210 protein-coding genes, 1 tRNA gene and 6 pseudogenes (2 of these 217 cut by a window edge) are annotated in these 230,686 nt (G+C 62.4%); 110 read left to right on the top strand and 107 right to left on the bottom strand.

Going from position 1 to position 230,686, the window contains the following annotated elements; genetic code table 11:
- Positions 1–771: the 3' portion of a LysR family transcriptional regulator gene (locus tag LB526_RS02085; protein ID WP_224625888.1), read on the top strand. It extends 177 nt beyond the left edge of the window; only the last 771 of its 948 coding nucleotides appear in the window; its start codon lies off the left edge, out of view; the stop codon is at positions 769–771.
- On the opposite strand, the gene LB526_RS02080 is transcribed toward LB526_RS02085, so the two are convergent.
- Entirely contained in the window at positions 713–1,339 is a 627-nt protein-coding gene (locus LB526_RS02080; protein WP_224625887.1) for a TetR/AcrR family transcriptional regulator, read from the bottom strand. The two genes, LB526_RS02085 and LB526_RS02080, sit on opposite strands and share 59 nt — an antisense overlap.
- A gap of 66 nt (positions 1,340–1,405) precedes the next feature.
- Here LB526_RS02080 and LB526_RS02075 point away from each other — a divergent pair, with 66 nt between their 5' ends.
- On the top strand, positions 1,406–1,831 hold the full coding sequence (locus LB526_RS02075; RefSeq protein WP_224530368.1) for a VOC family protein: 426 nt from the start codon (positions 1,406–1,408) through the stop codon (positions 1,829–1,831).
- Between the two features lie 15 nt (positions 1,832–1,846).
- Here LB526_RS02075 and LB526_RS02070 read toward each other — a convergent pair whose 3' ends face one another.
- A complete protein-coding gene (locus LB526_RS02070; RefSeq protein WP_224530374.1) occupies positions 1,847–2,794 on the bottom strand; it encodes a S1C family serine protease in 948 nt (315 codons plus the stop codon).
- A gap of 160 nt (positions 2,795–2,954) precedes the next feature.
- Here LB526_RS02070 and LB526_RS02065 point away from each other — a divergent pair, with 160 nt between their 5' ends.
- The 3 genes from LB526_RS02065 to LB526_RS02055 all read left to right on the top strand — a co-directional run bounded on the left by LB526_RS02065 (position 2,955) and on the right by LB526_RS02055 (position 5,455).
- Entirely contained in the window at positions 2,955–3,830 is an 876-nt protein-coding gene (locus LB526_RS02065; RefSeq protein ID WP_224530377.1) for a S1C family serine protease, read from the top strand.
- Between the two features lie 8 nt (positions 3,831–3,838).
- Positions 3,839–4,483, top strand: coding sequence for a helix-turn-helix transcriptional regulator (locus LB526_RS02060; protein WP_095766639.1), 645 nt, complete (start codon positions 3,839–3,841; stop codon positions 4,481–4,483).
- A gap of 105 nt (positions 4,484–4,588) precedes the next feature.
- A complete protein-coding gene (locus LB526_RS02055) occupies positions 4,589–5,455 on the top strand; it encodes an SDR family oxidoreductase (protein WP_224530381.1) in 867 nt (288 codons plus the stop codon).
- A gap of 15 nt (positions 5,456–5,470) precedes the next feature.
- On the opposite strand, the gene LB526_RS02050 is transcribed toward LB526_RS02055, so the two are convergent.
- Both LB526_RS02050 and LB526_RS29685 read right to left on the bottom strand, forming a co-directional pair.
- A complete protein-coding gene (locus LB526_RS02050; RefSeq protein ID WP_224530384.1) occupies positions 5,471–5,989 on the bottom strand; it encodes a TIGR00645 family protein in 519 nt (172 codons plus the stop codon).
- Positions 5,990–6,409: 420 nt separating this feature from the next.
- The gene (locus LB526_RS29685) at positions 6,410–7,270 is read right to left on the bottom strand and encodes an OmpA family protein (RefSeq protein ID WP_224625886.1); all 861 of its coding nucleotides are present in this window, start codon (positions 7,268–7,270) and stop codon (positions 6,410–6,412) included.
- Here LB526_RS29685 and LB526_RS02040 point away from each other — a divergent pair.
- The 3 genes from LB526_RS02040 (at position 7,223) to LB526_RS02030 (ending at position 10,084) form a co-directional block, all read left to right on the top strand.
- Positions 7,223–8,782 (top strand): hypothetical protein, encoded by a 1,560-nt coding sequence (locus LB526_RS02040; RefSeq protein WP_224625885.1) that lies wholly within the window; start codon positions 7,223–7,225, stop codon positions 8,780–8,782. The genes LB526_RS29685 and LB526_RS02040 overlap by 48 nt on opposite strands.
- Positions 8,783–8,960: 178 nt before the next feature.
- Positions 8,961–9,407 carry a YcgN family cysteine cluster protein gene (locus LB526_RS02035; RefSeq protein ID WP_095766643.1) on the top strand — a complete coding sequence of 149 codons (447 nt, stop codon included), beginning with the start codon at positions 8,961–8,963 and terminating at the stop codon, positions 9,405–9,407.
- A gap of 323 nt (positions 9,408–9,730) precedes the next feature.
- Positions 9,731–10,084: a hypothetical protein gene (locus LB526_RS02030; protein WP_095766645.1), complete on the top strand. Its 354-nt coding sequence runs from the start codon at positions 9,731–9,733 to the stop codon at positions 10,082–10,084.
- A gap of 267 nt (positions 10,085–10,351) precedes the next feature.
- Here the strand turns inward: LB526_RS02030 and LB526_RS02025 are convergent, their stop codons facing one another.
- The gene (locus LB526_RS02025; RefSeq protein ID WP_224625884.1) at positions 10,352–11,062 is read right to left on the bottom strand and encodes an SIMPL domain-containing protein; all 711 of its coding nucleotides are present in this window, start codon (positions 11,060–11,062) and stop codon (positions 10,352–10,354) included.
- 218 nt (positions 11,063–11,280) lie between these two features.
- Between LB526_RS02025 and LB526_RS02020 the strand changes: the two genes are divergently transcribed.
- Positions 11,281–11,356 (top strand) — tRNA-Ile (locus tag LB526_RS02020).
- 91 nt (positions 11,357–11,447) lie between these two features.
- Here LB526_RS02020 and LB526_RS29750 read toward each other — a convergent pair.
- The 6 genes and pseudogenes from LB526_RS29750 to LB526_RS01990 form a co-directional block, all read right to left on the bottom strand.
- A complete protein-coding gene (locus LB526_RS29750; RefSeq protein ID WP_411966997.1) occupies positions 11,448–12,110 on the bottom strand; it encodes a hypothetical protein in 663 nt (220 codons plus the stop codon).
- A gap of 63 nt (positions 12,111–12,173) precedes the next feature.
- Positions 12,174–12,575: a hypothetical protein gene (locus LB526_RS02010; RefSeq protein ID WP_224625883.1), complete on the bottom strand. Its 402-nt coding sequence runs from the start codon at positions 12,573–12,575 to the stop codon at positions 12,174–12,176.
- Between the two features lie 412 nt (positions 12,576–12,987).
- Entirely contained in the window at positions 12,988–14,151 is a 1,164-nt protein-coding gene (locus LB526_RS02005) for a reverse transcriptase family protein (protein WP_224625882.1), read from the bottom strand.
- 176 nt (positions 14,152–14,327) lie between these two features.
- Entirely contained in the window at positions 14,328–15,584 is a 1,257-nt protein-coding gene (locus LB526_RS02000) for a hypothetical protein (RefSeq protein WP_224625881.1), read from the bottom strand.
- Positions 15,585–16,241: 657 nt separating this feature from the next.
- Positions 16,242–16,502, bottom strand: a pseudogene (locus LB526_RS01995) (MucR family transcriptional regulator); the annotation flags it as partial.
- A gap of 49 nt (positions 16,503–16,551) precedes the next feature.
- Entirely contained in the window at positions 16,552–16,974 is a 423-nt protein-coding gene (locus tag LB526_RS01990) for a hypothetical protein (protein WP_224625880.1), read from the bottom strand.
- Between the two features lie 433 nt (positions 16,975–17,407).
- Between LB526_RS01990 and LB526_RS01985 the strand changes: the two genes are divergently transcribed.
- Together LB526_RS01985 and LB526_RS01980 are read left to right on the top strand one after the other, a co-directional pair.
- A complete protein-coding gene (locus LB526_RS01985; protein WP_224625879.1) occupies positions 17,408–18,004 on the top strand; it encodes a hypothetical protein in 597 nt (198 codons plus the stop codon).
- A gap of 401 nt (positions 18,005–18,405) precedes the next feature.
- Positions 18,406–18,819, top strand: a complete 414-nt coding sequence (locus tag LB526_RS01980; protein WP_224625878.1) for a hypothetical protein — start codon at positions 18,406–18,408, stop codon at positions 18,817–18,819.
- A 318-nt stretch (positions 18,820–19,137) separates the two neighbouring features.
- On the opposite strand, the gene LB526_RS01975 is transcribed toward LB526_RS01980, so the two are convergent.
- Positions 19,138–19,329 carry a hypothetical protein gene (locus LB526_RS01975; RefSeq protein WP_224625876.1) on the bottom strand — a complete coding sequence of 64 codons (192 nt, stop codon included), beginning with the start codon at positions 19,327–19,329 and terminating at the stop codon, positions 19,138–19,140.
- 72 nt (positions 19,330–19,401) lie between these two features.
- Between LB526_RS01975 and LB526_RS01970 the strand changes: the two genes are divergently transcribed.
- The 5 genes from LB526_RS01970 (at position 19,402) to LB526_RS01950 (ending at position 24,540) form a co-directional block, all read left to right on the top strand.
- Positions 19,402–19,980, top strand: coding sequence for a hypothetical protein (locus LB526_RS01970; RefSeq protein ID WP_224625875.1), 579 nt, complete (start codon positions 19,402–19,404; stop codon positions 19,978–19,980).
- Positions 19,981–20,081: 101 nt separating this feature from the next.
- Positions 20,082–20,609: a hypothetical protein gene (locus LB526_RS01965; RefSeq protein WP_224625874.1), complete on the top strand. Its 528-nt coding sequence runs from the start codon at positions 20,082–20,084 to the stop codon at positions 20,607–20,609.
- A gap of 97 nt (positions 20,610–20,706) precedes the next feature.
- Positions 20,707–21,300, top strand: coding sequence for a hypothetical protein (locus tag LB526_RS01960; protein ID WP_224625873.1), 594 nt, complete (start codon positions 20,707–20,709; stop codon positions 21,298–21,300).
- Positions 21,301–21,538: 238 nt separating this feature from the next.
- Entirely contained in the window at positions 21,539–23,182 is a 1,644-nt protein-coding gene (locus LB526_RS01955) for a peptidase M4 (protein WP_224625872.1), read from the top strand.
- Positions 23,182–24,540, top strand: coding sequence for an MBL fold metallo-hydrolase (locus LB526_RS01950; protein WP_224625871.1), 1,359 nt, complete (start codon positions 23,182–23,184; stop codon positions 24,538–24,540). The genes LB526_RS01955 and LB526_RS01950 overlap by 1 nt, the downstream gene beginning before the upstream one ends.
- A 221-nt stretch (positions 24,541–24,761) precedes the next feature.
- Here LB526_RS01950 and LB526_RS01945 read toward each other — a convergent pair whose 3' ends face one another.
- Together LB526_RS01945 and LB526_RS01940 are read right to left on the bottom strand one after the other, a co-directional pair.
- Positions 24,762–25,754: an IS481 family transposase gene (locus tag LB526_RS01945; RefSeq protein ID WP_224625870.1), complete on the bottom strand. Its 993-nt coding sequence runs from the start codon at positions 25,752–25,754 to the stop codon at positions 24,762–24,764.
- A gap of 77 nt (positions 25,755–25,831) precedes the next feature.
- The gene (locus LB526_RS01940; RefSeq protein ID WP_224625869.1) at positions 25,832–26,461 is read right to left on the bottom strand and encodes a hypothetical protein; all 630 of its coding nucleotides are present in this window, start codon (positions 26,459–26,461) and stop codon (positions 25,832–25,834) included.
- 768 nt (positions 26,462–27,229) lie between these two features.
- On the opposite strand from LB526_RS01940, the gene LB526_RS01935 reads away from it, so the two are divergent.
- From LB526_RS01935 to LB526_RS29525, 6 genes and pseudogenes are all read left to right on the top strand, one after another.
- Positions 27,230–28,183, top strand: a complete 954-nt coding sequence (locus LB526_RS01935) for an alkaline phosphatase family protein (RefSeq protein WP_224625868.1) — start codon at positions 27,230–27,232, stop codon at positions 28,181–28,183.
- 869 nt (positions 28,184–29,052) lie between these two features.
- Positions 29,053–30,264 (top strand): peptidase S8/S53 subtilisin kexin sedolisin, encoded by a 1,212-nt coding sequence (locus tag LB526_RS01930; protein WP_224625867.1) that lies wholly within the window; start codon positions 29,053–29,055, stop codon positions 30,262–30,264.
- A 35-nt stretch (positions 30,265–30,299) separates the two neighbouring features.
- Positions 30,300–31,751 carry a hypothetical protein gene (locus LB526_RS01925; RefSeq protein ID WP_224625866.1) on the top strand — a complete coding sequence of 484 codons (1,452 nt, stop codon included), beginning with the start codon at positions 30,300–30,302 and terminating at the stop codon, positions 31,749–31,751.
- Between the two features lie 53 nt (positions 31,752–31,804).
- A complete protein-coding gene (locus tag LB526_RS01920) occupies positions 31,805–34,120 on the top strand; it encodes a S8 family serine peptidase (RefSeq protein ID WP_224625865.1) in 2,316 nt (771 codons plus the stop codon).
- A 628-nt stretch (positions 34,121–34,748) separates the two neighbouring features.
- Positions 34,749–35,841, top strand: a pseudogene (locus LB526_RS01915) (IS256 family transposase); the annotation flags it as partial.
- A pseudogene (locus tag LB526_RS29525) lies at positions 35,827–36,196 on the top strand (VOC family protein). The pseudogenes LB526_RS01915 and LB526_RS29525, both read left to right, overlap by 15 nt.
- Before the next feature lie 202 nt (positions 36,197–36,398).
- Here the strand turns inward: LB526_RS29525 and LB526_RS01910 are convergent.
- Genes LB526_RS01910 through LB526_RS01900 form a run of 3 tightly spaced genes read right to left on the bottom strand, consistent with a single transcriptional unit; the run spans position 36,399 to position 41,532 of the window.
- Positions 36,399–39,224, bottom strand: coding sequence for an ATP-binding protein (locus tag LB526_RS01910; protein WP_224625864.1), 2,826 nt, complete (start codon positions 39,222–39,224; stop codon positions 36,399–36,401).
- Positions 39,221–39,760 (bottom strand): hypothetical protein, encoded by a 540-nt coding sequence (locus LB526_RS01905; RefSeq protein WP_224625862.1) that lies wholly within the window; start codon positions 39,758–39,760, stop codon positions 39,221–39,223. The genes LB526_RS01910 and LB526_RS01905 overlap by 4 nt, the downstream gene beginning before the upstream one ends.
- On the bottom strand, positions 39,757–41,532 hold the full coding sequence (locus tag LB526_RS01900) for an ABC-three component system protein (RefSeq protein ID WP_224625861.1): 1,776 nt from the start codon (positions 41,530–41,532) through the stop codon (positions 39,757–39,759). The genes LB526_RS01905 and LB526_RS01900 overlap by 4 nt, the downstream gene beginning before the upstream one ends.
- A gap of 679 nt (positions 41,533–42,211) precedes the next feature.
- On the opposite strand from LB526_RS01900, the gene LB526_RS01895 reads away from it, so the two are divergent.
- Complete coding sequence (locus tag LB526_RS01895) at positions 42,212–42,799, top strand: hypothetical protein (protein ID WP_224625859.1); 588 nt, start codon at positions 42,212–42,214, stop codon at positions 42,797–42,799.
- A complete protein-coding gene (locus LB526_RS01890) occupies positions 42,796–42,951 on the top strand; it encodes a hypothetical protein (RefSeq protein WP_224625858.1) in 156 nt (51 codons plus the stop codon). Before LB526_RS01895 ends, LB526_RS01890 begins: the two co-directional genes overlap by 4 nt.
- Before the next feature lie 51 nt (positions 42,952–43,002).
- Here LB526_RS01890 and LB526_RS01885 read toward each other — a convergent pair whose 3' ends face one another.
- Complete coding sequence (locus tag LB526_RS01885; protein ID WP_224625857.1) at positions 43,003–43,917, bottom strand: hypothetical protein; 915 nt, start codon at positions 43,915–43,917, stop codon at positions 43,003–43,005.
- 424 nt (positions 43,918–44,341) lie between these two features.
- Positions 44,342–44,797, bottom strand: a complete 456-nt coding sequence (locus LB526_RS01880; protein ID WP_224625856.1) for a MucR family transcriptional regulator — start codon at positions 44,795–44,797, stop codon at positions 44,342–44,344.
- 488 nt (positions 44,798–45,285) lie between these two features.
- Between LB526_RS01880 and LB526_RS01875 the strand changes: the two genes are divergently transcribed.
- The 3 genes from LB526_RS01875 (at position 45,286) to LB526_RS01865 (ending at position 48,590) form a co-directional block, all read left to right on the top strand.
- A complete protein-coding gene (locus LB526_RS01875; RefSeq protein WP_224625855.1) occupies positions 45,286–45,993 on the top strand; it encodes a glycoside hydrolase family 75 protein in 708 nt (235 codons plus the stop codon).
- A gap of 29 nt (positions 45,994–46,022) precedes the next feature.
- A complete protein-coding gene (locus tag LB526_RS01870) occupies positions 46,023–46,790 on the top strand; it encodes a hypothetical protein (RefSeq protein ID WP_224625854.1) in 768 nt (255 codons plus the stop codon).
- 135 nt (positions 46,791–46,925) lie between these two features.
- The gene (locus tag LB526_RS01865; RefSeq protein ID WP_224625853.1) at positions 46,926–48,590 is read left to right on the top strand and encodes a S8/S53 family peptidase; all 1,665 of its coding nucleotides are present in this window, start codon (positions 46,926–46,928) and stop codon (positions 48,588–48,590) included.
- A 122-nt stretch (positions 48,591–48,712) separates the two neighbouring features.
- On the opposite strand, the gene LB526_RS01860 is transcribed toward LB526_RS01865, so the two are convergent.
- Together LB526_RS01860 and LB526_RS01855 are read right to left on the bottom strand one after the other, a co-directional pair.
- Complete coding sequence (locus tag LB526_RS01860; protein WP_224625852.1) at positions 48,713–49,063, bottom strand: hypothetical protein; 351 nt, start codon at positions 49,061–49,063, stop codon at positions 48,713–48,715.
- A gap of 144 nt (positions 49,064–49,207) precedes the next feature.
- A complete protein-coding gene (locus tag LB526_RS01855) occupies positions 49,208–50,098 on the bottom strand; it encodes a hypothetical protein (protein ID WP_224625851.1) in 891 nt (296 codons plus the stop codon).
- A 175-nt stretch (positions 50,099–50,273) separates the two neighbouring features.
- Here LB526_RS01855 and LB526_RS01850 point away from each other — a divergent pair, with 175 nt between their 5' ends.
- The gene (locus LB526_RS01850) at positions 50,274–50,483 is read left to right on the top strand and encodes a hypothetical protein (protein WP_318013247.1); all 210 of its coding nucleotides are present in this window, start codon (positions 50,274–50,276) and stop codon (positions 50,481–50,483) included.
- A gap of 1,109 nt (positions 50,484–51,592) precedes the next feature.
- Here LB526_RS01850 and LB526_RS01845 read toward each other — a convergent pair.
- Positions 51,593–52,576, bottom strand: coding sequence for a phosphatase PAP2 family protein (locus LB526_RS01845; RefSeq protein WP_224625850.1), 984 nt, complete (start codon positions 52,574–52,576; stop codon positions 51,593–51,595).
- Between the two features lie 343 nt (positions 52,577–52,919).
- Between LB526_RS01845 and LB526_RS01840 the strand changes: the two genes are divergently transcribed.
- The 4 genes from LB526_RS01840 to LB526_RS29680 all read left to right on the top strand — a co-directional run bounded on the left by LB526_RS01840 (position 52,920) and on the right by LB526_RS29680 (position 60,686).
- Positions 52,920–53,891 (top strand): hypothetical protein, encoded by a 972-nt coding sequence (locus LB526_RS01840; protein ID WP_224625849.1) that lies wholly within the window; start codon positions 52,920–52,922, stop codon positions 53,889–53,891.
- 660 nt (positions 53,892–54,551) lie between these two features.
- Positions 54,552–58,988, top strand: a complete 4,437-nt coding sequence (locus LB526_RS01830) for an RHS repeat-associated core domain-containing protein (RefSeq protein WP_224625847.1) — start codon at positions 54,552–54,554, stop codon at positions 58,986–58,988.
- Positions 58,989–59,149: 161 nt separating this feature from the next.
- Complete coding sequence (locus LB526_RS01825; RefSeq protein WP_224625845.1) at positions 59,150–59,629, top strand: tetratricopeptide repeat protein; 480 nt, start codon at positions 59,150–59,152, stop codon at positions 59,627–59,629.
- 820 nt (positions 59,630–60,449) lie between these two features.
- Positions 60,450–60,686 carry a MucR family transcriptional regulator gene (locus LB526_RS29680; protein ID WP_318013246.1) on the top strand — a complete coding sequence of 79 codons (237 nt, stop codon included), beginning with the start codon at positions 60,450–60,452 and terminating at the stop codon, positions 60,684–60,686.
- Positions 60,687–60,802: 116 nt separating this feature from the next.
- Here the strand turns inward: LB526_RS29680 and LB526_RS01810 are convergent, their stop codons facing one another.
- Positions 60,803–61,051: a helix-turn-helix domain-containing protein gene (locus LB526_RS01810; protein ID WP_224625843.1), complete on the bottom strand. Its 249-nt coding sequence runs from the start codon at positions 61,049–61,051 to the stop codon at positions 60,803–60,805.
- Positions 61,052–61,187: 136 nt separating this feature from the next.
- Between LB526_RS01810 and LB526_RS01805 the strand changes: the two genes are divergently transcribed.
- From LB526_RS01805 to LB526_RS01795, 3 genes are all read left to right on the top strand, one after another.
- Complete coding sequence (locus LB526_RS01805; RefSeq protein ID WP_224625842.1) at positions 61,188–61,814, top strand: hypothetical protein; 627 nt, start codon at positions 61,188–61,190, stop codon at positions 61,812–61,814.
- Positions 61,815–62,082: 268 nt separating this feature from the next.
- The gene (locus LB526_RS01800; RefSeq protein ID WP_224625840.1) at positions 62,083–62,355 is read left to right on the top strand and encodes a hypothetical protein; all 273 of its coding nucleotides are present in this window, start codon (positions 62,083–62,085) and stop codon (positions 62,353–62,355) included.
- Positions 62,352–64,028 (top strand): recombinase family protein, encoded by a 1,677-nt coding sequence (locus LB526_RS01795; RefSeq protein WP_224625837.1) that lies wholly within the window; start codon positions 62,352–62,354, stop codon positions 64,026–64,028. Before LB526_RS01800 ends, LB526_RS01795 begins: the two co-directional genes overlap by 4 nt.
- 334 nt (positions 64,029–64,362) lie before the next feature.
- On the opposite strand, the gene LB526_RS01790 is transcribed toward LB526_RS01795, so the two are convergent.
- Positions 64,363–65,481 carry an NAD(P)/FAD-dependent oxidoreductase gene (locus LB526_RS01790; protein WP_224625836.1) on the bottom strand — a complete coding sequence of 373 codons (1,119 nt, stop codon included), beginning with the start codon at positions 65,479–65,481 and terminating at the stop codon, positions 64,363–64,365.
- 118 nt (positions 65,482–65,599) lie between these two features.
- Here LB526_RS01790 and LB526_RS01785 point away from each other — a divergent pair, with 118 nt between their 5' ends.
- The 5 genes from LB526_RS01785 (at position 65,600) to LB526_RS01765 (ending at position 72,326) form a co-directional block, all read left to right on the top strand.
- Positions 65,600–66,505 (top strand): LysR family transcriptional regulator, encoded by a 906-nt coding sequence (locus LB526_RS01785; RefSeq protein WP_224551614.1) that lies wholly within the window; start codon positions 65,600–65,602, stop codon positions 66,503–66,505.
- Positions 66,506–66,594: 89 nt separating this feature from the next.
- Positions 66,595–68,673 carry a hydantoinase/oxoprolinase family protein gene (locus LB526_RS01780; RefSeq protein WP_224625833.1) on the top strand — a complete coding sequence of 693 codons (2,079 nt, stop codon included), beginning with the start codon at positions 66,595–66,597 and terminating at the stop codon, positions 68,671–68,673.
- A 4-nt stretch (positions 68,674–68,677) separates the two neighbouring features.
- Positions 68,678–70,663: a hydantoinase B/oxoprolinase family protein gene (locus LB526_RS01775; RefSeq protein WP_224551618.1), complete on the top strand. Its 1,986-nt coding sequence runs from the start codon at positions 68,678–68,680 to the stop codon at positions 70,661–70,663.
- Positions 70,660–70,962: a (2Fe-2S)-binding protein gene (locus LB526_RS01770; protein WP_224532832.1), complete on the top strand. Its 303-nt coding sequence runs from the start codon at positions 70,660–70,662 to the stop codon at positions 70,960–70,962. Before LB526_RS01775 ends, LB526_RS01770 begins: the two co-directional genes overlap by 4 nt.
- Positions 70,959–72,326 carry an NAD(P)/FAD-dependent oxidoreductase gene (locus tag LB526_RS01765; protein ID WP_224625831.1) on the top strand — a complete coding sequence of 456 codons (1,368 nt, stop codon included), beginning with the start codon at positions 70,959–70,961 and terminating at the stop codon, positions 72,324–72,326. Before LB526_RS01770 ends, LB526_RS01765 begins: the two co-directional genes overlap by 4 nt.
- A gap of 26 nt (positions 72,327–72,352) precedes the next feature.
- Here LB526_RS01765 and LB526_RS01760 read toward each other — a convergent pair whose 3' ends face one another.
- Complete coding sequence (locus LB526_RS01760; RefSeq protein WP_224625829.1) at positions 72,353–73,678, bottom strand: NAD(P)/FAD-dependent oxidoreductase; 1,326 nt, start codon at positions 73,676–73,678, stop codon at positions 72,353–72,355.
- 224 nt (positions 73,679–73,902) lie between these two features.
- Here LB526_RS01760 and LB526_RS01755 point away from each other — a divergent pair, with 224 nt between their 5' ends.
- The gene (locus LB526_RS01755; protein WP_140541160.1) at positions 73,903–74,379 is read left to right on the top strand and encodes an Lrp/AsnC family transcriptional regulator; all 477 of its coding nucleotides are present in this window, start codon (positions 73,903–73,905) and stop codon (positions 74,377–74,379) included.
- Positions 74,380–74,562: 183 nt separating this feature from the next.
- Here LB526_RS01755 and LB526_RS01750 read toward each other — a convergent pair whose 3' ends face one another.
- The 8 genes from LB526_RS01750 to LB526_RS01715 form a co-directional block, all read right to left on the bottom strand.
- Positions 74,563–76,218 (bottom strand): ABC transporter ATP-binding protein, encoded by a 1,656-nt coding sequence (locus LB526_RS01750; RefSeq protein WP_224543069.1) that lies wholly within the window; start codon positions 76,216–76,218, stop codon positions 74,563–74,565.
- Complete coding sequence (locus tag LB526_RS01745) at positions 76,215–77,066, bottom strand: ABC transporter permease (RefSeq protein ID WP_140841411.1); 852 nt, start codon at positions 77,064–77,066, stop codon at positions 76,215–76,217. Before LB526_RS01745 ends, LB526_RS01750 begins: the two co-directional genes overlap by 4 nt.
- Positions 77,063–78,013, bottom strand: a complete 951-nt coding sequence (locus tag LB526_RS01740) for an ABC transporter permease (RefSeq protein ID WP_224543068.1) — start codon at positions 78,011–78,013, stop codon at positions 77,063–77,065. Before LB526_RS01740 ends, LB526_RS01745 begins: the two co-directional genes overlap by 4 nt.
- Positions 78,014–78,098: 85 nt before the next feature.
- The gene (locus tag LB526_RS01735; protein WP_224543067.1) at positions 78,099–79,709 is read right to left on the bottom strand and encodes an ABC transporter substrate-binding protein; all 1,611 of its coding nucleotides are present in this window, start codon (positions 79,707–79,709) and stop codon (positions 78,099–78,101) included.
- Positions 79,710–79,773: 64 nt separating this feature from the next.
- Positions 79,774–80,532, bottom strand: a complete 759-nt coding sequence (locus tag LB526_RS01730; RefSeq protein WP_411966959.1) for an HAD-IA family hydrolase — start codon at positions 80,530–80,532, stop codon at positions 79,774–79,776.
- Positions 80,525–80,737, bottom strand: a complete 213-nt coding sequence (locus LB526_RS01725) for a hypothetical protein (protein ID WP_224625825.1) — start codon at positions 80,735–80,737, stop codon at positions 80,525–80,527. Before LB526_RS01725 ends, LB526_RS01730 begins: the two co-directional genes overlap by 8 nt.
- On the bottom strand, positions 80,734–82,107 hold the full coding sequence (locus LB526_RS01720) for an aspartate aminotransferase family protein (protein ID WP_224625824.1): 1,374 nt from the start codon (positions 82,105–82,107) through the stop codon (positions 80,734–80,736). Before LB526_RS01720 ends, LB526_RS01725 begins: the two co-directional genes overlap by 4 nt.
- Before the next feature lie 14 nt (positions 82,108–82,121).
- Positions 82,122–82,961, bottom strand: a complete 840-nt coding sequence (locus tag LB526_RS01715; protein WP_224523330.1) for a GNAT family N-acetyltransferase — start codon at positions 82,959–82,961, stop codon at positions 82,122–82,124.
- A gap of 321 nt (positions 82,962–83,282) precedes the next feature.
- Here LB526_RS01715 and LB526_RS01710 point away from each other — a divergent pair, with 321 nt between their 5' ends.
- Together LB526_RS01710 and LB526_RS01705 are read left to right on the top strand one after the other, a co-directional pair.
- Positions 83,283–83,951, top strand: coding sequence for a haloacid dehalogenase type II (locus LB526_RS01710; RefSeq protein WP_224523329.1), 669 nt, complete (start codon positions 83,283–83,285; stop codon positions 83,949–83,951).
- Positions 83,952–83,967: 16 nt separating this feature from the next.
- Entirely contained in the window at positions 83,968–85,242 is a 1,275-nt protein-coding gene (locus LB526_RS01705) for an NAD(P)/FAD-dependent oxidoreductase (protein ID WP_224625823.1), read from the top strand.
- A gap of 12 nt (positions 85,243–85,254) precedes the next feature.
- Here the strand turns inward: LB526_RS01705 and LB526_RS01700 are convergent, their stop codons facing one another.
- The 6 genes from LB526_RS01700 to argE (LB526_RS01675) form a co-directional block, all read right to left on the bottom strand.
- Complete coding sequence (locus LB526_RS01700) at positions 85,255–86,712, bottom strand: NAD-dependent succinate-semialdehyde dehydrogenase (protein WP_224523327.1); 1,458 nt, start codon at positions 86,710–86,712, stop codon at positions 85,255–85,257.
- A gap of 17 nt (positions 86,713–86,729) precedes the next feature.
- On the bottom strand, positions 86,730–87,773 hold the full coding sequence (locus LB526_RS01695; protein ID WP_224523326.1) for a tartrate dehydrogenase: 1,044 nt from the start codon (positions 87,771–87,773) through the stop codon (positions 86,730–86,732).
- 10 nt (positions 87,774–87,783) lie between these two features.
- Positions 87,784–89,247, bottom strand: coding sequence for an aldehyde dehydrogenase family protein (locus LB526_RS01690; protein ID WP_224625822.1), 1,464 nt, complete (start codon positions 89,245–89,247; stop codon positions 87,784–87,786).
- Positions 89,248–89,397: 150 nt separating this feature from the next.
- The gene (locus LB526_RS01685; RefSeq protein WP_224523324.1) at positions 89,398–89,751 is read right to left on the bottom strand and encodes a cupin domain-containing protein; all 354 of its coding nucleotides are present in this window, start codon (positions 89,749–89,751) and stop codon (positions 89,398–89,400) included.
- A gap of 23 nt (positions 89,752–89,774) precedes the next feature.
- Positions 89,775–90,698: a 2-hydroxyacid dehydrogenase gene (locus LB526_RS01680; RefSeq protein WP_224625821.1), complete on the bottom strand. Its 924-nt coding sequence runs from the start codon at positions 90,696–90,698 to the stop codon at positions 89,775–89,777.
- A 13-nt stretch (positions 90,699–90,711) separates the two neighbouring features.
- Positions 90,712–91,836 carry an acetylornithine deacetylase gene (gene argE / locus LB526_RS01675; protein ID WP_224625820.1) on the bottom strand — a complete coding sequence of 375 codons (1,125 nt, stop codon included), beginning with the start codon at positions 91,834–91,836 and terminating at the stop codon, positions 90,712–90,714.
- Between the two features lie 199 nt (positions 91,837–92,035).
- Between argE (LB526_RS01675) and LB526_RS01670 the strand changes: the two genes are divergently transcribed.
- Positions 92,036–92,968 (top strand): GNAT family N-acetyltransferase, encoded by a 933-nt coding sequence (locus LB526_RS01670; RefSeq protein WP_224625819.1) that lies wholly within the window; start codon positions 92,036–92,038, stop codon positions 92,966–92,968.
- A gap of 488 nt (positions 92,969–93,456) precedes the next feature.
- Here LB526_RS01670 and LB526_RS01665 read toward each other — a convergent pair.
- Positions 93,457–93,950 (bottom strand): annotated as a pseudogene (locus LB526_RS01665) (SDR family oxidoreductase).
- A 363-nt stretch (positions 93,951–94,313) separates the two neighbouring features.
- On the opposite strand from LB526_RS01665, the gene LB526_RS01660 reads away from it, so the two are divergent.
- The 3 genes from LB526_RS01660 to LB526_RS01650 all read left to right on the top strand — a co-directional run bounded on the left by LB526_RS01660 (position 94,314) and on the right by LB526_RS01650 (position 97,071).
- Entirely contained in the window at positions 94,314–95,297 is a 984-nt protein-coding gene (locus tag LB526_RS01660) for an ABC transporter substrate-binding protein (RefSeq protein WP_224543053.1), read from the top strand.
- Positions 95,298–95,386: 89 nt separating this feature from the next.
- On the top strand, positions 95,387–96,190 hold the full coding sequence (locus LB526_RS01655; RefSeq protein ID WP_224543052.1) for an ABC transporter permease: 804 nt from the start codon (positions 95,387–95,389) through the stop codon (positions 96,188–96,190).
- Positions 96,191–96,312: 122 nt separating this feature from the next.
- Complete coding sequence (locus LB526_RS01650; protein ID WP_210239545.1) at positions 96,313–97,071, top strand: ABC transporter ATP-binding protein; 759 nt, start codon at positions 96,313–96,315, stop codon at positions 97,069–97,071.
- A gap of 83 nt (positions 97,072–97,154) precedes the next feature.
- Here LB526_RS01650 and LB526_RS01645 read toward each other — a convergent pair whose 3' ends face one another.
- Complete coding sequence (locus tag LB526_RS01645) at positions 97,155–98,774, bottom strand: GMC family oxidoreductase (protein ID WP_224543051.1); 1,620 nt, start codon at positions 98,772–98,774, stop codon at positions 97,155–97,157.
- Positions 98,775–99,131: 357 nt separating this feature from the next.
- On the opposite strand from LB526_RS01645, the gene LB526_RS01640 reads away from it, so the two are divergent.
- Genes LB526_RS01640 through LB526_RS01620 form a run of 5 tightly spaced genes read left to right on the top strand, consistent with a single transcriptional unit; the run spans position 99,132 to position 104,038 of the window.
- On the top strand, positions 99,132–100,406 hold the full coding sequence (locus LB526_RS01640; protein ID WP_224600503.1) for a flavin-containing monooxygenase: 1,275 nt from the start codon (positions 99,132–99,134) through the stop codon (positions 100,404–100,406).
- Between the two features lie 35 nt (positions 100,407–100,441).
- Positions 100,442–100,858, top strand: a complete 417-nt coding sequence (locus LB526_RS01635) for a RidA family protein (RefSeq protein WP_224523308.1) — start codon at positions 100,442–100,444, stop codon at positions 100,856–100,858.
- A 6-nt stretch (positions 100,859–100,864) separates the two neighbouring features.
- Positions 100,865–101,539, top strand: a complete 675-nt coding sequence (locus LB526_RS01630) for a DUF1028 domain-containing protein (protein WP_224523307.1) — start codon at positions 100,865–100,867, stop codon at positions 101,537–101,539.
- A 22-nt stretch (positions 101,540–101,561) separates the two neighbouring features.
- Entirely contained in the window at positions 101,562–103,052 is a 1,491-nt protein-coding gene (locus LB526_RS01625; RefSeq protein WP_224625818.1) for an aldehyde dehydrogenase, read from the top strand.
- A 50-nt stretch (positions 103,053–103,102) separates the two neighbouring features.
- Complete coding sequence (locus tag LB526_RS01620; RefSeq protein ID WP_224606628.1) at positions 103,103–104,038, top strand: LysR family transcriptional regulator; 936 nt, start codon at positions 103,103–103,105, stop codon at positions 104,036–104,038.
- A gap of 6 nt (positions 104,039–104,044) precedes the next feature.
- Here LB526_RS01620 and argE (LB526_RS01615) read toward each other — a convergent pair whose 3' ends face one another.
- Positions 104,045–105,202: an acetylornithine deacetylase gene (gene argE / locus LB526_RS01615; protein ID WP_224625817.1), complete on the bottom strand. Its 1,158-nt coding sequence runs from the start codon at positions 105,200–105,202 to the stop codon at positions 104,045–104,047.
- Between the two features lie 218 nt (positions 105,203–105,420).
- Between argE (LB526_RS01615) and LB526_RS01610 the strand changes: the two genes are divergently transcribed.
- A complete protein-coding gene (locus LB526_RS01610; RefSeq protein ID WP_224625816.1) occupies positions 105,421–107,490 on the top strand; it encodes an FAD-dependent oxidoreductase in 2,070 nt (689 codons plus the stop codon).
- A 168-nt stretch (positions 107,491–107,658) separates the two neighbouring features.
- Here the strand turns inward: LB526_RS01610 and LB526_RS01605 are convergent.
- The 3 genes and pseudogenes from LB526_RS01605 to LB526_RS01595 form a co-directional block, all read right to left on the bottom strand.
- Positions 107,659–108,194: pseudogene (locus LB526_RS01605) on the bottom strand (enolase C-terminal domain-like protein); the annotation flags it as partial.
- A gap of 171 nt (positions 108,195–108,365) precedes the next feature.
- Positions 108,366–109,034 carry a DUF1236 domain-containing protein gene (locus LB526_RS01600; RefSeq protein WP_224625926.1) on the bottom strand — a complete coding sequence of 223 codons (669 nt, stop codon included), beginning with the start codon at positions 109,032–109,034 and terminating at the stop codon, positions 108,366–108,368.
- Positions 109,035–109,315: 281 nt separating this feature from the next.
- The gene (locus tag LB526_RS01595) at positions 109,316–109,651 is read right to left on the bottom strand and encodes a hypothetical protein (protein ID WP_224625815.1); all 336 of its coding nucleotides are present in this window, start codon (positions 109,649–109,651) and stop codon (positions 109,316–109,318) included.
- 207 nt (positions 109,652–109,858) lie between these two features.
- Here LB526_RS01595 and LB526_RS01590 point away from each other — a divergent pair, with 207 nt between their 5' ends.
- Both LB526_RS01590 and LB526_RS01585 read left to right on the top strand, forming a co-directional pair.
- Positions 109,859–110,053 carry a hypothetical protein gene (locus LB526_RS01590; RefSeq protein WP_095813132.1) on the top strand — a complete coding sequence of 65 codons (195 nt, stop codon included), beginning with the start codon at positions 109,859–109,861 and terminating at the stop codon, positions 110,051–110,053.
- 213 nt (positions 110,054–110,266) lie between these two features.
- On the top strand, positions 110,267–111,784 hold the full coding sequence (locus LB526_RS01585; RefSeq protein WP_224523302.1) for a PAS domain S-box protein: 1,518 nt from the start codon (positions 110,267–110,269) through the stop codon (positions 111,782–111,784).
- Between the two features lie 15 nt (positions 111,785–111,799).
- Here the strand turns inward: LB526_RS01585 and LB526_RS01580 are convergent, their stop codons facing one another.
- Positions 111,800–112,438, bottom strand: coding sequence for a hypothetical protein (locus LB526_RS01580; protein ID WP_224523301.1), 639 nt, complete (start codon positions 112,436–112,438; stop codon positions 111,800–111,802).
- Positions 112,439–112,622: 184 nt separating this feature from the next.
- On the opposite strand from LB526_RS01580, the gene LB526_RS01575 reads away from it, so the two are divergent.
- From LB526_RS01575 to LB526_RS01555, 5 genes are all read left to right on the top strand, one after another.
- The gene (locus LB526_RS01575; protein ID WP_224523298.1) at positions 112,623–113,186 is read left to right on the top strand and encodes a DUF1003 domain-containing protein; all 564 of its coding nucleotides are present in this window, start codon (positions 112,623–112,625) and stop codon (positions 113,184–113,186) included.
- A 70-nt stretch (positions 113,187–113,256) separates the two neighbouring features.
- The gene (locus tag LB526_RS01570; RefSeq protein ID WP_224600509.1) at positions 113,257–113,622 is read left to right on the top strand and encodes a VOC family protein; all 366 of its coding nucleotides are present in this window, start codon (positions 113,257–113,259) and stop codon (positions 113,620–113,622) included.
- A 29-nt stretch (positions 113,623–113,651) separates the two neighbouring features.
- Entirely contained in the window at positions 113,652–114,422 is a 771-nt protein-coding gene (gene xth, locus LB526_RS01565) for an exodeoxyribonuclease III (RefSeq protein WP_224523297.1), read from the top strand.
- A gap of 162 nt (positions 114,423–114,584) precedes the next feature.
- Positions 114,585–114,971, top strand: a complete 387-nt coding sequence (locus tag LB526_RS01560; RefSeq protein ID WP_224543041.1) for a hypothetical protein — start codon at positions 114,585–114,587, stop codon at positions 114,969–114,971.
- A 547-nt stretch (positions 114,972–115,518) separates the two neighbouring features.
- Entirely contained in the window at positions 115,519–115,806 is a 288-nt protein-coding gene (locus LB526_RS01555; RefSeq protein ID WP_095768510.1) for a hypothetical protein, read from the top strand.
- 91 nt (positions 115,807–115,897) lie between these two features.
- On the opposite strand, the gene LB526_RS01550 is transcribed toward LB526_RS01555, so the two are convergent.
- The gene (locus LB526_RS01550) at positions 115,898–116,356 is read right to left on the bottom strand and encodes a hypothetical protein (protein WP_224625814.1); all 459 of its coding nucleotides are present in this window, start codon (positions 116,354–116,356) and stop codon (positions 115,898–115,900) included.
- Positions 116,357–116,398: 42 nt separating this feature from the next.
- A complete protein-coding gene (locus tag LB526_RS01545) occupies positions 116,399–116,620 on the bottom strand; it encodes a hypothetical protein (protein WP_095768511.1) in 222 nt (73 codons plus the stop codon).
- A gap of 674 nt (positions 116,621–117,294) precedes the next feature.
- On the opposite strand from LB526_RS01545, the gene LB526_RS01540 reads away from it, so the two are divergent.
- The 3 genes from LB526_RS01540 (at position 117,295) to LB526_RS01530 (ending at position 120,939) form a co-directional block, all read left to right on the top strand.
- Positions 117,295–119,997, top strand: a complete 2,703-nt coding sequence (locus LB526_RS01540) for a PAS domain S-box protein (RefSeq protein ID WP_224625813.1) — start codon at positions 117,295–117,297, stop codon at positions 119,995–119,997.
- Positions 119,972–120,469 (top strand): response regulator, encoded by a 498-nt coding sequence (locus LB526_RS01535; RefSeq protein ID WP_224543039.1) that lies wholly within the window; start codon positions 119,972–119,974, stop codon positions 120,467–120,469. Before LB526_RS01540 ends, LB526_RS01535 begins: the two co-directional genes overlap by 26 nt.
- A gap of 125 nt (positions 120,470–120,594) precedes the next feature.
- The gene (locus tag LB526_RS01530) at positions 120,595–120,939 is read left to right on the top strand and encodes a hypothetical protein (RefSeq protein ID WP_224523281.1); all 345 of its coding nucleotides are present in this window, start codon (positions 120,595–120,597) and stop codon (positions 120,937–120,939) included.
- 224 nt (positions 120,940–121,163) lie between these two features.
- Here the strand turns inward: LB526_RS01530 and LB526_RS01525 are convergent, their stop codons facing one another.
- The 7 genes from LB526_RS01525 to LB526_RS01495 all read right to left on the bottom strand — a co-directional run bounded on the left by LB526_RS01525 (position 121,164) and on the right by LB526_RS01495 (position 129,384).
- Positions 121,164–122,126, bottom strand: a complete 963-nt coding sequence (locus LB526_RS01525; protein WP_095768513.1) for a manganese catalase family protein — start codon at positions 122,124–122,126, stop codon at positions 121,164–121,166.
- A 199-nt stretch (positions 122,127–122,325) separates the two neighbouring features.
- Positions 122,326–123,294 carry an ABC transporter permease gene (locus LB526_RS01520; protein WP_224625812.1) on the bottom strand — a complete coding sequence of 323 codons (969 nt, stop codon included), beginning with the start codon at positions 123,292–123,294 and terminating at the stop codon, positions 122,326–122,328.
- A 4-nt stretch (positions 123,295–123,298) separates the two neighbouring features.
- The gene (locus LB526_RS01515) at positions 123,299–124,303 is read right to left on the bottom strand and encodes an ABC transporter permease (RefSeq protein WP_224625811.1); all 1,005 of its coding nucleotides are present in this window, start codon (positions 124,301–124,303) and stop codon (positions 123,299–123,301) included.
- Positions 124,300–125,853, bottom strand: coding sequence for a sugar ABC transporter ATP-binding protein (locus LB526_RS01510; protein ID WP_224625810.1), 1,554 nt, complete (start codon positions 125,851–125,853; stop codon positions 124,300–124,302). Before LB526_RS01510 ends, LB526_RS01515 begins: the two co-directional genes overlap by 4 nt.
- 59 nt (positions 125,854–125,912) lie before the next feature.
- Positions 125,913–126,893, bottom strand: coding sequence for an ABC transporter substrate-binding protein (locus LB526_RS01505; protein ID WP_224625809.1), 981 nt, complete (start codon positions 126,891–126,893; stop codon positions 125,913–125,915).
- A gap of 58 nt (positions 126,894–126,951) precedes the next feature.
- A complete protein-coding gene (locus tag LB526_RS01500; RefSeq protein WP_224625808.1) occupies positions 126,952–128,613 on the bottom strand; it encodes a GMC family oxidoreductase in 1,662 nt (553 codons plus the stop codon).
- Between the two features lie 24 nt (positions 128,614–128,637).
- Positions 128,638–129,384 carry an FCD domain-containing protein gene (locus LB526_RS01495; RefSeq protein ID WP_224523269.1) on the bottom strand — a complete coding sequence of 249 codons (747 nt, stop codon included), beginning with the start codon at positions 129,382–129,384 and terminating at the stop codon, positions 128,638–128,640.
- A 157-nt stretch (positions 129,385–129,541) separates the two neighbouring features.
- Here LB526_RS01495 and LB526_RS01490 point away from each other — a divergent pair, with 157 nt between their 5' ends.
- Positions 129,542–130,642 carry a mandelate racemase/muconate lactonizing enzyme family protein gene (locus tag LB526_RS01490; protein ID WP_224523267.1) on the top strand — a complete coding sequence of 367 codons (1,101 nt, stop codon included), beginning with the start codon at positions 129,542–129,544 and terminating at the stop codon, positions 130,640–130,642.
- A gap of 360 nt (positions 130,643–131,002) precedes the next feature.
- Positions 131,003–131,257: a DUF6894 family protein gene (locus tag LB526_RS29745; protein ID WP_411966950.1), complete on the top strand. Its 255-nt coding sequence runs from the start codon at positions 131,003–131,005 to the stop codon at positions 131,255–131,257.
- A gap of 59 nt (positions 131,258–131,316) precedes the next feature.
- On the opposite strand, the gene pqqE is transcribed toward LB526_RS29745, so the two are convergent.
- The 7 genes from pqqE to LB526_RS01450 all read right to left on the bottom strand — a co-directional run bounded on the left by pqqE (position 131,317) and on the right by LB526_RS01450 (position 135,710).
- On the bottom strand, positions 131,317–132,453 hold the full coding sequence (gene pqqE, locus LB526_RS01480; RefSeq protein WP_224625806.1) for a pyrroloquinoline quinone biosynthesis protein PqqE: 1,137 nt from the start codon (positions 132,451–132,453) through the stop codon (positions 131,317–131,319).
- The gene (gene pqqD / locus LB526_RS01475) at positions 132,450–132,746 is read right to left on the bottom strand and encodes a pyrroloquinoline quinone biosynthesis peptide chaperone PqqD (protein ID WP_224625805.1); all 297 of its coding nucleotides are present in this window, start codon (positions 132,744–132,746) and stop codon (positions 132,450–132,452) included. The genes pqqE and pqqD overlap by 4 nt, the downstream gene beginning before the upstream one ends.
- Positions 132,743–133,501 carry a pyrroloquinoline-quinone synthase PqqC gene (gene pqqC / locus LB526_RS01470; RefSeq protein ID WP_224625804.1) on the bottom strand — a complete coding sequence of 253 codons (759 nt, stop codon included), beginning with the start codon at positions 133,499–133,501 and terminating at the stop codon, positions 132,743–132,745. Before pqqC ends, pqqD begins: the two co-directional genes overlap by 4 nt.
- Positions 133,498–134,436: a pyrroloquinoline quinone biosynthesis protein PqqB gene (pqqB, locus tag LB526_RS01465; protein WP_224523355.1), complete on the bottom strand. Its 939-nt coding sequence runs from the start codon at positions 134,434–134,436 to the stop codon at positions 133,498–133,500. The genes pqqC and pqqB overlap by 4 nt, the downstream gene beginning before the upstream one ends.
- Positions 134,437–134,562: 126 nt before the next feature.
- On the bottom strand, positions 134,563–134,658 hold the full coding sequence (locus LB526_RS01460) for a pyrroloquinoline quinone precursor peptide PqqA (RefSeq protein ID WP_108702850.1): 96 nt from the start codon (positions 134,656–134,658) through the stop codon (positions 134,563–134,565).
- 59 nt (positions 134,659–134,717) lie between these two features.
- Positions 134,718–135,236 (bottom strand): ferritin-like domain-containing protein, encoded by a 519-nt coding sequence (locus tag LB526_RS01455; protein WP_224625803.1) that lies wholly within the window; start codon positions 135,234–135,236, stop codon positions 134,718–134,720.
- 144 nt (positions 135,237–135,380) lie between these two features.
- The gene (locus LB526_RS01450) at positions 135,381–135,710 is read right to left on the bottom strand and encodes a low affinity iron permease family protein (RefSeq protein ID WP_224523243.1); all 330 of its coding nucleotides are present in this window, start codon (positions 135,708–135,710) and stop codon (positions 135,381–135,383) included.
- A 236-nt stretch (positions 135,711–135,946) separates the two neighbouring features.
- Here LB526_RS01450 and LB526_RS01445 point away from each other — a divergent pair, with 236 nt between their 5' ends.
- The 13 genes from LB526_RS01445 to LB526_RS01385 all read left to right on the top strand — a co-directional run bounded on the left by LB526_RS01445 (position 135,947) and on the right by LB526_RS01385 (position 145,608).
- Entirely contained in the window at positions 135,947–136,273 is a 327-nt protein-coding gene (locus LB526_RS01445; RefSeq protein WP_095768527.1) for a DUF768 domain-containing protein, read from the top strand.
- Positions 136,274–136,706: 433 nt separating this feature from the next.
- Entirely contained in the window at positions 136,707–136,952 is a 246-nt protein-coding gene (locus tag LB526_RS01440) for a hypothetical protein (protein WP_095768528.1), read from the top strand.
- Between the two features lie 57 nt (positions 136,953–137,009).
- Positions 137,010–137,990, top strand: a complete 981-nt coding sequence (locus tag LB526_RS01435; RefSeq protein ID WP_224523241.1) for an alpha/beta fold hydrolase — start codon at positions 137,010–137,012, stop codon at positions 137,988–137,990.
- 242 nt (positions 137,991–138,232) lie between these two features.
- The gene (locus LB526_RS01430; protein WP_224523238.1) at positions 138,233–138,664 is read left to right on the top strand and encodes a hypothetical protein; all 432 of its coding nucleotides are present in this window, start codon (positions 138,233–138,235) and stop codon (positions 138,662–138,664) included.
- Positions 138,661–139,116 (top strand): hypothetical protein, encoded by a 456-nt coding sequence (locus tag LB526_RS01425; RefSeq protein WP_224523236.1) that lies wholly within the window; start codon positions 138,661–138,663, stop codon positions 139,114–139,116. The genes LB526_RS01430 and LB526_RS01425 overlap by 4 nt, the downstream gene beginning before the upstream one ends.
- 161 nt (positions 139,117–139,277) lie before the next feature.
- The gene (locus LB526_RS01420; RefSeq protein ID WP_224523234.1) at positions 139,278–139,892 is read left to right on the top strand and encodes a hypothetical protein; all 615 of its coding nucleotides are present in this window, start codon (positions 139,278–139,280) and stop codon (positions 139,890–139,892) included.
- The gene (locus tag LB526_RS01415) at positions 139,889–140,281 is read left to right on the top strand and encodes a phage holin family protein (RefSeq protein WP_095768531.1); all 393 of its coding nucleotides are present in this window, start codon (positions 139,889–139,891) and stop codon (positions 140,279–140,281) included. The genes LB526_RS01420 and LB526_RS01415 overlap by 4 nt, the downstream gene beginning before the upstream one ends.
- A complete protein-coding gene (locus LB526_RS01410) occupies positions 140,278–141,144 on the top strand; it encodes a DUF3618 domain-containing protein (RefSeq protein WP_224523233.1) in 867 nt (288 codons plus the stop codon). The genes LB526_RS01415 and LB526_RS01410 overlap by 4 nt, the downstream gene beginning before the upstream one ends.
- Positions 141,145–141,219: 75 nt before the next feature.
- Positions 141,220–141,729, top strand: a complete 510-nt coding sequence (locus LB526_RS01405) for a ferritin-like domain-containing protein (RefSeq protein ID WP_224625802.1) — start codon at positions 141,220–141,222, stop codon at positions 141,727–141,729.
- Positions 141,730–141,939: 210 nt separating this feature from the next.
- Positions 141,940–143,133: an ABC transporter substrate-binding protein gene (locus LB526_RS01400; protein WP_224523232.1), complete on the top strand. Its 1,194-nt coding sequence runs from the start codon at positions 141,940–141,942 to the stop codon at positions 143,131–143,133.
- On the top strand, positions 143,121–144,083 hold the full coding sequence (locus tag LB526_RS01395) for a PQQ-dependent catabolism-associated beta-propeller protein (RefSeq protein ID WP_224523231.1): 963 nt from the start codon (positions 143,121–143,123) through the stop codon (positions 144,081–144,083). The genes LB526_RS01400 and LB526_RS01395 overlap by 13 nt, the downstream gene beginning before the upstream one ends.
- A complete protein-coding gene (locus LB526_RS01390; RefSeq protein WP_224523230.1) occupies positions 144,080–144,805 on the top strand; it encodes an ABC transporter ATP-binding protein in 726 nt (241 codons plus the stop codon). The genes LB526_RS01395 and LB526_RS01390 overlap by 4 nt, the downstream gene beginning before the upstream one ends.
- Complete coding sequence (locus tag LB526_RS01385) at positions 144,802–145,608, top strand: ABC transporter permease (protein ID WP_224523229.1); 807 nt, start codon at positions 144,802–144,804, stop codon at positions 145,606–145,608. The genes LB526_RS01390 and LB526_RS01385 overlap by 4 nt, the downstream gene beginning before the upstream one ends.
- Here LB526_RS01385 and LB526_RS01380 read toward each other — a convergent pair whose 3' ends face one another.
- The 19 genes and pseudogenes from LB526_RS01380 to LB526_RS01290 all read right to left on the bottom strand — a co-directional run bounded on the left by LB526_RS01380 (position 145,609) and on the right by LB526_RS01290 (position 162,837).
- A complete protein-coding gene (locus tag LB526_RS01380) occupies positions 145,609–146,025 on the bottom strand; it encodes a c-type cytochrome (protein WP_224510172.1) in 417 nt (138 codons plus the stop codon). It lies immediately after the preceding gene.
- Entirely contained in the window at positions 146,006–146,884 is an 879-nt protein-coding gene (locus LB526_RS01375; protein ID WP_224523228.1) for a cytochrome c oxidase assembly protein, read from the bottom strand. The genes LB526_RS01380 and LB526_RS01375 overlap by 20 nt, the downstream gene beginning before the upstream one ends.
- The gene (locus LB526_RS01370) at positions 146,881–147,222 is read right to left on the bottom strand and encodes a hypothetical protein (protein ID WP_095768540.1); all 342 of its coding nucleotides are present in this window, start codon (positions 147,220–147,222) and stop codon (positions 146,881–146,883) included. The genes LB526_RS01375 and LB526_RS01370 overlap by 4 nt, the downstream gene beginning before the upstream one ends.
- Before the next feature lies 1 nt (position 147,223).
- Entirely contained in the window at positions 147,224–147,829 is a 606-nt protein-coding gene (locus LB526_RS01365) for a heme-copper oxidase subunit III (protein ID WP_224625801.1), read from the bottom strand.
- Positions 147,826–149,802, bottom strand: a complete 1,977-nt coding sequence (gene ctaD, locus LB526_RS01360; RefSeq protein ID WP_224625800.1) for a cytochrome c oxidase subunit I — start codon at positions 149,800–149,802, stop codon at positions 147,826–147,828. The genes LB526_RS01365 and ctaD overlap by 4 nt, the downstream gene beginning before the upstream one ends.
- The gene (coxB, locus tag LB526_RS01355; protein ID WP_224625925.1) at positions 149,799–150,782 is read right to left on the bottom strand and encodes a cytochrome c oxidase subunit II; all 984 of its coding nucleotides are present in this window, start codon (positions 150,780–150,782) and stop codon (positions 149,799–149,801) included. Before coxB ends, ctaD begins: the two co-directional genes overlap by 4 nt.
- A 26-nt stretch (positions 150,783–150,808) precedes the next feature.
- The gene (locus tag LB526_RS01350; RefSeq protein ID WP_411966945.1) at positions 150,809–151,342 is read right to left on the bottom strand and encodes a c-type cytochrome; all 534 of its coding nucleotides are present in this window, start codon (positions 151,340–151,342) and stop codon (positions 150,809–150,811) included.
- On the bottom strand, positions 151,339–152,208 hold the full coding sequence (locus tag LB526_RS01345; protein ID WP_224625798.1) for a substrate-binding domain-containing protein: 870 nt from the start codon (positions 152,206–152,208) through the stop codon (positions 151,339–151,341). Before LB526_RS01345 ends, LB526_RS01350 begins: the two co-directional genes overlap by 4 nt.
- On the bottom strand, positions 152,189–154,021 hold the full coding sequence (locus LB526_RS01340) for a methanol/ethanol family PQQ-dependent dehydrogenase (RefSeq protein WP_224625797.1): 1,833 nt from the start codon (positions 154,019–154,021) through the stop codon (positions 152,189–152,191). The genes LB526_RS01345 and LB526_RS01340 overlap by 20 nt, the downstream gene beginning before the upstream one ends.
- 41 nt (positions 154,022–154,062) lie before the next feature.
- Positions 154,063–154,800 carry a heme-binding protein gene (locus tag LB526_RS01335; protein ID WP_140839283.1) on the bottom strand — a complete coding sequence of 246 codons (738 nt, stop codon included), beginning with the start codon at positions 154,798–154,800 and terminating at the stop codon, positions 154,063–154,065.
- 320 nt (positions 154,801–155,120) lie between these two features.
- Positions 155,121–155,423, bottom strand: coding sequence for a multiprotein-bridging factor 1 family protein (locus tag LB526_RS01330; RefSeq protein WP_224625796.1), 303 nt, complete (start codon positions 155,421–155,423; stop codon positions 155,121–155,123).
- A gap of 476 nt (positions 155,424–155,899) precedes the next feature.
- Positions 155,900–156,046 (bottom strand): annotated as a pseudogene (locus LB526_RS01325) (Arm DNA-binding domain-containing protein); the annotation flags it as partial.
- Positions 156,047–156,616: 570 nt separating this feature from the next.
- A complete protein-coding gene (locus LB526_RS01320; RefSeq protein ID WP_411966994.1) occupies positions 156,617–156,763 on the bottom strand; it encodes a MucR family transcriptional regulator in 147 nt (48 codons plus the stop codon).
- A gap of 20 nt (positions 156,764–156,783) precedes the next feature.
- Positions 156,784–157,557 (bottom strand): SDR family NAD(P)-dependent oxidoreductase, encoded by a 774-nt coding sequence (locus tag LB526_RS01315; protein WP_224625795.1) that lies wholly within the window; start codon positions 157,555–157,557, stop codon positions 156,784–156,786.
- Positions 157,558–157,562: 5 nt separating this feature from the next.
- Positions 157,563–158,897, bottom strand: a complete 1,335-nt coding sequence (locus LB526_RS01310; protein WP_224625794.1) for a dihydroorotase — start codon at positions 158,895–158,897, stop codon at positions 157,563–157,565.
- Between the two features lie 3 nt (positions 158,898–158,900).
- Complete coding sequence (locus LB526_RS01305; RefSeq protein ID WP_224625793.1) at positions 158,901–159,830, bottom strand: polysaccharide deacetylase family protein; 930 nt, start codon at positions 159,828–159,830, stop codon at positions 158,901–158,903.
- 11 nt (positions 159,831–159,841) lie between these two features.
- Complete coding sequence (locus LB526_RS01300; RefSeq protein ID WP_224625791.1) at positions 159,842–160,864, bottom strand: NAD-dependent epimerase/dehydratase family protein; 1,023 nt, start codon at positions 160,862–160,864, stop codon at positions 159,842–159,844.
- Positions 160,865–160,888: 24 nt separating this feature from the next.
- Positions 160,889–161,650: an SDR family NAD(P)-dependent oxidoreductase gene (locus LB526_RS01295; RefSeq protein ID WP_224625788.1), complete on the bottom strand. Its 762-nt coding sequence runs from the start codon at positions 161,648–161,650 to the stop codon at positions 160,889–160,891.
- Entirely contained in the window at positions 161,650–162,837 is a 1,188-nt protein-coding gene (locus tag LB526_RS01290) for an MFS transporter (protein ID WP_224625787.1), read from the bottom strand. The genes LB526_RS01295 and LB526_RS01290 overlap by 1 nt, the downstream gene beginning before the upstream one ends.
- A gap of 293 nt (positions 162,838–163,130) precedes the next feature.
- Between LB526_RS01290 and LB526_RS01285 the strand changes: the two genes are divergently transcribed.
- The 7 genes from LB526_RS01285 to LB526_RS01255 are packed head-to-tail and all read left to right on the top strand — an operon-like array spanning position 163,131 to position 170,262.
- Positions 163,131–163,481: a RidA family protein gene (locus LB526_RS01285; RefSeq protein ID WP_224625786.1), complete on the top strand. Its 351-nt coding sequence runs from the start codon at positions 163,131–163,133 to the stop codon at positions 163,479–163,481.
- Between the two features lie 22 nt (positions 163,482–163,503).
- Positions 163,504–164,934: a dihydropyrimidinase gene (hydA, locus tag LB526_RS01280; protein WP_224625785.1), complete on the top strand. Its 1,431-nt coding sequence runs from the start codon at positions 163,504–163,506 to the stop codon at positions 164,932–164,934.
- Positions 164,919–165,833 carry a nitrilase-related carbon-nitrogen hydrolase gene (locus tag LB526_RS01275; RefSeq protein ID WP_224625784.1) on the top strand — a complete coding sequence of 305 codons (915 nt, stop codon included), beginning with the start codon at positions 164,919–164,921 and terminating at the stop codon, positions 165,831–165,833. Before hydA ends, LB526_RS01275 begins: the two co-directional genes overlap by 16 nt.
- Positions 165,834–165,840: 7 nt before the next feature.
- On the top strand, positions 165,841–167,169 hold the full coding sequence (locus LB526_RS01270) for a Coenzyme F420 hydrogenase/dehydrogenase, beta subunit C-terminal domain (protein WP_224625783.1): 1,329 nt from the start codon (positions 165,841–165,843) through the stop codon (positions 167,167–167,169).
- Complete coding sequence (locus LB526_RS01265; protein WP_224625782.1) at positions 167,166–168,326, top strand: NAD(P)/FAD-dependent oxidoreductase; 1,161 nt, start codon at positions 167,166–167,168, stop codon at positions 168,324–168,326. The genes LB526_RS01270 and LB526_RS01265 overlap by 4 nt, the downstream gene beginning before the upstream one ends.
- Positions 168,323–169,600 (top strand): Zn-dependent hydrolase, encoded by a 1,278-nt coding sequence (locus tag LB526_RS01260; RefSeq protein WP_224625781.1) that lies wholly within the window; start codon positions 168,323–168,325, stop codon positions 169,598–169,600. The genes LB526_RS01265 and LB526_RS01260 overlap by 4 nt, the downstream gene beginning before the upstream one ends.
- Entirely contained in the window at positions 169,597–170,262 is a 666-nt protein-coding gene (locus LB526_RS01255; protein ID WP_224625780.1) for a cysteine hydrolase family protein, read from the top strand. Before LB526_RS01260 ends, LB526_RS01255 begins: the two co-directional genes overlap by 4 nt.
- Here LB526_RS01255 and LB526_RS01250 read toward each other — a convergent pair.
- The 9 genes from LB526_RS01250 to LB526_RS01210 all read right to left on the bottom strand — a co-directional run bounded on the left by LB526_RS01250 (position 170,247) and on the right by LB526_RS01210 (position 181,593).
- The gene (locus LB526_RS01250) at positions 170,247–171,737 is read right to left on the bottom strand and encodes an N-acyl-D-amino-acid deacylase family protein (protein WP_224625779.1); all 1,491 of its coding nucleotides are present in this window, start codon (positions 171,735–171,737) and stop codon (positions 170,247–170,249) included. The genes LB526_RS01255 and LB526_RS01250 overlap by 16 nt on opposite strands.
- Positions 171,738–171,746: 9 nt before the next feature.
- A complete protein-coding gene (locus LB526_RS01245; RefSeq protein ID WP_095768562.1) occupies positions 171,747–173,288 on the bottom strand; it encodes a trimethylamine methyltransferase family protein in 1,542 nt (513 codons plus the stop codon).
- Between the two features lie 62 nt (positions 173,289–173,350).
- Positions 173,351–174,319, bottom strand: a complete 969-nt coding sequence (locus LB526_RS01240) for a D-2-hydroxyacid dehydrogenase (RefSeq protein WP_224625778.1) — start codon at positions 174,317–174,319, stop codon at positions 173,351–173,353.
- Between the two features lie 7 nt (positions 174,320–174,326).
- Entirely contained in the window at positions 174,327–175,235 is a 909-nt protein-coding gene (locus LB526_RS01235) for a dihydrodipicolinate synthase family protein (protein WP_224625775.1), read from the bottom strand.
- Entirely contained in the window at positions 175,232–175,819 is a 588-nt protein-coding gene (locus tag LB526_RS01230) for a hypothetical protein (RefSeq protein WP_224625773.1), read from the bottom strand. Before LB526_RS01230 ends, LB526_RS01235 begins: the two co-directional genes overlap by 4 nt.
- Positions 175,820–178,663 carry a 2Fe-2S iron-sulfur cluster-binding protein gene (locus LB526_RS01225; protein WP_224625770.1) on the bottom strand — a complete coding sequence of 948 codons (2,844 nt, stop codon included), beginning with the start codon at positions 178,661–178,663 and terminating at the stop codon, positions 175,820–175,822.
- On the bottom strand, positions 178,660–178,926 hold the full coding sequence (locus LB526_RS01220) for a sarcosine oxidase subunit delta (protein WP_224625769.1): 267 nt from the start codon (positions 178,924–178,926) through the stop codon (positions 178,660–178,662). The genes LB526_RS01225 and LB526_RS01220 overlap by 4 nt, the downstream gene beginning before the upstream one ends.
- 20 nt (positions 178,927–178,946) lie before the next feature.
- Positions 178,947–180,188 carry an FAD-dependent oxidoreductase gene (locus tag LB526_RS01215; protein WP_224625767.1) on the bottom strand — a complete coding sequence of 414 codons (1,242 nt, stop codon included), beginning with the start codon at positions 180,186–180,188 and terminating at the stop codon, positions 178,947–178,949.
- Between the two features lie 7 nt (positions 180,189–180,195).
- Positions 180,196–181,593 carry an MmgE/PrpD family protein gene (locus tag LB526_RS01210; protein WP_224625765.1) on the bottom strand — a complete coding sequence of 466 codons (1,398 nt, stop codon included), beginning with the start codon at positions 181,591–181,593 and terminating at the stop codon, positions 180,196–180,198.
- A 169-nt stretch (positions 181,594–181,762) separates the two neighbouring features.
- Between LB526_RS01210 and LB526_RS01205 the strand changes: the two genes are divergently transcribed.
- The 4 genes from LB526_RS01205 to LB526_RS01190 all read left to right on the top strand — a co-directional run bounded on the left by LB526_RS01205 (position 181,763) and on the right by LB526_RS01190 (position 188,024).
- Positions 181,763–182,656: a LysR substrate-binding domain-containing protein gene (locus LB526_RS01205; RefSeq protein WP_224625763.1), complete on the top strand. Its 894-nt coding sequence runs from the start codon at positions 181,763–181,765 to the stop codon at positions 182,654–182,656.
- Between the two features lie 177 nt (positions 182,657–182,833).
- Positions 182,834–184,489: an ABC transporter substrate-binding protein gene (locus LB526_RS01200; protein WP_224606380.1), complete on the top strand. Its 1,656-nt coding sequence runs from the start codon at positions 182,834–182,836 to the stop codon at positions 184,487–184,489.
- Between the two features lie 145 nt (positions 184,490–184,634).
- The gene (locus LB526_RS01195; protein WP_224625761.1) at positions 184,635–187,052 is read left to right on the top strand and encodes an FAD-dependent oxidoreductase; all 2,418 of its coding nucleotides are present in this window, start codon (positions 184,635–184,637) and stop codon (positions 187,050–187,052) included.
- 69 nt (positions 187,053–187,121) lie between these two features.
- Complete coding sequence (locus tag LB526_RS01190; protein ID WP_224600560.1) at positions 187,122–188,024, top strand: SMP-30/gluconolactonase/LRE family protein; 903 nt, start codon at positions 187,122–187,124, stop codon at positions 188,022–188,024.
- A gap of 27 nt (positions 188,025–188,051) precedes the next feature.
- On the opposite strand, the gene LB526_RS01185 is transcribed toward LB526_RS01190, so the two are convergent.
- From LB526_RS01185 to LB526_RS01140, 11 genes are all read right to left on the bottom strand, one after another.
- Positions 188,052–188,969 carry an allantoinase PuuE gene (locus tag LB526_RS01185; RefSeq protein WP_095768571.1) on the bottom strand — a complete coding sequence of 306 codons (918 nt, stop codon included), beginning with the start codon at positions 188,967–188,969 and terminating at the stop codon, positions 188,052–188,054.
- Positions 188,970–188,991: 22 nt separating this feature from the next.
- Entirely contained in the window at positions 188,992–190,068 is a 1,077-nt protein-coding gene (locus LB526_RS01180; RefSeq protein WP_224625759.1) for a pyridoxal phosphate-dependent aminotransferase, read from the bottom strand.
- A complete protein-coding gene (locus LB526_RS29520) occupies positions 190,059–190,193 on the bottom strand; it encodes a hypothetical protein (protein ID WP_263483039.1) in 135 nt (44 codons plus the stop codon). The genes LB526_RS01180 and LB526_RS29520 overlap by 10 nt, the downstream gene beginning before the upstream one ends.
- A 127-nt stretch (positions 190,194–190,320) precedes the next feature.
- The gene (locus LB526_RS01175) at positions 190,321–192,372 is read right to left on the bottom strand and encodes an ABC transporter permease (protein WP_224625756.1); all 2,052 of its coding nucleotides are present in this window, start codon (positions 192,370–192,372) and stop codon (positions 190,321–190,323) included.
- 41 nt (positions 192,373–192,413) lie between these two features.
- Positions 192,414–193,475, bottom strand: a complete 1,062-nt coding sequence (locus tag LB526_RS01170) for a glycine betaine/L-proline ABC transporter ATP-binding protein (RefSeq protein WP_140839232.1) — start codon at positions 193,473–193,475, stop codon at positions 192,414–192,416.
- A 93-nt stretch (positions 193,476–193,568) separates the two neighbouring features.
- Positions 193,569–194,507 carry an ABC transporter substrate-binding protein gene (locus LB526_RS01165; protein ID WP_224625754.1) on the bottom strand — a complete coding sequence of 313 codons (939 nt, stop codon included), beginning with the start codon at positions 194,505–194,507 and terminating at the stop codon, positions 193,569–193,571.
- Between the two features lie 83 nt (positions 194,508–194,590).
- Entirely contained in the window at positions 194,591–195,421 is an 831-nt protein-coding gene (locus LB526_RS01160) for an SDR family NAD(P)-dependent oxidoreductase (protein WP_224625753.1), read from the bottom strand.
- An 18-nt stretch (positions 195,422–195,439) separates the two neighbouring features.
- Positions 195,440–196,210, bottom strand: coding sequence for a glucose 1-dehydrogenase (locus tag LB526_RS01155; RefSeq protein ID WP_095768686.1), 771 nt, complete (start codon positions 196,208–196,210; stop codon positions 195,440–195,442).
- Between the two features lie 8 nt (positions 196,211–196,218).
- Positions 196,219–196,725, bottom strand: coding sequence for an acetone carboxylase subunit gamma (locus tag LB526_RS01150; RefSeq protein ID WP_095768577.1), 507 nt, complete (start codon positions 196,723–196,725; stop codon positions 196,219–196,221).
- A 6-nt stretch (positions 196,726–196,731) separates the two neighbouring features.
- Complete coding sequence (locus LB526_RS01145; RefSeq protein WP_224625751.1) at positions 196,732–198,927, bottom strand: hydantoinase B/oxoprolinase family protein; 2,196 nt, start codon at positions 198,925–198,927, stop codon at positions 196,732–196,734.
- A 14-nt stretch (positions 198,928–198,941) separates the two neighbouring features.
- On the bottom strand, positions 198,942–201,083 hold the full coding sequence (locus LB526_RS01140; RefSeq protein ID WP_224625749.1) for a hydantoinase/oxoprolinase family protein: 2,142 nt from the start codon (positions 201,081–201,083) through the stop codon (positions 198,942–198,944).
- A gap of 110 nt (positions 201,084–201,193) precedes the next feature.
- On the opposite strand from LB526_RS01140, the gene LB526_RS01135 reads away from it, so the two are divergent.
- On the top strand, positions 201,194–201,976 hold the full coding sequence (locus LB526_RS01135; RefSeq protein WP_224625748.1) for a helix-turn-helix domain-containing protein: 783 nt from the start codon (positions 201,194–201,196) through the stop codon (positions 201,974–201,976).
- A 679-nt stretch (positions 201,977–202,655) separates the two neighbouring features.
- Here the strand turns inward: LB526_RS01135 and LB526_RS01130 are convergent.
- Positions 202,656–203,540, bottom strand: a complete 885-nt coding sequence (locus tag LB526_RS01130; protein ID WP_224625747.1) for an NAD-dependent epimerase/dehydratase family protein — start codon at positions 203,538–203,540, stop codon at positions 202,656–202,658.
- Positions 203,541–203,578: 38 nt separating this feature from the next.
- Here LB526_RS01130 and LB526_RS01125 point away from each other — a divergent pair, with 38 nt between their 5' ends.
- From LB526_RS01125 to LB526_RS01115, 3 genes are all read left to right on the top strand, one after another.
- The gene (locus tag LB526_RS01125) at positions 203,579–204,325 is read left to right on the top strand and encodes a carbohydrate ABC transporter permease (RefSeq protein WP_224625746.1); all 747 of its coding nucleotides are present in this window, start codon (positions 203,579–203,581) and stop codon (positions 204,323–204,325) included.
- 119 nt (positions 204,326–204,444) lie between these two features.
- Positions 204,445–205,185: a ribonuclease activity regulator RraA gene (locus LB526_RS01120; RefSeq protein ID WP_224625924.1), complete on the top strand. Its 741-nt coding sequence runs from the start codon at positions 204,445–204,447 to the stop codon at positions 205,183–205,185.
- Between the two features lie 26 nt (positions 205,186–205,211).
- Positions 205,212–206,267: an ABC transporter ATP-binding protein gene (locus tag LB526_RS01115; protein ID WP_224625745.1), complete on the top strand. Its 1,056-nt coding sequence runs from the start codon at positions 205,212–205,214 to the stop codon at positions 206,265–206,267.
- A 39-nt stretch (positions 206,268–206,306) separates the two neighbouring features.
- Here LB526_RS01115 and LB526_RS01110 read toward each other — a convergent pair whose 3' ends face one another.
- Positions 206,307–207,899: a GMC family oxidoreductase gene (locus LB526_RS01110; protein WP_224625744.1), complete on the bottom strand. Its 1,593-nt coding sequence runs from the start codon at positions 207,897–207,899 to the stop codon at positions 206,307–206,309.
- A 202-nt stretch (positions 207,900–208,101) separates the two neighbouring features.
- Between LB526_RS01110 and LB526_RS01105 the strand changes: the two genes are divergently transcribed.
- The 4 genes from LB526_RS01105 (at position 208,102) to LB526_RS01090 (ending at position 212,813) form a co-directional block, all read left to right on the top strand.
- Positions 208,102–209,184, top strand: a complete 1,083-nt coding sequence (locus tag LB526_RS01105; RefSeq protein WP_224542977.1) for a sugar ABC transporter substrate-binding protein — start codon at positions 208,102–208,104, stop codon at positions 209,182–209,184.
- A 164-nt stretch (positions 209,185–209,348) separates the two neighbouring features.
- Entirely contained in the window at positions 209,349–210,332 is a 984-nt protein-coding gene (locus tag LB526_RS01100; RefSeq protein ID WP_224625743.1) for an ABC transporter permease, read from the top strand.
- Between the two features lie 5 nt (positions 210,333–210,337).
- On the top strand, positions 210,338–211,840 hold the full coding sequence (locus LB526_RS01095) for a sugar ABC transporter ATP-binding protein (protein ID WP_095768592.1): 1,503 nt from the start codon (positions 210,338–210,340) through the stop codon (positions 211,838–211,840).
- A gap of 4 nt (positions 211,841–211,844) precedes the next feature.
- Positions 211,845–212,813 carry an ABC transporter permease gene (locus LB526_RS01090; RefSeq protein WP_095768593.1) on the top strand — a complete coding sequence of 323 codons (969 nt, stop codon included), beginning with the start codon at positions 211,845–211,847 and terminating at the stop codon, positions 212,811–212,813.
- Between the two features lie 83 nt (positions 212,814–212,896).
- Here the strand turns inward: LB526_RS01090 and gloA are convergent, their stop codons facing one another.
- Complete coding sequence (gene gloA, locus LB526_RS01085) at positions 212,897–213,310, bottom strand: lactoylglutathione lyase (protein ID WP_224523124.1); 414 nt, start codon at positions 213,308–213,310, stop codon at positions 212,897–212,899.
- Between the two features lie 162 nt (positions 213,311–213,472).
- Here gloA and LB526_RS01080 point away from each other — a divergent pair, with 162 nt between their 5' ends.
- Both LB526_RS01080 and LB526_RS01075 read left to right on the top strand, forming a co-directional pair.
- Positions 213,473–214,915 (top strand): FAD-binding oxidoreductase, encoded by a 1,443-nt coding sequence (locus LB526_RS01080; RefSeq protein WP_224625742.1) that lies wholly within the window; start codon positions 213,473–213,475, stop codon positions 214,913–214,915.
- Between the two features lie 3 nt (positions 214,916–214,918).
- Positions 214,919–215,707, top strand: a complete 789-nt coding sequence (locus tag LB526_RS01075; RefSeq protein ID WP_224625741.1) for a FadR/GntR family transcriptional regulator — start codon at positions 214,919–214,921, stop codon at positions 215,705–215,707.
- 350 nt (positions 215,708–216,057) lie between these two features.
- Here the strand turns inward: LB526_RS01075 and LB526_RS01070 are convergent, their stop codons facing one another.
- Together LB526_RS01070 and LB526_RS01065 are read right to left on the bottom strand one after the other, a co-directional pair.
- On the bottom strand, positions 216,058–217,680 hold the full coding sequence (locus LB526_RS01070; RefSeq protein WP_224625740.1) for an HNH endonuclease signature motif containing protein: 1,623 nt from the start codon (positions 217,678–217,680) through the stop codon (positions 216,058–216,060).
- Positions 217,681–217,857: 177 nt separating this feature from the next.
- A complete protein-coding gene (locus LB526_RS01065) occupies positions 217,858–218,838 on the bottom strand; it encodes an NAD(P)-dependent oxidoreductase (RefSeq protein ID WP_224625739.1) in 981 nt (326 codons plus the stop codon).
- A gap of 77 nt (positions 218,839–218,915) precedes the next feature.
- Here LB526_RS01065 and LB526_RS01060 point away from each other — a divergent pair, with 77 nt between their 5' ends.
- The 8 genes from LB526_RS01060 (at position 218,916) to LB526_RS01025 (ending at position 226,822) form a co-directional block, all read left to right on the top strand.
- The gene (locus tag LB526_RS01060) at positions 218,916–219,665 is read left to right on the top strand and encodes a FadR/GntR family transcriptional regulator (protein WP_224625738.1); all 750 of its coding nucleotides are present in this window, start codon (positions 218,916–218,918) and stop codon (positions 219,663–219,665) included.
- Between the two features lie 263 nt (positions 219,666–219,928).
- Positions 219,929–220,915 (top strand): aldo/keto reductase, encoded by a 987-nt coding sequence (locus LB526_RS01055; RefSeq protein WP_140839181.1) that lies wholly within the window; start codon positions 219,929–219,931, stop codon positions 220,913–220,915.
- Positions 220,916–220,920: 5 nt separating this feature from the next.
- Positions 220,921–221,802, top strand: coding sequence for an amidohydrolase family protein (locus tag LB526_RS01050; protein WP_224625737.1), 882 nt, complete (start codon positions 220,921–220,923; stop codon positions 221,800–221,802).
- Positions 221,803–222,079: 277 nt separating this feature from the next.
- On the top strand, positions 222,080–223,312 hold the full coding sequence (locus LB526_RS01045) for an ABC transporter substrate-binding protein (RefSeq protein ID WP_224523109.1): 1,233 nt from the start codon (positions 222,080–222,082) through the stop codon (positions 223,310–223,312).
- Positions 223,313–223,398: 86 nt separating this feature from the next.
- Positions 223,399–224,268, top strand: coding sequence for a branched-chain amino acid ABC transporter permease (locus tag LB526_RS01040; RefSeq protein ID WP_095768602.1), 870 nt, complete (start codon positions 223,399–223,401; stop codon positions 224,266–224,268).
- Positions 224,269–224,275: 7 nt separating this feature from the next.
- On the top strand, positions 224,276–225,364 hold the full coding sequence (locus LB526_RS01035; RefSeq protein WP_224625736.1) for a branched-chain amino acid ABC transporter permease: 1,089 nt from the start codon (positions 224,276–224,278) through the stop codon (positions 225,362–225,364).
- Positions 225,351–226,079: an ABC transporter ATP-binding protein gene (locus tag LB526_RS01030; protein WP_224625735.1), complete on the top strand. Its 729-nt coding sequence runs from the start codon at positions 225,351–225,353 to the stop codon at positions 226,077–226,079. Before LB526_RS01035 ends, LB526_RS01030 begins: the two co-directional genes overlap by 14 nt.
- Complete coding sequence (locus tag LB526_RS01025; RefSeq protein WP_224625734.1) at positions 226,076–226,822, top strand: ABC transporter ATP-binding protein; 747 nt, start codon at positions 226,076–226,078, stop codon at positions 226,820–226,822. The genes LB526_RS01030 and LB526_RS01025 overlap by 4 nt, the downstream gene beginning before the upstream one ends.
- A 55-nt stretch (positions 226,823–226,877) precedes the next feature.
- Here LB526_RS01025 and LB526_RS01020 read toward each other — a convergent pair whose 3' ends face one another.
- Entirely contained in the window at positions 226,878–227,780 is a 903-nt protein-coding gene (locus LB526_RS01020) for a LysR family transcriptional regulator (protein ID WP_224542969.1), read from the bottom strand.
- Positions 227,781–227,954: 174 nt separating this feature from the next.
- Between LB526_RS01020 and LB526_RS01015 the strand changes: the two genes are divergently transcribed.
- From LB526_RS01015 to LB526_RS01005, 3 genes are all read left to right on the top strand, one after another.
- The gene (locus LB526_RS01015) at positions 227,955–229,235 is read left to right on the top strand and encodes a serine hydrolase domain-containing protein (protein WP_224625733.1); all 1,281 of its coding nucleotides are present in this window, start codon (positions 227,955–227,957) and stop codon (positions 229,233–229,235) included.
- Positions 229,236–229,267: 32 nt separating this feature from the next.
- A complete protein-coding gene (locus LB526_RS01010) occupies positions 229,268–230,149 on the top strand; it encodes an NmrA family NAD(P)-binding protein (RefSeq protein WP_224625732.1) in 882 nt (293 codons plus the stop codon).
- Between the two features lie 490 nt (positions 230,150–230,639).
- Positions 230,640–230,686, top strand: the 5' portion of a protein-coding gene (locus LB526_RS01005; protein ID WP_224625730.1) for an FAD-dependent oxidoreductase. It continues 1,078 nt past the right edge of the window; only the first 47 of its 1,125 coding nucleotides appear in the window; the start codon lies at positions 230,640–230,642; its stop codon lies beyond the right edge, outside the window.

The raw sequence follows: 230,686 nt of genomic DNA, 5'->3' as shown, positions 1-230,686 counted from the left end.
CCGCAACTGACCGACGTCGGCAAGGCGATGCTGGAAGATGCGCGGCGCATGATCGGCGTGCTGCAGCGCATCCGTTCGCGTGCCGACGGCTACCGGCAAGGGCTGGAAGCGGAAGTGGTGATATCGGTCGACGTGGCGCTGCCCTCACCGGCGCTGGTGCGCGTGCTCAAAGCCTTCGAGGCGCAATTCCCGGCGGTCATGCTGCGGCTTTATATCGGCTCGCTCGGCCTCATTGTCGACCAGGTCGTCAACGGCCAGGCGGATCTCGGCTTCGGCGGCCTGCAAGGCGATGCCGATGTCAATCTGCTGCGCGTCGGCTTCATCTCGCTGGTGCCGGCTGCCGCACCCGATCATCCGCTGGCGAAACTGCCGAAGCCGGTCGGGATCGAGGATCTGCGCGAGCACATCCAGCTTGTCGTCACCGACCAGTCGGAGCGGACGCGCGGCCGCGACTATGGCGTGTTTGCCTATCGCACTTGGCGGCTTACGGACCTGCGCACCAAGCACGCGCTGATGCGCGAGGGACTTGGCTGGGGCGGCCTGCCGCGCTGGCTGATCGCCGACGACCTAGCCAGCGGACGGCTGGTCGAACTCGATCTCGAGCCTTACCGCGAAGTCCGTTCGCCGATGTACGCCATGCACCGCAACGACCGCAGCCCCAAGCCGGCGGCATCCTGGCTGATCGACGAGTTCAAGCGGCAACTCGGCTGCTTCACCGAGGCGGAGCCGGGCGTTTGGACGGAGGAGGAGCCGGAGACAAGCCGTCCATGAGCGCGATCAGCACCGCGCGGTAATCCTCGCTGGACGCGCCGGCCTCGATGGCTAATGCGGCTCGATCGAAGGCGGCCGCCAGCAGGACGGTCAACGCCTCGACCGGCAATCTGGTCATTGCTTGCGCGCGCATCGCCGCGACCAGGCCTTCGCGCAGCGAGCGGTTGCCGTGGCGGTTGTCGATCTCGTCCATGGCCGCGCGCCCGAGCACGGCCGGCCCGTCGAGCAGCAGAAGCCGCGTGCGGCCGGGCGCCTGCATTGCCTCGAGATAGGCGTCCGAGCCTGCGATCAGCGCGTCGCGCGCGGATAGCGACGGCGGGGAGGCTTGGTCGATCTCGGCCGCAACGGCTGCTGCTTCCTGCTCGACCACCGCCGCGAACAGCGCCTGCTTGTCGGCGAAGTGATGGTAGAGCGCGCCGCGCGTCACGCCGGCCTCGGCGACGATCTCCGGCGTGCCGGTCTCGGCATAGGACTTTTCCGTAAACAGCTTTCGCGCCGCGCGGATCAGATCGGCGCGCGTCGCCTCGGTGCGGTCGCGATTGGAGCGGCGTCCGGACTCTTGTTGCATACATGCAGCCTGTATGTTATTTGCATTTACATACAGACTGTATGTTGGATGAGAGGAGAAGGAAAGATGAGGACGACAAGCTATTATCCGGTGCTGATGACGGATGATGTCGCAGGCACTGCGGATTTTTATGTCGAGCATTTCCGCTTCGAGCCGCTGTTTGCGAGCGACTGGTATGTGCATCTGCGCTCCAGTGAGGACAGGCGCGTCAACCTTGGCATCGTCCAGGGCGACCATGAGACGATCCCGCAAGAGGGGCGGGGGCGAACGTCGGGCCTGCTGATCAATTTCGAGGTCCGCGATCCCGACGCGGTCTATGCGCGGATTGTCGCCGCTGGCCTGCCGATCCTGCGCAGCTTGCGCGACGAGCCCTTCGGCCAGCGCCATTTCATCACCAGGGATCCCAACGGCGTGCTGATCGACGTCATCAAGCCGATCCCGCCAAGCGAGGAGTTCCTGGCGCAATATGCGGAGGGCGCAGCCGGGAGTTAGACCGGCGCGGCAATCTCAGCTCGTCCGCGCCACCGGCGTCACCGTCACCTGGCTGACGCCGGTGCGACGCACGACCGTGCAGAGCGTCTCGCGGCCGATGCGCTCGGCGTCGAGCATGCGCACGAGGTCGTCGACGCCGGTGACCGGCCGTCCGTCGATAGCGGCGATGATGTCGCCTTCCTTCAGGCCGGCCTTGGCGGCGGGACCGTTCTTCTCGACGCTGCGCAGGCGCACCGCCGTGTTCGTGGTCACCTGCGACAGAAGTGCCGCACGGCGCGGCAGGTTGGTCGTGTCGGCGGAAATGCCGATGAAGGCGCGACGCACGCGGCCGAAGCGGATGATTTCCGAGATGACGAAATTGGCGGTATTGGAGGCGACCGCGAAGGCGATGCCCTGCGCGCCGTGGATCATGGCGGTGTTGACGCCGATCACCTCGCCCGCCGACGATACCAGCGGTCCGCCCGAATTGCCGGGATTGAGCGCGGCATCGGTCTGGATGACGTCGTCGATCAGCCGGCCGGTCGAGGCGCGCATCGAGCGGCCGAGCGCCGAGACGACGCCGGCGGTGACGGTCCATTCGAAACCGAGCGGATTGCCGATCGCGATCGCGATCTGGCCGCGGCGCAGGCGCTTGGAATCGCCGAGCGGCGCGACGTCGGCGAAACTGCCGTCGGCGCGCACGAGCGCTATGTCGGTGTCGGGGTCGCGGCCAAGCACATGGCCTTCGCGCGAGGCACCGTCCGGCATGGTGACGCGCACGGCGCGCGCGTCGCCGACGACATGGAAATTGGTGACGACCAGCCCGTCCTGCGCGATGACGAAGCCGGAGCCGTGGCCGCCGGCGCCGATGCGTTCGATGCGGCAGACGGCTGGGCCGATCCGGTCGACGGCGTCGGCAACGGATGCCGAATAAGCATCGAGCAGACTGTCGTCGGATGGAAGTATTTCGGCTGCGAAAGCCATCGGCGTGTTCCCTCGTAGAATGATGACTATATGTGCGGAGCAGCCGCAATTGCCGCGACCTGACCAGATGGCCAGTCCGGCCGGCGACTAGCCGTCAGGCGAGTACCCGCGGCGGTGTTACCGAGCGATATCTGGGTCACCGAACCCAGGAGACAGTCTTATGAGCGACTTCAACCTCAGTGCCTTTTCCGACGCGATCGCCGATGTCGCGGCCACCGCCGCCCCCGCGCTGGCGAGTTTCGTCACGCACCATCACCGCACCGCGAGCGCCTTCCATTGGCGCGACGGCTATTTTGTCACCGCCGAGGAAGCGGTCGAAGCCGGCGAGGAGATCGAATTGACGCTGGCTTCCGGCGAAACCGTCAAGGCCGAGCTCGTCGGACGCGATCCTTCGACGGGCGTTGCCCTGTTGAAGCCTGCTTCCGGCGCTGCCGGGTTGCCGCAACTGGCTCAGGCCGGCGCCGTGCGGCCCGGCCATATCGCGATTGCGGTCGGCAACAGCGACGGCGCCGCGCTTGCGGTGCTCGGCACAGTCGGCGAGGTCGGGCCGGCGTGGCGCTCGATGCGCGGCGGCACGATCGACCGGCGTATCAACCTTGCCATCAACACCGGCGGGCGCTTCGAGGGCGGGCCGGTGCTCGACGCCAAGGGCGGCGTGATCGGCATGCTCTTGTTCGGGCCGCGCCGGCGGGCGCTGGTGATGCCCTACGAGACGATCGAGCGCGCGGTCGCGACGTTGCGCGAGAAGGGTCATGTCGCGCGCGGCTATCTCGGCGCCGGATTGCATCCGATCCGCAATGGCGACACGAAAGGCGCCATGGTGATGAGCCTCGACGATAACGGCCCGGCCAAGGCCGCCGGCCTGCATGTCGGCGACATCATCGTCGCCTGGAACGGCGAGGCGGTGCATGGTCCGCGCGAGCTTATCCGCAAGCTCGGGCCGGACAGCGCCGGCACCACCGTTACGCTCGGTGTTTCAAGCGGCGGCGCTGAGCGCGATGTCTCGATCACCATCGGCGAGAAGCCGCTGAGCTGAGAGGGTCTATGGCAAACAGCGCAGCACAAGCAGTCGCGAGACCGGAGCCGGCAATTCACCGGCTGACGGTGCTGGTCGCGCTCGCCGATGCCCAGCGCGCCGAGCAACTTGCCGATGCGCTGGCCGCGAGCGACGATCTGGCGCCGGCCTTGGCTGGAAGCGGCGTCGGCCAAATGGCGGATGTCGCCATCGCCGATGAGGCCGGCCTGGAAGGCTGGGTCGTCAGTTCGGCCACCCCAATCGTCCTGCTTTCGCGGCGTGCGGGCAGCGAGCAGGTGGCAGACAATGTGCTGGCCGTGCTGCCTGCCTCCGCAGATGGCCTGCTGATCGCCGCCGCAGCGCGGTTGGCGGCCTCAGGCTACCGCGTCGGCAGGGCGGCGCCGTCGGAGGCGCATGGCGATTTCCACGATGACGAGCCTGCCGAGGAAGAGACGCCTGACGACAACCAGCCTCGCCCGGCTTTGTCGCCCCGCGAGGCTGAGGTGCTGGCTCTGCTGGCCGAAGGCGCGCCGAACAAGGTCATCGCCCGGCGGCTCAACATTTCCGTGCACACGGCGAAGTTCCATGTGGCCGCCATCCTGATCAAGCTCGGCGCCGCCAACCGCACCGACGCGATTGCGATCGCGATGCGGCAGGGGCTGGTATTGGTCTGACCCTGTCCGCACGACGTTGCGTAATCTCGGCCCGTCCCCTTCGGCTCTTGCGCCAAGTGTGTCGCCCGCGCAAGTTGCCTTCCCAATTGAAGAGGGATGCAAAAAATGTCGCTCCACGGAAAGACGCTGTTCATCTCGGGCGGATCGCGCGGCATCGGGTTGGCGATCGCGTTGCGCGCGGCGCGCGACGGCGCCAATGTGACGATCGCGGCCAAGACCGCCGAGCCGCATCCGAAGCTGCCGGGCACCATCTACAGCGCGGCGGAAGAGATCGAGCAGGCCGGCGGCAAGGCGCTGCCGGTGCTTTGCGACATTCGCGACGAGGTCCAGGTCGCCGATGCGGTGGCAAGAACCGTCGAGCGGTTCGGCGGCATCGACATCTGCGTCAACAATGCCAGCGCCATCCAGCTCACCGGCACGCTGGAGACGGACATGAAGCGCTACGATCTGATGCACCAGATCAACACGCGCGGCACCTTCCTCGTCTCCAAAATGTGCATTCCCCACCTTAAGTTGGCAAACAATCCTCACATCCTGAATCTGGCGCCCCCGCTCGACATGAAGGCCAAGTGGTTCAAGAACCATGTCGCCTACACAATGGCCAAGTTCGGCATGTCGATGTGCACGCTGGGCATGAGCGCCGAATTCGCCAAGGACGGTATCGCGGTCAATTCGCTATGGCCGATCTCCACCATCGATACCGCGGCCGTGCGCAATCTTCTGGGCGGTGCAACAGTGGCCGCGATGAGCCGCTCACCCGACATCATGGCCGACGCCGCGCATGCGATCTTCATGCGCCCGTCGCGCGAGGCGACTGGCAATTTCTACATCGACGAAGAGGTGCTGCGCGCCGAAGGCGTGACGGACTTCTCGATCTATGCGCCGGGCGCGGCCGATCAGCTGGCGGGCGACTTCTTCGTTCCCGACGAGGTGTTCGCGAACTCGCAGACGGAGGTAAAAAGGATCTACTGACGGACCGGGTCCGCCTCAATCCATCTCGGCCTTCTTGCCCTTGGCGAGCGCCATGACGCGGTCGATATAGGCCAGCATCAGCGCCGAGACGACGAAGGCGAGGTGGATGATGGTCAGCCACATCAGCTGGTCGGTCGTGTAGGACACCGAATTCAGGAACACCTGCAAAAGGTGGATGGAGGAGATGGCAACGATGGTCGAGGCGACCTTGACCTTCAGCGAGCCGACATCGATTGTGCCCAGCCAATGGACCTCGCCGTCCTGCTCGTCGAAGCGGCTGACGAAATTCTCGTAGCCCGAGATGATCACCATCACCACCAGCGAGGCGACAAGCGCCGCGTCGATCAGACCGAGCATCTTCAGGATCGTGTCGGTGTCGCCGAGCGTGAAGGCGCTCATGACGAACTCATAGAGCTTCTTGCCGAAGGACAGCGCGTAGATCGCCAGCGCCACGCCGAGCCCGAGATAGAAGGCGACCAGCAGCCAGCGCGAGGCCAGGATAACGGATTCGATGGCGAGTTCGAGACGCTTCATGAAGGCTCCGGTCAATTGCGATAGAGCGTTTCACCGTTCACGGAAACGGCGAACCGCTCTATCTTTTGTTTTGACGCAAGTCCGGACGGAAGGCTACGGCGAAGGCGCCGAGCCTAACCGCTCACACTGTTCCTGGAATTGCTCTGGACGTATTTCGGCCAGGTGACACAGGTTTTCAAGGCAAAAAACCCCGCCGGGGAGGGGGCCCGGCGGGGCTCAACGTGTCCCGCTGGAGTCGGGACAGGGCAGGGAACGCCCTATCTGGAATCTGGGTGCCGCAATGCGGCGATTCAATGAGCAGGCCGGGCCAGGCAGGACAATTCTTTTTGAGCCGGTAAGGAAAAAAGGCCCGTCCGAAGCGGACGGGCCCGTCTTGCGCGCTGATTCTGCAGATCCGGGCAGGATCTTGAAATCAAACGCTCATTGTTGCTCGCTGTTGCTCGCCACCGGCGCCACCAGCGAGGTGATGCGGCGGATGGCGACACGCCGGTTCTCGCGGTTCGGACCGGGCGTGTTCACCTTGAGATACTCCTCGCCATAGCCCTGCGTGGTGAGGTTCTCGGCCGGGATGCCAAAGGCGTTGGTGAGCGCCTCGGCCACCGCCTCGGCGCGGCGGTCCGACAGAGCGAGGTTCGCGTCCGGCGTGCCGACGGCGTCGGTGTGGCCTTCGATCAGGAAGGTCTCGGCCGGGTTCTTCTTCAGAAGCTTTTCCATGGCGGTGGCGACGCCTTCGAGCTTTTGCACTTCGGTGTCGGAGAGCGTCGCCGAGCCGAAATCGAAGTTCAGCGTGTCGAGGTCGATACGCCGGGCGATGTCGCGCACGCGGGCCGAGCGCTTGACCTCGTCAATCGAGTAGAGACGCTGCACCCTTTCCACAGGTGGCTGCTCGAGGAAGGTATAATATTCGTCCGGATCCTCGACTTCCTCCGAATCCAGGATGTAGTCCCGGCGCGGGATGTCGAGCCGCATCGGTGGCAGGTCGTCGCCGGGATCGCGCCACTCGTCGACATCGTTATAGTAGCGCTCGTCGACATAGCTCAGCACGTATTCGCGGCCATCCGATGTAACGCGCGATCGCCGGATGACGTCGCCATTACGGTTGCGGATGGTGATGATCCTGACGCCGTTGTCGCGCTCCACGATTTCGCGGGTGCGGCCGCCCGAAAGATCCTCGTAGTAAACATCCCTGGCGCCGCGGGTGATGCGAGGAGCTTCGTTGCTTTCCACGAATGTTTGGTTGTTGAACTGAAGGATCACCCGGTCGCCGAACTGCTTCACCACGTCGGCACCCTGCGGCCGGCGGCGCTCTCGGACAACCTGCTCGGGCGTAAGCTCGATCCGCTTGCCTTTCTCCTGGTCCACTGGGACGATCTTTTCGGGCTTGATCGCCTGCTGCGCCGACTTGTCGTCGGTGGGCGGCGGCCCCTGATCGACCGGAGCCGGCCTCTGCGCCTGCTCGCCACCTTGCTGCTGTCCGGCCTGATTGGCGTTCTGGCCGTTGCCGGCCTGGCCATTTTCGATTTGAGCGCCACCGGTCTGGGCCCCGCCGTTCTGGCCGTTGTCGTTGCGGCCCCGGTGCTTGCGTATGGCATCTTTCTGGCTGTCCAGGACGGGCGCCTCGTTCGGATTGGCGGTTTCGCCCTGCGCGGCGTTGCCATTGGCAGGCTGGTTGTTGTTCGCCGGCTGATTGCCATTGGCCGGCTGCTCGCCGGTTGCGGGTTGCTGCTCGCCGGTGAGGGGCTTGCGGCCGGTCTTTGTCTGCTCTCCGGTCTGTGGCTGTTCGCCGGTCGCGGGTTGTTCACCTGTCGCGGGCTGTTCCGCGTTCGGCTTCTTGCCACGCTTCTTGTTGTCCTGGGCCTGTTCGCCCTGGGCTGGCTGCTCGCCATTCTGCAGCGGCTTGGCCTGCGGCACGGGCTCACCGGCCGGCGCCCGCTTCTTGGCCGGCTCGTTGGTCTGCGTCTGCTCGGTCGGGGCGGTCTCACCCTGCTGGTTCTGCTTAAGCTTCTTCCTGAGCTGATTGCCGCCTTGCTGGTTGTCGTTGGCGGGAGCAGTCTGTTCGGTCGGGGCAACCTGCTCGCCGGCTTGGCCGGCGGGCGCACCCTCAGTCTGCTGCTGATCGTGCTTGCGCTTCTTGCGGCCCTGGTTGCCTTGCTGCTGGTCGTCGGCGGCAGGCGCGACCTGTTCCGCGGGCTGCTGGTCGGCTGGCGCCGCTTCGATCTGCTGCTGGTTGCGCTTCTTCTTGCGCGGCTGCTGCTCCTCGGCCGCGGGCTGGCCGCCCTGGTCGGCGGGTGCAGCCTCGATCTGCTGCTGCTGGTCACGCTTCTTGCGCGGCTTGAATTGCTGCTCGTCGGCCGCAGGCTGGCCGCCCTGGTCGGCGGGTGCCGCCTCGATCTGCTGCTGTTGGTCGCGCTTCTTGCGTGGCTTGAACTGCTGCTCGGCCGGTGCAGCTTCCCCGGACTGGGCGCCCTCCGTCTGCTGCTGCTCGTGCCGCTTCTTGCGCGGCTGTTGCTCGGATTCGGCGGGCGCGGCCTGTTCGGCCGGCGCCGATTCGCTTTGCTGCTGCTGCTCGCGCTTCTTTCTACGCGGCTGTTCGGCTCCGCCTCGCGCGCATTCTTCGGCCGACTGGCCTTCGGCGCAGGCGGCCTGAGCCAGCACGAGCGGCGCTCCGTGCAGGCCGCCGGAAGCGACACCCCCCTGAAGCGGGTACGCGCCCAACGGCGCGGATGCCATAAGCAGGCCGATTGCCGTGCCCGCCAGAATCCGTGGTTGGCGTTTCATATCGATTTCTCCTAATGGGGTCCCATCCCTGCCCAAACTTTCATCAACCATAATTGGTTCCGTCAGGCATTGGCGCCAACCAAGGATGCCTGGCCGGCCTTTTGAAGGCAATTTCGTGTTTTTCTAATGTTGATACTGGGTCGCCGCCACACAGCGCTTGACCGGAAGACCGCGGAGGGCCAAATCCAGCCAAATGACCGCGCCATTCTGGAAAACCAAGACGCTTGAGGCGATGACCCCGGCCGAATGGGAATCGCTTTGCGACGGCTGCGGCAAATGCTGCCTGTCCAAGCTCGAGGATGAGGATACGGGCGAGATCTTCTGGACAAGCGTGGGCTGCAGGCTGTTCGACGCCGAGAACTGCCGCTGCTCCGACTATGCAAACCGCCTGGCGCGGGTGCCCGATTGCGTCGGCCTGACGCCACAGAATGTGCGCACCATCACCTGGCTGCCAAAAACCTGTGCCTACCGGCTTATTGCCGAGGGCCATGATCTCTACTGGTGGCACAGACTTGTTTCGGGAAGCGCTGAGACCGTGCACGAGGCCGGCATCTCGATCCGGGGCCGGGTGAAGGCCAAGGAAACCGATCTGGCCGACCCGGACGATTATTTTGATTATATATTGGACGACGAACCTTAGCAGTTCGCGTCTGGACGACGAACCCTGACGGGTTCGCCTCTAGATGACGAACGCTGACGAGGCGCTTTTGACGAGGAACGACGAAACCTGCGGGTTCGCGTTTAGAAACCTGAGGGGCCTCGCTTTTACGCACTTACGAGCGACGAACCCTGGCGGGTTCGCGCCTAAGGGGTTCGCGGTTTTGGCACGAGCGACGAACCCTGGCGGGTTCGCGCTTATATGAACCGGACATGAATGGCCGGTTCGCGGAAGGTTCAGATGCAAAAAGGCATTTTCCAATCATCGGTTCTACGGGCGACAGCCCACAATAAGGAGAGAAGACGATGTTCAACACGATCAGGACGGCAGCCCTTTCGGCCCTTGTCGGGCTTGGCACTTTGACGGCCATTCCGGCACATGCGGACAGCCTCTATCTCGGTTTCGGGGACAGGCACGACCCGCGTTTCGGCATCTACACCGGCGACGATGACGGTTATCGCCGCGACTGGCGCCGCGACCGCGACTGGCGCGGCTGTTCGCCGGACCGCGCCCTCGACAAGGCCGAGCGCATGGGTCTGCACCGCGCCCGCATCGTCGACATCAGCCGCCGTACCGTGAAGGTGGCAGGTCGCCAGTATGGCGACCGTGTCGTGGTGGTGTTCGCCAACGAGCGCGGCTGCCCGATCATCTATCGCTGAGGCTGAAAGGGCGATCCCGTTCGAGGATCGCTTATGCGGACGATCCTCTGCGAGGATCGCCTATGAGTAGCTGAGCCCCTCAAGATGAGGCGCGGCTCGAAAACGCCCCGCAGGATGATCCTGCGGGGCGTTTTGCTAGAGCGTTTCACCGTTTCACGGAAACGGCGAACCGCTCTATCTCTTTGTTTTGACGCAATTCCGGACGGAAAAACCGCTCACACTTTTCCTGGAATTGCTCTAACGGCATGTCCGCGGCTGGGCCGGATGTCACCTCAGCTCGAAGGTGACCGTGACCTGGACGTTGTAGGAATTCTCGCCGGCCTGCACGGGGACGGCCGAACGGGCCGCATCGAACGACTTGGCCGCCATCGGCATCGGCACCGGCGCGACATTCTGGTCGGCGATCTCGAGCACCTTGCCCAGACTGACGCCCGCCGCTTCGGCGAGGGTCTTTGCCTTGGCCATCGCGTCGGCGACGGCCTTCTTGCGCGCCTCGGTGATCGTGGCCTTCGGATTATCGTTGGTAAAAGCAATGCCGCCGCCCTGGTTGACGCCGAGCGACACCGCCTTGTCCAGAATCTCGCCGGTCTTGTCGACGTCGCGCACGCGCACCGACAGCGTGTTGGTCACCTGATAGGCGACGAGCTCGGCTTCCTGGCTGCCGTCGGCCTTGCTGGTGTAGTTGTAGCGCGGGTTGATCTGGATGCCGGCGGTCTGCAGGTCGCGTTCTGCAATGCCGGCGGATTTCATCGCCGCGATCACCGCCGCCATGGCGTCGTTGTTGGCGTCGAGCGCTTCGCGCGCGCTTTTGGCCTCGCGCATCACGCTGAGCGAAAGGATCGCCATGTCCGGCGCCACGGTCGCTTCGCCTTCGCCGGACACGATGATGCGTGGCGGAGGCTGGATGTCGGCGGCGCTCGCCAGCGCCGGGAACGCGACCGCGGCAGCGAGCGCGATGGGCAAAAGTTGTCTGGTCATGAAACTCCTCGAAGTCTGCGGTCCGCCCCCCGTGCTGCATCTGCCTCGACCCGCAAAGGGCGCCGATTCCTGCAGTGCGGTGCAAGGGCTGGACCTTTCTCGCGCCATATGGGCGCAGGCCGCTCTACGGCGCGAATATGGGCTGATTTTGGCGTTTTGCGCCAGAGCTTTCGAAAGCCTTGTGCGACGACAAGAAAAACACTAAGCCAGCCCGCGTGGGGCCTGTAGCTCAATGGTTAGAGCCGGCGGCTCATAACCGCTTGGTTGGGGGTTCGAGTCCCTCCGGGCCCACCAAAACACCAACTTGGTGTGGCTTGGCATCGTCAAATCGAAACGATCAGTGATTGTCGGTATCGGTGGTTGCGTGTCCCCGCAACCAATTTTATCATAACTCAATAACCATCCCGGTCTGACCGAGGCGGTTTTTGCGTTCGAGGAGAACGCAACCGTCGCGGCGCGCTAGGCGGTGCTCCCGCTTGGAAATGTTAGATGACACGGGGAGCGAGAGCAAGTTAGCGCGCCTAGGCGCGGCGTACCGCGCCCTAAAGGGGGAAGCCATTATTGGCGCGGACCACAGGCGAAGGCTACGGGGATTTCGGTTTTCGGCTGGTGTCACCAATGGCGCGACCGCCGTTGGGAAGAGTGGGGATGGACGCGAACAGGCCGCTTCGTTGCGCCTCCGCGCGGCACCCCCGCACGATGAGCGGCTTGGCGCTGCTTCGATGATCACCATGGGCGTGCGTGGTCCCGTCCCCGGAGGCTGCGGGCCTGCGGTTGGAGGCTGGCTCATATCATGCCGGATCATGGGGCGGCTGCCGTAGCGCCCGGCGCTCCGCGCGGCTGCTGCCACCGTTCGAACACCTCGATGATGATCATGCCGCCACCGCAGCAGGGGCGAGTCCTCCGGTTCGTCGGAGCTTCCAGGGTGGAGTCGCGCAGCCACGCCCAGGAGTTTGCGGGCGAGCGCGAGGCCGGCTTTGCGGGATCCACCGGCGAGCAGGCCGTAGTGCCGAATGCGATGGAAGCCGCAGGGTAGGACATGAAGCAGGAAGGGGCGGATGGCCGCCGCACTTCGATTGCAAGCGTTCCATCTCAGCCATAGCAGCCGTCTTCACGGCTTCCCGAATGCAGACGAGAGGCCTATGTAGGAGAAATACCGGGCCGCGTCGTCAACGGGGCTCGCGAGCAGGTCCTCGACCAGAATGCGCTGGCGGTAGGGTTCTAAGCCGCGTTCGATCTCATCGACTACCATGATTGGGTGTTCGGCGTGATGGGCCGCCGCGACCTCGAGCGCCGCAAGCCGCCGTGTTCCCGCACCCCAGCCCCCGAGCCGCACAACGCCGACATTACGGCGGACCGAAACCGGGAAATGATCGACGCTGTCGTCGGGCTGGCAGATTTCGTGCTGCAGTTCAAAATCGGGCGTCCCACAGACGCGCACGCAGAAGACGGGGTCAAGCGGCTGTCCGCCGTTGGCCTCATGATCAGGAGTTTCGGGCCGTTCGCGCTCCATTCCCAAGGCCAGCTCGCCTTGCGTTGCTCGACAATGCCACAGTTCGGAGGCAGCGCCATGGCGGTGACGATCTCGAAGCCGTCCTCGTGCCGGCGCCGCCAATAGTCTGCGTCGGACAAGGTTGCCGCATTGGTCGGGCTGAGGAGCATCGCGATGGCGTCCAAGATGGTGCTCTTGCCCACGTCGCCGCCGCCCAGGAGTACGTTCATGCCCTTGTCGGGGAACTACGAGAGCGCTTCGATTCCCCTGAACTGCTTGATCGACAGGTGTCGAATATAGGGCGCGACGTCGGCCGGCCGTTGAGCATCTTCTGCCATTGGCTCAAATTACGGTTCGTGACTGAAGCGGTCCAGCACTGAGATGGGTGTTTAGTACGATATCCTAGGATATGCGCCTGGCGGCGAGAGCTCAGTCATCCCAGCCGCCCCTCGATCTGGCGGGGCTGGATAGGCGGCCAGTCCGCCGAGGCGAATTGCTCGAGCGCTTGCTGGCCAAAGGCTGGTTCGACCTGCTGGGCCCAACTGATCAGGCCGCGGACATGGTGATAGAGACTCGAGACGCCGGTTTTTCGCGCCAACGCATGCTTAGCAGGCCCATAGGCGGGTGAGGAGAGATAATGTAGATGAAGACGGATCATGTCCTTATAGGCGCGCTGTAGGCGAGGCATCGGGCCGTCGACCAGCATGCCCAAGACGATCCGGCGCGTGCCAGGACCGCGGATCCCGGTCTTGCGCTGATTGTGCCGAAACCCCGAGTCGTTAAGGATTCCGCACACGTCGCGCTGAAGCCGGCGCATCTCCACTAGAGTGCGATCGGTATCAGTGGAAAAGGTGAGATCGTCGGCATAGCGCGAGTAACGCAGCCCGCGTTCCTCGGCGAGGCTTGCAAGAAGCGTATCGATACGGAGCATTGCAAGATTGGCGAGCATCGGGCTCGTTGGCGCGCCCTGCGGCAGAAAGCCTTCGTAGCCAAGCGCGTAGAAGCTTATGGGACCCGCGTGCGGTGCAGGATTCTTTCCCGGCCCTCGATCGAGCCCAATGGTGCAGAGCCGAGCGAACTCGAAGGCAAGCAACTTGGGGAAGCCGAGCCGCGTAAAAATTGCTGAGACCGTCCCTTCGCTCACTGAGTGGAAGAAGTCCTCGATATCCACCTTCAACAGCCATTTGGTGTTGGGGTGCTGCTCAGCGGCCTGGACGGGCGAGGATTCTGGATGGAAGGCAAAGCTCACCGGATGAACGGGCGCATAGCGAAGGACATGATCGACCAGCCAGCGCTGCGCAACCGCTAGGCTTTTCGGCGGAATCGAGATCATCCGCTTGGCGGATCGTCCTGGGATACGCTTCTTCAGAAGGACGAAGCGGTATTCGGCGTGCCCTCGACGCGCGACCGTTCGGCGCAGGAATAGATAGGGTAGCTCGGTCAGCACCGAGAAATGGCGAAGAGTCAGGACCGGGGTAATACGAGGGTCGGTCGCTCGGATACGGGCGAGCGTCGCCAGTGCATTTTCAAGCGTGACTGCATCGATGCCCTGGCGGCTAGCGCCCGATGCATAGCGTTGAGGGCTCGGTGCGGACATCTACTTCGACCCACTCAGGTGGGTGGGATAGCAAGTCTCGTCCAAGACTCCGCCAGCCGTGACTTGCTGTCTCGCGCAGCGCGAAGGTCCTGCTCCGATGTATGGACCCGGGAAATCCCTAGCCCCAGGTTCCCCAGGAACCCGTCGCCGCTTGCGCGGCGCATTTCTAAACTCCCTCACCGAGCCCTCAACTGGCTAGGATAATAGTAGGGCAAGTCCTCGGTGGGAAGCACTACCGTGCGGGCGCGTCGTAATTGAAGTCGCCGAAGCTCGCGCTGGCCTAGGACAGTCAGCGTATTGCGCAGGCTCGTCCAGCCGGCGATGCGGGTGAACACAAGGATCTGCTCGACATCGGCGAACGACAGCCGCGTGCGAGCAGAAGCGCTGGCCGCTGTGCGCGATCCTTCCTTGAGCGCAGTCAGAACCAGCATCGTTTCGACCCAGCGCCGACGGGTTGGATCAGCGAGGAATCGCTCTGCCGTCCGGATTTGCAGGACCGCCCGAGCGCGCTCGGCAAGGGCATCGGCATTTGCCGCCGGAAAGTGCATGTCGGCGCCGAGCGCGCTGCGGTTGCGAAAGAGCGGTACCCATCCCTTTCGATCGCTGTGTAGGACCGGCGGCGCATTGTTGGGCATGCCATGCGAGAAGGCGATGAGCGCGCCGGCCCAACCGAAGCCGAACGGATAGCGGCTTTTGTGCGGATGGGCGCGGCAGAGTGCCTCGACCGCATCGCGCTCCGCGCCGACAAATGTAGTGAAGATGGTGGGGCAGGCATGGACCACACGGACGTTTGGCACCGAGCGGTGCGACCGGACGTGTTTCAGCCCATCTTCAGTCCCGGAATAGGCAACCACGGCAAAGCTGACGAGGCCATAGGAGTGCCAGCTGCGGATCGTGGCGACACGCCAGAACGCCTCGAGCATTTCCCAGACGCGCTTGCCCGAGCCGATGAAGTCGGCAACGATGACAATGTGACCGACGCGGCGGGTGCGCAGCGCGTCGGGTCCGGGATGGCTCAGCACCCGGTCCCGATGCAGGCGCTCGTATCCGGTAATGAAGTTGGCGATCGCCCCTTCGCTGCCAACCTCTTGATCGCTTGGATCGACGACGATGGGCGGCATGCCGGCGCCTGTGGCGCGCCCCTCGTCGGTACCAGGAAAGAAGGGCAGGACTTCGTGGCGGACGAAGCCATTGTCGCTATCCTTGGTATCGCGGGTCTCGACGGCACGCTCGGCGAACAGCGCTATTGGCCGGTCCTGATCGCCCTCGTCGCGGTTCGTGGTGGTCTCGTCGAGCAGCAAGCGCAGCCCCCTATAAAAGGCGTCGTGGCTGACCAACATGACGGCGTCGGCCAACTGCGCGGCCACCGGACGTTCCGGTTCGGAAAATTGCGCCAGCCAATCGCGCACAAAATCGGTTTGCGACAGGCTCATGGCCAGGCGGTACCTCACCAATTTTTTCTTCTAGACAACCTGCATAGATGCCTGGTTTCAAGCAAGCAGAATTAAGCCCACAACAACGGCTTCTCAGGCCGTCGTGAGCCGAGTCCTTAGTCTACCGAAATGTCCGCTTTTCGATTCTGCAGTCCAAGACCGCCTGTCCGCATTTGGGCGGCATCGGAAGCCTCCTATACATCCAAAATTAAGTCGAAAGCTGGCCGGACAAACTTTGCCTGATCACTCAGATCCAGAACGGCAGCTTACTGCCTAGCGCTTGCCAGAAGCGGACCGTCCGGAGACGTGACCTAAAGCCGTCACCACACCATTCCACAATCAGAGGGCGACTAGGAGTTGTCGTAAGTTTTCGTACCTTCTGCATTGCGACCTCCGCTCGAATTGTGCGCGCACAACAACGCGCGTCTCAATCCGCAATGGTGTAAACGTGATCGAAGTTCCGTTCTGTGGGACGAGCCGGTAGACCGCTACATCGCTAGACCTACATCGGAGACGCACTCTTTTGCTATCGGCGACGCTCCGCATAGCGCGTAATCGTCACCGAAGATCGCTCACAATTAGGGTGGCTCGGCCCACGGTCGCGCTTGGCTAACTGCCCTTCACGGTGCCCCGAGGTTTGACGCACCAACGGCCGCTTCACGAAGCGCTTGGCTTCTTGGCAGGTGCCTTTCGGGTCGGGATAGGTTGCGGTTTGCGTCCCAGCCCCGCTGCCTTCGCTAGCGAAGATCTTTGGGCTGCATAGTTCGGCGCAACCATCGGGTAGTCCGGCTTCAATCCCCACTTCTCACGGTATTCGTCTGGAGTGAGCCGGTAATGTACCGCGAGATGCCTTTTCAACGATTTGAATTTCTTCCCGTCTTCCAGGCAGATGATGTAGTCCGGCGTTACCGTTACCCGTCGCTGGCATTCAGTGGCCCCGGCGGGCCGTCATTTGAGCGGCTTTGTGTCAATCCCAAAAGCCCCATGGGGTTATGCCCGGGATCTTACTGATCACCGGGGCCAGGCCATAAAACCAAGCAAAATAGAAGCCCACAGGAACAGCCACGAATGCCAATGCCGCGGCGACAATCGCCATATTGCGGAAGAGATCACCCCTGGATTGTAGGCGAGAGGATGCCTTTTCCATGGCGACAGAATAGCAGTATTGAGAGGCCGCCAAGAAAATCGACGCCAGTGTGCCGCAAATCGCGCCGAGTGCAAATATGCGTACTGATTTGGCTACAGCGAGAGCTGTTCCTGCATTTGGGTAATAGATGGCGCTGACAAAAGCCAATATGACCACGACGGAACCGCCCGTCAGTATATTTATGGCCTTCAGTGCGTCCGATATTGCGGTCCTTGCCGCTGACTGCAGATGTGTATCGTTCAATCTTGTATCCTCCTACCGAAAATCGGCACCCCTCTCGGGCAGCTCTCGGTCGATCGTTTTTCGCATAGAGAATTATCTGTCGCCTTGCTTTCGTCGGTCGGATAACTGCCCGTGTAGCCGCCTCCGCATTTGTATTTCTGGATTACTGCAATCCTGGGTTCACCCATCACCCTCGATGTGTGTGTTGTTGCTATGCGGATAGAAAGGATCAACCGTCTGTAGAAGCTACGTTGGTGTCGTTAGCATCACCAGGAGCCAGCGTGGCCGTATCGTAGTTTTTAGATAGTCGGCGGCGTAGCCCGACCTTGCGAGCGCAGTTGCTAGGCCCAATGGCTGTCGTCCATGCATCGTCCCCCTTAGAAAGATACTTGCAGATAGTGCATTACTTTGCAATCTGCTAGTAAGCTAGGTGACGGTGGATATGATGACTGGAATGTTCTCTGACACGCTGCCCGCCCAATGGGATCTGCTAAAAGGGGTTGATATGGCTGATACGAAAGGGCCTGAAAATTTGGGAACAACAATCGGTCTAGTAAAGGACGTGTTTTCGATAATCGGCGTGATCGCCGCCGGGATTTGGGCCTTCTTTGTCTTCGACAAAACGCAGGCTCCTCAATTCGCGCGACAGCTGAACGTCTCGTCTTCAATCGGTTTTTTTAAACCGGTAAATGATCCTGGCACTTGTGGTACGACAATCGACGTGACTGTTACCAACGATAGGAACGCCACCGTTGAGATTAAGGCCCTTAGTCTGAAACTGTGGCATTTTGACTATCCGAAAAATGACGGCTATTTCGACTTTGAAGAAATAAAAAAAATGCCGCCTACTTGGGAGCTACCTCGTGATGCAGGGTCCCCTCTGACAGGGCATTACTATCCCAAATCGAGTTACCACTACCAGTTCGAGTTTTTCGGAAAACCGAAAGGACATTACGTCTACTATCTTGCGGAAATAGCGACCAATCCGCCTGAGGTAGGAAAAGAGACATTTTCTTCCTATCATACGACAAATGGATGCTTCGGCACCTGATGGATTGCGGCTTTCAGCTATACAGCTCCAACCACTTATCACCGGGCTGCTCGTGCCAAATCACGCGGCGAAGGTCACGCCGGTCAACCCCGTGCCCACATACCAGACATTTGTGGAAATAGTCGCGCTCGTCTGGCGGCCAAGGGCATCTTCAACAGGCTGCTAAAGTGGCGGTCGGGAACTTTTCCCTGGAGGCCATCTTGATAATTTGGACGGCGCATCTACCGCCAACTGGTGAGCACGCCGCGTCGGGATGGATTGTCGCCTGTCCGACATAGGGTCTGCCTTGATCGGAACGGCGATCCGGATCGCGTGTTTATTGCAGCGCGCGAGATGAGACGAGCTGGACCCCACCTTTGAGGAGCATTCTCTGCCTGCCCGAGATCGAGAGGGCGGTCCTGGTGGGCATGCGCGAACAGCTGAAGTTGCCAGAGCTGATCGAAGCATACATTTGCAAATACAATGAAGAGCGCCGTCAGCTGGCCGCGCAGGCCAGCGCAACAAGCACAAGACTGGAAACCAAGCGCGACCGGATTGAAGCGAACGCCAGCGCACAATCGACCTTTATCAGGAGCGTCATTGCCGAAGAGGATGCCAAACAACGCATCGCTAAACTCAAGGCACAGCGGCTTCAGATCGAAGCTAAACTCGCACCCTCGAGGAGACATCATCGAACATCGCTCTCCACCCTGCAACCGTGGAGCGCTACATCGAAACGGTCGATGCTCTTTCAAAGGCGTTGGCAGACCACGCAACAGCCGCAGACGACTGTGGGCCATTCACCCAAAATTTTCGGGCGCTTGTTCACAGCGTAACGGTGCACCCTAAGCCTGCACGCAAAGGCTTCGAGATCCAGGTCAAACGTAAGCTCGCCGCCCTTGTGGGTGGCGGCACGTGCGCTATACCGGAAAGCGCTCTGCATCGGGCGGCAACTCTAGCGCAACCATTACTTAGGATAGTGGTTTGAAGTGGGTAGTGGTAGCGGAGGACCGCTACATCGCGAGACCCACTATCGAGGAAGCGCTCTTCCACTTTCGGCGACGTTCGGCGTAAAGCGCAAACGTCGCTAATCAAGACGGCCTGCCCTCTGGAAGGCAGGGCACACAAGTTCGAACCTTGGTGGGTGCTCCATCTTATGCGATGGCTTTGGCTGCGTTGTTCGGCCCCAGCGGCAGATCGCGTTTGTAGAGACGATAGGCAACGACGAACCAAACGAAGCTCACCACCAGCGCGAGGGCGATAGGTGGGACTATCTGTGCGTCGGTCACGCGCCGGAACATAATGCGAAACTGGCTTGCCGAAAAGGGTCGCAAGGCGTCAGGCATCAACGTTCGTTCGAACTTCCTTTACTGGAGCGCTAATTTAGCACAATATTGATAAGGCAAGGGGGAGCGCTCATGAATTCGAGAGCCAATAAGGCTATTCTTGCAGGATCAGTGCTGCTGGTCGTTGTAAGCGTTTCCGATCTTGCTTTCTTCTCTTTCCGCCATCAAGCGCCAACGCCGCCGCGCAACCCGCAGGCGGTAGCTCAATCAATCTTAGATGAGGCTAAGCGCCGCGTGCCCCCACCGGCCTTACCGCCAAGGCCTGCTGGAACCGAAAGAACCGTCTACGTACCCAAAACGATAAGAATTCAGGTGCCCACGATTAACGGTTTACGACTCGGAATGAGGACTGAGACGATAACCCAAAACGTCCCGCAGACAACGATTGTCGATGCGGCTCCGGAGGCCATTAAGGTTTGGAACGAGCAGGTAAAACACGCAAACGATGACTATAATGTAAAGCTGGATGAAGAGATAAAAATGATAGAAAATGAAGAAAAAACCAAAAAGGCACAGGAGATAGGTGCGCTAATCAAGGATATGATCACTGGTGCTGTCATTCCATTGCTTGGCGCTATTTCTGGACTTATAACTGCGATAGTGACGCTAATCAGAGTTCTTCGGGGGGATAGAGCCAGAGAAGCTGCCTGAATTTCATCCGGACTTCTTGAGGGTTGCGATGGCCGGCCTCGCCGTCACGTGAGGGTTGGCTTACGGCACAGCAGTACAGGAAATTGTGGGAGGCTATTTTCATGTCAGTTCAAGAACCTGTTGCACGGCGGAAGCGGCCTGGTTTTGGCCTCTTGGTGTGGACAATATTCTTGGGTGGGTTGGTTTGGGTTGCTGTCACCGCCGGTCTGACATATCTGGCGACCCAGTCCAATGATCCATCGATCAAGATGATAGCTGAACAGACTTTACAGATCGGCTACACAATTGGTCACTTTCTTCGACCTATTTTGCAGATGGCTCTTGTCGTCTTTATTTTACTGACCGCGGCTGAGAGGATCGGCTTTTTGGATGAGGACTCGTCTTGGCGGCTGCATCTAGGCAGCTTATCGCAGGGCAACAACGTCCAGGCATTTATCGCAGTGGCGATAATCGGTGCATTGGTTGTCAGCGCTGTAGGTAACGTCGGCGACACCGGCGTACTCAAGGATTTGGCCTTGGTTGTCGTCGGTTTCTACTTTGGTACCCGTAGGCGAGAAGGAGAGGTGCAGGATGCAGCCAACGCAGCTGCAGAGCGTGTCGCGACAACTTTGCCCCCGACATCTGGGTAGTGTGTCAGTTTGAAAGACACTACCCGCGATTGAGTTTGTTGCGCCTTGGGTCAAGACGAGGCTTCGCTGCGGTCACTCTAATAATGGCGGTTATGCAATGGCTCTGGTAAAAAAGACGCTCTGGGTAGTCGACATTAAGACCGAAGCGGCGGAGAAAATGTTTGCCAAGCACGCCCTGGCTGTTTCGGCGACGGCCGTCTGCATTCGCACCTCAAGGAGTCGTCTTCAGGGCGCAATAGACAGATTTCACAAGATCGGGATGGAGGTGTACGGGTGGCGGTGGCCGTCGGCCCTTCCGTCGGCGACGCTCGCTGAGGCCAATAAAGTAGCGCAGAACCTTATACCGGCAGGATTGGACGGCTATATCGTCGATCCGGAGGGAAGCAACGACTGGAATAATCCGAAAACGGATCTTGGCCCCCTCGCCACGCAGTTTTGTGACACGATTAGGAAGGCGGCCGGCAAGAATTTCGTCTTCGGAACGGCTTCTGGCTGCGCTTATCCGTCTTTAGGCGGGAAGCCACATATACCGTTTGAGGTATTCTTCGCCGCAAGCGACGTTCTACTCCCGCAAACATACTGGCGGTGGACGCATTTCGACCCTAATAAGCTTGGCGTTACGGACGGCCATTTCTATACGGATAACGGGAGAATCCCGGTAACTGTTTTGGCTGCAATAAAGTCATTGTAATTTGCGGGATAGTTTAAGGCGATCTAGCTTAAGCTCTAAACTGGATACGAGCCGCACAGAGTTAGCAACAACCGTGAATATGATGAGCGGCTTCAGGAATCAAATTATGTCCACGAACACGTCGTCTAACCCAATTCCGTTTCCAGCCCGGCGCCCGCTAAAAGTATATGCTTTTGATCCGAGCTTAGGGCATATGCTGGGTAATCACCTTACCTTGGAGGTAGGCTATGAGTCACTGATGCCCGGACCTGTCGGCGCGAACTTTGCGGTAATCGACTATGACGGTCATGCCAAGACCTACTATGCGCCGGTGAACCTCGACGATACCGCGATCCTGTTGCGAGGCGGACTTGACCCTACCGAATCCGACCCGAGGTTTCACCAGCAGATGGTCTATGCAGTTGCCTCGGAGACGCTCGAACGCTTCGAGATTGCACTTGGACGCAAAATCCACTGGCATCGGGCTAAACGTGGTCCAAACCGCCTGAATCTACACCCCCATGCGATGCTCGAAGCGAACGCGTATTACAGCCGGGAAGTCCACGGAATCCTCTTCGGATACTTTCCCGCTGGCCCAGACGCTGACGGCAATTTGCTCTCGAAGCAAACCGTTTTCACATGTTTGTCGCATGATATCATCGCGCACGAAGTGACCCACGCCGTTATCGACGGAATCCGCGAGCATTTTACGGAGCCGACGAACATAGATGTGACCGCTTTTCATGAAGCGTTCGCAGATCTTGCGGCGCTGTTTCGCCACTTTTCGCATCAAGACGCGCTTCTTGATACGCTCCAGCGGACCGGCGGTCGCCTGTATGGCCCTAGTCTAGCTGCCGACGCGCAACGCCCAGGGTCGCACGCCAATATCGGCGCCGAAATCACCCCGGACAATCCGCTTGTCGAACTCGCTCGTCAGTTTGGTCAGGTTTCAGGCCATAGCGGGGGATTGAGAAGCGCGCTCGACCGCAAATCGAACGCAAAGGACATCCGTAGCGTCACCGAACCACATGCCCGTGGGGCAATCCTTGTCGCGGCCATGTTTGACGCATTCTTCACCACATACGTCAGTCGTACCGCCAATCTGTTCAAAGTCTTCCGCGCCGGCGGAGGTCGACCAGAAACCGACGATCTGCCCGGTCCGCTCGCGCAACTGCTTGCCGAACGCGCCTCCAAGACCGCCGATATGTTCTTCATGATCTGCGCCCGCGCACTGGATTATTGCCCTCCCGTGGACATTACCTTTGGTGACTTCCTGCGCGCCCTCATTACCGCCGACTCTGACCTTTATCCGGTAGATGCTCATGATGTGCGCGATGCGATCATGCAAGCGTTTAGGCGCCGCGGAATTGTCCCGGAAGGCGCTCTCTACTTTTCGGAAGAGTCACTCCGTTGGCCCGTGGCGTCAACCGGTTTACCTGCGGTCACTGGACTGGTGTTTGGTGACCCAAACGGTCTCTCGCGTGATGAAAAGGACATTAATGGGCCATTGCTTCGCAAATATGCGAATACCAACGCCAAAATGCTCGGTTTCAACCCGGATCACGGCGAGATTGGCGTGCCGTCCTTCCATCCAATGTTCCGCTTGGGCGAGGACGGCGTCCTAAGAATAGATATGGTTGTCGAACTCATTCAGACGCGAGAGATCGCGTTCGACAAGGCCAGTCCGGAGCTCGGTACATTCGAGGTGCACGCCGGCGTGACGCTCATGATCGCAAGCCAGCCGCTCAATGACGGCAACCGGCCTGATCCGATCGTGCGCTATGTCATTCCTAGACACGTTGACGACGAACGTGTCCAGCGCCAGCGCACGGCCTATGCCGCCGGCGCTTATATGACCAAGGATCATCGTATCGACTTCAGCCTCGTTCACGGAGCGCTATAGTGACCAAGCGATCGAACAACACCACTGGCGCGGCCGTCACCCCTGTAGGCGGTGAGGCCGGCATACGCGTTCGCATGTACCGGGTTGGATTTGGCGACTTCTTTCTGTTGACGCTGCGTGCGAAAGACGGGGCGCTGGTACATATTCTGATCGATTGCGGAGTCCACGCAAAACCGACCAACAGCATTGATAGAGCCATCCAACAACTTGAGATTGACACGGGCGGCGAACTTGCGCTGATTGTCATGACTCACCGGCATGCCGACCACATCTCGGGATTTGATTCCGGCAGCGAAACCTTCGCAAAATTCAAAGTCGGCCGGGTCTGGATGCCATGGTTCGAAAACCGGGCGGACCCTGCAGCGCTCGCCTTTCAGGCCAGGATCACTGCGCTGGCCCAAAAGCTTCAGCTAGCGCTTGCCACCCGCAGGACACCGGATGATGAGCAATATGAGAGCATGGCGAGTAACATCACGGGCGGATTGGCTGCAACAGGCGGTGGCTCGTCGAATGAACGAGCGCTCGCTATCCTTCACGGCGGCTTTGCCGGGGCGAAAACACCTGTAGACTATTATGGATCAGGCGACGATCCAGTGCTCCCGGATGCTCTCGTGGCGATCGGCCTGCATGCAAAGGTGCTCGGGCCACCGAGAGATACAGACCTTGTCAAACAGATGGACAATAGGAACCATCAGTACCTTGTGGCTCTCGATACACTTATGGAAGGTGCCTCGGAACACGCAGGGGCAGTGTTTGCCACCCGTTTTGAGGGCTCGGCAGGTAACTATGATCCCAGCGTATTCGGTGCCGGCGGGCCTCTAGAGCTACAGAAGGCTATCGGATCAATCCAACCTGACATGTTGCACGCGGCTGCCGCACAGGCTGACAACACGCTCAACAACCAGAGTCTAGTGATCCTCTTCAACTATAACGGCAAGTCCATGCTGTTCGCGGGCGACGCGCAGTGGGGGAATTGGTCTAATTTTCTGTTCGGCGGTGCTCTCGGAACGCCGGGGCACACGGGTCTCACTCAATCAGCCAAAGACATCCTTGCGAGTATCGATTTCTATAAAGTCGGTCATCATGGCAGCACCAACGCGACGCCGATTGACGCCCTTGAGGCGATGAAGAATGGCGTTGTTGCGATGTGCTCGACGGCCGAGCATGCCTATGGCAGCGAAGAAAACAAAAGCGAGGTTCCGCGCAAACCTTTGATGGCCGCACTGAACACCAAGACCAACCATCAGCTTGCACGGAGCGATCAAGTGCCTGTAGCCGGTGCCCCGCCGATCGCAATACCACTCGCCCCGCCGTTCGCGATGCCAACCAACGACCTTTTCATCGACTACGCCTTTTGATCGGAGAACCCGGGCGAGTGGTCTGGCGAATTAAGTTCGATTTTGACACGGTGATCGATCGGTCGTGAATTTGCCGTGCTGTTGCCCCGCAGCTACGGCGCAATATGCCCATATGTAACATAAGTAGCGCTGTTACTTCCTGGCTACCTTGGGGGGCCACCCGGAAGTGGGGCGCAAATTGCAGCAAAAAATAGCCCGATGGCGAAGCGAAGTCCTGGAAGCTAGTTGTTTAGTCCCGGCATTTGCTGGAGCGGATTGAGCCGGAAGTGTTCGGGCTGGGAGGCCCATGCCTTGCAGATGGATTCGTAGGGCGTGAGGCCTTTGAGGGTCTTGAGCCTGCGGCCGAAGTTGTAGGCCGCAACGAAGTCGGCGAGATGCTGGCGGAGCTGGTCGTGGCTCTCGTAGTGGAAGCGCTTGACGGTGGCCTCCTTGATGGTCCGGTTCATCCTCTCGACCTGACCGTTGGTCCATGGGTGCTTGGCCTTGGTGGTGCGATGCTCAATGTCATTCGTGGCGCAGGCGTATTCGAAGGCATGAGCCCAGAAGCGCTCGCCGTTGGCGATCGCCTCCTTGATCAGCGGCACGGCCGACCCTCCGGCGCCGGGCGTGGTGAACTGGATGCCGTTGTCGGTGAGCACGGTGTGGATCTTGTAGGGGACGGCTGCGATCAGCCGCAGCAGGAAGTCTCTCGAGACGGCGGTGGTGGCCTTCTCGTGCAATTCGACGAAGGCGAACTTCGAAGTGCGGTCGATGGCGACGAACATGTGCAGCTTGCCCTGTTCGGTCCGCACCTCGGCGATATCGATGTGGAAGTAACCGATCGGATAGCTTTTGAACTTCTTCTTCGAAGGCTTGTCACCTTCGACATCCGGCAGCCGGCTGATGCCGTGGCGCTCTAGGCAGCGATGCAATGACGAGCGCGTCAGATGCGGGATCGTCGGCTGCAAAGCATAGAGGCAGTCATCGAGCGGCAGCAACGTATAGCGCCGAAAGGCGACGATGACCGCCTCTTCCTCGACGGAAAGAACCGTCGACCTCGGCTCTTTTGGGCCGGTCGGCAGATCAGCGACCGAGGTCCGATTCTTCCATTTGCCGACCGTCTTCTGGTTGATCCCGTAGCGCTTGGCCAGGACCCTCAAGCTCTCTTGACTATGCTGTATCGCTCGACGGACCGCCTCTGTCGTCGTGGCGCTTCCATGAAGAACCTGGCCCATAGCGCATCCTTTGATTCGGAGGATAAGGATGCCCCATCAAAGCCTGGGATCAAACATCTAGGCGCGAGCAAACGTTCCTAGAGAGCTGGCACGACAGTCGAGCTTACCGGCGGTGAAGATTGCAGGGGCCGGATAGCGGGCATCGGGCGGAACCTCCGCAAAGTTGCCGCCGGGACCGCGGGTGGGGTTGTTGCGGAACTGGTCACTTGAGAGGGTATGGCCACCTGCGCGTCCAGCAGGGCTTGCATGTTCGCCAGGGTGCATTTGGTCGCCAGCTTCTGCACGTTGGCGTAGGCTATGCAGGTATCGGCGGGCGGCGACACGTTGCCAGCATAGTTGTCCATGTCGCTCTGAACCAGTTGGCGCACCTTGTAAAGGTGCGTTCCGAAGGCGTAGGTCATCGAATAATTGTTCACCAGGGCTTTGCCGAGAACAATTCCGGCCGTCGTGATCGTAATTGCCTTTACGGCATTTGCGGCCGGATTTGTTGTGCTAATTATCGACGTCGCACCAGCCAACCCGGCGTCCAATGCCTGATCGCTTGCCAAGGCATTCTGCTGAAATCGCGTGGCGTCAACAAAGAACGCCTCACATGCCGCGTAGACGTTCGCAAATCCGACCTGCATGTAGTCGTTTGCGGCTTTGGGGGTGTCGTTGCTGCTGTTGCACGCAACAACCCTCGGTACGATGACCTTGTCGTCGACCACGGGCACGCTCCCAGTCAGTTGTGCACACGCGCCAAGGCTGGTCAAGAACAGCAGGTTCGGAACACTCATATACCAACGCATCATCCCCCTCCGCCACATTTGTGATTTGGCTTTGCTGCGACGTTGTGAAAAATCTATGCAAAATACGACCGGCTACTAATAGTTAATAATATATACGTACAACGAGGGCAAAATACAGGGATATGAATACCTCTTCTATCAGGGTATATAAAAATTTCTCATTACCAAAGTCAAATTCATTGTGTTTGTATGGCAAAAACTACACCGGTCACATGTGATTTGGAGTTGGCGAACCTGCAGCAGATGGCCATCCTGGCCGGCGGGTTGCGCAATGCGGCCTACAACTCCTCTACAGGTGCAATTGTGCGTTTTTTTCGTATTCGAAGTTCCTAAGATAGTCTATACGTAGGATTATGCAAGATGGTGTCCAGCTTGATGGAGTCTAGCTAATCGAAGTTCGACCCCTCCGAATGAATGCAACACATTGGCGCGCCATGGTAATCCATGTCGGGAGGGCGTTCTCAATTGAAGCAAGGTGCGTCACCAGCGGGGTGGTTGGAGTTACTGTAAAGGACCGGCTGCACATACCTATCACCTAAGATTGAATTGCCTCATCGGAATAGAGATGTCCGTCTGTATGAGGGGCATGGCGTGCAACGGTGTTTAACACCGATGGCCCTGCCTTGCAGGGCAAGTAGAGGCATCGGAGGTTGGCGCGGCCACATCTGGAGGTGGCGGGGAGGGGGCATGGTTTTTGTACTGGGAAAGCTGGGTCTGGCTGCTTCGATCGCGGGATTCGTCCTCAACACGCCAGCATATGCTGGCAGCATCAAGCATGTGTTTGTGATTGCCATGGAAAACCGGGATGCAAAGGTCATCTACAATGACCCCGTGAGAGCGCCGTTCATCCACGGCGGCCTCCTGCCGAAATCTGCTCGCGCCGACAATTTCATCGATGAACTGCCGGGCCTGGACAGCGAGCCGCACTATATCTGGATGGAGGCTGGCACCAACAGCTTTCCCGACCACACATTCAAATCCGATGCCGACCCGGTCGCATCGCATGGCGCGAACGCTACGAAGAGCGGTGATCATCTGGTCCGACAAATGGAGGCAGCCGGTGTGTCCTGGACAACCTACCAGGAGGGATTGGACCCGCATTGGACCGGCGCATGTCCCGTCACCAGCAGCAGCCACACCTTCTACGCCGCGAAACACAATCCGTTTGTTTTCTTCAAGGATATAGCTGGCGATCCGCCATCGAAATCCGCCGCGAAATGCATTTCGCATACCAAACCCTACAACAGCCTAGCGGCGGACATGAGCAGCGGGACCGTTTCAAGCTACGTTTTTATCACGCCCAACCTGTGCAACGACATGCACGGCGCACCTGGATGCATCAAAGGCCATCCCATCAAGCGCGGAGACAACTGGTTGAGGGCTTCATTGCCCCCCATCATTGACTGGGCCGGCAAAAATAACGGAATTATCTTCATTACCTGGGATGAAGGGTCGGGAACCGACAAGATACCGTTTATTGCGATCGGACCCGGTGTGAAGCCAGGATATGCTGGGCACGCAGTGTACAATCACGGCTCGATGTTGAAGTCGATTGAAGAGATTTTCGGTCTCCCGATACTCGCCTCGGTGCAGCCGGACAGCGACCTGTCTGACCTGTTCAAGACAGGCTCTTTTCCGTGAAGGTATCGGCATAGCATTCGGCCTTGCGGCCCGCGGGCATTTGACGCTCCGAGCCTCGTGAGTTCGCCTCCCGCCCTCCCGATGCTGCCACCGCGAGGCTCTTTACTTGCATGGCCCTGCGCGTATCGGCCGGGTGACCGAACGCCGGAGGAAGTGAGGGGGGGCCTTCCATATGTTGGGACGAGCGCCGGATCGCGAGCGCACTCGCTTTCGAAGTCGGCGCCTGAGCACTTGCACGGCGGTCTTCTTAGCCCTCTTATCCCGATGTTTGCTGGCGCTGGGTGGAGCGGGTGGGGATATTTTCCCTGAAAGTTGCCGGTGCAATCGGCTTGTGTTGGCAGCGGTGACATCCCCTCTCAAGACGCGATCCAATTCCGCTGTCCCGGTGGCGGGTCGCCGATCTCGAAGCAAGGCGCGGTAGGGAGACAATTCAGGGAAAAAATCACGCCACCTTACTTGACCGTCTATTGAATTGGGCGAATATTAGCGATCTTAGGTATATCAGCAGGAGCGATCCGGACCTGGCGTGCATCTGTCGCAAGAGGGGGATAGATGGAATGCAGCGAAAACGCGGCTGTGCTTGCCAGGATGCTTTGGCCGAAGCATCGACTGACTCGCCGTTTGTAACACCGATAGCGCTATCATGAACATTGCTGGGTAATTGCCAGGACGCTCCGGAGTTCAGGGCGCCCGCTATTATAGCACAATCGCGACTGTAGAGCTCGTGCTAAGTGGAGTCCGGTCAGAAGCAGGCTCAAACTTAGACTCCCTGAGGCGCGTGCAAATGTTGGGGGCGACACCGGGGGAAGTGGGCAGTTCTGGACGGCAGGGAATGGCAGGGAAAAGTCGGAACGGAAGGGGAGGGGGAAGTGGCAATAAGCGGTCACGGCTGGGAACTCCATGTCGAGCGTCTCGGCATACAGCAATACGGCCGCCAGAGGCGCACCTATGGCGCGTATCAGCTCTTTATTGATGGCCATTCGGTGGACGGACTGGCCGGCAATATGTGCGAGTGCATCGGTCCCGGGGATAACGATCATCCCAAAAACGGCAAGCGCATTGAGGCAGGGACCTACCCGTTATGGACGCAATTTGGCCGCTACAGGACTATCGGCTATTCCGGCGGTCCAGACTCGATGCCGGGCCTGCGGCTAGAAGGGACCGGCAAGCGGACGGGCATCCTCATCCATCCTGGGCACCCCCCGACGCTCTACCTGTCCAGTATAGGCTGCCTCAATCCGACCGCCCCCTTGACCAGCAGCCAGTCCATGGCCTTCCAGGATTCACGCGCACGGGTGGTCGCGCTGATCGACAACCTGCGTGGTTTTGCGCCGAGCGCTTTCCTGCACGAGACGATGACGCACATAGTTGGCGCTTCAGTGGTTATTGACGGCGAGACGACGACGCCGCTGCAAGACCACCTCGAGATCGCCTTCACCGTGGCCGCCGACAAGCAGCCGTCGTCGCTTCCGATATCCCAGAACGCAGCCATCCAGTGCGCGCGTTGGCTGGTCGACAATTTCGGCGACCAGCTACGGGCGGCCGTGGCCGGCAAGCCGTATCGCGTCAAGCATCTGTGTGCGATCGTCTGCCAGGAAACCGCGTATAAATGGCTAAAATGGACGGCAACCCAGCCGGTGCAGACCATCCTTGAGCGTTGCGTGTTCGATGCCAGTGGCGACTATCCCGGCACGAGCCGCTCGGCTTTTCCGAAGAACACAGCCGCGTTCAGAGCCCGCTACGGGGACGCCTTCACCGACATGCTGATCCAGGAAGCAAACCTCACCCGGCGTCTGCAGGGATGGTCCAATGCTCAGTGGGTCTACAAGGGCTACGGGCTCTTCCAGTACGACCTGCAGAATGTCGTGGGCGACCGCGATTTTTTCGAGAACAAACGCTGGTACAGCTTCGACGCGTGCCTCACCAAATGCTGCGACGAGCTGGAGGAAAAGCTGCAGGCCTCAGGCGGTGATCTCTGGGACGCCATCCGTCGCTACAATGGCAGCGGGGCTTCGGCCGAGCAGTACATGAGGAACGTCCAGGCCTTTACCGGATACTGCGCGGCGGTAACCGGGGACTGAGCCCGACTTGTGGGCTTTGCGGTTAGGGGGAGTCCATGATCGGGCAGGAGCCATATTCAGACGTTTTCGGCCACCTCAAGAAGGTAGAGGTGTTTTCGGTCGGGTTGCTGGCGGCACTGCTCTTGCTTGTCGTGTCCTTTGCCGTCAGCGCCGGATTTGCAGCTAACGCAACCTACAGCTGGGTCGTGGCGCTCAGGGCGTTTTGCGTCGGGGTCGCCACCATCCTCGCGGCCGGTTCCACCGGTGGCCTGCTGGGGTTCCTGTTCGGCATTCCGCGCCTGCTGCAGCGGCCGGCACCGGCGCAACTGCAGTCCAACGCCGACAGCCAAGCGGCAGACGGCGCCAAGAATTCGGCGCAGACAAGCGCGCCAGAACGGTTCTTGAGCACCAACACCAGCCTGGAGGAAATTTCCGACTGGCTGACCAAGATCATAATCGGGTTAGGCCTGGTCCAGTTTCAGACCATCATCGACTATGTCCGCACCTCGGCGCTTTATGCCGCCTCCTATGTCAACCTCGCGCAGGTGTCGGCCGCAGACAGCAAGGCCTACACCCTGACCGATGGCACGATCGCCATTGCGATTACTTTTTGTCTGATCGTCTCGTCGCTCCTGCTGGCCTGCCTCGTCACCTATCTCGAGACGCGCACGCGTCTTGCCGCGTTGTTCACGCGCATGGAACTGGCCAGCGAGAAACCGTTCGTTGATGCGCTGATGCGGCCCATCTCCGGGCAGACGGATGGCAACAACCGTGATCCCATAAAGACGCTGGCAACGCCGGCAGACCACGTCTTGGCAGCGACGCCGCTTTCGGGGCTGCGAACTATGCTTGAGCTGGCGGCGTGGGGGTCCGCACAGGCCAGGACCGGCAACCTGCCACAGGCCGTCACTGCTTTGCAGCTGGCGACAGAGCAGGATCCCAAGAACTCGGACCTCAAAGTGCGCCTCGCCCAGGCCAAGCGTCTGAACCATGACAACGTCGGCTACATCAATGCGGTGCTCGACGCGGCGAAAGCCGATCCGACCAACATCAACGTTGCCAACGAAGCGCGCGCGGCGATGCGAGGTGCGCTTTATCTGCAGGCGCCGAATGGCTTCGAGCTCGCCAAGCAGTTGGCGCAATACCTTATGGAGAGCCCCTTGTCTCGCGATCCCGTGGTTTGGGTCTACAGGGCTGCGGCCAGCGGCCAGGAATACAAATACCGCAGGTATGAAAACAAAGAAGAAGCCGCCGACCTGGAAAAAATAAAGGCGGATGCTCTCAAGGCGGCGGAGCGCGTTGTCGAACTCGAGCGAAACAGCAACGGCGCGGCGCGTGTCTATTTACGCAACATGTATGTGCCGAATTCCGGGCCCGACGACGATCTAGTCGTGTTCTACGGCGACAAGGACTTTGATCGCGTCATCCTTGGCGACGTGCAGCCTGCCCCGCAGACTGCACCTAGTCCGCCGCGGTCAACGGAGCCGCCCACGAGCCCGGCGCCATGAAGATGCAACCCGCGCCGACCCACATTCGATGATCCTTTCCAGAAAGCCTCGCGATGACCCAAACACTCAAGATCTACGATGTCGATCGCAAGACGATCGAGGCAATGCCCGGCGCACGAGTTCTTGCCACTTACCCCGCATTCCTCGTGGCGCAAGTCGATGACGCGGCCGTTAATGCCGTCCGCGAAGGGCGGCTGACTGAAGACATCAGCGATCAATACGTTATCGATGACGCTGATGGAGGTATTGACACGAATATCCCGCGCATCACAGCGGCCGGCGAAGCCAAAGCCCATCCCCGATATCGCGGCGCGCCGGCGCTGCCGCCGGGGCCGCATCACTATCTGGTTCAGTTCGTCGGTCCCATTAAGAAGGCCTGGCTTTCCGCTGTTCGCGGCGCCGGGGGAGAGATCGTCGCACCGTGGTCGGGTTTCACCATGGTCGTTCGGTTGGACCGCAAGTCTGTGTCCAAGGTGGCGGCTCTGCCTTCGGTGCGATGGATGGGGCACCTGCCCTATTCGGCGCGACTATCGCCGCAGGCGACCGGTCGCAAAGAGGAAAAACCTAATCCACTGACCCCGCGATCGCAGTATCTGCCGGGTGCGTATACGCTACAATTCTTCCGCAGAGACCTGGCTGAAAGGGCGCTACCCCAGGTTCGCAGGCTCGGCTTCGAAATTCTCGATTTCCCGGCGAAATCTCCTGTGATGATCGTGCGCGCCAAGGCGTCCAGCAAGGGTGAGGACCGCCTTGAAGTACGGCTAGGTGACTTGTCACGGGTCCATGGCGTGCGGAACATCGCGCCACAACCGATCCGTCGCACGACCAACGACCAGGCTGCGGTGATCATGGGGACTGCGGTCAGTTCGGCTCCGGCAGGCGGCAGCGGCCTTGGTCTTTCGGGTGCGGGCGAAATCATCGCGGTCTGCGACACGGGTCTCGACAATGGTGACCCAAAGACAATCCACCCGGATTTCAAAGGACGCGTGCTCGCGATAAAGAGTTATCCGATGGGGGCTTACTACGCGCCCTACGTCAAGAATCCGGCTGGCGATGACGGTCCAGCAGATCTCGATAGCGGACACGGTACACATACCTCCGGCTCAGTGCTTGGCGATGGTACCGGTAGTGCAAACCTTCCCGGCCTTGCCGGCCCTGTCCGCGGGCTTTCTTACAAGGCCAAATTGGTCTTCCAAGCTGTCGAACAGGAAATGAAGTGGATGGATCCCAGTTACAATGAGAAGCCCGGCCGCTACCTGCTGTCCGGTCTGCCTGCGGACCTTACGACACTCTTCGCCTGGGCCTATCAGCAGGGCGCGCGCGTTCACTCCAACTCTTGGGGCGGCGGCGATCCGGGGGCCTATGACGACCAATGCCAGCAGCTTGATCAGTTCGTTTGGAACCATCCCGATTTCTGCATCCTGTTTGCGGCGGGTAATGATGGCACCGACAGAAACCGCGACGGCGTTGTCGATGCCGGAAGTGTCACCTCACCGGGTACAGCTAAGAACTGTATCACTGTCGGAGCGAGCGAGAACAACCGTCCCGGTTCGCCAGGAACTTACGGAGAGTATTGGCCGAACGACTATCCGAGCCCACCACTTCGCGATGATCCGCTTGCCGACAATCCGAACCAGATGGTGGCTTTCTCGAGCCGGGGGCCAACATCTGACAACCGGATCAAACCCGATGTCGTCGCGCCGGGTACATACATCTTGTCGACACGCTCACGTGTGGTTGCCTCCAATCAGTGGGGCTATGGCCGCTTCGGCTCATCGACGCTTTACATGTTCGACAGTGGCACCAGCATGGCCACGCCATTGACTGCCGGCGCGATTGGCGTCATCCGCGAATACCTGCGCAAGAAAGCCAACATCGCCAGCCCTTCCGCCGCTCTTCTCAAAGCGACCTTGATCGCGGGTGCGGTCAGCCTAAATGGCGCCCAACGTCCCAACAACGACGAGGGGCACGGGCGAGTGAACCTCGACGCAGTGCTTGCGCCTCGCTTGCCGCTGAGAAATCTTTTTTATGAAGGAGCCGGCCTCGCGACCGGCAAACAAATGGAACGTGTCCTGACCTTAGGTCCAGCCTCCGGTCCGCTTCGCGTGGTCCTTGCCTATTCCGACTTCCCGGGACCTCACCTCGTCAACAACCTCAACCTGATCCTTGCAGGACCCGATGGGATCAACTACCTGGGCAATGCAGCCGCGGGAGCGTCCCAGTTCGACGCTGCCAACAATGTCGAGGTCATCGACATCGACGTGGCGTCCGCTGGCGACTGGCGCGTCCGGGTCGTAGCCTCGAACGTACCCAATGGTCCGCAACCCTTCGCGTTAGCTGTGATCGGGTCGGTGGTCTGGGGTGCTTGACGTGCCGGCCTTGCGCGATCTCGTGGGGCATTCGCTCGGCCAAGGAGGCAGACGATCACTGTGCTCAGGGGTGGTCAATTGACAATGCCTGCTCAGTACGCGGTCGCACACACCATGGGCCAACGCCACGGGCACCCATCATCTCTGCCCGCCTACGCCTCGGCCAGATTGCCGATCCATGTATTATGTATAGGCAAAGATCCGCTTGCTTGGCAGCTTTTCGCACAGTGTTGTCCATGAGCTGCCAGACAGCTGACGGCCCAACGGTGTCGTTGCGTTCTACAATTCGCCGTAGCCTTGGGTTCCTCGGAGCTTTCCAAATTTTCTGTCTGGCACCACCAGCCGAACTTCGCTGGCTTGCAAGTCAGGCTGACCTAACGCGCCTTTAAACGTAAGTACCTGTTTCTGTTGGAAGCCGTTACGGCTGGCCACAGTTTCGTGTCGAAAGGTGGTCAACAAAGACGGATGATCGCGTCCCGCTGAGTCGTGTAGCTGGGCGGGTAGTGCAGCCGCTCGCGAGCGCGCCCTCGACAGCGCTGTAGCGAGCGAGCGGCGGAGCGGGCGGTCATTGATGTTTCTTCGGTAGGGTCGGGTTGCTGAACACCAACCTGATTCGAAGGAACGACTGATGACCGACGACATGATGAACCTGCGTGCGCTCGTGGAGAAGTTCCCCGATGCCGATCTCTTGCGCGAGATGATCGGCTTTGCCGCCGAACGGCTGATGGAGCTGGAGGTGGGTACCGCCACCGGCGCCGCCTATGGCGAGAAGACCCGCTGCGGACGGCGCAGCGCAACGGCTACCGCGACCGCCACTGGGAGACGCGGGCCGGCACGGTCGAGCTGCGCATCCCGAAGCTCAGGAACGGGTTCCTATTTCCCGAGCTTCCTGGAGCCGCGGCGCATGGCCGAGAAGGCGCTGGACCGCGGTGATCCAGGAGGCCTACATCCAGGCGTCTCGACACGCTCGGTCGACGACCTGGTCAAGGCGATGTGCGCCAGCGGCGTCTCGAAGAGCCAGGTGAGCCGGCTGTGCGAGGAGATCGACGGCAAGGTCAAGGCGTTCCTCGACCGGCCGATCGAGGGCGACTGGCCGTATCTGTGGATCGATGCCACCTACCTGAAGGTCCGCCTCGGCGGCCGCATCGTCTCGGACGCCGTCATCATCGCCATCGGTGTCAACTCAGACGGCCGCCGCGAGTTCTGGGCATGGAGGTTGGCACCTCCGAGGCCGAGCCGATCTGGACGGAGTTCCTGCGCTGGCCCGCCGCGGTCTGCGCGGCGTCAAGCTGGTCGTCTCCGACGCCCACGAAGGCATCAACGCAGCGGTCTCAAAGGTGCTCAACGCCACCAGGCAGCGCTGCCGTGTCCACTTCATGAGGAATGTGCTGGCCCATCCCGGCAAGAGCGGCCGCCGCGTTGTCTCGGCCTTCATCGCCACCGCCTTCGCGCAGGACACGCCGAAAGCCGCCAGCGCCCAATGGCGTGCCGTCGCCGACCAGATCCGGCCCAAGGTCCCCAAGCTCGCCGCCATCATGGATGAGGCCGAACACGACGTGCTCGCCTATATGAGCTTCCCCAAGCAGCACTGGGCCAAGCTTCACAGCACGAATCCGATCGAGCGGCTCAACTGCGAGATCAAGCCGCGCACCGAGGTCGTCGGCCTCTTCCCCAACGACGACGCCATCGTCCGCCTCGTCGGCGGTTTGCTGCTCGAGCGGATCGAACATGTCCAGCTAGCAATGCCTTCAGGGGAGGAAGATGCCGCACGCCGTTTTTACGCCGGCGCACTAGGCATGACCGAGGTGAGAAAGCCTCTGAATTTGGCCAAGCGGGGCGGCTGCTGGTTCGAGGCAGGGCGCGTCCGTGTGCATCTGGGCGTGGAGGCCGACTTTCGCCCTGCCAAGAAGGCGCATCCGGCGTTTGTGGTTGACGAGCTCGAAAGCTTTCGCGCGTCTGAACGCGGCGGGATTTGCATGCAACGACGATGAGCCGATTGATGGCTTTTACCGGACGTATGTGTCCGATCCGTTTGGTAGTCGGATTGAGTTGATGGAAGTCGCGGGACAACGGTGACCGGCAGATGCCGCGGAACTAGGAGGCCGAAACTTGAGGTAGCAAAGGACCGCTACGTCGTGAACCCACTATCGGGGGACGCGCTCTGGTCAGGTTGCCACACGGCGCTGTCACGAAATTCGTTAGTTGAAAGGGTCTTCCCTCAGGAACGCCGGCGGGGTTGAATCCAGCCCGCAGATGTGCTGGGTGGAGTGACGCAAGTCTAGGTACCAAGCGGATAGACCTGTTGTTGGCGTACGCCCAGCCGACCATTCCCAGTCAACTCGATGACCCTCATGGTAGGCTCTTTCGTCGAATCCGGCGCTACAGCACCAAATTTCTCGACCATATGACGTGCGAGGCTCCGGCTCGCGGTGGTAATAACTAGTCGAATGCGTCCGCTGCCTTCCGTAGCCACGGCGCGGAAGACGTCCATGAGTCCAACACGATTGAGGTCGTCCAGATGCGCGACGGGCTCGTCAAGGAAGAAGGTACCACCGAGCCCTCGGGCTCGGGCAAGGAACAGCGCCAGAGCGAGATCCTGGCGCTGGCCTTGGCTGAAATCCCGACCAGGGTCTAGCTGCGCGTCACCAGCGTCCGCAAACCAGTGCAGGAACGATTCTGACTGCCCAAGATCGATCCGATCGACAATGCGATTGGCGTGCATGCGCAGAAACAGACCATTGACCACGCGGCTCAGGCCGCCTACCTGCGCTCGGCTAGTGGAGATATAGCTGTCGCGGAAGCTCGCCTGCAGACGCTGTGCAACGTCGCTGCTTGCCTTCAGTCGGGCGTGCTTGGCATTTAACGGCGCTAGATCCGCTTCGACCGTGGCAAGCCTCGCATGTTTGGCCTCAACGGCCCAAGACGCTCGCGCCGCCGCGACTTCGTTTTCAGCTCTATCGAGGTTCTTTACCGCGGACGCCACGTCGCCGCGCAAACGCTCCAGGCCATCTGCCGTCCAGGATTGCTCTCCGGCCGCCTTGGTCCAAAGGCCGAGGATCGCCTCCCGTTCGGTCTCGGCTGCTGCCTGGTCGCTCCGGATCGATTCGAGCGCCGATTGCTTGGCCGCCTCGGCCGCGACCTTCTCGTTTGTCGCGGTCTGCGCGACCTCGAGGGCGCCGCGTGCAGCGTGCGCTACGCCCGACAAGCCTGCGCGCCGTGTGGCGATGGTCTGGTCAAGGCGCTCTCGCAAGCTCGATATCGGGGCAGCGGCGTCCAGGAAGCGCGCCCCGTCAGCACTCACGATCGACAACTGATCAGTCTGTGCGGCGCTGAGCGCCGCAAGAGCATCGGCAAGGTTCAGCCGCCGCTCGGCCCAGTCCAAGACGCGCCGCCGCTCCGGCCCCGACAGCGGCGCCTCCATCGCGCCTAGAATGCTCCGATCCGATTCAAGGCTCGCTTGAACATCGCGCGCCTGCTTATCTAGGGCCTCTACCTGGGTCTGCCGCCGGACAGCGTCAGTCACCGCTGCTCGCGCCGCCCGCGCGGCAGCCGCTGCAGAGTCAGCGGCCGTTCGCGCCGCCGCGACGATCGCCGGCGCGGCGTTCAAGGTGCGTTGGATGGCCTCCAGGAGCTTCCTGCGCTCCGACCAATCATGGCCGCACAAGGGGCACTCGGCGTCCTCGTCATGTTGGTGAACGACCACAGCCTGACCTGCCGACTGCAAGGTAGCCACTGGACCTGCGAGCGCCTCGGCGTCCGACCGGGCTCGCGTCGCAGCGGCGTCCCTTTCGTCAGCCTCCGAGCGCAGAAGATCCATTTGTTGGGTGCTGGCCAGTTGGCCAGCGACCGTCGCTCGTTGTTCGGCAAGGCGGGTCTGTTCTGCGATAAGGCGGTCGACGCGAGGCTCAGCGTTGACCGCGTCGCGCAATTGGACGCGCTTGGCTTGGCGGGCCGTCGCGTCCCACCGCATTTCCGGCGCGCTTGTCACTAGATTGGCGAGGGTCGGGGTGACGTCAGAAAGATACGGGGACGCCAGCAAGGCCGCGTGCAGCATCGATTCGAGTGCAGCTCGGAGCGCGTCCTCCGCTGCCTCCAATCGTCCGACTTGGCCCGAGGCCGTCTGCACGGCCTTCTCGCGATCCCGAACGAGCTCCTGCGCTTGCCTACGCTCGTTCTGCGCCGCCTCGACGGCTTTGGCGGCCTCAGACTCGATGGGACGAAGCTCGATTATCTGAGCGTCGAGCTCAGCCTTGCGCGACCAGACGGGCGCCAGCGCATCCAGGGCCTCGGATTTCAGGGTCTCCTCAGAGCGCCGTTTGGCAATTGCGCCAACAGCAGCCTCGATCCGGCCAGGGATATCCAGGCCCGACGGAGCCAGGCCCAGCAGCCTTTCCGCCGCCGACAAGCTGCCGTCGGCACTCCTGGCTCCCGACGCCGCGTTCTTGAGCTCAGCGCGCAGCTGCTCCGCTTCCGCGCTCAGCGCGCTGCGCCGGCTATCGAGGATTCTCAGAAAGGTTGCCAGTTCATTGACGTACTTCTCACTGTCCTGTTCGGCGTCGCGCAAATGGCGAATGCCGAGAAGGTCAGCGAACACATCCTTGCGCCTATCGAGGCTCCCTGGGGTGTTGTCGACAAGAGCGGCAAGCGCCTCGGTGGTCAGGAACCGCGTCCCGCGCAGATAATGTTGGCGTAGGCTGATCGCACTCTTGTGGTGCTTGTTTGGCGCCGCCGCTGTCGGGGCGAACATCTCCAGGATGTCGCCGGCCCGCCAGGGACTCCCGTTGTGATGGTCGATCCAGGCTCCTTCGGGAGTCCGCCAGACTTGGTGGGCATCCTCGCCGATGCGCAGGCTGGCTTCTACCTGCGGGGCGACGCCGTCGAGGAACGCCGACTGTAGAATCTCGTCGCTCCAAGACGATCCCTCACGCAAACGCTCAACCTGACCTGTCAAAAGCCATTCGACGGCTTCGCAGAAAGTCGTCTTGCCGGTGCCGTTGGGCGCGTAGACCAAGGTCACGGGCGCGGTGAAGTCGAGTTCCAACGGCTGCGTGATCCCGCGGAACGCGGAGATCTTGATCTTCTCAGCGATCAGCGGGCCGGTCATGGGCGACGATCTTCCGCCTCTGCCGCGCGCTTCGGCCCGGATTTCTGGATACGGGTCCAAAGGGAGTTGGCATCAGCGTCGAGCACCGGCCAGGTGGGTTCACCTGACGCAGAGGTCACGCCCTCAGGCAATCCGAGTACTGTGACGGCATCGAACCGCCGCCAGACCCCGTCGTTCTCCGGCCACACCGCGTGTTTGCGGCAAATCTGAGTCGACAGCTCGACAGCACGAACGGCGTCGAGAAGGGTGTCCTCAACCGGTCGATCGAGAGCTAGGAGTAGGTAGCCATCGACCACCCTGGCGTTGCGGCGTCGCTCCTCGCCGAAGAGGTAGTCCGCGAACCAAGCCTCTGCCCGACCCGCCTGAGCCGTGAATTGCGCCTCGCTAATGGGCCAGAACGCGACTGCGGCATAGGAACCGCTCCACAGCGACACACCGTCGGGTGTTTCAATGTCGAGCTCGGCGGAGAGCCCGACCGCCGTACAGCGCGGTGCTAAAGCCCCAACGGCATTTTTGATCCAGTCCTCTTCTATCATGCTGCTTGCGCCGCCTGTGTCAGTACTTCGATTAGCTGCGCCATGCGTTGCGCGTCCTGGTTAGCCTCGTAGTCAACATAAAGCTCGGTGAGTCGATCCAGCCGGACCACGACGGCCTTTCGGAAACCTCGCCTCTCTGTGATGTCATTCGCGTGATCGGCAAGCCCGCCACCGAGGTTAAGTGGCGCACCGGTGTCTGGTCCAGAGGCGATGTTATCCCTCGGATGCCTCACCGCCGCCCCCTCCTCGACCAGCCCATATTGTCCCTTAGCCAGGACGATCAGTGTCGGGTGTTCTGCGCCGTCGGTCCACTCGCCAACGGCATGGCCAATCTGACGGCCAGACTGAGTCGGGTCGCGCCAAATCAAGATGTTCACGTTGTGCCCCTGTAGTACCAGTTGACCGACGTGACCGTCGCCCGTCCGCCAAGCGAAAATATCAGCCTCCGTAACCAGAGTGGCGAGCGCGTGGATCGCTTGAGTAAGCGCTGCGCCATTGGGCTCTTCCGCGACCTTCTCTGGAGAACTGTGGGCTGAGGTGCAAACGCCATGAAGAAGGCCGGCCAGAAGTTCCGCAGCCCTTGGCGAAGCGTCGGTCGCGATGTGAGTGCGGATGACGCCGAGGCCCGCTGCGACTCGGGGACACCAAGTTGCTTCGACGGGCGCACGACGAGTAAAGCGGGCGAGTTCGATGTTCTCCACATCCCGTGGCCGCTTGATCGGAAGACAAACTCCGGTAGTCCCCAGAGATGCGCCCATTCCGACGTGCCAGAAGAACTGTTCGCCGGTCGGGCCGTAATCGGGCCAAGCCAACGGGCCGCCCGTCACATAAGGTGTGGTTACGCGCAACACTGCGCCGCGAATGCTTTGGGTAGCGACGCCACGCGTAATGCGCAGGTTCGCCTGGTTCTTAGGGATCGGCGCCATGCGACTAAAGACGCCGGTTAGAGACCGCCAAGCGTCTTGGGCCTCTGGCCAGAGTGGCTTGTCGATGGCGACATTCGCCAGCGCCACGAGGGTGTGGCGTCCCGGTGCGACGTGATGGAGCCAATTGTCGATGGCGATCGCCCAATTCGGGTTGCTTGGTTCAACTTGAACAAGCGATCCCGTCACCAGCACTGGCTTGCCGGGAGAGCCTCCGTCCGACAGGGCGGCGCGGACGCGATTCACAGCCGTGCCAGCACCTTGGGCGAAAGTTTGCACCATATCCGCACAGATCAATGGAATGAGTTCGAGATCCTGAAACGAAAGCCGCAGAAGATGGGTTCCGGCTTGGATCCAATCAAGTGAGACCAACTCAGTGGTCTGCTCCATATGGTTCTTCAAGAACGCCACACAGATCGTCTCAAGGCCAAAGCCATGTATCCAGCACCACGCGCCATTGATCGGACGAGCCGCAGCCAACTGGGCGGATTGCGGATCCCAACTCAAGCGCCTAGTTGTCTCGCCGTTCTCCGCAGCCCAAGCCTCGACGTGCGCGGCTGGGGTCGCACCGAAGCCCGCGATGAGGACGGTAGGCCTCTGCTGCTGGCGCACAAGACCGTCGAGTTCCGCCCAGTCACCGTGGCCGAAGGCGTATTCGGGCATGACCAAGACTGTGGGTAACAAGCCGGGGGCGATCTCACGAAGCACAGGCGTAGCGTGGCCACCGCCGCCGATCAGAATTTGGGAGAGGACCGCACATGCTGAAGGGCGCTTGCGGTCGTGCGTAACTTCCTCGAGCGAACTTTGCTGGAGCTGAACAACACAAAGGTTCAAGCGGCCGCCCGCCAAGGTGCGTATCGGAGCAGGCACCGTGACCGTGGCGACGCGCAGTGCATCATTAAAGCTTATTTCCGGCGCGGCCAGGACCTGCTCCCTCTTTTAATTGCATCTCTCGGAGACCAAGCAGTCCCGAGTCACGCTATTGCGACTAAGCTACGATAACGGCGCCGAAACACAATCCTCCTATAGAATTGTCGCGCGTTACAGTTATTGGCTGCTTCACTCCGACCAGGAGGTCGCGCTACGACCTACGCTAAACGAATAACCCTACTTGCCCTAGCAACTGCGGCAGGAATCCGTATATCGTGGATACCACAAGACCGCTCTCCCAATTTCATGCCATTAACGGCATGAAATCCTCAAAGAGGAAAAATTGGCATTGGGGGTAGCGTGTGTTGATACCAGCGGCGATCGGAACGACGAAAATTCTTACAATAGCGTTGGGTCTATTATTTGTGTACACGGACGATCACTAGAAGAGTAGCTTCAGCAGACCTATCATCAGCTGTTGCGCATCGAAAGATGCTCGTTGTGCCAGAGGGCATGAGCCAAGCGCTCCGCGCCCGATCAGTCACCTGACGTCGAGATTGGTCGAGTTTCTCAGAAAGGCGGAAGAACCAGGCGGCGCTCTGCTGATGTTTGAATTGAGCGACCGGGAGCGGCGAGAACGAGAACGGGGGAAGGCTACGTGGAAGGCCATTATCTAGGTTTGTCCAACGGCGAACTGGATCAACATATCTATCGGATCATGCGACAAGATTATGTGATCGCGATGTTCGCTGATCGGCAGAATGTGCTGAGCCAGGTCCATAACTGGAAGGACAAGTTCGAGAATTTCCAGCTCAAGCTTGGCGGGATACTCGACGGAGAGCGCTTCGAATATGGATTTCGGGACGATTTCGTTGGGCAGTGCTGGACACGTGAGAGCCTTTCGGAGGCGATGTGGGGCATTTACGCGAACGATCCGCAGGTCCGCTTCGTCCGGATTCGGTCGACGCCGCGGAAATTAATGCGCGCGCTTGTCGCAGCACATCCGGAGATGCCTCAGGACACCTGCTTCATCGGTAAGGTCGAGTATAAGCGAGAAGCAGAGCTAGAGGCCTTTGCGCGGAAAGGAGGTCAGTTCAAGTTGCAGACGCGGCGTTTCGCCGAGAGTTTGCTGTTGAAGCGACAAGCGTTCGCGCATGAAGCGAAGTGCGCCTGCTCTATTTCGGCGACGCGAAAGATTATACCGCGAACGGGCTCTACAGGTACACAATTGATCCGCACGCGATGATCACGCAGTTGATGGCTGATCCAAACCGCGACCGCGTCAGGTGGCTGGCGGATAAGACCTATCTGCAGAAGGCGACGGGGTTCGCAGGCGAGATCAAGCGGTCGAAAATCTACGATCCGCCGGAATGGGATATGCCTGCCTTCACGAGTTGAACTGCGCTATTCGTCGGACCACATGGAGTGCGGGCGGTGCTCCGCAAAGCTTCACGGCACTTTGTATCCGACCTCTTCCGCAATTCTTTCGTACAACCAGTCGACCACTCTGGGTCCTTGGCAAAGAATCTGTAGTTGTCCACCAAGACCCAGCTCCTCGTAAAACGCTACACCGAGAATGTGAAAGTCTAGCTTGCTCCAAGCCGCACCAGCCTCCTTGTGCAGTGCCTGCTGAGACATTACCCAGAGCGGTCCGCCGCTCGTTCCTCCGTAGCTCGTCGGCACTGAAATGCCATCGGCAAAATCAGGCTGGAAAACAACGATCAAGTCGCTATCTTCAGTTCTCAAATCGAGGCTACCGACATGCATCATCGCTGTATGCGATGAATCGACATATCTCTCATTCGAACGGTCATGCTCGGACATCTCTCCAATAACGCCCATGACTATGTACACAGGGTCGTCGAGGAATTTCCCACTCTCGTACACGAGGCGTACTCTCTCATCCATATCCCAGAAAGCTTGGTTAACCGACAGACGAAGCTCCGTGTCTTGGGGCAATTGAATGAAGGCAATATCGATCGCGCTGGGCCCGTTCTCCTCATTCGAGACCATCCAGATTCCGTCGTCGTAGTTTGGGTTGAAGCTTAGGGTCTGGAACCTGCCAGGACCGAAAGTTACAATCCCGACACGCGCTTCGTTCCGAAGCGCAAGCGCGACGTGGGCAGCGGTCAGGACTCCCCTGACGCCGGCCATGTTAACAAGGGTCCCTGATCCGAGGGACACCGTTCGCTTGCCTTGCGGGTCATCACGAAAGCCAACAAACCCGATCAGATAGCTTGCTGCGATTTCCCTGCCGCGATCTGAGATGTCGACCTCCACGATCTGTTGATCGATCACGGCTTCCTCCATCAATTGAGTACTACTTGAAGGCGATACTCTGCAGAATATCAGCTTCTGTTCCAAGCTCTCCCTACCTCAGCGCGGGATGTCTGGTACAGCGGATCTTGCGTTAAGAGCGGTCATCTTCTCACGGCCCCGAAGCCGTCACCGGACCGTTCCACAATCAGAGACCGACTGGGGGTTCTTGGAAGTTTTCATACTTTCTGCGTTTGCGCCTCCGGTAGGAGCGCGTGTACATGTAGACGCTGGGTGTTCGATCCGCAGTGGTGCAAACTCGATCGCAGTTCTCATTCTGGGGGTACGAGTCGGTAGACCGCTACATCGCGAGACCCACTATCGAAGACGCACTCTTTTGCTATCGGCGACGCTCTGCATAACACGCAAACGTCGCCGAAGATCGCTCGCAATTAGAGTGGGCTCGGCCCACGGTCGCGCTTGGCTAACTGCCCTTCACGGTGCCCCGAGGTTTGACGCACCAACGGCCGCTTCACGAAGCGCTTGGCTTCTTGGCAGGTGCCTTTCGGGTCGGGATAGGTTGCGGTTTGCGTCCCAGCCCCGCTGCCTTCGCTAGCGAAGATCTTTGGGCTGCATAGTTCGGCGCAACCATCGGGTAGTCCGGCTTCAATCCCCACTTCTCACGGTATTCGTCTGGAGTGAGCCGGTAATGTACCGCGAGATGCCTTTTCAACGATTTGAATTTCTTCCCGTCTTCCAGGCAGATGATGTAGTCCGGCGTTACCGACCTCTTCGGATTGATGGCGGGTTCCTGTCTGGGCGGCCCGGCCATGCTCGGCTGACCAAGGGCTGTTATCGACGAATGGACCGACGCGATCAGATCTGGCAACCCAGCGACGGGCAGAGGATTTTGGCTAACATAGGCAGAGACAATGTCTGCCGTCAGCCCGACGAGATCGGCCGTCGCGGCTTCGTTCTGAACGCTCAAGTATTCGCTCCTGGTAGGTGGTCAAATTCACTTCGCCCATTTGTCGTATATCGCAATTTTGGGCGATCGCGAGACAAATAGCATCGCGGAAGCTGTGAGATTGAGCTCTGGCGAGTAGCCGACCCTAGCGGGGCATCTAATTCGCCTGGGGTTCCTGGAAGCTTTTCGAACTTTCTGCCGTACGCCTCGAGTCGAAATGAACGCGCTTATGAAGGAGCTCGGGAATTCTAGCTTCGAGCTGGTCCGGGCCTGATCGAAGCACCCCCTTCTGGGGTTCGAGACGGGAGAGCGAACGTGGGCGGTGATTGCCGTGAAGGCTCCGATGAAAACCGACAGGTGGGAAAGCCGAAGCCTGTGGCACGTCGACCTGCTAGGTTCCAATGGCATCAAATTTTCAAGAACCGCTATTTTTTCAGTAGCTAATACAGTAAAATGAGATATCCTCTATTGCTGCGTTCAAGTCTGTACGTGTCTCAAACGGGGGAAAAATGACTTATATCGATATTATCGGCTCGGTATGTTCGGAATGGGATTACGACCAAAAGAGCTGTGTTGCACAAGTCGATGTTCAACTTGTGCATGGATCGAAGTCACCGTTTTTTGTTAGTAAACTCGCCGTTGATGCCGACGGCGCGCCGATGGCGTACCATCCCGGCGATACAGGCTCTTACGATTATTTAGCCAACGTCAGTAAAAACGACTTGCACGGAATTCAAGGCGAGCGCGGTGCAGTCGGGCCGGCACCTGGATTTTATGTCTCCGGGACGTCGTTGTCGAACCCGGAATATAAGATGAACGACACGCGTCATTGGGTGGACGCGGCAACGATCCCGTATTTCGTGATCAATCGCCAGGAGTTCCCCCAATTCAACGTCCCGCTAGGTTGCGTTGCAACGGTCATCGACCTACAGAGCCGCAAACGAACGGGGGCGATCCTCGCCGACACAGGACGGGCCGTCGGGGAGGGGTCAATTGCATTGGCGGTCAGCCTCGGGCTGAGCCCATTCTCGAAAACGCACCCCCCGAAGGTCGTGGGCTTCGACCAGTCACGTTTTGTGTATCTGCTGCACCCCGACCGCACCGTGGATGCGCCTTGGCCTGTGGACCGCGTCCAATCGGAAGCAGACGAGGCATTTCGCGACTGGGGCGGGGACGCGCAGCTTGATGCCATATTTCCGAAAGAAAACTTCGTCTGAGATCAACAACCGCTTTGGGAGGAATTCGCATGACGGACATTCCAAGCACAATTCTGGAACACATTGGCTCCGGACAGACCGCCGCCCTCGTCGAGAAGACCACCGTCGGCACCGACACGCTCTATAAGCTGAACGTAACGTCCGAAGACGAAGGCGGTCAGCTGGTCGCCAAAGTCGATCAGGCCGGCAACATCACGTTTCCGCTGGGCGATGCCGGTGTGCTGCAGGCTGACCCTCGGAACGACATCGGGTCAGGCTTGAAGTCGGCCCTGGACGGCCTCAAGATTCCGGAGGTTGCGGTCGACCTGGATTGGAAGGCGGCTGCCGGCGCGACGTTTCTGACGAAGCAACAACTCGACAAGAAGCTGGCGGACGAAGCCAAGGCGTGTGTCAACACGCTCCTTACGGGTGATGTCCCCGGAACCGATCACGGCAACCTGGCGTGCGCCTGGGCGGTGAATGAAGTTGCGAGACGCGCGCTCTTGCGGCAAATCGGCGGAGGGCTTTCAACTGCCAGCATGTACTTGGTCTTGAAGGCCAAGCACCAGCCCGTCAAACGTCCCGATGCCATACCTGGCAACATTATCATATCACCAACTGAAGGCTCCAACATTGGCCATGTCGGCATTGTGGGCGACAATGGCCAAGTCTATTCCAACAGCTCATCGCTCAAGAAATTCTACAACAAATACACCTTGGACACCTGGCAGGCGCACTACGGCGACAGCAAGGGACTTCAGGTCCTGTTTTATCAACTGGACCCCGGCCAGTTCCCCCTCTCGGGGGCAATCAGCTGACGCGCTTTGCACAGAGCGCGTAGCCAAGCCAAGCACGTGACGGCGGCCAACGCTGAAGACCTGAAGGTCGAAATCAACAGGTATGTGCTCTGAAGAGCACGCTGGCCGCTCTGAGTTCAACAGTCGGAGGGATCGATGGCGCTAAAGGGTAACGGTCAGCTTCTGGTAAAGGTTCGCAACCAGCCGTTTGCAGTCCTTTTCAGCGCGACGCAACCGTTTGCGATCCCGGGGTACTCGCTCGAACCTTTGTCCACCGCGGTTCAGACTCGACCGCAGTTCACCGCTGCGGCAGCAGCCGATCACTGGTTGCTCGCTAAACCCGCCACGCTCGTGGACGACCTGGCGCCTTGGGATACCGCCCACGCCGCTGCCAGCGCCCACAACTATGCGCACTATGTTGAGCCGGACATTCTGCACGAGCGTTCTACGATCGCGCCAGGTAAGTTTGATCACGGCCTAAATGGCGATTGGCCGCCCTTCGTGGATGCGACTGAGGGCATTTCTCCTGGCTGGCATCTCGGCGCGAACTTCACCGGATTCGAAAGTGTCCGAGGTTTGGCGACCGGAAAAGGCGTGAGGGTCGCTCACCTGGACACGGGCTACACGCCGGGGCATGCCTCAAAGCCTCGACATCTCCGACCGGATCTTGGATACGACTACTGGGGCAAAAACAAGAACCCGATCGACCCCGGAGAGCGCGGTGTCCTCGATCAGCCCGGCCATGGCACCGCGACGCTGGCACTCCTCGCGGGGAACACAATGGACCTCACTTTTGGGCTCCAACACTTCAAGGGGGATATCGGAGGTGCCCCAGATGCCGAGGTAATTCCCATACGGATCAGCCCATCCGTCGTCCACGTTTACACCAGCACAATGGCCAAAGGGCTTTATGATGCGCTAGGCCCCAGCGGTGATCCCAACAAGCCAGATCCGGCCAATCGTTGCGAAGTTGTCTCGATCAGCCATGGTGGCCTGCCAACCGAGAGCTGGGCCGATGCGGTGAATACCCTCTACGACGATGGGATCGTTATCGTGGCGGCTTCCGGGGACAGTTACCAGCTTGAGGTGGCCGACATTGCTACGCATTTCACCGTTTACCCGAGCGCATTCAATCGCGTTCTGACGGCTGTGGGAGCGACCTTCGACAACCTGCCTTACGTGACCGACAAGTTCGGTAGGATGCAGGGCTGTTGGGGGCCTGAAACTGTCATGGAAAAGGCTGTTGCGGGCTATACCCCAAATGTTGTTTGGATGAAATTCGACGACTGTCCCTCCGGTTTCGAGATGGACGGCGGGGGCACATCTTCAAGCACTCCGCAGATTGCGGCTGCCTGCGCACTGTGGCTGGAACTCTACCGCGGGCAATTGCCTTCGGACTGGACACGTGTCGAGGCGTGCAGACTGGCTCTTTTTGACGGTGCCAACGACGCACATCCCAATAAGGCGCAGATGGGATGGGGCATTCTCAACGTTCCGAAAATGCTCGATCGCGATCTTGCCGCCAAGATAATTGCAAAGGCGACATCTGGTCATCTCCATCAGTCCGCGCAGGACAGCGTTTCGTTTCCGTTCTGGCGATTGTTGATGGGCATTGGACCACCGCGAAGCGACGAGGAGCGCATGTACGAGGCGGAGGTCGCTCAGGTCGTTCTGCAGTCGACAAACGTGGAGTTGCGGAGGGCCGCCGCCGAAGCGGCTGCGGGTTCCGTCTTCTCTGTCGCGGAACAAGCCCACTACCGTGCCTTGCTCGCCCGAGAAGAGATATCCAGCCCCCTCAGGAAGAAAATCGGATCGCCCTGATCAATGTTGCATCGGATTGCCGCAGTGCTCTAGGGGGCAGCGCGATCAATATCGTGACCTTTGCCGCCACCTCTTCGAGGGTGGCTGTAAGGCGGTTTATCTGCGAGGCGGTTGCCGCCAGTTCAGGGCCGTAATGCGTGACGAGATATTCCCGGTTCTTGCTTAAGGAGATGCGTGGCGGTTTTAGCGCGAAGGCGTAGCCCGGCTTCCAGTGCATGTTCTGTTCGCGCCGCCAAGTCGTGCTGCATTTTGCGGATCTGATTGGGATTATGCCCACAGTGGAGCAGCAGCGCGGTCAGATAGAGTTCGATCGCATGAATTACCGACAATCTGAACGGAGCGCGTGTCAACGGTTTGCCGGGTGGGCCTTGTTGAAGGAGCAAGTTTGCCGCCTTCCGATATTCTTCCGCCAGCTCGTGAAGCTGCTGCGGGGATGCAAGTTCACCGGGATATTTGCGTTCTTCGATCGTCATTTGCGCGATCTGAAAATGCTGAGGTGCAAACTTAGTAGAATAAGATCCGTGGCGTTGCGCGCCTCTTCACCTTGATGTTCCATATCGCTCTTAGCGATGTTCGCCTGCAGCCCGTCTGTCGTCAAAGGGTCGTCAGCGTACTTATCATAGGGACGGCTCGTTGAGATGCGTTAGAATTTGACCCGATCGCACTGGATCGATCCTGTCTGCCTCTGCGAGTGCCCAACGTTGCCATGCTTCCAGTGCCGTGGCGTCGATATCAGTGGAACCTTCATCGATCGCGCGACGGACGCGCTCAACAAACGCGCGTATATCTTCAGCTTGACGTAGCAGCTCTCCGCTGTTCCGCAGGGTTTGCAGGCGCTTTTGGTTAAGTTGGGCCAACCGTTCCTGACGCTGTTTCTCCTTTTCAATCCGCTCCCGCTCTGCACGCTCCTCGGCTTCCCGCAGGCTAAGGCGAAACTTTTTCTCACCTGCGACGATGATTCCAGCCGCGATCTCAGCGATCTTTGACTCAAGCTTGGCGTCGCCGTCATCCTGCCAAGAAACCGTATTCTTGCGATCGAAACCAGGATCGATCCGCAGGGCAAGCGGGGTTGACGCTGGCAGATCCGGTGCGGGCCGCACGTACCCGTGCTGACGCACGGTGCGGTGGCTGCCGACTATTCCTATGTCCAAGCCAAGATAAGTGTCGCCGATGGCTGCTCGCGCGTGAATTTCTCCATCGTGCTCGTAGGCATCGCCGTCATGGCCGCGCTTGCTGAGCGCCAAAAACAGCGCATTGAAGATTTTCAGCCGCCGCTTGCTTACCGGATTGTCGAACTTGGGTTCGTCAAATGTCCACTCGCGCTCTGCGCTTTTATCGCGGCGACGCTGCTCCTGCTTAAGAAGTTGAAGGAGCCCTTTGTGGGGCCTTCCCAGCGCCTGCGGGACAGAAACTTTACCGATCGCCTTCAACTCCTGTGCGTGGAGTTCGTTTAGGTCTTCTGGAACCAGCTGCCTTTTTGGCACGTCTTCGCGGTGTCGATATGACAAGCCGGCCAGTGACTTCTAACGTCAAATTTGGCAATTCCAACGTCCCCTCGATAGCGCTAGGGACGCGCGTACATCATCAAGGTGGCTGCAGATCGGCTGCAGCTGAAACAGTGCTCTCGGTGAGCATTGGCGGGGCGCTATGGAAGCGTTCTGCTTTTTTTCGATGACGCGCTTCATGGGCACGGACGAGGTCGAGAATTGGGGCCAGGCGATCGCAAGACGCTTCTGCCACAGCAAGGGCTGTATCGCCGTGGCGCGCAAGCTGGCGGTGATCATGCACGCGATGGCGATCCGGCTGCGGGTGAGGTCGACGCCGCGCAGCGCGCCCACATCAAGGACCGCAGGCTGTTGGGAGGGGATCCATGAGCGGCGCGGCGGCAAATGAAACGCATGGCGCCGGCACGCTGACGGACGCCATCTGAACATGGAAATCCGCCCGGCGGACGAAGACCGATGCAAACCAGGAACGACGGGAACGCACGTTATCCTGCCTGTGGCCGCGGCGATCGACGGACGGCCGAACCGCGTTCGATTGCCTGTGACGCTGATCCGTCGGACCGATGGAAAAGTGCGCCGCGACGGTTCCCGTGCTGCAACAAGCAGCGCTGCTACCCGTGGCAGAGCGCGGGAGACTGCACGGCGCATCGGAACTCAACGCAAGAGTACGGAATCGCGGTGCAGGGCATCGAATAGTGTATTATCGTATGTTTGAAGAGGAACGACGATAGATAGAAAGTCTCGAAAAATACGACCGACTAAGATGGCAAGATAAAAGGGCGCACATTGCGCACCGGGACGGTTGTTTATTTTCAATGCGTTATGGCCCAATTTCACAATGTGTGAGTATTCACTGCCCCTTGCGGCGATGATGATTGCTGAGTGGTTTCAGAGGCTTAACGCAATGTGCGCCGTTTCGGGCATACCGAGCAAAATTAAGCCGGGAAGGGTGAATTCCGAGTGGCGCCTGCCCCTTGGGGGTATTGATCCTGACATGAATGCGCGAGCCGTCGTGTTACAGAATCTGCGATGTTCCCCATGCCCGATTTTGCCTTAGGCTTGGAACGAAGAGGAGGCATCACCGCGGTCAGGATCAATCGCCGCGCCTTGCTGGTTCACTCCGGCGCGGTCGTCTTCGCCTCGACAGTAGTGACAACGGCTTCCGCGGTAGAGTCATCGCGCCGAGACCGAGCACCGCCCAACAAAATGCGGATACCAATTGAGCCGCGCGTGGCGGCATACGCCGCGATCGGCGGACCGTTCACGAGATAGATGCCAGCAGCCACGACCTCGACCAAGTCAGTCGAGAGGAAGAAAGGACGCTACTGGCTGTCTGCGCCTATCCTGTGGCCAACAAGCGCGATGGCTTGGCCAAGGCTCGTTATCTTTTAGAGATCGAGCCGCGGCGGCGAACTCGGCTGCCAGAGCACATTGAAGCTCTTCCTCAGCCGATGACGCTGAAGGCGTGAAACCGACCGCCTTGTTGGCCTGGAAGGATCATCTGAGGCTCGCCGGAAAAGGTTGTTGCGGGGCTGACGATGGGATGGCATTTCGAGATGACAGATTGGGATTCAAAGAAGGGATTTGAGGATCCGGCCTTTTTCCCGGAACAGTGATCAATACGATCGCGATCCCGAAGCCAGCGAAACCCATTCCGGCAATCACGTCTACCGTGTAATGGTTGCCGACAATCGCAGCGGAAATGGCCATTATCACGTTGAGGAAGAGAAACGGGTAGCGAAGCCATCTTTGCTCCCAAGCCGCCCATGCGAAGAGGACGGCGCTTGCCGCATGCAGGGATGGGAAGGTCATGATCCCCTCGGCCTTGGTGAGGCTGAAGATGAACTGGGGGTCGGATCTGACGCCATTCAGCTCGTCCAGGAAAACGTACCCCCACGTGCGATCTATGTTTTGCAGATCGGCCGGGTGAATGTTGAACGTTGCGTACGTACCAAGGGCTGGATACCAGATGGATATCACACAGCCCAAGAAATAGATCACCGCGTACATCAATATCATCTGGTACGAGCGCAGCGGGCGCCCAAAAACTGCCAGGACAATTGGCAACCAGATAAGCTGTTGAGTGAAGCTCTCATAGGCAAGGTTGAGCGGCTGCGCGAGGTATGGGCGGCTGTCGATGAATCTGAGAAGGGCCGGCCAGTCGACACCAAGCGCCTGATCCATGGCCTTCAACTGATCGTCAGCCAAGGGCAGGTTCAGTCGGGCGGCGAGATAGACAGCAATAATGATCGGGATAACAAGCAGGACGCCGTAGAGAAAGCTCTCGGTCGCGGCTCTGATCCGCGGCCACGGCCTGAATGTGATGCCGCAGATCAGGGCCAGAATGAACCACAGTGCGAAGGGACCGACGAAACCGTAGTCGACATGAAGCCCCACCTGCGCCGTGAGCGGCAAGACAACCAGGTAGGAGCCGATCGTCAACCAGATCAGTGCGGCTCGCGCTCTCGCAAGGTCGGACATCACCATATCCCAAAGCATGAGGGAGACGGTTAGTTGCGTCATATTAAGAATCCATTTCAGTTCCGGAGTCAATTAGCGGGACGTGTTCAGTTGATTTCTAGTACTTGTCTGTTTTTTCTACAAAATTCCAGAAATTTGCATTAGAATGATCTAATATTTAAATTCGTTGCTTATATCATGTATGTATGCTACTTGGAGTACGTTCTCTAAATAAGCCTGATGCAAGTTGGATTGGCGGCGACTCAACTGTTGGGGATTCGCCAATCTATCTCGACTGAGCGTTCGCCATCGAAGCCGTGGCGGCGCGCCGCTTCTTGCGCGCTGCAGTTTGTGGAGATCAACAGTGTTTGGCAAGAAAACTCTCTTCGCTCTCTTGGCAATTTTCTGCGTCGCGGGGGCTAACAGTGCGCGAGCCGCCTGCACGCTTCCCAACACCTTGACCAATGGCCAGACCGCTGACGCGACTCAGGTCATGGCGGATTTCAACGCCCTGGTCGCCTGCCTGAATGCGGCAGGGCCCGGGGGCTCGGGTAGTTCCGTACAATACAACAATGGCTCGGGGGCCTTTGCCGGAGTGGGGCCCCTGGCCGATGGCCAACTTGTAATTGGGGCAACGGGAGGCGTGCCGCAGGCGCAGAACCTTACAGCCGGTTCAGGCATCACCATCACCAACGGACCTGGCAGCGTCACCATATCGTCGGCAGGTGGCAGCGGCGGTTCGGTGAGCCCATTTTATGATGCCAACGTCATTCCATTGACCAAGCCGACAGCCTCGTCATTCACGGTGGCAAACAGTACCGGCAACACCGGCACTCTGACCGACATGGCAAGCCGTGGTGTCGTTTTATCCACGCCTGGATCCGGCAATGTCAATACGACGATGGAGCAACCGATCGCCAACAGCAGCACGTTCACGGTGACCGCGCTGGTATACCCGGTGGGCTACCTCACAGGAAATTGGTTCTGGGGCATCTGCGTCAAGGACACAGCAGGCAAGTATGCCGTTTTTGGGTTCCGCAACCAGACGCCGGTTTCCTATTTCAAGTTTTCCAACATCAACACCTACAACAGCTCGTCAACGTCCACCGGGATTGTGAACGCTCAGAATCCCATTTGGGTGAAGCTTCAGGCTGCTAGCGGAACGTTCACGTTCAGCTTCTCGTTCGATGGCGAGCATTTCAATCCTGGGTGGTCGGTTTCGATGACGGATTACCTGACCTCAAACCTGTCGACGGTCGGGATTTTCATCCTGAACAATACAACCGGCCGAGATATCCCCCTGGACGTGTTGTCCTGGACGAACACCACGCCCTGACAGGTCAGCCAATCTGCTGAGGCAATATCATGGGTGCGCCACCCAAGGAGTGTTTATGTCCAATCCGCTACAATCGTTCATTCCGCGCCCCCCCAGGCGCATTCTGGCACTAGCTTTTTTGATGGTTTCGAGTGCGGCCATCGCTGGGTCGGTTGCTTACACCTATGACCCGACTGGCCGCCTCACGACTGCTCTCTACGATAATAGCACCTGCATAGCCTACAGCTACGACGCCAACGGCAACCGAACATCGCAGACAAATACGGTCGGGGGCGTTCCGGTGTCCGCCGTGTGGGGATCTGGTGTGTGGGGCTGCTTCAAGTGGACCCCGTGAAGCGGGCTGGTGACGACGACCCTGCATAGGGGCCGGTCCAACATGTAGATCCCGGCCCGGCTTGCTTTGCGAATGACTCTCCGGAGGCGATGATGAGGAATGTAAGGTGGTTAGCGGCAGCCGCTGTTGTGATCTTTGGACTATCGCCGGGAGCGGTCAGCGCCGCGGTCCTGCGAGAACCGGCTCCGATATCAACCGCGATCTCTTCAGTTCGCCTTCCAGAGGGACTGGTCCCGACAGCCCCGACGAGCGAAGCAGACGATGACGCCCTTGCGCAAGCGCTGTCCGAGTTTCGCCAAAGCAGCGATGCTTCTAGGTTGCGAGGCTTGGAAGAGTTCGTCACCAGACACCCGTCGTCCCCCTGGGCGGCGGCGGTATGGACCAATCTCGGTCTTTCGTACCTGCATGAAGGTTATTTCTCCCGCGCGACCGAAGCTTGGCGCCAAGCGTGGGAGTCAGGAAAATCGGCGACGGCTCCTCAGGCCAGGGCGTTGGTCGATCGTGCCGTGGCCGAGCTTGCGCAACTCTATGCAAACTTGGGCCAGAACGACAAACTCGCGGCGCTGTTTGATGAGGTCGGCGGTCGGCCGATTACGGGCTCGGCTACGGAAGCATTCCAAAATGCGCGCGAAGAACTGGATTTGGCCGCCAAAGACCCAAGGCACTTGTTCATTTGCGGCCCGCTGGCCCTTCAGCAGTTGCTGTTAGCCACAAACGTTAGCTTCGAAAAGGCCGACGGGCTCCAATGGTACAGGGCCGGTCCAAGCGGCACGAGCCTGGCAGAGGTGGCCGGGCTCGCAACCAAGGCGGGTTTCGCCCATCGGCTGATCTTGCGCAAGCCGGGGCAGGAGGTGCCCGTTCCATCCATCATGCATTGGAAGGTTGGTCATTTTGCAGCGATCGTTGGCCAAGCCAACGGGCGGTTCCATATCAGGGACTCGGTCTTTGCCGGATCTGATCTTTGGGTAACGCAAGCGGCACTTGATGCTGAAGCGAGCGGTTACTTCCTCATTCCTTCGGCTCTCTCGATAGACAGCCGCTGGAGGGCGGTGGATACGAAAGAGGCATCCGCAATCTGGGGAAGGGGACCCACAAACGGACCGCGACCTGGCGATCCAGGCGATCCTCTTGCAAATGGCGGTGGAGGACCTGGTGGACCCGGCGGGCCGGGTGGACCTGGCGGGCCGGGTGGACCTGGCGGGCCGGGTGGACCTGGCGGGCCGGGTGGACCTGGCGGGCCAGGTGGACCTGGCGGACCGGGCGGACCGGGCGGGCCGGGCGGACCTGGCGGACCTAGCGGTATTACCACCGGCAAAGAGGGACCCGGACCTTGTCCGCTATGTGGCTACAACATCAAGGAATCGAGCGTCAGCGTATTCCTTTCGGATACCCCTGTCGGATACACGCCACCGATTGGCCCCTCCGCCAAAGTGAGCATAAGCTACAATCAGAGAGAAGACAGTCAGCCGGCGAACTTCAATTTCTTCAACCTCAGTCCCAAATGGACGATCAACTGGCTCGCTTATGTCACTGACGACCCGACCAACCCCGGTGCGAACGTATCTCGATATATGCAGGGTGGTGGCGCATTCTACTACCTGGGATACGAACCAAACGCGGGTACGTTTGCTGCGCAGGATGATGACGGCTCGATCCTCGTCCGTGCGTCCGGGTCGCCAGTCTCCTACCGCCGCCAGTTGAGGGATGGAAGCACCGAGATCTACGCGCAGTCGGACGGCGCTGCAGCTTACCCCCGCAGAATATTCCTGAGCCAGGTCGTCGACCCGCAAGGGAATGCAGTAACACTGAACTACGATGGCCAGCAGCGACTGATTTCGCTTACCGATGCGGTCGGCCGGCTCACCACGTTTACCTACGGCCGGCTGGGCACGCCCCTGTTGATCACGAGGATTACGGACCCGTTCGGCCGCAGCGCGACCCTCTCGTATGATGCCAATGGACGGCTGAGCTCGATTACCGACATTATCGGCCTGACTTCAAGCTTCACCTATGACGCGAATTCGCTCGTCAACGCTTTGACCACCCCTTATGGCACGACGGCCTTTGCCTATACGGCGCCCGGGACCAGCAGTCCGCCTCGCTTTGTCGATGTCACAGACCCGCTTGGGTATCATGAGCGCGAAGAATGGGTGGAGCCTTCCGCGATTCCCAACAGCGAACCGGCAGGTTCCGTGCCGCAAGGCATGGCGGTGACGAACAACTACCTGACCTACCGCAACAGCTTCCACTGGGACAAGGACGCTTATGTCGCGGCTGGGTGCACACCTGCCGGCGGGTGCGACTACACCAAAGCCCGGGTGACGCATTTTGTGCACATGCCGAATACCTCGATCAAGGGCACTGCGATCGAGAGCGTCAAGTATCCGCTCGAGAACCGCATCTGGTTCAACTACCCCGGGCAGACCAGCAGCATTTATGGGGGAACCTTCAGTCGCCCAACGGCGATCGGCCGCGTCCTCGATGACGGCACGACGCAGCTCAGCAAGTTTTCTTACGACGAAGGTGGTTTCTTCAACATAACCCAAGTCGTTGATCCGATTGGCCGCACAACATCGTACGCGTATTCCAACCAGGTGGACCTGGCCGCGATCAGCCAGAAGACCCAGGCAGGCGTCCGGACGACGATCGCGCAATACACATACAACAATCAGCATCGCCCGGTGTTCTACACCGACGCCGCAGGTCAGACCTGGCGCTATACATACAACTCCGCGGGCCAGATGACCTCGTCAGTAGACCCGTTAGGGCACACGACAACCTATCATTACGACGCCTCGGCTAATCTGACGTCCATTACCAATGCCAACAACGCCACTGCGGCAACCTACACCTATGACGGGTTCGATCGCGTACGCACCTATACCGATTCCGAAGGGTGGACTGCCACCTATGACTATGATGCTGCGGACCGGTTGACAAAAGTCACTTATCCGGACAGCACGGTAGATCTTTACACCTACGACAAGCTTGACCTGGTCGTTTACACAGATCGTCTGAACCGGCTGTGGCGCTACGCGTACGACGTCAATCGACGCATGACGAAAGTCACAGATCCGTTAAGTGGCGAGACGCTGCTCGGTTATGACGGTCAAGACCAGATTGCTAGCCTCACCGATCCAAAGACGAACACCACCACCTGGACCTATGACGCGCAAGGGCGGCTGAAGGAAAAGACCTACGCCGACAGCAGCACCGTCACCTACACCTACGAGAGTACTACGAGCCGCCTGAAATCTATTCTCGATGCATCAGCACAGACCAAGCAATACAGCTACGCCAAGGATGACAGGCTAAGCGGCGTCACTTACCTCAATGCCGTGCATCCGACACCGAACGCGGGCTTCGTGTACGACACCTTCTTCCCGCGTTTGGCGTCAATGACGGATGGCACCGGGACGACACTGTACAGCTATTTCTCACCTTTCCATCAAGGGGCTCTGCAGCTTCAGCAAGAAAGCGGGCCGCTACCAAGCAGCACCATGAGCTACGGATATGATGAATTAGGTCGACTAACGTCGCGCACTGTCGCCGGCGCCGGTGCTGAAAGCTTCGGCTATGACGCCATCGGTCGTTTGATGAGCCATTCGACTGATCTCGGGGCGTTTGCACTCAGCTACTTTGGCCAAACCGGGCAAATAACAAACCGCCAGCTTGCAAGCTCCACGCTGTCGACCACCTGGTCATATCTGCCCAACTCTGGCGATCGGCGACTTGCTGGGATCAGCAATGTCGGACTGTCGGCGGGTCAGTATTCGATCTATAATTACACCACTACGCCAGAGAACTTCATTACAGCGGTCGCGGAGACCAGCGACGCCGCCACCGGCTATCCCGCCGCTGGAACTCAAACCGCATCCTACAACAACCTCAATCAGTTGATCGATCTCAATGGACAATTGCTGACGTGGGACACCAACGGCAACCTCGTCTCAGACGGCCAACGGAATTACACATGGGATGCGGAGAATAGACTGATCAGCATCAGCTATCCGGCCGAACCTGGCAAAGCGACGAACTTTGCCTATGACGCACTCGGCCGACGCACATCGATCACTAGCACGCCGGCCGGCGGCGGTTCTTCGGCCGTCACCTCATATATCTGGTGCGGCAGTTCGATTTGCCAAGCGCGTGATGCGGCAAACGCGGTGACCCGCGAGTACCTCGCCGAGGGCGAGTATGTCCCTGGAGCATTGCCTCAAACCTACTACTACGGCATCGATCAGATTGGCTCGGTCCGCCGCGTCTTCGCCAGCACGACCAACGCCCCGGCATACGGCTACGATCCCTACGGGGTGGCTCTACAGGCCACCGCTCCGCTCACAGACTTCACTTACGCCGGTATGTTCCACAATGCCGACAGCGGATTATATCTTACGCTTTTCCGCGGCTATGATGCGGAAGTCGGACGGTGGCTCTCACGCGATCCGATTGGCGAAGCTGCCGTTCTGAGTCCACGGGGTTTGGGCGGTCCATTGTCGGACTTGGTCAATTTGGGAGCCGTAGACCAGTTCAGTCTCTACACTTACGTTGCTGAGAATCCTATTAGTTGGATTGACCCACTAGGACTCGCAAGAACATGTGGCGAAAAAATCCGAAGCTTTTGCGCTGGGTTAATGGCTTTATGCTCGCAATATGTAGTCGGAGACCCTGGTGGCAACACGGCAGATCCCGCCCCCGAACCACCGATTATCGAAATTAACCCGACTTCCGCTGGTCAAGGTTCCCGAAAGAGACGACAATAGAATTGGAAGATCGGAAACTGTGGAACATAACAATGTCGAATCAAAGTCCGTGGGAAAGAGAGCCGGACCTCCCCGCGTTGCAACGCGCATACGACATGATCCCACGAGATGAGGTGGCTGCAGTCACCAAGCTAGTCGACTTGGCGAACCAGGGTTCTCTGATGAGCCTTGTCTACCTCGGCAATTTGTATCGGCGCGGGCAAGGGAGCATTTCCCCAGATCTTGGTGAGGCGGAGCGTTGGTTCAGAAAGGCTGCAGATGAGGGATTGTTGGTAGGAATATTTCATCTGGCTATTCTATATATGAACCAGGAAAGATTTGTTGAATCGGAGGCCCTTCTTAAAGAGGGTTCCGGCAGAGGGTATTCACCTGCTACCTATTGGCTTGGGCGTCTATATTGGAGGGGCCCAAGCTTCATGCGTGATCTTTCGGAGGCGCGCATGCTACTGGAGAGAGCTGCTGCCAAGGGGCATATTTGGGCAAGCAGAGACTTGGCGCGCGGCTATGCAAACGGTGAGTTTGGATTTAAACCTTTAAGAGGCGCCAGATTTTTTTTGCGAGGCGCTATTCAATTCATGCGAGTGTACCAGTCTGATCCGAAAAGTCAGCGCCTGCGGCGCGACGGCGCTTGGGTAGAGTGAGCCTCGACCTGAAGGTAGGTCTCAGGTGCGCATTCAACGAGACGGCAATGATTCAGGCACGGGAACGGGATTCAGTCTGAAAGTCAGGCTCTTTAAGTCCCAACAATGGTCCCCTTCGGAAGAACTCCATCGCAGAACGGCTGCTGGTTGTGTCAGTTGTCGTCCAACCGACGGGCAAGGCGAACCCCTGGTCCTCCACCATTCTCCGGAATGAATTCGATTCCTGCTGCCTCGAAGGCGGTACGAATAGCCTGAAGGGTTTGGATTTGAGACGATCGCCCTGTTCCAGATGGGTAATTGTTTGTGTTGCGACGTGCGCCACTTCGGCTAGTTCACGTATGCCCCAGCCAAGAGCTGCTTGAGCCATCCTGCACTGGTTGCGTATATTTCATCACGGTGTGATGGTTCTTGCTGCCCGCTCACGGGGATGGACAATCCTTACCTGATGATACAAAGCGCCTTAGGGCGGGCAGGGAAGATGAAGACTACAAGGAAGACTTGTCGGTCATGCCACCCCAATCAACTCTGTCCTCTTTCATTCCAACACCTTGGCAAGTGCTGAAACCGCTAGGTAGCATTTGTCCGCAATTGCCCATACAACGCGCGGGAATCCTATCCAGAAGCGAATACTTGCGCAAACGAAGCCCAGGCGGTCAATCTGGTTGAGCTGAGTGCTGACATTGTCTCCGCCTATGTCAGCAAGAATCCGTCGCCGGACTGCCTGATCTGACTGCTTCAATTCATTCGTCCTTGGCAGGCATCGGCAGACATCTTCGTCGAAGAACCGAAGCTGGAGCCGGTAGTCAATCCGAAGCGATCGGTGTACCCCGACTATATCGTCTGCCTTGAGGATGGGAAGAAGTTCAAATCACTGAAGCGCCATCTCGGGGTGAAGTGGGCGCTGAAGCCTGATCATCCCATGGTGGCGCCGAACTATGCAGCCCAACGATCAGTCCTTGGGAAATCGAGCGGGCTTGGCCGCAAGACGGTCGTCGCCTGCAAAGAAATCAGCACGTCGGAAGGCTTGATTTCGTTATCCCAGAGCGAACCTGTTTGACAGTATCGTCAGCTCCGATGGCTCGAACAAAGCCTCTGCGTCCAGCATGAAGCGCGAAGCTGCCTCTCGCCCGCTACGGCGCCCGTTGAATGGCGCGCGGGCGAGCGGCAGCTTCTCTATTCGTCAAGCTCAGACTTCGATCTCTGCGGATCAGCAGAGGGTCGTTTTAGTAATTCCGCGACATCGACGCCCAGCACTTCGGCCAGCCGGTCAACGACATCGATGCTCGCGTTGTACACGTTGCGTTCCAACGCACTGATATAGGTGCGATCGATCCCGGCCTGGTGCGCAAGCTCTTCCTGTGACAGGCCTCTAGCCCGCCGCAGGGCTCTTAGGTTTTGCGCGAACGCTTCTCGGATTTCCATGAATCCGACACCAGCGACCTTGCAGAGTATTTCACCACGGAGTATTCTCTACAACTCACATTCGGAGAACTGGGCTTCCTAGATTGGTTTTGAACCCACTCAGCAGGAGACTTGTCCCACGGAAGGAGATCAAACTGTGGCAGCGAAAAAGCCGACTGTTCTCGCCGCAAGCCGCAACGACCCGGAATTGCAACCGGCAGCCCTATGCGATCCCGCGCTTCTGCTTTTGAGCGATTGGCGAATGGCTCGGTACACCTCCATGCTACTATGCCGTGTTCAGCAGCGGCTGGAGAGCCAAATCGTGGTCAATCCCGGAATTCAGGGATTGACCGCAGATTCACCAACGCGAGTCCAAGGCCGAACGGCACGTGTTCTCGGTGACCCACGGGAGTATGCGGTTGCGCGGGAGGCCGAGATCTTTGCGATGACCGAAGCTCTTAGGCTTCAAGATTCTATCCCTGACATCGCCGCAACGTCGCTCGTCGGCGTCATCGCCAAGTTGGAAATGATCGTTGGCGCTGATCGAGATATTGGTGATCCAACCGACTTCCCGTGGCCGCACATAGCCTCCGTACTGCGTGACTTGAAGGCCATCGCAGGAGGTTTGCCGTTTGGTCGCCGGAGCCGGGCAAGGACGCGGAGTGATGTTGCCAGGCATTGGGAGTCCGCAGTCAAGCTGGTCGCAGCGCTGGAAGAGGAAGGCGCGGCAGAACGCCGGGGGCGATGTGGCGGTCTACTGACTCGCCTCCTGAAATATCCTTGAGTCGCACGCGATATCGAATATCAACAGCCGGGAATTATCGAGAGGCGGCGGACAGATTGCGACGGTTCGCGTCCCACTGATGGTTCGGCCGGATAGCAGCATCGGGATATTCCCACTTGTCGCCTGCAGCCCGATCTCGACAATTGAGACGAAACCGCACGGCGCAAGTCATTGCACGCTGTGGCCCTACGACATGAACTTCATGCTTTTCTTCGCAGTCCGAAGGACTCTGATGGCAGGTCGATCCACCATGGGGAGAGCGACCGCGATGGCAAAGGAAACCAGGACTGAGCCGCAGGCGTTGGTTCCGGCGAACGACAACGGCGACCTCGTCAGCCCCGAGGGTCGCCCTGAAAACGTGGCAGCCAAGCTGGATCGGGTGGTGCTGGATATCGCCCAGTTGATCGGCCGGCGGCTGGCGCGGGAGGCATTCGAGGCGGGGTTGGCGGCCAACGACAATCGGCCGGACCCCCGAGAGGGAGAGGGGAGGGGGCCAGAGGGCAAACCCTCTCGGAACAAGAAGGAGGATCTGCCGCCATGACCCGTGCCGCAATCTACGCCCGCTATTCTTCCGACAGCCAGCGGGACGCCTCGATCGAGGATCAGTTCCGGCTATGTCGCGAGCAGGCGGTGCGTGAGGGCTGGAGCGTGCCGGGAACCTATCAGGATGCGGCGATCTCCGGCGCCAGCACAGTGCTGCGGCCGGGCATCCAGCATTTGATCCGCGATGCGCAGCGCGGCCGCTTCGAGGTGGTGATGGCCGAGGCGCTCGATCGCATCAGCCGCGACCAGGCAGACGTCGCCACCCTCTTCAAGCATCTTAAATTCGCTGGCGTTGCCATCGTCACCTTGGCGGAAGGTGAGATCAGCGAGCTGCATGTCGGCCTCAAGGGCACGATGAATGCCCTCTTCCTCAAGGACCTTGCCCTCAAGACCCATCGCGGCCTGCGGGGTAGGGTGGAGAAAGGCAAGGCCGGAGGCGGCCTGTGCTACGGCTACCGGGTGGTGAAGAACCTCGACGCCGAAGGCGAGCCTGTTCGCGGCGACCGCGAGATCGTGGAGGAGGAAGCGACCATCGTGCGCCGCATCTTCCGCGAATTTGCTGCCGGCAAGAGCCCGAAGGCGATCGCCGTCGACCTCAACAAGGAGGGCGTTCCTGGTCCGCTCGGTCGACACTGGGGCGATACCAGCGTGCGCGGGCATGTCATCCGGGGAACCGGCGTCATCAACAATGAGCTCTATACCGGCGTGCTGGTTTGGAACCGCCTGCGTTACGTCAAGGATCCGGCCACCGGCAAACGCGTGTCCCGGGCTAATCCGCCAGCCAAATTGATCCGCACCGAGGTGCCGCATCTCAGGATCGTCGAGAACGAATTGTGGCAGGCCGTGAAGGAGAGACAGAAATCCATCGCCAGCCAGTTCGAGGCGGTGGCGATCGCTACGCGCAAGGCCCGAGCGAGGAAGCTGCACACCATGAAGCGGCCGGTCTCCCTCCTCTCTGGCCTGCTCACCTGCGGCTGCTGTGGCGGGCGCTATGGCCTGTTTACGCGCGAGCGTTATGCCTGCCTGAACCACCAGCGCCGCGGCATCTGCGACAACGGCCGCACTATCACCCGCGAGAAGATCGAGCAGCGCGTCCTCGCCGGCCTGAAGGAAAGGCTGGTCTCGGCCGATGCCGTGGCCGAGGCGATCAGAGCCTTTGCCCAGGAGACCAACCGCCTCAACCAGGAGCGTCGCGCGCAAGGCGAGCAGGACCGCAAGGCCCTCGACAAGATCGAGCGCGCCATCGCCGGCATTATGGCCGCGATCGAGGATGGCCTTTACCAACCTTCGATGAAAGCGAGAATGGAAGACCTGGAGCGGCAGAAGGCGGAGATCACTGCGCGTCTGGCAGTGGCGCCAACTGACGTTCCCGACCTGCATCCCAACATCGCCACTCTTTACAGCAGGCGGGTCGAGCAACTCACGCAAGCGCTCGCTGACCACGAGGACGGACGTCCTGCCGCCGAGGCGTTGCGGTCGTTGATCGGAGAGATCGTGCTCACGCCCGGCGACAAGCGCGGCGAGGTGCATGCCGAGCTACGTGGCGAGCTGTTCGGCATCCTCGAACTCGCCAAACCTGACCAAAACCAAGAGTCTGACGGTGTTATGACAAAAGGGGTTGCGGGTCCCCGCAACCAACCTACTTGCGATGCTATATGCTCTGCCTCGTGATGCGGCCGACGTCTTAATCCAAGTGCCTAAAATGAGGTTCGCCGGACCACACAAAATCATACGAAGGACATGAATTGGCGAACCACCCCGCAAGCTATTGATCTTCATTGGTAAAGGCCGTCCCTCAGCGACTAACAAGATCGTTATTCGCCAATGGGTTGCGAAGCAGTTCGCCAAAGTCGATTCAAGAAGCTGATCCAGCCACTCGACGACCTTATTATCTTCTCTGAATGGCAGCTTTGCGCTGATATCGGCCGCCGCGTAGGCTCTGGCGTTTCCCAAAAACGGTCATTGCTAGTGGCCTGGGGACGCCAATCGCAATCGATTCGCTTCGTCAGGCTGCGCGGGCGAAGCGGTCGATCCTGAAATCGTCGAGCGGCGTTTCGCAGCGGCCGGTCATCATAAGCTCGGCCATGGCGTCGCCCACGCCCGGGCCGAGCTGGAAGCCATGCCCGCAGAAACCGAAGGCATGGAACAAGCCCGGCGTCGTCATTGAGCGTCCCATGACCGGCAGCATGTCGCGCACATAGCCCTCGCAGCCCGACCATGTGCGAATGACCGCGACCCGCGCGATCGCCGGCAACAGCCGCGCGACTGCGTGCAATTGCACCGGAAGGCGCATGGGATCGGCGGTTGCGTAACCGGGATCGAGGTCCACCGCCACCCGCTCGGCCGCGCCGCCGAAGACGATGTTGCCGCGTTCGACCTGACGCAGATAGGCGCCATGATCCTTGTCGCGCGTCCAGATGCCGACCACCGGCAGGATTCGGTGCGACAACGGCTCGGTCACGCCCATCTGCGGGCCACGCGCGTCCAGCGGCACCTGTTCGCCGAACTGCGCGGCGACGCGCGCGCCCCAGGCGCCGGCGGCGTTGAGCAGGCACTCCGCGGCGAACGCACCTTTCGAAGTGTTGACAAGGAAGCCGGAGCCAGTGCGCTTCGTCGTCTCGACTTCGGCGTCCTGGACGATTTCCGCGCCGAGCTTACGGGCGGCTTCGGCAAAGGCCGGCGCGATCAGCCGCGGATTGCCGCTGCCGTCATGCGGCGAGAACGACGCCGCGATCGCCTCAGGACCGAGGCCGCGAAACCGGGAGCGGATTTCGCGCGGGGTCAGTTCCTCCAGCTCGAGCCCCCACGGTCGTGCCGCCTGAGCGTAGGCCCGCATGTCGGCAAGACTTCCCTCATCGAAGATCAGTCGGATGTGACCGGTGGCCCGGAATTCCACGTCGCGGCCAAGCATTTTTTCGGCCTCGCCCCAGAGCGTGAGCGAACGATTGGCAAGCGGCAGCTGGGACAAATGGCGGCCGGTGCGCCGGATGTTGCCGAACGAAGCGATGGTCGCCCCGCTGCCGATCCGGTTGCGCTCGATCAGCGTCACGCGCGCGCCTCGCCGGGCGAGGAAATAGGCCGAAGCCGTCCCTATCAGGCCGCCGCCCAGCACGATCACATCCATAGTCATTCCTTAGCGAAGAGCAGCTGATCCTTGGATGCATCCATCTTGTCGGCGCCGCGGCATTGCGTCAAAGATGGGTTTGGACGGAAGTCATAAGCTCGACCTATGGAGTTGGGATTTGCGGGCCCGGCAGCTCGAAGTGTTCATCGCCGTCATGCGCGCAAGCACCGTGACCGCCGCGGCGCGGATGCTGAACATCTCGCAGCCCGCGCTCAGCCAGATACTGCTTCATACCGAGGACGAGCTTGGCTTCACCCTGTTCGAACGGGTCAAAGGCCGGCTGCGGCCGACGCCTGAGGCGCTCGAGATCTTCGCCGATGCCGAGCGGCTGTCGGCGGGACTGGACGGTTTGCGCCGCAAGACTACCGACCTGCGTCTCGGGCGGACCGGGCTGGTGCGGGTCGCGGCTTCGCCACCGCCGGCCATGGCGATATTGCCGCGCGCCTTCACCGCATTCCGGACGCAGCATCCGGACATTTTGCTGCGTTCCCATAGCGCCCCGATCGCCGCGATCGTCGACATGCTGCGCGCCGGCGATGCCAGCCTCGGCGTAGCCATGGACGACCGGCTGCCTCCCGATATCGAGGCGGAGATGATCGGCAGCGTCGGCTTCGCCTGCCTGCTGCCTGCCGGGCATTCACTGCAGAAGAAAACGGAGCTGACGCTCGCCGACCTGGCCGGGGAGGAGCTGATATCCTATCGCGGCAATACCCGCCCCGCTGACGAACTGGCCCACGCTGCCCGCGCGCAAGGCGTGGCGCTTTCACCATCGCTAGAGATCGACGTCTCTATTTCCGCGATCGGTTTCGTCCAGGCCGGCCTGGGTATCGGCCTGGTCGACGCGCTGCTGCCCTGGCACCAGTTCGCCGGCCTTGCTGTCAGGCCATTGGCGGCCGGACCGGAATTTCCGATCGCGCTGCTCACGTCGCGTGCCCGGGCCCTGTCGCGCGCCGACGAGATGATGCGCGACGAAATCCGTACGGCCTGTTCCGCCGTTCTCGGTGAGCATCGCGCCAAGGCATAAGCAGGACTTATATCCTTCCCCCTCATCCATCTTGGACGTTGATCGTCCGCTCGTGCGAGTTTTGGTCGGCAGACAGGAAGGGACGCATCATGGACGGTGCCATCGTGGCGGACGAGGCGCAGAACGAAGCCGACTGGAAGGTCGGCGTCGATATCGGCGGAACGTTCATTGACTTCTGCGCGCTGGAGACCCGTTCCGGCCGGGTCGCCTCGCTGAAGGTGCTGACGACGCCGGACCATCCGGGCGCCGAGCTGATGGCGGGGCTCGCCCTCCTGGCGGAACGTGAAGGCTTCGATCCCATCCATATGACGCGCTTCGTGCACGGCACGACCGTCGGCATCAATACCATCATCCAGCGCAAGGGCGCCCCGCTCGCGCTGTTCACCAATGCCGGCTTCGAGGACGTGATCGAGCTCGCGCGGCTGCGAATGCCGGACATGTATTCGCTGTTCTGCGCGCGGCCGGACCCGCTGATCTCGCGCGACATGGTGTTCGGCATTCCGGCCCGCATGCGTGCCGATGGCAGTGAAACTCAGGCACCCGACATCGCCGTCGTCGAACGGGCGGTTGCGGCTGCGAAAGCAGGCGGAGCGCAAGGGATTATCGTGTCCTTCCTCCATGCCTGGCGCAACGCCGCGCAGGAAGCCTCGGTCAAGGCCGCGATCGCCCGCCTGGCACCGGACGTCTTCGTCTTCACCTCTGCCGAAGTGTGGCCGGTCATCCGCGAGTATGAACGCAGCTCGACTGCCATTCTCAATGGCTATGTCCATCCGCGCGTCTCGGGCTATCTGACAGCGCTGGAAGAGCGGCTGAGGAGCTGCGGTGTGCCGGCGCGCCCGATGCTGACGAAATCGAATGGTGGGCTGATGAACGCCGCCGAAGGCAAGCGCGCATGCGTGAACATGCTTTTGTCGGGAACGGCTTCCGGCGTCATCGGCGCCTCGTGGCTGGCGCGTCAAGCCGGCGAAGACAAGATCCTTACCCTCGACATCGGTGGGACGTCGGCCGACTTCGCGCTGATCATAGACGGCGAGGCGCAGTTCGGCACCGGCGAGCTAATCGGCGAATTCCCGCTCCACATTCCATCCGTGTCGGTGAGCTCGATCGGCGTCGGCGGCGGCTCGATCGCCAGCGTCGATGCGCAAGGCGTGCTGCGAGTCGGGCCGGAATCGGCTGGCTCGGCACCGGGACCGGCATGCTACGGCCGCGGCGGCGAACGGGCGACGGTGACTGACGCCATGGTGGTGTGCGGATGGCTCGGCCACAGCGAGATGGCCTATGGCCAGCTCCGGATCGATACTGGATTGGCGCATCGCGCGGTCGGCGAGCTTGCCGCCCGGCTCGCCCGCACGATCGAGCAGACCGCGCAGGCAATCCTCGATATCGCGGTGTCGGAAATGTTCGTCGAGGTCGAGAAACTCGCCTCGCGCGCTGGTGTCGACCTGCGCGATTTCACGCTGATGCCATTCGGCGGCGGCGGCCCGATGCTCGGCGCCTTCCTCGCCCGCGAACTCGGCATGAAACGGGTGATGGCGCCGCGCCGCCCCGGCGTGGTCTCGGCACTCGGCGGGTTGGTGGCGGATCTGCGCGGCGATTTTATCCGCACGATCTTCAGCCCGCTGTCCGCAGCGTCGCTTCCCGCCATCCGCGAGGCCTTCGAAGCGCTTGCGGGTGAGGGGCGTCATTGGCTCGCAGAGCAGGGGCATGACGCGGCCGCGGAACTCAACCTCTTCTGCGACATGCGCTATGTCGGGCAGAGCTATGAGATCGAAGTCGTCCTTTCGCCGCAATGGCTGGCGGATGGCGATATGGCCGCCATCGTACGGGCTTTTCACCTCACCCATCAGCAGCTCTACGATTTTCACGATCCGGACGGCGATATTGAGCTGGTGAACATCCGGCTGTCCGCCATAGGCGCAGGGCCGAAGCTTTCCTTCCCGCAAACCGATGAGGTCGACGCCCCAGCCAATCCGGCGCGCCGGCTCCCGGTCTATACGGGCCTCGGCGTCGAGACCGTCGACCTTCACGACCGCCAGACCCTCATGCCTGGCAGCACGTTCCATGGGCCTGCCGTGGTCGTTCAGGAAGACACCACATTTGCGATCCCCGCGGGAGCGCAGGCACGGGTCGACCGCCATCTAAATCTTCTGCTGACCTTCCCGGAGTGACGCCATGTTTGACCGGACAAACCTGCAGGTTCTGGCGAACCATGCCCGCGCGGCGGCCGAGAATATGGCCCACACGCTGCACCGCACCGCGCACTCCGCCTTCGTCAAGGAGACGCAGGATTTCACCGTGATGCTGATGAACCGGTCGGGTGCGACCTTCGCTGTGCCGATGGAACTCGGCGCGACCTGGTATCCGGGGCTTTCTTATCACCGCGCCATTGCGATGGTCGGCGATTACCGGCCGGGCGATGTTGCGTTCACCAACGATCCCTATTCCGGCCACGTCGCCACGCATGCGCCCGACACGCATCTGTGGAAGCCGGTCTTCGTCGACGGCGAGATCGTCGCCTGGACCGGCGGGCACATCCACAACACCGACATGGGCGGGGCGGTGCCGGCCTCGCTCAGCCGGGCGCTGACCGAAATCCATCAGGAAGGCATCCGCTTCCCGCCGATGAAGCTGGTGCGGGAGGGCGTCTTCGACGAGACCATCCTGCGGATCATGAGCACCAATGTGCGCAAGCCCGACCTCAACATCGGCGACATCAAGGCACTGGTCGGCGCGCTCAACACCGGCGAGCGCAAGATCCAGGCGATGGTGCGGAAGTTCGGCAAGGCCGGCTTCGTCGAAGGCGTTTCCGCGCTTCTCGACCAGGCGGAGGCGCAGGCGCGGGACGTGCTGCGCGCCATGCCCGACGGCACATGGGAATTCGCCGACTATGCCGACGAGGATTCGGTCGAAGCCAATCCCTGCCGGCTGAAGCTGAGGCTGACGATCAAGGGCGACGAGGCGGTGCTCGACTTCACCGGCTCCGACCCGCAGCTCGGCTCATCTCTCAACGTACCCTCGGGCGGCGACCCGCGTCACACCATGCTGCTGGTGGGCGTCTATTACGTGCTCTATACGCTCAACCCGAAGCTCCTGCTCAACACGGGTCTCACGCGGCCCTTCACCTGCATCACGCCGCAGGGTTCGGTGCTGAACCCGGTCCATCCCGCGGCCGTCGGCATGCGCTCGCTCACCTGCGCCCGGCTGCGCTCTGTCATTTTCGGCGCCTTCTCGCAGGCGGTGCCGGAGCGCCTGCCCGCGGCGCCGGCCGGCAACAATTGCATCGTCAACGTCATGACCGTCGATGAGCGCACCAGCCGGACCGTCATCGCGGCGGTGAACCCGGTGGTGGGCGGCGGCGGGGCGATGCCGCATCGCGACGGCACGAACGGCTCGGGGGCGGATGCCGCCTATCTCAAGAACACGCCGATCGAGATCACCGAGACCGAGACGCCGGTCGAATTCGTCAGATATGGCCTCGCCAAGGACAGCGGCGGCGCCGGGCGCTGGCGCGGCGGGCTGGCAACAGAAATGGCCTTCCGTGTCTTCGCCCCCGATTCCAGGATCACTGCGCGCAACCGCGACCGCAGCTTCTTCCGACCCTGGGGCGTGCTGGGCGGCAAGGCGGCCGGTCTCTCGGACATGGTCGTCAATCCAGGGACCGAGCACGAGCGGCGGCTGGGCAACATCGACACGGCGGTATTGCAGCCCGGTGACGTGCTGGAAATCCGCTCGGCCGGGGGCGGTGGGCGCGGCGATCCCTATCAGCGCGAGCCGTGGAAGGTCGCGCAGGACGTGCGGCGCGGCTATGTATCGGCGGCGGCGGCCGAGCGCGACTACGGTGTCGTCCTGCGCGCTGGCGAGGTCGACGAGGAGGCGACGGAGCAGCAGCGCGCGCGGCGCAAGCCCCCTGTCGGCCATTTCCATTTCGGCCCCGAGCGCGACGGCTACGAAGCGCAGTGGACACCGGCGGCCTATGACCGCCTCCAGGCCTTCCTGGACGCCTTGCCGATCCACTGGCGATTCTTCGCCAAGACCGAGATCTTCCGCCGCATGAAGGGACGCTCCGGGCCGGAAGGCGTTCAGGCGGCCTTCGATGCGGTCTGCGAGCGGTTCCCCGAACTGCCGCGTCCTCGTCCGATACGGGAGGCTGCGGAATGATCACGGGCGGCCGCATCGTCCGGCTGGCGGAGCGGGACCGGGCAGAGGTGCATTTCCTTCTCGACAATGAGAGGCGCGGCGCGCTCGCGGGCGACACCGTGCTGACCGCCATGCTGGCGTCAGGACACGCCTTGCGGAATTCCGAGTTCGGATCGGAGCCACGCGCAGGCTTCTGCCTTATGGGTGCCTGCCAGGATTGCTGGGTCTGGCAAGAGGAGGGACCGCGCCTGCGCGCGTGCACAACCCTGATAGCCGAGGGTATGCGACTGCGCACGACGCCGTCGGAGAAGTGGCCGTGAGCGATGTTGCCTCGCCGCGCATCGTGATCGTGGGTGCCGGCCCTGCCGGTATCAGGGCTGCGGCGACGCTAGTCGATGCTGGCTTCCATCCGATTGTGATCGACGAGGGGCAGCGCGCAGGCGGCCAGATCTATCGCCGCCCGCCAGCCGGGTTTACCCGCACGCCGCAGCAGCTCTATGGATCGGAGGCGGCCAAGGCCCGCGCCCTGCATTCGCTTTTCGACCGGCTGGTCGAAGAGCGGCGGCTCACCCATCGCGCAAGCAGTTCGGTCATCGCCGCGCATCAGGGGATGCTGCACGTATTGGCAGAGCACGGCGTGCAGATGATCGGCTATGACCGCCTGATCCTGGCCACCGGCGCGTCCGACCGTATCGCTCCCGTTCCGGGCTGGCAGAACGCTGGCGTCTACAGCCTGGGTGCTGCGCAGATCGCGCTCAAGGCGCAGGGCGTGGCGCTCGGGCGACGGATCGTCCTTATGGGATCCGGGCCTTTGCTGACCCTGGTTGGGGCCCAACTCGTCAAGGCTGGCGCGGATGTGGTGGCGGTGCTCGACACCTCCCCCTGGCGCCAGCAACTGCGAGGCCTGTGGGATCTTGCCGCTCGGCCAGCCGTCGCGTTGCGCGGTTTGGTTATGCGGGCGCGGCTTGGTGGCCGCTACCATGCGGGCGTGACGCTCGAACGGATCGAGGCCAACGGGTCGGGGGTGGTGGTGGTGCGCTGGCGCGACGCTGGCGAAAGGCAGCACCTCACGTCATGCGACATGGTGGGCATGGGCTGGCACTTACGGGCCGAGACGCATCTCGCCGATCTGGCGGGATGCACCTTCGCCTATGACGAACAGTGGCGGCAATGGCTGCCGAAGGCCGACCAGGTGGGGCGGGCCGGCAACGGCGTTTATCTTGCAGGCGACGGGGTTCGCCTGCTCGGGGCTGATGGGGCCGAGATCGCGGGGCGCCTCGCGGCGGCAGCCTGCCTTGCCGATCTGGGACATCCGATGCCTTCCGTCGGCGCCGAGCTGCTCAAGCTTAAGCGGCTCAAGCGCTTTGCACGCGGCCTGGCCATCGCCTTTCCGTGGCCGGAGGCGATGGCCCGGGCACTCCCCGGCGATGCGATCGTCTGCCGCTGCGAGAACGTGACCGCAGGAAGCATACGTGAGAGCGTGGAGCGTGGCGGCGGCGACGCCAACAGGGTGAAATCGCTTTCGCGCGTCGGCATGGGGCGCTGCCAAGGGCGCTACTGCCAATTGGCCGCCGTCGAACTCGTCGCGGCGAAGGCTGGTTGCAACCCCGGCGCCGTCGGCCGGTTTCGCGGACAGGCGCCTGTGCGGCCCGCGCCTGTCGGCGCTTTTCTCCAGGAGGGCTGATGCGAGTGCGAAAGTCGTGGCGAGCCTTAGAAATCGGCGACCTTACCCCAGGACGAAGCATCGAAGCGCCGCGGATCGTAGGATTTCGGGTCGACAATCGGCTCCGAGCCGGTGACGAGATCGGCCACCAGGTGTCCGGCGCCGGATCCTATGCCGAAGCCGTGTCCCGAAAATCCGGCAGCCAGGAAGAAACCTGGAACGGCATCAATCTCGCCGATCGCGGGCACGCCGTCCGGCGTGCTGTCGATATAGCCGGCCCAGGCCGCGCTGATCCTTGTCTGGCGCAGCGCCGGCAACAGCTCGAGCGCGCGGGCGTGGGTCAGGCGGATGGTCGCCCGGTCCGGGACCGGATCGAGAATGCGCATGCGCTCCATCGGCGTCGGTTGGTCGAGCCGCCAAAGCTTGAGCGTTTCGTGCCCAGAACGAACACCCTGCAGGTCGCCGGGCGCAAGGCTGCGCCACCGCTTCAGGAACATCGGCACGAAGTGCGACGAGAAGCGCAGCTGCTGCGGCGTCACGTCGACGCGGCCGCGTCCGCTGATTGCGAGTGTGTAGCCGCCATTGCCACGATGCGTGACGGAAATCTTTGCCGTGTGCAGCGCGTCCGGCAGGCCTTCGGCGCCGGGCGAGACGGAGAGGATCGAAGAGCGGATCGACGCCTGCGGAAAGCGGAAGCCGAATTGCCGGCAAAAGGAGGACGCCCAGGCGCCGCCAGCCAGGACCGCCACCTTGGTCCGGATCGTTCCGTTTTCCGTGACAACGGCGCTCAGGCGTCCACCCTCGGTTTCGATACCGCGCGCGGCGCAATTTTGCAGCACCGTGCCGCCCAGCTTCAGGATGGCGCGGGCGACCGCTGGCGCGGCTCGCGATGGATCAGCGGTGCCGTCGCTCGGCGAGAAGACGCCGCCCTTCCATGGTCGGCCTGTTGCGCGGCCCCGCTCACTGGCCTCGGCGCCGTCGAGCATAAGCGTGGTGACGCCGGCCGTTCTGGCGAAGTCGCGCCAGCGCGCCCACCTGGCCAGTTCCGCCTCGTCATTGCTGAGGTAGAGCAGGCCGCAGCGGCGAAAGCCGGTGTCCTCCCCGCTGTCCGCCACGAAACGCTCCCACAGATCGAGGCTGCGTGTCGCCATCGGCAGTTCACGGGCGTCACGGTTCTGCTGGCGGCACCAGCCCCAGTTGCGGCAGGACTGCTCGGCGCCGATGCGCCCCTTTTCGACGAGCACGACCTTCATGCCGCGCCGCGCCAGGTAATAGGCCGCAAAGACGCCGACGATGCCGCCGCCGATGACCACCGCGTCCGCGGATTGCGGCAGTTCGCGCGAAGTCTGAATTTGCTGCAGCGGTGCGCGCATGATTATCTCCGCCATGGGGCTTCAATCTACCGCGCTGCGCAGGCAGGCGCTGCTGCAGTTGAGAGCGAGGCAGAATTTTATTCCGGCAATCCGGTTGAATTCGGAAGCCGATGCGCTTCAAAGCGGTGTCCGATCCGATGGACAGGCCGTTGGGCTGTGCTAGTGTCGCTGGGTATTGGCAGCACGGCATTTTGTGCTGTGGCATGCGTTCCGTGGAGACGGCCATGAAGCTGGATCGGATCGACATCAAGATCCTGCACGAACTGCAGAAGAACGGCCGCATCACCAATGTCGAACTGGCCGAGCTGGTGCATCTGTCGCCGAGCCCATGCCTGATGCGGGTGAAAAAGCTCCAGTCGGAAGGCTACATCGAGGGCTATTCCGCACAGGTCAATATCGGCAAGCTCGGCCAGACGCTGACGGTGTTCACTGAGATCACATTGAAGAACCACCGCCAGGTCGACTTCGCCCGCTTTCTCGCCGTGGTGGAGAAGATCGACCAGGTCATAGAATGCCACCTTGTCTCAGGCGGCTACGACTATCTGATGAAATTCATGACCGCCGGCATCAGCGAGTATCAGACGATCATGGAACGGCTGACCGACATGGACATCGGCATCGACAAGTATTTCAGTTTCGTGGTGCTGAAGTCGCCGATCGTCAAGGCGCACATGCCGCTGCCCAGCCTGTTTCCGATGTAGGCTCCGCGCTTCGTCGCTCTACGCGTTCGTTTCAAGCATTCCGGATGCAAAAAGCGTTGCAGGCTTCCAACATCAGGATGACGTTTGGTTGAATCGCCATCCTGATCTGATCTAACTTTTTATTGGAGCATGATCTTCTCCGAACCGGTTCCACCTTTCGGGATCATGCTCTAGAATTTGCTCTTAGCGGTGGCCGTACTGACTGACCAGCTCGGGGTCTCGGACGAGCCCGTCGAGCCAGGTCGGATCGAGCTTCGGCACGGAGGAGAACAGAAGCTTCGAATAGGGGTGGGTGGGCGCCTTCAGCTTGTCGGGCGTGATCTGCTCCACCCGCTCGCCATTGTACATCACCATGATCTCGTCGCAGATTGCCTCGACGACGGAGAGGTCGTGGCTGATGAAGATATAGGAAAGGCCAAGCTCGCGCTGCAGCTCCTTGAGCAGTTCGATCACCGCCGCTGCCACGACCGTGTCGAGCGCCGAGGTGATTTCATCGCAGATGATGAGCTTGGGTCCGGCCGCCAAGGCACGCGCAAAGTTCACCCGCTGCTTCTGGCCGCCCGAAAGTTCCGACGGACGACGATAGCGCAGTGCTCTCGGTAGGCGGACCATGTCGAGCAGTTCGTCGACGCGCTTCGAGCGCGCCTGCCGGTTCAGCCGGTGATAGAAGGCCAGCGGGCGGGAGATGATGTCCTCCACCGGCTTGGCCGGATTGAGCGCGGTATCGGCATACTGGAAAACGATCTGCATCTCGCGCAACTGGTCCTGGCTGCGTTTGCTTGCGGCGCGCTCCAGTTGCTTGCCTTCGAAGACGATGTCGCCGGCCGCCGCCGGATGGATGCCGGCGATGACGCGCGCGAGCGTCGATTTTCCGCAGCCGGATTCTCCGATGACGCCGAGATTGCGCCCTTTCTCGACGACCAGGCTGACGGTATCGACGGCCCGGATAAGCGGCAGTCCATCGTCCCGCAAAGCGCCATAGCCGGCCGTCACATTGTCGATGCGCAGCAACGGCTTCGCGCCGGCATCTGCGTCCGCATGCGCTTGCCGCGGCTTCGGCTCGAAGGCAGCCAGCAGTTCACGCGTGTAAGGATGCTGCGCGGCCGAAAGAATCTGAGGCGTGCTGCCGGTCTCCTGCACTTCGCCGCCCTTCAGCACCACGATGTGGTCGGCGATCTGGGCGACGACGGCGAGATCGTGGGAAACATACACGCCTGCTATCCCGCCAGCCCGCATCACCGACTTGAACGCCTTCAGCACGTCGATCTGCGTCGTCACATCGAGGGCCGTCGTCGGCTCGTCGAAGATGACCAGCTTGGGATCGCCGATAAGCGCCATGGCCGCCGATAGCCGCTGCAACTGGCCGCCGGAAACCTGGTGCGGATAGCGGGCGCCGATCCCTTCCGGATCCGGCAACGACAAGGCCCTGAACAGCTCGACAGCGCGCTTTCGCGCCTTCTCGAGAGGCATCAGCCTGTGGATGCGCGTAACCTCGATCACCTGCTCCATGATGGTCGCCGAGGGATTGAACGAGGCCGCGGCACTTTGTGGAACATAGGCAATGTCGGTGCCCCGCAGCTTGGCTCGCTGCTTTTCGGAAAGTGCGGCCATGTTCTTGCCGTTCACATTGATCTCGCCGCCGGTTATCCGGCAGCCGGGGCGTGTGTGCCCCATGAGCGAGAGCGCCACCGTCGTCTTGCCGGAGCCGCTCTCGCCGATCAGCGCGACGATCTCGCCGTCGGCAATGTCGAGGCTGATGCCCTTGATGATTTCGACGATCCGTCCGGAATCGGTCTTCGCCTCGATCCTCAGGTTCCTCACCTCGACGAGATTGGTCATGCGTCCCTGTCCCTGATCTTCTGCGGCAGGTTGTCGATCAGCAGGTTGACGCTGATGGTGAGGCTGGCGATCGCCAGCGAAGGTACGATGACTGCCGGCGCCGCGAACGGCAGGCCGCCGATGTTCTCACGCACCAGCGCGCCCCAGTCGGCCAGAGGCGGTTGCAGCCCGAGCCCGAGAAAGGACAGGCCGGAAAGCAGGAGCACGATGAAGACGAAGCGCAGGCCGAAATCGGCGAGCACCGGGCGGATAATGTTGGGAAGGACCTCCGAGCCGATGAGGTAGGCGGTGCTTTCGCCGCGCACGCGGGCGACGGTCATGAAGTCCATGGTGTTGATGTTGACGGCAAGCGCGCGGGCAAAACGGTAGGCGCCAGGGATATAGATCACCGCGAGCGTCAGGATCAGCACCGGGATCGACGAGCCGACCGCGGCAACGACGACGAGCCCGAATAGCTTGCTGGGGATGGAGTTCATGGCGTCGAGGAAGCGGCTGAGGCAGGTGTCGAACCACCCGCCGGTGACGGCCGCGACCATGCCGAGCACGACACCTGAAAAGCAGGCGATGAAGACGGCGGCAAGCGATATGCCCACGGTGTAGCGCGCGCCCATCAGCACCCGCGAGAGCATGTCGCGGCCGAGATAGTCCGAGCCCAGCCACAGGCCTTGGCGCATCGGGCCGAAATAGTCGTCATCGACGATGTCGCCGATCGGATGCGGGATGATGTAGGGCGCGAAGATGGCGATCAGCGTCCACGCCAGGATAACCAGCGAAGCCACGACGCCGACAAGATTGTAGCTGTGGCCGAGCAGAGATCGTCGGGAGGCTGCAGCGCGGGCCATCGTCATCTCAGCCTCGGATTGGACATGATGGCCACGATGTCCGCGGCCGTGATGAGCAGCAGATAGCCGAGGCAGAAGATCATCGCGCAGCTCTGGATCAGCGGCAGGTCGCGCGTCGCGACGGCATCGACCATCAGCTTGGCGATGCCGGGATAGTTGAAGATTGTCTCAACGATGATGACGCCGCCAACCAGATAGGACAGCGACAACGCAACCGCGTTGACGATCGGGCCGAGCGCATTGGGAAGCGCGTGCCTCAGCACCATGCGGCCGCGCGAAGCGCCCTTGAGAAGCGCCATCTCGGCGTAGGGCGTGGAGAGCGTTTCGATCACCGCGGCCCGCGTCATGCGTACCATCTGGGCGGAGATGACGAAGGTGAGCGTGATCACCGGCATCGCATAGATGCGCACCAAGTCGGTCAGCGAATGCGCCTCGTTGACGGAAGACAACGCCGGCAGCCATTTGAGATAGACCGCGAAGAGCAGGACCGCCAGCGTCGCGACCATGAACTCCGGCACCGAGATCACGCCGATCGAAAGCACGGTAACGGCGCGGTCATAGAGCGAGCCGCGCAGCATCGCGGCGGTGATGCCGAGCGTCAGCGCCAGCGGCACGGACAAGAGCGTTGTGATGGCGGCGAGCTTCATGGTGTTGACCAGACGGCCGCCGATCAGCACTGCCACCGGCATGTTGTTGGCATAGGACGTGCCGAGGTCGCCATGCAGCAGGCCGAGAAGCCAGCGCAGGAAGCGCAGGATCGCCGGATCGTTGAGGTGCATGGCCTCGCGCAGGCCGGCGACCGCTTCCGGTGTCGCCGCCTGGCCGAGCAGCATGGACGCGGTGTCGCCAGGCAGCATGCTGGTGGCGAAAAACACGGCGAACAGCACGATCAGAAGGGTGACGACCGCGATCCCCAGCCGCTTCACCACGAGGTTCAAAACCCCAGACGTCATGGAAGCGCTCCTGCGGTTGCGTTCGGCCGAAATATTGCTCGACGCGGTGCCGGAGGCCGGCTGACCGGCCCCCGGCAGGCGCCTCTCAGGCTTCGAGCCAGAGATACTCGGCCATTGCGTAGCCCATCATGCCACCAAGCGGGTTCGCTTCCAAACCCTTCACCTTGCTGGAGAGGGCATCGACGTTCGAGATATAGGCCGGGATGATGGTTCCCGCCTCCTCGGACACCATGGTCTGCATCTGGTCGTAGATCTCCTTGCGCTTGGCCTGGTCGAGGGAGCCGCGCGCCTCGACAAGCATCTTGTCGAACTTCTCCGACTTGTACTGGCTTTCGTTCCAGGGCGCATTCGATGCGTATAGCAGCGAAAACAGGATGTCCGGGGTCGGGCGCGGATTGATATTGCCGAAATGGACCGGCGCCTTGAGCCAGTAATTGTCCCAGTACCCGTCGGAGGGGACGCGCTGGACATCGAGCTTCATGCCGATATCCGCCCCGGCCGCCTGGATGATCACGGCCATGTCGATCGAGGAGGTGGCAGCGTCGGAGGCAATCACCGGGATGGACTGGCCGAGCACGCCTGCCTTCTGGAAGTGGAACTTCGCCTTGTCCGGATCGAAAGCCTTCGGCTTGAGGTCGGCATTGTGGAAGATGTTGGCCGGCGAGACCGGCTGGTCGTTGCCGATCTCTCCAAGGCCGCGCAATGCCGATTTGACGATCTGCTCGCGGTTGACGAGATATTTCATGCCGGCCACGAAGTCGGCCTTGCTGCCGGGGTCCATATCGAGCCGAATGTTGAGGTCGGTGTAGTTGCCCGAGGTCGTCTTCGACAATTCGAAACCCTGCTGGCCGCTGATGAGCTTCATCGCGCGCGGATTGATCGAGGCGGCGAAGCCGACATCGCCCGACAGAAGCGCGTTGACGCGCGCGCTGTCGTCGCTGATGGCGATGAACTCGAAGGAATCGAGATAAGGCTTGCCCGACTTCCAGTAGTTCTTGTTCTTGGTGACCACCGAGCGCACGCCCGGCTCGAAGGTCTCCAGCACGAAAGCGCCCGTGCCGTTGCCTTTGGAAAAGTCGGTGGTGCCGTCCCTTACGATCATGAAGTGATGGAGCGCCAGGATGGTCGGGAGGTCGGCGTTCGGGTCGGCGAGCGTGATTTCGACGGTCGACTTGTCGACAGACTTGAAGCCCGTCATCTGCGCGGCGATCTTGGCGACCTTGGAGCCGACTGCCTTGTCGAGGTGACGCTTCAGCGAGAAGACGACGTCGTCGGCGGTGAGGTCCTTGCCGTCATGGAACGTGACGCCCTTGCGCAGCTTCACCGTCCAGGTCTTGGCGTCCTTGCTGTCGATGCTTTCGGCCAGCTCCATCTGCGTCTTGCCATCCTTGTCGAGGAAGGTCAGGCGGTTATAGAGCGAGCAGCAGCGGACATAGTCGGTGGAGAGCGACGCCTTGGCCGGATCGAGCGTATCGGCCGTCGAGGACGACCAGCCGGCAGCCTTGAGGTGGCCGCCTGAGACTGGCGTGGCGGCGACGGCATTGGTGGCTCGGCCGAGCACAGCGCTTCCCGCGGCAAAGGCGGCGCCGCCTGCCAGCAGCATTTTGAGGAGTTCACGGCGGCTCGCGCCTCGCCGGATGGCGTTTTCGACCATCGCATCGTCTGCTCCGGTCCAGTTGGTGATCTTGTCGCTCATGTCATTCCCCTTTCTGTTGTTTGGCCGGGATGCGCGTCTTGCTGCGGCTTTCCGGGTCTTGAGCTCAGGTTCGTTCCTTCAGGCTTTCCCGCACGGCCGCCGCAAAGTCGGCCATTGAGGTGAAGTGGTAGTCGGGCACGGTGAAGTGCTTGGGCTCTATCGTGCCGCCATAGCCCTTCTGGGCGTGGCGGCGCTCGATCCAACAGTTGGTCATGCCGAGCGCCCGGGATATGCCGATGTCGTGATACTGGCTTTGTGCAACGTGCAGGATGTCGTCCTTGCTGTCGCCGCGGGACGCCACGAAGTCGAGGACCTTCTGGAAGAAGGCAGGGTCCGGTTTCTCGGTGCCGGTATCGTCGGCGGTGAAGGTAGCGAAGAAGGGCGATCCAAGCTGCTTCTCGAAATGGTCGAGAGCCCAGCGCCGGGCATTGGTCATGGCAATCAGCTTATGGGACTTCGCAAGCTCGGCCAGCGCCGCCCTGCTGTCGGAAAAGCCTTGCCAGCCGCTCGCCGAATCCCGGAGCCGGGCGCCGTATTTCTCCTCGGCCGGCAGGCCGAGCCGCGGCGCGACGACCATGTAGACACGCGCGAGATCGTCGGGGAAAAGGTACGCATCGGGCATGTAGCGGGCTTGCCGGTAAAGGGCGAGCGCTTCTTCGCCGTCGACGGAAGCACCGGCCTCCGCGGCGATCTCGGCCAGGCAGGTCGTGATGCCGCCTTCGAAGTCGATCAGCGTACCGACCACGTCGAAGGTCATGTACTTGAACTCGTTAAAGCCCCTGGCCAAGACTGGCTCTCCTCTGCGCGCGGCCGAATTACTCATGCTGAACAGAACAATATTCCGTGCTGTCCGGGGCGTCGGCCTTTTTCAAAAGCCCGGAAATGCGGGCTTTCTGGCCTTGTCTTAAAAAGCAGTCTGGCACTTCCCCTGCGCTGGATTCGCCGAAAAGGCGCGAGGTAGCGGCACAAAATTGCGAAATCGTCCACCCCAGCGATATTTCGAGATACGAAAAATGCGTCGCCTTCATGCAAGGGCTCGGCGGACATCGACATCATCCAGCGTCTGGTCCAGCGTTCGGCGCGTGCGCTCGATAATGGCATCGATGTCGCTGTCCGTGCAGCAGAGCGGAGGGGCATAGCCGAGAACACCGTGCGCGAAGGCGCGGATGATCAGGCCATTGTCCCACGCCCGATCGAAGACGCGCCGCGCCGGCATGGCCGAGGCTGGAAGCGGCGTTTTCTTCTTTTTGTCGACCACCAACTCGATCGCGGCAAGCATGCCGCGACCGCGCACGTCGCCGACCAATGGATGGTCGCTCAACCCTGATAGCCCCGCCATCAGACGGGCGCCGGCCCTGGCGCCGTTCTCCAGAAGGCCTTCCTCATAGAGCTTCAACACCTCGAGCGCGACGGCGGCGCTGACCGGATGGGCGGAATAGGTGTAGCCGTGGCCGACCGCAGAAGCACCCGCGCCATCGGCGATGACGTTGTAGACATGATCAGCCATGAACACGGCGCCCATTGGGACATAGCCCGAGGTCAGGCCCTTCGCGGTCGTCATGAAGTCGGGGACGATATCCTCCTCCGTGCACGCAAACAGGGGGCCGGTGCGGCCGAAACCAGTGATCACCTCGTCGGCGATGAACAGGATGCCGTGCTCACGACAGAGCTCGCGCATGGCCTTGATCCAACCCTTCGGCGGGACGATGACGCCGCCCGAGCCCTGGATCGGCTCGGCATAGAAGGCGGCGACCCGCTCCGGCCCGATCTCCTCGATCCTGCCCTTCAGCGCCGCAAGCGATGCGGCGATGATCGCGCTACCATCCTCGCCTACCGGATTGCGATAGGGATAGGGCGAGGGGATCTTGTGCTGCCATTCGAACGGAATGCCGAAACCGGCATGAAAGGCGGGCAGGGCGGTCAGGCCTGCGCCGACCACCGACGATCCGTGATAACCCTGCTCAATGGAAATGAACTGGTCGCGTTGAGGCTCGCCTCTGGCATTCCAGTAATAGCGGACGAACCGGATTGTGCTGTCGACCGCGTCCGATCCCCCGAGCGTGAAATAGACGTGGTTGAGATCGCCGGGCGCGCGGTCCGCCAACTCCGAGGCGAGCCGGATGGCGGGCTCCGAGCCGAGATCGAAATAGGCGGTGGCGTAGGGCAACTCGCGCATCTGCCGGGCCGCCGCCTCGACGATGCTGTCATGACCATAGCCTGCATTCACGCACCACAGCCCGGCGAAGCCATCGACGAGTTGCTTGCCGGACGCGTCGGTCACGGTAGCGCCCTTCGCCGATTTCAGCACCCGCACGCCGAGCGCCTCGTGGCCGCGATAGGAGGAGACCGGGTGGACGAGGTGGGCGCGGTCGAGTTCGATCAGGGAATTGGCGAGCATTGTTGTCCTCCGGACTATCCGAGCGCCTGGTTGGCGAGGGCGTAAACTTTCGGCCTAACCGTTGCCGCATCCGCCCTGGCAGGACGGTCCATGGCGACTCCGCCGCCGACATGGGCGAGGCCGATTTCGGTCAGCCAGCCCGCGAGGCCGGTGCGGCTGTCGGTATCCACGCGCAGGAAGGCGCCGGGGCGCGACGCGGCGAAGAAGCTAATCAGCCCTTTGGCGTCCGCGGCGCTGCCCGCAATGACGGGGCCAATCACCTCGCCGCGTCCGAATGGGCGGATTGCGGCATAGGCCGCGATGATGCCTTTGCGGCGGATGACTGCGAATTCACCCCGCTCGGCCAGCGCATCGATCAAAGCTTCACGGTCGGCGCCGTAGGCGTCACGGTCCAGAGCCTTGATTTCCAGCAGATCGTGGGTGCTCGCGGCTTCCACACCCTCGGGAGCCTCAAGCGCTGCCACCTGGCCTTGGTGCTGAAGAATCGTGCCCGAGGGCATAAAGCCCAGCTTCTCATAAAGGGGCATGCCGTCGGTTGTCGCGACAAGTCGCAGTGGCCGGTCGCCGGCAAGGGCGAAGGCCTGTTCCATGAGCCGGCGCCCGAGTCCTTTGCCCCGCGCGTTCCTGTCGACGATCACCATGTTGATCATGGCGCAATCGGCGCCGTAGGGCGTTACCAGGATTGTCCCGGTGACCCGGCCCTGGTCGTCGAGCGCGACCGCGCCGCTGGAGAGTTGCAGCGCCATCTGCCAGTCCTGCGGGCGATGCGGCCAGTTCTCCTGGCGAGAAAGCGCGACTGCGCCCTCGATATGATCCGGCCCAAAGTCCTGGAGTTCGATCTCGCCTTGCTGCATGAGGCACCTTTCCATCTGGCCCCAAGTCTCGGTCATCGGTGCGCCGCAGATCGTCTGAAGGTTTCGACTTCGGCAGTATCATCCGCCTTTGCGCAGGGGGTGCGCCGCATCTTGTGCTGGCGCGGGGCCGCGGGCAGAAACTCGGGAAGCCGCGGACGACCCTCTCGACCGACCGCAAGATGCTACAGCGTGCCAAACCGGCCGGCGGATACGCAACTTTCTGCTTTCGCGGGGCCGATTTCGGTCAAGTGACCGGCCGCCCGCCCGCATATGATGACGAAATCCCAAAGCGGGGCGCGTTTCCACCGGAGATCGACGGACATGGCTTCCTTCAGGCCCAAATACATCACCTTCGACTGCTACGGCACGTTGACTTTTTTCCAGATGGCGGAGGCGGCACGCGATCTTTATGGCAGCCGGCTTGACGAGCCGCGCATGCAGGAGTTCATCAAGAACTTCGCGGCGTACCGGCTAGATGAGATCCTGGGCGACTGGAAGCCCTATGCCGAGGTCATCCACAATGCGCTGGAACGCGCCTGCAAACGCAATGGCGTCGGCTTCAGCCCCGATGACGCCAAAATGGTCTATGAGCGCGTGCCGACCTGGGGGCCGCACGCCGACGTTCCGGCCGGCCTTGCCAAGGTCGCCAAGGAAATTCCGCTGGTCATCCTCTCCAACGCCATGAACGCGCAGATCATGTCCAACGTCGAAAAGCTCGGCGCACCGTTCCATGCCGTCTACACGGCCGAGCAGGCACAGGCTTACAAGCCTCGCTTCAAGGCCTTCGAATACATGCTCGACAGGCTTGGCTGCGGTCCAGAAGACATCCTTCACTGTTCGTCTTCCTTCCGCTACGACCTGATGTCGGCCCATGATCTCGGCATCAAGAACAAGGTTTGGGTCAACCGCGGCCACGAGCCGGCCAATCCCTATTACGGCTACGTGGAGATATCCGATATTTCCGGGCTGCCGGGTGTGGTCGGGCTCTGAAACAGGCGGGTTACCGATGAAGTTCGTCTCCTACTGGCACGACACCGCCCCGGTCTTTTCCGGCGGGGCGCAAGGCCCGGTCGAGGGGCACTATGATGCGGCGATCATCGGCGGCGGCTTCACCGGTCTCGCCGCCGCCCGCCAGCTGGCGAAGGCCGGCGTCAAGGTGGCCGTGCTGGAAGCGGAGCGGGTGGGCTGGGGCGCATCCGGACGCAATGGCGGGCACCTGAACAACGGTCTCGCCCACAGCTACCTTTCGGCCAAGGCGGAGCTTGGCAAGGAACGCGCGATAGCCCTCTACCGGGCGCTGGACGAGTCCGTCGACACCATCGAGGCGCTGGCCGCCGAGGAAGGAATCGATTGTAACTTCCGGCGCGCCGGCAAGCTGAAGCTCGCCTCCAAGCCGCAGCATTTCGAAGCGATCGCCCGCAACTTCGAAGCCGTCCATGCGGAAGTGGACCCGGATACGGCGCTGCTGTCGCCGGCCGAACTCAAATCCGAGATCGGCTCGCCCTTCCATGGCGCAATGCTCTCGAAGAAAAGCGCCATGATGCATATGGGCCGCTATGTGGCTGGGCTGGCGACAGCCGCGGTTCGCCATGGCGCCGTTATCCACGAGAATGCTGCGGTGACGGATCACAGGCAGTCCGGTACGCGGCATCAGCTGACCACCTCCCGCGGACGCATCAGCGCCGACAATGTGCTGCTGGCCACGGGCGCCTACACGACATCGAATTTCGGCTATTTCCGCCGCAGGCTTATCTCCGTCGGCAGCTTCATCATCGCCACGCGGCCGCTGAGCGACGCCGAGATCGCCGTGACCATGCCGGGCAACCGGACATGCGTGACCTCGATGAACATCGGCAACTACTTCCGACTTTCGCCGGACAAGCGCCTGATCTTTGGCGGCCGCGCCCGCTTCTCGGCAACATCGGACCAGCGCTCCGATGCCAGGAGCGGACAGATATTGCGGGCAAGCCTCGCGGCGATCTTCCCGCAGCTCGCGAACGTCGAGATCGACTATTGCTGGGGCGGGCTGGTCGACATGACCAAGGACCGGTTCCCGCGGGCCGGCTACCATGACGGGGTCTGGTACGCGATGGGCTATTCCGGCCACGGCGCGCAGCTCTCCACCCATCTCGGCATGATCATGGCCGATGCCATGCTCGGCCGCGAGGACCGCAATCCGGTGAAGGGGGTCGAGTGGCCTGCCATTCCCGGCTATTCTGGCAAGCCTTGGTTCCTGCCCATGGTCGGTCTCTACTACAAGGCGCTCGACCGGATCCAGTGATCGGGCTGGGGTTTAGCCCAGCCCGCCTATGTGGAAGCTCTTCATCTCCAAATATTCCTCGATGCCGGCCTGCGCGCCCTCGCGCCCGAGGCCGGACTGCTTGACGCCGCCGAAGGGGGCTATCTCCATCGAGACCGAGCCGGTGTTGAGACCCACCATGCCGAACTCCAGCGCCTCGCCGACGCGCCAGGCGCGCTTCAGATTCTCGGTGTAGAAATAGGAAGCAAGCCCATAGGGCGTGCCGTTGGCCAGTGCGATCGCGTCCTCTTCCGTCTCGAAACGGAAAAGCGGTGCGACCGGACCGAAAGTCTCCTCGCCGGCGAGCTGCATCTCAGCCGTGGCGCCGGCCAGCACGAGTGGCGCGACATACTGAGGGCCCTCCGGCAGCACCGGCTTCTCGGTGACGATCGTCGCGCCCTTGGCGAGCGCGTCCTCGACGTGCCGATTGATCTTCTCGACCGCCGCCATGTTGATCATCGGTCCGATCGCGACGCCGGGCTGCGTGCCCGGTCCCACCGTCAACGCATTGACGCGGGCGCTGAGCTTGGCGGCGAAGTCTTCATAGACTGCGGTCTGAACGAGGATGCGGTTGGCGCAGACACAGGTCTGGCCGCCATTGCGGAATTTCGAGGCGAGCGCGCCTTCGACGGCGAGGTCGAGATCGGCGTCATCGAAGACGATGAAGGGCGCGTTGCCGCCGAGCTCGAGGCTGAGCCGCTTGACGCTGTCGGCCGCCCCGCGCATCAGCAGCGAACCCACGCGAGTCGAACCGGTGAAGGAAATCTTGCGCACGGTCTCGTTCGCCATGATCTCGTTGCCGATCTCGGCCGGCATGCCCGTGACGATGTTGACGACGCCGGCCGGAATGCCCGCCCGTTCAGCGAGCACGCCCAGCGCCAGTGCCGAATAGGGCGTGAACTCGGACGGCTTGATGACCACGGTGCAGCCGGCGGCCAACGCCGGCGCGACTTTGCGGGTGATCATTGCATTGGGAAAATTCCACGGCGTGATGATGCCGCAAACGCCAACCGGCTCTTTCAGCACGATGATGCGACGGTCGGCCGTGGGCGCGGGAATGGTGTGGCCGTTGATGCGGCGCGCCTCCTCGGCGAACCATTTGACGAAGGAGGCGCCGTAGCGGATCTCGCCCCTGGCCTCGTCCAGCGGCTTGCCCTGTTCGGTCGTCAGGATCAGCGCAAGATCGTCCAGGTGCTTGAGCATCAGGCCATGCCAGGCCTCCAGCAGGGCGGCGCGTTCGGCGTGCGTCTTCTTTTTCCAATCCTGATAGACGGAAGCCGCGGCCTGTATGGCCGTGCGGGTCTCCGGACCAGCCATGTCGGGCACTGTGCCGACCGATAGCTGTGTCGCAGGATCAATCACATCGACCGTCCTGCCGGAACCTGCCGCGACCCATCTCCCGCCGATGAGGCCGGCCTCGCGGAAGAGACTTTTGTCATTCAGGTTCTTCATCAATACGACCTCGCAAATCAGGTGAGCGCCGCGACGACGGCGGCTGTGATGGCTTCCGTGCTGTCCTTGCCAGGGGCGGTGCCAATGCCTTGCGCTGTTGTCGCCTCGAGCGCCTTCATGACGCGGCCGGCCGCATCCTTCTCGCCAAGGTGATCGAGCATCATGGCGCCGGACCAGATGGTGGCGATCGGATTGGCGATGCCGAGATGGGCGATGTCGGGCGCGGAGCCGTGCACTGGCTCGAACATCGACGGCGCCGAGCGGTCGGGGTTGATGTTGGCGGAAGCCGCGTAGCCGAGCCCGCCCTGGATGGCCGCGCCGATATCCGTCAGGATGTCGCCGAAGAGATTGGAAGCGACGACCACGTCGAGACTTTCCGGCGCCATGATCATGCGCGCGGCGAGCGCGTCGACATGATAGCTGGTGACGGCGACATCAGGATATTCCGCCGCCAGCTTGCGGGTGATCTCGTCCCAGAACACCATCGAGTATTTCTGCGCATTGGACTTGGTGACGGAGGCGAGTTTGCCGTGCCGCGACCGCGCCTGCTCGAAGCCGAAGCGCAGGATGCGCTCGACGCCGGCCCGGGTGAAGATCGAGGTCTCCACAGCGACCTCGTCCAGTGTGCCCTGATGCACGCGCCCGCCGGCGCCGGAATATTCGCCTTCGGTGTTTTCGCGGATGCAGAGGATGTCGAAGCTCTCGGCCCGCAGCGGACCTCTGACGCCCGGCAGCAGGCGGTGCGGCCGGATATTGGCGTATTGCACGAAGGCCTTGCGGATCGGCAGCAGCAGGCCGTGCAGCGAGACGGAATCCGCCACCTCCGCCGGCCAGCCGACGGCGCCGAGAAGGATGGCATCGAAGCCGCGCAAGGTGTCGATTCCGTCCTCCGGCATCATGCGGCCGGTCTCCTTGAAGAAGCGGCAGGACCAGGGGAACTCCGTGCCTGCAAGGCAAAAGCCTCCCTGCTTGGCTACCGTTTCCAACACCGCCCAGGCAGCGGCAATGACGTCGGGGCCGATGCCGTCACCGGGGATCAGGGCAATAGAGTAGGTTTTCATCGACATCTCTTCACAGGGTGATCAGGACGCTCTTGGTCCTGCGATTGGCGAGGTAGGCTTCGCGGCCAAGGTCCTTGCCAATCCCGGAGCGCTTGTAGCCGCCGGTCGGCAGGATGTGGTCGCGCGAGCGGCTGTAGCGGTTGACCCAGACGGTGCCCGCCTCGAGCCTGCGCGCGAAACGGATCGTGCGCGACAGGTCGGCGGTGAACAGGCCGGAGGCCAGCCCGTAGGTCGGATGGCTGGACAGCGCCAGCGCCTCCTCCTCGCTGTCGAAGGTCTGGACGGTCAGGACCGGGCCGAAGATCTCCTCGACGATCGCCGGATTGCCCTGACTGACATTGGCAATCAGCGTCGGTTCGTAAAAATAGCCGGGAGCTTCCATGGCCCCGCCACCGATCAGGCATTCGCCGCCGGCGGAGACAGCGGCTCGCACGATGCCATCAACGCGCGCCCGCTGCCCGTGCGAGATGATCGGCGAATATTGCGTCGTCTCCTCCCAGGTCGGACCGGGCCGCACGGCCTTCATCTTTTCCAGGATCGAGGCCGTCAGCCGGTCGGCCACGCTCTTCTCGACGATCAGGCGCGTGCCGGCCACGCAGGCCTGGCCGGCATTGAAAGTGACGCTGCCGGCGATTGCAGTCGCCGCTTTGTCGAGATCGGCATCGGCAAAGACGATCTGCGGGCTCTTGCCACCGAGCTCCAGCGTCATCGGCTTGACACCGGTGCGGGCGACGTTCTCCATGATGGCTGAGCCGGCGCGGGTCGAACCGGTGAAGCTGACCTTGGCGATCTCGGGATGACCGGTGAGCGCCGTGCCGGTCGTCGGGCCGTCGCCGAGCACCACGTTGATCAGCCCCGACGGCAGGCCGGCCCTGACCGCAAGCTCTGCCATGTAGATAGCCGAGAAGGGCGTCATTTCCGACGGCTTCAGCACGACTGCATTGCCCGCGGCCAGCGCCGGGCCGAGTTTCCATCCGGCCATCGAGATCGGAAAATTCCACGGCGTGATCGCACCGACCACGCCATAGGGCACGCTCATGATCATGCCGAGACTGGCGTCGTCGGTCGGCACCAGCTCGCTGCCTTCCTTGTCGGCGAACTCGGCAAAGAAGCGGATCTGCTCGGCGGTGACGGCGATGTCGCCGGCGACGAGCTGGCCCACGGGCCGGGTCGAGCTCAGGGCCTCGATTCGGGCGAGCGTTTGGGCCTCCGCCTCCATCAGATCGGCCCAGGCGTGGAGCGCCTTGGTGCGCTCGCGCGGGCGGACGCCGCCCCAGTTGCTGGCTTTCAGCGCGGCCTTCGCGCTTTCCACCGCCCGGTCGACCAAATCCACACCGGCCACGGGGCAGGCGGCATAGGATTTGCCATCGGACGGACGGCGCATCTCCATCGCTCCCTCGGCCGAAACCAGCTCCCCATCGATGAAGTGGCCGACGGGATGGGCGATTGTATCGGGATTGAAGCTCAGGCTCATGGGCAACCCACTTGGCAGGATTGGCCTGAGCCTAGCCCGTGCCGGCACGCAGCATGCGCTGTTCGGTGATCCGCCGCCGACGAATGTTGCGTGCCGGGGACAAGAGACGGCAAAATCTTCCGCGGAGGTCGTGGCCTGTGCAGACGCTCGCTAGCCCACCGTGACGTAGATTTTGCGCACGGTCTCGATGGTCTTCCAGACACCGGTGAAGCCCGGCTTCATGACGAAGCTGTCGCCGGCCCGGTAGGTCACCTTTTCGCCGGCGTCGGGCGTGATTTCGACCACGCCGGCGAGGATATGGCAGAACTCGAAAGTCTCCCCCTTGATCGAGCGCGTTTCGCCGGGCGTAGCCTCCCAGACGCCGGTATGGACAAGGTCGTCCTTGGCGACGTCCTGAGCCCAGGTTTTGAAGGCGGGGTCGCCGGCAATCAGCCGCTCTGGCAACGCGTTCGATTCGCGGGGCGAAAAGCTTGGGTTGATATCGATGGACTTGAGCAGGGACAAAGGATGGCCTTTCCAGTTGAATTTCAATAACCGCGCGACCGGTCGACGAGCCCGATGGGATCGAGACCGGCGCGGTGGCGCCTGATGTTGTCGATTACGGCCTGCGCGGCGGTCGCGGGTTGGGTGACGCTGGCTATGTGCGGAGTCAGGATGATCTTCGGATGCGACCAGAACGGATGTCCCGCCGGCAGCGGTTCGGGATTGGTCACGTCGATCATCGCCGACGACAGATGGCCGCTATCGAGCGCGGCGACAAGCGCTTCTTGGTCGAGCTGCGGGCCGCGCCCAGTGTGGATGAGAGCCGCGCCCTCGGGCAATTTCGCGAACAGACCAGCATTGAGGAACCCACGCGTTTCCTCGGTCAGCGGCAGCAGGCAGACCAGTATGTCGCTGGTTGCCACCATTTGCTCCAATCCGAGCTCGCCATGATGACAGGCCACGCCCTCGATCTGCCGTGGCGAGCGGCTCCAGCCGGCGAGCGGGAAGCCGAAGGGTTTCAGCCGGTCGAGGACGGCTTGGCCGAGTTGGCCCAGGCCGAGCACGCCGATCCGGCGCAATGCTGCCTGGGGTTGCGGGATGTCGCGCCACTGTCCGGCGCGCTGCTGTGACAGATAGGTCGGCAGGTTGCGGTGGAGAGCGAGCACGGCGAGCGTCACATATTCCTGCATCATGCGCACGATGCCTTCCTCGATCATGCGCACGATTTTCAACTTCGCAGGCACTGCATCGAAGCGGAACTGGTCGACGCCGGCGCCGATGGAAAACAGGATCTCGAGATTGCTGTAGCGGGAGAGGTCCTGCGGAACGGTCCAGGTGATCAGATAGCGCACGGCGTCGGGATCGACCGTCGCCGGGTTCATCGCGAAGGGCAGTTCGGGGAATTGCCTGGCGAAGACATCGGCGAAAATCGCACCGCGCTGCGCATCGGAGTTGAACAGGAAGGTCATTCCGGCTGCTCCTTCAGCCCACGCAACGCGCGCCCAGCGCGTCGATCATCTGCCGGCAGGCGGTGAGTTCGCTGGCGAAGATGTATTCATCCGGCTTGTGGGCGCGGCCGATGTCGCCGGGGCCGCAGATGATCGCGTCCAGCCCCGCGGCCTGGTACAGCCCGGCCTCGGTGCCGTAGCTGACGGCGGCGAGCGGCGTCTGGCCGGTCAGCTCTTGCAACAGCGCCGCCAGCGGCGCGTCCTGCGGCAGCGACAGCGCCGGATAGGCGCTGACCGGCGTCCACTCGACGCGAAAACCGTCAGTCTCACAGGCCTCCGTCCGCGCCTTCACCGGCGCGAGCAGGCCGGCCGGATCGATGCCGGGTACGGCGCGCGCCTCCAGATCCAGCGTGCAGGTATCGGGGATGATGTTGACCGACTGGCCGCCGGCGATCACGCCGGCCTGCAGCGAGGAATAGGGTGGCTCAAAGGCCGCATCGAACGGGCCGTGCGTCAGCCCTCCGGCTTCGCTCACGACCGTGCCCAGGACATCGGCCATGGCATGGATGGCATTGAGGCCTAGATCGGGGCGAGAGGAATGGCCTGAGCGCCCCCTTATGGTCACGCGGGCGGCCGCCTTGCCCTTGTGGCCGCGCACGGCGCGCATGCCGCTCGGCTCGCCGACGATGACGCCGAGCGGCTTGGCGCAAAACTCGGAAAGGCGGGCGATCAGGTGCGGCACGCCGCGGCACCCGATCTCCTCATCATAGGAGAAGGCGAGATGGATCGGCCGGGCGAGGCGCAGTCCCACGAGCATGGGCGCGGCCGCAAGAGCGGCGGCCAAGAATCCCTTCATGTCAGTCGTGCCGCGTCCGTAGAGCCGGTCACCGTCCCGACGCAGTGCGAAAGGGGACGAGCTCCATTGCGGCTCGCAAGCGGGGACGACGTCCATATGGCCGGATAGGATATAGCCCGGAACATCGGCGGGACCGATCGTGGCGAAAAGATTGGAACGGTCGCCTTCCGGCCCGGGGAGCACGGCGACCTTCGCGCCCTGTTCTGCGAGATAAGCCTCTATCCAGCCTGCAATATCGCCGTTCGCCTTGCCGGCGATCGATGGAAAGGCGACGAGACGGTCGAGGATGTCGAAGACGTCCATTTCAGCCTCAAGGCGTTTTGGGTTCGCCGGGTTCAGGGCCGACGGCCATACCTCCAGAATTGCCGCAGAGGATGGGCGCTTTCCTTCGCGATTGCGTGCCGAAAGCGGAAGTGTTTCAGTTGAATCTTGCGTTGGCACGCGTCATTCGAGCAAATCGTATCGGTCTGGTTGTTTAGCGTTGGCAGGGCAGGGACGTTGTATGTCGCCCGTTACGCAATCTTTCAGAGGCAAGGAATTGAAGCCGTCCGAAAGCTTGAAAATCGATGCCTTCTCGGTGCGGATCGCCGACATCGAAGGGGTTGAACTGGACCGATTGCATGCGCTCTCGCTGTCAGTGGGCTGGCCGCATCGGGCAGAAGACTGGCAATTCCTGCGCGAAACGGGACAAGGCTTGGTGGCTCTCGATGAGATCGGCCGGGTTCTGGGATCCGCGATGTGGTTTGGGCATGGCGCCAGCTTCGCGACCGTCGGCATGGTCATCACCTCGCCACGGCTTCAGACGCTCGGGGCCGCGCACTGGCTGATGAAGCGGGTTTTCGACAACATTCCCGGGCGCGACCTTCGCCTCAATGCAACCCGCGCCGCACGGCGGCTCTATCTCTCGCTCGACTTCCATCCGGAGAAGACTGTCTATCAATGCCAGGGCAGCGCCCGCGTCCCAACGGCAGGTAGCCCCACGGAGGAGCGCGGCGACGTCCGGACTTTGGACGCAAGCGATATTCCGGCAGCGGTCGCCCTCGACGCGGCGGCGTTTGGCGTGAGGCGGACAGCGCTTATTGAAAAGCTCTTCGCGCATTCGCTCGGTTACGGGCTTTTCGACGGAAACAAGCTGACCGCTTTCGCGCTTTGCCGGCCGTTCGGGCGGGGCCATGTCGTGGGGCCGGTCGTGGCCGAAAGCGACGCCGACGCTGTGGCGATCGTCCGGCCGCACGTGGCCGACCATTCGGGGACTTTCCTTCGGGTCGACACCCACATGGACAGTGGCGAGTTCGCCGCCTTTCTGTCGCACGCTGGAATGCCAGTTTTCGATACGGTGCTCACTATGTCGATGGGCAAACGCATCAGCGATTTTGCTGCAGGTGGCCCGGTTATGCCGAAGACCTATGCTCTGGCGAGCCAAACTCTCGGGTAGGTTGATGTTCGACTTGGAAGGTTTTAGCTTTTGCAATCTGAACGTCCAAACATGGACAACGCCATAACCCGCCAGCCCGCTTGCGGCCCCTTTCGGCCATTGACCAGGAGAATTCTTGGCTCTCCGCTAATCGATATCCCTAGCCAGCATTAATCTCGTTCATCGTCTAAGGTTCGCCAGACCATACGAGAGAATACGAAGGAAATGGGGTGGCGAACCAGCCGCTAACGTATTGATTTCCTGTAGGAAACGACGGCCTCGGCGACTAACAAAATCGTTATTCGCCAAGGGGCTAGGAAGCAGTTCGCCAAAGTTGATTCAAGAAGCTGATCTGCCACTCGCCGACCGCATTTATCTTCTACGGAACGGCAGCTTTGCGCCTGTTCTGACGTACACGGGCATCTCAGCCCTGCCCAAAAGCAGGCCGAACGATTGACGCACCTGGAAAACGTCGGGCTTTTGCGAATGCCGCGGTTGAGTGTTGGCATTTACTTATTGTCACGGTGCTTAGGGAAAGGCATGCCGGGACTATGGGCGGCTGCGCCGCCATCGACCGGGATGATGGCGCCGGAAATGTAAGACGCTTCCGGCGAGACCAGGAACACGATCAGGTTCGCCACTTGCTCCGGGCGGGCCATGCGTTGCTGCGGTAATTGCAGTTGCTGGTTGGTCGATAAGGCCTCCATGACGCCGGACATCATTTCCGCGGCGGTCGGCCCCGGGCAGATGCAGTTTGCCCGGATGCCGAAACGCCATAGTCGACCGACCACAAGCGCGTGAGCGCCACCAGCGCGGCCTTGGAGGCCGTGTAGGCATCGGCGAGTGGCATCAAGAGCACGATCGCGCCGCCATCGCGCATTGTCGGGCGGAAGGCGCGCACGCTGAGCATCACGCTGGTCAGGTTGACGGCGATGGTTTTGTTCCAGGCCTCCAGCGTCAGCAGGGGATATCTTGTTGAACAGATGACCGGCAAAAAATACATTGCTGCTCGAAAAGCCTGCGTCGGCGTCTCAAGGGAATCAATCGGCATCTCAAGACCCGCGACGCTTGGAAAGTCGCTGATCCATCTCAAAAGCTTCCAGTCATGATGTCGGCCTGTCGGCCAGGCTCCTTCGCTGCTTCGCTTTACAAGTGAGCCAAGATCGCCGCTGCTTCGGTTTCGGCGAAGCAAAGGACAGAAAAAGACTTCTTTTGGCGATCCGGCCCGGATGCTCTTTTGCAGGTCTAGAACACATAAGGCGCGCCCGGGAGGCGACGCATAACAAGAGAGCGGCCGCAAAACGCCGCCTGGCATAGGCCGCTTGAAAGGGGCCGATGCCGGCAACAGCCATGGGGAACCACGACAATGAAGACATTCCGCAATTGCCTGATGACGGCGGTCAGCGCAGGCCTGCTCAGCCTGGGGCTTGCCGCTCCCGCCAATGCCGGCGCCATTCGCCTCGGCATGACCACCTGGGTGGGTTATGGGCCACTGTTTCTCGCCCGCGACCTCGGCTATTTCAAGGAGGCCGGCGTCGATGTCGACCTGAAGGTCATCGAAGAATCGGCGCTTTACATGGCGGCGGTTGCCGGCGGCGATCTCGACGGCGCTGCCTCCACCGTCGACGAGCTCATGAAATACCGCTCCGACGAGCTCTGCTTCAAATATGTCGTGGCGCTCGACGACAGCCATGGCGGCGACGGCGTCGTCACGCAGACCGACGTCAAGTCGCTCAAGGATCTGAAGGGCCAGCCCGTCGCCCTGAACGAGGGCTCCGTTTCCGAATTCTGGTTCAATGTGCTCCTGAAAAAGGAAGGCATGACCGAGGACGATGTCAGCGTCACCAACATGACCGCCGATGACGCCGCGACGGCCTTCATCGCCGGACAGGTTCCCGCCGCCGTGACCTGGGAGCCGCACCTCACCGAAGTCCGCAAGGGCGGCAAGGGCAAGGTGCTGATCGACTCCACGACCACGCCCGGCCTGATCGTCGATGTGATCGCGCTCAAATGCGACCTGATCGAGAAGCACCCCGAGGACGTGAAGGCCCTCGTCAAGGGCTATTACGAGGCGGTCGAATACATCAAGACCAACCCGGACAAGGCCTATGAGATCATGGCCAAGGGCATTGGCGGCTATCTCGAGAAGCCTGAGGATTTCGCGGCCGGCGCCAAGGGCGTGCGCTACTACGACCGCGCCCGCAACCTGGAATTCTTCGGCACGCCGCAGAAGAGCGAAGCGGCCGACCTGGTGAACTTCGCGCAGGACGTCTGGGGCAAGGCCGGCAAGCTCAAGATGACGATCGACTCGAAAACCATCCTCGACACCGATTTCATCAAGGAACAGTAGGCCGCCGAGATGGCCGGGATCGGCTCGTCCGGACCGATCCTGTTTCTCGAACGCCCGAGGTTCACGCCTGAAATCAACGGAGGCCATCTATGGCACAAAGGCGGACGGCGTGGACGCGCCTGACGACTCCATTCGCCAATATCCCCGCCAGCACGGCAACCACGCTCGCTTTGGCGATGTGGGTCGTCGTGATCGGCGGCTGGGCCTTGCTGTCCTATGGCCGCCTCGTGCCGAACATGTTCCTGCCGACGCCCGGAACCGTGCTCGAGACGGCCTACCGCATGTCGCTCGACGGCAGCCTCTTCTACCACACGCTGACCAGCGCCAAGGTGGTCATCCTGGGCTTCATCGTGTCGTCACTGATCGCGGTGCCGCTGGGACTGTGGATGGGCACCTACCGGGCGGTGCAGGCGCCGCTGGAGCCGCTGGTCAACTTCATCCGCTACCTGCCGGTGACCTCCTTCGTGCCGCTGTTCATCCTTTGGATCGGCATCGGCATCGAACAGCGCATAGCGGTCATCTTCTTCGGCACGTTTTTCCAGCAGCTGGTGATGATCTCCGACTGCGCGCGCAGCGTCTCCAGGGACCTGGTCAACGCCTCCTACACTTTGGGCACCAAGCGCTCAGAAGCGGTGTGGCACGTCATTTTCCCCGCAGCGCTTCCGGCGATCCTCGACACGCTTCGCGTCACCATGGGTTGGGCCTGGACCTATCTAGTCGTTGCCGAGCTCGTCGCCGCGTCGAGCGGCCTCGGCTATATCAGCCTCAAGGCAATGCGCGGCTTCCAGGTCGATGTGATCTTCATGGCGATCGCCGCAATCGGGCTTCTGGGCCTGATCACCGACACGGCATTCCGCATTCTCCGGGCAAGGGTCGCGCCATGGGCACCTTGATCTTGAACGCATCCTCGCAAAACGCAGCCGGATCAAGGGTAGTGATGACCGAAACCGTCAAGGCGAACAATTTGGCCGGCACGGCCCATGCGGCCGGCGATCCGCGTTCGGCCGGCACCACGATGGCCATCGAGGACGTGACATTGCGCTATGGCGATGCCAATGGCGTGCTGGCGCTGGACGATGTGTCGCTGAAGGTGGCCAAGAACGAATTCTGCGTCATCGTCGGCCCTTCGGGATGCGGCAAATCCAGCCTGCTCTACCTCGCCGCCGGCCTCAATGACGCGACCTCGGGCAGCATCAAGGTCGACGGCCGGGAAGTGATCGAGCCCGGCGCCGACAGGGGCATGGTCTTCCAGAGCTACACCTTGTTCCCGTGGCTCACGGTGCGCGCCAACATCGAATACGGGCCGAAGCGCAAGGGGCTGCCTGCGGAGCAGCGCAAGCAGATCGTCGACCAGTATCTCAACGAGGTCGGCCTCGCGTCCTTTGCGGACCACTACCCCGCCCAGTTGTCGGGCGGCATGAAGCAGCGCGTGGCGATCGCGCGCGCCCTGGCCAACGACCCGGCTGTCCTGTTGATGGACGAGCCGTTCGGCGCGCTCGACAGCCAGACGCGCGGCACCATGCAGAAGCTGCTTCTGCGCGTCTGGGAGCGGCAGCAGAAGACGGTGCTCTTCGTCACTCATGATATCGACGAGGCGCTGGTGCTCGGCGACCGCGTTCTGGTGATGACGGCAAGGCCCGGCAAGATCAAGGCCGAGATCAAAGTCGACATCCCACGGCCGCGTTCGATGGACGTCATCCTCGAACCCGACTTCATCGCGCTCAAGCGCCGTATCCTCGGCCTTCTGCACGACGAGATCGACGAGGATCACTGAGCGCAATTTCCAAGAGCAAAAGTCGAGGCAGTCCAGCAGTGCTGAACGCCGATCTGCCCCAATGTTGAAGGGTGAGACGGCCTCTACCTTTCGCCGTTGCGCGCCGGGCCGAGGATCATCTCCGAAGCCTTTTGCCCGATCATCATGCTTGGCGCGTTGGTGTTGCCGCCGATCAGCTTCGGCATGACGGAGGCATCGGCGACCCGGAGTCCGTCCACGCCTCGCACCTTGAGTGTCGCCGGATCGACGACGGCCATGTCGTCCGTTCCCATCTTGCAGGTTCCGACCGGGTGATAGACGGTCAGCGCCTCGGCGCGCAGATAGGCCAGGATCTCGTCGTCGGTTCGGACATCCTTGCCCGGCAGCATCTCCTGGCCGCGCACCGCGTCGAACTCGGACGAGGCAAAAATCCGGCGCGCGATCTTGATGCCCTCCACCAGCACCATGGCGTCGTCTTCATGCGTGAAAAAGCGGTGGTCGATCAGGACGTCGCGGCGAGAATTGTCGCGCGACAACCTGATCTCGCCCACGCTTTTCGGTCTGAGCACGCAAGTGTGAATGGCGTAGCCGTGGCCGTATTCGATCAGCCTGCCGCGATGGCTGCGATAGCCCGGCACGAAATGGAACTGAATGTCGGGCAGGCCGTTCGCGTGCTTGGTCTTCGCAAAGCCACCGGCTTCGACGTAGTTGGTGGTGAGCATGCCCTTGCGGCGGGCGAAATACTGGAAGGGCGCCGCTGCCATGCGCGGCAGGTTGGCGAGTGAGAGGCCGAGCGTCCTGGTGCTTCTGGACCGCACGGTGATCATGCCATCGACATGGTCCTGCAGGTTCTTGCCGACGCCCGGCAGGTCGAGGATCGGCGCGATGCCGATCTGCTTGAGCTCGGCTGCCGACCCGATGCCGGATGCCATCAGGATCTTGGGCGAGTTGATGGCGCCGGCCGACAGCACGATCTCGCGGTTGGCCGAGAGCTGCTTCTGCTGGCCCTCGTGCCGCACGCGCATTCCCGTGGCGCGGCCCTCGGCGATGACGAGGTCGATCACCTCGCATTGGCTGAGCAGCGTCAGGTTCTTGCGGTCGAGCACCGGGCGCATGAAGGCGCTGAAGCTGCTGAAGCGCTGTCCACGATCCTGCGTGACGTTGTATATCCCAAGGCCGAACTGGCTTGCGGCATTGAAGTCGGTGTTGGCAGGCAGACCGGCGCTTGCGCCTGCTTTTACGAACATGGCGGAAAGCTCGTTCGGATCACGGGGATTGTCGACCAAAAGCTCGCCGTCGCTGCCGTGATAGCGCGGGTCCTGGGCAAGCAGGTTGCGCTCCAATTTCTTGAATACCGGCAGCACATCGTCATAAGCCCAGCCGGCGCAGCCGAGTTCGGCCCACTCGTCATAGTCCTGGGCGGCGCCGCGAATATAGACCATCGAATTGATCGAGCTCGATCCGCCCAGCGCCTTGCCGCGATTGACCGGAATGCTGCGGTTGTTGAGGTGGGGCTGCGGCACGCCGACGAAACAATAGTCGTAGTTCGGGTTGCCGTAGAGCGAGAGGATGCCCGCCGGCACCTTGACGCGCAGACTGTTGTCGCTGCCGCCGGCCTCGATCAGGCACACTGTGGCCGACGGATCGGCGCTCAGCCGATTGGCGACCACGCAACCGGCCGAGCCGGCGCCGACGACGATGTAGTCAAAGCTTTCGGTTTTCATGCCCAGCCCCTCGAGAATGCCGGCGCTCGAGGCATGGCAGAACCGGCCGCCGCGAAGGCGTATCCTTGTTCCGGAACCAGTTCCGCGCGGACGCATGTCCGGCTTCGCCCGCCACCTCATGCAGCGCTGTCGATCCGACCGCCGGGACTCTAGGTGCGTCTATCGGTGCGAGAAATTCGGAAATGGTTACGCGTGACTTCGGAGATTCGTTATGGGCGCCCGCCGGCACGTGCTGCTACTTGTGAGCGCCAGCAGAGGAGCGGTGGGATGGCGCAGCCTGGCTGCATCCACCAACTGCCGGAGATCGTTTTCATCCCACGCGGCGGAAGCTGTCGGATGGTCAGAAGAGGACCGAGCATGTCGGTTGAGAAGGTAGACACGCTCGTCGTCGGCGGCGGCCAGGCCGGGGTGGCGATGAGCGAGCATCTGAGCAAATGCGGGGTGCCTCATCTTGTGCTTGAGCGCGGCCGGATCGCCGAGCGCTGGCGCTCGCAGCGATGGGACTCCCTGGTCGCCAATGGCCCGGCCTGGCATGACCGGTTTCCGGGCATGGAGTTTCCCGTGACGGGTCCCGACGGCTTTCCTTCCAAGGAGGAGGTCGCCGACTATTTCGTCGCCTACGCAAAGCAGATCAATGCGCCGATCCGCTGCGGCGTGGAGGTAAAACTAGTGCAGAGGAATGTCGGCCGTCCAGGATTTCGCGTCGAGACCTCGCATGGCGTGATCGAAGCCAACAGCGTCGTGGCCGCGACCGGGCCTTTCCAGGTCCCTGTCATCCCGCCTCTCGTTCCTGGCGATGCCGGCATCCTGCAAATCCACTCCAGCGCCTACCGCAACCCGGCGCAATTGCCGAAGGGCGCGGTGCTGGTGGTCGGGGCGGGATCCTCGGGCGTGCAGATTGCCGATGAGCTGCAGCGCTCAGGCAGGCGCGTCTATCTCTCGGTCGGCCCGCACGATCGGCCGCCGCGCGCCTATCGCGGGCGCGACTTCTGCTGGTGGCTGGGCGTGCTCGGCAAGTGGGATCTCGAAACCCCGGGACCTGGCACGGAGCATGTCACGATCGCGGTGAGCGGCGCGCGCGGCGGCGAAACGATCGATTTCCGCCGTCTGGCGGCCCAGGGGCTTACGCTTGTCGGCATGACAAAGACGTACCAGGACGGCGTGATGAGTTTCGCGCCGGATCTTGCGAAGAACATTGCCCGGGGCGATGCCAGCCTGATGTCGCTGCTGGACGAGGCCGACGCCTATGTCGAGCGCAATGGTCTCGACCTTCCGGAAGAACCTGATCTTCGCAAAATCGATCCCGACCCGGAATGCGTGACCAATCCGATCCTCAAGCTCGATCTTGCCGAAGCCGAGGTAGCGACGATCATTTGGGCGACGGGCTTCGCCGTCGATTACAGCTGGCTGAAGGTCGATGCTTTCGACGAGAGGGGCCGACCAAGGCATCAGCGCGGCGTCTCGACAGAGCCCGGAATCTATTTCCTGGGTCTGCCCTGGCAGTCGCGCAGAGGCTCGAGCTTCATCTGGGGCGTCTGGCACGATGCCAAGCACGTGGCCGACCGTATTTCGACGCAGCGCAAATATCTGGCCTACCACGCCGCCACGACGCGCGAGACCGTGGACGCCTGACCAACGCTGCGAGCCGATCCCTCATGGAGACCAAGATGGCGCACACGCGAATTCGCAAATTCAACACCAAGGACACCTATCCCGAGCAGAAGCTCGACAACGATCTCTGCCAGGCGGTCGTCACGCGCGGCGGCCGCACCGTTTATCTGCGCGGCCAGTGCCCGCAGGATCTCGACACCGCCAAGAACATCGACAGCCACGATCCGGTCGAGCAGACCCATAAGGTCATGCAGAACATCAAGCAGCTCATCGAGGAGTGCGGCGGCACGATGGAGCATCTGGTGAAGGTGGTGGTCTACATCACCGACGTCCGCCACCGCGAAGCCGTCTACCGGACGATGGGCGAATACATCAAGGGCGTACATCCGGTTTCGACCGGGCTGGTCGTGTCGGCGCTGGCGCGGCCGGAATGGCTGGTCGAGATCGACGGCACCGCCGTCATTCCGGACTAAAGCGCCATGACTTTTTCTATCGTCGCGCGCTGCAGGCGCACGGGCATGTTCGGCGTGGCGGTGTCGTCGTCGTCTCCCGCGGTCGCGGCGCGTTGCGCCTATGCGCAGGCGGGCGTCGGCGCGGTCGCCAGCCAGAACGTCACTGACCCGACACTCGGGCCGCGGGCATTGGAATTGATGGCGCGCGGCGCCTCCGCCGCGGAGGCTGTCGCGATCCTGAAGCGCACGGCCGCCTTCAGTGAATACCGTCAGGTGCTGGCGGTCGACGCCGCAGGCGTCAGCGCGATCCACTCCGGGCCGAAAGCGCTCGGCATCTGGGCCGAGGCGCACGGCGAGGACGTTGCCTGCGGAGGCAACCTGCTCGCGAATGACGGCATCCCGCGTGCCATGGTCGACGCCTTCCTTGCCTCCGAAGGCCATCTCGGCGACCGACTGATCGTCACGATGCGCGCCGCGCTTCATGCCGGCGGCGAGGCGGGGCCTGTCCGCTCCGCCGGCATGAAGCTGGTCCGCGATGTGTCCTGGCCCGTCGCCGACCTGCGCTGCGACTGGACGGAAGCGTGTCCGATCGAGCAGCTGGCAACGCTGTGGGAGATCTATAAGCCCCAGCTCGATGCCTATGTCACCCGCGCCCTCAATCCGTCCGACGCGCCGAGCTACGGCGTCCCCGGTGACGAATAGTCCGACCAGTTCTGGAGCGAGCATGAGCGAACTCAGCCACAAGGAGTGGGTCGGCAAGGCGTCCGCGATTCGCTTCCGCGACAAGGCGTTCATCGACGGCAAGCCGGTGCCGGCGCGCTCCGGCCGGACCTTCGCCAGCGTCAATCCGGCCACGGGAGCGACGCTCGCCGAAGTCGCCTCCTGCGGGGAGGAGGATATCGATTTCGCCGTCGCGGCGGCCCGGCGCAGTTTTGAGGCCGGCGTCTGGTCGCGAACGAGTCCCCAGCATCGCAAGCAGGTGCTGCTGCGGCTGGCGGAGTTGCTGCGCGAGAACCTGCAGGAGCTCGCGCTGCTGGAATCGCTGGATATGGGCAAGCTGGTCAAAGATGCCGCCACCATAGACGTGCCGGGCGCTGCGGCGATCTTTCAGTGGTATGGCGAGGCGATCGACAAGCTCTATGACGAGGTAGCGCCGACGGGGCAAGGCGATCTCGCTCTGGTGCGGCGCGAGCCGCTTGGCGTGGTCGGCGCGGTCGTGCCGTGGAATTTCCCGATCGACATGGCGACTTGGAAATGCGCGCCGGCGCTGGCGGCGGGCAATTCGGTGGTGCTGAAGCCGGCCGAGCAATCGCCTTTCTCGGCGCTCAGGCTGGCCGAGCTCGCCATGGAGGCGGGCCTGCCCGCCGGCGTGCTCAATGTGGTGCCGGGCCTCGGCGAGACCGCCGGCCAGGCGCTTGGCCGGCATATGGATGTCGATTGCCTCGCCTTCACCGGATCGACCGCCGTCGGCAAGCTGTTCCTGCAATATTCCGGCCAGTCGAACATGAAGCAGGTCTGGCTGGAGACCGGCGGCAAGAGTCCCAATCTGGTGTTCGCGGACTGCGGCGATCTGGATGCGGCGGCCGACATGGCCGCCTTCGGCATCTTCTTCAACCAGGGCCAGGTCTGCTCGGCCAATTCCCGGCTGCTGGTGGAACGCGGCATCAAGAATGCGCTGGTCGAGAAGCTAGCGGAGCGCGCGGCTGCGACGCAACCCGGCGACCCTCTCGACCCGGCATCCAGGATGGGTGCGATGGTGGATGCGCGGCATGCGGCGACGGTCATGCGTTTTATCGATGGCGGCAGGAAGTCAGCCCGGCTGGTCGCCGGAGGCCGCCGGGTGGCCGTCGACGGGCGCGGCAGCTTCGTGCAGCCGACGATCTTCGACAATGTCTCGCCCGAGGATCCGCTCGCCCGCGACGAGATATTCGGTCCGGTGCTGTCGGTCATCGCCTTCGATAGCGAAGAGGAGGCGCTGCGGATTGCCAATGACAGCGTCTACGGCCTTGCGGCATCGATTTGGACCGACAGCCTGTCGCGGGCACACCGTATCGCGGAAAGACTGCGGGTGGGCACGGTTTCGGTGAACACCGTCGACGCGCTGAGCCCGATGACGCCCTTCGGCGGCTTCAAACAGTCCGGCTTCGGGCGCGATCTGTCGCTGCACGCGCTCGACAAATACACCGCGCTGAAGACCACCTGGATCAAGTACTGAGAAGCGGCCGCGACTTGATTGCAGCGACCAAACGGGCATCATAGAAGCCCATGCCGCTTCGTTTCACGCTCAGACAACTCGAGTACTTCGTCGCCGTCGGCGAGGCGGGCTCTATTGCCAAGGCGGCCGAGCAGGTGAACGTCTCGCCGCCGTCGATCTCGGCTTCGATCGCCCAGCTCGAGGCGGAGTTCGGCGTCCAGCTCTTCGTGCGCAAGCATTCGCACGCGCTTGCACTAACGGCGGGCGGACGCCTGTTCCTCAAGGAAGCCGCGCGGCTGCTCAACGATGCGGATGCGCTGCATGACATTGCCGGCGATATCGCGGAGAAGGTGCGCGGACCGCTGGCAATCGGCTGCCTTTTGACTTTCGCGCAGATCGTGCTGCCGGCGCTGCGCCGGAAATTCGAGGATGCCTATCCGGATGTCCGCGTCAGGCAGTTCGAGCGCAATCAGGGGCAGTTGTTCGAGATGCTGCAGCGCGGCGAGATAGATGCCGCACTGACATACGATCTCGAACTGTCGCAGGACATGACATTCGAACCGCTGATGCAACTGCCCGCCTATGTGATGCTGCCGGCCGCGCATCGTCTGGCGGGGAGGGCGGGCATCACGCCAGAGGAACTGGTCGACGAACCGATGGTGCTGCTCGATCTGCCCTACAGCCGCGAATATTTCCTGTCGGCTTTCCAGCCCAAGGGCCTGCGGCCAAAGATCGCCGAGCGCACCGGCGACATCGCCGTGATGCGCTCGATGGTCGCCAATGGCTTCGGCTACGGCATAGCCAACATGCGGCCGCTCAACACCATGTCGCCGGACGGCAAGCTGCTGGTCTTCGTGCCCTTGCTGGGAGACATCAGGCCGCTGACGATGGGAATTGCGCTGCCGAACGCCGAGCATCGCACGCTGACGGTGCAGGCCTTCATCGACCATTGCCGCCGCTTCGTCGTCGAGCAAGGCGTCTTCGGCACCGAACGCATTGTCAAATGAGGAGGGTTACGGCCAGCCGTCGGTGAGCCGCGACAGCAGCCTCTCCAGCATCTCGTCGCAACGCCGCAGCTGTTCGACGCTGACAAATTCGTCCGGCTTGTGCCCCTGCGCCATCGAGCCCGGTCCGCAGACGACGACCGGCGTGCCGAGATCGCGGCTGAACAATCCGCCTTCCGTGCCGAACGCGACCTTCATGGTATCGTTGGCGCCGGTCAGCGATTTGACGAAGGCGACCGCTTCCGAAGCGACCGGCGTGTCGAGGCCCGGGTAGGTGTTGGTGATCTCGATGTCGATCGCGGCTTCGGGCGCGATCGAAGCGGCATCAGCGGCAATGCGCGCCGCGGCAATGCACAGCCTGTCGAGAATGCCGGCGGCATCATCGGCGGCGACGTTGCGGATCTCGAAATCGACCTGGCAGAGATTGGGCACGATGTTGAGCGCCACGCCGGCATTGATCTTGCCCGCATGCACCGTCGTGTAGGGAATGTCATAGTCGCCATCGCGAGCGCCTTCGCGGACCAACCGGTCCTGTTCGTCGCGCAGCGCGCGCACGAAATCGCAACCGAGATGGATGGCGTTGAGTGCCAGCGGAGCGAGCGCCGAATGGCCTTCGCGTCCCTTGCAGAGGGCGCGCGCCGCGAGCTTGCCTTTGTGCCCGGTCGCCACCTGCATGTTGGTCGGCTCGCCGACGATGCACAGCAGCGGGCGTTGGGGTGCCGCGCTTAGCATTTCGATCAGGTCGCGCACGCCGAGACATCCGATCTCCTCGTCGTAGGAGAGCGCCAGATGCAAGGGCGTGCGAAGCGCTATTTTCGAGGCCTTGAGGCTTGCCGCGAGCGCGCAGGCCAAGAAACCCTTCATGTCCGCCGCGCCGCGCCCGTAAAGCTTGCCGTCGCGCGCGGTCATGGCGAATGGCGGCAGCGTCCAGTTCTGGTCGTCGACGGGAACGACATCCGTGTGACCGGAAAGCATGATGCCGGGCTTATCGGCCGGGCCGATCGTGGCGAAAAGATTGGCCTTGTGCCCGTCGGCGCTGTGGATGATCTGGGAGGCGATGCCGTTTGCTCGAAGCAGGTCCACCGCATAGCCGATGAGGTCGAGGTTCGAGTCGCGGCTCACCGTCGGGAAGGCGATCAACCTCTCGAGTATTCTGACGCTGTCCATTCCTGTCCGGTCCCGTTGCCGCAGCCGTTCTCTACATCGCGCCGCGGCGGTCCTGAAGTCGCATTTGGCTCAGCCTCGCTTCATCTGAGGCTAATCCATGCAAGGGCGATTAGGCGCGTCCTAATCCGCACAGAAGAATTCCGTAGTTTTCCCGCGCCCGTGCCAACTTATGAGTAATCTCGGCAGCAGCGGCAGCGCCAAGCCGATGGAAGGATTACATGCGCGACCCACGCTACGACATTCTGTTCGAGCCGATGAAGATCGGTCCGGTGACCGCCAAGAACCGCTTCTACCAGGTTCCGCATTGCAATGGAGGCGGCTATCGCGATCCGTCAGCCGCGGCGGAGATGCGCCGAATGAAGTCCGAAGGCGGATGGGGCGTCATCTTCACTGAGCAGACGGAGATGCATCACACCTCCGAGATCACGCCCTTCATCGAGCTCAGGCTGTGGGACGACGCCGATATTCCGGCCCTGACCAAAATGGCCAAGGCCATGCACGAACATGGCGCGCTCGCCGGCATACAGCTTGCCTATTCCGGCATCAACGGTCCCAACCTCTACACCAAGGAGGTTCCGCGCGGCCCTTCGGCCTTGCCGATCCGCACCTTCACCAACGATCCGGTGCAGGCGCGCGCCATGGACAAGCAGGACATCCGCGACCTGCGCCGCTGGCACCGCAACGCCTTCAAGCGCGCCAGGCACGCGGGGTTCGACCTAGTGTGCCTCTACGGCGCGCATGGCTTCGGCATCATCCAGCATTTCCTGTCGACCGCCACCAACCAGCGCAGCGACGAATATGGCGGCTCGCTGGAAAACCGCTCGCGACTGATGCGCGAGCTGATCGAGGAAGGGCGCGACGCGATCGGCGACACGTGCGGCCTGACGCTCAGGCTATCGCTGGACGAGATGATCGGCGAGCTTGGCTTCGCCAATTCGGAAGTGCGCGACATGATCGAGATGCATGCCGAGCTGCCCGATCTCTGGGACCTCGCCCACGGCGCCTGGGACGATTGTTCGGGGCCGTCGCGCTTCAAGGAAGAGGCGGCGCAAGAAAGCCTGGTCTCCGGCGTCAAGGAGCTGACCTCGAAGCCGGTCGTCGGTGTCGGCCGCTTCACCTCGCCGGACGTGATGGTGAGGATGATCAAATCAGGCACGCTCGATTTCATCGGCTGCGCTCGCCCGTCGATCGCCGATCCTTTCCTGCCAAGGAAGGTCGAGGAGGGCCGCATCGAGGACATCCGCGAATGCATCGGCTGCAACATCTGCATCACCGGCGACATGACAATGTCGATCTCGCGCTGCACGCAGAACCCGACCTTCATGGAGGAATGGCGCAAGGGCTGGCATCCGGAGCGCATGCAGGCCAAGGGCGATAGCGACAGCGTGCTGATCGTCGGCGCCGGGCCTGCCGGACTGGAGGCCGCCCGCGCGCTCGGCCTGCGCGGCTATCAGGTGGCGATAGCGGAAGCCGGCACCGCGCTCGGCGGGCGCGTGGCGCGTGAATGCCTGCTCCCGGGCCTGTCGGCCTGGGGCAGGGTGCGCGACTATCGCCAGTATCAGCTCAGCCAGATGCCGAATGTCGACATCTATTTCGAAAGCCGGCTGTCGGCGGACGACGTCCTGTCCTTCGGCTTCCAGAACGTCGCCATCGCGACTGGATCGACCTGGCGGCGCGACGGCGTCGCGCGCGCCCATGTCGTGCCAATGCCGATCGACGCCGCCATGCCGGTCTACACGCCCGACGATCTGATGGGAGGCAAGGTGCCTTCCGGCAAGGTCGTGCTGTTCGACGACGATCACTACTACATGGGCGGCGTGCTGGCGGAGCTGATGGCGCGGCAGGGTGCGAAGGTGACGCTGGTAACGCCGTCGGCCTATGTCTCGGACTGGACCCGCAACACGCTAGAGCAGGGCGCCATCCACCGCCGCCTGGCGCAGATCGGGATAGATATCGTCCTCAACAGGACTGTCACGACCATCGCGTCAGGCGGCGTCGTGACGGCCTGCGTCTATACCGGCGCGCAACAGGAGGTGGCGGCCGATGCCGTGGTCCTGGTCACGTCGCGCAATCAGGACGATGCCGTTTGGCGCGCGCTGAAAGCCCGGGAAAACGAGTGGGCCGGCAACGGCATCCGTTCGATCAAGGTTATCGGCGATGCCGAAGCGCCGGGGCCGATCGCTTGGGCAACCTATGCCGGCCACCGCTTCGCTCGCGAGCTGGACGAGGCCGATATTGGTGACGCCCTGCCTTTCCGGCGGGAAGTGACGGCGCTGGCGGTGCAATAGGATAGAAGAGGGCAGCCGCAACTTCCCTTCCACTCTATTCTGCCCGCAAGCGGAGCGCGTATTTCCAGCAGGTATCATCCAATAGAATGCTGCCGACCAACAGGCGGGGGAGCTTCGCGTTGAGGAGCTCGATTGCCTCTCCCGGTGGCGACCTCTTCCGTCGACGGTCGCTTCAGTCGAGCTGCAGGCATGCGCCAGCGCGATCGGCCCGAGCGGACAGTGCGGCGCCACAGCCACGTCATAGGCTTCGGCCATCGCCGCGATCTTGCGGCATTTGGTGATGCCGCCGGCGTGCGACAGATCCGGCCGACACCGCTTCCTCGAACACCGACTTGAAGTCCCACCCGCTGTAGAGCCGTTCGCCAAGCGCGATCGGCGTCGAGCCGAGCGCGGCGATCTCCTTCAGCGCCTCGCGGTTTTCGCTGAGCACCGGCTCTTCGATGAACATCAGCCGGTATGCCTCCAGCTCCTTGACCAGGATGCGGCATCGGCCCGTGCACGCGGCCGTGGAAATCGACGGCCACGCCGATATTCGGCCCGACCGCCTCGCGCACCATGGCGACGCGCTCTATAGCCGTGTCTATCTTGTCGTGGCTGTCGACGATCTGCAGTTCCTAGGTGCCGTTCATCTTGAGCGCCTGGAAGCCGTGCGCCGCCATATTCCTAGCGCCGGCCGCCACTTCCGCCGGCCGGTCGCCGCCGATGTCTCGGCGGCATTGCGTGAACGACGCAGCCAGCCCATGCTAACGCCGGAGATGTTCACCATAAATCGACGGTGTCGTTGTTCGCGGTCGTGTGTTGCAGTCAACAGCCCGCCTCGGCTTGACCGCCGTGCAACCCGCCCGGCGGTCGGTATTCATTGCCGATTGGCACTTTCAGCGTTCCACATACACGATGCGGCGCGTCGACGGCTCAACCAGCACCGGCCGATTGTTCACATAGACATACCGGTACCGGTAGTTCGGGATCTTCTGCAGGGCTACCGTCTCAGGCAGCGTCGCGCCGGTCGCAACCTTGCCTTGAAGGTAAACAGGCTTGACCCGATGCTCACTGATGTAGGTGCGCACCTGTTCGGGGGGAGTGATTACCGTGCCAGCCGCACCGCCGCCCACGATCCCCGCCGCGCCGCCCACAGCAGCGCCGACCGGACCTCCGATGATGGCGCCGGCGATCGCTCCGGTAGCGCCGCCGGCGACGGCTCCCGCATTAGCCTGCTCGCGAGGAGCTTTCACCACCGCGATGCCGGAATTGGCTGGCCGCTCGGTCAAGACGACCCGATTGCCGCCGAATTCCGCCGTGACGTAATCGGAATAGACCCAGCCCTGACCACCAGCTTCGGCGATGGTGCACCATTTCGAGTTTTGCAGACAGCCGTTCAATGTGGCCGTCTGGCCCGCCCGCAGCACGCCGATGACCGGATATTGCGAGCCTGGACCGGCGCGAACGTTAAGGTTTGTAGCGGCAGATACGGGAGTGTCGGCAAAAGCTGCGCCAGACAAGGCGACAAGCGCGCCTGTCACAACAGGTAACAAAAGCCTTCTCATCATTCTCTCTCCGTTTCATGGTTCCCTTCAGAGCCAAAACGAGGAAGAGCCATGTGCGTTCCGCTGGCAGGATCGCGGAACGGCTAGATACCAAATGTCACCATCGGGTCGCTTTGCTGCTCCCGCTTGAGTCGAGATATGGTCGGGTTGCCATCATCGGAGCGGCCGATCTTGCCGCACACCCTGCGCGGTCGGTCCTGGAGTCGCTGAGGTCTGATCGGTGGGACAGCCATCGTTGCGGGAGAAGCCGGACAGGTCTTGAAATGTCGGCATTACTGACGCTACCGGCTCGCGCCAGCCGATGCCATGCGGAAGGGCATGAAGCGACCCGCCACGCAATGGGTTCGGCCGGGTTTAATAGGGCGAATGAAACACATGCGCGGCGAAGCTGTAGGTACGCGATAGCGTTGGACAACAGCCACGCTGCGTTGCCCGTCGCCTTCGATATGCGTGTTGTTGCTGTTCGGATTAAACGGATCGACCGTTTGCAAAAGCGAATTGGTGTTGTTTGCGTCGCCTGACGCTAACGTCATCGTATCGTAATTGTTCAAATTGTCGGCAGCACAGCCTGACAACAGGACCGCATTCGCGGCGGGAAAATACAATCGCAAATCCATGAGGTATCCCCCGGCACCGGCTGGCATAATGCTCAATTTCTATTTTGTTGTCGAATCCCGCTAAGGCGGCTTGCCATTTGCATCAGGCTAAGCAACGTTGGCAGCGGGTTTGAGATTTTGGGGGGGACTATAAAGCGGTTTGCTTTAACCGTTGCTACGATCGTTTGCGTTGCAGGCTGCGCTACACCACCGGACAAAATAGCAGGCGTGCCCAATGCTGGCCCCTGCACGCAAGCCGACAAAGAGCGCCTGGCGGTTCTGACAAACCAGCAGAACAAGGCGGCTACGGGTGACGCGCTTGGCGTCTTCCTCATTGGCGTGCCGGTCTCATCAATGTCCGGCGGCGACCATGAGACCGAGATCGCCGTGCTGAAAGGACGCTGCGGGCCGCCGAAGACGTGACAGGCTGAGTCGCAGTCAGTGTAAAGCCGCACGGACAACGACTGACGGTCCTAATCAACGTCATGCCCCAAGTCCCTATTGCGAAACTGCGCAAGGCGCATATTCTTTGGCATGGGGTCTTGATCGAGCAGTCCAAGGACCTGGACCCTGGACGCGGTGCTATTTGGTCGAGGATGGCCGAACTTTCAATAGAGCCATCCGTGGGACAGAGCCATGCAGCACGGAGCCGTGAGTGATCCGGGCATGGGCCGAGGCCAGCTTGAGGCGGCCGACGGCGATATTGTCCGCGAGCAGGCCGTCCTCTTTCGTCTCACCGACCGACTTTACCGTGCCAACGGCCTTGGCGAGATCTACGATGCGGCGCTGGATGCCATATGCGACGCCCTCGGTTCGTCACGCGCCTCGATCCTGAGATTTGACAGCCACGGCGTCATGAGCTTCGTCGCCTGGCGCTCACTCTCTAATGAATACCGCGAGGCAGTTAACGGTCACACGCCGTGGACGCGCGGGGAGCACGATGCCGAGCCTATCTTTGTCGAGGATATTCGTCTCAGCGGTGAATCTCAGCAGATCATCGACACGGTCCTTGGCGAGGGAATCGAAGCGCTGGCTTTCATCCCGCTTGCCACCTCCCGCGAGCTCATCGGCAAGTTCATGGTCTACTATCCGGCACGCCATCGCTTCGGGGATCGTGAACGCGAACTTGCGTTGACCATTGCCCGTCAGCTCGGGTTTGCGATCGAACGGGAGCGGGCGGAAACCAGTGCGATGCGACTGAGCGCGCTCGTCGAATCCTCGGATGATGCAATCATCGCGACCGATTTGGATGGCATCGTCACGGACTGGAACAGCGGCGCTGAGCGTCTCTACGGCTACGGCCGCAAGGAAATGGTCGGACGTCCGCTCATGTTGCTGATACCGCCCGATCGGCAGATCGAGGAGCGGCAGATCCTGGTGCGCATTCGCAATGGAGAGCATGTCGAGCACTTCGAGACCGTTCGCCTGCGCAAGGATGGCAGCAGCATTCCCATCTCTTTGACCGCTTCCCCCATCGCGGATGCGTCTGGCGCAATTGTCGGTGTCTCCAAGATCGGCCGTGACATTTCCGAGCGGCTGCGGGCGCAGGAGCAGCAGGAGTTGCTGCTTCGCGAGATGGACCACCGCGTGAAGAACCTCTTTACCATCGCAAGGACCATCGTCAATTTGAGCGCGCCAGCTGCTGAAACTCCGGCCGCGCTCGCCTCCACCGTTTCTGACCGCCTCGGCGCCCTCGCGCGGGCCCATGCGCTGACGATGCTCCCCTCGACTGGCCCGTCTGTTCATGGCGCGACGAGCCTACATGCATTGATCGCCGCAATCCTCGCGCCATACCGGCATGGAACTGACGAGCAGCCCCGCTTCGCGATCAGTGGCATCGATCTGCCGGTGCCTCCAGCGATGATCACGCCGCTTTCTCTCCTGCTACACGAATTCGCCACAAACGCTGCCAAACATGGCAGCCTCTCGGCGCCCGCCGGCTCGATCGAGATCGCTTGCTCCAATAGAGACGGTAAGGTGAGTGTCCAGTGGAGAGAGGTAGGAGGACCACCTCCGGTCGCAACCGAAGACGAAGGCTTCGGAAGCCGCCTGATCCGCGCCGCCGCGAATGAGCTCGGCGGAGTCGTGCGAGATTGGGACCCCGCCGGAATTGTCCTTGAGATCACGATCGATAGTGAAAGATTCTCGGTCTGATGCCCGAGCCGCTTGTCAGCGCAGCAGCCCGTCGCTCTCAAAATCCTCCCATCCGCGCAGTTTGGCCTCCGAGTTTTCGTCTCGGCCATTCCTGGCTGAATGGGCAACCTCGCGGCCCTTCTTTTGCGCACGCTTGACTGCCGCCTTGGCGGCAGCGCGTCGCCGGTTCTCGGTGCGGGTGGCGTCGTCTTCTTCGCGCCAGACGGTGACCAGATCGCAATCGAGCACATCCTCGATGTGGCGCGGGTCGAAGACGTGGAAGGTGATCTTTCTGGCGCGGCCGCGAAGCTTGACCGTTCTGGTCCCCGAGCTCTGCAACCGACCATCCTTCAGCCAGCGGTGCCGCTCGCCCGACGAGATCGTCAGGATGTCCTCGACTTCGCGAGGGATGACCGGAAGGTCCTCGATGTCGCGCATGGCTTTGGACACGATAGCCGCTGCCGCTTGCACATCGGCATCGACGCCCTCCGGCAGGCGCAAGGTGAGCACGCGGGATTCGATGTGAAGCAGCTTTCTCAGGGGCGCGGGAAGGCGCGCGCGGATCTCGAGGAAAATGCCCCTGGCCCGCATGGACGATCCCAGAGTCGCCGCCGGTGAAAGCGGCCACTCAGCCATTAATTTGGCGGTCGGTTCGGTTTTTCGGCGCCCGGGCATGTCCCATAAATAGGCCGGGCTGGGCCTGGCACAACGCCGGTGCAAGAGGCAACCCGGTGTGACGCGGCGCCACCGATCTTGGACAGAGGATTCTTCCAAATATCCGCCATCTGAGAACCCTCAACGGAGCGAATTGTCGATCGGCGAGTTAGGCTGGCTAGACGGAAGAGACTGGATTGGACGGATGGCAGCATCGAAAAGCAACGGTCACTTCACGCCAACCAAGGCGGCGCCGGAAGGCCTTGCCCCTGCCCTGGCGCGAAACATTGAGGCGCTGATCGAGAGGCGTAAACGAGAAGCCACGGCCGCATCGCTGGAGGAGCGCGCGGCCGCAGCGATAAGCGGCTTCGCAGGAAGCATGGTCTTCGTCTACTTGCACATTGTCTTCTTCGGGATCTGGATCGCCCTCAATCTCGGCATCCTGAGCTTTGTCAGACCCTGGGACCCATCACTGGTCATCTTGGCTATGTTCGCCTCGGTCGAGGCCATCTTTCTCTCGACCTTCGTGCTGATCAATCAGAACCGAATGAGTGCGGAGGACAATTCCAGGGCAGACCTCGATCTGCAGGTCAGTCTGCTGAACGAGCACGAAACCACCAAGCTTATCAAGCTGGTGGAGGAGATTGCCAAGCGTCTGAACATAGATACCGATGCGGATCACGAGCTCAAGGAACTCAAGCGCGATGTGGCGCCGGAGGCGGTTCTGGACAAGATTGAAGAGGTGGATGACCGTCGGACGCCCAAGTGACAGCTCGCCAATAGAAGCGGCAGTTTGAAACTGAGGCGCTACCAGGTTGGGTCAATCAGAGGATAGGAGCATGTTCGACCACATCGGCTTCAACGTCGGGAATTTAGAAAAATCGCTCGCCTTTTACAAAGCAGTGCTCGCTCCTCTCGATCTTGGCGTGCTCGAATCCGGAGAGGGCTGGGCAATGTTGGGTGGCCATGCCGGTCGTCTCTGGATAGGGGCATTCGGACCTCCTCCTGCACCTATCCACATAGCGTTCCGAGCCGGCTCCCGCGCTATGGTGCACTCGTTCTACAAGGCAGGCCGCGCCGCCGGAGGTCGCGACAATGGCGCGCCTGGCATTCGCGCCCAATACGCACCGGATTATTATGCAGCTTTTGTGCTCGACCCGGACGGCCACAATGTCGAAGCCGTAGCCTTCGCCGCAGATGTCTGAAGCAGCGCACTCCACGTAAGGAAAACATTGTGACGCGGATCGCGACCTTCAACGTCAACGGTGTCAACGGCCGGCTGCCGGTGCTCCTGAAGTGGCTGGCCGAGACTGACTATGACGTGGTCTGTCTTCAGGAACTGAAAACGTCCGACGAGAAATTTCCCATCGAAGCAATACGGGACGCCGGTTTCGGCGCGATCTGGCACGGCCAGAAATCCTACAACGGAGTGGCGGTGCTGGCGCGAGGGAGGGATCCGGTCGAACGTCGCCGGGGCTTGCCTGGCGATCCCGACGACACGCACAGCCGATATCTAGAGGCTGAAATCGACGGCCTGGTCGTCGGTTGCATCTACCTCCCGAACGGCAATCCGGCGCCGGGCCCCAAATTCGATTATAAGCTGCGCTGGTTCGAGCGTCTTGTCGACTACAGCAAATCGCTCTTGGGCGAGCGCACGGTGCTTTGTGGTGACTTCAACGTCGTCCCGACTGAGATCGATGCCGTAGTACCTCGCCGCTGGTTGGGTGACGCCGTCTTCTTCCCGGAAAGCAGGAAAGCCTATGCCCGCATGCTGGGCCTGGGTTGGGTGGATGCGATGCGTCGGATCCACCCGGGCAAGGGCATCTACACCTATTGGAATTTTTCGTATCGCGGCGGCTACGATCGAAGCTCCGGCCTGCGAATGGATCATCTGCTTGTAAGCCCGTCCCCTGCGGAGAGCATTCTGGCCGCAGGTGTCGACGTCGAGACCCGTGGATGGGAAAAGCCGAGCGATCACGCACCCGCCTGGATCGACCTCGGTTAAGACAGTTTGCTTGACCGCTCAAAAGACAAGGTGCTTGCGCTTTCGTCCGGTCTTTCTCGGATAGGCCTTCATGTCAACCGCGTTCCAGACGCCCCTCGCGGGTGGCGGGCTCAGCGCACCTTCACAAGCGGAACCTAATGTTCGCCTGCCGCTTATGCCGGAATGAGCACCAGAGGCATCAACTTCCTCGATAAATGGATGGCAGAGCACCTGCCGAACGCCATGACAGATGATCCCATGGCCGTCAGTGATCTCGCCGATGAGATGATGAAAGGGGCAGAGCGAGAAGGCATTCCGGCCAGCGAAATCCACGAGGAAGTTGATAGTGTGTTCGGGGTGATCTTCGAGGCGATGCATCATCGGGAAGGCAGCTTGCCCGAGGCTGAGAAAGCCGTGTTGGATCAGTTAGCGGCACGGCTGGCCAGGGAGGCCGGCATCTCAGATGACCAAGCTGGCGAACTGCTTAAGCGCATCGGCACGGACTGGGACTCGCTCCTTAACGAAGCGCATTTTCTGAAGGAGCTTGAAGGCAGGCTAGAGCAGGAATAAATACCTCTTCGGTGCGGTGACCCCTGCGCGAAGCACCAAATCGTCTGGACGGACGATCGGGGAACAGGGTGCGAAAATCCTCTACCTTTTCCAACAGCGTCTGTTGACCTCGACCTGCTTCGGACGAACTTGAAAAGGCAGGCTAGCCCCGGCTTGGTTCAGGCAGGCGGGTTCGCCGGTTCGTGAGGCCCCCGGGTCAGACGGCCCAACGGAAGTCCAAACGGGGCTCCATTTTTCCGAGTGGTAAGCGCCTCATATCGAACTTCTTGACCGCGTCGCTTTCGCTAGAAGCGGACAATCAAAGCGTAGAATCGGCAGCTGGATCGGCCAGCACAAGCGGTCTATGACAAAGACCAGCACGCCGTAGATAGACGACAAGCTAACTTTCACCAGCCGCGCCTGTGCCCTGTTGCTAGAAGTTCAAATTTGACCTTTCATGATCATGATTTGTCTAGAGTCTTTCCCATAGATTTTATAGCGTCTGCGCTATGAGTTTCGGCAGTTGTGAATCGCCGCCGGCTTACTATGCCGACGATAGGAGAACGCAATGACCCGCACTCACGTTGAACGTCTTGGAGAGTTCAGGGAAATCCTGGTCGCGACTCGACGCGAAGGCGTCCGTAATGTGCACCATACGCGCGACGCAATGCGGGCAAGTGGCTTTCAGATCGGGGATAGCGAAGGCTCCAGCTATGGTGCTCAGCTGAAAGCGCTCCAAGAAGAAATTGAGGCAGTTGATCGCGCCATCGAAGACGAGAAGCGGCTGGCCTTGGCTCTCGAAGGACGAACTCAATCCCGCCGCCCGACCAAGCCAAGGATCGTGAAGGCAACATAGAGTTAGCGCAATCGTTGGAGCTGGTTCGCGGCCCAACTCGGCTACTCTAAAAATTATGCTGATATTTGCCCCTCGACCAGGCTTTACACCGTCAGCGAGTATTCCGCATCGTTGCTGAGATCTCGCCATAGGGCGTGAGCCCGCCCACCGACATAGCCTTGGCGCACGCCTTGCTACCCCAGCCGAACGCCTGCGCATCCTCCTCGGCGACGCCGCCGTCGACCATTAGCTGCTTGAGCCCAGCTGGCGTCCAGCGGTAGTAGTCATGCTGGCGCGCATGCACGTAGAACGGGAAGGTGTGGCCACCAGCGTCCAGCCGCGGCTTGCTCATGACGTGGATGTTCGCTTCGGCCGCTTGCGGGCCCTGCACATGTTCCAGCGCGCTGACGGTCGGTTCGGCAAAAGGGCCGAGAGCCATGACCGTGAGCCTTGCGGACAAGTCGCGGCTTATCGAAAATCCGCGGCATGCGCCCGTTCTGATCAATCTGGCAAAGGCGTGGACGATGGCGAAGCCCGCGCCGACAGCAACCCCGTAATGGAGGCTTACCATGGCGCGGGCTCTCCGCTTCTGAACCCGGGATACCTGAAACTGTCAGTTCAGCGTCGGTTCGCCCATCGTCTCGGCAAGAAAGGACGCGGCGATCAAATCGTCCGCGTCGATGCGTAAGGAGCCTTCGCCGCGCCCCATGATGGCCGCGACCTTCTGGAAGGTCTTGATCTCATGCTCGGTGATCCTGGCGTCCCGCATCCTGGTTCTCAGATCGGCGACACGCATCCCGAGCGACCGGGATGTTCCGATTTCTCTATTCGACATTGGTCAGTCCTCCTCCCCCCGCTCGTGTCTGTTTCGCCGCCGCCCGAATTCGCAGCCTGCCCACAGTGAGGAGCATCAGCATGCAAGCTCGTGAGAATCTTCTGATATTATGAATTAATGATGAACTCGCGCGACTGTAGTTCAGCCCTGGATCGACCATCGTGATCACCGCGCCGCGCTCGGAGTATTCGAACGTGTCCAGAATCTTGTGAATGACGAAATCAGCTACATTGGGCGCCGAGCCGGCGTGATCTTCCCTCCATCCCGAAATCAGCGCGTCATCCCTTGGCAGCAGTCGTGTGCCTATTAAGTCTCCGACAACTGCACGACCGTTAAATATGTAGCGACTTGTATTAGCGTCCAGAATTATTAACGCTCCGCAGCATCGGTTGCGTCCTTGGAGCGGGCAGCCTCTCGGCAGAAGCCAGGCCGGGAACCGGATCTTTGACTGGCTGCTTTCCAAATGGGGTCTGGTCAGGTCGCGGTGTCGTGCAAGCGAGCGGCAAACGACTAGAAAATAGCGGCGTCATCGAGTTGCCGGATTTGTGGGCCCAGCACCGGCGAACGCCTTCCAGCATCAACCCTTGCGGCTACTGGCCAGGTGAATTGCCCAGCGCGTTGGAACCTCTTGCGAAACCGGGTGTTAAGCTGGGTTCAGGGGAATTCAACCTTTCATGGAACGACGAGTCTTGCCCTCCAGCATTTCTGGCGCGAAATCCCTGGCCCATGGCGAGCAGGTCGAAGGGCCCCGTGCGGTCCTGCTCCTCGGCAACGAGATGGAAGATTTCTTCGAGAATGCAGCCGTGGCTCTCCACCTGGTGGCCAATGACGGCACCATTTTGCGCGCCAATCGAGCCGAACTGGACTTGCTCGGCTATTCCGCGGAGGAATACGTCGGCCGCAATATCCGGGAATTTCACGCCGATGCCGCCGCAATCGACGACATTTTGAACCGCCTTTCTCGGCATGAGCAGCTTCAACACTATCGCGCGAGGTTGCGCGCCAAGGACGGCTCCATCCGTTGGGTGGAGATAACATCAAATGTTCGTTCGGCTGGTGGTCGGTTCCTCAACACGCGCTGCGTCACCCTCGACGTAACTAACAAGGTCGAAGCGGAAGAGTTGTTGCGCGAACAGGAGCAGAGACTTGCCCTGACCTATCACAGCGCTGGTGTGGGAATCGTGGAAGCTGACGCCGAAGGCCGGCTGCTGCGGGTGAACGGACATTTGTGCCGTCTTTTGGGCTGTACGCAGGAGGACCTTGTTGGCCGATCTATTTTCGATCGGACCTTTCCTTCCGACGTCGAGGCGGATCGCACGAAATATCGCCGACAGGTCGCCGGCGAGATCAAAAGCTACACGATCGAGAAGCGGTTCGTCCGCAAGGACGGGTCGCTTTTCTGGGCTGTCGTAACCTCTTCCAGCGTTTACGACGGCATCGGGCGGTTTCACTACGCAGTACGGGTGCAGCACGATATCACCGAGCGCAAAGAGATCGAGGCGACACTCGCGCAAAGGGCCGAGGAGCAGGCTGCGCTGCATCAATTGACGGAAATGCTGCAGCACGCCCATACCCGCGAAGACGTCTACGAGGCTGCGCTCGATGCGATCCAGCGCGGGCTAAGATGTCAGCGCGCTTCTATTCTGCTTTTGGAATGCGGAGTCATGAAGTTTGCCGCCTGGCGGGGCTTGTCGAACGCGTATCGAAGCGCCGTGGAAGGCCATTCGCCCTGGTCCGCGGCAGATCACGATCCGCAGCCAATTTGCTTGCGCGATGTGGAACAGGCCGAGCTCCCCAGCAACTTAAGAGACGCAATCCGAACAGAAGGCATCGGCGCGGTCTGTTTCATTCCGATAATCGAAGGCGGGCGTCTGCTGGGCAAGTTCATGGCCTATTTCGACGAGCCGCACGAATGCTCGGCAGAAGAGATTGAAGTCGCCCGGACAATCGCGCGCCAGCTCGGGTTCGGCATTGAACGTGTCAGAGCACAGAATGCGACCCGGCGACTGGCGGCAATCGTGGAATCGTCCCACGACGCCATCGTAAGCAAGGATCTCAACGGCATCGTCTCGACTTGGAACCGCGGCGCCGAGCGCCTCTTCGGCTATACGGCCGCGGAGATGGTAGGCAAGCCCATCACCACCATCATTCCTGAGGATCGGCAGCACGAGGAGCCGCTGATATTAGGCCGCATCCGCAACGGCGAACTCGTGGATCATTTCGAAACGGTTCGCCGCCGCAAAGACGGAACGCTGATAGATATCTCTCTCACAATATCGCCGGTGCGGGATGCCTCAGGCCGTATCGTCGGAGCTTCCAAAATCGCCCGAGACATAACTGACAAAAGGATAGCGGAAGCGAAGATACAAGACAGCGAGCGCCAGCTTAAAGACCTGCTCGCTGCCATTCCTGCCGCGATCTACACCACCGATCGCGACGGCAAGATCACCTATTTCAATGAAGCGGCGATGCAACTCGCCGGCCGAACGCCCGTGATTGGCACCGACGAATGGTGCGTGACATGGAAGCTCTACTGGCCGGACGGAACACCGCTTCCCCACGATCAATGTCCCATGGCCATCTCGCTGCGCGAAGGGCGGCCCGTCCGAGGATATGAAGCAGTGGCCGAGCGGCCGGATGGAACCCGGGTTCCATTCATTCCCTATCCGACCCCGATACGCGATGCCGCTGGAAACATCACCGGCGCCATAAATATGCTGGTCGATGTGAGCGAGCGTAAGCAGGCCGAAACCCAGCAACGGATCTTGCTCGACGAGCTCAATCATCGCGTGAAGAACAACATGATGATGCTGAAGTCCCTGCTTTCGGTTGCGGCGAGGACCAGCAAGAGTTCAGAGGCCCGCACCGTTCTGGATGAGGCCAGCAAGCGGGTGGCCGCCATGGCTGCCGCTCAGCGAGTCCTCTATGACACGCCCGACGCCATCAACTTCGGTGCCGGACCTTTCTTGGGAGCTGTTTGCGAGACCGCAAGACAGATGTTCCCCCCGGCTGTTCAGTTGTTCTGCGAGGCAGATCCGATCCAACTGCCAAACGACATTGCGATGCCGCTGGCGCTCACTATCAACGAGCTTTTGACCAATGCCGTGAAGTACGGCTTGCCGGGAAATGGGCCTGGAACCATCCGTGTTTCCATCAGACAGAACGGCCGAGCCATTAGCCTTGTGGTCGAGGATGAGGGCCCGGGCTTCGAACTGAGTTCGGTGCGCTCGTCGTCGTCAGGCCTGCGACTTGTCGAAGGCCTAGTGCGACAGATCGGCGGGACTTTTGAAGTTAGCCGGCACCCGTCCAGATGCACCGTGACCTTTTGTCTGATGCCCCAGGAGATTGGCCTTGCGACCGAAAGCAGCGATACCTGAGTTGAGCCGTGCGGGGGATATTAATCGATCGTTCGGGCCGCAGGTCGTCTTCTCCCGAGATGATGTGAGCGGAGGACACGCTGAAACCACTCTGAACCAGTCGATCTTGGTCGTCGAAGACGACTACCTGATCGCGCTGGATATAGAGGCCGGACTGCTGGCCGAAGGCTTCTCGCTAGCGGGCGTCGCGACCAGCGCCGATGAGGCGATAAGTATGGCGCTCTCGACCAAGCCGGTGATTGCCCTGATGGATATCCGCTTGCTTGGCAAGCGGGACGGCATCGACGCGGCCGTGGAATTGTACCGCGAGCTTGGCATACGATGTATCTTTACGACGGCGCACGGTGATCGCGACTTGAGGCTTCGAGCCGAGGCGGCCAGACCGCTGGGCTGGGTGCAGAAACCCTATTCTATAGCGACGCTAGTCGCAGCCATTCGAGATGCCTTTCAGGAGCTCAAGAAGGAGAGCTGAACGCGCGGGGAGGGCCAATTAAGCAGTTGGATCCGCCGAGCGCGCCACATCAGTGCTTGATTTTGGGTGCCAAGGTGCTCTGCTCTCTTCGCCTTGAGGCAGGTTCATCTCGGTCGCGGCCTTGCTTGTACATGATCACGGCTTTTAACGTTTTGGGGGCTGTCGCGCCCCATCTTCGGAAGATCTGCAAGGCCGTCCGGATATATCGTGACCCTGCCTTCCTCGACATGCGTGACAGCGCCCATGCGCTCGATCTGGTGGGAGCAGGATATGGAAGGGCCGGCGAACGCTGCGGGATTGCCTCCGCTCCGGATGATTCTCGACACCAACAACAGGTTGATGTACGAGCCGCTGCTGGGGAGATCGAGCCATCGCGCGCCGAATTCGCCGGGCGCATGATCGGGGCCTTTGCACGCGTGGCCGCAATCTGTTGGCTGATGATCACACGGTCCGCAATCGAGCTGTTCTGAAGGGTTCGCGAACCCTGCGCAACCGAAACGCAACGACAACGTCTGGCGACCAACGCTGACTAACGTCTCGCACCCAAGGTGCTCGAAACATCAAGCGAAAAGTGCAGACAGGTGCGGGAGACGATTCCGCCTCTCCGCTCTTGCAGGCTCGTCTACCCGTCAGGACGGTGACGGGTAGACGAAACCGAGCCTCGTCAGGTCGGCAGGTTCAATCAGCCCGAATCTTATTTTTTCTTGCGAGCGGCGGCTTCGGCGCGCACAGGCGCCTCGTTGATATTGGCCGCGCCGCCCATGTCGCCATTCTTGGTTCGTCCGGCCCCCGGCCCGGCGCCTATATCCGCGCCTGTGGTCGGATCGGAGGAGGGATCCGAAAGCGTCCGCTCTCCCATTTTTGTAACCACTTTCATGTCTTTGGCCGCCAGCTTGACTGTTGCTGTCCCATCGCCATCGTCCGCTGGCATGACTTCCTCAAGATCGTCCACGCGGTCCCATTCGTCTCCCGAATTCCATGGCCCATTCGTGTCCCCTTCACCCTGCGACGTGTTGACGTACATGCTCGCATATTTCTCAATGCCGGGGAGCTTGCCCGTCGGAAAGTTGTTCTCGATCGCGTAGAGTGCTTTCTCGAAAGATTTTTGATGCGCGATTTCGCGCGTCATGAGGAATCCGAGGGCGTCTTTGACGCCGGGATCTTCGGTGATGTTGATCAGTCGCTCATAGACGATCTTGGCACGCGCCTCGGCGGCAATGTTAGATCGCAGATCGACGGTAGGCTCGCCGCGGGAATCGACATAGGCGGCAGTCCACGGGACTCCGGCCGAGTCGCACAACGCAGGTGCGCCGCCAAATAAGATGGACTCTTTGGCTGTCGTGCCGCTTGCGCCGACCATCAAGTACAGTTCGGCTTCTTTCATCTGCCCTTCGGCCAGCTGCGCCTTCAGGCCTTTGTTGAGCATGGTGACGATCGAGCCGACGACCTCGAGATGGCTGAGCTCCTCGGTCGCTATGTCGAGCAACATGTCCTTTCGGCCGACATCGTCTTCGCCTAGCCCTTGGGTGAAATAGCGCATTGCGGCGGCAAGCTCCCCATCGGCGCCGCCGAACTGCTCCATGATCATGCACGCCAGCCTCGGATTCGGCTCGGAAACACGAACGGTGTATTGCAGTCGTTTATTGTGCATGAACATGAGGCTTCCTCCAAGGGTTGGCGTTCCGTAACCTCCCAACACCTGGAATGTTCCTGCGTTTAAGACAGAATGACTTAAAACGTGCGTTTTCTGAATCCGCGGAGCCGCGTTGACGTCGCGTGCTCACCCGGATCCGACTTTGCACGAGAATTCCTGCAAGCTAACCTTTTGCAATACTTGAGTGGGAGGACCGAGACGATCAGAGCGCGTTGAGGCGCCGACGTGTCAGTCGGGCCTGAAGGAGAACTACCACCAGGAGGAACAGTCCTCGGATCACTGATTGCCAGTAGGCCGAAAGCGAGATCCATCCCATCCCGTTCTCGAAATTCAGAACATTGAAAAGGATGCCGAGCAGGAGCACGCCGGCGAGCGTGGTCACAACCGAACCCGAGCCGCCGGTGAGCAGCGTCCCGCCGACCACAACGGCTGCGATGGCGAACAATTCCCACCCCACTCCTTCAATGGGCTGTCCCGCCCCAAACTGCGATGCCAGGATAACGCCGGCGAGCCCTGCGAGTCCCCCGCTCGCGACATAGACCAAAAACTTCACACGATCGGTCCGCAGGCCCATGAGACGCGAAGCATCCTCGCCGCCGCCAATTGCCAGCACCGCCCGTCCTGTGCCGGTGTAATTCAAGACAAGGGAACCAATGAGATATGCCACGACGGCGATAGCCGTCGGGATCGGAAACGTCCAGAAATTGCCTTGGCCGATGGCAGTGAAGCCCGATTCATAGGAGACCGAAACGGTCTGGTTGCCCGCAAGCAGGAGGGCCGAGCCGCTGGCGGCCTGCATCGTGGCGAGAGTGGCTATGAACGGCATCAGATTGGCGCGTGTGACAAGGGTCGCATTGATGAGCCCGGCGGCCAGCCCAGCGCCTATACCCGCCGCGAGACCAGGAACGATTCCATAAGGGCTTGCCAATGCCGAAGCCACGCTGCCCAAGGCAGCGACGGAGCCCACGGAAAGATCGATTCCCCCTGTCATGATGACGAAGCACATACCAAGCGCCACCAGCGCGAACATGGAATTGTAACGCAGGAGAGTCATGACGTTGTAGAAGCTGAGGAACCGATCATAGCGCAGGAAACCGAATAGAATGAGCGCAGCGAGGGCGATCAATACGCCGTAGGTGCCAATAATGCGGACGAGGCGGGCACGATTCATAAGACTACCCGCGGTGCTGCTGCTGCAGCCACACGGCGAGCGCGATGATCCCTGCCTTGACCACCAGGGCAGCGGCGTCAGGCACCCCGTTCGCCAGAAGGGTGTAGCGCACCAGTTGAATGGTAAGCGCCCCCAGCAGGCTACCGACGATGGTGGCCTTGCCGCCGCTGAGCAGGGTCCCGCCCACGGCAACAGCCGCGATGGCATCGAGCTCCATACCAAGGCCAACCAGGTTGGCGTCGCTGGAGGAGTTGATTGCAATCACGATAAGCCCGGCCAGCCCGGCGCAAAGACCGCTAATGCCATAGACCGCAATCTTTACCTTGGAGACGGCAATCCCAGCTAGTTCGGAAGCCTTTTCATTACCGCCGACCGCCAATATGCGTCGCCCGAACAGCGTTTTTTTCAACGCCCATGCAGCTGACGCGACAATGACAGCCATGATGATGACTTGCGCCGGGATGTCCAATGGTCGAGCAAGGCCGATCCATTGAAATTCAGGTACGCGGAAGGTTTGCAGGTTCCCGTTGGTCATCACCTGAGCGATGCCGCGGCCGGCGATGAACAGAACCAGTGTCGCGACAATCGGCTGGATGCGGAACCGGGCGACCAACCAGCCATTGAAGAGCCCCAACAGCCCGGCCACCAATACCGAGACGATCATCGCGGCAGCCACGGCCAGGTGGATGCTTCCGATCGGAAGGATCTTGCCCATGAAGATCATCGGTGCCAGCGCACCCGAAATCGCCATCAGCGATCCGACGGAGAGATCGATGCCGCCCGTGGCTATGACCAGCGTCATCCCGACGGCTACGATGACGATCGTGCAGACCTGGGTGAGGTTGACGTTCAGCGTCTGCATTGTCGCGAAATTGCGTGTGAAGGCGAGGTTGAACGCAACCAGCAAGACAAGTGCGATCAAGGTACCGTAGCGTGACAGAAAGCCGAAGAGGTCGAAGCTCCGCGCGACGGCATCCCGCTCCGCATATGACCTCGGCAGCTCGGTCATGTCGTGGCCCCCGAGGAAGCGCTTGTCCCGTGCGCCATCGCGGTCAGCACTTTTTCTTCGTTAGCGGCTTCAGCTTCCAACTCGGTCACGCTGACGCCATCGCGCAGAACGAATATGCGATCCGCACCTTCGATCACTTCCTCCAGCTCTGACGAGATCATGAGCACACCGAGGCCCTGATCTGCAAGTCTCCGGATCAGACGCTGGATCTCGCCCTTGGCACCCACATCGATTCCCCTTGTCGGCTCGTCGAGTATGAGTAGCTTCGGATTCATCGCCAGCCAGCGGGCAAGCAGCACTTTCTGCTGGTTCCCACCCGAAAGCTCCCGCACCTTCTGATTGGGTCCGGAGCATTTAATGCCGAGCTCGCGGATGAACCGCTCGACGATTTCGCGCTGGCGCGAGTCGTCCAGCACGCCGTTGCGGCTGATTTTCGGAAGCAAGGCAAGGGTGAGGTTTTCTGCGACCGTCATCTCCGGCACGATACCTTCGCCCTTGCGGTCCTCGGTGCAGAAGCCCATGCCGGCGGCGATCGCGTCGGCGGGACGGTCGGGGTGGTACGCGGCACCCTCCATCGTCATCTGGCCGGAGCTTGGCCGATCGGCACCGAACACGAGCCGTGCAGTTTCGGTGCGACCCGCGCCGAGGAGGCCCGCAAACCCCGCGATCTCGCCGCGCCGGAGATCGAAGCTCACATTGCGGACAGCCTGCCCGGCCCCAAGCCCTCGGGCCGAAAACATCACATCCCCGATTCTAGAGCGGTCGCGCTCGCCGAAGGCTGTGGCGTGACCCTCGACAGCCGCGACATCGCGGCCAAGCATAGCTGCAACAAGTTCCAGCTTGCCGATCTCTTTCATCGCGGCGGTGCGCACGGTGCGGCCGTCGCGCATGATCGTGACCTGGTCGCAGACCTCATACAACTCGTCGAGCTTGTGGCTTACAAAAATGACGGACACCCCTTCAGCCTTCAACTGATGAATGACGCTGAACAGCACTCCCACTTCGCGTTCGTCGAGGGACGAGGTCGGTTCGTCCATAATGACAAGGCGAGCGGAGAACCCTATAGCCCGGGCGATCGCCACCATCTGCTGTGTTGCAGTGTTGAACTCGCCAAGCGGACGGCGAACATCGATGCCAATTGCGAAGCGGCTCAGCAGGCGCTCGGCTTCCGCGTGCATGGCATTCCAGTCGAGCAGACCGTAACGGCGCTGTTCCCGACCCAGGCAAATGTTCTCCGTCACTGACCGTAGCGGGACCAGATTGATCTCCTGATAGATCGTGCTGATGCCGTTGACTTGTGCCTGGTGGGGCGAGTGGACCTCAAAGGGCTCGCCTTCGAACAGCACTTGCCCGGCATCCTTGCGGTAGTATCCGGTCAAGACCTTGATCAGCGTTGATTTGCCCGCGCCGTTCTGGCCTATCAGGGCATGGACCTCGCCTGAGCGCACGGAAAGCGATGCATCCGCCAGCGCCGGTATGCCGGCGAAACGCTTTTGGATGTCGCGCATGTCGAGAAGCAGCGTGGAAGGTCCGTCCGGCGGCCGCGTCATCAGCAAAGCTCCGAAAAAGCCTCCCCGCCGAGGCGGGGAGGCGCCTTTATCCAGACAACTCAGAACGCCGTACTGATCTTATCCTTTGCGTTCGTGCCATCGTAGAAGTCGTCGTCGTTCTTGATGAAGGGCGGGATTTGCTTCCCCGCGGCATAGTCAGCCATCGTGGCGAAAGCCTTCGGTCCGAAAAGCGGGCTGCAGCCGCAGATGGCGCCGATCTTGCCATCGACGATTGCTTGCACGCCGTCCTTTTCGCCGTCGATCGAGACGATCAGCACATCTTTTCCGGGCGTCTTGCCGGCGGCCTCCAGAGCTGCGATCGCGCCGAGCGCCATCTCGTCATTATGGGCATAGATGATATCGGCTTCAGGATGCGCCTGCAGCAACGTCTCGGCCACCTGCCGGCCCTTGTCGCGAGCGAAGTCACCCGACTGTGAGGCGACAATCTTGAATTCCGAGTGCTTGGCTATGATGTCGTCAAACCCCTTCTTGCGGTCGTTGGCTGGCGAGGAACCGGTGGTGCCTTCCAGCTCGATGATCTTCGATTTTCCATTGGCGTTCTTCACCACCCATTCTGCAATGCGGTTACCCTCGTTGATGAAGTCGGAACCGATGAAGGTGACGTAATCCTGGCCAGGCTTGGCCATCGTGTGATCCACATCGCGGTCGATGAGGAAGACCGGGATGCCGGCATCGCGCGCGGCCAGGATGACCGGCACCAACGGCTTGTCCTCGCGGGGAGGCAGGAAAATCGCGTCGACGCCCTGCGCGATCATGGAGTTTACGTCGGAGGCCTGCTTGGCCGAGGATCCGGCGGCATCAGTATAAACGAGCTGATGGCCGAGCTTTGCAGCCTCATCCTGCATGCTTTTGGTTTCCGCTAGCCGCCATGGATTGTTGCTCTCGGTCTGGGCGAAGCCAACTTTATACTTGTCTTTCTTGGCAAGTGGCGGGAGCGCGGCGAAGGCGCGTGTAGCGAGGGTAAGAGCGGCTACGCCGACGGCGGAGCCTACCAACAATTTCCGACGGGTAATGATCATGCTTTCCTCCTTGGTTGTCGCGTTTTGACGCCGTTGAATATTCCTCGCCTATGGCGGGCTAGGTCAGCTCGCTTGCAGACTCCGCCCTCGATTGAGTCACTGCGCCCGCTTCCAAAATGAAATCGGCGCAGCGGTCGCCCAGCATCATGGCGGGTGCAGCCGTGTTGCCGGCGTTGATGTTAGGGCACACCGACATGTCGGCAACGCGCAGGTTCTCTATCCCGCGCACCCGCATGGCCGCGTCCAGAACGGCCATTCGATCGCTGTCCGGGCCCATGCGGCAGGTGCCGGCCGGATGGTAATTCGTTTTGACGAAGCGCTTGCAGTGCCTTTCGAGCGCCGCGTCGCTGAGGTCGTCTTCCCGGGGGACGGCTACAGCCTTGACGCGGTCCGCCAGTGGCTTCGCGTGGAATGCCTTCAGGAAATAGCGCTGGCCGGCAATCATCTGCTTCATGTCGTCTTGATGTTTGAGCAGGTGCGGAGAGACGACCGGCATGTCGTTCGGATCTGCCGAACGCAGCTTCACGAAGCCACGGGACTTCGGCTTGACGACCACGGTCGTCACAGTGAGGCCGTAGGTATTCTCGACCAGGGTCAGGACATCGCGGTCCAGGTACACATGGGGCACGCAAAAAGCCTGGATCGTCGGTTCGCCGTCCGGGTCGGTCGGATTGACAAAAGCCCCGGCCTCGACCCCAGCCGAAAGGATGGTGCCGGCGCCGAAAAGCTTGAAGTGCAGGCCGTTCTTGATCATCCGCCAACCCTGGCCCTGCTTGAAGTAGCCATACGGGCCGTTTGCTGTGGCAATGATCGGCACTTCCGGATGGTCGATCAGGTTCTGGCCGACGCCTGGAAGGTCGACGACGCAGGCAATGTCATGTCTGGAAAGTTCCTCGGCTGGGCCAATACCTGACAGCATAAGGAGTTGCGGCGATACCAGCGCGCCCGACGAGACGATCACGTCGCCGTCCGCATAGGCCTCGTGCTCGGTTCCCGATTGGTCAGTGTAGATTACACCCTTTGCGCGCTCGTTCTGGATCAGCAACTGCCTCGCGGCAGAATTCAGCCTCAGCGTCAGCCTGGGATCCTTAGCCAATGGCTCGATAAACGCATAGGCAGCGCTGCTGCGCTTCCCGCGCCGGTTCATGAACTGATAGAAGCCCACTCCGCGTTGCGACGGCCCGTTGAAGTCATGATTGTAGGGCAGTCCGAGCCGTTGGACCGCCTGTACAAACCAACGCGAAACATCATCAATGTGACCGGGGTCGGAGACAAGCAACGGTCCTTCGCTGCCATGCAACTCGCCGCCGAGGCGGTTGTTGCCTTCCATGCCCGTGAAGTGGGGCAGCACCGCCTGCCAGTTCCAGCGGATGCCGGCATTGTTGCCGCGCAGCAACTCATCCCATTCGTCATAGTCCGAGGCACGGCCGCGCATGTAGACCTGGGCGTTGACCGAGGTGCCGCCGCCCAGCACGTTGCCTTGCGAGATTTCGTGTTGACGTCCATCCAGATGCTGCTGCGGCTCGGTGCGGTAATAGCGCATGAACTTCGAGCCATTGATCATCTTGAAGATCCCCGGCGGCATATCGAGCAGCGGGTGGTGATGCGAATGCCCAGCTTCGAGAAGCAGGACCCGCCGTCCTGCCCTCACCAGCCGCGCCGCGACCACGCAACCCGCTGCTCCGCCGCCCACCACGATATGATCGTAAGTCTGCGTCATTCTCGCCGGTCCTCCCTCCGGCCCTCACGACATTTCAAATGTGCCACGGACATACTCCCAAGCCGCGGAAAGATGATTGAGCAGCGCCCGCTCGGCGCCATCCGGATCTCGCTCGATGATCGCCATGCAGATTTCGCGGTGGCTCAGGAAATTGATGCGGTTGCGCTCGGGCGATCGGGGCATGCGCATCCAATGCGGCGACAGCCACGCGGTGAAGGCCTTGTGCACTGCGGGCATCACCGGGTTGCGCGTGATCTGGTAGAGCACGGCGTGAAATCCTACGTCGGTGGCATAGAATTTTTCCGAATCCGGTATCGCCGCCTCGTTCATCTCGAGCGCTGATCTGAGCGTGGCCACGTCGTCCTTGCGCGCATGGATGGCGGCGTTGCGCGCAAGAGCGGCTTCAAGAAAGACCCGGGTATCGTAAAGGTTTTTCACTCCCGCCTGAGCGCTTAGCAGGTGGCCGACAACACCTTCCAAAGCGCCGAGCGCCGCGTCCAGCCCCGGCCGGCGGACCACTGGGCGAAAGCGTGGACGCGCTTCGATAAGACCGCGGCTTGCCAGGCGAGCGACCGCTTCACGCACCACGCCGCGGCCAACCCCGTACTCGGCCATCAACTCGCGCTCGGCCGGCAGGAAGCTGCCATCACCGAGCTTGCCGGAGACGATATCCGCTTCGATTCCAATCACCATGGCGTCTGCCGCGCGAGCAGCTCCGCTCGTGGCCCGCGTTCCAAGATGCTGTGGTGTACTTAACAAGCCGTCCTCCACTTCACGCAGTCATTAATGCGCAGATCGGACCAAAGCACAAGGTCCAGCGAGTTATCATCGGACCAAAAGCGCGGTGGATCACCGATCTGGTTGCGATCAGCCCGATAGAGTGCAATTATGGTATGACGAAAATAGGCCAGACGACGAGAGCCTCGCAATGGGCGATACAATAATCACGGACGTAGAGGTTCGGCTTTTCCGGGTGCCGCTGCGTGAAGTAATGACCGACGCCAAGCATGGTGCTCACACGCATTTTGAGCTGGTGACAGCGACCCTGAGGCTGGCGGACGGCAGCGAAGGGACTGGTTACACCTACACTGGAGGTAAAGGTGGGCATGCGATCGGAGCCATGATCGTGCACGATCTGGCGCCGTTCCTGAAAGGACGGGACGCGACCGACATCGAGGCGCTCCATGATGGGATGCTATGGCACATCCATTATGTTGGACGCGGCGGCATCGCGTCCTTTGCGATTTCTGCGCTCGACATAGCGCTCTGGGATCTGCAGGGCCGGCGCATCGGCCGGCCACTCTGGGAAATGGCAGGCAGGGCCGGCAAGACAGCCAAGGCATATCGCGGCGGCATCGACCTGAACTTCTCCCTCGATCAGTTGCTGGCGAGCATCGACTCCTATCTCGCCGCCGGGTTCAATGCTGTGAAGATCAAGGTCGGCAAAGACGACCTCGCGGAGGATGTCGCCCGAGTTAAGGCGATCCGCGAGCGCATCGGGCCGCACACCCCGTTCATGGTGGACGCCAATTACGCGCTCGACATTCATCGGGCGATCGAAGCGGCGAAAGCATTCGCGCCTTACGAGCTGCTCTGGTTCGAGGAGCCCATCATACCGGACGATTACCAGGGCTACGCTGCCATTGCCGAGGCGACGGGCATGCCGCTGGCCATGGGCGAGAACCTGCATGTGATCGAGGAGTTCGAGCATGCCTTCGCGTGGTCGAAGCTATCCTACATCCAACCAGACGCGTCGAACTGTGGCGGCATCACAGGCTGGTTGCGGGTCGCCGAGCTTGCGCGCAAGGCTGGAATTCCGGTGTGCAGCCACGGCATGCAGGAACTACATGTCAGTTTGGTCGCAGGCCAATCAAACGCTGGTTGGGTGGAGGCGCACAGTTTCGACATCGACCTGTACACCACTCGTCCGCTCAGGCTGCAGGATGGGCTGGCAGTCGCCCCAGACGAGCCAGGCATTGGTGTCAGCTTTGACTGGCGTAAGCTGGATGGCTTTGAGGAGAGGGTCTAAGCCAGATCGGTAACGGACCGACCTGGCCCGAAAGAGCCAGCTTGCCGAGCGGACCAGCCACGGTCGCTTCAAAGCGTCGAGAGGCTATCGCGCTGGAAAAGGAGCGCGCCGCGAATAAGCAGCACCCGCCGAACGGCGAGTGGGGGGTCCACGGCGGCCGGTCAAGTGATCTCCCGGCAGAGGCGAATGACATATCGCTATTGGGCTGTCGCAGGCGAAGCGGAGCACCTGGCCAATGAAGCAAATGTCCGACTGCTACTACGCGCAAGGTATCAACTTTTTTGCGAGACCTCGTCCCTCTGCTCATTGCGATCACTCAAATTTAAATGCGCTGGCATCCGAAGTGCTCACAATGGCTGAATGCCACGGTACGTTTTCGAAGTTACGAGAAACGGGCAGCGATTTGCCGATGCGTGGGTTGAACTGGACAGCCTGCGCGACATGCGACGAGAAGCGCTTAAGACGCTGCACGACATCGCCGTCGACGAAATGGCTGAGAGCGACCTCGATGAGACCCTGGCGATCTCGGTCCATGATGAAACCGGCAGGGCGATATATTCAGCAACTCTCACGGTCTCACAATCGTTGCCGCTCTTGCACCTGGTTGGCCGGTGAGAAGCGTCATAGGACGTTGCGTCGAAGTGGTCCGCCGCCGAACATTCTTGGGTGGGCCGTCATCGGGGGCCATGATCAGTGCGCGCGTCACGTGGGGTTGTGGCGCCGATCCGCCGGAAAATGAAGCTTTCATTTCCCTCCGGCGCTGCCTGCGCGGCGTCGGTCAGCATCGCCATTCGCTTGTGGATCGGCGACTTGATGCACACCGGATCTGTTGCAGCGGCATCGCCGACAATCGCCAACGTCTGGCATCTGCAGCCGCCCCAATCGATCTCACGCCGCTCGCAGCTTCGGCACGGCTCCTGCATCCAGTCGGTGCCGCGGAAGGCGTTGAATGCCGGTGAGTCGGTCCAGATTTCGGCGAGCCTGCGGTCTCCGAAGCGCTCGAAGCGCAGCGAGGGAATGGTCTGGGCGGCATGGCACGGCAACACGGTGCCGTCGGGCGCCACCATCAAGGCGTCGCGCGCCCAGCCCCCCATGCATGGCTTGGGATACACGGCAAAATAATCCGGCGTGACGAAATCGATGTTCATGATGCCGGCGAGCCTTTCGCGCGCCGCCGTGACGATGTCCGCTTGCCGGTTGACCGCCGCCAGGTCGGGCATCAGCCTGTCGCGGTTGGCGAGCGCCCAACCGGCATATTGGACATTGGCGATCTCCAGCCGCTCCGCATCCAAGGAGAGGGCGAGATCGATGAATTCCGGCACTTCCTCGATGTTGTGACGATGGACCGGCGCGTTGATGGTGAGGGGCAGCCCGGCCGCGCGGGCGCGGCGTGCCGTCTCCAGCTTCTTCTCGTGGCTGCCCCGGTGGTTGCCGATACGGTCGGTGGTCGCCGGACGGGCGCCCTGGAAGCTTAGTTGCAGGTGGTCGAGACCGGCTTCGGCAAAGGCCTCGATGCGGCCCTCGGCAATGCCGACGCCGGCGGTGATGAGGTTGGTGTAGACGCCGCGCGCCGAAAGCCCGGCGATCAATTGCTCGAGGTCGCGACGCAGCGTCGGCTCGCCGCCGGAAAGATGCACCTGCAGGACACCGAGATCGGCGGCCTGCGAGAACAGATCGAGCCAGGTCTGCGTGTCGAGCTCGTGGTTGGCCTTCAGCAGCTCGAGCGGATTGGAGCAATAAGGGCACTGCAGCGGGCAGCGATGCGTCAGTTCCGCCAGCATGCCGATCGGAGGCAGGAGGGGCGCACTCATAGCTTCACCAAAAGCTTGTCCGACCATTCCTGCAGGAAGGCGATGACGTCGGCCGCCACGTCCTCCGGATCCGCGTCATAGTCGGCCGCAAGATCGGCAACGATGCGCTCGACGATGGACCGGCCGTCGCAGCGGCGCAGTATGTCGAGACTGATCTCGTTCGGCCAGAATACCTTTTCCGGCGAAAGCACCGCGAAGGCCTGCCGCACGGGATCGTACTGGATGCGCACATACCTGGGCAGTGATGGCGCCGACCGCAACGACACGATGGCTCTTTCCCGTAGTGCCGTCATGGCGCCGCCTCCGGGCGGAAGGCACCGGGCGGTATGTTTCCCGGCGCGCCATAGGCATGCTGAAGGGCATCGAGCATGGCCCAGAGTATGTCGCATTTGAACACCAGCGCATCGATCGCCTGCTGCTGGCGCTCGGCCGTGTCGGCATGGGCGAGCACATAGGCAAGGGCGAAGTCGGCGTCGCGCGCCGCCTGTTCGGGCCGCTGGCTAAAATAGGCCAGCGTGTCCTCGGTGATGTAGTCGTATCTGGCCAGCATCGCCGGTACTCGCTCGCCGATGATGGTCGGCGAGAACATCTCGGTCAGCGATGACGCGACCGCCTCGAGCAGCGTATGGTTCGTGCAGAAGGAAAGATAGGCGCCGACGGCGAAACGGGTCGCCGGCAGCGCCAGCCTTTGGCTCTTGACCGCTTCGGCATCGAGTCCAAGCGAGGTCGCCAGGTGAAGCCAGCGCGCGATGCCGCCGCTCCGGCCGTCCTGGCCGTCATGGTCCTCGATGCGCTTGCGCCAGGCGGCACGGAACTCCGGATCCTCGGCATGCGCGAGGATCATGGCGTCCTTGCGCGGAATGACGGCCTGGTAGCAATAGCGGTTCAGAGCCCAGGCCTGCATCTCTGCCTTCGACAGGGCGCCCCCGGTCATTCTGTGATGGAAAGGATGGCGGTTATGATAGCGCTCGTCGCCGACCTGCCGCAGCACGCCCTCGAGTTCGCTCTTGGACAGTCCGCCTCGGGCCGCGTCGTGGAAATCGCTCACAATTCAAGCTCCATGCCATCGCTGGCGACTTCCCAGCCAGCCGCCTTGACCGCCGCGTGTTCGGCGGAATTCTCGTCCAGAACAGGATTGGTGTTGTTGATATGGATGAAGATACGGCGACCGATCTTCACATCGGCCAGGCCGGCGATAGAACCTGCTTCTCCGGACATTGCGATGTGCCCCATGCGCGCGCCGGTTTTCTGGCCGACGCCGGCCGTGATCATCTCGTCGTCCGTGTAGACGGTGCCGTCGAACAGAAGGCAGGCAGCACCGGCCAGGCGCGCGCGCAGCGCGGCATCGATGCGCGCGCAGCCCGGAATGTAAAAAACCGCGCCGCGACCGCCGGTCTCGCTGATGCGGACGCCGATCGTGTCGCCGGTGTCCGAGCTGAAATCGGCGGCGGGATCGCCTCTTTGCTCGAGGTAGAGCGCTATCTTGCCCGGCACCGGAAAGCTGCGGACGATCACGCCGGTCGGGTGGCCGTCCGCGCCGCAGATAGCCATCTCCTGTGTCGGCGCCAAGAGACGCCGTGGCACGATCGCCGGATCAAGGACATTGAAGATCGAATTGGCCGCCAGTGTCGCGAGCACCTGCGCGGTCGCATAGATCGCGAAAGGCTGCCGCTCACGCAGGCTGAGCAGGCCGGCGATATGGTCCACGTCGGCATTGGTCAGCACCACCGCGCGGATAGGCGTCGAGCGCAGCGGTGCATCGGCCGCGGGCTGCAGCTCGGACGCTTGCGCAATCTGCTGGCGGATGTCGGGCGACGCGTTGAAGAGGACCCAACCTGTCCCATCCGCCGATACGGCGATGGATGATTGGGTTCGCGAACGCACGCCGGGCATGCCCCTGCGAGCCGCGCGGCTCAGGCGGCAATTGCAATTCCACTGCGGAAAGCCGCCTCCCGCCGCCGATCCGACGATCTTCACGCGCATGGCAATGCATGCCCAGCGGGCCAACTGACCGGCGCCACTTTTACGGCTGCGGTCGATTTGCGTCCGCGTCTTCTGATATCGCAAAGAATTGCATGCCCCGTCGAGCAGGGCATGCAAATTCACGGGCTACTTTTTCGGCCGGATTTCAGCAGGCAGATATCGCGATATCTCGAAGCCCGCCGCCACCTGACACATGGTTGGTTTCTTCCAGGTCTTCTTCATCGAGTTCTCCTTCTGCAACCATAAGATCGACGGCCGTTAGGGCCAAGTGGTCCACTTTGCTAGGCCGCCTGCAAAGCACGTTGATTGGCGTCGCTCTCGCCAAGAGCGTTGAGCGCCTCGTCGGTTGCCGATTCTTCCTTCAACGTTTGTCGGAGCAGCGGAAGAGCATCCTTGAGACCGAGCTGTTCGGCCCATGCGATCAGCGTGCCGTAGCGCGCGATTTCATAGTGCTCGACCGCTTGCGCGGCGCCAACCAGCCCTGCGTCAAGCGCCGGCTCGTCCTTGTACTCTTCGAGGATTTCCGAGCCCTCCTCGATCATGCCGTCGATAGCAGGGCAGGTCTTGCCCCTGGCCGGCTTGCCGAGCATGTCGAAGACTTGTTCCAGGCGGTCCACCTGGTCTTCAGTTTCCTTGAGGTGCTTTTCGAAAGCGGCGCTTATCTTTTCGGACTGTGCTGCTTTCGCCAGCTTTGGCAAAGCCTTCAGGATCTTTTTTTCAGCGTAATAAATGTCTTTTAGTCCGTCCAGGAACAGGCTTTCCAAGCCGTTCGAAGTCGCGGACGAAGCTTTTTTCGGCATCTTAGGTCCTCCTTGGGTGTAGGGATGCGCCTGCGGCACTCTTCCTAATCCGCCCGGAGACCCGAAGTTCCGACAAGAGTGTCATCATCGCTGGCGCCGTGCTCACAACGACTTAGCTCCGAAGGCAGTCCGGTTGAGGAGACGTCAACTTCCGCCTCGTCCGACATCGCGCATCCGCTCGATTTCCTCCGGCTCTTTGTCGTCCATTCCGGCGATCTCGTTGCGAGCCTTGGCGTTCGCCTTGATCAGCTCATCGAGTTTCGCCTGCAATGCTTGGGTGTCGCGATGCTCGGCCCTTTGAATAAACAGCGTCATTGCCCAGGTGATCAGCGTCGCGGCGCCGTGCCAGTCAAGTGTCTCCCGCTCGAAGACGTACCAAGCAAGAGTGTAGCCGCCCAAAATCAAAAAGGCCGCCGGTCGGGACGTCAGTGTGCCGACTTTGGTCAGCGCTTCTCGAAGCTGCAATGTTGCCATGCCTGCGAACGGCTGAGCGCAATCCGGGTTCCCGCTGGATACGTTGGGCTGGAACCTAGCTCGAGGCGGGAACGTCCCCCTCGTTTCAAGCGCTCTCGCCGTGGAAAGCCATCGAGTGTCTCCTCAGAGTGTTCAAGCTCCCCACCGTGCAGCGATCCGTCCATTCCCCGCCGTTTCGGATTTACGGAACATCGGCGTCATCGTCCAGTTATCTCGCGTCGAGGAGGAGGTGCTCCATGAACGCGACAAAGGAATTCCTGCGAAGCTGGCTGGAAGAGAATGTCGGCAACTTGCCGACCGACACCGAGATCAGCGTTGCGATGCTGGCGCAGCAATTCGAGCAAGACGCCGATGCCGCCGGCTACGGTCGCGAGGTGCGCGAGCAGGAGGTGGGCAACATTGAGGACGCGATCCAACGTGCACTAGACAAAGCCGGCGAGGAAAACAGAGGGTCGGAATCCAGTGCTGATCACGAGAATTCGCTGGCGCCTGTCATCGATGCCCTGGAAGATGTCGAGCCTGAACAGGATGATGCCGAGGGCTCCGGCAAGCCGGCTGTCTAGTCTAGCGGTTCTCCTTGGTCAGCGTCGAAATTACCGCGTCCAGAACCGTCTTTGGGCAAGTCTCTCCTTCGCGCAGCGCTTCGAACAGGGAGGTCACCAAGCTTTCCAGCGTTCCGCCGTGATCCTTCGACAGTTTCGAAGCTGCCTGCGTTAGCGCTTCGAATTCCAAAAGACTGAGTTAAGAGTGGCGCGTCATGGTTCCTTCCTCGCGAGGCGGACGCAGGACGCAACCGGACGCTTGCCGCACTCGTAGAAGTGCAGCGGTTCAGCCTCAACCACATTTGTTGCAAGAGGCTGTTGCTTCTCCCGGCTGCGGAGCAGTAACGAGGTCGATCCCGCTGCCCACGGAACAAAGGCCGGCCACAGAGGTTTGGCCGGCTTCCAACCTGCCCGGAAGTCAGCAGACATCCGATGAAAGCGGAGAAGGTGCTCAATGACGAAGCCCCGCCAAAACGACGATCCCGCGCGATCAACCCCAAGCAGCGATCGGACCGGCCAGCAAACAGGAGCGGACAGGGATTCGCCGCAGGAAGATCCGGTTGAAGGCTCGCGCAAGATTGTGGATCGCGAGCTCGCCCGGCAAAAGCCGTCGGCCGGGGCTGATAAGAAGGAGGCCGAGCAGAGCCTGCGCGACCAAGTCGAGGAAGAGACCGAGCTGCCTCAGAAAGGGTCGGCCTGATAGCGAGCAGGGCGGCTGTAAAGTCGCCTGCTCCGCCACACCGCCTGATTTCCAACGATGACGGCAAAGTTCAGGAAGAACCTGCTTCTGTTGCTTGCGGCGGCAGCGGTTGGCTTGTCCCTGTACAATGGCCAGCTTGCGCGACGGGCGTTGGCCGCACGTCCGCTCGGGCGCTTCATCCATCTCCGGGGAACGAAGCTGCATTTCCTGGAGGCGGGCAATGGGCAACCGCTTCTGCTGTTGCACGGCAATGGCGCCTCGGCGGAAGACTTCACGACAAGCGGCATCTTCGGCAGAGCCGCCGCCAGATATCGCGTACTTGCCTTCGACAGGCCCGGCTTCGGCATGAGTCCACGCCCGGCCGGCAGACCTTGGACCGCAGCTGCCCAGGCCGACGTCATCGATGCCGCGGTCGCGAAACTCGGCATCGGGCGCTACATGGTTGTCGGCCATTCCTGGGGTGCAGCGGTGGCGCTCGAGATGGCGCGTCGGCATCGCCGGTCGGTAGCTGGCGTCGTTGTCGTCGCCGGCTATCATTACCCGTCGCCGAGACTGGCCCTTGCCATCTCCGCGCTGCCGGCGGTTCCACTTCTCGGGACGGTGCTGCGCCACGCTTTGCTGCCTTCGCTGGTCAGGCTGAACTGGCATTGGGCGATGAAGCAGATTTTTCATCCGGCAACGGTCGCGATGCCTTTTGCGGCGATGACAAGAGGATTGGCGAGCCGGCCCTCGCAGCTGCGCTCCATATCCGCTGAATCCTTTCTGATGCTGGTATCGGCACTCTTCCCAAATCGCCGATATGCCGACATCGCCGTCCCTGTCGGGATAATTGCCGGCGCGGGCGACCAGCTGTTCGATGCCAAGGCCGAGGCGCTGCGGCTGCAATCAGAGATAAGCCACTCGCTCGTAGAAATCGTTTTGGATGCGGGACATATGGTGCATCAAAGCAATCCGCAGGTGATCCTAGCGATGATCGACAAGGTTGCGGCTCTTGCCAACATTGGTGACATGGCGAAGCAACCGGCTCGCACGACATGATTAGGTGCGCGGTCCGCGGAACAGAGTAATACGGCCGAGATTCGGCTGGCTTCCAACGGAGAACCAGCTACGCATTTTACCGACAAAGAAATTGCAATTCCCGGTCAGGATGGAAAAGCCGAACCCGATCTTCGCGCGCGCCCTGCAACAGGCAATCGGCGGCGCAAAACCCGAACACGGAGGAACTTTCGCGTGGCTGCGGCTTGATCTTCGGGATTTGATGCGATTGCAGCGAGGGGAAGATGTTGCGCACCGTTGCCCGGCCGAGCCGGGCCTTCCTGCCCCTGCTGGCGCTGGCGCTTGCCTCTTGCTCCTCGTCTGAAACGATTGACCAGCAATCGAAGCTTGCGGCCTCGACGGCGCAGGCGGCAGTGCTGGTGAGCGGCGCCTGGCTCTCCGGCGCCGCGCCGTCCCATTATGCGTCCTCTGCATTGCAAACCTTCGCCGAGACACTCGCCGCCGGCCGGCAAGTGGAATCGGCGTCTCCCTCCGACCGGGGAAAGCGAGATTCGTTGGTAGCGGCTGTTACCCGGCTGTCGAATGCGGCAAGGCGGGCCAAGGACGCGGTCGAGGCCGAACAGGATGCCCAGGTCGGTCAGGCGCAACAGGAGCTTCGGGCCGCGCAAGGCGATCTCGCTGTGGCCTATCGCCAGTATTTTGCGCAGCAGCAATGAAGAAGCTGCTTGAAATTTCACTCGGTGTCGTGACCAGCGTCGGCGGCTTCCTGGAGGTCGGCTCGATGGCGACGGCGGCGCAGGCCGGTGCATTGTTCGGCTACCAGCTCATCTGGGCGAGGATGGGGACTGTAAATTTCGAGCATCTTGCCGGCAGGCCCGTATTCTCCGAGCGCGGCAGGAGCATCGGCTATATCGAAGAGATCGTCGCGGAGCGGGACGGCGACGACCTCGTCGCCACCGAATTTCATGTCGGCATCTTCGCCGCATTGGAGCGCTTGTCCGCTTCGACTGTCGGCGCTGCATTGCTCGACTTCTTCGCGCTGAGGCGCCGCGAGGGCCTTTATCGCATTCCCTGGGACAAGATCGAAATTTCCGATCCGACACGCCCCAGGCTGCTTTGCCCAGACGAGAAGCTTGCCGCTTTGAAGGCAAAGCCCATGGGCAAATGAGAACTCGCTAAAAAGCTGCTCGTCCAGGGGAACATCGTAGCCGGCAGGAAGTTCGAACTAAATCGAGGAGGCTGCACCATGAACAGTGTCATCTATCTCATTGGTCTGATCGTCGTCGTGCTGGCAGTGCTTTCCTTCCTCGGCTTTCACTAGGAGGCACCATGCAGCGCGAGAATGATCGGGGCCCTGAGTCCGCCGACTTTGCCAAAGCCAAGGACGAAGTTTCCGACCGAATCCGGCAAGAAACGCAAAGCGCCGGCGAAGCTCTCCACGATGCCGGCGACGAGGTCGCCCGCAGGGCTGGAGCGTATGCCGCCGAAGCCCAGCAGGCCGTCTCCGAAAAAGCGGAGCAGACGCAGCGCGATATCGGATCGAGCCTGGCCGCTTTCGGCGGCGCCCTGCGCGCCGCGAGCGATCACTTGGCTAACAGCGACCAGAGTGCGGCCTCGAAGTTCATGCAGGAGGCCGCAAGCGGGCTGGAGCGGCTGTCCTCCTCGTTGAGGGAGAAGCCGTTCGGACAAGTGCTCGAAGACGTTCAGTCCTTTGGCCGCGAGAATCCTGGAGCGCTTCTTGCCGGTTCGGTTTTGGCGGGATTGGCACTCGGCCGCTTCATGAAGGCTTCGCCGCCCGGCACGCGCCGCCCGACGCAGGCCGCAGCCAAGTCTGGACATTCCGGACAAACCGGCCTGGGAAGGAGTGCACGACGGGATAGCGCTCCCTCAAATTGGGGTTCCGACGGCGGCATACCCGGCAAGGCAGCGGAGCTGAAGAAATGAGCACTCACGATAATCCAAGTCTCGGCACATTGGTCGCCGATCTGGCGCAACAGGTGAGCACGCTCGTGCAAACGGAGGCGAGGCTCCTAAGAGCGGAGATCTCGGAGAACGCGACCAAGGCTGGCGCAGGCGCCGTCGAGGTGCTGGGCGGCGCGATATGTCTGCTCGCTGCGCTGCTGGTTTTGTTGCAGGCGCTCGTTATCGCTCTGGCCCGCCTTGGTCTGGGCGCCGGGTGGTCCGCTTTGCTCGTGGGCGTGGTCGTGGCCGTGCTTGGCGTGATCCTGTTGCGGACCGGCATGGCGAGCATGGCGCCTTCCGAGCTCGCGCCGGACCGTACACAGGAACAGCTCAAGCGTGACGTGAACGTGATCAAGGAACAAGCGAGATGACCGAGAGATCCGCAGCAGAGCTCGAACGCGAAGCGGAAGCCACGCGCGCAAGAGTGGTGGCGACCGCAGACTCCATTCGCGACAAGATGACCCCAGGGCAGCTCTTTGACGAATTCACCGGGCATTTCAGAGGCGGCGCGGGCTCCGAAATGCTTCACAACCTGAAGGCCCAGGTTCGGGACAATCCATTGCCGCTGACGGTGATCGGCGCGGGCCTGGCCTGGCTGATGTTGGGCAGTGGTGCCTCCGCCACCCCGGCTGGTACCGATGGTGTGACGCGGCGCGGTCTTGGCCTCGATCATGGAGCGTTCGGCGCTGGAATGGGTTCGACCGCCTCGGATGCGGCAGGCGCTGTCGCCGAAGCGGCCAGCGGGGCGGCCGGAACTGTCTCGGGAATGGCTAACGAAGCCGCCGGCACAGTGTCGAACGTGGCAAGCAGCGCAGCCGACACACTGGCGAGCTCGGCGGCGGCTGCGGCCGATATGGCAACAAGTGCCAGCCGCTCGGCACATAGTCTGCTTGAGGACCAGCCTCTCGCAGTGGCTGCCGTCGGCCTCGCCATCGGAGCTGCCATCGGCGCCATGCTGCCGCACACAGAGGTCGAGGACGAGCGATTGGGCACCTATCGCGAGAGGCTTCGGGATAGTGCCGAAGACACTTTGAAAGAAGGCCTCGACACCGCAACGCAAGTCGCGGCGGAAGCCTACCAGTCGGCAAGCGACGAAGCCGAGCGGCAGGCATCGAGCGAGGGCACGCTGGCCGACAAGGTCGGCGGGGTCGTCAAAGCCGCGGCCGACAAGGCCGACGAATCGGTGCGCGAGAAACTTTCCGATTCCGACGCGTCCTCGTCCGGGAAATCGTAGCCGCTTTTTCAACACTCAAGGAACAATGCGCGCCTCCCTCGGTTCGGGCGGCGTCAGATAGATGGAGACACCGCAATGGCTGAATCGCGCGAATGGCTTGTCCAATGGCTGAGGGACGCTCACGCCATGGAGGAACAGGCAGAGACGATGCTGTCGGGGCAATTGAGCCGGATTGAGAGCTACCCTGAACTCAGCGAGCGAATTCGCAGCCATCTGGAAGAGACGAAAGAGCAGGCGAGGCGGCTGAAAACCTGCCTAGATGGCCTCGATGAAGGTTCCTCCATGTCGAAAGACGCAGGCGGCAAGCTGACCGCTACAGCGCAGTCGATCAGCGGCGTCTTCGCCGGCGACGAAGTCATGAAAGGCTCTCTGGCGAGCTACACGTTCGAGCACATGGAAATCGCGTCCTATACGATCCTCATCGCCGCGGCCAACGCCGCGGGCGAGGCTGAGATTGCCCGTGTTTGCGAACAGAACCTGCGCGAAGAAGAAGCCATGGCCGAGTGGCTGAAGAGCAACCTGCCGCAAGTCACGCAAAAGTTCCTGACGCGGGCGGACGCCGACAGCGACAGCGCGAAACGCTGACTTGGGACAGACCACTGCCAGGAACAATCCGCATTTCCAGCTGTTAGGGTCGCGGTCGGTCCTCCCTCTACCGGTCGAAGGCGGGGCCCGCCCCGATGGTTGAATGGGGCGGGCCCGGTTGGCATGAATCCAGGAACATTCCTTCTTTCAAAACATTAGGGTCGCTCCCATCCTGGAGTGCCCATGCCGATATTGAACATCCGACTTGGCTTGCCCGACCTGAGCCGGATGCGGCTGGCGCTGACGTTTCTCATGCTGCTCGCCATCGCCCTGCCCGGTCTGGCCGAGCCGCAGACGTTGGTGATCGGCTATCTCGGCGAACAGCGCAAACCACCTCTGCCCCTCGGGCCGCTGGACGAGGTCGTCACCGACGACGGCCTGCAAGGTGCCCGGCTCGGCATCGCCGACGATGCCAGCACCGGCCGCTTTCTCGGCCAGCAATTCCGGTTGCAGCAAGTCATCCTCAAGCCCGGCGAGACGCCAGCCGAAGCAATCAAGGAATTCGCCGCCGCCCGCATCAGCTTTGTGGTTGCCGATCTGGATGCCCTCCAATTGCTGCAGGCGAGCGCAGCTCCTGGCGCCGAGCGGATGACGCTGTTCAACAGCCGCGCGCCCGATGATCGCCTGCGTCAGGAGGATTGCCGCAAGAACGTGCTGCATACAATTCCGAGCCACGCCATGCTCGCCGACGCCTTGGCGCAATATCTGATCTGGAAACGCTGGCAGCACTGGTTCCTGCTGGTCGGCCCGCATCCGCAGGATCAGGCGATGGCGGCTGCCTTCCGGCGCGCCGCGACGCGCTTCGGAGCGGAAATCACCGTCGACCAGCCCTGGACGTTCCGGCCCGCCAATGGCCGCGCGGACACGGGGCACGTCACGCTGCAGACCGAGATCCCGGCCGCCACGCAAGTCAGCGACTATGATGTTCTGGTTGCTGCCGATGAAGCGGATGAATTCGGCGCCTATCTCGAGGGGCGCACCGCTCTTCCGAGGCCGGTGGCCGGGACGCAAGGGCTGGTCGCAACCGGCTGGAGTGCGGTCAACGAGGAGTGGGGCGCCACGCAGCTCCAGGATCGCTTCCACAAGCTCGCCGGGCGCTGGATGCTGCCCAGCGACTACGCCGCCTGGCTTGCCGTCAGAAGCATTGGCGAGGCGGCAACGCGGCTGCACAGTCTCGATCCGACCGCGATCGGAAACTATCTGCGCAGCGACGATTTCCTTCTCGCCGGCTTCAAGGGACAGGGGCTGAGTTTCCGTCAGTGGGACGGGCAGATGCGCCAGCCCATCCTTATCGCTGGTCCTCGCCTGATCGTCTCGAGCTCGCCACAGCCGGGCTTCCTGCACCAGCGTACGACGCTCGACACTCTGGGCATCGATCTGGAGGAGAGCACGTGCAAGTTCTGATCGCGCTCGTCCTTTCGATGTTGGTCCTCGCTCCTTCCGCCAGGGCAGAGACGATTTACGTTTCCAACGAGCAGGACAACACCGTCGCGGTCGTCGACGGGGCGACCATGACCCTTCAGGACACGATCGAAGTCGGCCGGCGTCCGCGCGGAATGGCGCTTTCGATCGACAAGAAGACGCTATTCGTTGCCGAAGGCGACGATAACCGCATCGATATGGTCGATCTCGCCAAGCGGCAGGTGGTCGGTCGATTGCCTTCCGGCGCCGATCCGGAATTCTTCATCGCCCACCCGGATGGCAAACGGCTCTTTGTGGCCAATGAGAACGACAATCTGGTTTCGGTCGTGGATATCGCGGCGGCCAAGGTTATCGGCACCGTCGATGTCGGGGTCGAGCCGGAAGGTATGGCGGTTAGTGCCGACGGCCGAACGGTCGCCTGCACCTCCGAGACCACGAGCATGGTTCATCTTATCGATGCCGCCACGCTCGAGCTCATCGACAATCTGCTCATCGACACGCGGCCGCGCGCGGCCGCGTTTTCGCCGGACGGCAAGCAATTGTGGGTGTCGTCCGAAATCCGCGGCACCGCCACGGTGTTCGACGCCGCGACGCGCGCTCAAACGGGCAAGATCGAGTTCGAGGTGCCGGGTATTCGGCGCGAGGGCGTGCAGGCGGTCGGTATCCTAATTTCGCGCGACGGCGATAACGCCTATGTAGCGCTCGGTCCGGCCAACAGGATTGCCGAGGTCGATACCAAGACACTGACGGTCCGGCGCCTCTACCTTGTCGGCCAGCGGCCATGGCATGTTGCGCTCTCGGACGACCAGAAGCGCCTGATCAGCGCCAACGGCAACTCCGGCGATATCTCCTTCATCGACCTGGAGAATCAGGAAGTGGTGAAATCGCTGCCGGTGGGGCGCGGCCCATGGAGCGTCGTGATCGGCCCATGAACGCCTTGTCGGTCGAGGATCTGGGCCACAGTTTCGGAAGCCGGCGGGTTCTCCAGGGGGTCTCGTTCGCTGTGGCTGAAGGGAGGATGTGCGTCCTGCTTGGACGCAACGGGGCCGGCAAGACGACTTTGTTCTCGCTGATCACTGGTCTCTATCACGCGCGGGCAGGAGCTGTGCATGTCTTTGGCCAGGCGATGGAGGCGAACCCATCCGCCACGCTCGCGCAAATGGGCATCGTTTTCCAACTGCCGACGCTCGATCTCGACCTGACGGTGGGGGAGAACCTGCGCTACCACGCGGCCCTGCACGGGCTTCCTACAGACCTGAGCAAGGAGCGCTCCAGGGAGGAACTCAGCCGCCTGGGAGTGCTGGACAGGATCGATCATCCCGCCCGCGCGCTGTCCGGCGGTCAGCGCCGACGCGTGGAGATCGCAAGGGCGCTGATGCATGGTCCGCGCCTGCTGCTGCTCGACGAGCCGACCGCCGGGCTCGACGTGCCGGGACGGCGCGCGCTCGAGCGGCATGTGAGAGAGCTTTGCCGCGAGCGCGGCATTGCCGTTGTGTGGGCGACGCATTTCCTCGAAGAAGTGGGAGCCGATGACGACATCGTCGTGCTGGATCGGGGCAGGGTGCGCTGGGCCGGTCGCGCTGATCGCATTTCTCCCGAGCTTGGGGTCGAAAGCATCGCGGAGGCATTCGCCTCGCTGACGGGGTCGCCATGAAGACGCATCACGCATTGCGGGCGCTCCACGGCATCTTGCAGCGGGAAATGCTGCGCACGCTGCGGCAGCGCGCGCGCCTGTTCTCCGCGATGGTCCGTCCGCTTGTCTGGCTGGCGATCTTCGCTGCCGGCTTCCGCTCGGTACTCGGCCTGTCGATCACGCCGCCTTACCAGACTTATGTCCTCTACGAGGTCTATGTTGTGCCCGGGCTGGTGGCCATGATGCTGCTGTTTCATGCCATGGCAAGCTCGCTGGCCATGGTCTACGACCGCGAGATGGGCAGCATGCGCCTGCTGCTGACGGCACCTTTGCCGCGCTGGTACCTGCTTGCCGCGCGCCTGCTGGCCAGCGTGATCGTCGGCCTGCCGCTGGTCTACCTGTTCCTCTTCGTGGCGCGCTTCTGGGACGTGCGGCCGCCGATCCTGGGCTATGTTGCCGTGTTTCCGGCGCTCGTGCTGTCGGGTCTGATGCTCGGTGCGTTCGGCCTATTGGTGTCCTCGATCTCCACCCAGATGGAGAACTTCGCCGGCGTGATGAACTTCGTCATTTTCCCGATGTTCTTTGCCTCGACGGCGCTCTATCCGATCTGGCGGCTCGCCGAAGCCGGCCCGGCGCTGGCGACGATCGCCGCCTGGAACCCATTCAGCTCGGCGGTCGAACTGATCCGCTTCGCGCTCTACCTGCGGTTCGATGTGGTTTCCATGCTCGTCGTTGTCGCCTGCCTTGGGGCATTCTTCCTGGCGGCGGTGGTCGGCTACGATCCAGGCCGCGGCTTGTGGTCCCGGCGCGGCGGCGAAGGCTGATTATCTGAGGGCATAGAGATAGGCCGCGATATCGCGGGCCTGCTGCTCGGTGATCCTTGTCGACGGCATGGCGGTGTGCGGGTTGATTTCCCTTGCCGACCGGATCCAGCGGATCAGGTTCTCCGGATTGTTCGCCAGCACGCCGCCGATATAGACACGGCCGGCTAGGCTGCCGTCGAGGCGCGGCCCGACCTGGCCTTGCGCTCCCGGCACGCCGGGAATCGTATGGCAGCCGGAACAGCCATTCGCGGTCATGATCGGAATGGCGCGTGCGCCCACGCCGCCGGTCGCCACATCCGACTCGTGCCGGACGCGCTCGCGCCGGTCGGTCCATAAGGCCGCCGCGCCGACTGCGGCGGCCAGCAGGAGGATCGCGGCAAGGGCGCCGCCGATCAGCCTAGCCAGGTCGGAGCGCATGCGTCGCCTCCCTGGTCCCACTGTTGCTTATCCAAAGGCCGGCGAGCAGCAAGGCCGCTCCGCCATAGATCAAGCCGGCCGGAACCCACATTACTAGCCCGGCGAGTTGCTGGTCCTCGACCGGGCTCAGGCCCCAGATCGCCGCGCCGGAGGCATTCGCCGGATACCAGAGTTTTGGCGATAGCAGCAACAGGACGCCGAGCAGGCCGGTATGCAGCGAGGTGAAGAAAAGATGCATGACGGAGCTGCCATAGGTTTGCCGTCGGCCGTAACGTGGCAGAAGCGCCCACCAGAACAGCAAGGCAGTGCCGAGGAAACTCGCATGCTGCGCGTAGTGCAACACCCCCTGCTGCAACGCTGCCTCGAACAGTGCCGGAATATGCCAGATCCAGATCGCGACCCCATGAAGCACCGTCGCGCTGAGCGGGCGCGCGGCGAGGGCCCAGAGCGCCTGCAGCACCTTGCCGTGGGTGAGCTTTCCCGTCCCTCTGCGAAGTGTGGCCGGCAATGCCCACATCAAGGCCGCGCCGGGGCAGGCGGCGACAAGGAGCGGCGCCGCTACGGCCATCAGCAACTCGTGCTCGATCATATGGGCTGAGAACACGCGCTCGCCGAGCGCGTGTATCGGGCTGACCAGCGCTCCCGTCAACACGCCCCAACCGGCCGCGAACAACAGAGCCTGTCGTAGCCGTTCCGGTCGGCCCCGGCCGCTGCGGCGCCATAGCCGGCTTGCGCCGAGCGCATAAATAAGCGCGAGCACTGCCAAGGGAAGCGTGATGGGAAACGCCAACGTCCATCCGGCCTCGGGCGCGCCGGCGCCATAGCAGATCGAGGTCGAAAAGAAGGCCTCGAGGCTCATCGCAGGCACTCGTCGAGGATAAGCGCGGCGCTGCCCTGCATGAGGATGACGAGGGCGAACAGCAGCGCCGCGAGCATGCCGAGATCGGCGACGAAACGCTCGGTGCTGCGCGTGCGCTCAGGCTTGAAGGCGGCGCCGCCTTGCCGCTTCGCCCGCCATGATAGCGCGCCGCCGAGCAGCGAAAACAGCGCGAGCAACAGCGCCACCGGGAGCACGACCTGAACCTGGCGATTGCACTGCCAGTGCACGAGCGAATAGTTCAGCTGCGTCGAGATTGCCCAGGCCAAAGGCCCCGACAACAAACCTCCCCAGGACGTGCCCAGCCGCAGCGCGCGCATCTCAGCCCCACCTCGGTAGCCAGTAGATGAGCAGGTAGATCGGAATCCACGTGAGGACCACGAAGTCCCAGTAGAAGACATTGTCGCCGACATCGCCGAAGCGCCGGCCGCTGTAGCCATGGTGCGTGAACATCAGCACGGTCAGAACGATCGTGTCGCCGACATCGGTGATCAGATGCGTGGTGTGGAGACCGAGCAGCACCCACAGCATCGAGCCGTAGGCGTTCGTGTCCCAGTAGATGTTCAGCGCGGGAAATTCGAACCAGCGCACGACGAGCGGCGCTATGCCGAGCAGCGACATCACCACCATGCCGATCCGCACCGGTCCGATAGCGCATTGCTTGGCGTAGCCGTTCAGTATGTGGTTGGGAATCAGGCTGGCGATGAGAAGCAGCGTCACGATCGTTCCCGGCCAATGGTTGGGCTGTGGAGCGCTTAGGCGCCAGTTGGGCCACAAGGTCGCGAGATAGAGATAGGCGCCGGCGGCCAGCGCAAAGCCCGTGCCCTCCAACGCCATGAAGCCAAGCGTGCCCCACCAGGTCGGGCTGCGCGGGCCATGTCCAAAGGTCGGGAGGGCGGAAAGATCCATGGCGGGGCGCTGGTTCATTCCTCGTCCTCCGGATCGCCCTTGGGCCAGAACCATCCGATCAAGGTGATGGCGATCGGCGCGGCGCCCCACACGATCGCCCAGGGCGTGAAGATCGAGTAGAGGAAAGTGCCGCCGACGGCGATCGCCGCCAGCAGCGGCCAGATCGACGGCGTCGCCGATTTCTCGCGGATGTCGGGATGGGCTTCCGCCACCGTCGAGACGACCAACTCGCGCACGTCGACGCGAAGCCCGGTCGCGACCGGGAGCGCCTCGCGTTCGGCCCAGAGCGGCTCGACATTCGTCACGATCGGAATGCGCGCGAAATTATAGCTGGGCGGCGGCGAGGACGTCGCCCATTCGAGCGTGCCGGCGTCCCAGGGACTGTCGCCGGCAGGCGTACCCCTCAATGCGCTGTGGACGAGGTTGAAGGCAAACAGCACGAAGCTCAGGAAGAAGAGCACCGCGCCGGCGCTGATGAAGAAATTGATGTTCCCCCAGCCGAGCTCGGCCGGATAGGTGTAGACCCTGCGCGGCATGCCCCACAGGCCGGCGATATGCATGGGGAAGAAGGCCGCGTTGAAGCCGACCATCGCCAGCCAGAAGTGCCAACGCCCGAGGCGCTCGCTCATCATGCGGCCGGTGACTTTGGGAAACCAGAAATAGGCAGCTCCGAGCAGCGGAAAGACCGAGCCGCCGATCAGCACGTAATGGAAGTGAGCGACGACGAAATAAGTGTCGTGCACCTGCAGATCGAGCGGCACGGAGGCAAGCATGACGCCAGTCAGTCCGCCGATGACGAAGGTGAAGAAGAAGCCGAAGACGAACAGCAGCGGCGTGCGGATCACGGGTCTGCTGTCCCAGAGAGTCGCCAGCCAGCAGAAGATCTGAACGCCGTTGGGGATTGCGATCATCATGCTCGAGGCGGTGAAGAAGCTGGCCCCCAGTTTCGGCAGCCCGGTCGCGAACATGTGGTGGACCCAGAGGCCGAACGATAGGAAACCGACCGCGATGAGCGACAGAACCAGCCCGAGATGACCGAAGGCCGGGCGCCGTGCGAAGGCGGGGATGATGGCGGACACCATTCCTGTCGCCGGCAGGAAGATGATGTAGACTTCGGGATGTCCGAAGAACCAGAAAAGATGCTGGAACAGCAGCGCGTCGCCGCCTTCCGCCGGGTTGAAGATATGCGTGCCGACGAGCCGGTCGAGGATGAGGAAGGTCGAGGTGACCATTACCGCCGGCATGGCGAAGACGACGACGAAGGACGTAACCAGCAATGCCCAGACGTAGAGCGGGATCTTGTCGAGCGACATGCCGGGTGCCCGCTGCTTGAACACGGTGACGATTGTCGCGACGGCGACCGCCAGGGATGATACCTCTGTATACGTGATCATCTGCGCCCAGACGTCTGCGCGCTTGCCTGGGCCGTATTCCGGCCCGGACAGCGGCACATAGGCGAACCAGCCGACATCCGGCGCCATCGAGAGGGCGAAGGACACCCAGGCGAAGAGGCCTCCTGAGACATAGACCCAATAGCTGAAGGCATTGAGGCGCGGAAAGGCGATGTTGCGGGTCCCGACCATCAACGGCACCAGATAGATGCCGGTCGCCTGGACGATGGGTACAGCGAACAGGAACATCATGGTGACGCCATGCATCGTGAACAGCTGGTTGTAGAGATCCGGCCCGATCAGGCCGCGCCGCGGGCCCGAGAGTTGGATGCGCATGACAACGGCGTTGAGGCCGCCCAAACACAGAAACAGGAACGCGGTGATCAGATAACGCCGTGCGATGACCTTGTGATCGACGCTCGACAGCGCGCCGATGATACCGGAAGGCGTGCGCCATGTCCGCGCCAGCCACCGATGCAGGCTGGTATCGTCCAAGCCGGTGTCGCGCGGCCCGTCGCGCTCGGGTGCAAGATCGCCTTTGGCCGACGCTTCGCGTTCGGGAGGCAGATCGCGTTCGCTGGTGAGATCCGCGCTGCTCATTTCAGCCCCTCGAGATAGGCGACGATGGCGTTGAGCTCGTCGCCGCTCAGATCGGCTACCGGCATGTGAGAACCCGGCTTGATGCCTTGCGGATCGGCTATCCAGGCGGCGAGATTGCCGCGGCTCATCGTCAATGTTCCGGCCGCAAGCGTTTGCCGGCTGGCTATATGCGTCAGGTCGGGAGCGACCGTTCCGCCTGCGGGGGTGCCGCCGACTTTGTGACACATGACGCAAGGGCGTTTCAGGAACAGGTCCTCGCCTGCCTTGGCCTCGTCGCTCATTGGAGCGGCGGCTGGTTGCAGCTGATCGTTCCACCAGGCGTCGAACTTTTCGCGCGGTTCGGCGATGATGAAGGTGCCCATGTTGGCGTGCTGCGCGCCGCAGAACTCGGCGCATTGGCCACGATAGACGCCCGGTTTATCGGCTTTGATGTCGAGCACGTTCATGTGGCCCGGAATGAGGTCGAGCTTGCCGGAAAGGCTCGGCACCCAGAAGGAGTGAATCACGTCGGTCGAGGTGATAAGAAGCCGCACCGGCTCGCCGGCTGGAATGTGGATCTCGTTCGCCGTCGTCAAGATGCGGCTCGGCGTAGCGTCCTCATAGCGCACCTCCCACCACCATTGGTGGCCGGTGATCCGAATGGTCAGCGCGGCGTCCGAGCCGATCGCGGCGAGCGTCCTGTTGGCGAAGAAGCTTAGCAGAGTGAGGCCGACCAGGATCACGGCGGTCAGCCCGACCGCGGTCAACACCACGCGCAGCTTGCGGTTGTCGGCATCGGCGTCGATTACAAGCGGCTCGGCGCGTTCTCGTGGACGCATCATCAATGGCAAGGCAAGGGCGATCATCACCAGCACCCACACCGCCGCGCACAGGCCGGTGAAGAACCAGATCAGCCATGCGAGCTCACTTGCCGCGGGACCTTTCGGGTCGAGCGCCGATTGCCAGCCAGCGCATCCCTGAAGAAACAGGGCGATTGCCATCGCGAACGCAATCGGGGCGAACCGTTTCACGGCGACTTCCCCAGCGTGGCGGCATTCGGCATACGGTTTTCCGATGGATGCGCCATCATGTCGTCATTGCGGGATGGCGCGGCGGAGGAAGGCGCTTTGCCGCTCAACGAGCGAACGAATGCCGCAAGCTCCCAGATCTGATCGTCCGGGACCTTGTCGCGGAAGCTGGGCATTCCGTTCGGACGGCCGTCGCGGATCGTGGCATGAATGCTTTCCATAGAGCTGCCATAGATCCATTTTTCGTCCATCAGCGCCGGGCCCATGCCTCCGCCGCCATTGGCATGGCATCCTGAACAGTTGAACCAACCGAACAGGCGCTTGCCTTCGCTCAGATGAAAGGCATTGGCCTCGAAGCTCGCCGCTTTGTTGTCTGTGGGGGAGGGCCGCTGCCCGCCGGGTTCCAGAGTTGTCACCGGCGTCGGCTGCTCGCCCGAGCCGAGGGCCGATTGAGGGCGCGTGTCCCGTTCCTCGCGCTGGCAGGCAACGAGCATCAGCACCACAGGAAAGAGCATAGCGGCAGCGCACCTCATCGCACCGTGCTCCCCAAGGCATCGAGGCGCGGCACGCCATACTGCGCCAGCAATGCATCGATCTCCGCCTTGTGCCTGGCCAAGGCATTGTTCACGTCGCCGCGCAAGGCGTCGTCCTCGCGCCGCACGCCCATCGAAATATCGTAGATCATGGGTAATTGCGGTCCGTCGATGCGAGGCGCAACCGGCGTGATGCGCAGCGGGACCTTCTGCTTCTGGGCAAAATAGCCGGCAAGCGGTCCCCATACCACGGCTAGGTCGATCTCGCCGCTCGCCACCGCCTCGACGATGCGGGCCGGCGGATTGGGGGCGGAGTAATCGCCATAGACCGGATAGCCCACCAAGTGACCGACGATGCCGCGGCGGCCGAGCGCCTGGACCGGAGGCGAGTTGGCTCCGTCGTCGCCGATGAGTTGAACGCCGATGCGCATGTAGCGCAGCCGCGGGTCGTTGAAGGAGGCCACGTCGGGACCGTCCTGGCGGGTCACGAAGACATAGGACGATCGGTAGTAGGGAGTGGTGGTGCGCAGCATTTCGAGATTGGCCGGCGTGCCGGGCACGAGATCACAGAGACCCGCCTTCAGCGTGTTGCGCACGAAGCCGCGGCGCTGCGCCCACCAGGTGTAGGTCAGCTTCGCGCCGAGATCGGCGGCAATGATTTCGGCGATCCTGTTCTCGAATCCCTGACCGGCCGCATTGGAAAAGGGCAGGTTGTTAGGGTCGGCGCAGACCCTGAGCTCACGAGCGCCGGCCGTCGCCGGCAAGAGCAGCAAGGCGAGTACGGCCATGCCCATGCCAATCCGCTGCAACGCCTTGCGCGTCAGTACCGCAGTCACCTCAAGCGCATCAGGGCAGACGGAACACATAAAGCGTGCCTCCCGCCGTGGTCGCGTTCTTCAGGTCCTTCATCGCGTTAACGAAACCGAGCGCGGCAGTGGCGTCGCGCGGGTCGAGATCGCCCGACACGATGGCGCCGGCCCATCCGCCGACGCCGGACAAGATGGCGACGTATTGGTGGCCGTCCGGGCCGCGATAGGTGATGGGCTGGCCGATAATGCCGGACGAGGTCTTGAACTGCCAGAGCAGGTCGCCGGTCTTGGCGCTCACCGCCTTGAACCAGCCTTCCATCGTTCCATAAAAGAGCACATCGCCGGCGGTGACAACCGCGCCGCTCCACACCGGGAAATTCTCCTTGAGGCTCCAGGCGGGTTTTTCGGCCGCGATATCCCACGCCGTGAAGGCGCCGCGATTGCCGCCCGGCCCCGGGATCATGCGGACGTTCATCCCGACGTAGGGCGTGCCGGCGATGTAGTTCACCTCGACGCCTTCTTCGTCCATGCACAGATTGTTGTGCGGGATGTAGAGCAGACCGGTCTTCGGAGAGAAGGCGGAAGGCTGCCAGTCCTTGAGGCCCGACGCGGTCGGGCAGATGTCGCGGACGACCTTGCCGGTGCCCGTCAGCTTGTCCGGGTTTTCGATCAGGCGGCCGGTCTTGAGATCCACGCCCTTGCTGGAGTTGACGGGGCCATAAGGCTTTGCGGACAGGACCTCGCCGGTGGTGCGATCAAGGACGTAGAGATAGCCGTTGCGTTCCGGCCGGACCAGCACCTTGCGCGGCTTGCCCTGCCAGTTCATGTCGAGCAGGATCTGCTCGTTGATGCCGTCATAGTCGTGCAGGTCGTGCGGGGTCCACTGGTAGAACCATTTCGCCGCTCCGGTATCGGGGTCGCGGGCGAAAATGCCCGATGTCCATTTGTTGTCGCCGGGCCGCAGATCGGGATTCCAGGGGCCGGGATTGCCGGTGCCGTGGAAGATAAGATTGAGATCCGGATCGTAGGAAATCCAGCCCCACATATTGCCGCCGCCGATCTTCCAGGCCTCCGGCGGCCATGTCGTGACGCCGAGATCTTTGCCTTTGTCCATGTCGTAATGCGGCTTGAAGTCCGGGCCGATCAGCACCTCCTTGTCGGGGCCGGTGTTGTAAGCCGTCCAGACGACATGACCGTCGCCAGCGTCGAGCGCCTTGACCCAGCCGCGAACGCCCATCTCGCCGCCGGAATTGCCGACCAGCACTTTGCCTTTCACCACAAGCGGCGCCATGGTGATGGTTTCGCCGATATTGATGTTGCCGACATGCGCGTTCCAGACCGGCTGGCCGGTGTTCGCATCGAGCGCGATGGTGTGGCCGTCGAGCGTGTTGAAGAAGATGCGCCCATCCGCGAAAGCCGCGCCGCGGTTGACGACGTCGCAGCAAGCAACCCCTTGCGCGGCGGGCTCAGGATTGGGTTCGTATTTCCATTTCATCGGCGCGCCGGGCTTGGAAAGGTCGAGCGCGTAGACGATGTTGGGAAACGGGCTCACGATGTACATCGTGCTGCCGACCACCAAGGGCGCCGCTTCCTGGCCCTTGTTCACCCCGGTCGAGAAGGTGAAGGCGACCTGCAGATTCTTGACGTTGCCTTCATTGATCTCGGCGAGCTCGCTATAGCGGGTCGAGGCGTAGTTCTTGGCGGGCATCGTCCATTGCCCGTCATCGGGCGGCGCGGCCGCGGCAGGCGGTGAGATCGCGGGTGCCGGCGGCGATTCCGAAGCGGCTGTCAGCAAGGGGGCGCAGACCAACAGCATCGCTGCAATGGCGCCCGGAGAATGTTTTCGGGGCGCCGACGAGCGCTTGGTCATCGGGGCTTCCCCGCAGGATCGTACCGGTTGCGCTGCTTGCTTCATTTCGGCGTCGAACCTCCGACGCCGGAACCGATTTCCGCCGCTATATCGGCCTCGTGCCCGGCACAAAGCGGGTGGCCCCAGCCCGAGGCGCTTTTCCCGCCGGGATCAAGATCGTAGATGATGGCATCCTTGCGGTTGGGATTGACGCCCGCCGGAACCTTATTGAGCCCCAGGGCGGCGCGAACGCGCCAGGCGACGTTGTGGTCAGCGCAGGAGGAATCGCCGCTGATCCCGAGGCCACCGACGATCGCCTTGCCGTCGTAGAGAGCCAGGCCCCCGCCGAACACGACGACGCCGCCGATCGGCTCGCCGATCAGCGGATCGTTGGCGCTGCCGAACGTCTTGGGGTCGCCTGTGTAAGCCGCTGCCTGGTTGACGGGATTGGTGGTCTGCAGACCGAACAGCGGTCCGCCTGGTTGCACCCCGGCATAGAGATTGGCTGTCGACAGCGCCATGTTCACTAGGCTGAGGCCATTGGCCGTATTGGCCTTCTCGGCCGCGATCAGCCGGCTGCCCGGCCATTGCGCATCGGCCGTGGGTCCACTGAAGGCAACGGCGCAGACGGTGCCGTCGCGGGCAACGATTGCCGCCCATTCATTGGTCTCGAAGCCGCCATTCGCGGGGCCGCCGCTCGCCTTGACGTTGGCCTTCAAGGCCGAAAGCAGCTTGTCGTGATCGGCCGGGCAGGGCGCTTGCGCGTGAGCGGCGTTTTGCTGCGTCGAGCCAAACGCCAAGACCAGAAGGCCCAAAGCTAGCAACGAAAACCGACGATGAGCCATGATCCGGAACAACTTGTTGAATGTTACCGAACTGACAGCCGGCTGCTTTGTTCCTCCTTCATGAAGAGGTTTGTAGCCGACCAAGACCGCTGGCCTGTAAGGACGCCGGGCAGCGGAACCAGTTTGGATCACTGGCCGCACCAAATGTCCGCGACAGGTCGGACCATAGCGTTGGCAAGCTCGACTGTTTGCTGCGGCAGGCTTGCAATGCTACCTCGACCTAATTGAGAGGCGATTTCCCCGAACCGCTCGCCCCCGATCGGGATGAAGAGCGGCTACATTTCGCTGTTGCCGACTGTCCCAGCCCCGCCATCACTACGATTGATGATCGGAACAAGAGCCGGTATTTGCAATCGGAGGGCAGGCTTGCCCGAGCTGTCCTGGCCGAAAAACACGATACCGGCGGCCCGGAATGCCTGGCGCACGGCAAGCAGCTTTTCTGGCGAGGGGAGACGGCCACCACGCTCAAATTCGCGAATATCCACCTCGCTCAAATCGCACTTGGCCCCGAGGCTGACCCGAGACCAGTTCAACAGGGCCCGAGCCGCCGTCACCTGCTCTGGCGTTAAAAGAGCCACCAAACATCTCCACTGCTTTTTGATCCTGCCACGAATTGAAAACTCAAGAACATGTTCCATTGCTGGCAAAAAACGGGAACGTCATGTTGCGCTCGGACCGTTGCCCCCCTGGAACAACGATGTTGGCGCATCGTTTGATGGCAATGAAACAGCTTCGCTCAGATTTCGCGGCAATAGCGCAGCCGGGCTATTGGATCGCCCTCGGACTTCTCGTCATCCCTTATGGAGTGGGCGTATTTTTCCTTATTAGGATTTGCCATTGTATGTAATTGCGCGTGTCGTGAGGTCCAGGGGACGCATTGGTAGCTTTAATGGCTAAATCGCCGTTCAAAGGTAGGGCCGAGCGATACGGAGCCATCCTGGAGAGCTTCTGATCTTTGCCCGCCATAAATCAAGAACTTCGACGCACCCACGTCTATGTTGCGATCAACAAGCGGAAAGCTGGGCATCAAGCATCGACTTCACGGAGGCGCGCGCCGGTGCTTGCCGTCAAAGCGATATGCGAGCCGCCAAAGGCGAGATCCCGTTGGCTGTACCCATAGCTGGAGCCCGCCACCGTCAGATAATTTCGTGAGTTTGGAAGCGGGCCGGACGTTCCGGCATTTCACGTTGGAAAGGGCCATTCGTGAGACCTCCCTTTGGCTGTCTCGATACCATCAGGATGTCCAATACCAACGGAAATACCATCCCCACCCGCCGTTGGACACAAATGCGCTCGAAACGGCCCAACCGCGCTCAAATTCGCGAACTGACCCGAAAAGGCCAACAATTTCAGGCGTTGCAGAGGCTGCGGCGTAGAAGCTTCGGCGATAGGGACTGTCGGGAGAAGAGGGGATGGTGCCCAGAGGCGGATTCGAACCACTGACACGAGGATTTTCAGTGAGCGATAGGGCGGTGTTGCCCGGAATACCGACCTTAACAACGTCAGGTGAGACTATAGCGAGCCCAAGTGGTGAACCCGGCAGGAATCGAACCTTCGACCTACGATTAGCGAATAAGAAGGTGGCTCATTTCGGGTTCTTATCCGGTTCGCCAGACCATACGAGACGATACGAAGGATATGGGTTGGCTAACCATCCTGTAAGCCATTGATTTTGCTTGACGACCTCACACCCTCCGGGCCCACCATGACCATTGATTTCATTGCGAAAAAAATGGCTTTGCCCACGGCTTGCCCGCGCTTTGCCCACGCCCTAGAAACTCGAGGCCGGACGCCTTCCTTCGTTAGTTCGAGATTCCGATCGGGCGGCCGAATAGTTTGGGGCAACCATAGGGTAGTCCTTCGCCAGTCCCCACTTCGCCCGGTATTCGTCAGGCGTCATCCCGTGCCTGGTTGCCAGAGCGGCCCGGCAATCACTCGTCAGCCGGCCATCCAGCCGCCGTCAACCATCAGGTTGATCCCGGTGACGTAGCTGGCCATATCGCTGGCCAGGAACAGCGCCGCGCCCGCCACGTCGTTAGGATGCCCGAGCCGCGGCCACGGCGTGCGCCGGCGCGAATACTCGAGCGCATCAGGATCGTTGGCGACGCCCGGCTTGCCGGTGATGATCTTGCCCGGCGCGATGGCGTTGCAGACGATCAGGTCGTCGGCATGGTCGACGGCGATCTGGCGCGTCATCTGCACGATGCCGCCCTTGCTCACCGAATAGGGAAAATCGCCGGGGCAGGCGACCATGCCGTGCTGCGAGGAGATGTTGATGATCCGGCCGCGCACCTCATTGACCGGCGCCTGGGTCAGCATCTGCGTGACGGCGCGCTTGTTGCAGTAGAAGAACCCGGTCAGGTTGACGCCGATGACGCGGTTCCACTGTTCCGGCGTGGTCTCGATCAGGTTGGTGCTGGTGTAGATCGCGGCATTGTTGACCATCACGTCGAGGCGACCGAACTGCGCGACCGTTGCGCCCACCAGCGCATCGACGGCACTCCAGTCGGATATGTCGGTCTTGACGTAGATTGCAGCGCCGCCGGCCGAGCGGATCATGTCGGTGGTGCTCTCGCCGTCCTCGATCGGCTGCTCCACCATGTCGGCAACGACGACGCTCGCGCCCTCCGCCGCGAATTTCAGCGCGATGGCACGGCCGATGCCGGAGCTCGCTCCGGTGACGATGACGGTTTTACCTGCGAGCAAGGCCATGGTGTTCAGCTCTCCCGGGTGACGATCTTTCCCTGCGCCGGGCCGACCAGCCTGCCTGCGCGCACGATCTCGCGGCCGCGCAGGAAGACGTTGGTCAGGTGCGCTTTCACGGCCCAACCGTCGAAGGGCGTATAGCCGGCCCGAGACACCTGGTCGGCATTGGCGATCGTGCTGGGTTGGTGTGGATCGAGGATCAGCAGATCGGCGTCGTAGCCGGCGGCGATGCGGCCTTTGCGTCGGCCGAGGCCGAAGCGCTCGGCCGGATTGCGAGAGCACATGCGCACCAGATCGGGGAGGGCGATGAGCCCGTCATCGACCAGCTTCAGCATGGTGGGAAGCAGCGTCTGCAATCCCGGCATGCCGCCCGGAACGTCAGCGAAAGCCGCATAAGGCGCCGCCTTCTCGGCCGGTGCGTGCGGAGCATGGTCGGTGGCGACGATGTCGATCAGTCCCGCGCCGAGCGCAGCGTGCAGCGCATCGACGTCATGCGGCGACCGCAAGGGCGGCGAAGCCTTCAGATTAGCGCCCAGAGCTTCGTAATCTTGCGCTGTGAAGAACAGGTTCTGCGGCGTCGTCTCGACGCTGGCGTCGGCCATGCCGCGCAGCCGGCTCCAGGTCTCGACACCCAGTTCGGAATTGATCTGCCGGACGTGGATTTTTGCCTCCGCCGAGGCCGCGACGACAAGGGCGCGGGCGATGCCGTTGGCTTCGGCCAGCGGCGGCCGGCTGTCCAGAAAGGCGGCGATGGCGCCCGAGCGGTCGCGCATAGCGCTGCCGTTCAGGATCGATTGATCGCCGGGTGAAATGCCGATCAGCGTATCGGCACCGGCAAAAGCTTTGAGCGCTTCGGCGACCGCGTCGAGCGAGGCAAAGAGGAAGGCGCCCGGCACGTCGGCGGTGAACAGCTCGAACGACACCGGCGCAAGGCTAAGCAGGCCCGGGATGAGCGACAGGTCGCGGCTGATCACGGCCTGCAGGCCGACGTCGACATGGATGCGGCCTTCGGCGATCGCCATCTTGTCGGCTAGTTGCGTTGGCGTGGCCGTCCACGGTTCATCGGTCGGCATGTCGAGCACTGTCGTCACGCCGCCGAGTGCGGCCGCATGCGTGCCGGAAGAGAAATCTTCCTTTTGAGTCAGGCCAGGGTCGCGCAGATGTGCATGCGCATCGACCAGACCTGGCAGCAAGAAACAGTCTGAGGCATCGACGACCATTCTGGCTTCGGCGGCTTCGCCGGGCGCGATGATTGCGGCGACCTTGCCCCCGGCGATTCCAATATCGCTGTGGCTGATGCCTTCGGCATTCACCACCGTTCCACCGCGGATCAGCGTTTCGAACATCGCTCAGCCGCGGTGTTCGATGCGGGTATGGTTCGCATGCCAGAAGCGGGCGATGTCCTCGCGGCGCATGAAGGCGGCGCCGTCGCTTTGTTGGACATGCTCGATCACCTCGCGTAGACCCGATGCGCGGTTGGGCTGGCCCGTCCAGCGGGCGTGGATGCCGATGGTCAGCATGCGGCCGCCGGTCTCGTCGGCTTCGGAGAGCATATAGTCGATGGCCGAGCGGCAGTCCTCGGCGAAGTCGCGGGGATTGCTATAGCCCGGAGCCACCAGATAGCGGCTGTCGTTGAGCGTCTTGGAGTAGGGGACGACCAGTATCTCCGTGCCCCGGTGATCGAGGAAATAAGGCAGGTCGTCATTGCAGGGATCGGAGTGGTAAAGGAAGCCGCCTTCCTTCACCAGAAGGTCGCGCGTGTTGACGCTGGGCAGCGAGCGGCAGTTCCAGCCGAGCGGCCGCTTGCCGAGCAGCTTCTCGTAAAGCGCGATGGCTTCGTGCAGGTGACGCTCTTCCTCGCCGCGCTCCATCATCGTGTAGTCGATCCAGCGCAGGCCATGGCCCATCAGGTCGTGGCGGCGGCTCTTCATCCACTCGACCAAAGGCGGGTTGCGCTCCAGCGCCACGGCGCAGGCGGAAAAGGTGACCGGAATGTCGTAGCGATCGAAGAGGCGCACCAGGCGCCAGACGCCGGCGCGGCTGCCATATTCGAAATGCGTCTCGGTGCCGAGATCGCGCACCGGCGGGCTGCTGGTCAGATTGTATTCGCCCCAATTGTCGTTGCGGCCATCATCCAGCCAGTTGTATTCCGAACCTTCCTCGTAGTTAAGCACGAGGTTGACAGCGAGCTTCACGCCGCCCGGCCAGGTGACGAAGGGCGGATGCGGGCCATAGCCGACAAAGTCGCGCGGCTGGGCATGCTGGAGATCGATCGGCATCGGTACTCTCCTCAGCTTTCGTTGGCGGCGATCCAGTCCATATAGGCATGGAAGGCTTCCTTGCCGGGACGCGGCCGCCATGTGGTGTCGCGCAGGATGCGGGCGATGTCATAGGCGCCCCACATACCGCCTTTCAGCGCCACGTCCTGGACGATGTTGGCGTCTTCTCCTGATGTCACCTCGGCCTTCAGCCCCGGCACGCGTTCCTTTGCCCAACCGATGATCTCACCGATGGTCTGGCTGGAGCCGGAGCCGATATTGTAGTGACGGTAATTGAGGTGCGGCGCGTCGATCAGCGCGAGGATCGCTGCGGCAACGTCGGTCGAGGCGACATAGTCGCCGACAGGCTCCAGGCTGTTCGGCCTGATCGTCTCGCCGGCCAGAGCCATATGCGCGACGCGGTTGGGCACATGGCGAAAGTTGCGGCTCTCGGTGGCGCGGTCCATCGGCCCGTAGACGGAAGCAAGCCGCACCGAGACCGCCGACAGGTTAAACAGGTCGGCATAGCGGTTGGTGACCATCTCGGAAGCGAATTTCGAGATGCCGTAGAGCGTCAGCGGCGCGACATAGCCGTCTTCCGGCAGCGGCTCGCTACTCCAGTCGGGCCCGTTGTGGCGGTAGACCGAACCGGAACTGACATAGACGAAGCGCTTGAGGCCGGGCCTCGCGCGCGCCCACTCCAGCATGCGCACGGTGCCCATCAGATTGACGTCGACGATGCGTGCCGGATCCTCGGCCTCCGGCTGGCGCTTGGCCTCCGAAGCACTGCCGCGTGAGATCGGCGTGATCGTCGCGCCGTGGACGATTGCCGTGATGCCTTGCTGGTCGAGCGTCGCGGACCAGGCTTGCGGGTCGAGGATATCGGCGGCGATTACCGTCAGCCGGTCGCGCACCGGCGCGAAATGCTTTTCAGCGGCTGCGTCGAGGCCGGAGCGGTCGAGGATCACGGCGCCGGCCAGAGGGTCGCGATCCAGCCAAGCGCGCGCAACCACGCTCATGACGAAGCCGGTGCCGCCAGTGACGAGCAGGGTCATGGGAACTCCTTTGAAGATACGGGCTCAGCGCGTCGCATAGCCGCCGTCCACGAGCATGTCGGATCCGGTGACGAAGGATGCATCCGAGGAAAGCAGGAAAGCCGCCCCCGCGGCGATCTCGTCAGGATCGGCGATGCGGCCGAGCAGATGGGCGGGACCAAGGCCGGCATTGGCGGCCTCGAAATCGGCGAACCGGCGCAGCAGGCGGGTCGTGGCCACCGCGCCGGGCGACAGGCTGTTGACGCGAACCTTGTCGGGCGCGTGGTCCACGGCCATCGCCTTGGCAAGGTGGATCAGCCCGGCCTTGGCAGCGCAATAGGCGACGGCCTTGGTCGTGGCGACGCGCCCGAATTGCGAGCCGATGAAGACGATCGAGCCGCCGCCGCTTGCGGCGATCAGCGGCACGGCGAACTTGCTCATCAGAAAGGCGCCGGTCAGGCCGATATCGATCTCGTGCCGCCACGCATCCTCATCGAGATCGACGACGGTGGCGTTGGTGGAGGGGGCCGCGGCATTGTGCACCAGCCCGTCGAGCCGGCCGAATTTTTGCCGGGCGAATGCGACGGCCGCTTCGGCGGACTCGATGTTCCTCACATCGCACCGGCAAGCGGCCGCGGCAGGGCCAAGCGCTTCGGCAAGCTTCGTCGCAGCCTCAAGATCGTAATCCGCGCAGACGACGCTTGCGCCTTCGGCAGCGCAGCGTCGTGCAATCGCCGCACCGATGCCGCTGGCAGCGCCGGCGATGAGAATGACGCTGCCCTTCATGCGGTTCATTGCATCCGTCATCAGAACTGCTCCTCGACTGCCTGCATCGCCGGCGCGATGACCGGCCGGCGCAAAAGATTGTAGCAGGCAGCTATCGTCACCAGCACGGAGCCGCCGCCGAGCAAGAGGAACATGGCCGGCGCGCCCATGCGGTCCATCAGGCCGGCGGAAATGCCGGGCGTCGCGACATTGCCGATCGAATAGAGCAGGAGCAGCGTGCCGGAAGCGCCGACCATGTGCCGGCTGTGCAATTGCGAGGCGCCGAAGGCCATCGCCACGGGATAGACGGTGAGCGCCGTGCAGCCATAGAGGAAGAACAGCACGAAGAGCAGCGGCACCGAAAAATTGCCGAGCCAGGCGATCGCAGCGCAGAGCGTGACGGACAGGACGCCCTGGACAAGCAATATGATTCGCCGCTCAAACCTGTCCGACAGCCAGCCGACTGGCGTCTGCGCCAGCATGCCGGCGATGCTGATGGTCGTAACCAGCCCGACCGTCGTTGCCGCCGACAGCCCGATCTGCGTGCCGTAGATCGGCGTCAGCACGAAGATGTTCATGTTGGTGATGCCGCCCTGGAAGATCGCCACGACCGTCACCGGCGCCAGCCGAAAGAGCGCCAGCGGGCCGAGGCGCTTGGCCGGCCTCGCCGAACTTGCGTGCTCCGGATCGCTGGCCGGCAGCGCCGGCCAGCGACCGCCGATGAATTTGGAGATCAACGCCAGAAGCACCGTCGCCGCCGCGACCGGGAACAGATGCGGCGATTGCGGACCGACCAGGCCGACAAGGAGTTGTCCGAGCAGCACGGCGATCGCCGTCGTCAGCATGTAGAGCGAAAACAACGCGCCGCGATTGTGGTGCTCGGCGTAGAGGTTGATCCAGCTTTCGCAGACCACGAACAACGACGCCATCGCCATGCCGCCGAGCAGGCGGAAGCAGATCCAGCTCGGCAGGAAGTCGGTGAAGACAAAGCCTGAAGCGGCCAGCAGCGCCAGCACAAGGATCGCGACGAAGGTGCGCTCGTGGCCGTATTGGGCGACAGCCGGGCGCGTGACCAGGCACCCGACGAGGAAGCCCACGGGATAGGCGGTCAGCACGATCTGCACGACCTGGGGCGAAATGCCGGGCTTGCCGAGATGCAGCGACACGGCGGTGGTCAGCATGGCGCTGCCGATGCAAGCGAGGCAGACGCCTACCATGATCGGCAGCATGGCGCGAGAGCGCTCAGCATTTTGCCAAAGCCTCATCGCGGATTGAGCGATCGACCTCATGAATGCGGCTGCGGCGGCTCCCTGGCGGCACCGTTGACCGACGGCAGCCCCAGCTGAAGCTACACTTTATAGTGGCTGCCACAAACGAAGATTGACGCGGCTATGGCTTAAATTTTTTTGGCCATGCCGGCAAAGGAAAGCGGCGTCTCGGCGCGTCGCGGGCTTTACAGCGGTTTTGCACCCTCCTTACCATAGGCAAAAACCGGATCTGGAACCCAGCGGAAGGGAACATCATGACGATCGAACGCCTCGAAAACGGCCAGCGCTTCTGCCGGGTGCTCCGCTACAACGGCACCGTCTATGTGGCCGGCCTGACCGCGGATGATCTTTCCGGCGACACCACCAGCCAGACCAAGCAGATCCTGGCCAAGATCGATACGCTTCTGGCCAAGGCCGGCAGCGACAAGTCGAAGCTGCTCAGCGTCCAGATCTGGCTCCGCGACATCGCCGATTTCGAGATGATGAACACGGCCTGGGACGCCTGGATCAACAGGAGCGCCATGCCGGTGCGCGCCACGGTGGAAGCGCGGCTTGCTGGCGACCAGTACCGTGTCGAGATCATGGTGACGGCGGCCGTCGGATGAGCCGGCCGGCGAGGAGACGCCAATGCATGAGCTGGTGATCAAAGGCGGGCGCGTGGCGCTCGACGACGGCTGGGCCGAGTGCGACATCGGCATCGACGACGGCCGCATCGCCGCGATCGGCAAAGGCCTGACCGGGGGGAAACCGATCGACGCCGGCGGCAGCTGGGTGATGCCCGGTGGCATCGACGCGCATTGCCATCTCGACCAGCCGGTCTGGGGCGGCGCGGGCAATGCCGACGATTTCTATTCCGGCACGATCTCCGCGGCCTTTGGCGGCACCACCTGCATCGTCCCGTTCGGGATGCCCGGGCAGGACATGACCACCATCGGCGCCATTGACCGCGCGCTGGAGCGCGCGGCGGGGCGTTCCGTGATCGACTATGGGCTGCATGCCGTGGTCACCATGGGCACTGGCGCCGATGTTGAAGCCCAACTCGACCAGCTTGCCCGGCGCGGCATCGCTTCGGTCAAGCTGTTCATGACCTATCAGGGTTTTGCCGTCGACGACGACCTCTTCTTCAAGGTCCTCGATACGGCAAGGCGATTGGGCTGGATCGTCATGGTCCATGCTGAGAACGACGCTGCGATCCGCCGCACGCGGCAGCGGCTGATCGATCTCGGCCGCACGGATATCCGCTACCATGTCGTCGCCCATAGCGAGACGATGGAACGCGAAGCGACGCATCGTGCTTTAGCCTTTGCCGAGATGACCGGCGCGCGCATGACCATCGTGCATGTCTCCTCCTGGCAATCGGCGGAGGAAGTGGCGCGGGCAAAGACGCGCGGCGTCGACGCCATTGCCGAGACCTGTCCGCAATATCTCTTTCTTGGAGCGGCTGACCTCGACCGCGACGCAGTCGACGCGGCCCGCTTCGTCTTTTCGCCGCCGCCGCGGTCGCCGCGCAGCCATGAGCATCTGTGGCAGGAGCTGATTAACGGCGGCATCGACCTCTGGTCGTCGGACCATTCGCCATATTATTTCGCCGACAAGATCGGCCGCTCCGAAACACCCGGTTTCACGACGACGCTGAGCGGCATTCCCGGCATCGAGACACGCCTGCCGCTGCTGTTTTCGGAAGGGCTGCTCACAGGCCGCCTGACGCTCGAGCGCTATCTCGACCTCACCTCGCGCAACGCCGCCTCGATCTACGGTTTCGCCGATCGCAAGGGCAGGATCGCCGTCGGGCTCGACGCGGACCTCGCGCTGTGGGATCCGGCTGCGCGCTGGACGCTCGGGCACAAGGCGCTGCATTCGCACGTCGATTTCACGCCCTATGAGGGCAAGGTCGTCACCGGCCGGCCGACCACCGTCCTGGTGCGCGGCGTGCCGGTGGTCGCCGACGGCAAGCTGCAGGCCGAACCGGGGTTCGGGCGCTTCGTGGCGCGGTCCGCCGCCGATCCGGCGCTTTTGGGAAAACCAGTCGAGGATTGGACACCATGGCTCGATGCCTGACCATCGCCGTTTGCCAGACCGGACCGATCCAGCGCAGCGCCACGCGCGCCGAGACAGTCGGGCGGCTGGTGCATCTGCTCGAAAAGGCAGCGGCTTCCGGCGCCGAGATCGCGGTGTTTCCGGAAATGGCGCTGACCACGTTCTTTCCGCGTTCGCGCATCGACGACCAGGCCGAGATCGATGCCTTCTTCGAAGTCTCGATGCCAGGACCCGAGACGCAGCGGCTCTACGATGCCGCCGCGCGGCTGAAGGTCGGGTTCGCGCTGGGTTATTGCGAACTGGCGCATGAAGAGGGTCGCAGGCGCCATTTCAACACGATGGATCTGGTCGGGCCTGACGGCGCGTTCATCGGCCGCTACCGCAAGATGCATGTGCCGGGGTCGAGCGAGCCGGAAGCGGGCACGACCACTCATCTCGAACGGCGTTACTTTGAACCCGGCAATCTCGGCTTTCCGGTCTTCGATTATCGCGGCGTTCGCGTCGGCCTCGCCATCTGCAACGACCGCCGCTGGCCGGAAACCTATCGGATGCTCTGCCTCAACGGCGCCGAGGTGGCACTGCTCGGCTACAACACGCCTCTGCTGCTCGACGAGGCGCCCGCGCTGGCGCATCTCAGAATGTTCCACAACCATTTGCCGATGCAGGCCGGGGCCTACCAGAACACGCTCTGGGTCGGCGCCGCTGCCAAAGCCGGGCTGGAGGACGGCCAGGCGCTGATCGGCGGTTCCTGCATCATTGCGCCGACCGGCGAGATCGCCGCGCAGGCGATGTCGCTGGACGACGAGGTCATCGTCCATCGCGCCGATCTCGACCTGATCGAGACCTGCCGGAAGGTGAATTTCAACTTCGCGCTTTACCGCCGTCCCGATCAGTACCGGCGCATTTCGGAACCGGTCTGAAGTCGCGATGGGCCTGATCGAAACCAATCATAGCCGGGACACGATACCGCCTTCAGCCAATCCGCTGACGCTGAGCGAGATCGTCGAGAACGGCCTCTGTATTGGCTGCGGCCTCTGCCGTTCGATCGCTGGTGCCGACGACGTCGACATGGTGATGACGCCGGAAGGGCGCGAGCGGCCGGTGGCAAGGCACGCATTAGACAAGCCGATACTGGCGAGGATCAACGCCGTCTGCCCGGGAACGCGGATCGCCGGTCCGCCACCGGCGCAGATGAATGACGCCGCGTTGACGGACACGGTCTGGGGACCTGTCGAACGGCTTGTGCTCGGTTCAGCCGGAGATCCCAGGGTGCGGTTCGTCGGCTCCGGCGGCGGGATGCTGACGGCGCTCGGGCAATTCCTGCTCAACACTGGCCGGGTCAAATTCCTGCTGCATGTTGCGGCCTCGCGTTCCATGCCGATGCGGACGGAACGTAAGCTGAGCTTCGACGCCGCTTCGGTGCTCGAAGGCGCCGGCTCGCGCTATGGGCCGGCGGCGACGCTGGTCGATTTCAACGACATTCTCGATCGCGGCGAGTCGTTCGCGCTGATCGCCAAGCCTTGCGACATCACGGCGGTGCGCAACCTGGCGCGGCTCGATCCGCGCGTAGACGAGCATATGCGCTATGCGCTCGCCTTCGTCTGCGGCGGTGCTTCGGACCTGACGAAGTCGGAGCAGGTGCTGCAGCGTTTTGGCCTCAGCGAGGACGAGCTCGCTCTCTTCCGCTACCGTGGATACGGTAATCCCGGTCCCAACCGGATCGAAACCAAAGACGGCCGCGCCTTCGAAATCAGCTACCGGCAGCTGTGGGAAGACGAGGATAAATGGATGATCCAGCCGCGCTGTAAGATCTGTCCTGATGCCATCGGCCAGGTGGCGGATATCGCGGTATCGGATTCCTGGCTGAATGGCGGACCGGCGGTCGAAGACGAGCCGCTCAACGGCATCATCGTGCGAACGAAGCGTGGGTTGGAGCTGTTCGACGCGGCTGTCGAGGCGGGTGTCTTGGAGATCAAGCGGGAGAGTGGGATCGCCGAGATCAGCGAATTGCAATCGCATCAGGTGCGCAAACGGCGCGCGGTCTGGGCGCGGCTGACGGGCATGGCCATCGCCGGCAAGCCGGTGCCTTTTGTCGGCGACCTCGCATTGCGGGACTGCGCCTCGCAGAATTCGCTGGCTGAGAATCTGGCTGAAGGGCGGGGCGCCCGCGATCGTGCGCGCCGCGGCCGGCTGGGCGAGCCGCCCGCTGTGCCGCGCAGCATGGGGGGAGCCGTATTGGCGGATGGGTGTCCATGAGCGAACAAACCGACGTGATCATCATCGGCGGCGGCATGGCCGGCGCCGGCGCTGCTTTTGAGATTTCGCGCGACAGGAAGGTCGTGCTGCTCGAGCGGGAGAGCCATTGCGGCTATCACACCACCGGCCGCTCGGCCGCAAGCTTCACTGAGAATTACGGCAATGGCGTCATTCGCCGCATCGTGCTCGCAAGCCGGGCCTTCCTGACCGAGCCGCCGACTGGTTTTTGCGATTATCCGCTGCTGAGCAGGCGCGGCATGATCACGGTGGCACGCGCCGATCAGCTCGAGCTGTTGCGCGAGGACCTTGCAGCCGCGCAGGCGCTCGTGCCCTCGATCGTCGCGATGATGCCGGCCGAGGCGATCGCGCGCGTGCCTGTGCTGCGCCGGGATTATCTGGCCGGTGCTTATATCGAACCGCATTCGATGGATATCGACGTCAACGGCCTGCACCAGGGTTTCTTGCGCGGCGCGCGGGCGAGCGGCGCGCGCATCATCACCAAGGCCGGCGTGAGAGGCATCGTCAGGCAGGCTGGCCAATGGCGGGTCGAGACGGAAGCGGGTACATTCCTTGCACCGCTGATCGTCAATGCGGCCGGCGCCTGGGGCGACGAGATCGCGCTGATGGCGGGCGTGCGTCCGGTCGGCTTGCAGCCGAAGCGCCGCACCGCCTTCAATATTCCCGCACCTCCAGGTGTCGATATCACCGATTGGCCGCTGGTCAACGATGTCGGCGCGGAGTTCTATTTCAAGCCGGATGCCGGGCAGCTGTTCGTTTCTCCCGCCGATGCAACGCCGTCGGCGCCGATGGACGCCTTTGCGGAGGACATTGATGTCGCGATCGGCGCCGAGCGTCTCGAACGGGCAACGACGATCGAGGTGCAGCGCGTGTCGCGCTCCTGGGCAGGCCTCAGGACGTTTGTCGCCGACGGGTCGCCGGTGGTCGGGCCGGATGACGAGTTTCACGATTTCGTCTGGCTGGTCGGGCAGGGCGGCTACGGCATTAAGACCTCGCCGGCGTTGTCGCGCGTCTGCGCCGGCCTGATCGCCGGCGGCGGGCTGCCCGACGATGTCGCAAGGCAAGGCGTGTCGCTTGCGGAACTCACACCGCACAGGCTGCGCGGCGGTGACGGCGAAGCCCAGCAGGTCGCGCCATGAGCTCACTGACGGCCGGTGGGAAACTGGCGGGACGTATCCTGGACGCACTCGCCGAAGCCACGACGGACGCGCCGGGAATCACGCGCGTTGCTTACGGGCCGGGCGAGCGCTTCGCCCATGACTTTGTGCGCAAGGAGGCGGAAAAGCTCGGCGCCGTCGCGCGCGTCGATGCCGCCGGCAACCTCTATTTGACGCTGAAAGGCCGTGACCCGGATTTGCCGGCGATCGTCATCGGCTCGCATCTCGACAGCGTGGCGCATGGCGGCAATTTCGATGGCGCCGCCGGTGTCGTGGCGGGCCTGGCGGTCATGGCCGAACTGGTCGGGCAGGGCATCCGCTTGCCACGCGACCTCATCGTGTTGGCAACGCGGGCGGAGGAGGCCGTCTGGTTTCCGCTGTCATACCCCGGCAGCCAGGCGGCGCTTGGCCTGCTGGATCCGCGGGCGCTCGAAGCCAGGCGGTCCGACAGCGGGCGCACGCTGGCCGAGCACATGCGCGAGGAAGGCTTCGATCCCGACGCCGTGTGGCGCGGCGTGCCCGGCATCGATGCAGGCCGGATCGCGGCTTTTGTCGAGGTGCATATCGAGCAGGGGCCACGCTTGACCGCCGCCGAAGCGCCGGTCGGCATCGTCACCGGGATCGCCGGCGGCTTCCGCTATGTCGATGCGAAATGCCTTGGCGCCTACGCCCATTCCGGCGCCGAGCCGCGCTTTGCCCGGCATGATGCCGTGCTTGGCTTCGCCGATCTGATCGCGGGGCTAGAGGCGGAATGGGACGCGCTCGAACGCGAAGGCCATGAAGCGACGATCACCTTCGGCCGCGTGCAGTCCGATCCCACGCAGCACGGCGGCAGCCGGGTTCTCGGCGAGCTCGGCTTTGCGCTCGACGTGCGGAGCGCCGAAGCGGCCGTCTTGGAGCGGATTGAAACGCGGCTTCATGGCATCCTTGCCGAAGCCGGTACCAAACGCGGCGTCACCTTCGAGCTTGGGCCGCGCTTCACTTGGGAACCGGCGACCATGTCGCCGGCGCTGATCGCGAAGCTCGATCGCGCCGCGACCGAATTGCAGATGTGCGCGCCGCATGTGCCGAGCGGAGCAGGGCACGATGCGGCCACGTTCGCCGGCGCGGGCATTCCGACCGCCATGCTCTTCGTGCGCAACGAAAACGGCAGCCACAATCCGCATGAAGCGATGGAGATCGCCGATCTCGATCAGGCGATACGTCTGCTTCTGCGCTTCGTCACCGACTTCGACAATCTCCTGGATCAGCCATGAACCTCGCCAAGACTGCCTTGCTCGTCATCGACCTGCAGAATGAGTACCGACCCGGCGCGGCATGGCCGGTCGTCGGCTACGACGCGGTGCTGGCCAATGCCGCAGCGCTGATCGAGGCCGCCCGCAAGGCTGGCGTGCCGGTCATCCACGCTCAGGCTTGGATCAAGCCGGAAGAGCGTGAAGGCTACGCGCGTCAGGAGGAGATCCTGACCGAAGAATTCCGCTCCGCCGTCGCGGGCAGCGAAGGCGCGGACATCTGCGCCGAGGTGGCGGCCGTGCCCGGCGACATCGTCATCCACAAACACTGGCCGAGCGCCTTTCGCCGCACCGATCTTTCGCAGCGCCTCGCCGCGCTCGGGGTTGAAAACCTTGTTGTCACCGGCGTGCTCACCGACAGCTGTGTGACGGAGAGCGTGTTCGATGCGGTTTATCAGGGTTTTCGCGTCTGGCTGGTGAAAGAGGCCTGCGGCAGCATGACGGAAGCCATGCACCGCACCGGCATGCTCGACATGGCGAACCGGCTCTATGGCGGCGGCATATTGCGTCTGCGGCAGGCGTTGAAGGCGCTTGCCGAACAGCCCTTCGAAGGCTGGCGCTGCACGCGGCCGGTGGAATTCGCCTATACGCTGGAGAGCGTAGACCGGATCTATGAGGCGCTGTGACCGGCGCCGCAGCCGCACGCCCCTCTGACAATCGTCTTTGAAGTCGAGGGTTTGAGAACCGCGCCCGGCAGCGCTCCTGTGGCTCTGCCCTGGCGCCACACCGACACGCCGTTGACGAAGACGTGCTCGATGCCGGCGGCTGGCCGGCGCGGCTCGTCGAAGGTGGCGGTGTCGATGATCGTCTCGGGGTCGAAGATGACGAGATCGGCGAAACTGCCTTCGGCGAGAATGCCGCGCTTCTGGATGCCGAATTCACGCGCAGGCAGGCCGGTCATGCGGAACACGGCTTCCTCCAGAGTGAGCAACCCTATATCCCGCGCGTAATGTCCGAGCACGCGCGGAAAAGTGCCCCAGAGGCGCGGATGCGGGTGGATGTCGTGCGGCAGGCCGTCCGAGCCGATCATGGTGCGCGGATGGGCGATGATGTTGCGCACATCCTCCTCATCGAGCTGGAAATAGACCGCGCCCGCCGGCAACAGGCGCTCGCCGGCCTGGCGCTCGGTGCAGTTCCATTCGCGGGCAATGTCGGCGATCTCGCGCCTCGCCATCTCAGGATGCGGATCGGACCAGGTGATCAGGATCTTCAGGCCGGTATCGCAGCGCTCCAGCCGAAGCACCGTCGAACTCGCGGCATAGGGATAGACATCCATGCCGATGTCCATCGTCTCGCGCGCCCGATCGATGCGCGCGAGAGAGGGCAGGCTCTTGCCGAAATTGGCGCGGCCGGTGCACTGGTGATGCGAGATGAACAGCTTGCCGCCAGCATGACCGGCAATGTCGATCGCTTCCTCGATTGCCTCGTCCATCGCCTCGAAATAGTTGCGCGTGTGGGTGACATACGGACCGCCCAGGCCTGCCGCTGTGGCGGCCAGCGCCTTGACCTCCTCGGTCGACGAGTTGACGGCCGGCGGATAGTCGAGTCCACTGCTGAGGCCGAACGCACCCTCGGCCATCGCCTCGGCCACCGCTTCCTGCATTGCCGCCGTTTCCGCTGCGTTTGCGGGACGGTCGGTCACCGGCATGCAGCGCTGGCGCAAGGTGGTGTGGCCGACGAGCAGGGCCGCGTTGGTGGCGATGCCGCGCCGCTTCAGCTCCGCAACATAATCGGCGAAGCGGCCGAAGCGGAAGTTCTCGCGGCCGCCGACCAGCGTGAAGGGCGGCGGCGGTGTCTTGTCGAGCAGCAGAGGCGCCAGGCTGACACCGCAATTGCCGGCGATCACCGTCGTCACGCCCTGGCTGATCTTCGGGTCCATGCCGCGCGGCGAAAGCAGCGCGCCGTCATCATGGGTGTGCACGTCGATGAAGCCGGGCGCGACGACCTTGCCCAGAGCATCGATTTCCTCGATGCCGTGCTCATCGTCCAGCCGGCCGATCGCCGCGATTCTGTCGCCGGTAACGGCGATGTCGGCCTCGAACGGTGCCGAGCCGTCGCCGGCGATCAGCGTCGCGTGGCGGATAACGAGGTCGTAACGCATTGTAGTGTCCTAAGCTTCCGGATTGGCGGCGATCTCCTCGCGGCGGCGCGCGACATAGGCGTCGAGCTCCTCGCGGATTGCGGGATCCATGACCGGCTCCTCATAGTCGTGCAGCGCCTGCTGCCAGAGCTCTGTCGCCCGCTCCAGCGCATCCTTGCCGCCGGCTTCCTGCCAGGCGCCGTAGTTCTGCCAGTTGGAGAGCATCGGCTGGTAGAAGGCGGTGGTGTAGCGCGACATGGTGTGCTCGGCGCCGAAGAAATGGCCGCCGGCCGGCACCGACTTGATGGCTTCGAAGCCGAGGTCGTCCTCCTGGAATGGCAAGGGCCGCAGGAACTCCATCATGTTCTGCAGGATCTCGACGTCGAGCACGAGCTTTTCGTAGGACGCCGTCAGCCCGCCCTCCAGCCAGCCGGCGGCGTGATAGATCAAATTGGCGCCGCCGAGCACCGCGCCCCATGTCGCCATTTCGGTCTCGTAGGCCGCCTGCAAGTCGACCACGTTGGAGGCATTCGCATTTGAGGTGCGGTAGGGCAGGTTGTAGCGCCGCGCCAATTGGCCGGCGATGATGTTGGCCTTGGCGTTTTCCGGCGTGCCGAAGGCCGGCGCGCCCGACTTCATGTCGACATTGGAGGTGAAGGCGCCGTACATCACCGGCGTGCCGGGATTGACGAGCTGCGTCAGCGTCACGCCGAACAGCGCCTCGGCGTTCTGCTGGCAGAGCGCGGCGGCCAGCGTCACCGGCGTCATCGCGCCCATCAGCGTGAAGGGCGTCACCGTCACCGGCTGGCCGTGCTCGGCCATGGCGATCAGGCCTTCCGCCATCGCGTCATCGAACAGGCGCGGCGAGTTGATCGAGATGATCGTGGTGACGCCCGGCGAGGCGCGCATCTCCTCGACCGAGATGCCGCGCGCGATCGCCATCATGTTGACGCCGTCCATCGCCCTGGCGCGGCCGATCGCCGTGCAATGGAAGGAGAGATCGCTCAGTGTCAGATTGGCATGGTAGGTGTCGAGATGGCGGGAATTCGCCGGCAGCTCGATCGGCGCCACCACCTGGTTGCCGATGATGTGGATGGCGTTGAAGTGGTGCGCCAGCCGGATGAAGTTCTGGTAGTCGGGGAGGTTGCCCGGACGGCGGCCGTTGATGCGGTCATGCACATTGGGCGGACCGGCGACCAGGCCGAAAACCAGTGAATTGCCGCCGAAATGGATCTGCTTGTCCGGATTGCGGCTGGTCAGCGTGAAGGAGGAGGGCACGTTGCTCAGAGCTTCCGTCACGATGCTCTCGTCGATGCGGATGGTCCGCTCCTCGCGATCGACGATGGCGCCAGCCTTGGCGAACAGGTCCATAACCTTTTCGCTCATGACGCGGATCCCGAGCTCCGACAGGATGCGCATCGAGGTCTTGTGCAACTGCTCCATGCGCTCCTCGTCTAGGAGCTGCATAGGCGGGTAGGGGTTCTTGACGCTCTGCCACGGCAGCTGCGCGATGCCGCCGCCACCGCGCCCGAGCTTCGATCTGCGGCCACCGCCGCGCCTGTCCTGTGACATAGCATTCCCCTTCGATTCTTGTTCTCGCACGGAAAACCGCTGCACTTTTCCTGGAATTGCTTTCAGTAGCCGCGTTCCGGATTGACCACATTCTCGAGCGGCTCGCCGCGGCGGTAGCGCGCCAGATTGTCGGCGAACATGCGCACCGACTTGATGTCCCAGCCGTCATAAACCGCAGCGCAATGCGGCGTGACGGCAACGTTGTCGTAGCTCCAGAGCGGATGCTCCGCCGGGAGCGGCTCGGTCGCAAAGACGTCGAGCGCCGCGCCCTTGATCCGCCCCGCATCAAGCGCGGCGAGAAGGGCCTTTTCCTCGATGACGCCGCCGCGCGAAATGTCGATGAGAACGACGGACGGCTTCATCGCGGCGAAAGCGGCCTCGCCCAGCAGGCCGCGCGTGGTGGACAGCAGAGGCACGCAGCAGACGATGAAATCTGCACGGCCGGTCAGAGGCAGCAGCGCGTCGGGCCCATGCACCTCGTCGAGCGACGGCATCGGTTTCGGTCGCGCGCGGATGCCCAGGGTGCGCATGCCCATCGCCTGCGCGCGGCGCGCGACGGCCTCACCGGTCTTGCCGAGGCCGACGATGAGGACGGTCTTACCCTCGATCGGCTCGACACGGCCGCCGCCCCATTGGCGGGCCTGTTGCCGGCGCTCGAAACCGCGCAGGTCGAGCGAGAAGGAGAGCATGGCTCCGAGCGCATATTCGGCCAGCATACCGGCGGCGACGCCGGCCGAGTTCGTCACCGTCACATGATTCGGATCCCAGCGACCGAGATGGTCGGTGCCAGAGCCGCCGATCGACACCCATTTCACCGTCGGGCTCTCGACGAGGACCTGGCGCGGATAGCGCGGCGTGCCGTCGAAGCGGATCGAATAGACTACTTCCGCGGCGGTCCGCTCGATCAAAGCGGGAAGGCCGGCATAGGTCTCGCAGGCATGAACATCCAGATCCGGATGTGTCTCGGCAAGCACCGCGAGCGCGCCGGCAGGCTTGTCGGTGTGCAGGATGATTGTTGGGCGCGCCGACATCGCGATCTCAATCGCGGCCGATATGATCGGCGGCGCTGCCGAGGATGGCAAGCAGCGCCCGGCCGTTCTCGAGCGTCGCATTCTCATGCGGCGCGCGCAGGTTCAGCCAGCGCCGGTCGCCGGACTTGACCGCAAGCACCGCCTTCATCGCAGGGATCAACCCGGTATCCTGGATGACCTTCCGGAACGTCTTGATAGCGCCATCGGCTTCGGCGACGTCCTCGCCCTGCCGGGCCGCGTCATAGAGGCGGCGAATGGCGGCGGCGTTCAAATTGACGGTGGCCGAAATGCAGCCGGCCGCGCCGCTCGCCAGACCCTTGGTGAGCTGCGCCTCGGAGCTCGGAAAGACCGAGATATCAGGCGCGGCGGCGATGACGGCGGCGGTGTTGTTCCAGTCGCCGGCGCTGTCCTTGTAGGCGACAACGGTGTTTGGGAACGCCTTGCTCAGCCTCGCCGTCAGCGTCGGGCTGACCGGCACGCCGGAGTTCTGCGGGATGTGATAGAGGATCACGCGCATCGAAGGTTTTGCCACCTTCTCGATCAGCTCGCTGTAGTAGCGCGCCTGACCGTTGTCGCCGGCGCCGGTGTAGAAGAAGGAGGGCAGCACCATGACGGCGGCGCAGCCGAGGCCGACGGCGTGGGCCGACAATTCGACCGTTTCGGGAAGCGCGGTGACGCCGGTGCCGGGCATAAGCCGGTCCGGCGCAATGCCGGCCTCGACCAGCCATTCCAGCGCCTGCATGCGCTCGCGCAAGGACACCGACAGCGCTTCGCCCGTCGTGCCGAAGGGCGAGAGGAAATGCGCGCCCTGGTCCAGCACCCATTTGGCGTGAGAGATCCACAGATCGCGCGCGATGCGTCCGTCATCTTCGAATGGCGTCAGGATCGGGGCGATGGTTCCTTGCGGGCGGGTCATGAATGTCCTCTGTGCTTGCCTGTGTGGCCGGCCACCGCCGCGACGGCGCGGGCGAAGTAGGCCGAAGCGGTGATGTCGAAGAGTATGTCGAAACCCGTCGGCGAACGGAACGTCACGGCCTCGATATGGCCGACGCGCGTCTGGGCGACATCGTCGGGGCCGAATTTTTGCGGTCTCAGGTCCAGCGCGCAAAGCGCCCTCATCGCTTCGGCAAGTTCAGGACCGGAAAGGCGCATCCATGCCCAGCTTTCCTCGCGCCATGACGAGTAGCCTTTCGGCGCCGTCGCAGCCTGCCAGGCCGCTTTGACTTCGGCGAGAGTCTCGCCGGCGTCCTCCGCGAGAAGTAGGATGTCCTCGTTGCCGAGGCGCAGAACCTGCATGCCGCGATGCTCGCCGATGCGGTTGACGCACGGTAGCGTAATGCCTTGCGCGGCAAGCCAGGCGGCGCTCCCGCCGCCTTTCAGGCCAAAGCGCGGGCGGTCCGTGAGGTCGCTCAGCACGACCGCGCCGGAAATCAGCTCCGGGCCGTCGGCCGCGCCGCCAGGCATGAAGGGGTAGATGCGCGTCGCGGTGCCGGCGGCCATCTAGATCTCCTGCCGCGCGTTGGTCGGGTCGAAGAAGGCGTGGGCGACGACCGGCGCCTCGACCAGCTCGCCATTGCGGCACTTCACCGTCACGCGGCTGCCTTCAGCCTGGTCGTCGACATGGACATAGGCGAGCGCAATGTGATGCCCGAGCGACGGCGAATATCCGACCGAGGTGATCTGACCGACAGGCGCGCCGCCGCGCAGCACCAGACAGCTTTCGCCGGGGATGTTCCGCGCGCCGGCCGGGAATTGCAGGCCGACCAGCTTACGGGCCTGGCCGAGCCTTGCGCGCATCTCGATCGAGCGCTTGCCGACGAAGAACGGCTTCTTCTTCGAGACGGCCCAGCCGAAGCCCAGCTCATCAGGCGTAGTGATCGCATCCGTATCCTGGCCGATCAGGATGTGGCCCTTCTCCAGGCGCAATATGCGCGATGCCTCCAGCCCATAGGGACGCAGACCATGCGGTCGGCCCGCCACCATCACCGCATCCCATAGACTGGGCGCCAGGCTAGACGGGCAGTGCAATTCATAGCTCAGCTCGCCGGTGAAGCCGATGCGCATCACCCGCACCGGCACGCCGGCGACCATGCCTTCGCGGCCGCTGAGATAAGGGAAGGCGTCACGGCTGAAGTCGATGTCGCTCTCCAGCGCTTCGAGCACCTGGCGCGCCTTGGGTCCGGTGACGTTGAGGCCCGAGAAGGCGCCGGTGAGGTTGAGCACGTCGACCTTCAGGCGCCACTCGGCATTCCAGAACAGCATGTCGGCATAGACGCGCCCGACGGCGCCGGTGGTCGCCGTCACATAGAACTGGTCCTCGGCCATCCGGTAGGCGACGCCGTCGTCGATCACCGAGCCCATCTCGTTGAGCATCAGGCAGTAGCGGACGCGGCCCACCGGCTGGTTGGCATGCGCCATCGTGTAGAGACGATCGAGAAATTCGCCGGCGTCCGGCCCGCGGATCTCCAGCTTGCCGAGCGTCGAGACGTCGAGCAGGCCGGCGCCTTCGCGCACGGCGAGGATTTCCTCGCGAACGCTGCTTGCGTCTCCATAGTAGTAAGGCCGCCACCATGCGCCGACCGGCTTCATCGCCGCGTTCAGCGCGAGGTGCCTTGCATGCAGCGCCGTGCGGCGTTCCAACACTTCGTGGTGGCCGGCGAGCACGCCGAGCGTTTCCGGCCCGACGGGAGGCCGCGCCGTGGTGATGCCGATTTCGCCGACCGTCCGGCCGGTCGCCTCGGCGACGATCCGGGCGGTCGCCAAGGCCGAATGGCGTCCCTGGCTAGGGCCCATGCCGACGGTGGTGAAACGCTTGACGAGCTCGATCTCGCGATAGCCGTCCTTGGTCGCGTTCTGCAGATCCTTGACTTGCAGATCCTCGTCGAAGTCGACGAAGTCACGTCCCTTGGGGTCGGCGACAATCGGCTGCACATAGCGCGGCCGAATGGTCTTCGCCGTGACCTGAGGCTCATCGGCGACCGCATGGCCGAGTCGCACGAGCGCTGCTGCCGCCGCGCGCCGGCCGCTGGCGATCGCGTCCTCAAGATCATCCGATCCGGCAACGGCGCCGGCGAGATGGACGGGACCTTTCGGCAACGTGATCGTCATCGTTTGCATGCCGGCATCATAGCCGACCTTGCCGCCGGCCTGGCACGGCAATTGCCATGCTGGCGCCTGGCCGATCGAAACCGTCAGCAGGTCGCAAGCAATCCAGCTCCCGCCGACACGGACGCGGACAAGGTGGCGATTTCCGACTGTGCCTTCCGCCGCTTCGATAGTCGCGCCTTTGCGCATGGTGACGCCTTTGCTGCGCAGTTCGGTTTCCAACGGACCGGCCTCGCGAGCGGGTCTCGGATCGACAAGCTCGACGACCGACACACCCGCATCCAGCAGGTCGAGCGCCGTCCGGTAGCCGTCGTCATTGGCGGCGAGCGCCACGGCGCTGGTGCCAGGGCGCACGCCATAGTGCCGGATCAGCCGTTGGGCGGCGCTGCCGAGCATGATCCCGGGCAGGTCGTTGTTGCGGAAGACGGCCGGCTGCTCGATGACGCCGGTCGCCAGGATCACCTCGCGAGCGCGCGTGCGATAGAGGCGATCGCCCTCGATCAGCGGCAGCCAGTTGTCTTCATACCAGCCATTGCAGACCGTGCCGGTCAGCACCTTGAGATTGGGCAGCGACTCGAGCCTTGCCAACAGACCGGAGAGGATGGCCGGATCGTAGCGGCCATAGCTCAGCGAGCCGCCGATCTCAGGATTCTCGTCGCACAGCACCACATCGGCGCCAGCTTCAGCAGCGGCGATCGCGGCGCTCAATCCCGCCGGGCCTGCGCCGACGACGAGCAGGTCGCAATGCAGATGCGTCTTGTCGAAATGCCGGTGCGGGGCCTTGGTGTCGACCACGCCCAGGCCCGCCTTGCGACGGATCACCGGCTCCCAGAATTTCAGCCAGCTATCGCGGCGCGGACCCATGAAGGTGCGGTAGTAGAACCCGACCGGCAGGAAGCGGCCGAACCTGTCCATGATGGCATCGCGGTCGCGCTCAAGCGAGCCGTTGACGTTCTGTGCGCTGACCCGCAGCCCTTCGCTGATCGGCGTCCACTCCGCGGCGGCGTTAGGTTCGAATGGCAATTGCACCAGCGCGTTGGCGTCGGTCCCGGTCATCGACAGGATGCCACGCGGTCGATGATATTTGAACGAGCGCGACAACACCCATTGGCCGGAAGCGGCGAGGGCGCTGGCGATGCTGTCGCCTTCATAGCCTTTAAAAGGCTTGCCTTCGAAGGTGAAGCGGATAGGCCGGCTTCGATCGATGCGGCTTCCAAAAGGGGCGAGCAGCCGGTTCATGCGCGGTCCCGCAGCTCGGACGCATCGAAGGTGCAGATGATCTCGTTGCTCACGAGATCGCGTTCGGCCAGGAAAAAATAGTTGCTCGGCACGTGCCGCCACCACTCGGTCACGACACCTTTGCGGTTTTCTGCGCGGAACAGATGGCGCGACCATTCGGTATCGGCGGTTGCGTCCGGATCGGGCCGCGCACGCACCGGGCCGAAGGACTGGAACTCGTCGATGTTGCGCAGGCCGTTCATGGGGCAGGTAAGCAGTTTCATCGGTCAGTGTGGTTTCATGGCTAATGGCTGGCGGCAGTCGCGCCCATTTCATTGAGCAGCCGGAAGGTTTCGAAGCGCTCCAATGCAAATGGTTTGAGGATATCGGGCACCCGGCCGTCGGCGATGGTCTGCGCCATGCGCTTGCCGGCGACAGGCGTCGCCTTGAAGCCCCAGGTGCCCCAGCCGCAATCGAGCCAGAGATTGGTAAGCGGGCTGGCACCCATGATCGGGCTGTAGTCCGGCGTCATGTCGGTGATGCCGGCCCACTGCCGGAGCAGGCGCACACCTTGCAGAAAGGGGAAGAGGTGGACGGCGCCTTCGGCAAGATGCTCCTTCATGTCGAGCGTCGAGCGCGTCGAATAGAGCTGGTAGGGATCGGAGCCGCCGCCGATGACGATTTCGCCGCGCGAGGATTGCACGAGATAGGTGTGCAGGGAAACGGACGAGACCAGCGTGTGCAGCCAGGGTTTCAAGGGCTGGGTCACCATTGCCTGCAGCGGATAGCAGCGGATGGGAAGCTCGACGCCGGCCTTCAGCGCGACGTCATAGTTCATGCCGCCGGTGGCGATCAGCACCTGGCCGCAAGCGACGCGGCCCCTGTTCGTCTTGACGGCCTGGACCCGGTCGCCGACGACCTCGAAGTCTTGCACCTCGGTGCGCTGGTGGATCTCGACGCCACGTCGCGACGCCTGGGCGGCGTAGCCCCAGGCGACGGCGTCATGGCGCGCCGTTCCGCCGTCGGCATGCCAGAGCCCGCCGAGGATTTCGAGCGGGCCGCCATAGTCCATATTCAAAAGCGGGCAGAGCTCCTCGACGCCCTTCTGGTCGACGACCTCGGTGCGCGTGCCCATATGCTTGCCCATTTCGGCGCGCATGTGGAAGCTGCGCATCGTCGCCTCGCTATGCGCCAACGTAAGCTGGCCGCGCTGCGAGAACATGACGTTGAAATCGAGCTCGTGCGAGAGCCGCTCGAACAGCTCGACGCCTTCTTTGTAGAAAGCGATGCCTTCCGGCGTGATGTAGTTGGAGCGGATGGTGGTGGTGTTGCGCGCCGTGTTGCCGCCGGCGAGATAGGCTTTCTCCAGCACCGCCACACTCTTTATGCCGTGGTACTTTGCAAGATGATGCGCGCAGGACAGTCCATGCCCGCCGCCGCCGATGATGACGACGTCATAGGCCGGCTTCAGCTCGGGCGTGGCGGGGATGTCGCCGCTCACCGGATAGTCCCTGCTGAGACCGTATTTCAGGAGCCTGAGGGGCATTGCGGGCTCAGCTCGAAATCTTGGGAGGATCGTAGAGCAGCGCCGAGAGATCGGAGAAGCGGCTGTTGCGGTCGTCGAGCGAAAGCACCGCGTCGCGGATCGCAGCGGCGCGGCTAGATCCCAGCACGGGCGCGGCGAACTCCATGTATTTGGCCTCGACGTCCTGCCTGGTCATCGGCGCTTCCGGGCCGCCGCGCGCATGCACGTCGCCGGACGCCAGCACACGTCCGTCCGTCGTCGTGATGACGACGTCGGCCCAGCGGCCGGCCGGGAAGCGGGCGCTGTGGCGCTCGGTTTCGGTCACGGTGATGCGCGTCAGCATGTCCGCGACCGCGGCGTCCACGAGCCCGGAGCCGGAAATATGCTCGAGCCCGATGCGCCGATGGAGGATGAAGGTCGCCACGGCGAAGCGCAGGCTGTATTGCGCCTTCGAGGTCGTGTCCGGCATGCCGTCGAAGAGCGTTGCGGCATAGTGGAAGCTGTTGACCTGGACATGGCCGATGTCGGACGGGGCAAGGTTGTGCGCCAGGCAAAGTCCACGCACGGCATCAATGGCCGCATGCGCCCAGCGGCAGATCGGGTAGGGTTTAAGGTATTGATGGAGCGACTGCCAGAAGACGCCGAGGTCCTGCCAATGGGTCGCGACCTCCGGCGCCTCTACCGTGATCGCCGGCGCGCCGGTGAAGCCGCGCTCGGCCAGCACCGCCGCGGAGAGGCCGACGAGAGCGCCGAGGCCGGAGCCGTCATGCAGCATGGTTGGCGTGGCGATCTCGCGCATCATCTGGCTGCGCGGGCCATGATACTCGGCAATGCCCAGCGCCTCGCGCAGTTGCGTTTCGTCGAGCCGCCGCTGCCGTGCCGCGATCGCCGCAACGCCCAGGGCGTTCCAGGCGCCGGAGGTATGATAGTCGCTCACCGTCGCATGCAAGGCAATGCCGGCCCGGCCGGCGATTTCGTAGCCGACGACCAGGGACGCCAGCGCCTCCGGCCCGGTGAGGTCGGGCCTCGCCTCCGCGAGTGCTGCAAGCGCCGGCACGACCGCCACGCCGATATGGCCTTTGGTGGGGCTGTAGCCGTCGTGGGCGTCGAGATTGTCGATCTGCGTGGCGACGGCATAGGCCGCGCCGGCAATGCTGGCGCGCCGTCCGTCGAACAGCATGCGGGCGGAATATTGCGGGTCGCCCGAGCCATAGAGCAGGACGGCGGCGTCGCGGGCGATGCGGCCGGCCTCCATCGGTCCTGCCGCAACGGCGATGCCCAGCGTGTCGAGCAGGAGGTAACGGGCCTGTTCGAGCACCGGCTGAGGGAAGACGGAAGCTGGACGCCGCAGCACGAAATCGGCCAGGCGTGTGAACGTATCGGAACTGACGACAGGCCCCTCACGCCGGTATGACGGCACAGCCACGCGCTTATCTCCCCTGTCTTCTCACAACATCATTAAATTGGGTTCATCGCGCAGGCACGCGATTAGTTTGGCGGCTTTGGCCAAAAATATTGATGCCATGTCGCTTGTCTGCGATTGAACGCCCGGTTGCCCATGCGATAGCTAGGCAACTGTGGAACAGGAGACCGGGATGAAGCCGCCACCCCCCTTGAACTATATCCGCTCGTTCGAGAGCTCGGCCAGGCATCTGAGCTTTACCACCGCTGCCAAGGAACTGGGCTACACGCAAGCCGCGGTCAGCACGCATGTGCGCGCGCTCGAACATTATATCGGCCGGCAGCTGTTCATCCGCTATCCGCGCAGCCTGAAGTTGACCGAGATGGGGGAGGCGTTCCTGCCGACCTTGCGCCAGGCGCTCGACCAGATCGACCAGGCGACTGAGGCGATCGTCGCGTCCTCTCGCAACCGGACAGTCGTGGTTTCGTGCCCGATGAGCCTTGCGGAAAACTGGCTGGCGGGATGCATGGCCGCCTTCCGCAAGAAGCATCCTGAGATCGAGATCGTCCTGCACGGCACGATCTGGGAGGATCTGAACGAGCAGATCGCCGACATCACAATCTCGACGCGGCGTTTCGATGACAGTCCGCCGGCGGCGATCCCGCTCTGGAACGACGAACTGGTGCTGCTCTGCGCCCCTGCCTTGCTCGAGGGCGAGCATGCGCTGAAGACGCCGCAGGACATGCTAAAGGTGGACTGGATCTTCGTGCATGGCCGCCAGGAATACTGGCAGGCGGTGACCGAGTCGCTCGGCGTTGACATGGAGGACCATGACAAGGGCCTGTCGACCAACGCCTCCAACATCGCGCTCGAGCTCGCCGCGATGGGGGCGGGTCTCGTTGCCACGCAGCGCTCGCTGGCGCATGCCTATATGCGCCGCGGGCTTCTCGTCGAGCCGTTTCCGGTGCGGCCGCCAAGTCCCTGGAATTACTATCTCACCGAGAGCCAGCTTTCGAAGGGAAATATCGCCCGAACAGTGAGGGAATGGATCTTGTCCAGGGCCAGGGAAGACGCCGCCCGACCATAGCGCTATCCGCTCCTTCAAAAATTTAGCTAGCCAATGCCATTGTTTTTTTAGGCCTCAAGCGCCGGTTTTCTGCGGTTTGTGAAGGGTCGAGCCCTTCCGCGATTTTTGCATCACCCCTAACATGCTGAGCCGCAAGGGGAATGCAACGGGCGGAAAGCCCTGAACCGGAGAACAACGATGACGATGTTCAAGAGCAACGGTGACCGCGTGCCGGCGGTCATCGAAAGCTACGCAGCTGAAGTCAAAGGCGGGCGGATGGACCGCCGCGAATTCCTAGCCATGGCAAGCGTGATGGGTGCTTCAACGGCGCTTGCCTATGCGATGGCAGGGATGGAGCCGGCCAAGGCCTCGGCAGCCGTGCCCGGCAAGAAGGGCGGCATCCTGAAAATGCAGATGATCATCAAGGACATGAAGGATCCGCGCGCCTGGGACTGGTCGGAAATCGCCAATGTCATGCGCCAGTGCAACGATTACATGATCCGCTACACCACTGACTTCACCTTCGAGGGCCATTTGGTCGAGAGCTGGGAGGTGAGCGACGACGCCACCGAATACACGCTGCATCTGCGCAAGGGCGTGAAATGGTCGAATGGCGACGACTTCAACGCCGACGACATCGTCTACAACATCGAGCGCTGGTGCGATAAGGCGGCTGAGGGCAACTCGATGGCCGGGCGCATGGGCTCGCTGATCGACGCCGCTACGAAAAAAGCTACCAAAGGCGCCATCACCAAGGTCGACGACCATACGGTGAAGCTGAAATGCAATCAGTCCGACGTTACCATCATCCCGGGCTTCTCCGACTATCCGGCGGTTATCGTCCATCGCGACTTCGACAAGAACGGCGCCAATATGCTGAAGACGCCCGGCACCGGCCCGTATGAGCTGATCTCCTACAAGGTCGGCGAATCCGCCTCGGTGAGGCGGCGCAAGGATTTCACCTGGTTCGGCGGCGAGCCCTATCTCGACGGCGTCGACTGGATCGACTACGGATCGGACGCATCCAATCCCGCCATCGGCAGCGCCTTCGAGGCCGGCGAGATCGACTGCAACTACCAGACGGTCGGCGGCACGGTCGATCTCTATGACAGCATGGGCCTGGTCAAGGAGCAGGTTGTCACCGCCGGCACGATCGTGCTGCGCACCAACGTGACCAACAAGCCCTACGACGACAAACGCGTGCGCAACGCCATCCAGCTTGCGGTCGACAACGAGACGGTGCTGAAACTCGGCTATAGCGGCCTGGGGCAGATCGCCGAAAACCATCATGTCTGCCCGATCCATCCGGAATATTACGAACTGCCCAAAGTCCCGCGCGACCTGGCCAAGGCAAAGGCGCTGATGGCCGAGGCCGGCCAGACGGATCACGAATTCGAGCTGATCTCCTACGACGCCGACTATGTGAAGGACCCGGCCGATGTCGTCGCTGCGCAGATGCGCGACGCCGGATTCAAGGTCAAGCGCACCATCATCCCGGGCTCGTCGTTCTGGAACGACTGGACGAAATATCCGTGGTCGACCACCGACTGGGGCATGCGGCCGCTGGGGGTGCAGGTGCTGGCGATCGCCTATCGCAGCGGCGAAGCGTGGAACGAGTCCGGCTATGCCAATCCGGAGTTCGACAAGAAGCTGAACGAGGCGATGGCCATTGCCGACCCGGCCAAGCGCAAGGAGCTGATGAAAGACGTGGAGTTCATCCTGCAGGACTCCGGCATCCTGGTCCAAGCGTTCTGGCGCTCGCTCTACCGCCACCACGCCACCTATGTGAAGAACCTCGGCATGCACCAGACGTTCGAACTGCAGCTCGACAAGGTCTGGTTGGATAGGGCCTAGACCGGCAGCTAAACACCATTCAGGGGCGCGGTTTGCGCCCCTGAATTCGCTGGCGACTGCGACCGATCAGTCAGCTAATTGAAATGCCAAAGCGCTGCCAAAGAGCGCGAAGCAAAGTCGCCGAACAAAGGGAAGAAATCTCGATATGCGTACTCATGCACAAGCCGTTGTCATTGGCGGTGGTCTGATCGGCTGCTCGATCCTCTATCATCTCGCCAAGTTCGGCTGGACGGATGTCCTGCTTCTGGAACGCAGCGAGCTGACCTCCGGTTCGACCTGGCACGCGGCCGCCAACATCCACGGCCTGCATGATTCCACCAATATCAGCCGGCTGCAGCACTACACGATGGCGCTCTACAAGGAGCTGGAAGCGGAGACCGGCCAGGGCTGCGGTATCTTCCAGCCGGGTTCGCTCTATCTGGCCCAGACCGAGGCCCGCGAGCATCAACTGCGGCTGCAGGAAGCCAAGGCGCGGCGCTACAAGATGAACTTCTACGAGGTCGGTCGCGACGAAGCGGAGCGACTGCATCCGCTGGTCGATTTCGACGGCATTCGCTGCGTCATGTATGAGCCGGAGGGCGGCAATGTCGATCCGTCGGGCGTGACTGCGGCTTACGCCGCGGGGGCGCGGCAGCGCGGCGCGGAAATCCATCGCTTCACCCCGGTCACGGCGACCGAGGCGCAAGCGGACGGCAGCTGGATCGTGCGCACGCCAAAGGGCGATATCCGCACGCAATGGGTAGTCAACGCCGCCGGCCTGTGGGGCAGGGAGGTCGCCGCCATGGCCGGGCTGCAACTGCCGTTGATCCCGACCGAGCACCAGTATTTCGTCACCGAAACCATTCCGGAAATCGCATCGATGGGACGGCGGCTGCCATCGGTCGCCGATCGCGACGGCGAATATTATCTGCGCCAGGAAGGTTTGGGGCTGCTGATCGGCGCCTACGAACGCAACATGAAATTCTGGGCCGAGGACGGCACGCCGATGGATTTCGGCCACGAGCTGTTTCCCGACGATCTCGACCGCATCGAGGAAAACATGATGCGCGCCATCCAGCGCGTGCCGGCGGTCGCGGCCGCCGGCGTCAAGAAGGTGATCAACGGTCCGATGATCTGGTCTCCCGACAGCGCGGTGCTGTTCGGACCGGCGCCGGAGCTCAGCAATTATTTCTGCTGCAACGGCATTATCCCCGGCTTCTCGCAATCAGGCGGCATGGGCAAGCTCGCCGCCGAGTGGATGATCGAGGGAGAGCCTTCGCTCGACATGTTCGGCTGGGACATGGCGCGCTTCGGCCATTGGGCCGGAAAGGCCTTCACCAAGGCGCGCGTGCAGGACCAGTACAGCCACCGTTTCAAGATCCATTTCCCGAACGAGGAGCGCGCCGCCGGCCGTCCGGTGCGGACACGGCCGGTTTACGAGATGCAGAAGGAGATGGGCGCGGTGTTCGGCCTCAATTTCGGCTGGGAGCATCCGCTGTGGTTCGCGGCCGAAGGCGAGCCGCGCGAGGAAACGATCGGCTTCACTCGGCAGAACTGGTGGGGGCCGGTCGGCCGCGAGGCGCGTATGCTGCGCGAGCATGCCGGCATCATCGACATCTCCAATTTTGCCAAATACGAGATAAAGGGGCCGGACGCGGAAGCCTGGCTGAACGCGCTCTTCGCCAATCGCATGCCGGCCAAGGTCGGCAACTCCTGCCTGACGCCGCTGATCGGCAAGCGCGGCGGCATTGCCGGCGACTTCACCGTGACCAGACTGGCGGAGGACGAGTTCATGGTGATCGGCTCGGGCATGGCCGAGCGTTTTCATCAGCGCTTCTTCAAATCGGTGCCGCTGCCGGAAGGCACGACCTTCCGCTCGCGTACCGAGGATCTCGGCGGCTTCAACGTCGCCGGCCCGAAATCGCGCGAGCTCCTGCAGCGGCTCACCAATGATGATCTGTCGAACGAGGCCTTCCCGTTCATGCGCTCGCGGCAGATCACCGTCGCCGGCGTCGACGTCGTGGCGTTGAGGGTTTCCTTCACCGGCGATCTTGGCTGGGAGCTGCACTGCAAGTCGGCCGACCAGGTCGAGCTCTACCGCGCGTTGCTCAAGGCGGGCGCGGAAGTCGGCGCCGGGCCGGTCGGCTCACGGGCGCTGATGTCGCTGCGCGTCGAAAAGGGCTATGGCAGCTGGAGCCGCGAATACTCGCCGGAATACTGGCCGCAGGAGGTCAAGCTCGATCGCCTGATCAAGACGGACAAGCAATTCCTCAACCGCGACGCCTATCTCGCCGTCGCCGACAAGCCGGCGCGGGATGAACTCATCATGCTTTCCGTGTCGGCCAAGGATGCCGACGCGACCGGCGGCGAGCCGATCTTCCTGCCGGACGGCACGCCGATCGGCCAGGTGTCATCGGGCGCCTACGGCTATTTCGTCACTCAGTCGCTGGCGATGGGCTACGTCAAGGCCGGAACCGCCAAGGCCGGCGACAAGGTGACTGTCGCCATCCTCGGGCGGCCGCATGATGCGGTGCTGCTCGCGCATCCGCCCTTCGACCCGGAGGGCAAGCGGCTGCGGTCGTAAGTCGCCAAGCCGCTGGAAGCGCACGAAATTCGAAGAGGGCCTCAACTACGAAAACAAAAGGAGAATCGCATGATCAAACGGCATTTGCTGGGCACGATGCTTGCCCTGGTTCTGACGTCCGCCGCGCAGGCGGCCGACGTCAAGGTGGTCAATGACGACGCGTGGTTTGCCGAAGGTCCGATCTGGTATCAGGACAAGCTGTTTTACGTCGAATATGGCCGCGGCACGGTCACTGTCTGGGACGGCAAGAAGAACGACATTTTCTGGAAGATGGATGGCTGCGGCCCCTCGGCCGTGCTGCCGACCACCACCGGCGAGTTCCTCGTCACCTGCTACGACAACAACACGATCGGCCGCATCTCGGCCGACGGCAAGACGCTGCCTGCCTATGACAAGGACACGGACGGCAAGCCGTTCAGCGGACCGAACGATTTCGCACCGGACAAGGATGGTGGCGTCTATTTCACGGGCTCCGGCAAGGGCGGTCCGCTGATCGACGCTTCGGCCTATTACATCGGCAAGGACGGCAGCGTGAAGAAGGCCGCCGGCGACCTGCACAATGCCAACGGCCTTGTCATGTCGAATGACGGCAAGATCCTCTATCTGGTCGAGACCGAGGACAACCGGATCATCGAGTTCGACGTTTCGTCCGACCACACCTTGAGCAACCGCCGCGTGTTCCTGCGGCTCGACGATCTGTTCCCGAACCAGCCGCATATCTGGCCCGACGGCATCAAGATGGACAAAGAAGGCGAGATGTATATCGGCCAGAGCCCGCGCTCGCTCGACTCGCCAGGCAAGATCATCGTCGTGGACAAAGACGCCAAGCTCTTGCGCACGCTTTCGGTGCCGTCGCCGTCGATGCCGAACTTCGCCTTCGGACCGGACGAGAAGGTGCTTTATGTGATGGCGCTCGACCAGATCGATGCAGCACCCTGGCACGGCAAGGTCTATGAGGTGCCGAATAAATAGAGACTTCGCTGGTAACGGCTCGGTGGCTTAGCCGCCGAACCGGTCCAGCCAGTGGCGGGCGAGGTCGGAGCGGCGGCAGACCCAGATGTCGGGATTGGCGGTGATCTTGTCGAGGAAGCGATCCAGCCCGACCATTCGCCCCGGCCGCGCCGCCAGCCGGCAATGCAGCGACACCGTCATCATGCGCGGGGTCTTCTGGCCTTCCTTCAGCAGCCAGTCGACGCCGTCGCTGACATAGTCGAAGAACTGGCTGCCGGTCTCCAAGCCTGAACCGCGCGAAAAGCGGCTGTCGTTGTTGTCGAAGCTGTGCGGCACGACGAGGTGCCGCTTGGCGCCGACATCGACGAAATAGGGCAGGTCGTCATTGTAGTCGTCGCAGTCGAACAGGAAGCCGCCATGCTCGACCACCAGCCTTCTCGTGTTGAGGCTTGGCCGGCCGGTGTACCACCCGAGGGGATCGATGCCGGTGATGTTTCGCACCGTGTCCACCGTCATGGCGATGTGCTGGCGCTCTTCCTCCTCGCTGAGCGGGGCGTAGTCGATCCAGCGCCAGCCGTGGCAGACGATGTCGCTGCCAAGTGCTGCGATCGCCTTGCCAGCCGCCGGGTTGATCTCAAGCGCGCGCCCGACAATGTAGAAGGTCGGGATGACGCCCTTGTCCCGGAACAGCGAGATGAGCCGCCAGACGCCGACACGCGAACCGTATTCATAAAGCGATTCCATGTTGCGGTTGCGCAGGCCCGGCACGGCGGGCGCGACGGCAAGGTCGGACAGGATCGTTTCGGAAACGCCGTCGCCTTCGCCGATCGAGTATTCGGCACCTTCCTCGTAATTGACGACGATGTTGAGCGCCAATTTCACGCCGCCCGGCCACTCGGCCGGCGGAGGCCGCTCGCCATAGCCGATGAAATCGCGAGCGGGCAGGTACGGTGCGTCTGACGTCATGAAATCCCCTCGGATGAAGCCCTTACCAGCATTGCCGGCCGCGCAGGGCGGTCAGGATACGCAGCGCGCGGTCCATGACTTCCTGCGGCCCGATGGTGATGCGCAGGCAGTCCGTCAGGCCGTAACCGGAGAGGCCGCGCACGATAATGTCGACGCCGCGCAGGGCACTGTCGGCGGCGGCCGCTGCCGCCGCGTCGGCAAAACGCGCCAGAACGAAATTGGTCCGGCTTTCGGGGACTTCGTATCCGGCCGCTCGCAAGCCTTGCGCGAAGCGGTCGCGAATGTCGGCGGTGCGGGTTACGATTGCGCGCGTATAGGCTTGATCCTCTAGCGCCGCGACGGCCATGGCGAGGCTCACCGTCGAGACCTGGTTGGAGTTCTGCATCTTGCGCACCTCGGCGGCGATCCGCGGCGCGAACAAGCCCCAGCCGATGCGCGCGCCGGCCAGCCCATATGCCTTGGACAGACTGCGCAGGATGACGGTGTCGCCGCGCCCGGCCAGCGCGAAGACGGCTTGCGGATCCTGATCGTCGAATTCGCCATAGGCTTGGTCGACCATCAGGAGAACGTCGCCGGGAAGGGCCGCGCGCAGGCGCAGCAGCTCCGCGTTCTTGATGCGCGTGCCGGTCGGGTTGCCCGGATTGCAGACGAACACGATACGCGTCGCCGACGTCACCGCCGCCAGGACGGCGTCGATCGAGACCTCAAAGCCGCGCTCCTGCGCTTTGGCATAGGTCGCCCCGACGCGCGCGGCCGCCGAGGCGGCGAAATTATAGGCATAGTCCGTACCCAGCACGTCAGCGCCCGGTCCGGCGAAGGCCGCGATGGTACAGGCAATCAGCTCCATCGAACCCGCGCCGCACAGGATGAGATCACGCTCGATCCCATAGGATCTTGCGATCGCGTCGCGCAGCAAGGTCCAGTCCGGGTCCGGGTAGAGATGGCTGCGTGCCACAGCGACCCGGCCGGCTTCGATTGCCTTCGGGCTAGGCGGGAAGGCGCTCTCGTTCTGGGCTAGCGTGGGCCGGTCGAAGCCACCGAAATTCGCCAAGGCAAAAGCGGACATGGCCTTGACATGGGTAGTTGCTTTCACAGGCACGCCATATCCATGCAGGTCTGGCGACCAAATTTGTCGGCAAGGTCTTCCGGAACGGAAGCTATGGCACCGCGACCAAGCCGCAAAGCAAAATTAGCCGGTGCAATGACTGCGGGAATCTGGCCCATGGGAGGGTGTCCAGGCTCTTTTCTTGGATCACATAGGCCGGCCTGAAGTCTCTGCTATCAGCGCCTCCGGGCCAATCATGTTATTTTTCAATGCCTTAGCGGTTTCGCGGCCTTGTGGGCGTCAGATTCAGCTGACTTCGTCGGCCCTGCCGCTGACGCCCGCCTGGATCAGCCGGTCGGCGAGGATCGCCAGGAAGGCGATCGACAGGCCGGCGATCAGGCCCATGCCGGCATCGGCCTTGCCGAGCGCGACATAGACTGCCTGGCCAAGATCGCGCGTGCCGACGAGCGCGGCGATTGCCAGCATCGACAGCGCCGCCATGATGGTCTGGTTGAGGCCAAGCATGACGACCGGCAAAGCCAGCGGCAGCTTGGCCTGCAGCAAGGTCTGCATCGGCGTCGCGCCCATCTGCTCGACCGCCTCGACGACATCGGGACGGACATGCCGCAGCCCGTGCTCGACATAGCGGATCGGCGGCACGATGGCGTAGAGCATGATGGCGATCAGCGCCGTGAACTCGCCCACCTTGAAGAACATCAGCGCCGGGATGAGGAAGACGAATTGCGGCATGGTCTGCAACGCGTCGCAGATCGGTTTCAGGATATGCGAGACGCGATCGTTATGCGCCGCCCATGTGCCGAGCGCGCCGCCGATCAGAAGGCAGAGCAGGACCGCCAGCGTGCAGAGATAGAGCGACTGCACCAGTTGCGGCCACAGCCCGTTGACCAGGATCAGCCCGAAGCCGACAAGCGCGAAAAAACCGAGCCGCGGCCCGGCCACCTGGCCGGCAAGCAACGCGACGGCAAGGATGAAGGCAGGCCAGGGGAGATCGAGAAAGCCGGTATAGAGAACAAGGCCGGCGGCCAGCACGGCCAGCGCCCCGCGCCAACCGAAGCCGCGCAGCGCCAACACGGCCGAGGCCAGCACCAGGACGAGATAGGCGGCGAGCACCGAAGATGGCAATGTGAAGCCCCACATTGCCGGCGTCGCCGAGCCGGCAATGCCGACGCGCATCGGCAGAAGCAGGCAGTAGAGCACCGCATTGCGCACGCCGTTGAAGAACCAGGCGTAGTCGCGCACGAGCGCCAGCAGCCATTGGTTGACGGCGCCCATCTGCATGCGCAGACCGGTTTCCGGCAGAAGCGCCGCATCTGGCGCGGCCAACCGGATGACCACGGCGAGAGCCAGCGCACCCGCCAGTGACAAGGCCAACCGGCGCGGCGTCATCCAGCGCATGGCGGGCGTCGGCCCGGTCTCCGGCGCCTTCGCGAAGCCGATGGTGAGGCGGTCGATGAGGATGGCGAGCAGCGCGATGACGAGGCCGGAGAGGATGCTCTGGCCGAACTCGGCCTTGCGCATCGAGGAGAGCACCTCCCAGCCAATATCCTCGAAGCCACCGATAATGGCGGCGACGATGACCATCGACAGCGCCGCCACGGTCGTCTGGTTGAAGCCGACGAGAAGCTGCGGCAGCGCCGTCGGCACCTCGACCTGCCAGAATCGCTGACGGCGTGTGCAGCCGCTCATCAAGCCGGCCTCGCTGATGGCCGCCGGCACACGGTCCAATCCGAGCATGGTGTTGCGGACCATCGGCGGCGTCGCATAGATCGCCGAGGCGATCAGCCCAACCACCGGACCGAAGCCGAACAGGAGCAGGAGCGGAATGAGATAGGCGAAGGCCGGCACCGTCTGCATCAGGTCGAGCGCGCCGAGCAGGACCGGACGCCAGCGCGGGCGGGCGTAACCCAGAAAGCCAAGCAGGAAGCCGAGTACGGTGGAGATCGGCACCGCCAGCAGCACCAGCGCCAGCGTGTTCATGCTCTGCGGCCAGTAGCCGGCGAGCAGGATATAGGCGAGCGTGGCGAGCGCGAAGATCGCCAACCGCTCACCGCCCGACTTCAGCGCAAGGGCGGCGATCGCCAGCATCACCGCCGGCCAGGGCAGCCAGGCGACCGCCAGCCGCGCGCCGCGCATCGGCGCATCGAGCAAAGCGGACAGCGCCCGGAAGGCCGGTTGGATGACGGCGACGACAATGTCGGTCACGGCGTTGATGTAGGTAGCCAGCGGCAGCGTCCATTGCTTGGGGAAATTGACCAGCCAGGGAAGCTCGGTTTTGAGAAGCAGGCAAAGCGCCGTCAGCACGGCCAGGCCGCACCAAGGCAGAAACGCCGGTTCCACCACGAACCGCGATGAGGGTCGAAATGCCGCGGCCGGCGCCGTCATGAGTTCTTGCGCCTTGCCTGCTCGCGTTCGAGCACCGCGAGCACGGCGCTGGCGTCGAGCACCGCCGGCGGGCTGTCACCCACCCCGGAAACGGTGAAGGCCGTGGCGCCCGCGGCGAGTTGCGGGATGAGCGCCTCGAGGCTGGTGTCGGCGACGACGCTTCGTTCCGGCAACAGCGCGCCATTGGCGGGCGTGGCGATGTCGCCGGCCGTGATGACGCGCAACAGCGGCATGTCCTCGGTGAACTGCGCGACATAGTCGTCGGCCGGGTTGAGCACGATGTCGGCGGGACGGCCGATTTGCACGATCTTGCCGGCCCGCATGATCGCCAGCCTGTCGGCAAGCCGGAAGGCCTCGGCGATATCGTGGGTGATGAAGATGATGGTCTTCTTCAGCATGCGCTGCAGGCGCAGGAACTCATCCTGCATCTGCTTGCGGATCAGCGGATCGAGCGCCGAGAACGGCTCGTCGAGAAACCAGAGCTCCGGCCCCACCGCAAGCGAACGGGCGATGCCGACGCGCTGCTGCTGGCCGCCGGAGAGCTGGTGCGGGAAGGATGCCTCGCGGCCTTCGAGTCCGACCAGCGCGATCATCTCGCGGGCGCGGGCCTCGCGTTCCTTCGCCGGCTTGCCCTGGATCTTCAGCGGGAAGGCGACATTGCCCAACACGTTCAGATGCGGCAGCAGGCCGAAATTCTGGAACACCATGCCCATGGCGTGGCGGCGCAGCTCGATCAGCTCCTTGCCGCTGGCGGCAAGCAGGTTCCTACCGTCGAGCAGTATCTCGCCGGCGCTCGGCTCGACCAGGCGCGACAGGCAGCGCACCAGGGTCGACTTGCCGGAGCCGGACAGACCCATGATGACGAATATCTCGCCGGTCGCCACCTCGAAGCTGGCATCGACCACGGCCGGCAGATGCGCCTCGGCGCGCAGGCGCTCGGCCAGCGCATCGGGATCGATGATATAGCCGCGCGAGTCGAAGTAATAGGCCGGGCGCCGGCCATAGACCTTCCAGACATTTCGGCAGGCAAGCTTTATCGGACGCGCGGCCGTGTTCATCCTCAACCACCCGTGCCGATCGCCCGCCCGGCTCCGCGCAGTGCGGAAACCGGGCCTATGGTGCCCTCAGCCTTTGCCAGGCACATCGGCGAATTATCCCTTGGCGGCGTCGAGCCAAGGTTTCCACACCGTCTCGTTCTTGTCGATCCATTCCTTGACGACGGCGTCGAGATCCTTGCCTTGCTTGTCGACGGCCAGCATCATCTTCTGCTGCTCGGTCGCATCCATCTTGAAGGCCTTGAGGAAGGCGTAAGCCGCGGGCCATTTGGCGCCAAAGCCCGACCAGACGATCTTGTCGACGTCGGGGGGCGTGATGCAGTGCTCGTTGGTCTGCTCCTTGCAGGGCGGCATCGTCACCCAACCGACGTCGTTCTCGGCCAGCGCGTAGTGCGGACCCCAGAACATCATGATGAGCGGCGTCTTGGCGGCTTCGGCGGCTTCCAACTCGGCCACCAGCGCGCCTTCGGAGCCCGACGGCACAGCGGTGTAGGGCATGTTGTTGTCGGCAAGGATGGTGGCCGCGCGCGAGCCCCAATCGGCCGGATAGTCGAGGAAGCGGCCGTTGGGCGCGGTTTCGGGTGTCGCCAATGCCTGCACGCATTCGGGCTTGTTGAGGGCGGTCCAGTCCGGCAGGCCAGGGCAGACCTTTTCCATGAATTTCGGATAGATCCAGCCTTCCTGCGTCTTCAGATCGAGCTTGCCGATGTCCTCGATCTGCTTGGCGGCCAGCACCTTCGGATAGATGTCGCCGACATTGTTCAACCAGATCTCGACCGATGCGCTGAGCGAGCCGTCGGCGAGGCCCGAAAATTGCGGGAAATTGCCGGCGGTGACGTATTCGATCTTATAGCCGAGCTTCTCCAGAAGCTGGCCTGCGATGTGCGTGGAGACGTGCGCGCCCGTCCATTCCAGCATGGCGAGCTTGATCGGCTCGTCCTTCGCGCCAAGATCGGCGCTTTGCCCGGCCGTCGTTGCGGCAAGCATCAGCGCGAGGCCAAGACCGGCCCCTTGCAAGGCATTTCTTATTTTCATGTCAGTTCCCCTGTCTGTTGATGGTCCTTCCGTCTATGCCGGTCTCCTCCCACGAGACCGGAATCCATCACCCCCCACCGACGCTACCACAAGGCGCCGCCGGTGATCTGGATGTTTTCCATGGTGATCCCCCTGGCGAGGTCCGAGCAAAGGAAGACGACGAGCGCCGCGATTTCCTCCGGCTGCATCATGCGCCCCTGGGGATTGCCTTTCCTGAACTCGTCCATCAGTTCCTCTGCGCTGCGGCCCTTGCCTTCGCGCTCGACGACCTGCGCCACGTTGCGGCGCATCAGCTCGGTCTCGACCCAGGTCGGACTGATCATGACGCAGGTGACGCCGTGTGCCGCGCCTTCGAGCGCCACGCAACGCGTCAGCCCGAGCAGGCCGGCCTTGGATGCGCAGTAAGCAGGATTGTCCTTCCAGCCGACGGAAGCCGCGGTCGAGCCGATGTTGACGATGCGGCCCCAGCCGCGTTCGATCATGCCGGGCAGGACCGCGCGGGTCGTACGGAACGCCCCGGTGAGATTGGTGTCGACGATCTTGTCCCAGAGCTCGTCGGAATGGCCGCAGACCGGTTGCTCGGCCGTGGTGCCGGCGGCGTTGACCAGGATGTCTGCCGGGCCGACTGCCGCCTGGGCTTCGGCAAAGAAGAGATTGGTGAGCGCGCTGTCGCGCACGTCGAGATGGGCGGCGTGCACCTCGGTGCCGTGGGCAGCCAGCGCTGACTTGACGCGCTCGATCTCGTCGGCGCCGGGATAGTAGGCGGCATCCGCCGCCCGGTCCGCCTGCGGCGGCGCCACATAGGAGCCGACGGCGACATTGGCGCCGGCCTTGGCGAGCGCCGTGGCGATGGCAAAACCCATGCCGGAAAAGCCGCCGGTGACGATGGCGCTGCGGCCGGTGAGGTTGGTCATCGCGAACGTGCTCCGTGTTCACACTGCAAGATAGCCTCCGTCGACGACCATTTCGGAGCCGGTGACGAATTTCGATTCGTCCGAGGCGAGGTAGAGGACCATGTAGGCGATGTCGTTGGGTTCGCCGAGGAAACCGATCGGATGGCGCGACAGCGCCTTGGCCTTCTCCTGCTCGAGCGTGCCCAGATCGCGCAGATAATTCTCGGTCTGCGGCGTCCAGATATAGCCGGGGTGGATCGAATTGCAGCGGATGCCGTAGCGCTGCTCGGCGCAGTGTACGGCCACCGCCTTGGTCAAGGTGCGCACGCCGCCCTTGGAGGCGCAGTAGGCGGCAAGATCCGCCTCGCCGATGACGCCGTCGATGGAAGAGAGATTGATGATCGATCCGCCGCCGGATTTCTTCATCAGCTTGATGCCTTCCTGGCAGCCGAGGAAGACGCCGTCGAGGTTGATCGCCATGGTGCGCCGCCATTCGGCTAAAGAGGTATCCTCGATGTTCCGAGCGATGGCGATGCCGGCATTGTTGACCAGCACGTCGAGCCGGCCGAAGCGCTGCTCGATCGCCGCCATGGCGGCAGACCAATCCTCGGGCTTCGAGACGTCATGGCGCAGAGCCAGCGCTTCGCCGCCGCCCCTGACGATCTCGGCCGCCGTGTGGGTCGCGAGGCCCTCGTCGATGTCGCTGACGACGAGCCTGGCGCCTTCCGACGCCAGCAAAAGCGACGACGCCCGTCCGAGGCCGAGACCGGCCCCGGTAACGAGCGCCACCTTACCTGCGACGCGGCCCATTTGCGGCATCAGCCTCCTTTGTTCGACGGCTCCAGCGGCTTGCCAAGCCAATCGCGATAGAATCCTTCGAGATCGGGCTCGAAATCATGCACGATCGGGTAGCCGGGCGCCGCCGCCTCGACCTCATGCAGCGTGCCACATTCAGGGCAGATGAATTCGCGGATCTCCATCCAGTCCGGATCCGGCAGATCGCTGTTGGGGTAGATCTCGCGCAGCGTCTCCTCGCTGTCGCGCACGATGATCGCCGCCTTCAGCTTCCAGTTCTTGCGATAGTCGCCGAAGGAATGGCCGCATTCGCATTTCGTCACCCGCTCGTCACCGCTTTGGCAGATGAAGAGATGATCGCCGACCGGAAGCAGGATCGGATCGCTCCAGCCGACGCGGTCCTGCAGCACCGAGACATATTTGAAGAAGCGGTCGTCGTCCTTGTAGGCGCTCATGATGCGGCGCGTCTGCGGCCAGGGCAGCGTGCCGGCAACCAGGTCGGCGATGACTTCCTTGCTGTATGAGGTCATGGTCCCTTACTCCACGCCGAAGGTCGATTTGGCGTCGACATCCCAGAAGGTCGAAAAATCCTTGGTGAAGCGCGGCGAAAGCCTGATCGCGCTGACATACATCTTCCTCACCTCGGGCGCGAAATCGGCCGCCTTCACCCGCTCGCGCTCCTTGGCGATCCACTCCGAAACCGGCTTTGCACGAGCCAAACGTCGCGCCCGCATCTCGGCACGATGGCGGTTGGTGGCCTCCAGATTGGCGATCGGGAAGCCTTCCTCGTCCTCATCGAGCACGATGCCGAAGATGCCTTCGGCAGCCTCCTTGGTGAGGAAGCCGTTCTCGACATCCCAGGCGGTCTTGACCGGATCGCGCTCGAGCACATCGCCGTAACCGCCGCCGCCATTGTAGGAATGGGTGAAGACGTCGCCGGTTTTGTGGGGTGCTGTGATGTATGGCCCTTCGAGCGTCACATGCTCGCCTTCCAGCCGCATTTCCAGCTCCGAGCGGTACGGGTTGGTGCCGGTGTGGTGGGCCAGCGGCGCGCCATTTTCGGCCAGCTCGAAGATGTTGCTCTCGCGCACTGCGCGGTGCTTCTGGCAGGTCGGCGCCGGATAGCCGCCGCAAAGCCCGCCATTGTCGAAGACGCGCGAGGAATGTTCGGACGTGACCAGCCTGAGATGATCGGTCTTGCTCACCAGCCAGGTCGACAGGAAGGAGCAGCCGCCGCGATATTTGCCGGCGCCGCCGGAGTTGGGGACGATGGAGCGGCCGATATAGAGCATCGGCATGTTCTGTTCCCATATCTCGATGTTGCCCATGTCGGATTCCGGGTTCCAGCCGACATAGGCGGTGTCCAAGCCGTCCTTGATCGCGAGCGCGCCGGACCCGGCGGCGGCGCATTCGAAATGCGCCATGCCGAAGGGCGTGCCGTATTGGCTGGTGCCCCCCATCTCGATCATCGGGCTGTTGACCTGGCCGACAAATGCCTCCTCGACGAAGCCGCGGGCGATGAAGGAGCGCGACAGGAGCCGCTGGAAGACGCCATAGGCGGGCAAAAGCAACGCCCAGGAAGTCGCCGTCGCCACCATCTCGTTGTCGGGATTGGTCCAGGTGCCCTTGGGCAGCTTCAGTTCGGTCGCCATCCAGGCGCCGTCATTGACGAGACCTTCGAAATTCATGTGCTGCGTCAGCGTCACGAACATGCCGCCATCCATGCCGGCCGGCGTACAGTTCATCGAATGGTAGCCCCAGGGCTGCGTGCCCTCGAAGTCCATGACGATCTTGCCGTCGGTGGTGATCTCCATCTCGATCGGCATGTTGTAGAGCCAGTCGGGATCGCCGAGCGGCTGGTAGCCCGGCTTGCCGGCGGTGACATGGCCGTAAAAGGTGTGGCCGCGGTAGATGCCGGGCACGGTAAGCTGGCGCGTGCGGGCGAGCTGGGCGCGGCGGCCCTCCTCGATGAATTCCTTCGACACCTGCATCCAGTAGTCGAGGCCGATCTCGTCGATCAGCGCCTTGACGCTTTCGCGCATGTCGATGCACGACGCCACCTTGGCCTTCTCGTCCAGTACCCAGTAGATCGGCATGCGGAGATTGCGCTCGCAGCGGATGACGTAGTCGCGCCGAAGCTCGTCATTCTCGCCGACCTTCTCGGCGCAGACGAAGAGGCCCTCGGTGAAACGTTCCTGCGCCAGCGCAACGTCGCCGCCCGGCGTGATGCCGCCGGCTTCGAGTTCGTGGCAGACCGCGCCCGCCCAGCCGACCAGCTTGCCGGAGTGGAAGATCGGCACGACGTCCATCACGTCCGGCACCTGGACGGTGCCGATGAAGGCATCATTGTTGGCGAAGATGTCGCCATCACGGATCTGCGGGTTTTCCTCGTAGCCGTTGCGGATCATCCATTTGATGAACCGGCTCATCGTGTGCACATGCACCATGATGCCGTTGGAGAGCGCGATCGCGTCGCCTTCCGGCGTGTAGATGGCGACGACCATCTCGCCGACCTCGCGCACGCCGGGCGAGGCGGAGATACGCCGCGCCATTTCGCGAGCCGAGACGCAATAGGCGCGCAGCTTGGTGTGCAGCGTCTCGAACTTCAGCGGGTCCTGGTTGCGCAGCTTGAGCTCGGTGATGCCGTCATAGCAGCCGGTCTCGTCCATCAGCCGTTCGGATTCGAGCAGCCTTTCGCGGATGCGCAGCGCAGAGGCGGGTTTGTCCAGCATGGCGTTCGCCCTTCTCAAGCGTGGGTGTAGTGCAGCAGCGTCCATTCATCGACATGGACGCGATCCTGCGGATGGACGACGAGCGTCGTCGCCGGATGTTCGATGATGGCGGGGCCGACAACCTCGTGGCCGGGTTGCAGCAAGTCCATCTCGTAGAGATTCGCCTTGTGCCAGCGGCCCCCGATATAGGCCTCGCGCACGCCCTTGTGGGCGGACGCCGGATCGGATTTGCCGAGCGGCCGCTTGACCAGCATCGGCTTGACCTTGTCGGCGGTGGCGATCAGCCCGAGCTCGGTGATCGAGAAGCCGGCCTCGCCATAGCGCGAGACGCGGTGGTTGACCTTGGCATAGACCGCCTCGAACTCGGCGATGACCTTGCGCATGTCGTCGGCCGAGCGAACCGCCGACAGCGGCGCCATGACCTCGACGTCCTCGAGCTGGCCGGTGTAGCGCATCATCAGGAACGGCACGGTCTTGATCTTGTCGTGGCTGTGGCCGTCGGCGATCATTTCGTCGACCGCAGCCTTGGTGAGATCGTCCCAGACATTGGTCACCTTCTTGCCAAAGGCCTGCAATTCGTCATCGCTGGCGCGGGCGCCGATGTCGATCTGCGTCGACACCGAATGGCGGCGCATGAAATCGGCCGTGGTGCAGCCGAAGGCCGAGAAGGCTGCGGCGAACTGGAAGGTGATGATGTCCTTGAAGCCGATGCCCCTGGAGCAGCCGGCGAGATGCAATGGCCCCGAGCCGCCATAGGACAGAAGCGTGAATTCCGAGGGGTGAATGCCCTGGCCGGAGATGACGCGGCGGAGCGCATTGTTAGCGTCGGCCTCCAGCATGTCGATCATGCCTTCGGCAGCTTCCTCGACACCGACGCCGAGCACGCGGGCGCATTTCTCCTCGAAGGCTTTGCGCGCCTTCTCGACCTGCAGCACGACCTTGCCGCCGAGGAAGTAATGCGGGTTCAAGCGGCCGAGGATAGCATCGCAATCGGCGATGGTTGGTTCGGTGCCGCCCTTGGCGAAGCAGATCGGGCCGGGATCGGAACCGGCGCTTTCCGGTCCGAGCGAGACTTTTCGGGTCAGCGGGTCGACCTTCAGGATCATGCCGGCGCCAGCGCCGATCGTGTCGAGATGCAGCGTCGGCACGTTGAGCTTGAAGCGGTCCATCAGCGGCTCGTTCTCGATCCGCGTCTGGCCGCGCGTGATGACGCCCATGTCGAAGGACGTGCCGCCCATATCCGAGCAGATCAGCGAGTCGTTGCCAATCAGCTTGCCGACATAGGCCGCGCCGAGAATGCCGCCGATCGGCCCGGAGATCATCGTCTCGTGCAGGCGCGGATGGTCGATCGAGGTCAGGCCACCGAAGGAGAGCAGCGTCTGCACGCCATATTTGAAGCCGTATTTCTTGGAGACGTCCTCGATGCCCTTGAGCTGCTTGCGGCCGCGCGAAGTGGCGTAGGCCTCGATCAGCACCGAGTTCAGCCGCGACTGCTCGCGGATGACCGGACGCACCTCATGGCTGGTGTAGAGGAGGATGTCGGCGCCGGCGGTGGCGATCTCCTCGCGGCAGATCTCGGCAATGCGTTTCTCATGCGCCGGATTGACGTGAGAGAAGATGGTCATGATGCAGATCGCCTCGACCTTGTCGGCAATCAGCTTCTTGGCGGCCGCATGCACCTCGTGCTCGTAGAGCGGCAGGATGACGTCGCCGAACTGGTCGATGCGCTCGGTGACGCCATGGGTGCGGCGGCGCGGCACCAGCGGATCGGGATGGTGATGGGTGACCGCATGCAGGCGGTCGGCATAGGAATAGTCGGCCCAGGCCTGCAGGCCGCGGCCCATGAGGATCATGTCCTCGAGGCCCTTGGTGGTGATCAGCCCGAGCTTGCGGCCGGTGCGCGACAACAGCGTGTTGAGCATACCGGTGCCGGAATAGAGCACGACATTGACGCCTGAGAACAGGTCCTGCAGCGAGATGCCCCAGGCATCGGCCGCATCCTCGGCGGAGGCGAGGAAGCCCTCGGCCTCGTTCTTCGGAGTGGTCGCCGACTTGCCGATCTTGAAGTGCCCGTCCTGATCGACAAGGATCGTGTCGGTCATGGTGCCGCCAGCGTCGATGCCGATGACGATTGGGTTGGTGGTAATCTGGTCCACGGATCGCTTTCCCTTGCCGAGAGTGACCGCAGGCTAGATTCCCAAAGCCGGATCGCGCCATATGCCTAAAGACACAATGACGCTTGGGCCGGGTTCGCCGAGAAAAGGGCATGCGCATGGGCAACATCTGGGCGCCGCTGGCCAAGGCGATCGCCGCCACCGGCACCGACCGGCATGTCGACTGCCTGATCGACCTGATCGGCGCCGACATCGCGCATGACCTGGTGACGGTGACGCGCTACTCGGCGACCAAGACGCCGGAATTCGTCAAGCACCGGCGCTTCTCCGACGAGATGGTGCGGCGCTATCTCGACAATTACTACGTCTTCGATCCGTTCTATGCCTCGTGGCGCAGCCAGCGCCGGCTAGGCATCATGCCGCTGAAAGGTCTGGCCAACGAGGAGGCCAAACGCGGGCAGTACATAGCCGGTTTCCTGGCGCAGTCGGAAATCTGCGACGAGGTCGGCATCATGCTGGCCGATGGCGGCGACTGGTGCCTCGGCATCTTCCTCGACCGCTCGACGGTGTCGTTCAAGGACAGCGAGATCGCGCTGCTCACCGAGCGATTGCCGGTGTTCGATGCGCTGCATGCGCTGGACATCAAAGCACGCGGCTCAGACTTCTCCCGCACCTCGGCGCCCAGTGGTCCCGGCGCCTCGCCGCAGCAGAAGCCCAGAATTCCGGAAAGCCTCTGGCCCGAGCTTTCATCGCGCGAGCGCGAACTGGTGCAGCTCATCCTCGCCGGCCATCCCACCGCCAACATTGCCGAGCGGCTCGGCATCACCGTCGGCACGGTGAAGAACCACCGCCGCCGCATCTATGAAAAGCTCGACATCACCACCGAGCGTGAATTGTTCCTGCAGTTCTTCCAACATCTGGGTCCAGCAGCGTAGCTGACATCGGTCAGGAGCAGCGAAATCGCTGAACCGGATCGATTCAATGCTCTTGCGGCCGGATATCGGTTCTGAACCAGATCACAATGCGAGAATAATGTCCGTTCTTGAAGGTTCCGCTGCCCTAAGCTGCCGGCCCGCTTGCGGCCCAAACCAGCCGCGCTCATACCGTCATGGTCCATACATGCGCCCTTCGACCATTTTTGTGGGAAAGAAGCCGCTCCCTAGTTCGCCAGAATACGAAGGATATAGGTCGGCTAACCAGCCGCTAGGCCATTGATTTTCTTTCGAAGCCTCACACCCTCAGCGACTAACATAGTCGGTATAAATCAATGGCTACGAAGTGGTTCGCCAAAAGAAGCCGATTCACCACTCGCCGACCGCAGCTTATCCTTTGACTTCCGGGGGTGGAAACGTCCCTACAGGTTAGTCGCTGTAAATCTCTCGATCTCGACAAGAACTGACTGCGCGGACGGACCTTGCCCGAGGTGAGAGGTACCTTCATCGCGAGTAAGCTCGGAAGAGAAATCATGTTGACGCTCTGCCGATTGTGATACGGCGCGGCATTCGGCCTGGGTGGCTTGTCACCGGCCTGACGCCTGGAACGAGCTGGTCAGAGATCGGCCGGATATAGTGGCTCTATCAAGCCGGTCGCCGCTGCCCGTGGGGCACGATCGGGTCACTGTGTCCGCCAGTCATACTCTTGCCGGAACCCAAGGACGTCGCGCAGCTTCCGGTTGGAGATCGGTCCCTCAAATGCGTCCATGGCGCGGGTGACCGGTATGTTGGGCACATGCTTCCTGAGAAACTCCGCCGTCGGCAATTCAGACACGATGGTGTCGTTGACGGCGTTGAATATCTGGAATCCCAAGCCGTCCCTCTCGACGCACAGGTCGACGATCTGGCCGAGATCGCGCACGTCCATATAGGTCCAGGCGTCGCGCCGCCGCTTCGAGGGATCGGCCAGGAATTCCGGAAAGCGGGCATAGTCCTTCGGCTCGACGACGCCACCGATCCGCAGGGCATAAATGTCGGCTCCGGTGCGAGAGGCGAAAGACCGCGCGATCTTCTCGCCGAGCAGTTTGGAAAGGCCGTAGCTGTCGGTCGGATCGGCGTCGTAGTCCTCATCCATCGGAAACGACTTGAAATCGCGTTCGCCTTCGGCAAAGCAGACGCCATAGACCGTTTCGCTGGAAGCCGTGATGATCTTGCGGATGCCGAGCTTGGTGGCGGCCTCGATCACATTGTAGGTCGACTGCACATTGGCGGCGAACATGGCGTTGTCCGGCCGCAGGAATATCCGCGGCCGCGCCGCGAAATGGACGACGGCGTCGACCGGGCGGCGGCCCTTGCCGCCGAAATACTCGCTGAACCCGAAATGCAGCGTCAGTGCATTGTAGGCTTCGCCGGCATCCGCAAGGTTGGTAATAACAGTATCGACCCCGGGCATGTCCAACGGCGTCAGGTCGAGGTTGAGAACCTGATGCCCGCGCTTTAGAAGGTAAGGTATGACGTGGCGGCCGATCTTGCCGCTGCCGCCGGTGAAAACGATCCGCTTGCCCATGGCCTCCTCCTGACGGTCTCTTTTTGCCGAGCAGCGCAGTGTTCCTGACCTCGATCCGAAGCTCGGCCGATATCTTCTCGGTTCCGGTGCACATCATCCCCGAGACAGCGACGCTGACGCAGTACGTCTCCGTTTTCGCCCAGTACGACACGATGGGCTATGTCTGGAACACCGTCATTGTCTCGGTGGCGACGGTCATTCTTGTCCATCTGCTGGCCATCCCCTGCGCCTATGCGCTGTCGCGCTTCAGGATGCCGGGCGCCATGCTGATCTTCGGGCTGCTTTTGATCATGCGCATGATCCCGGTCATCGCGCTTGCTATCCCGCTCTTCGCCGTGTTCGCCGCCATGGGCCTGCTCGACACTGTCTGGGCGCTGATCCTCAGCCATACGGCCGCCAAGCTGCCGGTTGCCATTTGGCTGCTTCTGGGCTTCATCCAGGATGTGCCGAAAGAGATCGAGGAGGCTGCCCAGTCGGATGGCGCCGGCACCGTGCGCACGCTGGTCCAGATCGTCGCGCCTCTGATTGTGCCGGGCATCGGCGCCAGCGCTGTCATCACCTTCCTCTTCACCTGGAACGACCTGCTGCTCGCGCTAACGCTGACCTCGAGCAAGGCCGCGCAGACGCTGCCGGTCGGTCTCACCAATTTCGTCTCGCAGTTCGGCATCGACTGGGGCGCCATGTCGGCTGCCGGCGTGCTCATGGTCATCCCGACTTTGGTGTTCGTCTGGTTTGCCCAGGGGCTGCTGGTCAAGGGGCTCACGACCGGCGCGGTTCGCGGCTGAGTAGCGGACATGGGCCACAACGCGCTCGACGGCTTTGCTGGGCGTTGAACGCAACTGAGTGCGATCGATGAGGTTAGAACTCACCGCACATTGGAGGAAACGAAATGGAAGCTGACCAGATACCGGCGATACCGGACATTTCCCGGCCGTCACGAGAACTGGTCGACGCGCTGGCGGCGATCGGTTCGGCGACACTGGCCAGCGAGCTTTACCACAAAATGGGCATTCGCGACCCGCAGATCCGTGGGCCCCGCCCACTGCGGCTTGGCAGCACGGCGGCCGGCCCGGCGCTCACGCTCCAGTGCATGCCGAAGCGCGAGGATCTCTACAACGAGACGGAATACGAGGAGCCGGAGCGGCAACTGCACCGGCACGTGCTTTATCCCACTCAGCCCGGCGACATGGTGGTGGTCGATGCCCGTGGCGATCTGGGCAGCGGCATCTTCGGCGAGATGATGCTGACCTATTTCGCCGGGCGTGGCGGCGCCGGCGTCGTTATCGACGGCTGTATTCGCGATTCCGCCCAGGCGGCGGCGCTCGACATCGGCATCTGGGTGAGGAGCGTTACACCGAATTTCCATGCCCAGACCAACATCGTTCCCTTCGCCGTCAACGTTCCGATCGCCTGCTCGAACGTGCTGGTCATCCCGGGCGATATCATCGTCGCCGACGACGATGGCGTGGTCGTCGTGCCGGTCGGCCTTGCCCCCAAACTGGTCGAACTCGCCGGCGCGCATATCGAGTGGGAAGAGTTTTCGCGCTTGCGGCTCGCGCAAGGAGGAGACCTGCGGAAATACTACCCGTTGAGCCCCGAGGGCGAGGCTGAATACCGCGCATGGCGGCAGGCTCAACGAAAATGAGCCGTGCCGGTACGGGAGAAGAATAGGTGTCTGCAATCGAGATAGAACAGCTCGGCAAGAGCTTCGGGGCGGTGGAAGTTCTGCGCGACGTCAACATCGAGATCGCCAGCGGCGAGTTCGTGGTCCTGGTCGGTCCGTCGGGCTGCGGCAAGTCGACGTTGCTGCGCATCATCGCGGGGCTCGAAGAGCATACGACTGGCGAGATCCGCATCGGCGGACGCGTCGTCGACGAGATGCCGGCCAAGTCGCGCGACATAGCCATGGTGTTCCAAAGCTATGCCCTCTATCCGCATATGAGCGTGGCCGACAATATGAGCTTCGCGCTGCGGCTGGCCAAGGTTCCCCGGGAAGAGATCGTTTCCAGAGTGAAGGCCGCGGCCGAGATCCTCGGTCTGCAGGACCTGCTCGGGCGTATGCCGCGTCAACTGTCCGGCGGCCAGCGCCAGCGTGTCGCCATGGGCCGCGCCATCGTCCGCGACCCTGCGGCCTTCTTGTTCGACGAGCCGCTCAGCAATCTCGATGCCAAGCTGCGCGTGAAGATGCGTGCCGAGATCAAGAAGCTGCACCAACGGCTGGGACGAACCAGCATCTACGTCACGCATGATCAGACAGAAGCAATGACGCTCGCCGACCGCATCGTGGTGCTGAACAGGGGCCGCATCGAACAGATCGGCACTCCCTCCGAACTCTACGAGAACCCGGCCAATCTGTTCGTCGCAGGCTTTATCGGCTCGCCGGAAATGAATCTCATCAACGGCCGCATCCAGAGTGGCGCATTCATCGCGGAGCAGGGCCTACGCCTGCCCTTGCCTCACGTGGCAGGAGTGGGGGACAAGCAAGGTGTGGTTTACGGGATTCGTCCTCAGCACATCGCTGTCGGAGGCAACCACGCACAGGCGAGAGTCCAGATTGTCGAGCCGACCGGTGAAGCGCAGGAAATCACCTTGACCGCCGATGGCGTCGACCTGATGGCGGAGATCCGGGACCGGCCGCCCTTCAAGCCGGATCAGGAGGTGAACCTGGAGATCATGATGCATAAGGTACATCTGTTCGACGCCGAGAGCGGCAGGAGGATAAACTAAAGGAGCCTGTCCTCTCCGGGCTGTTCCCCTTCGAGTGAGCTATGCCGCTGGTGTCTTCCCGGTGATCATATCCGCCGCCTTCTCGGCCATCATGATCACCGCTGCGTTGGTGTTCGATGATACGATGCGTGGCATCACCGAGCTGTCGCAGACGCGTAAGCCTTGCAGCCCGCGCAGGCGCAGTTCCGGATCAACGACGCTGTCGGCATCGCCGCCCATGCGGCAGGTGCCGACCGGATGGTAGGCGCTGCGGCCATGCTGGCGGGCAAAGGCTTCGAGCGCCGCGCGGCCCTTTGTCGCCGCTCCAGGCAAATGCTCGCGGCTGATGTATTTGGCGAAGGCCGGTTGAGAGAGGATCTCGCGACTGATCTCGATGCCGTCGATGGCGCGTTCGACGTCGTAGCGTTCGGCGAAGGGATTGGGGTCGATGACCGGCGCATCGCGCAGATCCGCCGAGCGCAACGTGACGCTGCCGCGCGAATGCGGCCGCACATGGTAGGAATTCAACGTGCAGCCATTGCCGCCGGGGACCGAGCCGATACCTTCCTCGACACCGGCCCCGGGCAGGAAATGAAATTGGATATCTGGCGTCTTTTCCGAGCGGTCGCCCCACCAGAAACCGCCGGCTTCGACGATGTTGGAGGCAACCGGTCCTTTGCCGAAGAGCGCATATTCGAGGCCGGCGACGGCCTGCCAACGCTTCTTTTTGTAGCGGTCGATGCCGTGCGGCCCGTTGAGTTCCGCGACGACGTCCACGTCCATGTGATCGTGTAGATTCTGGCCGACCCCAGCGAGATCATGCACAGCTTTGATGCCATGCTTTTCGAGATGCGCGGCAGGGCCGATGCCGGACAGCATCAGGAGTTTCGGCGAGCCGATGGCACCGGCGGTGACGATCACCTCGCGCTCGGCGTGCAGCAACTCGGCGCGACCATTGGCGATGATCTCGACGCCGACGGCCCGACCCTTCTCGACGACGACGCGGCTGACCGTGGCGCCGGTGCGCAGCGTCAGGTTCCCGCGGCCGAGCGCCGGTTTCAGATAGGCGACCGCGGTGCTCGAGCGCCTGCCATTGCGCGTCGTCGTCTGATAGAAGCCGGCGCCTTCCTGCTCGCCGGCATTGAAGTCGGCGCGGAAGGGCAGGCCAGCCTGCTGCGCCGCCTTGACGAAGATCCTGGTCAGCGGGTGCGGCGTGCCGCTGGAAACGCCGAGCGGTCCGTCGATGCCGTGCTGGGAACCGGCAAAAGTGTCGTTGCCCTCGGAACGAACGAAATAGGGCAGCACATCGGCGTAGCTCCATCCTGTGCAGCCGAAGTCTGCCGCCCAATCGTCATAGTCCTGCGGGCAACCGCGCGTGAACACCTGGGCGTTGATCGAGGAGCCGCCGCCGAGCACGCGCGCCTGCGGGTAGATCATGACGCGGCCGTCGATCTCCTTGCCGGGTGCGGCGTCATAACCCCAGATCAGCGGCCCGGACGTCATCTTGAAGAAGCCTACCGGCATGTGGATGTATCGGTCGGTGTCGGGCGGCCCGGCCTCGAGCAGGACGACCGACAGGCTGGGATCCTCGCTCAGCCTCGCGGCAAGCACGCAGCCGGCCGAGCCGCCGCCAACGATGATATAGTCCGCCATTCTCACTCCCTTGCCGAGGCAAATCGGCCTCGCTTTACGCGCGACGATCTCAAGTCGCTTGTGCCGCGTCAAGAGAAAGGGTATGGTTGCCGTGTTGAAGGGTTATCGTACAAGTAGGGAGGCTTGACGACCCGTCACCGGAGGACCGGCCGCGCTCCCCGCGCAAGCGCCTGGCGGAAACAAATTAATCGGGAGGTTCGAAATGAAGGACAGCAATGGTCTTGTTTTTTCCGGCAGGCTGAGCCGCCGGACCTTGATGCTGGGCGCTGCCGCCGGGGCGGCGACGCTGGCGATGCCGAATGTGCTGCGCGCGGCCGACAAGCCGACGCTGGTGACGTCGATCCGCTCGTTGTCCAATCCCTACCACGCGGTGTGGAAGACCGGCGCCGAGGCTTATGCCAAATGGGCCGGGCTGGAGCACGTCACGCTGGTCTCGGAAGGCAACAGCGAGAAGGGCATCGCCGATATCAAAGCGATGCTGGCCAAGACCAACGGCAACATGGTGCTCAACTCCGATCCCAACGACACGCCCGACGCGCGCCCGATCGTCGAAGCCTGCGCCAAGGCCGGCGCCTATGTGGTGACGCAGTGGAACAAGCCTGCCGACCTGCACCCCAAGGACTTCAACCCGAACTATGTCTCGCATATCGAGTTCGACGGCATCGCCAGCGGCAAGACCATCGCCGAGATCCTGTTCAAGGCCATCGGCGGCAAGGGCGGCATCGTCGCGCTCGGCGGCCTGATCTCGACCACGGCCGCGATTGAACGCAAGAAGGGCCTCGATGCTGCGCTCGCCGCGAACCCCGACATCAAGCTGCTCGACTTCCAGGTCGCAAACTGGAAATCCACCGAGGCCTTCGACCTGATGGGCAATCTGCTGACCCGTTTCGGTGACGACATCAAGGGCATCTGGGCCGCCAATGACGACATGGGCTCCGGTGCGCTCGAAGCGCTGCGCGCCGAAAACCTCGCCGGCAAGGTGCCGATCGTCGGTGTCGACGGCATCAAGACGGCGGTCGACGCGGTGCGCACCGGCGAGTTCGCCTGCACGATCACCTCGGATCCGTTCTGGCAGGGCGGCATGGGGCTGGCTATCGGCTACAACGCCAAGATAGGCAAGTTCGACCCGGCCAAGGAGCCGCCGGAACACCGCGAATTCTACGGCAAGGCGGTGCTGATCTCGCACGACAATGTTGAGGAATATTACAAGACCAATGTCGAGTCGAAGCCCGAGATTGACTGGAACGATCTCTGGGGCCGGGTGACCGGAGCGATCCGGGCCTGACCCGTTTGGGGCGGGCCGGCTTCTCCGTGGCAGCGGCCCGCCCCTTTTTGCCGGCGTCTTGCGCCCGCGGCCACGACGCCTGTCACCAGCAGACGGGAAGCGGTTTGTTGACAATCGATACAGAACCCCTGAAGTCCGTTTCGGACATCGAGCGGACAACGCTTATGACATTCCTCCCCGGCCGCATCGCCACTATGCTCGGCGGCAGGCGCTGGCGCAGGCTCGCGCCGTTGGCGGTGCTGGTCGTGCTGTGCGTTCTGATCACCATCGCCAATCCCAATTTCATCGAGCTGCGCAATCTGGTGCGGCTAGCGAACTCCGCCGCCGTGCCGCTGACACTGGCGATGGGGCTGACATTCATCATTCTGATGGGCAGCATCGACCTTTCCGTCGAGGGCACGCTGTCGGTGGCGGCGATGGTGGTGGTGCTGCTCGCCGCCAATGACAGCAACGGCAACGATTATGGTTGGTGGGCAGTTCTGGCGGCGATCACCGCCGGCACGGTCATGGGCCTCATCAGCGGTCTCGTCCAGACGATGCTGCGCATCCCGTCCTTCATGGCGACGCTCGGCATGTGGTTCATCGGACTTGGCCTGTCGGTCTATATGCTGGGCGGCTCGGCCATACGACTGAACGACGCCTCGATCCGCAATCTCGCCTTGCACCGTTTCCTCGGCCTGCCGCTGGCGGTCTGGGTCGCGCTCGGCGCGTTCGCGCTTGCAGGGGTCATCCAGTATTACACCCGGCTTGGGCGCCACATATTGGCGATCGGCGGCGACGAGGACGTGACCAGGCTCTCCGGCGTCAACGTCACGCGCGTGCGCATAGCGGCGTTCGCGCTGGCCGGCTTCTTCTTCGGCATTGCCGGTGTGCTTGCCGCGGCGCAGCTCGGTCAGTCGCATGCCGTCATCGGCGACGGCAGGCTGTTTGCCGCGGTCACCGCGGTGGTCGTCGGCGGCACGGCGCTGACCGGGGGCGAGGGTGGCGTCGTCAATACGCTGATCGGTGTGCTGATCGTCACCGTTTTGGCCAATGGCATGATCCTGCTCGGCATCTCGCCTTACATCCAGCAGACGGTGCAGGGCCTGATGATCATCGCGGCGGTGGCGCTGTCGCTCGACCGCGTTCGCCTGAAGATCGTGAAGTAAGCGCCATGCTGCAGGCAACCGGCATCATCAAGAATTTCCCCGGCGTCCAGGCGTTGCGCGACGTCTCCATAGAGGTGCGGCCGAACGAGGTGGTCGGACTGATCGGCGAGAACGGTGCCGGCAAGTCGACGCTGATGCGCCTGCTGGCCGGCGGCTATCGGCCGGATGGCGGTACGATCACCCTCGACGGCGAACAGCTCAAGCTACGCAACGCCCGTGACGCGGCCAGGAACGGCATCGGCATGGTGTTCCAGGAACAATCGCTGGTGCTCAACCTGACCGTCGCCGAAAACATCTATCTCGGCGAGGAAGACCGCTTCACCCGCTTCGGTCTTGTCAACTGGCGCGCCATGAATGCTGCGGCGCGCCGGCAACTGGCCAAGATCGGCGTCGACATCGACGTCACCGCGCGCACCTCCGAACTGACCTTCGCCGCGCGCCAGATGGTCGAGCTCGCCAAGGCGCTGACGCTGGAGGAGATGGTCGAGCGTCCGCTGCTCATCTTGCTCGACGAGCCGACCTCGGTGCTCAACGCCGCCGATATCGAGGTTCTGTTCGCGCGGGTGCGCTCGCTCAAATCCCGCGCCAGCTTCGTCTTCGTGTCGCATCGCCTCGACGAAGTGCTGGCGATTTCCGACCGCGTCTACACGATGAAGGACGGCGCGGTCGTGGCCGAACACCGCGCCGCGGAAGTCACCGCGCCGGAGCTGCACGAGATCATGGTCGGGCGCGGGCTGCAGGCCGAATATTATCGCGAGGCCCGTCAGCAGCCGCCGGGCGATAAGATCATGGTCGAGGCCAGGGGCCTGGGCGCCAGCGGCTTCTATCATGGTGTCGACCTTTCGATCCGCGCCGGAGAGATCGTCGGCATCGCCGGCGTCGTCGGCTCCGGACGCGAGGAGGTTACCCGTACGGTCGGCGGCTTCCTGCCACATGATGCGGGCGAGATGAAGATCGCCGGCGAGACGGTTCGCTTCAGCTCGCCAGAGCCGGCAGTGCGCAAGGGCATCGGCTATGTGCCGCGCGAGCGCAGGCTGGAAGGCCTGGTGATGTTTCTGTCGATCGCCGAGAACATTTCGCTGGCGGATCTCTCGAGCGTCATGCGCAACGGGGCCATCGATTACGGCAAGGAGCGGCGGCTTGCCGCTGACTGGATCAAGCGGCTCAGCATCAAGGCGCCAGGACCGGACGCCGCCTGCCGCAAGCTCAGTGGCGGCAACCAGCAGAAGGTGGTGCTGGCGCGCTGGATGACGGCGGGCTCGCGCATCCTGGTGCTCGACCACCCGACGCGCGGGCTTGATGTCGGCGCCAAGGAAGAGGTTTACGAGCTGGTGCGCGACCTCTCGGATCAAGGCGTGGCGATCCTTCTGATCTCCGACACGCTGGAGGAGACGATCGGCCTGTCGCACCAGGTTCTGGTGATGCGCGACGGCGAGATCACCGCGCGCTTCGATGCCAGCCCCGGCAACAAGCCGGATCAGGTCGAGTTGCTACGAGCGATGGTGTAAGCCGATGAATGAAGGTTTTTCCATCAAGCAGGTCTTCGAGGGCAAGTGGACGCAGGGCGCCATCCCGCTGGTGCTGCTTGTCGCCCTTTTGCTGATCATCGAGATCGCCGCGCCCGGCTTCCTGACCGGCGAGACGCTGGCGCTGCTCTTTGCCAACACCGCCGTGCTGTTTATGCTGGCGACCGGCGTCACCTTCGCCATCCTGCTCGGCGGCATCGACCTGTCGATCCAGGCGGTCGCCTCGCTGGCGAGTGTGATGCTGGCGCAATTGCTGCCCTCGCTCGGCTTCGCAGCGTTCCCGGTGGCGATCCTGTCTGGCCTCGCCTTCGGGCTGCTGAGCGGCATCGTACATGTCAAGCTGCGCGTGCCGTCCTTCGTGGCGACATTGGCTACCGGCGGCGTGGTCACGGGCCTGGCGCTCTGGGTTTCCAACGGCCGCGCCATCACCATCGAGGAAGCCGGGCGTGAAAAGACGGCGTGGATCAACGCTACGATTTTCGGCCTGCCGATGGTGGTGCTGATTTCGGCCCTGATCGGCATCGTCAGCTTCCTCGCGCTGCGTTACACCCGCTTCGGCCGCCAGGCGATCGCGGTTGGGGCCGGCGAACCGGCGGCGTGGGCGGCCGGCATCAATGTCGACCGCACCAAGATCATCGCCTTTGCCGCATCGGGCATTCTGGCGGCCATCGCCGGCGTCGTGCTGGCGGCCAGGCTGTCCAGCGGCTCGCCGGTGCTCGCCAACCAGCTGCTGCTCCCCGCCATCGCCGCCGTCATCGTCGGCGGCACGGCCATCACCGGCGGACTGGGCGGCGTGGCGCGCACCGCGGTCGGCGCGCTGATCATCTCGATCGTGCGCATCGGCATGACCTTCGTCGGCGTCAACATCTTCCTGGAAAATATGGTGTTCGGCGCGGTGCTGATCGCCGCCGTCGCCATAACCATCGACCGCAGCAAGATCGCGGTCATCAAGTGACGAACCTATCCGCACCGCCTCCCAAGCAGACGCGGACCAAGTGGGACCGCATCGGCAATGAGCCGGTGCGGTCCGCTGCAGAATTACTGCATCGTGTCCAGGCCGATCAGCTCGATCTTGTAGCCGTCGGGATCCTCGACGAAGGCGATGTGAGTGGTGCCGTGCTGCATCGGTCCGGGCTTGCGCGGGATCTTGGCACCGCGCCTCTCGAGCTCGGCGCAGACGGCGTAGATATCGTTGACGCCGAGCGCCAGATGGCCAAAGCCGGTGCCGATCTCATAGGGTTCCTCGCGGCCCCAGTTCAGCGTCAGCTCAACGACGGCTTCCTTGTCCTCGGGTCCATAGCCGACAAAGGCGTTGGTGAACTTGCCGCCGGGATAATCCTCGCGGCGCAGCAAGGTCATGCCGAGCACCTCGGTGTAGAAGGCGATCGACTTGTCGAGGTCGAGCACCCTGATCATGGTGTGCATATAGCGAAAGCCGGGGGCGTCGCTCATTGGGAAAGTCCTCCGAATTCAGTGATTTGCCGGTCTGACCATCCACATCAAGCGGCTTCGGGAAGAAGCATGCTATCGCTTGATGTTCTCAATCAGGGTTGTATGATAACACGACAAGATTAGTGGTTGTCCAGTCGTTTCCGGAAGGTCCAGGTTCAATTCATGAATGCAGTGCCGCCCATTTCCGCATCGCTGATCGCCGCCCTCGCCGGCGTGCTGTCCGATGACGGGCTGCTGACCGAACCGCAAGACCTGGCGCGCTACAGCCGCGACTGGTCGGGCGACCATGTCGGCCGCCCGCTGGCGGTGGCGCGGCCCAGCTCGGTGAAAGAAATGTCGGCGCTGATGCGGCACTGTCATGCCGAGCGCATCCCCGTCGTGCCGCAAGGCGGGCTGACCGGCCTTGTCGGCGCGGCGGTAGCGGCTGACGGCAATGAGGTCGTCGTCTCGCTGGAGCGCATGAACAGGATCCGCTCGATCAGTCCGATCGACTTCGCCATGGTGGTCGAGGCCGGCTGCATCCTCGAGGACGCCAAGCGCGCGGCGGAGGAGAGCGACTGCATCCTGCCGATCACCTTCGGAGCGCAAGGCAGCTGCCGCATCGGCGGTAATGTCGCCACCAATGCCGGCGGCTTCAACGTGCTGCGCTACGGCATGACGCGCGACCTGGTGCTTGGCCTCGAAGTCGTGCTGGCCGACGGCCGGATCTGGAACGGGCTGAAGGTGCTGCGCAAGGACAATCGCGGCTACGATTTGAAGCAGGTCTTCATCGGCTCGGAAGGCACGCTCGGCATCGTCACCGCGGCGGCGCTGAAACTCTTCCCCAAGCCGACGCAGATCGAAACGGCGCTTGTCGGCCTACGCTCCGTCGAGGATGCAATGGCGCTCTATGCGCGGGCGCGGCGCGGTTGTAGCGACTTGCTAACCGCCTTCGAGTTGATCCTGCGCGGCGGTATCGAGATCACCATGCGCGAGGGCAAGGATTTCCCCGATCCGCTCGGCAAGCCTTATCCCGCCTATGTGCTGATCGAGGTTTCGTCCGGTGGGCTTATCGACCTCAAGGATATGCTTTTGAGTTTTCTCGCCGGCGTCGAGGATCTTGTCGAAGACGGCATTGTGGCATCGACCCGGGCGCAGGCCGAGCGCCTGTGGCTTTACCGCGAGATCATGGTCGAGCGGCAGGGCCGCGGCGGCCGCTATCTGCGCACCGATGTCTCGGTGCCGATCTCCAAGCTTGCCGATTTTGTCGCCGACGCGCTCACCGAACTTGGACGGGCGAGACCCGACGCGCTGCCCGTCACCTACGGCCATGTCGGCGACGGCAACATCCATCTCAACGTCGTGCCGCCGGAGGGCATGGGGGCGGAGGCGATCGAGCATCTGTTCGAGGAGGCGGAAGCGGAGATTTTCGCCGTCGTCGACCGCTATGGTGGCTCGATCAGCGCCGAGCACGGCATCGGCCGGGTCAAGCAGCGGGCCTTCCTCGACCGCATCGATCCGGTGACGCTCGATCTCGCCGCAGGCATCAAGGATGCTTTCGATCCGCGCCATATATTGAGCAACGGCCGCATTCTGGCGTCCGCATCCGCGCTCGACTATAGGTGAGCGATGACGCTGAAGCTCGACAAGGTCAATCGCGGTCCGCACCTCTCCACGCTCGTGGCGAGTTCCATCTCGCGCGAGATCGCGCAAGGACGCCTCAAACCCGGCGATCAGCTGCCGACCGAACAGGCACTGGCGACCACGTTCGGGGTCAGCCGCAACGTGGTGCGCGAGGCGATCGCAAGGCTGCGCTCCGAAGGCCGCATCTGGTCGCAGCAGGGCAGGGGTGCCTTCGTCGCCGACGCGACCAACGCCACGGTGCTGACGATCGACTATGAGACCTTGCAGCGGGCGGATTCCTTTCGCAATCTTTTCGAGCTGCGCGGCATGCTGGAAGTGCAGATCGCCGCGCTGGCCGCGACCCGCCGCTCCGACGCCGACATCGAGGCGATGGAACAGGCGCTCGATGGGATGCGCGCCGCGCCTTATGGCAGCGTCGCCTGGCTGAAGAACGATCTCGGTTTCCACCGCGCCGTCGCCGAGGCGACCCAGAACCCCTATATGGGCCAGTTCCTCGTCTTCGTCTCGGAACGGGTGCGTGAGAGCATCCTTGCCGCCGGTAATCAGCAGAAGTCCGACGACATGGCGCGCACGACCCTGGGCGAGCACGAACGAATTCTGGCGGCGATCAAGGCCGGCGACGCGAAGGGCGCGAGCGCCGCCATGACGCGGCATCTCGCGGGGGCGGCCTCACGCGTTGGACTGCCAGGCGGTGAGGCCTCGGCGAAGCCGGCATCGCTGGCGCGGCATTCGAGGCTGCGGAAGGCTGTGCGCGGGCAGGGGACGTCAGCTTGAATACCTATAGCGATACGCATGAATGCGCTGCATTGCCGACAACGTCGGAGATGCTCGTGGCCTGTGATGCCTTAGGCCTCGGTGTACTCCCGCATGCAATATGAGCATGGGCCAGTATCTGCGTACCTCGGCCCCAACGCTGCCATATATTTCCTGGCCTCGGCTACGGTCTGGAAGCCCACCGCAGGGAATTGAGGGTGCCAATAGGTCGGGCCAGTACCTTTATCCTGATTTTCCATACCTTGACCCTCCCGGCAAAACTTGCACTCACCAGAATGTATTCGTGCCCGACCATTTGGCGGAATTACTTTGACGAAAAAACCCATACCGCTCTCCCGTGATTGGCAAGATTACTTCCGAGCGGCTCTAGCCGCCTTGTAATCTTTGTAGGTCGCATCGCAGTAGGGATGCGCTATCGCTTCGTTGGATTGGTGGTTGTCGCCCCCAGCCCTCTTAGGGTTCACGTGATCCCCATGAAATGAATTGCGATGCCAGAATCCGCTGCAATATGGACACTTGGGAGCTCCGGGTAGGGCTGCATCCCATATCGCCGCGGTTGTAGTTTTCGGCGCAAATTTACCGGTGCCCGGCTTTTTATCCGCTGATGACATGCGGATCATCGGATCCTTGAATCGAAGAAGACCAAAATCCTTGTGGTCATTCATCGCCTGGATCACCTCGTCATAAGTTTTCCCATCCATCAAAAGTTGCAAAGCGAGGGACCAGTACCGATCAAGCCATGGGGTGCTGCGATCACCGCTGCCGTTTTTATGAATGATCTCCGTCATTACCCATTTGTGATCTATTAGAAATCGCTCCATCTGGCTGCGAACGTCGCAAAAACGGTTTACTTTTCCTTCGGCAAAGACTCGGTCAATGATCTGCGACCACGCAAGGAATGCCCAAGGGGAAAATGCGCCCCCGCGTGTGTAATAGTAAACCACCGGATGCAGACCCAGCGACGTTGGCTCCTTAGTGGTTAGCCGTGACACCGTCCTCCAAACGCGTCTTAGATACTTGGCGGTATCAGCTCCTTCAGCGTCTGGCTCCAAACGATCTTTTATCTTTGCTCCGGTCGAATCCGCGGCTTTTGTCGCGTTAACCTGGTTCACTAGATCAAATACAAATGGGAGAACGCTGTAGCCTCGACCGGCAACGGGAACGTCCAACGTGTCAACAGCCCCTTCAGGCATCGGCGGTCTGTATAGTGCGGTGTAAATATCTTTCGATGTGTCGACGACAGTCTTTTGGACAACTTCGGAGAATTTCCGCCAATAGGGATATCCGCTACCGCCGTGAGCAATTGCGCGAGATGCAATCGCAGAGGCAGATTCTCGCGAACGAATAATTCGTTTTTCGGTCTTATCTAATGGGGTTGCGGCATCGTTAATTGTAAAGAATGAATCTTCAGCTGCCTTTGCGCTAGTTGCAGGCACCCATTGAGCTACAAAAAAGGTAATAGTTAGATTGCTCATCCTTGCTGTTTGAGAGTCGGTGACGACGCTTGGGTGTGTCAGCCCAGCTTGATACAGTTTGAATTTTCCGATGTTTTTGTCGATAAGCGTGCGTGTTTTCCTCGCCAGCGCCTCTTGTTCCGGCGGTAAGCGCGGCCCGAAAAGCGCCTTCGATCGATCGCCATCTCCGTAATCGTCGTAAATCCATGCCATAAGAGCAGAAATGCGATGGGCGCCGTCGACTACAAAATTAAACTGGCCAGCGCGCCAAAGGATGACTGCGGGCACCAGACGCCTGTCCAAGAAGTCAGCCACTAAGTCGAAAATTTTCTTGGGAGACCAGTGGACTGTTTCGCGCTGGAATTCGGGCTTTCGCAGGAATTTGGCGAAGAAATCATTCTCCATGAAATGCGTGTAAGTAAGTTGTGTCGGCCCTGTTTCGCCAGCCACCACGCCATCACCGACAGATAAGTCTGCCCGTGGGATTAACGCGTCAAGATTTACCCCGTTCGCTGCCATGCCATTCGCCTGCTCGATTCGCTGGGTGAGTCATATCTCACCTGGACCCATCGGCCTAGTTGGTAGGCGAAGTATAGTGTGCTGAGCTTTATCCAACTGCATGAATGAGATCGTTGCTTGCGCACGGTCGATTTTAGAATACTCTCGCCCTGACTTTGTGCCTATCCTAAAGTCGCGTCACGGCTCCACCAGCGAAACCCCATTCAGCCCAGCAACAATATCCGACAGCGCCGGCACGAATTTTTCTCCGTGCCCCGTAGCGACCGCCGTGGCAAAACCGTTGCGGACCACGGCGCCGACCGGGTTGGCAATACCGGCGGCCTGGGCGAAGGAGGCGAGATAGGTCATGTCCTTCAGCGCATTGGCGATGGCGAAGCGCTGGGCGTTCTCGTTGCGGTTGAGCACGAAGTCGAAGAAGGCCTGGTAAAAGCCGCAGTCCATGCGGCTGCCGGAAATGACGCTGTTGAAGACCTGCGGCGTTAGCCCGGCCTTTGCTCCCAGCGTCAGCGCTTCGGAATAGATCGCCGAATAACCCATAGAGACGAAATTGTTGAGCAGCTTCATGGTGTGGCCGCTGCCGGTCGGGCCGGTGTGAACGATTCGCGCAGCGAAGGCTTCGAGCACTGGTCGCGCGCGGGCGACCGCTTCCGCCGCGCCGCCGACCATGACGTCGAGTTTGCCTTCGGCGGCTTCCTTGGGGGTGCGCGCCAACGGCGCGTCGATCAACGTCACGCCATTGGCGGCGAGTTCGGCGGCAAGCGCTATCGTCGAGGAGGGGTTAGAGGTCGAGCAGTCGACGATCAATAGCGGCTTGCCGGAGGCTGCAAGCCCGTCCGGTCCTTTCACGACCGCCTCGACCTGCGGCGAACCGGTAACGCAGATCAAAACGATGTCGCAACCTTCAGCGAGCGCGCGTAGTGTCGCCGCCTGGCGGGCGCCGGCGCTGACCAGCTTCAGCGCCGCATCCTGGTTTCGGTGCGCCCAGACCGTCAGAGGCCAGCCTTTAGCCAGAAGGTTGGCCGCCATGCCCGAGCCCATCGCGCCCAGGCCGATAAAGCCGATTTTCTGCTTCATGTTGGTCTTCCAGTGCTGTTGGAATTTCTGTTTTGATGCATGTCGTTGTCCGGGAACCGCTGTGCACTTCCGGGGGGCATGCATTGGAAACGAAAGATTGCCGTTGCAACCAAGCGGTGCGATCCTTGGCCTGAGAATCGATTTAAGAGGCCGGTTTTCCGATGACGGATCGCCAGGGAGCAATGTTCGGCGCCATTCGCCAGTCCCCCAATCTCAGGGGCGAACTGGTGGAGAAATTTGCCGCGCAGATCGAGGCCGGCGATCTGGCCCCTGGCCAGCGGCTTCCCACCGAGCAGGAGATCGTCAATGCGACGGGTGTGAGCCGGACGGTGGTTCGCGAAGCGCTGGCCTCGCTTCGCGCGCGGGGGCTGATAACGACGAGGCAGGGTCTGGGCGCCTTCGTCGCGCAGGAACCTCCGCCCAAGACCTTTTCCATTGTGCCGACAGATGTCGAATCGATCGACGATATCCTGGCTGTGCTCGAACTGCGCATGGGCGTCGAGGCGGAAGCGGCGGCGCTGGCGGCCACGCGCCGCACCGCCAAGGACCTTGGTCTTATGGCTAAGCAGCTCGACGCAATCGACCGGGCGATCGCCGAAACGGGTCTCGCCGCGACCGAGGATGCGGCTTTCCATCGGGCGATTTCGCTCGCCTCGCACAACGCCTACTTCAGCCGGCTCTTCGACACGTTCGGCACTGCGATGATCCCGCGCCAATGGACGCAATTCGACCAGATGGAGCCCGACGAGCGCGAGCGGCATTTCGAGCGGACGCGGCGCGAGCACCGGGCGATCCATGATGCCATCGCGGCACGCGACGCCAAGGCGGCGCAGCGAGCGATGCGGCTGCATCTTTCCCGTTCCTACAAGCGCTTCGAGCAGCTCCGAGACGGCGCCGGACATCTGAGGTAGATCAGCCGAGCGCACCCGACCGGCGCACGGCCTGCCGGGATAGGCAGCGGCTATGGCCTTGCGTTCTAAACCAGGCCGGCATTGATCGGCGGCATGCGCGAATGCCAGAGACATTCCGCCCTCCAGTCTTCCGATAAACCCAAAACCGGTGCTACCCCCTGGTCACGTTTTGAATGCTTACAGGGTTGTCATACAAGTATGCGATCTGATATTCCTGCGGGCATGACCCGTCAAGAGGACGCGGTTTTTGAGGAGTGGTTTCTATGCATCAAAGGCGATTTGGCCGCACCGGCTGGCAAGTGTCGGAAATCGGCTTCGGCAGTTGGGCGATCGGGGCCGATTGGGGCGATGTCGAGGAGAAGGACGCCATCGCGGCGCTTAATGCGGCGCTCGATTCAGGCGTGACGATGATCGACACGGCCGATGTCTATGGCGACGGCCGGGCGGAAAAGCTGATCGCCAAGACGCTGAAGGGGCGGGGCGGCGCGAGGCCGATGGTCGCCACCAAGGCCGGCAAGCGGCTGAACCCGCATGTCGCCGCAGGCTACAATCGCCAGAACCTGACCAGCTTCGTCGAGCGCAGCCTGCGCTATCTCGAGGTCGACGTGCTGGACCTGGTGCAGCTTCATTGTCCGATGACAGAAGTCTTCTATCAGCCCGAGACCTTCGATGCGCTGGAGAAGCTGGTCGAGGAAGGCAAGATCCGTCACTACGGCGTCAGCGTCGAGAAGGTCGAGGAAGGCATCAAGGCGCTGCAATATCCCGGCGTCGTCAGCGTCCAGATCATCTACAACATTTTCCGGCAGCGGCCCGCGGAACTGTTCTTCGACATGGCGCGCCAGAAGGACGTTGCCATCATCGTCAGGGTGCCGCTGGCCAGCGGGCTCCTGTCCGGCAAGTTCAAGAGCGATTCCAGCTTCAGCGCCAAGGACCACCGCAGCTACAACCGGCAGGGCGAGGCCTTCGACGTCGGCGAGACATTCGCCGGCGTGAATTACGAGGAAGGCCTGCAAGCGGTCGAGGAATTGCGGGCGCTGCTGCCGCCAGGCGCCACCATGGCGCAATGGGCGCTGCGCTGGATCCTGATGAACCCGGCGGTGACGGTCACCATTCCGGGCGCCAAGTCGGTCAGGCAGGCGCAAGAGAACGCCGCCGCGTCCGACCTGCCGGCGTTGTCGCCGCAATTGATGGAGCGCATCGCCGACATCTATGAGCGGCGCATCAAGGCCTCCGTCCACCAGCGCTGGTGAGCGCCATGACAGCCGGTCGGCCCCTGGTTGCTGGTAAGCAACTGATCATCGATGGGCATCAGCATTTCTGGGATCCGGCGGATGGATCCTGCGGCTGGATGACGGAGGACTACGCCGCCATACGTCGCGTGTTTGAGCCCGACGACCTCAGACCGGCGCTTGCCGCAGCCGGCGTGGACAGGACCATCCTGGTCCAGACATGGCATTCGCTCGACGAGACACGCGCATTCCTTGAGACGGCCAGCCGGACCGATTTCGTCGCTGGCGTCGTGGGATGGGTGGACCTCGCCGATCCCGAGGTGGCGGCCACGCTGTCCGAGCTGAAGGCGCGGCCAGATGGCCGTTACCTGGTCGGCATCCGTCACCTCGTGCACAACGAGGCGGATCCGAACTGGCTCCTGCGCGCCGATGTCCAGCGCGGGCTGGCGGCTGTCGCCGAAGCGGGGCTCGCCTATGACCTGCTGTTGAAGGAGCCGCAAATCCCCGCTGCCCTGGAGACGGCGGAACGGCATCCCAATTTGCGTTTCATCGTCGACCACATCGCGAAACCGCGCATTGCGCAGCACGCGATGGAGCCGTGGGCCGGACTGATGCAGGGCTTCAAGGCGCATCGCGACCATGTCTGGTGCAAGCTGTCCGGAATGGTCACGGAAGCCGACTGGCGGCACTGGAAAAGCCAGGACCTGCAGCCCTATGTGGACGAGGTCCTTTCCATTTTCGGCCCGTCGCGGTGCCTGTTCGGCTCGGATTGGCCGGTCTGCCTGGTCGCAGCCGACTATCAGACGGTCAAACGCACCCTTGGCGAGTGTCTTGCCGGGCTGGCCGAAGAGGAACGTTCGCAGATTTTTGGCGCTTCCGCCGTCGAGGCCTACCGCTTGTCGCTGTGACGGCGGCAAGGCTCTGAGTCCTCCCGCCTTTGCGGTTGCCGGGCCACATTCATCAGCACATGATCGCTGCGCATGTCTCTGCGTTGGGCATCTTTGTCCAGCGCCGCGCACCGACTGCAATGAACTTACTCGCCCACGCTGAGATCAGAAAAGGACGAACAAAAGGGCGGGGTGACCCTTCTCTACCGCTCGCTTCGAGGCCGTGGTCATGTTGACACCAGTGTTACATGGTAATAGGGTTGTATGACAAGTTGACCATGTAACGGGAGGAACATGCATGAGACAGCTAGGACTTGGATTGACCATCGCGGCCGCGGGGCTCGCCATGGCTTTGCAGACGGCCCGCGCCGACGAGGAGCTGCCCATCGGCGTCATCGCCGCGCAGTCGGGCTCGTTCGTTTCGGCCGGCAACACCATCGTCGGCGCCGCCAACCTGGCGGCGCAGCAGATCAACGACGCCGGCGGCATCAAGGTCGGCGACAAGACCTACAAGATCAAGCTCTATATCCGCGACAACCGCACGGATGTGAACGTCACCATCGCGGCCGCGCGCGAGCTGGTCAACGACATCGGCGTCAAGGCGATCTGGGGCACCGAGACGCATGACTTCTCGGTATCCATGGCCAAGATCACCGGCCCGGCCAAGGTCCTGCAGTTTTCCGGCAACAGCTCGCTCGGCGCCGTGCTCGACGACAAGGCCGTCGCCGAGGATGGCTGGCTCCACTACACGTTCCAGAGCGAGCCGCAGGAATGGCAGCGCAGCGGCAGCACCGCCAAGGGCGTGCTCTCGCTTCTGACGCCGCAGCTGAAGTCGCCGCCGAAGCATTCGGTGGTGTTCGTCGGCAATGACGCGACCGGGCAGTATCTGTCCTCGCACTATGTCAAGGCGCTCGAGGCGGAAGGCCAGAAAGTCGACCTGGTGCAGTATCCGCCGGACACGACCGACTTCTCGCCGCTGCTCACCCGCATCAAGGGCATGAAGCCCGACATCGTGCATTTCTGGTACAATGGCGACTCCACGCTCACCGCCTTCCCGCAAGCTCTCAAGCTCGGCGTGGCGCCGTCCTATTTCCTGTTCGGCGTCGATCCGGGCATCTATCAGGAGCGCAGCCTGAAGGCGGATGTGCCGGTGACGCTGAGCTGCGTGCCGGTCTGCTGGGGTTCATCGCCATACCCCGAAGTGAAGCAGTATTTCGACAAGTATTTCGGCCTCGGCGCCGCCAAGGGCCCGCAGTCCTCAGTCTCGCTGCTCTATTACGATTACTTCTTCTGGTACGCCAAGGCGCTGGAGAAGGTCGGCAAGATCGACGATCCGGACGCGGTGGTCGCGGAGCTCCTGAAGTCGGACTACAAGGGCGTCGTGTCGCCGGTGCCGCTTGTGTTCAACAAGCACCACCAGGTCACCTTCGCGACCGAGGTTTGCATGGTCGAGCCCAACACATCCGACCAGTTCAAATGCGCGGTCGAGCAGCCGCCGGCCGCTCCGCCGCCCGGCGACAACGGCGGCTGAGCCGGCCCGCGACAAAATCCGACATCGGGATGGGCGGCGAGGTTCCGTCCATCCTCCCCTTGCAGGCTCGCCACCCGGATACGACGATGGACATTTTTGTGCAGCAACTGGTGAACAGCCTCTCGGTTGCCAGCGTCACCATTCTCATCGGCATCGGCATCACGCTGATCTTCGGTCTCGCCGGCATCGTCAATTTCGCACATGGCGAGTTCCTGATGGTCGGCGGCATGGCGACCTGGTTTATGGTCGGCGCCGGCATGAACTTCTTCGTGGCCCTTGTGCTCGCCGGGCTGCTGGTCGGCGCACTCGGCTTTGCCGCCGAAAGATGCCTGTTCCGCTTCACGCTCAACCGGCCGATGAACGGCTTCATCATGTCGATCGGCCTCAGCGTCATCCTGCAGCATGCGGTCATCCGCGTGTTCAACGAATTCCAGAAAAGCATCACCGACCCGGTCGGCCTGGTCTGGACGATCGGCGGCGTCGACATCATCGCCATGCGCGCGATCGTCGTCGCGATAACGGCCATCATCGTGGCGATCACCTATTTCGGCATCTCGCGCAGCCGCTATGGGATGGCGTTGCGGGCGAGCGTTGCGGACCGCGACACCGCCGAGCTGATGGGCATTCCGGTGCGCCGCTACGTCACCGGCGTCTTCATTTATGGCAGCCTGCTTGCCGGAATAGGCGGCGCCTTGATGATCTCGCTGTTTCCGATCACACCGTTTACCGGCAGCGTCATCATCATCCGTGGTTTCGCCGTCTCGCTGATCGGCGGCCTCGGCAATGTCGGCGGCGCGGTCGTCGGCGGCCTGGTGCTCGGCTTGGTCGACGGTCTCAGCGCCGGCTACGGCTATCCGGAATGGACCGACGCCTATTCGCTGGTCGTGATGATCCTGATCCTGGTGCTGCGGCCGCAGGGCCTGCTCGGCGGCACGCTCGGCCCCAAGGCATCGTGAGATGTCGATGCCAGTGACCGACAACAGCGCCGGCAAGACAGGCGCCGCGCCAGAAGGCGCCAGAGCACGGGATCGCCTGGCGCTTCTGACGGCGGACAACGCCGCCGTTCCCCTGCCGGCCGGCGTCCAGGCGATCACGGCCATCCTTTTGGCGGTGCTGCTCATCGCCTTGCCCTGGCTCGGCCTCGGCTACCGCTTCCTGTCGATCGCCATCACCACGCTCTATACGGCGATCGGGCTCTACGGCCTCGGCCTGCAGTTCGGCCAGGCCGGCATCATGTCGGTCGGCCATGCGGCGCTGATGGGCGTCGGCGCCTATGCCTCGGCGATCCTGTCGGTGCAGCTCGGCCTGGATTTGTGGGCATCGCTGCCCTTCGCCATGGCGCTGTCGGCGATCGTCGGCGGCGTCATCGGCCTGCCGACGCTGAGGGTCGGCGGCCAGCATTACATCATCATCACCTTCTGCTTCTGCGCGCTGTTCGTCATCGTGCTGACCAATGGCGGCACCTTCACCGGATCCGCGACCGGCCTCGACGTCGGCTCGGTGACACCCTTGCCTGGTATCAATTTCGACAAGCTCTCCAACAATTACTACCTGGTCCTGGCGGCGCTGTTCCTGGCGGTTGTGGCAACCTATCTCATCGGCAATTCGCGCTACGGGCGGACGTTGCGGGCCATCCGCGAGAACGAGCAACTGGCGCGTTCGGTCGGCATTAATGTCGACCTGCACAAGCTCGGCGTGCTGATGGTCTCGGGCTTGTTCGCGGGCCTCGCCGGGGTGCTGCAGCTCTACTATCTGCGCCACATCTCGCCGACCCTGTTCGGCGCCTTTCCCAGCCTCTACCTCGCGCTGATGGTCATGCTGGGCGGCGCCCGCTATCTCTACGGGCCGCTGATCGGCGCGGTCGTCGTCAATTTCCTGCCCGAGGTGCTGAACCTCGATCCGGTCGATTCCCGCATCGCCTACGGCGTCTGTCTGCTCCTGGTGATCCTGCTGCTGCCGGGCGGCGTCGGCGCCGGCATCAAGAACATCTACTGCGCGATCACCGGCGGCTCCGAGACGCAAAAGCAAAGAGGCTCGAATGGCCGCGCTTGAGGTGAGGGGCCTGCGCAAGCAGTTCGGCGGCGTCGTCGCGCTCAACGGCATCGATCTCGACATCGACACCGACCGTGTCGTCGGTATCGTTGGCCCTAACGGCTCCGGCAAGACAACTTTGTTCAACGTCGTCACCGGCGTCCATCCGGCGACCGGCGGCACGGTGTTCTGGCATGGGCAGGACATCACCAATATCGGCGCGCATCGCATCGCGCGAAAGCGGCTGGTGCGGACGTTCCAGCAGGCGATGTCGTTTCCGGGCCTGACCGTCGACGAGAACGTCCGGATCGCCTGGGAGCAGGGCAGGAGGGGAAACGGCCGCTGGGCGTCACCGGGCATGATCCTCGAGTTTGTCGGCCTGGCGCCGCTTAGCAAGGCGATTGCGGGATCGCTGCCCTTCGGCAGCCTGAGACGCCTTGGGCTGGCCGTCGCGCTCGGTGTGTCGCCCGAACTCTTGCTCCTGGATGAGCCCGGCGCCGGGCTGAACGACAGCGAAGCCCAGGCCTTCGCGGCGGTCATCGCGCAGCTGCCGCCGCAAGGCATCGGCGTGTGCCTCATCGATCACGACATGGACATGATGGCCGACCTCTGCGACCGCCTCATCGTGCTCGATTTCGGCACGAAGATCGCCGAAGGTCCGCCGGGCGAGGTGCTCGCCGATCCCAAGGTCCGCGAGGTCTATCTCGGTCCCGACAAGAAGGCGGCCGCGTCATGAGCCTGCTTGCCGTCGAGCATGTCGACACCGGCTACGGGCCCGTCGCCGTCAATCGCAACGTCTCGCTCGCGGTCGGCCAAAACGGGATCGTCACCATTCTGGGACCCAACGGCGCCGGCAAGACGACGCTGCTGCGTTGCATCGCCGGCCTGGTGAAGCCGCGGCGCGGCACGGTGACCTTCGAGAGCCGCGACGTCACCAAGCTTCACGCCGACGAAAAAGCAACGCTCGGCATCGTGATGGTGCCGGAAGGCCGCCGCGTGTTCGCCGACATGAGTGTGCGCGAGAACCTTTTGCTCGGCGCCTACTGCCGCAAGGACCGGGACGCTATCGAAGCCGACGTCGCCTTGATGGAAAGCTATTTCACCATCCTTGCCAAGAAGCGCGGCGCCAAGGCCGGGACGCTCAGCGGAGGCCAGCAGCAGATGCTGGCCATCGCGCGCGGCCTTATGGCCAGGCCACGCATCCTGTTGCTCGACGAGCCGTCGCTCGGGCTATCGCCATTGCTGGTCTCGGAGCTGCAGGGCATCATCATCGACGTGCGCGAGAAGTTCCGCGCCGCGGTGCTGCTCGTCGAGCAGAACGCCGGACTGGCTCTCTCGGTGGCCGAGCAAGGCTATCTCATGAATTCCGGGCGCATCGTAGCCTCAGGCGGCATCGAAGAGTTGCAACAGTCGTCGGTCATGCAGGAGCTCTATCTCGGCAAGAGGGCGCGGCAGAACCAAAGTTCCTCGCAGGCTTAATATTCGCAGTATCTAACGGCGATAGCCCGAAGTGGGCGCGTTAAATAAAAGCAAATCACAATCCGGCAGCGACCTCTTGGATGAAGTCCAGAAACGCTCTGACCTTTGCAGGGGGTAGATGGCGCGAGGGATGGTAGGCATAGAGTGGATAAAGCTCCTCCGACCAATCCGGCAAAATCCGCACCAATTCGCCGCGTGCCATGAAGGGCGCGAGACCCACGGCAAGGCTCTGGAACACCCCTTGACCCGCCACGCAGGCGGAGACCGCGACGGAAGGATCGTCGAGCACCAGGCGGCTTGTGACCTTGACCTCAACGATCTCGCCGCCGCGATAGAATTCCCACGGAAACGGCAGTCCCGTCTGAGGATCGCGGAAGAGCAGAGCCTCGTGATGGACGAGGTCATGAGGCGAGCGCGGCTCGCCATGACGATCGAGATATACCGGCGCGGCGACCGTCAGGATCGGCGTTTCGAGGAGTTTTTGTACGATGAGCCTTGAATCGTCCGGGGGGCCGAAGCGTACCGCGACGTCTATCCCCGCCATCATCTCCTCGCGATAGTTGCTTGTGGACAGGTCGAGTTGCAGCATTGGATAGCGTGCCAGGAACTGCCTAAGCGTCGGCGCGAGCACCATGCGCGCGAACCAGGGATCGACTGATACGCGCAGCCTGCCGCGCACGACCGCAGCGGCACCTGTCACCTCGGCTGCCGCCTCGTCGAGGCCGGCAAGCAATGGCATTACCTGCGCATGGAAGCGCCGCCCTTCTTCGGTGAGGCTCACCTCGCGCGGATTGCGGTCGAAGAGGCGGACGCCGACCCTCGCTTCCAGGCGCGCCACCGCCCGGCTCACGCCCGAGGGCGTTACGCCGAGCATTTCGGCCGCCCGGGCGAAATTCCCGGCCTCCGTCACCGCCGCAAGGACGCCGACGCCGGTGAGGAGCCGCGTGTCGAAAACCATTCCTTCTCCTTACCGTCCACTAACGGACGCCACCTCGAAAACGCAATGATTTTGAGTCACCGTAGCACTGATCTTAATGCGCGTGAATCACGTTATATCTCGGCATACACACGGCTCCATTGTCAGGTGAGCAGCCATCGGCCGCGCTCCTGAGAACCTTCAAAGGAGCCAGTCATGAACCAGTTGACACGCAGAACCATTCTCCGGCGCGGAGGCCTGCTCGGTGCCATTCTGGCGCTCGACACCGTGAGCCCCGCTCTGGCTGCAACGAAGCCCGTCGCATCCCTTCTGAGCGTGAGCGCAATCGACGCCGCCTTGCGCGCCGGCGTCTCCCGTGACGACGTCGCCGGCGTCGTCGCCATGGCAGCCACCCGCAATGGCCTCGTTTACGAAGGCAGCTTCGGCAGGTCGAACGTTGCGACCGGCGCGCCGATGACGGCCGACACGGTGTTCTGGCTGCTCTCCATGACCAAGGCCTTCACGGCCACCGCCTGCATGCAGTTGATCGAACAGGGCCGCATCGACCTCGATGACGACGCGGCCAAGTATCTGCCCGAACTTACCGCGCCCCAGGTCCTTGAAGGCTTCGCCGCCGACGGTGCGCCGCGCCTGCGCCCCGCCAAACGCGCCATCAAGGTGCGGCATCTGCTTACCCACACCTCCGGCTTCACCTATTCGATCTGGAGCGAGGCGCTGAGCCGCTACGAGCAGGTCACCGGCATGCCCGACATCGCCACCTGCAAGAATGCCGCCTTCACGGCGCCGCTCGAATTCGATCCCGGCGAACGCTGGGAATACGGCATCAGCATGGATTGGGTCGGCAAGCTGGTGGAAGCCGTCTCGGACCAGTCGCTGGAAGTCTATTTCCGCGAAAACATCTTCGCGCCGCTCGGCATGCGGAACTCCGGTTTCCTGATCGGGAGCGAACAGAAGAAGCATGTCGCCACCTTCCAGAACCGGCGCGCAGATGGCGGGTTGGAGCCGGCGCCGTTTGAGATGCCGCAGCGGCCGGAATTCTTCATGGGCGGCGGCGGCGCCTTCTCGACCCCGCGCGACTACATGACGTTCCTGCAGGCCCTGTTGAACGGCGGGACGCTAAATGGCGCGCGTATCCTCCGTCCGGAGACGGTCTCGCTGATGATGCAGAACCAGATCAGCGAACTGAACGTCCACGAGATGCGCTCGGCGCATCCGTCCTATTCGCGCAGCTTCGACCAATTCCCCGGCCAGCCGCACAAATGGGGCCTCTCCTTCGACATCAACACGCAGCCTGGGCCGAACGGCCGCTCTGCGGGCAGCATCTCATGGGCGGGCCTGCTCAACTGCTATTTCTGGCTCGATCCGGTCAAGCATGTCACCGGCGCGCTCTTCACACAGATCCTGCCCTTTTACGACGAGCGGGTCGTCGCCCTCTACGGTGCCTTCGAGCGCGAGCTCTATGCCGGACTCGCCTGAGCCGGCGCGATCCCAACCAAAGGAGAACCGATATGTTTGCAATCACCGGAATCACCGGCAAAGTCGGCGGCGCCTTGGCGCGCACTTTGCTTGCCGACGGGCTTTCCGTCCGCGCCGTCTTGCGCGACGAGGCTAAGTCTGGGCCATGGATCAGACAGGGCTGTGAGGTCGCCCTTGCCGAGATGAATGATGCGGAGGGCCTCGCAGCCGCCTTCCGCAGTGTCGAGGGCGTCTTCATCCTGCCGCCGTCGGAATTCGATCCCGAGCCAGGCTTTCCCGAGGCGCGGCGCGTGATCGCGGCGCTGGTGGCGGCCCTCATCGCGGCCCGTCCCGGCAAGGTGGTGTGCCTGTCGACCATCGGCGCCGACGCTGCGCACGAGAACCTGCTGACCCAGCGCACCCTGCTTGAGGAAGCGCTCGGCGAGCTCGACTTGCCGGTAACCTTCCTTCGGCCCGCCTGGTTCATGGAGAATGCGCTGTGGGACGTTGCCGCCGCGCGTGATGAAAGCGTGCTGCGCAGCTGCCTGCAGCCAGCCGACAAGGCCTTCCCGATGGTCGCGACGCAGGATGTCGGGCGCACCGCAGCTGCGCTCTTGCGCGAGGACTGGACCGGAACGCGGATCGTCGAGCTGGAAGGGCCTCAGCGCGTGTCGCCAAACGACCTCGCCCATGCCTTCGCCAAGGCGCTGGACCATCCGGTGCGGGTCGAGATCGTGACGCGCGACAGTTGGGAAGCGCTCTTCCGCGGGCAAGGCACGCGCAATCCGCTGCCCCGAATTCGCATGATCGACGGCTTCAACGAGGGCTGGATCGCGTTCCGCGACGACGGCAGGTCGGCGATGAAAGGTACCGTGACACTCGAAGACGTTATCACGGACCTCGTCGGCCAGAACTGCCCCGAGGCGGCTGGCTGAGGTCGATAGCCTGCGGGCACAAAACACCGGCGGGGCAGCGTCCCCCCGAAGCATCAACTCAGAAAAGCGAGTTCATGGACACCATCATCACAAGGGGCGTCGCAATCCCTCGGCTCGGCTTCGGTACTTTCCGCGTGCCGGGGGCAGACGCCCAGCCGGTCGTCGAGAGCGTCTCCTTCTCGGGCGGCCCGTCGGTGACAATCAAGTCGCACCACAATGTCGGCGGCCTGCATGGACGTCGGCCCCCGATCGTTGAAGCCGACGAGGGCGCCAACGTCGAGCTTGGGCGAAGCAGACACCCGACTTGCGTTGTCGGGTGCAAAGCCGTAAGACCTGCACGTCGCGAAAAACGACGCCCGCATCACTGGGCTTCGCGCATACGCCGACCGTTTCGCGGTCGGCCAGCGGCTCCAACAGCACGAGCCTGACGACAGATTGGGCTCCCGATTTCGTGCTCCGTCGGCACGGATCGCAAGACATGGAGCGCGCTATGCAGTATCCCATCACGATTGTGGGCGCAGGTTTGGGTGGCCTCAC

Source organism: Mesorhizobium sp. CA6 (assembly GCF_020165035.1).
In the GTDB taxonomy this organism is placed as follows: domain Bacteria; phylum Pseudomonadota; class Alphaproteobacteria; order Rhizobiales; family Rhizobiaceae; genus Mesorhizobium.
This window is presented reverse-complemented; position numbering and strand designations above follow the sequence as displayed.

Bases quoted from the DNA above. Each gene is read 5' to 3' on its own strand.
- LB526_RS01500 (WP_224625808.1), bottom strand. From the start codon at position 128,613: ATGACGCAGACTTACGATCATATCGTGGTGGGCGGCGGAGCAGCGGGT.
- LB526_RS01620 (WP_224606628.1), top strand. From the start codon at position 103,103: ATGCCGCTTCGTTTCACGCTCAGACAACTCGAGTACTTCGTCGCCGTC.
- LB526_RS01105 (WP_224542977.1), top strand. From the start codon at position 208,102: ATGAAGGACAGCAATGGTCTTGTTTTTTCCGGCAGGCTGAGCCGCCGG.
- LB526_RS01030 (WP_224625735.1), top strand. From the start codon at position 225,351: ATGGCCGCGCTTGAGGTGAGGGGCCTGCGCAAGCAGTTCGGCGGCGTC.
- LB526_RS01700 (WP_224523327.1), bottom strand. From the start codon at position 86,712: ATGAAGAACCTGAATGACAAAAGTCTCTTCCGCGAGGCCGGCCTCATC.
- LB526_RS01165 (WP_224625754.1), bottom strand. From the start codon at position 194,507: ATGAAAATAAGAAATGCCTTGCAAGGGGCCGGTCTTGGCCTCGCGCTG.
- LB526_RS01070 (WP_224625740.1), bottom strand. From the start codon at position 217,680: ATGGCAGCGAACGGGGTAAATCTTGACGCGTTAATCCCACGGGCAGAC.
- LB526_RS01490 (WP_224523267.1), top strand. From the start codon at position 129,542: ATGGGCGATACAATAATCACGGACGTAGAGGTTCGGCTTTTCCGGGTG.
- LB526_RS02070 (WP_224530374.1), bottom strand. From the start codon at position 2,794: ATGGCTTTCGCAGCCGAAATACTTCCATCCGACGACAGTCTGCTCGAT.
- LB526_RS01630 (WP_224523307.1), top strand. From the start codon at position 100,865: ATGACTTTTTCTATCGTCGCGCGCTGCAGGCGCACGGGCATGTTCGGC.
- LB526_RS01825 (WP_224625845.1), top strand. From the start codon at position 59,150: ATGAGCCTTGTCTACCTCGGCAATTTGTATCGGCGCGGGCAAGGGAGC.
- pqqB (WP_224523355.1), bottom strand. From the start codon at position 134,436: ATGCGCGTGAAGATCGTCGGATCGGCGGCGGGAGGCGGCTTTCCGCAG.
- LB526_RS01600 (WP_224625926.1), bottom strand. From the start codon at position 109,034: ATGAGAAGGCTTTTGTTACCTGTTGTGACAGGCGCGCTTGTCGCCTTG.
- LB526_RS01970 (WP_224625875.1), top strand. From the start codon at position 19,402: ATGAATTCGAGAGCCAATAAGGCTATTCTTGCAGGATCAGTGCTGCTG.
- LB526_RS01705 (WP_224625823.1), top strand. From the start codon at position 83,968: ATGAAGTTCGTCTCCTACTGGCACGACACCGCCCCGGTCTTTTCCGGC.
- LB526_RS01610 (WP_224625816.1), top strand. From the start codon at position 105,421: ATGCGCGACCCACGCTACGACATTCTGTTCGAGCCGATGAAGATCGGT.
- LB526_RS01035 (WP_224625736.1), top strand. From the start codon at position 224,276: ATGCCAGTGACCGACAACAGCGCCGGCAAGACAGGCGCCGCGCCAGAA.
- LB526_RS01205 (WP_224625763.1), top strand. From the start codon at position 181,763: ATGAAGCCGCCACCCCCCTTGAACTATATCCGCTCGTTCGAGAGCTCG.
- LB526_RS01345 (WP_224625798.1), bottom strand. From the start codon at position 152,208: ATGTGTTCCGTCTGCCCTGATGCGCTTGAGGTGACTGCGGTACTGACG.
- LB526_RS01810 (WP_224625843.1), bottom strand. From the start codon at position 61,051: ATGGAAATCCGAGAAGCGTTCGCGCAAAACCTAAGAGCCCTGCGGCGG.
- LB526_RS01220 (WP_224625769.1), bottom strand. From the start codon at position 178,926: ATGAAACTGCTTACCTGCCCCATGAACGGCCTGCGCAACATCGACGAG.
- LB526_RS01225 (WP_224625770.1), bottom strand. From the start codon at position 178,663: ATGAACCGGCTGCTCGCCCCTTTTGGAAGCCGCATCGATCGAAGCCGG.
- LB526_RS01135 (WP_224625748.1), top strand. From the start codon at position 201,194: ATGCGCATGGGCAACATCTGGGCGCCGCTGGCCAAGGCGATCGCCGCC.
- LB526_RS01160 (WP_224625753.1), bottom strand. From the start codon at position 195,421: ATGACCAACCTCACCGGCCGCAGCGCCATCGTCACCGGCGGCTTTTCC.
- LB526_RS01735 (WP_224543067.1), bottom strand. From the start codon at position 79,709: ATGAGCGACAAGATCACCAACTGGACCGGAGCAGACGATGCGATGGTC.
- LB526_RS01640 (WP_224600503.1), top strand. From the start codon at position 99,132: ATGTCGGTTGAGAAGGTAGACACGCTCGTCGTCGGCGGCGGCCAGGCC.
- LB526_RS01285 (WP_224625786.1), top strand. From the start codon at position 163,131: ATGACGATCGAACGCCTCGAAAACGGCCAGCGCTTCTGCCGGGTGCTC.
- LB526_RS01245 (WP_095768562.1), bottom strand. From the start codon at position 173,288: ATGTCACAGGACAGGCGCGGCGGTGGCCGCAGATCGAAGCTCGGGCGC.
- LB526_RS02075 (WP_224530368.1), top strand. From the start codon at position 1,406: ATGAGGACGACAAGCTATTATCCGGTGCTGATGACGGATGATGTCGCA.
- LB526_RS01315 (WP_224625795.1), bottom strand. From the start codon at position 157,557: ATGGCCTTGCTCGCAGGTAAAACCGTCATCGTCACCGGAGCGAGCTCC.
- LB526_RS01055 (WP_140839181.1), top strand. From the start codon at position 219,929: ATGCATCAAAGGCGATTTGGCCGCACCGGCTGGCAAGTGTCGGAAATC.
- LB526_RS01155 (WP_095768686.1), bottom strand. From the start codon at position 196,210: ATGGGCCGCGTCGCAGGTAAGGTGGCGCTCGTTACCGGGGCCGGTCTC.
- LB526_RS02000 (WP_224625881.1), bottom strand. From the start codon at position 15,584: ATGAGCCTGTCGCAAACCGATTTTGTGCGCGATTGGCTGGCGCAATTT.
- LB526_RS01025 (WP_224625734.1), top strand. From the start codon at position 226,076: ATGAGCCTGCTTGCCGTCGAGCATGTCGACACCGGCTACGGGCCCGTC.
- LB526_RS01625 (WP_224625818.1), top strand. From the start codon at position 101,562: ATGAGCGAACTCAGCCACAAGGAGTGGGTCGGCAAGGCGTCCGCGATT.
- LB526_RS01730 (WP_411966959.1), bottom strand. From the start codon at position 80,532: ATGAGTAATTCGGCCGCGCGCAGAGGAGAGCCAGTCTTGGCCAGGGGC.
- LB526_RS01975 (WP_224625876.1), bottom strand. From the start codon at position 19,329: ATGCCTGACGCCTTGCGACCCTTTTCGGCAAGCCAGTTTCGCATTATG.
- LB526_RS01695 (WP_224523326.1), bottom strand. From the start codon at position 87,773: ATGAAAACCTACTCTATTGCCCTGATCCCCGGTGACGGCATCGGCCCC.
- LB526_RS01265 (WP_224625782.1), top strand. From the start codon at position 167,166: ATGAGCGAACAAACCGACGTGATCATCATCGGCGGCGGCATGGCCGGC.
- LB526_RS01080 (WP_224625742.1), top strand. From the start codon at position 213,473: ATGAATGCAGTGCCGCCCATTTCCGCATCGCTGATCGCCGCCCTCGCC.
- LB526_RS01255 (WP_224625780.1), top strand. From the start codon at position 169,597: ATGAACCTCGCCAAGACTGCCTTGCTCGTCATCGACCTGCAGAATGAG.
- LB526_RS01305 (WP_224625793.1), bottom strand. From the start codon at position 159,830: ATGCCGATCGATCTCCAGCATGCCCAGCCGCGCGACTTTGTCGGCTAT.
- LB526_RS01725 (WP_224625825.1), bottom strand. From the start codon at position 80,737: ATGAAGGCGACGCATTTTTCGTATCTCGAAATATCGCTGGGGTGGACG.
- LB526_RS01905 (WP_224625862.1), bottom strand. From the start codon at position 39,760: ATGATAGAAGAGGACTGGATCAAAAATGCCGTTGGGGCTTTAGCACCG.
- LB526_RS01130 (WP_224625747.1), bottom strand. From the start codon at position 203,540: ATGGGCAAGCGGATCGTTTTCACCGGCGGCAGCGGCAAGATCGGCCGC.
- LB526_RS02035 (WP_095766643.1), top strand. From the start codon at position 8,961: ATGACCGCGCCATTCTGGAAAACCAAGACGCTTGAGGCGATGACCCCG.
- LB526_RS01960 (WP_224625873.1), top strand. From the start codon at position 20,707: ATGGCTCTGGTAAAAAAGACGCTCTGGGTAGTCGACATTAAGACCGAA.
- LB526_RS02065 (WP_224530377.1), top strand. From the start codon at position 2,955: ATGAGCGACTTCAACCTCAGTGCCTTTTCCGACGCGATCGCCGATGTC.
- LB526_RS01185 (WP_095768571.1), bottom strand. From the start codon at position 188,969: ATGACGTCAGACGCACCGTACCTGCCCGCTCGCGATTTCATCGGCTAT.
- LB526_RS02025 (WP_224625884.1), bottom strand. From the start codon at position 11,062: ATGACCAGACAACTTTTGCCCATCGCGCTCGCTGCCGCGGTCGCGTTC.
- LB526_RS01170 (WP_140839232.1), bottom strand. From the start codon at position 193,475: ATGAACACGGCCGCGCGTCCGATAAAGCTTGCCTGCCGAAATGTCTGG.
- LB526_RS01110 (WP_224625744.1), bottom strand. From the start codon at position 207,899: ATGGCGGACTATATCATCGTTGGCGGCGGCTCGGCCGGCTGCGTGCTT.
- LB526_RS02080 (WP_224625887.1), bottom strand. From the start codon at position 1,339: ATGCAACAAGAGTCCGGACGCCGCTCCAATCGCGACCGCACCGAGGCG.
- LB526_RS01240 (WP_224625778.1), bottom strand. From the start codon at position 174,319: ATGTCGGCGCGCCCAACAATCATCCTGCACACCGACAAGCCTGCCGGC.
- LB526_RS01845 (WP_224625850.1), bottom strand. From the start codon at position 52,576: ATGTCCGACCTTGCGAGAGCGCGAGCCGCACTGATCTGGTTGACGATC.
- LB526_RS01410 (WP_224523233.1), top strand. From the start codon at position 140,278: ATGACCGAGAGATCCGCAGCAGAGCTCGAACGCGAAGCGGAAGCCACG.
- LB526_RS01910 (WP_224625864.1), bottom strand. From the start codon at position 39,224: ATGACCGGCCCGCTGATCGCTGAGAAGATCAAGATCTCCGCGTTCCGC.
- LB526_RS01420 (WP_224523234.1), top strand. From the start codon at position 139,278: ATGCAGCGCGAGAATGATCGGGGCCCTGAGTCCGCCGACTTTGCCAAA.
- LB526_RS01270 (WP_224625783.1), top strand. From the start codon at position 165,841: ATGGGCCTGATCGAAACCAATCATAGCCGGGACACGATACCGCCTTCA.
- LB526_RS01645 (WP_224543051.1), bottom strand. From the start codon at position 98,774: ATGAAAACCGAAAGCTTTGACTACATCGTCGTCGGCGCCGGCTCGGCC.
- LB526_RS01660 (WP_224543053.1), top strand. From the start codon at position 94,314: ATGAAGACATTCCGCAATTGCCTGATGACGGCGGTCAGCGCAGGCCTG.
- LB526_RS01435 (WP_224523241.1), top strand. From the start codon at position 137,010: ATGACGGCAAAGTTCAGGAAGAACCTGCTTCTGTTGCTTGCGGCGGCA.
- coxB (WP_224625925.1), bottom strand. From the start codon at position 150,782: ATGGCAATCGCCCTGTTTCTTCAGGGATGCGCTGGCTGGCAATCGGCG.
- LB526_RS02005 (WP_224625882.1), bottom strand. From the start codon at position 14,151: ATGTCCGCACCGAGCCCTCAACGCTATGCATCGGGCGCTAGCCGCCAG.
- LB526_RS02050 (WP_224530384.1), bottom strand. From the start codon at position 5,989: ATGAAGCGTCTCGAACTCGCCATCGAATCCGTTATCCTGGCCTCGCGC.
- LB526_RS01650 (WP_210239545.1), top strand. From the start codon at position 96,313: ATGGCCATCGAGGACGTGACATTGCGCTATGGCGATGCCAATGGCGTG.
- LB526_RS01920 (WP_224625865.1), top strand. From the start codon at position 31,805: ATGACCCAAACACTCAAGATCTACGATGTCGATCGCAAGACGATCGAG.
- LB526_RS01945 (WP_224625870.1), bottom strand. From the start codon at position 25,754: ATGGGCCAGGTTCTTCATGGAAGCGCCACGACGACAGAGGCGGTCCGT.
- LB526_RS01275 (WP_224625784.1), top strand. From the start codon at position 164,919: ATGGCTCGATGCCTGACCATCGCCGTTTGCCAGACCGGACCGATCCAG.
- LB526_RS01935 (WP_224625868.1), top strand. From the start codon at position 27,230: ATGGTTTTTGTACTGGGAAAGCTGGGTCTGGCTGCTTCGATCGCGGGA.
- hydA (WP_224625785.1), top strand. From the start codon at position 163,504: ATGCATGAGCTGGTGATCAAAGGCGGGCGCGTGGCGCTCGACGACGGC.
- LB526_RS01145 (WP_224625751.1), bottom strand. From the start codon at position 198,927: ATGCTGGACAAACCCGCCTCTGCGCTGCGCATCCGCGAAAGGCTGCTC.
- LB526_RS01455 (WP_224625803.1), bottom strand. From the start codon at position 135,236: ATGCCGAAAAAAGCTTCGTCCGCGACTTCGAACGGCTTGGAAAGCCTG.
- LB526_RS01860 (WP_224625852.1), bottom strand. From the start codon at position 49,063: ATGACGATCGAAGAACGCAAATATCCCGGTGAACTTGCATCCCCGCAG.
- LB526_RS01200 (WP_224606380.1), top strand. From the start codon at position 182,834: ATGACGATGTTCAAGAGCAACGGTGACCGCGTGCCGGCGGTCATCGAA.
- LB526_RS02010 (WP_224625883.1), bottom strand. From the start codon at position 12,575: ATGGAGCGCGAACGGCCCGAAACTCCTGATCATGAGGCCAACGGCGGA.
- LB526_RS01375 (WP_224523228.1), bottom strand. From the start codon at position 146,884: ATGAGCCTCGAGGCCTTCTTTTCGACCTCGATCTGCTATGGCGCCGGC.
- LB526_RS01065 (WP_224625739.1), bottom strand. From the start codon at position 218,838: ATGCATGCCCCCCGGAAGTGCACAGCGGTTCCCGGACAACGACATGCA.
- LB526_RS01460 (WP_108702850.1), bottom strand. From the start codon at position 134,658: ATGAAGAAGACCTGGAAGAAACCAACCATGTGTCAGGTGGCGGCGGGC.
- LB526_RS01745 (WP_140841411.1), bottom strand. From the start codon at position 77,066: ATGACGATGGCCCGCGCTGCAGCCTCCCGACGATCTCTGCTCGGCCAC.
- LB526_RS01680 (WP_224625821.1), bottom strand. From the start codon at position 90,698: ATGACCTTCCTGTTCAACTCCGATGCGCAGCGCGGTGCGATTTTCGCC.
- LB526_RS01060 (WP_224625738.1), top strand. From the start codon at position 218,916: ATGACGGATCGCCAGGGAGCAATGTTCGGCGCCATTCGCCAGTCCCCC.
- LB526_RS01795 (WP_224625837.1), top strand. From the start codon at position 62,352: ATGACCCGTGCCGCAATCTACGCCCGCTATTCTTCCGACAGCCAGCGG.
- LB526_RS01340 (WP_224625797.1), bottom strand. From the start codon at position 154,021: ATGACCAAGCGCTCGTCGGCGCCCCGAAAACATTCTCCGGGCGCCATT.
- LB526_RS01195 (WP_224625761.1), top strand. From the start codon at position 184,635: ATGCGTACTCATGCACAAGCCGTTGTCATTGGCGGTGGTCTGATCGGC.
- pqqE (WP_224625806.1), bottom strand. From the start codon at position 132,453: ATGAGTGCGCCCCTCCTGCCTCCGATCGGCATGCTGGCGGAACTGACG.
- LB526_RS01540 (WP_224625813.1), top strand. From the start codon at position 117,295: ATGGAACGACGAGTCTTGCCCTCCAGCATTTCTGGCGCGAAATCCCTG.
- LB526_RS01380 (WP_224510172.1), bottom strand. From the start codon at position 146,025: ATGCGCTCCGACCTGGCTAGGCTGATCGGCGGCGCCCTTGCCGCGATC.
- LB526_RS01050 (WP_224625737.1), top strand. From the start codon at position 220,921: ATGACAGCCGGTCGGCCCCTGGTTGCTGGTAAGCAACTGATCATCGAT.
- argE (WP_224625817.1), bottom strand. From the start codon at position 105,202: ATGGACAGCGTCAGAATACTCGAGAGGTTGATCGCCTTCCCGACGGTG.
- LB526_RS01520 (WP_224625812.1), bottom strand. From the start codon at position 123,294: ATGAATCGTGCCCGCCTCGTCCGCATTATTGGCACCTACGGCGTATTG.
- LB526_RS01755 (WP_140541160.1), top strand. From the start codon at position 73,903: ATGAAGCTGGATCGGATCGACATCAAGATCCTGCACGAACTGCAGAAG.
- LB526_RS29745 (WP_411966950.1), top strand. From the start codon at position 131,003: ATGCCACGGTACGTTTTCGAAGTTACGAGAAACGGGCAGCGATTTGCC.
- LB526_RS01350 (WP_411966945.1), bottom strand. From the start codon at position 151,342: ATGAGGTGCGCTGCCGCTATGCTCTTTCCTGTGGTGCTGATGCTCGTT.
- LB526_RS01425 (WP_224523236.1), top strand. From the start codon at position 138,661: ATGAAGAAGCTGCTTGAAATTTCACTCGGTGTCGTGACCAGCGTCGGC.
- LB526_RS01595 (WP_224625815.1), bottom strand. From the start codon at position 109,651: ATGGATTTGCGATTGTATTTTCCCGCCGCGAATGCGGTCCTGTTGTCA.
- LB526_RS01365 (WP_224625801.1), bottom strand. From the start codon at position 147,829: ATGAACCAGCGCCCCGCCATGGATCTTTCCGCCCTCCCGACCTTTGGA.
- LB526_RS01720 (WP_224625824.1), bottom strand. From the start codon at position 82,107: ATGCTCGCCAATTCCCTGATCGAACTCGACCGCGCCCACCTCGTCCAC.
- LB526_RS01215 (WP_224625767.1), bottom strand. From the start codon at position 180,188: ATGCCCCTCAGGCTCCTGAAATACGGTCTCAGCAGGGACTATCCGGTG.
- LB526_RS01390 (WP_224523230.1), top strand. From the start codon at position 144,080: ATGAACGCCTTGTCGGTCGAGGATCTGGGCCACAGTTTCGGAAGCCGG.
- LB526_RS01545 (WP_095768511.1), bottom strand. From the start codon at position 116,620: ATGTCGAATAGAGAAATCGGAACATCCCGGTCGCTCGGGATGCGTGTC.
- LB526_RS01250 (WP_224625779.1), bottom strand. From the start codon at position 171,737: ATGCGTTACGACCTCGTTATCCGCCACGCGACGCTGATCGCCGGCGAC.
- LB526_RS01045 (WP_224523109.1), top strand. From the start codon at position 222,080: ATGAGACAGCTAGGACTTGGATTGACCATCGCGGCCGCGGGGCTCGCC.
- LB526_RS01235 (WP_224625775.1), bottom strand. From the start codon at position 175,235: ATGACCCGCCCGCAAGGAACCATCGCCCCGATCCTGACGCCATTCGAA.
- LB526_RS01095 (WP_095768592.1), top strand. From the start codon at position 210,338: ATGCTGCAGGCAACCGGCATCATCAAGAATTTCCCCGGCGTCCAGGCG.
- LB526_RS01445 (WP_095768527.1), top strand. From the start codon at position 135,947: ATGAACGCGACAAAGGAATTCCTGCGAAGCTGGCTGGAAGAGAATGTC.
- LB526_RS01090 (WP_095768593.1), top strand. From the start codon at position 211,845: ATGAATGAAGGTTTTTCCATCAAGCAGGTCTTCGAGGGCAAGTGGACG.
- LB526_RS01780 (WP_224625833.1), top strand. From the start codon at position 66,595: ATGGACGGTGCCATCGTGGCGGACGAGGCGCAGAACGAAGCCGACTGG.
- LB526_RS01965 (WP_224625874.1), top strand. From the start codon at position 20,082: ATGTCAGTTCAAGAACCTGTTGCACGGCGGAAGCGGCCTGGTTTTGGC.
- LB526_RS01150 (WP_095768577.1), bottom strand. From the start codon at position 196,725: ATGACCTCATACAGCAAGGAAGTCATCGCCGACCTGGTTGCCGGCACG.
- LB526_RS01925 (WP_224625866.1), top strand. From the start codon at position 30,300: ATGATCGGGCAGGAGCCATATTCAGACGTTTTCGGCCACCTCAAGAAG.
- LB526_RS01670 (WP_224625819.1), top strand. From the start codon at position 92,036: ATGTCGCCCGTTACGCAATCTTTCAGAGGCAAGGAATTGAAGCCGTCC.
- argE (WP_224625820.1), bottom strand. From the start codon at position 91,836: ATGGACGTCTTCGACATCCTCGACCGTCTCGTCGCCTTTCCATCGATC.
- LB526_RS01505 (WP_224625809.1), bottom strand. From the start codon at position 126,893: ATGATCATTACCCGTCGGAAATTGTTGGTAGGCTCCGCCGTCGGCGTA.
- LB526_RS01075 (WP_224625741.1), top strand. From the start codon at position 214,919: ATGACGCTGAAGCTCGACAAGGTCAATCGCGGTCCGCACCTCTCCACG.
- LB526_RS01370 (WP_095768540.1), bottom strand. From the start codon at position 147,222: ATGCGCGCGCTGCGGCTGGGCACGTCCTGGGGAGGTTTGTTGTCGGGG.
- LB526_RS01430 (WP_224523238.1), top strand. From the start codon at position 138,233: ATGTTGCGCACCGTTGCCCGGCCGAGCCGGGCCTTCCTGCCCCTGCTG.
- LB526_RS01750 (WP_224543069.1), bottom strand. From the start codon at position 76,218: ATGACCAATCTCGTCGAGGTGAGGAACCTGAGGATCGAGGCGAAGACC.
- LB526_RS01715 (WP_224523330.1), bottom strand. From the start codon at position 82,961: ATGCAGCAAGGCGAGATCGAACTCCAGGACTTTGGGCCGGATCATATC.
- LB526_RS01635 (WP_224523308.1), top strand. From the start codon at position 100,442: ATGGCGCACACGCGAATTCGCAAATTCAACACCAAGGACACCTATCCC.
- LB526_RS01890 (WP_224625858.1), top strand. From the start codon at position 42,796: ATGATCACGCAGTTGATGGCTGATCCAAACCGCGACCGCGTCAGGTGG.
- LB526_RS01440 (WP_095768528.1), top strand. From the start codon at position 136,707: ATGACGAAGCCCCGCCAAAACGACGATCCCGCGCGATCAACCCCAAGC.
- pqqD (WP_224625805.1), bottom strand. From the start codon at position 132,746: ATGACGGCACTACGGGAAAGAGCCATCGTGTCGTTGCGGTCGGCGCCA.
- LB526_RS01525 (WP_095768513.1), bottom strand. From the start codon at position 122,126: ATGTTCATGCACAATAAACGACTGCAATACACCGTTCGTGTTTCCGAG.
- LB526_RS01710 (WP_224523329.1), top strand. From the start codon at position 83,283: ATGGCTTCCTTCAGGCCCAAATACATCACCTTCGACTGCTACGGCACG.
- LB526_RS01415 (WP_095768531.1), top strand. From the start codon at position 139,889: ATGAGCACTCACGATAATCCAAGTCTCGGCACATTGGTCGCCGATCTG.
- LB526_RS01690 (WP_224625822.1), bottom strand. From the start codon at position 89,247: ATGAGCCTGAGCTTCAATCCCGATACAATCGCCCATCCCGTCGGCCAC.
- LB526_RS01230 (WP_224625773.1), bottom strand. From the start codon at position 175,819: ATGGCCGCCGGCACCGCGACGCGCATCTACCCCTTCATGCCTGGCGGC.
- LB526_RS01870 (WP_224625854.1), top strand. From the start codon at position 46,023: ATGACGGACATTCCAAGCACAATTCTGGAACACATTGGCTCCGGACAG.
- LB526_RS01555 (WP_095768510.1), top strand. From the start codon at position 115,519: ATGACCCGCACTCACGTTGAACGTCTTGGAGAGTTCAGGGAAATCCTG.
- LB526_RS01040 (WP_095768602.1), top strand. From the start codon at position 223,399: ATGGACATTTTTGTGCAGCAACTGGTGAACAGCCTCTCGGTTGCCAGC.
- LB526_RS01585 (WP_224523302.1), top strand. From the start codon at position 110,267: ATGCAGCACGGAGCCGTGAGTGATCCGGGCATGGGCCGAGGCCAGCTT.
- LB526_RS01385 (WP_224523229.1), top strand. From the start codon at position 144,802: ATGAAGACGCATCACGCATTGCGGGCGCTCCACGGCATCTTGCAGCGG.
- LB526_RS02055 (WP_224530381.1), top strand. From the start codon at position 4,589: ATGTCGCTCCACGGAAAGACGCTGTTCATCTCGGGCGGATCGCGCGGC.
- LB526_RS01450 (WP_224523243.1), bottom strand. From the start codon at position 135,710: ATGGCAACATTGCAGCTTCGAGAAGCGCTGACCAAAGTCGGCACACTG.
- LB526_RS01550 (WP_224625814.1), bottom strand. From the start codon at position 116,356: ATGGTAAGCCTCCATTACGGGGTTGCTGTCGGCGCGGGCTTCGCCATC.
- LB526_RS01510 (WP_224625810.1), bottom strand. From the start codon at position 125,853: ATGACGCGGCCGCCGGACGGACCTTCCACGCTGCTTCTCGACATGCGC.
- LB526_RS01020 (WP_224542969.1), bottom strand. From the start codon at position 227,780: ATGGTTTTCGACACGCGGCTCCTCACCGGCGTCGGCGTCCTTGCGGCG.
- LB526_RS01560 (WP_224543041.1), top strand. From the start codon at position 114,585: ATGAGCACCAGAGGCATCAACTTCCTCGATAAATGGATGGCAGAGCAC.
- LB526_RS29520 (WP_263483039.1), bottom strand. From the start codon at position 190,193: ATGGGCCAGATTCCCGCAGTCATTGCACCGGCTAATTTTGCTTTGCGG.
- LB526_RS01295 (WP_224625788.1), bottom strand. From the start codon at position 161,650: ATGACGGATGCAATGAACCGCATGAAGGGCAGCGTCATTCTCATCGCC.
- LB526_RS01740 (WP_224543068.1), bottom strand. From the start codon at position 78,013: ATGACGTCTGGGGTTTTGAACCTCGTGGTGAAGCGGCTGGGGATCGCG.
- LB526_RS01515 (WP_224625811.1), bottom strand. From the start codon at position 124,303: ATGACCGAGCTGCCGAGGTCATATGCGGAGCGGGATGCCGTCGCGCGG.
- LB526_RS01955 (WP_224625872.1), top strand. From the start codon at position 21,539: ATGCCCGGACCTGTCGGCGCGAACTTTGCGGTAATCGACTATGACGGT.
- LB526_RS01010 (WP_224625732.1), top strand. From the start codon at position 229,268: ATGTTTGCAATCACCGGAATCACCGGCAAAGTCGGCGGCGCCTTGGCG.
- LB526_RS01875 (WP_224625855.1), top strand. From the start codon at position 45,286: ATGACTTATATCGATATTATCGGCTCGGTATGTTCGGAATGGGATTAC.
- LB526_RS02030 (WP_095766645.1), top strand. From the start codon at position 9,731: ATGTTCAACACGATCAGGACGGCAGCCCTTTCGGCCCTTGTCGGGCTT.
- LB526_RS01190 (WP_224600560.1), top strand. From the start codon at position 187,122: ATGATCAAACGGCATTTGCTGGGCACGATGCTTGCCCTGGTTCTGACG.
- LB526_RS01570 (WP_224600509.1), top strand. From the start codon at position 113,257: ATGTTCGACCACATCGGCTTCAACGTCGGGAATTTAGAAAAATCGCTC.
- LB526_RS01775 (WP_224551618.1), top strand. From the start codon at position 68,678: ATGTTTGACCGGACAAACCTGCAGGTTCTGGCGAACCATGCCCGCGCG.
- LB526_RS01260 (WP_224625781.1), top strand. From the start codon at position 168,323: ATGAGCTCACTGACGGCCGGTGGGAAACTGGCGGGACGTATCCTGGAC.
- LB526_RS01015 (WP_224625733.1), top strand. From the start codon at position 227,955: ATGAACCAGTTGACACGCAGAACCATTCTCCGGCGCGGAGGCCTGCTC.
- LB526_RS02060 (WP_095766639.1), top strand. From the start codon at position 3,839: ATGGCAAACAGCGCAGCACAAGCAGTCGCGAGACCGGAGCCGGCAATT.
- LB526_RS01865 (WP_224625853.1), top strand. From the start codon at position 46,926: ATGGCGCTAAAGGGTAACGGTCAGCTTCTGGTAAAGGTTCGCAACCAG.
- LB526_RS01575 (WP_224523298.1), top strand. From the start codon at position 112,623: ATGGCAGCATCGAAAAGCAACGGTCACTTCACGCCAACCAAGGCGGCG.
- LB526_RS01985 (WP_224625879.1), top strand. From the start codon at position 17,408: ATGTTCTCTGACACGCTGCCCGCCCAATGGGATCTGCTAAAAGGGGTT.
- LB526_RS01290 (WP_224625787.1), bottom strand. From the start codon at position 162,837: ATGCTGCCGATCATGGTAGGCGTCTGCCTCGCTTGCATCGGCAGCGCC.
- LB526_RS01655 (WP_224543052.1), top strand. From the start codon at position 95,387: ATGGCACAAAGGCGGACGGCGTGGACGCGCCTGACGACTCCATTCGCC.
- LB526_RS01310 (WP_224625794.1), bottom strand. From the start codon at position 158,897: ATGTTCGAAACGCTGATCCGCGGTGGAACGGTGGTGAATGCCGAAGGC.
- LB526_RS01850 (WP_318013247.1), top strand. From the start codon at position 50,274: ATGGGCACGGACGAGGTCGAGAATTGGGGCCAGGCGATCGCAAGACGC.
- LB526_RS01800 (WP_224625840.1), top strand. From the start codon at position 62,083: ATGGCAAAGGAAACCAGGACTGAGCCGCAGGCGTTGGTTCCGGCGAAC.
- LB526_RS01790 (WP_224625836.1), bottom strand. From the start codon at position 65,481: ATGGATGTGATCGTGCTGGGCGGCGGCCTGATAGGGACGGCTTCGGCC.
- LB526_RS01405 (WP_224625802.1), top strand. From the start codon at position 141,220: ATGGCTGAATCGCGCGAATGGCTTGTCCAATGGCTGAGGGACGCTCAC.
- LB526_RS01760 (WP_224625829.1), bottom strand. From the start codon at position 73,678: ATGCGCGCACCGCTGCAGCAAATTCAGACTTCGCGCGAACTGCCGCAA.
- LB526_RS01100 (WP_224625743.1), top strand. From the start codon at position 209,349: ATGACATTCCTCCCCGGCCGCATCGCCACTATGCTCGGCGGCAGGCGC.
- ctaD (WP_224625800.1), bottom strand. From the start codon at position 149,802: ATGAGCAGCGCGGATCTCACCAGCGAACGCGATCTGCCTCCCGAACGC.
- gloA (WP_224523124.1), bottom strand. From the start codon at position 213,310: ATGAGCGACGCCCCCGGCTTTCGCTATATGCACACCATGATCAGGGTG.
- LB526_RS01300 (WP_224625791.1), bottom strand. From the start codon at position 160,864: ATGACCCTGCTCGTCACTGGCGGCACCGGCTTCGTCATGAGCGTGGTT.
- LB526_RS01770 (WP_224532832.1), top strand. From the start codon at position 70,660: ATGATCACGGGCGGCCGCATCGTCCGGCTGGCGGAGCGGGACCGGGCA.
- LB526_RS01580 (WP_224523301.1), bottom strand. From the start codon at position 112,438: ATGCCCGGGCGCCGAAAAACCGAACCGACCGCCAAATTAATGGCTGAG.